We start from the raw sequence: 230,686 nt of genomic DNA, 5'->3' as shown, positions 1-230,686 counted from the left end.
TCCTTGTCGAACCGCGACCACGGCACCGGGGCGGCGACGCCGTAGGTGAGCGGGTCCAGCACCGGCCACGCGTCGGTCTCCGCCGACACCGGTCCGGTCGAGTAGACCGCCCGCCCGTCGACGAACAGCGCCACCGGTGTGGCGGGTGCGGTGAACACCAGGTCGTAGCGGCCACCGGCCGGGATCAGGACGGCGGTGTCCGCGAGCGGCGTCGGCCCCCGCAGGTCCGACCCGTCGATCGCGGCGACCCGGAACGGGGTGCCGGCCAGGGCGTACCGGTGGGTGGTGCTGTCGGTGTTGATCAACCGCAGCCGCACCGGCGTCCCCGCCCCGACCGGCTCCGTCCGGGGCGCCGGCAGCGGAAGGCCGGCCAGCGTGTGGACCGGCACGGTGACGTCGACGCCGGTCGCCGGCGCCGGGCGCACCACCAGGACGCCGTAGAGACCCTTCCGCACGCCCACGTCGGACACCGAGTGGGTGTGGTACCAGTACGTCCCGACCTGGTCGGCGCGGAACCGGTACACGAACTCCTGTCCGGGCAGCACCGCGTCCTGCGTCACGTCGGGCACCCCGTCCTGGCTGTTCGGCACGTCGTACCCGTGCCAGTGCAGCGTGACGCCCCGCCCGATGTCCCGGTTGCGCAGCGTCACCTCCAGGACGTCCCCGACGGTGGCGGTCAGCTCCGGCCCGGGAACCTGCCCGTTGAAGGCCCACGCCTCGACGTCCCGCCCGCTCACCCGCACCGTCGCGGTTCCGGCGGTGAGGGTGAACCGTCGGGTGGGTTCGCCGACCTCCGGCGCGGCCTCGTACCGGTGGTCGTGGGTCACGGCGGGAGCGGCGGCCGGTGCGACGGCCAGGCCGGTCCCGGTCACCAGCGCCCCGACGGCCACCGCGACGGCCGTCCGGGAGACCGTCCCCGATGGGCGTGCCCCGAGGACGCGCCACGAGACGGCGGTCGCCGCGAGGACCCCGGCGACGGTGAGCAGACCCGCGCCCGCCGACGCCGGGTATCCGTGCAGGACCGTCACGAGCAGGGCGCCGCTTCCGGCGTACCCGGCGAAGAGGAGCGGGACCGCGACGGACCGGATGTCGCCGGCGCGCAGCAGCCGCGGGACGGCGACGGCCACCGCCGCGAGCGTGAGCGGGCCGGCGATGAGCACCTTCTCCGCCGCGAACCACCAGCCGGCGCGGGCGAGCGCGGTGACCGTGACCGCGCGCCCGACCGTGGCGAGCAGCGCGAAGCCGGCGAGTGCCAGCGCGAGCAGCCGTCGCCGGGCGGCCGCCGCGGCGCCGCCGCCCAGCCACCCGGCGGCCGCGAGGACCGCGATCACGAGGTCGGCCGCGATCAGCGAGCCCATGCTCACGCCGGTTCCCCTTCCCGGACGGCCACCCGGGTGGCGGCCACCGGCGCCGGCTGGGCCAGCTTCCGCGCGCCCTGGTGGACGGCGACCACGACGTGCACCGCGATGATTCCGTTGAGCGCGTGCAGCCCGGCCACGGTCAGGCCGAACGGCGTGCTGCCGCCCGACGCGTCGGTCAACGAGTTCGCGAGCATGGCGATGAGCGCCTGGAGGACGACGAGACCGAGGGGCAGGAGCGCCAGCCCGACGAGCCGGCCCGGCGCCTTCGCCAGGACGGCGAACAGGACGGTGAGCAGGGTGAGGGCGGGGATGACCGCCATCCCGGTGACGCTGTGCAGCGCGAACGCGCCGTCGCCCGCGGGTTTCGTGAACGCGCCCACGGCGGCGAAGACGAACTGCAGGACGTACGCGAAGAGCGACACGGTCGTGACGACGACGAGGGCCTTGCGCATGGTTGACCTCCTAGAGATGGGCCGGGGACAGGGCCTGGGCGACGTGGTCGGTGGCCGTGATCGCGCCGAAGGCGACCAGCCGCACGAGGTCGGCGTCGGCCGGGTGGGACAGTCGCCAGAGCGCGACGTCGGCCGGGCGGATGGCGGCGGGCGCGAACGCCGACAGCAACGCGATGCGCGCACCCACGCGGTCCTCGCCGGGCACGTCCCGGAGCAGGTCGGCGGCCCACTCGGTGGGCCGCTCCGGCCATCGCCCGTCCTCCCAGCGCACGGTGGCCGTGACGGTCTGGCGCGCCAGGTCACCCAGCAGGTCGCCGCCCCGCGTGGCGACGTCCCGCAACGACGCGTACGCGACGCCGACCGGGCTGTCTCCGGCCCACGCCGGCGCGGTCGTGCCGCCGTCCAGGAGCGGCAGGCTGCGTCCGGGCTCCTTCGGCTCCCGGACGGTCCGGGCGTAGAGCCGGCCCCCGACCGACCGCACCACGGAGGAGCGTTGCAGGCCACCGGGCAGCAGGTCCGGGTCGAGCAGCGCCGAGACGACCCGGTTGATGAAGTGGAAGGCGAGCAGGGTGCCCGTGACCTCGGGGCGGTAGGGGCTGGTCCAGTCGGTGGACCAGGGGGTTCGACTGGCCGCGGCCCAGGCGGCGAGCTCGGCGTGGACCGGCTCCGGTGGCGTCGTACCGCGGGCCATCACCTCGGCCAGCGCGTGCTCGCCCAGCGCGTGCAGCAGCATCACGTGCGCGTCCACACAGAACCGGCAGCGGTTGGCCCGGGACACCGCCGCCGCGACCAGTTCCCGCTCGACCCGGGACGCGTCACCGGCGAGCAGCGACTCGCGCATCAGGGCCCAGGTCGCGGCCATCACCTCCGGCGCGGCCGCGAGCGCCTGGAAGGTGGGCGCCGGCCCGAGGAACTCGTCCCGCAGTTGCTGGTAGACCTTCGCCGTGAGCCCGGTCGCCGCCGACGGCTTCGCCGGGGAGAAGAAGCGATATGTCATGGGCTCGATGCTCGTCGCGGCGGGCCGGGAAAGCGTCGTGCCACCGCAGGCACCTGCCCGGCCGCCGATACCACGTCCGCGGTACGCCGCATCTACCGCGTCCGCGGGATGCTCCCTGGTGACGGCCGTTCTACAGTGCGATCATGCGCCGCGATCTGCCGTACGCCCTCGGCGGCCTCCTCCTCGGTGTCCTCCTGCTGGCGAACGCCGCCCTCACGCCGGACGCCGGGCCGGTGCGGGCGCTCGACGTCGTGCTCGTCCTGGCGATGGCCGCGGCCCTCGCCGTGTGCCGGCGGTACCCCGTGGCGGCGCTGGCGGTGGTGACCGCCGCCATGCTGGCCCTGCACGTCCGGGTGCACGCAGGCGTGACCGCGGCGTTCCCCGTGCTCGCCACCGTCTACATGGCCGCCTGGCTCGGCCGGCGCGCGCCCGCCCTGCTGGCCAGCGTCGTGTTCCTCGGCGGCTTCCTGGCCCGCGACGTCTCGATCGCGCCCGCCGGACGGCCCGGGCAGCAGATCGTCGAGCGCACCGCCCTGCTGCTGGGCTGGTTCGTGGCGGCCAACGTCGCGGGCCTCGTGGCGCGGCAGCGCCGGGCGTACCTGGAACAGGTCGAGAAGCGGGCCGTCGAGGCCGAACGCACCCGTGAGGAGATGGCGTTGCGCCGTGCCGGGGAGGAGCGCCTGCGCATCGCCCGGGACCTGCACGACTCGCTGACCCACAGCATCTCCGTGATCAAGGTGCAGGCCGGGATCGCCGTGCACCTGGCCCGCAAGCACGGCGAGGAACCGTCGGCCGCGCTGCTGGCGATCCAGGAGGCCAGCGCCGCCGCCATGCGGGAGCTGCGGGCCACGCTCGACGTCCTGCGCGCACCCTCCGACGGGGAGCGTGTCGGGCTGGCCTGGGTGGGCGAACTCGTCGAGCGGACCCGGGCGGCCAACGTGCCGGTGCAGGTGACCGTCACCGGCCAGCCCCGCGACCTGCCCGCCGACGTCGACCAGGCCGGGTACCGCGTCGTCCAGGAGGCCCTGACCAACGTGGCCCGCCACGCCGGCCCGGCCACCGCCGAGATCCACATCGAGTACGGCCCGGCGCAGCTGACCGTCTCGGTGACCGACGACGGCCAGGCGTCGCCGGTCCGGCCGGTGACACCGGGTGTGGGCCTGCGCGGCATGCGCGAGCGGGTCACCGGGCTGGGCGGCACGCTCCAGGCCGCCGCCCGCGACGGTGGCGGGTTCGCGGTGCGGGCGACGTTCCCGCTGGACGGTGCCGCGTGACCGAGCGCGCGGGCGTGATCCGCGTCCTGCTCGCCGACGACCAGGCCCTCATGCGGGCCGGGTTCCGGGCGCTGCTCGACGCGGAGGACGGCCTGGAGGTGGTCGGTGAGGCCGCCGACGGCGCGTCGGCCGTCGACCTGTCCCGTCGCCTGCGTCCGGACGTCGTGCTGATGGACGTGCAGATGCCGGGGCTCGACGGCATTGAGGCGACACGGCGCATCGCGGACGCTCCCGACCTGGCGGCGGTCCGCGTGCTCATCCTCACCAACTACGGGCTCGACTCCTACGTCTTCGCGGCGCTCCGGGCGGGCGCGAGCGGCTTCCTCCTCAAGGACGCGGACCCCACCGACCTGTTGCAGGCCGTCGGGGTGGTGGCGCGCGGTGACGCCCTGCTCGCCCCGGCGGTCACCCGGACGCTCATCAGCGAGTTCGTCGCCGGCCCGCCGCCGGCCGACCCGGCGGCCGGGCGCGACGTGCTGACCGCCCGCGAGCAGGAGATCGTCGAGCTCGTGGCGCGGGGACTGAGCAACGACGAGATCGCCGAGCGCATGGTGATCAGCCCGTTGACCGCCAAGACCCACGTCAACCGGGCGATGACCAAGCTGCACTGCCGCGACCGTGCCCAGCTGGTCGTGTGGGCGTACGAGTCGGGGCTCATCACGCCGCGTCGGCGCTGACCCCGCCCGTCGCGGGGCGCGCGGCTGGTCGTCGGGCCGGTGCCCGTGCTCAGTCCGTCGCGGTGGCGGCCAGGACGGAGTCGATGAGCGTGGCGGCGGCGTCGCGGGCGTGACCGGCGGCCTCGCTCGTTCCGGCGATGGCGGCCGTGGTCTGCGCTCCCTCGGCGAGGATGGCGAGCTGGAAGGCGAGTGACGGAGGCCCGCCGGCCTCGGCGACGAGTTGGGCAACGCGCGCCTGGAACTCGGCCTTGTGCTCGCGGACGAGCCCGGCGATCCGCGGCGTGGTGGCGCCCAGCTCGCCGAACGTGTTGATGAACACGCAGCCGCGGAAGTCGTCCTCGTCGAACCAGCGGGCCAGCATGTCGTAGATGGCGAGCAGCCGGTCGCGGGGGGTTCCGCCGGTCGCCACGGCGGCCTCGACGAGCCCGTTCCAGAGTTGGCGCCGGCGGTGCAGGACCTCCTCGACGAGGTGTTCCTTCGAGGGGAAGAGCTGGTAGAGGCGTTTCAGCGAGACGCCCGCCTCGGCCCGTAGGGCGTCCATGCCGACCGCCTGGATTCCCCGGCGGTAGTAGAGCCGGTCGGCGACGGTCAGCACCTTCTCGCGGATCACCTCGTCGGCCTGTGCCGGCACGGTTCCTCCTCCTCTGCGGCTGGGGGTGACGACGCTCACGGCGCGGAGAGCGCGGGGGACTGGCGCTGAGAACGTCCGTTCTCTAGGCTACGTCACGGAAGCGGAGAACGGGCGTTCTCTGCACCTGCCACGGGAGGGCGTCATGCCGTACATCACTGTCGGGACCGAGAACAGCACCAGCATCGACCTCTACTACGAGGACCACGGCCAGGGACAGCCGGTCGTGCTCATCCACGGCTACCCCCTCGACGGGCACTCCTGGGAGAAGCAGAGCGCGGTCCTGCTCGACGCCGGCTACCGCGTCATCACCTACGACCGGCGGGGCTTCGGCCAGTCCAGCCAGCCGACCGTCGGCTACGACTACGACACCTTCGCCGCCGACCTGAACACCCTGCTGGAGACGCTCGACCTGAACGACGTCGTGCTCGTGGGCTTCAGCATGGGTACCGGCGAGGTCGCCCGCTACCTCGGCCGGTACGGCTCGGCCCGCATCGCGAAGGCAGCCTTCCTCGCCTCGCTGGAGCCGTTCCTGCTCAAGACCGAGGACAACCCGACCGGCGTGCCGCAGGAGGTCTTCGACGGCATCCTCGCCGCCGTCACCGCCGACCGGTACGCCTACTTCACAAACTTCTACCGCGACTTCTACAACACGGACGAGAACCTGGGCAGCCGGCTCTCGGAGGAAGCCCTGCGCAACAGCTGGAACGTGGCCGCCGGCGCCTCCTGGTACGCCTCGAGCGCCGCCGTGCCGACGTGGGTCACCGACTTCCGGGCCGACATCGACAAGATCGACGTGCCGGCGCTGATCCTGCACGGCACCGCGGACAACATCCTGCCGATCGACGCCACCGCCCGGGAGTTCCACAAGCGGCTGCCGCAGGCCGAGTACGTGGAGATCCCCGGTGCCCCGCACGGTCTGCTCTGGACGCACGCCGCCGAGGTCAACGAAGCGCTGCTGGCCTTCCTCGCCAAGTGACACCAGCCCGGGGGCCGCACCGGTGGTGCGGTCCCCGGTCGTTCCCGCCCGGTGAGTCCCGCGCCGCTGCGGCTCAGGCGGCCCGCGAGTCGCGGGTGCGCGCCTCACCGGGGTACGGCGGGGCGAGCCGCAGCGGTGCCGAGGGCTGCTCCGACGTCTCGTCGACCCGCAGCCGCCAGCCTGGCCGGTCACCGCGATCGCCCGTCCGCGGGTCGTCCGGCTGCCGGCGCGGCCGGGACAGCGCGACGACCACCAGGTAGCCGCTGAGCAGGAAACCGTGGCTCACCAGGCGGGTGACGTCGACCCGGCCGAGGAGCAGGTCGTTGATCGACAGCAGGACGAGCGTGCCCACGAACGCGCTCAACATCGGCACCAGCCCGGTCGGCCGGGTACGCCGAGCCGCCACGAACAGGAATCCGGCGCCGACGGCGATGTTCCACGCCGCCGACTCGTGCCAGAGGTGCCCCGACATCAGCCCGCCGGAATGGTCGTGCCCGGCGGCCGGGCTCCGGCCGACCTGCGCCAGCCCCAGCACCAGTTGGAGGGCGCCGATCAGCCCCAGCAGCCCCCGCAGCGTCAACACGACGTGCGCCCGCAGGCCACGACGACGGGGGGCGGGCGCCGGCAGCGCGGCGAGGATCTCGGCGGTGAGGTCGGGGCCCTGACCGGTGAGGGTCAGCCGGGAACGGCGCGTCACCGCCGCGGCCCGGTCCAGCCACTCACGGCAGCCGGCGCATCCGTCGAGGTGGCTCTCGACTCCGGCCTGCTCGGCGGCGGTCGCCTCGCCGTCGAGTTGCGCCGACAGGATTTCACGCCACTGCTCGCACCCCATGTACCGGTAGTCGGTCAGCGGGCCCTCCTGGTTCCCGGGGGAGTGGAAATAGGCGCAGGTCAGCGGCGCTTCAGCCCGCGGCGCTGCCCGGTGCCCGCCGGTGCGACACCGATCGGCCGTTCACGGCGGCGACCAGATCCTCACGGGCCCGGGCGACGCGGGAGCGGATGGTGCCGACGGGGCAGTCGCACACCTGTGCCGCCTCGGCGTAGGACAGCCCGAGGATCTGGGTCGCCACGAACGCCTCCCGCCGGTCCGCCGGCAACGCCGCGATGAGCTGCTCCAGCACGACCTCCCGGTCGAACCCCTCCCGCTGGGCGTCCGGGGCGTCGTACTCGTCGGCCATCGGCACGGTGCGGGGCCGGGACGTGGCCGCGCGGACGTGGTCGACGGCGACCCGCCGCGCGATGGCGAGCAGCCACGTCACCGCCGACGACCGCGCCGCGAACGACGGCAGCGACCGCACCGCCCGCAGGTACGTCTCCTGTGTCAGGTCGGTCGCCTCCGACGGGGGGACCAGCGCCGACAGGAACCGGTGGACGCGCTGCTGGGTCGCCCGGACGAACCGGGCGCACGCCTCCCGGTCACCCCTGCCGGCAGCGAGGGCCCACGCCGTGACGTCCGCGTCGTCGTCGGTCACCCTGACACCTCCGTGGCCCGGTTCGAGAACGACGGGCTGTAGTAGTCGAGCGCCAGCGTACGCCAAGGGGGCCGGCGGACGCGTCCCCCCGGGCCGGTCCGACCCTCGCCGGTCGCGGTGTCTCGGGCATCGGATCGTCCGGGTAGCGTGCCTGCCATGAGTGAGGACACGCTCCGTTCGGTGGAGATCGAGCGCACCAGCCTGGGGAACTACGTCGTGCGGAACGTCCGCGGCGGCTCCGTGTCGATGGGCGCGGGCGAGGACGGCAGCTTCACCCCGGTGGAGCTGCTGCTGGCGGCCATCGGGGGCTGCACGGCGATCGACGTGGATCACATCACCAGCCGCCGCGCCGAGCCGACCCGGTTCTCCGTCGAGGTCACCGGTGACAAGATCCGGGACGAGACCGGGGGCAACCGGATGACGAACCTCACGGTCACGTTCACCGTGGCGTTCCCCGAGGGCGCGGACGGCGACCGGGCGCGCGAGGCGCTGCCCCGGTCCCTGCAGCAGTCGCACGATCGGCTCTGCACCGTCTCCCGCACCGTCGAGCTGGGCACTCCCGTGTCGATCGTCGAGGCCACCGGCTCCACCGGCTCCACCGGCGGCTGAGTCCGCGGCGGGTCGCCGGGCGGCGGGGCGCCGCGGGCGGACGTGACGGCAGGCGCGACGGGGTCGGACGGGGGGGCGATGGAGGAATCCGCTGCGGATCGCGCGCGGGACGGCGCGGGCGACCTCACGGAGGCCGCGGAGGTCTTCACGAGCCTGCGGCCACGCCTGTTCGGGATCGCGTACCGCATGCTCAGCAGCGCCGCCGAGGCCGAGGACCTCGTGCAGGAGGTGTGGCTGCGGTGGCAGGCGACCGACCGGACGGCGGTCGTCAACCCGGCCGCGTTCCTGGCGACCACGACCACCCGCCTGGCCATCAACGCGCTGCGGTCGGCGCGGGTGCGGCGTGAGACGTACGTCGGACCGTGGCTGCCGGAACCCGTCGACACGGGCGCGGACCCCTACCTGGGCGCCGAGCGCGACGAGGCCCTGGAGTTCGCGGCGCTGCTGCTCATGGAGCGGCTCACGCCCCACGAGCGCGCCGCGTACGTCCTGCGGGAGGCGTTCGACTACCCGTACGCGCGGATCGCCGACATCCTGCGGTCCACCGAACCGGCGGTGCGCCAGCTGGTCAGCCGGGCGCGCCGCCACATGACGGAACAGCGGCGTACGCCGGTGAGCCCGGCCGCGCAGAGGGAACTGCTCGCCACGTTCGTCGCGGCCGCCCGCTCCGGCGACCTCGCCGAGTTGGAGCGGCTCTTCGCGGCGGACGTGACCAACATCGCCGACGGCAACGGCAGGGTGGGCGTCTCGCGCCGCCGGCTGGTGGGCGTGGCGCGGGTGGCGAAGTACCTGGCGGCGATCCGCTGGTTCTGGGACGGCGTCGAGGTGCGGTGGGCCAGCACGAACGGCCGCACCTCGGCCGTGCTGTGGCGCGGCGGCGAGGTGTACGGGCTCCTGACGGTCAGCGCCTCGACCGAGGGCATCGACCACGTGCTGTGGATGGTGAACCCGGAGAAGAACGCCGCGGTGCCCGCTGCGGCCTGACCCGCCCCGTCACGGGAGGCAGGACGTGCCGGACGCGGCGGGCCCGCACGACGCGTGCCGTGCGGGCCCGGCCGGGTCAGCGCGCGAGCCACTCCCGGTAGGAGGTCCCGGCGATGACGGCGTCCTCCGGGGCGACGAGCGCGTCCCGCGGGGCGGCGGCGAACATCCCGGCGCTGTCGTCGGTGACGACGGTGCGCCGGTCGCCGCGCGCGGCGAGGGTGATCCGGCCCAGCTCGTCGAGCGGGAAGACCTCGGGACCGGCGACGTTGCGGATGCCCCGCAGCGGCGCGCCGACGCTCACGTCGGCCACGGCCCGGGCGACGTCGGCCGAGGCCATCGGCTGGACCCGGGTGGCGGGCAGGCGGACGGTGTTCTCGTCGGCGGTCCAGGACAGCACCGCGTCGACGAACTCGAAGAACTGCGTGGCGCGGACGATCGAGTACGGCACGGGGCCGGCCTTGAGGATGTCCTCCTGGAGCACCTTGGCGCGGTAGTAGGCGAGGTCCGGCACCTGGTCGACGCCGACGATCGACAGGATCACCGCGTGGCCGACGCCGGCTTGCGCCGCGGCCGTGAGCATGGTGTCCATCGTCGTGCGGAAGTACGCGGGCGACGCCTCGTCGAACGTCGGCGAGTTCGTCAGGTTGACGACGACGTCGGCCCCCGTCAGCGCCTCGGGCACGCCCTGGCCGGTGAGCAGGTCGACACCGGTGGACGGGGAGTGCGGCGTCGCCTCGTGCCCGCTCCCGTTGAGGAGCCTGACGACCTGCGACCCGATGAGCCCCGTTCCGCCGATGACAGCGATCTTCATGGTGGTGACCTTTCGCGGTGTCGGATGAGATTCACTCTCACCCGGAGAGACCAGCCAGCCGTGCGGGCTGTGACAGGTCACCCCCGCGTGTGATCCGGCGAACAGGCGCCCCCGTGGGACCGCCGCCGGCCACGGGGGCGTTGCGGTCCCGGCTCTCCTCGGCACCGCGCCGCCCCCGGTGACGCTCAGGCGGCGGGGACGTGGGGGGTGAGCAGGTCCGCCAGGCCGATCCGGCGCAGGAACTCCGTCCGGATCCGGTCGCCGACCGCGTTGACGACCTCGGCGCCGTCGTCGGCGGGGTCGATGTGCACCCGGAAGGGCCGCCTGCCCGCCGGCGTGTCGACCACCCGCACGATGGCCCGGGCCACGTCGGCCACGTCGGCGTCCGCGGGCTCCAGCTCGGCGAGGCTCCTGCCGACCTGGTCCATGAGGCCGGGGTACCGAGTGTCGTACGCGGCCACGACCGCCTGGTCGGCCGGGTGGCCGCTGTTGGCGAAATGGTTGGTGCCGTGGGTGAACGCGCCGGGCACGATGATCGACGTGTCGATGTTGAAGCGTGCCAGTTCGGCGGCGTAGCTCACCGCGAGGGAGTCCATCGCCGCCTTGGCGGCGAAGTACGGCGCGAGGTAGGGCGGGGTGCCGCCGCGGGTGCTGGAGCTGCCCACCCAGACGAGCAGCCCCTCCTGCCGGTCGCGCAGGTACGGCAGGACCGCCCGGTTGATCCGCTGGGTGCCGAGCACGTTGGTGTCGTACAGGTCCGCGAGCTGTTCCGGGGTGAACGCCTCGGCCGGACCGGTGACCATGTGTCCCGCGTTGTGCACCACCACGTCGATTCGGCCGGCGTCGGCGAGGACGACGCCGATCGCCGCCGTGACGGACTCGTCGGAGCGGACGTCGAGTTCGACGGTCCGCAGGTCGACACCGAACTCGGCGGCGTACGCCCGCGCCTCGGCGACGCGGGGGGCGTTCCGGCCGCCGGTGTCACGGATGCCGGCGTAGACGGTGTGCCCGGCGCGGGCCAGGGCGCGGGCGGTGAGGGCGCCGAAGCCGCTGGAGGCGCCGCTGATGACGACCACCTTCGGGTCGTGCGAGGGGTTGGTCATGGTTGTTCCTTCTGTCGGCGGGTGCGCCGGGGCACTCGGAGGGGGACGGGGCCGGCTGTCGTGTCGCCGGTGGAGGTCAGATGGCGCCACCGTTGGCGTAGAGGACCTGGCCGTTGACCCACCGGCCGGGGCCGGCGAGGAAGGCGACGAGCTCGGCGATGTCCTCGGGGGTGCCGATGCGCTCCAGCGGCGGCTCGGCGGCCATGCGGGCGAGGGTCTGCTCGTCCTTGCCCTCCAGGAAGAGGGCGGTGGCCGTGGGGCCGGGGGCGACCGCGTTGACGGTGACGTCCCGGCCGCGCAGCTCGCGGGCGAGGATGAGGGTGATCGCGGAGACGGCCCCCTTGCTGGCGGCGTAGGCGCTGTAGCCGGGGCGGGCGAAGCGGGTCAGCGAGCTGGAGAAGTTGATGATGGCTCCACCGCGGCGTACGCGCCGGGCGGCCTGCTGGTCGACGGCGAAGGTGCCGCGGACGTTGACCCGCAGCATGCGGTCGAGGTCGTCGAGGGCGAGGTCGGCCAGCGGGGCGAGGGTCATCATGCCGGCGGCGTGGACCACGACGTCGACGCCGCCGTACTCCCGCTCGGCGGCGTCGAAGAGCGCCGCCACGGCCGTCTCGTCGGCGACGTCGGCCGCCACCGCGATGGCGCTGCCGCCGGCCGCCCGGGCGGCTTCCACGGCGGCCTGCGCCTCGGTCTCGTTGCCGCGGTAGTTGACGACCACCGCGTACCCGTCGGCGGCGAGGCGTTCGACGACCTGCCGGCCGATGCCCCGCGACCCTCCGGTGACGATCGCGACCCGCGGCGCGTTGTTCGAGTTCATGGATTTCTCCTCTGCCTCAGCTCTTGTGTACGCTGTGTCCATATAACCAGCCCGGAGACACAGTGTCCATATAATTGGAGGCTCCGTGAGCCAGCTCACCCCCGATGCCGGCCCGCCACCCCGCCGAGGGCGCGGGCGACGCCCCGCCGACCAGGTGCGGGCGGAGATCCTCGCTGCCGCGGGGAAGCTCCTGCTCGCCGAGGGCATGGCGGGCTTCACCATCGAGAAGGTCGCGGCCCAGGCCGGTGCCAGCCGCATGACCATCTACAAGTGGTGGCCCTCCAAGGGCGCGCTGGCCCTGGACGGCTACTTCACCGTCGTCGGGCCCACGCTGGCCTTCCACGACACCGGTGACGTCGTGGCCGACCTGACCAGCCAGCTCGTGGCCTTCGTCCATCTGATGAACGACACACCCGCCGGGCGGGTCATCAGCCAGCTCATCGCGCAGGCCCAGACCGACCCCGATCTGGCCGCCGGCTACCGCCAGCGCTACTCGGCGCCACGCCGCGCGCTCGCCGTGGAGGCCATCAACCGGGCCGTGGCCCGGGGGCAGCTCCGCGCCGACATCGACCCCGAGTCCGTCGTCGACCAGCTCTGGGGGGCCTGCTACCACCGGTTGCTCATCCCCGACCAGCCCCTCACCGAGGAGTTCGCCCGGACGCTGGTCGACAACCTCATGCGCGGGCTGCGCTGACGCGGGCGTGCCCGGGGTCGGCGTCGCGGACGCCGCCGGCTTCCGGCCGGACCGGGCGTCGCCGACGGTGGCGGGCGACGCCGACGGCGGCGGAACGGCCCGGGCGGCGCCGGCCCGGGCGGCTCAGAAACGCACCGGGAAGAGTTCGGTACGGGCGACCGCGGCATCACGTTCCGCCGTCAGGGCGACCCGGCGCTCGTCGCGCAGGTAGGCGTCGAGGGCCGCCTGGTGCGGGAAGCGGTACAGCTGGATCTCGTCGGGTCGTCCGTCGGCGCCGTCGGCGAAGGCGCGGTGCACGACCTCGCCGCCGTGCTCGACGATCCAGGGCAGGACGCGATCCTCGTACTCGTGCAGGGCGTCCGCGCGCCCCGGGTGGGCCCACAGCAGGCAGCACAACCGGACATCGTCCGTGGGGGACGTCATGGGCGCGACGCTATCGCGGGCCGGCGTGGGTCCGCCTTCCGCACGCCGTCACGCAACCAATGGTTGCGCATCCTGGGCGACTCCGCTAGCGTGATGCGCAACCAAAGGTTGCGAAAGGTGGCGAGCATGGAGTTCGGAACGATCGAACGCGAGATTCACGTCGACGCCTCACCCGAGGTCGTCTTCGACGTGGTGAGCAGTCCGGAGCACCTGCGCGAGTGGTGGCCCGACGAGGCGGAGTACCCGGCCGTGCCCGGGGGAGCGGGGCGGATCCGCTTCGGGGACCCGGCGCGGGGCGGGGCCTGGGTGCAGTTCACCGTCGTCGACGCCGTGCCGCCGCGGCTCTTCTCCTTCCGGTGGACCCACGAGGAGGGGCAACGGGCGGCGCCGGGCAACTCGTTCCTGGTCGTCTTCGAGCTCCAGCCCACCGGGACCGGGACGCTCCTGCGGATGACCGAGAGCGGCTTCCGCGAACGCGGCTGGGACGAGGCGAAGGTCGCCGCCGAGTACGAGGCACACGTCAGCGGCTGGGACCACTTCCTGCCGCGCCTGCCGGCGTACGCCGCGAAGGTCGAAGCGGCCACCGCATGAGCGTCTCCGTGGACGACGACCTCTGGTCGGCCGTCGGCGACCCGATCCGGCGCCGGATGCTCGACCTGCTGCTGAGTGACGGCAGCGGGACGGCGACCAGCCTGAGCGAGCAGCTGCCGGTGACCCGCCAGGCCGTGGCGAAGCATCTCCTCGTCCTCGACCGGGTCGGCCTGGTGCGCGCCACCGCGGCCGGCCGCGAGAAGCAGTTCCGCGTCGACGAGGCCCGGTTGGCCCGGGCCGTCGCCCAGCTCGCGGACGTCGGCGCGGCCTGGGACGCCCGTCTCCGCCGGATCAAGCGCATCGCGGAGACGATCCAACGCGGCTGGGACACGAACGACGAGCCCACGAAGAGTCAGCGGTAGAGGGGGACGCGGAGATGGCGCCACGCGATGTGAGGATCGACAACTGGAACTGAGCCGGCCCCGGGACGGTGACCCGGTGGCGCCGTCCCGCCCGGTCGGCGCCGGCGGGCCCGCCGACCGGTGTCCCGGGCGCGCCGCACCCCTGTCCTGCGGCGCGCCCGGGCGGCCCCGGTCAGCTCAGGTCGACCCGGATGAGGTTGAGGCCCCGGGTGGTGAAGAGGGTCCGCGCCCCGTCGGTGACCACTTCGGGCGTACCGAACCAGGACTGGTTGAGCCCGTCGGCGAGCACGCTCGGCGTCGGTTCGTGCCGGGTGACCCGGACCGTCCACAGCCGGCCGCCGTCGGTGCCGAAGATCCGGTCGTCGATCACGGCCAGCTTCCCGCCGACCGCGCCGACGTCGACGCGCCAGAGCACCTCGCGGGTACGCGGATCCAGGGCGAACAGCTCGCCGTCGCGGGTCATGCCGACCAGCACCCGGCCGATGAGCTTGAGGTCGACGATCACGCCGCCCTCGGTCGGCTCGACGAGCCAGGCCAGCCGCTCGGTCCGGTAGTCGAAGTACGCGAGTTTCGCCCGGGTCGTCGTCGGTGTGGTGCCGTAGCCGTTGACGATGCTGCCGCCGAGGAAGACGCCGTGCGGGTCGGGGCAGACGGACTGCACGGTCTGGTCCGGCAGGATGCCCCGCCAACTGCGGAACCGCTGGCCGTCCCAGATGTTGAGGGCGCCCTCCCAGCGGCCGTAGTCCGGCTCGGTGGACATGAGGACCAGGCCCCGGCGTGGGTCCACGGTCACCGACGTCGGGCGGGTCTGCTCCTGGGCGGCGTCGACCCGCGCCACCTCCGTCACCGCCCGTCCGTCGGCGGGCATGGTGAGGTAGCGGGCCAGGGTGTAGACGCCCATGTGCACGACTCCGCCGTGCGCCTCCATGTCCTTGGCCTCGCCGCCGAAGGGCACCCGGAAGGTCGGGAACGCGGGGGTGACCTCGGTGGAGACGACCTGCACGCCGAGGGTGCCGCCGACGACGATCCGGTCCCCGGCGTGGCACAGCGACATCGGCCGCTCCGGGGTCGGGGCGAGGTCGGGGGAGCTCATGTCCAGCGCTTCGGTGGTGCGCGTGTCCAGGTCGTAGAGGATGCCGCCGGCGCTCTGGACCGCCCAGAGGCGGCCGTCGTCGAGGAAGCCGAGCCGTACGTTCGACGCCTCCGCGACCGGCACCCCGACCAGGGTGGGCGTGCTGTCGCCGAGGCGGAAGCGGTAGAGCGAGCCGCTCGGGCGGGTGGTGTAGAAGACCTCGTCGTCCCGGCTGGTGATGCCGACGACGAACGAGTCGTCGGGGGTCTTGAGGATCTGGTAGCGGCTGGTGTCGCGGGTGTCGATCACGAGGATCTCGGCGGTGGGCGAGATGCCGACCACGAGGTGGTCGCCGGCGAGGTGGCAGACGGCGCCGAAGGTGCGGTCGCGCAGTTCGGCCGGGAGGATGTCGGTGCGGGTGCCGGTGGCCCGGTCGTAGGCGACCAGCCCGGCGTGCGATCCGATGCCGCAGTAGACGGTGGTGTCGGTGGCCACCAGGTCGCGGACGTAGGTGTCGTCGGGGTCCATCCGGCCGTGGTCGGTGGCACGGCCGGTCGCCGGGTCGTACTCCCAGAGCCGCGCCGAGGGGTAGGTGCCGACGAAGATCCTGCCGTCGGGCGAGGCCTTGGTGTTCCAGCCGACCTCCTGCCGGAGGTCGAGCACCTGGGTCACGTCGAGGGTGCGGGTGTCCACCCGGAACAGCAGCCCGGGGGAGTACGAGGAGACGAAGACGTCGGTGCCGACGGCGTCGATGCCCCAGATGCCGGGGACGCCGGGGATGAGCGCGGTCTTGGTGATCCGCTGCTCGGTCAGGTCGTACGCGGCGACCCGGGTCGGCAGGATCTGGCGGGTGGCGAACCAGATCTCGTTGCCGACCCGCACGCCGTTGCCGAAGTTGAGCACCTGGGAGGCGGGGCCGAGATCGCTGATCGCCACCCCGAGCGGCTCGGCGAGGGGGTCACCGGATGCGGCCTGAGCCGCCCGTGGCAATACGGCTCCGGCCGCTACCGCCCCGACGCCGGCGAGGACCGCCCGCCGCGAGAGACTTCCCGACATCGTGCATCCTCCCGAGTGATCGTTCCCGAGGACTCCTACGGCCGCCAGAGATTACGGACAGGACCGTTAATGGGCGACCTTAGAGCAGAGCCGATCCACCGTCAACGGTCCGGGCTGGACGCCCCGGTGAGCGCGGCCCCTCGGTGACCATCGGGAGGGGGCGGTGCGGGCCGCCGGACGGGACGGTGGGCCGCCCCGCCCGGCGTTGCGGGATCAGCCGCCGCAGTTGTTGTTGCGCGCGGGCTGGGTCAGCTTCTCCTGCGTGCCGAACTTCGCGTAGACCCGCAGGTAGCACGGCAGGTCGACGTCGCCGTAGTAGCTCGTGACCTCGTTGTCGTAGTAGGTGGTGCCGCTGTCCGCGACCTGCCAGGTGCCGCTGTCGCCCGACTGGATCTCCCAGTAGACGTCGCCGGCGCAGCCCTCCAGGCCCTGTGACCAGGCGATGATGTTGGCCCCGTTGTAGATCTCGGACTGCACCAGGGTGCAGGCGGCGGCCTGTGCGGGTGCGGCGCCGACGAACAGCCCGGCCGTCAGCAGGGCTCCCGCTCCGAGCGCCGACATCAGCTTGCGCATGCTCCATACCTCCAAGGTGGACGGTGGATCACTTCCCGGAGGGTAGCCGGGCGGGAAAAGCAGTTTCAAGATTGTTGGTCGACTCGTCAAAATTCTTCATCGATGGTGATGGTGCCTCCGGGCCGCCTCGCCACCCCCTCGACCCGCCGCCGTGCGTGGCCGGATCCGGTCAGATCGTTGACCATCGGGATCGATGTCCGATCTCCTGGGCGGACCGACCACTCGCCCAGGAGCCGTCTTGCCCCGGAAACTCGCCACCCTCGCCGCCGCTGTCGCCCTGTGCCTCGTCGGCACGGTGGGCGCCGCCGGCGCGCCGGCGTCCGCCTCCGCGTCCGCCCGCAGCGACCTGCACGTACGACAGCTGACCACGAACGGCCAGCACGATCCGCTCGGCATCGACGACCCGACGCCGCGGTTCGGCTGGCTGTTGCAGGCCACGCGCCGCGGGCAGGCGCAGGGCGCCTACCGGCTCCTGGTGGCCTCGAACCCGAGCCGGCTCCACGCGGGTCGGCCCGACGTGTGGGACAGCGGCCGGGTCGAGGCCCGCGACTCCACCCAGGTGGCGTACCGCGGCCCTGAGCTGCGCTCGCGCAGCCGCTACTACTGGACCGTCCAGGTGTGGGACGCCGCCGGCCGTGCGGCCGGCCCGGCGCCGGTGGCGTGGTTCGAGACCGGCCTGCTGGAGGAGTCCGACTGGTCGGCGGACTGGATCGCCCGCGACGTCGCCACGTGGCTGCCGACCGAGAGCGCCGAGCAGGACCACCCGGCCTCGCTGCGGTCCGGACACACGCTGGGGCAGACGTTCACCGCCGACCGGCCCTTCGACGCGGCCGCCGGACGCATGCCGACGTGGAACACCGCCGACTCCGACTTCACGGTGACCCTGCGCCGGGACGGCCCGACCGGCTCGGTGCTCGCGACCCGACGCCTGGTCGACCACCCCGACAACGCCTGGGGCGAGGTGCGGCTCGACCGGCCGGCCGAGCCGGGGACCTACTACCTGGAGATGTCCGACCTCGACGGCACGGCCGGGTGGTGGAGCCACACCGGCGACGTGTACGAGCACGGGAGCGCGTACGCCGACGGACAGCCGGTCGCCGGCGACCGTACGGTGCGGTGGAGCCCGACCGTCGAGGTGCAGGACGAGCGCACGTCCCAGCTGCGCAAGGAGTTCCGGGCGGGCCGCGACGTCGTCCGCGCGCGGCTGTACGTCACGGCGCTCGGCGTCTACGACGTGCGGCTCAACGGCAGCATGGTCAGCCGGGACCGCTTCGCGCCCGGGTGGACGGACTACACCAAGCGCGTGCAGTACCAGACGTACGACGTCACCCGGCTGCTCCGCGCCGGCGACAACGCCATCGGCGTACGTCTGTCGACCGGCTGGTACGCGGGCCGGGTCGCGATCTACGGCCCCAACCTCTACGGCGACCTGCCGGGTGTGCTCGGCCAGTTGGAGATCACGTACCGGAACGGGTCGACCCAGACCGTGGTGACGGACACCTCGTGGCGCGGCACGCGGGGGCCGATCCGGTCCTCGGACATGCTCGACGGCGAGGACTACGACGCGCGCGAGGAGACCCCGGGGTGGAGCCGCCCCGGCTACGACGACAGCGGCTGGGAGCGGGCCGTCGAGAAGACCGGCGTGACCGCCGAACTCGTCGCGCAGGCCGACCCGCCGGTGCGGGTGACGCAGGAGCTGCCGACGCGGCGGATGACGCAGCCCCGACCGGGCACGTACGTCTTCGACCTGGGCCAGAACATGGTCGGCACCGCGCGCGTCCGCGTCCGCGGCGCGGAGCCGGGGCAGCGGTTGACGATCCGCTACGGCGAGGAGGTCAACCCGGACGGCACGCTCTACACCGCCAACCTGCGCTCGGCCAAGGCCACCGACCACTACACGGCCTCAGGCGCCGACATCGAGACGGTCGACCCGGTGTTCACCTTCCACGGGTTCCGGTACGTCGAGGTCACCGGCTATCCGGGACAGCCACGTCCCGACGACGTGGTGGGCCAGGTGATCGGCACGGACACGCCGGTGACCGGCTCCCTGCGGACCTCCAGCCCGATGCTCAACCAGTTGCAGAGCAACATCGTCTGGTCGCAGCGCGGCAACTTCCTGAGCGTCCCGACCGACTGCCCCCAGCGCGACGAGCGGATGGGCTGGACCGGCGACATCAACGTGTTCGCACCGACGGCGGCGTTCAACATGGACGTGTCGACGTTCCTCGGTGACAAGTGGCTGCGGGACCTGCGCGACGCGCAGCGCGCCGACGGCGCGTTCACCGACGTGGCGCCGTACGTCCCGGTCGTGGGCGGCGGCAACGCCGGCTGGGGGGACGCCGGCGTGACGGTGCCGTACACCGTCTGGCAGACGTACGGCGACACCGAGGTCATCGAGGAGAACTACGACGCGATGGCCGCGTGGATCGACTACCTCGAGGCGAACAGCGACGGCTACATCCGGCCCGACGCCGGGTACGGCGACTGGCTGAACCTCGACGACAACACCCCCCGCGACCTCATCGGCACCGCGTACTTCGCGCACGTGACCCGGCTGCTGTCGCAGATGGCCGCCGCGATCGGTCGCACGGCCGACGCCCAGGAGTACGCGGCGCTGGCCGACGCGGTCACCGACGCGTTCGTGGCCCGGTACGTCGGCGCCGACGGCCGGCTCCCCGGCGACGCGCAGGCCGGCTACGTGATCGCGCTGTCGTTCGGGCTGATCCCCGACGACCTGGTCGACGAGGCCGCCGACCACCTGGTGGCCAACCTCGAACGGCACGACTGGCACCTGGCCACCGGGTTCCTCGGGACGCCGGACCTGCTGCCGGTGCTCACCGCGACCGGCCACACGGACGTCGCGTACCGGCTCGTCAACCAGCGCAGCTACCCGTCCTGGGGCTACGAGATCGACAAGGGCGCCACCACCATCTGGGAGCGGTGGAACTCGATCATGCCGGACGGCAGCTTCGGCGACGTCGGCATGAACTCGTTCAACCACTACGCCTACGGCGCGGTCGGCAACTGGATGTACCGCACGATCGCCGGCATCCAGCCGGACCCGGCCAGCCCCGGGTACGCGCACTTCCGCGTGGCGCCGCAGCCCGGAGGCGGGCTGACCTCGGCGCGGGCCTCGTACGAGAGCGCCTACGGCACGATCACCTCCGCGTGGTCGCTGCGCCACGGCCATCTCACCCTGGAGGTCACCGTGCCGGTCAACACGACCGCCACGATCGAGATCCCCGCCGACGCGGCCGTCCGGGAGGGCGGGCGGCCGGTGGCCGGCGCGCCGGGCGTGCGCGCCGTCGCGCGCGACGGCGACGTCCTGCGCGTCGAGGTCGGTTCGGGCAGCTACCGGTTCACCGAGGGGAGCGACTCATGACCGCGCGACGGATGCGGCGGCTCGCCGTCGGGCTGGCCACGGCGGCGTTGCTCGTCGCCGCGCCGCAGCCCGCGCTCGCCCAGCGCCCCGGCACCGCGGCGCAGCCGGAGTGGGACGCCCGCACCGGCCGGCTCGACCCGGCCGCGTTCACCGCTCCGCCGAGCACCAGCCGACCCCACGCGTTCTGGTTCTGGAACGGCGAACTCACCGAGGCCGAACTCGCCCGCCAGCTCGACGAGATGCGGGCCGGCGGCGTGGAGGAGTTCTTCATCCACCCCCGCCAGGGCCTCGGCGGCGAGTTCGGGGTGACGGAGAACGACTACTACCTGTCCACGGACTACTTCGACAAGGTGGAGTACGCCGTCGAGCAGGCGGCCCGGCGCGGCATGAAGGCCTGGCTGTACGACGACCTCAACTGGCCGAGCGGCTTCGCCGGCGGCCGCACCGTACGCGGCGGCACGGTGGACGGGCGCACCGTCGAGGCGGACCCGACCTACGTGCCGTGGTACCTCACCCCCATCGCGGACGACGTGGCCGGCGGCACCACGTACGACCAGCCGGTGCCGGTGCAGGACCGGCCCGGCCCGGTCGACGACGAACTGGTCGCGGCGCTCGCCTACCGCAAGGCGGGGCAGGGCTCCTGCGTGACCGGCGGCCAGGCGCGCGGCGTCGCGCTCGACGGGGAGTCCGTGCGGGAGCTGACCCCGCGAGACGGGCGGATCACGTGGACCGCGCCGGAGGGCGACTGGTGCCTCGTCCAGCTCGTGCAGCGCCCACTGCTCAACTACCACCCGGACCTGGAGCCGGACGAGCCGTACGTCGACATGCTGAACCCCGACGTCACCGCGAAGTTCATCGACATCACCCACGAGACGTACGCCGACCGGGTCGGTGACCACTTCGGCACCACGATCCAGGGCATCTTCAACGACGAGCCCGGCTTCTACAACAACTTCCCGGACGGCCGCGGCGGCGCCGACTCACGCGGATCGGTGGCCTGGACCCCCGGCTTCCGCGCCTACCTGACCCGCAACGCCGGCTACGACCTGACCCGTGACCTCGCGGCGCTGTGGTACGACACCGGCGCCCGGACGACGCGGGTGCGGGTCGCGTACCACGACGCCCTGTCCGACCGGTACAACGAGGCGCACACCGCGCCGCTCGCCCGCTGGGCCGAGGAGCACGGCATCGCCCTGATCTCCAACCCGCTGGTCGAGGAGGACCTCGGCAGCCACCGGCTGATCGAGGGCGGCAGCTGGTTCGAGATGCAGCGCCACTACCACCTGCCCGGGATGGACCTGATCAGCGGCCTCGACACGTCCGCCGTCACCCCGAAGCTCAACTCCTCGGTGGCGCACCTGTTCGGCCGCGACCGCAACCTGGCCGAGACCTTCGGCGCCTTCGGCTGGGACCTCACCGTCGAGGAGATGCGCCGGACGGTCGCCTGGGAGGCGGCCGGGGGAGTCGACCTGATCGACAACCACGCCTTCTACTACTCGATCGACGGGCAGCGGGCGTCGGAGTCCCCGCCGAGCGAGTTCTTCCAGAACCTGTTCTGGCCGCGCTTCGGCGCGTACTCGGCGTACGTCGGGCGGCTGACCGAGCCGGCCCGCGGGGCCCGGCCGGTCAACCCGGTCGGCGTGCTCTACCCGAGCTCGTCGATCATGGCGACCGGCACGCCGTGGGACGTGCGGGGGTTCGCCGGCAACGGGCCGGCGCTGGGGCCGGTCGACGCGTCGTGGAAGGCGACGTCGAACACGCTGCTCGACGCGCAGCTCGACTTCGACTACCTCGACGAGCTGGCGCTGGCCGGCGACCCCGACCTGGGTGTGGACCTCGACGTCGACCACGGTGACCTGACGCTCCGCGACCAGCGCTGGCAGGCGCTCGTCCTGCCGCGCACCACGGTGCTGTCGCTGGCGGCGCTCGACACCATCGAGAAGGTGGTGCGCACCGGCGGCACCGTCGTCGCGGTCGACGGCCTCCCGACGCACGAGGCGAAGGGCCGGGACGCGCAGCTCCGCCAGCGGCTGACGGCGTTGTTCGGCACCGACCCGCAGGCGCCGCGGGAGTCGCGGGTGACGCATCGCAACGGCGGCCTCGCGGTGTTCCTGCCGGATCGCAGCCGGCTCGCCGAGGTCGTCCGCGAGCGCGTGACAGCGGGCGTCACCCTGACGCCGCCCACGTCGGCCGTCCGGGTGCGGCACGTGCAGTGCGGCGCCGACCACGCCTTCCTGCTGGTGAACCTGACCGACGACGCGGTGCGGACGACGGCGGACTTCGACGTGGCCGGCGTGCCCGAGCTGTGGGACCCGGACACCGGCGAGCGCCGGGTCGCGCCGGTGTACGGCACCGGCGCGAGATCGAGCACCGTCGACCTGGACCTCGACCCGTACGAGGCGACCTGGGTGGTGTTCCGACCGGGGGCGTACGTCGCGGCCCGCACACCGCACCTGACCGCGACCAACGCCGCGGAGGTGACGGCCGTGACCGCCGCGCGCGGCGGCGTCCGCGCGACACTCGTCGCCGACGAGCCCGGCGCCCTGTACGCCGTGGGCCGGCTCGGCGGTCGGCAGTACGCCGCGCGGACCACCGTCACCGACCCGCTGGAGCCGATCACGCTCGACGGCGACTGGGCGTTCCGGTTCGACGCCGACGGGGCGCGGACGGTCGAACGCCCGCTGCGCAGCTGGACCGACCTCGATCCCCGGTTCTCCGGCTCCGGGGTCTACACCCGCGAGGTCGACGTTCCCGCCGGCTTCCTCGCCGACCGGCGACGCGTCCAACTGGACCTGGGCGACGTCCGTGAGCTGGCCTCGGTGTCGGTCAACGGAGACCGCCCCACCCCGGTCGACGCGCGCCCGTACGTCGTCGACGTCACCGACCGGCTGCGGCCCGGCGCCAACACGATCGAGGTCACGGTCACCAACACGCAGGCCAACGCGATCCAGGGCAACGCCCGCGCGTCCGGCCTCCTCGGCCCGGTGCGCCTGCGGCCCGAGCGCGTCGTGACGCTCGACCTGGAACGGGGCGCCGAGGTCACGTCGTACGACCTGACCGTGGACCCGGTCCGGACCACCGTGCTTCCCGGCGCGACGAGCACCGTCCGGGCCAGGATCGACGGGGTGGCACCCGACCGGTTGGTGGGGACGCTGACGACGGAGGCACCGGCCGGATGGACGGTGGACCCGGCCAGCGTCCCGGTCGCGGTGGAGTCCGACGGCCGCCGGGTCGCGTGGGACGTCCCGGTCCGGGTGACGGCGCCGGCCCGCGCGGCCGAGGGGTCGTACGACCTCGCCGTGCGCTTCGAGGGCCAGGGCGGCGAGACGATCACCCGTGCCGTCACGGTGCAGGTCGCGAACGCGTTCGCCGCGTGGGAGTTCGAGACCGACGGCGACGCCGAGGGGTGGACGGCGGCCAACCAGGTGACCCCCCTGACCGTGTCGGGCGGCGCGTTGCGGTTCTCGTCCACCGGCGGTGACCCGTACCTCGTCGGGCCGGCCGTCGACGTCGATCTCACCGGCGGAGCGGTCGTCGAGATCGTCATGCAGTCGTCGACCGCGGGGGCCGGCCAGGTGTTCTGGGCCACCACCGAGGGCGGCTTCGCCGAGTCGCGCAGCGGTGTGTTCGACACGGTCGCCGGCACGCACACCTACCGGGTGCCGATCCCGGCGCAGGCCGCCCACCTGCTGCGGCTGCGACTCGACCCGCTCCGGGACGCGGGGGACCTCGCGGTACAGGGGATCCGGGTGCTGCCGGCAGGCTGACCGCCACGTCCGGGCGGCCCGCGACGGACCGGTGCCGCCGGGCCCGCGGGGCCCGCCCGGGCCACCCCGCACCGCTCAGCGGTGCAGGGTGGCCCCCTTGAGCGCCTTGTCTACGGCCTTGCGCGGGCCGTGCAGCGCCAGCCCCACCAGGTCGAGCTTGTCGCGGGGAACCGCACGCACGGCCGCCCGGTTGTCGCGGTCGTTGCCGGTGCCGAACAGCTCCTGCGTGAAGATCGACAGGGGTACGCCGAGGGTGAGCGCGCGGTCGTGCGCGGCGGTCAGCACGTCGCGGTCGCCGGCGAAGACCAGGACCGGCTGGCGGAACATCGGCAGGTAGCGGGTGTCGTCCGCGTCCCGGTACTCCTCGCCGAGCAGGTCCGGCGTCGTGCCCGCGATGCCACTGACCAGGAACGCGGTGACGTTCAGCCGCTGCCAGGTCGCCAGGTCGTCGCGGAGCAGGACAGCGATCTTGGTGTCGAAGCGGATGGGTTCGTTCACGACGTCGAGCCTGCTCCCGCGGCCGGGATCGGTCTTGTACGTTCTTAGCGTGCACGGACCGGCGGCGGACACGCGGGTGAGTGCCTGGCGGCCGGCGGTGCGGGGGATCACCGAGGTGTTCCACGCCCACTTCGTGGACCACGCCTACCCGCCCCACACCCACGACGTCTGGACGCTGCTGATCGTGGACGACGGGGCGATCCGCTTCGACCTCGACCGGCACCGGCACGGCGTCCTGCGGCGTTCGGTCACCCTGCTGCCGCCGCACGTGCCGCACGACGGCCGGGCCGCCACCGCGCACGGCTTCCGCAAACGGGTCCTGTACCTGGACACGACGCTCCTCGGTGCGGGGCTCGCCGGCGCGGCCGTCGACCGGCCGAACGTGTCCGACCACCTGCTGCGCCACCGCGTCCACCAGCTGCACCAGGCGCTCGCCCGGCCCGGGGAGTCCTTCGAGGCGGAGAGCCGCCTCGCGTTCGTCCTGGAACGGCTCGACCAGCACCTGCGGGGGCACGCGCCGCCCGCCGTGCCGCCGCCCTCGCACCGCCTCGCCGTACGGTTGCGCGAGCTGCTGGACGCCCGGACCGAGGCGGGCATCACCCTGCACGAGGCCGCCGAGCTGCTGCACGCCCACCCGACCCACCTGGTCCGCGTGTTCACCCGGGCGTACGGGCTGCCACCGCACCTGTACCTGACCGGCCGCCGGGTCCAGCGTGCGCGGCGGCTGCTGCTGGCCGGTCACCCTCCCGCCCTGGCCGCGACGGCCGCCGGGTTCTACGACCAGTCCCACCTGACGCGGCACTTCAAGCGCCACCTCGGCGTCAGTCCCGCCCGGTACGTCGGCGCCGGCTGAGGGGCCGCCGGGCGGAGGACGGCAGCGCCGGGCGTCGCGGGCGGGGGATCTGCCCGGTTGGCCGGCCGACCCGCACGGGGACTGAGACGATCCGCAGGTGGGTGCGGAGCCGCGCGAGTGCGTGCCGGAGCGGCCGGTGCGCGGGCGCCGGGTGGACTGGCGGCAGTGGGCACCGCTGACCCTGCTCACGCTGGCCGTGCTGCTCGGCGGTGGGCTGTGGCTGGCCGGGCTGCGGGGGCCCGCGCAGCTGGTCTGGGCGGCGGTGACCGTGGTGGCGCTGGTGCCGGCCACGTGGGCGACGCTGCGCCAGCTGTGGCGCCGGCAGTTCGGCGTGGACGTGATCGCCGTGCTGGCGCTGGTCGGCACGCTGCTGGTCCGCGAGTACCTGGCCGGCGCGGTGATCGCCGTGATGGTCGGCACCGGGCAGGCACTGGAGGGGTACGCGCAGCGCCGGGCCAGCCGTGACCTGCGCGCGCTGCTGGAACGCGCCCCCCGGCAGGCCCGGCGGCGTACCCCGGCCGGCGGGATCGAGGTGGTGCCGCTGGACCGGGTGTCCGTGGGGGACCGGTTGCTGGTCGGCCCTGGCGACGTGGTGCCGGTGGACGGGACGGTCGAGGAGGCCGCGACCCTGGACGAGTCGGTGGTGACCGGCGAGTCGCAGGTCGTCGACCGGGCCGCCGGCGAACAGGTCGCCAGCGGCGTCGTCAACGCCGGCGCCGGGTTCGGGCTGCGGGCGACGAGGAACGCGGCGGAGAGCACGTACGCCGGGATCGTCCGGCTGGCCGAGGAGGCCACCGCCCGTAAGGCGCCGACGGTCCGGCTCGCCGACCGGTACGCCGCCGCGTTCGTGCCGTTCACGCTGGCGCTGGCGGGGATCGCCTGGCTGCTCAGCGGCCAGTTCCTGCGGGCGGTGGCGGTGCTGGTGGTGGCCACCCCCTGCCCGCTGCTGCTGGCCACCCCGATCGCGATCGTCTCCGGGTTGTCCCGGGTGGCCCGGCGCGGGGTGCTGGTCCGGGAGGGCGGTTCGCTGGAACTGCTCGGCCGGGCCCGCACCCTGCTGCTGGACAAGACCGGCACGCTCACCGTCGGCCGTCCCCGCGCCGCCGAGACGGTGGTGGCGCCGGGTGGGGATCGGGACGACGTGCTGCGCCTGGCCGCGTCCGTCGAGCAGCTCTCCCCGCACGTGCTGGCCGCGGCGCTCGTGCGGCAGGCCCGCGAGCGGGGGCTGCGGCTCGCGGAGCCGGCGGAGGTCACCGAGGAGCCGGGGCGGGGGGTGACCGGCCGGGTGGAGGGTCGGCGGGTGCGGGTGGGCCAGCTCGCCGGTGAGCCACCCGAGTGGGCACGCCGGGTGCGCGAGCGTGCCGAGCTGGCCGGCCTCTCGACCGTCTGGGTCAGCGACGACCGCGGCCCGCTCGGCGCGGTCCTCCTGGAGGACCCCGTACGCCCCGACGCCCGGCGTACCGTGCGCCGGCTCCGGGAGGCGGGCCTGCGCCGCCTCGTGATGGTGACCGGCGACCGGCCGCGTACCGCCCGGCAGGTGGCGCAGCTCGTCGGGGTGGACGACGTCATCGCCCAGTGCTCGCCACGGGAGAAGGTCGACCGCGTCCGGGCGGAGTCCGGTCGGGCGGTCACCGTGATGGTCGGCGACGGCGTCAACGACGCCCCCGCGCTGGCCGAGGCGCACGTCGGTGTGGCGATGGGCGCCACCGGGGCCACGGCCTCCTCCGAGGTGGCCGACGCGGTGCTCACCGTGGACCGGCTGGACCGGCTCGCCGACGCCGTCGAGATCGCCCGCTACGCGCGCCGCATCGCGGTGCAGAGCGCCACCGTCGGGATGGGTCTGGCCGTCGTCGCGATGGTCGCCGCCGCCGCCGGCCGGCTGCCACCGGTGGCCGGCGCGTTCCTCCAGGAGGGCATCGACGTGCTGGTGATCGTCAACGCGCTGCGGGCCCTCGGCGGTGGCCTGCGTCGGCGTGACGTCCCGCCGGAGACCCGGGACCTGCTCGACCGGTACGCCGGTGAGCACGCCGCCGTGCGGGACGTGCTGGCCCAGGTCCGCGACACCGCCGACCTGGTGGCCACCAGGCCCGACGCGCCGGAGTGCGTACCGGCGCTGCGCGAGGTGCACCGCCGGCTGACCGCGCGGGTGCTGCCGCACGCGGCGGGTGAGGAGCGGCAGCTCTACCCGGCACTGGCCGGTCCGTTGGGCAGCGACGAGGCGACCTCGACGATGAGCCGCGGGCACGTGGAGATCACGCGGCTGGTCGACCGGATCGGCGGCCACCTGGCCGCGCACGCCGACGGCCGGCTGCGCCCCGACGAGGTGCCCGACCTGCTGGCCGCCCTGTACGGGCTGGACGCCGTGCTCCGCCTGCACCTGGCCCAGGAGGAGGAGGACTTCTTCTCCCTCGGGCCGGCCCGGGGCGACGACGGGCGGTAGGACCCGCGCCGCTCAGACGAGTGGCTGCCGGTAGCGGCGGGACAGGAGGTCGAGGTCCGGCTCGCCGAACGTCTCCACCAGTTCCGCGAACCGCGTCACCTTGTCCTCGCCGAACCGCCGCACGGCGGCCGCGTACGACGCCGCCGTCACGAACGTGGGCGGGGTCGTCTTGCTGTGGAACTTGTCGGCGTACATGACGAGCCGTTCCTCCACGGTGTCGGCCGTGTAGTCGCCCACCGGCAGCGGCAGGCGCTGTCGCCGCACGTCGGCACGGGTGATACCGACGCCGGTGTGGTGGGAGCAGAACCGGGCGACCACCTCGGGGAGGCCGAGGTCCCGGAGCAGCGCGTGCCCCAGCACCCCGTGGCGGACGTAGTTGTCGTGATCCAGTTCTCCGGCCGTGCCGTAGAGGCGGTAGACGCCGATGTCGTGCAGGAGGCATCCCGCGCGCACCAGGTCGACGTCCACGGGCGCGTGACGCCGGTCGAGCAGGTGTTCCGCGACGGCGCAGACGATCCGGCAGTGGGTGTAGACGAGGTCGAACGCCTCCTCGGTCGGCGCGTACCGCTCGTGCAGCGCCCGGATCTGCTCGTCGGTCGGGATCGTCGTCGCGTGCTCGATCGTCACCTGCGGGCACCTGGGGGGTCGCGTCGTGGGATCACGTCGAGCCACCGTACCCGCGCGGGGACGGGCGCGGTGAGGCCGGCGGGTGGGTGTCGCGACGCCGCGCGCCCGATCGGCGTACGCCCGGAGAACTCCTCTCGTATGCACCCTTTGTCCGGCTAGTCTCGGGCCGTCCTCACGCCTGCTCGACCCCGGGAGTCAGCCCATGTCGCACCACCTCGACACCCCCCACGCGGCCCAGACCGGCCAGCTCTACCTGGACGACCTGTTCGTGTTCGAGGGCGAGCGCGGCACCGTGTTCGTGATGGACGTGAACAGCTCCGTGACGAAGGCCGACATCAAGCCGGGCTTCCACCACGAGGCCCGGTACGAGTTCAAGATCCACATCGACGGCTCGGAGATGGAGGCGCTGACCTACCGGGTCACCTTCGGCGAGTTCGACGGGACGGGGCAGGACGTCCGCGTCCACGCGCTCACCGGCGACGACGCCCGCGACGACGCCGCCACGGGCACCCAGGTCGCGCAGGGGCGCACCGGGCAGGAGGTGGCCGGCGAGGGCCTGCGCCTGTGGGCCGGGCGGATCACCGACCCGTTCTACGTGGACCTGGGCCTGGTGACCGCCGTGAGCGGCGCGGTCGCGAAGGGCGCGAAGCTCGACCGGTCGGCCTGGAAGCCGGAGAAGGCGACGAACAGCTTCGCCGGCACCACCGTCGACTCGATCGTGCTCGAGGTCTCCGACGACGCGATGCTGAGCGACGGCACGCGGATCGGCGTCTGGGCCGCCACCAAACTCGCCACCGACGCCGGAGGCTGGCGGCAGATCAACCGCGCCGGGCATCCGATGATGTGGCCGATCTTCTGGCCCACCGACACCGACTTCACCCACCCGGCGAACACCCGCCACCCCTGCGAGGACCTGCGCTCGGGCGGAGAGGAGATTGCCAAGGCGGTCGCCGGGGTCGTCGCCGCCAACGGCACCGCCGTCGACCCGCAGGCGTACGGGTGGAGCGTCACCCGCCGACTCTTCCCCGACGTGCTGCCCTACGAGGTGGGCACTCCCGCGAACTTCGGCTTCGCGACCGTCAACGGCCGCACCATGGCCGACAACGCGCCCGAGGTGATGTTCTCCCTGGTGCTGAACACCGGCATGACCTCCGGGCTCACGTCGGACACCTCCCGCGCCGCCCGCTCCGACTCCTTCCCCTACGTGGTTCCCGTCGCCGGCTGACCGCCCACGGCGCTACCAGCGGTTGCGGGCCTCCTCGGCCCAACCGACGAGCCCGTCCAGGTCGACGCGCTCGCCGTCGTCGGTCGCCGCCCAGCCGGTGAAGTGCCCGAAGCACTGGTGGGTCTCGTTGGCGAGCACACCGAGGTTGGTCCGGGCGACCTTCTCGTGGAAGGGGTGGAACTCCACCGCGACGCGCGCGCCGCTGATCCGCCACGGCCGTAGCCAGTCGGCGCGGTCGTACTCCCAGCGCAGCTCGTCGCCGATCTTGTGCAGCCGGCCGTCGACGAAGACCCCGTTCTCGGTCGAGCCGGTCCCGTCGGTCCACTGTCCACCGAGCTGGATCGCCCGGCCGGGGCCGCAGCCGGCGGCCCAGTTCCAGGTGACCGCGTACGGCCACCGGCCGCGTCCGTGGTCCAGGACGGCGAAGGATTCCGCCTCGCCGAGCGTGTGCTCCACCCCGTCCACCCGCAGGGTGCCGCGCACCGGGCGGCCGAGGTCCTTCACCGTGTACTGGAACCGGCGGGTGCTCCAGGGCACCACCACGCCGAGCGACTCGTGCCCCGCCGGCAGCGGCACGACGAGATCGACCTCGACCCCGGGCGCGGTGGCACGGATCGTGGTCTCCACCGGCCCCTGGTCGACGGCGATCGACAGCCCGCCGCCGCGGGCCCGCACGGCGCCGGACCCGCTGACCGGCGGGAACACGGCGCCCCGGGCGAGCGGGACGACCACGTTCCGGTCGATCTCGACCCTCGTCGCCCGGTCGAGCACGTAGAGGCTGTGCACCCCCGCGTAGTCCAGCGACGAGGCGACCAGGCCGACGACGTGCGTCGGGGTGACGATCCCCCAGTACTCCCAGCGCTTGTTCCGGCCCCAGCCCCGCAGGTTCGCGTGGTGCAGCGGGCGGCGGCTCCACCCCACGGCGTCGGGCCGGAGCCGCCCGCTCGGGAGGCACAGGTCGACCGGCTCGGTGATCTCCCGCTCGTGCGTCATGCCGGCGAGGCTATCCGGCCGGGCCGGCTACCTCTGCGGCACGGCCCGGCGGCCGCGCCGCCTCGCGACGTACGGCAGCACGAACAGGTAGAGACCGGTGACCAGCAGCAGCGCGAGCGGCAGCAGCGGCACGTAGGACACCCAGACGACGGGCTCCTCCCGCGCCAGGGCGACGACGGTGGCGACGACGGTCACCGTGAAGGCGACGGCCAGCCAGCGGTGGATCTGCCGGACCCAGGCGTTCCCGGACATCGGAACCTCCTTCGAACGAGCGGTGCCCGGCGGGCTGCCGGGCGGGACGTCCACGCCGGTCACGCTAGCCACGACCCGGCGACCGACGCTTCTCGATTCCTGACCGGCCCGCCGTCCGGCCGGTGACGCCGCCCGCCGGTCGCCGGGCCCGGGCGGTGACTAGGGTGAGGGGCGTGCTTCGTCAGGTGTCCGCCACCCGCTACGTGACCCCGCTGCGGGAGGGCGGCTCGCTGCCCGGCGTCGTCGAGGCGGACGACCTCGGCACGTACGTGATGAAGTTCCGCGGCGCCGGGCAGGGCCCCAGGGCGCTCGTCGCCGAGGTGATCTCCGGTGAGTTGGCGCGGCGGCTCGGGCTGCCCGTCCCGGAACTCGTCATCGCCCACCTCGACCCGGTCGTGGCGCGCGCCGAGCCGGACGAGGAGGTCCAGGAACTCATCAAGGCGAGCGCCGGCGACAACCTGGGCATGGACTTCCTGCCGGGGGCACTCGGCTTCGATCCCGTCGCCCATCCGGTGGACGCCGAACTCGCCTCGCGGACGCTGGTGTTCGACGCGTTCGTGGAGAACGTGGACCGGAGCTGGCGGAACCCGAACCTGCTCGTGTGGCACGGCGGGCTCCGGCTCATCGACCACGGCGCCACGCTGTACTTCCACCACAACTGGGCCCGGGCGGCGAGCGTGGTGCACCGCCCGTACCAGTGGGACGACCACGCCCTGAAGCCGTACGCGACGGCGCTGAGGGAGGCTGGTGAGGAGTTGGCCCCACGGCTGACGCGGGCGCTGCTGGACGAGGTCGTCGCCCTGGTGCCCGACCAGTGGCTCGACGATCCCGAGGCGGAGCGGGACGCGTACCGGGAGCATCTGGCGGCGCGGGCCGCGAAGCCGGAGGCGTGGTTGCCGTGAGGAGTCCCTACGAGTACGCGGTCATCCAGGCCGTTCCCCGGATCGAGCGGGGCGAGCTGATCAACGTCGGGGTGCTGCTCTACTGCCAGCAGAGGGACTTCCTGGCCGCGCGGACGCACCTGCACGAGGGACGCCTGCTCGCGCTGGATCCGGACGCCGACCTGGAGGGCATCCGGGCGGCGCTGGCGTCGTGGGAGACCACGTGCGCCGGGGACGGCGCGTCACGGGTGATGTCGCTGGGGGAGCGGTTCCGGTGGATGGTCGCCCCGCGCAGCACGGTCCTGCGGGCCGGGGCGGTCCACATGGGGCTCGCCGAGGACCCGGAAGCCGAACTGGACCGGCTGCTCACGCTGCTGGTCCGCTGAACGCCCCGCCGCCTCAGGCCAGGGCCAGTTCGGCGGACGCCGCGGCCGGCTCCGGGGGAGTGGCGACGGCGTGGCCGGGCAGCGAGCGCCCGGGGTCGACGACGGACGTCTCGATGCCGAGGGCCTCGGCGCGGGCCGTCATGTCCGCGAGGCACCGCCGGCCGGCCGGATCGGTGACCCGTGCCCGGCTCAGGTCGATGGTCAGCCGCCGCGTCGGTGGGCGCAGCGCGCCGTCCAGCACGCTCCGCACGTCACCGGCGGTGCTCGCGTCCACCGTCCCCTCGACGCACACCCACCGGTGACCAGCGATCGCCGGCAACGCCGTGACCGCGAACGACATCACGCCCTCCCCTGCTGCCGTCGCTGACCGCACGCCGCTGACCAGCGAGCATCCGCGGCGCTCCCCTCATGGTTTTAGCACTCTCACGGCAGGAGTGCCAGCGGGGGGCGCGTGCCGCGTCGGCGGCTGCCGTACGCCACGGCAGCCGCCGACGTCCGACTCCCGTGCGGCGGAGGCCGACCGGCGGATCAGTCCAGGGCGTCCTTGACCTTCCGGACGACGTTGGTCAACCCCTGGGCGTGCGCGCCACCGGCGTCGCCGGGCTTGCCGGGCCCTCGCGACCCGTCGTAGGTCGCGTACAGCTTCGGGTCCGGCGGCGGGGGCAGGGCCGTGTCGTCGGTGAGCGCCACGGGTTCCGCCTGGTAGGTCAGGTCCGGCCCGCCGATGAGGCTGGGGCCCTGCGCCCAACGGCCCTCACCCGCCCGGCTGTCCGTGGTGAAGCTCCAGAAGGTGTGGTTCTGGTCCTTGTTCTCGATGTCGCCGTTGGAGTTCTCGATGCCGTGCTCGACGAAGCCGTCTTCGATGAGCTGCTCGATCCCGAGCAACCACTGCTGCTGGTGGTAGGTGTCGCGGGCGAGGTTGAACCGGAGCATCTCCTTGACGCCGGGGTCGTCGGTCATGTTCATGACGCGGCTGGTCTGCAACCGGCTCTGTGCCTCGGCCGCGACGTTGGAGCGGAAGTCGGCGAGCAGGTTGCCGCTCGCGACGATGTAGCCGGCGTTCCAGGGCACGCCCTGGCTGTCGCGCGGCAGTGGCGATCCGCCGCCGACGATGGCGTGCTGCGGGTTCATGCCGCCGATCACGGCGGCGAGCACCGGGTGGCGGCGACGGCCTTCTCGGTGGTCTCGGCGGGGGCGCCCTCGAGCAGGCGGGCGAGCATCGTGTTGAACATCTCGACGTGACCGATCTCCTCGGTCCCGATGTCCATGATCATGTCCTTGTACTTGCCGGGAACCCGGCAGGTCCACCCCTGCCAGAGGTACTGCATCATCACGGTCATCTCGCCGAACTGGCCGCCGAGGACCTCCTGGAGCTTCATGGCGAACAGGGCGTCGGGCTTCTCCGGCTTGGCCTGGAACTGTAGGTGTCGGTCGTGTCGGAACACGCTGGCCTCCCTCTGGGTGTCACGGTCGTGGTGCCGCTGCGGAGGTACCTACCCGACCCGCTGGCCCCCGCGGGTCCGCTCTGGCCCGGGCGGGCCACCGGGCCGGCGCGGTCAGCGCGCGGGCGCCGGCTCCTTGGGATGCCGCCGCCACGAGATCGTGTCGGAGATGACGACGAGGGTCAGGACCACGTTGACGGTGGTGGTGACCAGCATCGGCGGGATGGCCACGGTGGTGGGGACGACGACGGCGAGCAGCAGCAGCCCGACGACCCGGGACCGGGCCACGCGGCTGAACGTCAGCTTGTCCAGCAGCATCCGGCCGACGAGGAAGACGGCCGGACCGCCCGCGATCGCCGCCACCCACACGATGTTGTTGTGCCCGACGGGGTGCGACACGATGACGTCCTCGCTCGCCGCGCTGATCACCAACCCGGCGATCAGGATGAGGTGCAGGTGCGAGAGGGACCGGCTGTAGCGGGCCGGATCGCGGCTGGCCACGATGCCGGCCGGCAGTAGTACGCCGGCGCGGTAGAAGTAGATGCGCCACAGCAGCACGGTCGTCCAGAACGAGACGACGAGCGCGAGGATCCGTTCGATCTCGTAGTGGTACTGGGCCAGCTTGAGCGCCGGCGCGATGATCTTGTCGCCCAGGGCGATGATCGTGAACTGCTGGAACCGCTCGGCCAGGTGGTCGGCCGACGAGGTGAGCCCGTGCCCGCGCAGGTCGTACTCGGGCAGCCGCAACTCCGCGCTGGAGTAGTCGATGACCAGGGCCACCGTCCACAGCAGGAGCCGGGCGTCGTCCACGACCCCGCCGGCCACCCACAGTCCCGCCGACAGGATCCACCAGGCCACCTTCCGCCCGCCCGCCGCGGTGACGCCACCACGGCGCAGCGCCCGGACGACGAAGACGGTGCGCCCGACCTGACTGACGACGTAGAGGCCGGCGAACAACAGCGCCTGGTCGCCGAACGCGGTCGGCACGGCGACCGACATCAGCAGACTGGCCAGCATGACGGTGACGATCAGGGTCTGCACGCTCGGCCGGTCCGGGTCGAGCCGGCCGGACATCCACGTGGTCAGCACCCAGATCCACCAGAACGCCGCGAGGAGCAGCATCACCCGCCACAGCCCGGCCCAGGTGAGATCGGCGAACAGGAAGTTCGACAGCCGCGTCACCGCGAACACGAAGACCACGTCGAAGAAGAGTTCGACGTAGGTGGCCCGCCGGGGACGGTTGGGGCGCCGGAGCAGTTCCAGCGCGCGACCCGCCGTCACGGCGTCGGGACCCTTCGTGTCGGTCGCAGCGGCATCGCCGGAACACTCGCAGCTTCGACGGCTGGGCCCTGCCGGAACGGACAGTTCCCAGGAGGCGGATGAGGAGGTCGTGCCATCGGGCGCGGCGCCACGGGCCGCGCTGCCAGCATGTCGCAGGCGCGTCGGGAAATCCGGAGGATGCCGCAGGTCCACCGGCACCGCGCCGGGCGGCGTACGGCGGATCGGCCGTCGTGGGGGCGGTGAAGATGCTTCAATCGGATCAAACCGAACGTTTGTCAGGAACGCGGACGAAGTCCGCCCCGCCGAGGAGCCCGGGATGCAGCTGACCGCCACCGACAACCACGCCGTCGCCCAGGCCGTGCACGACATCGGGTCCGCCCTCTGGTTCGGTGGCACCGTGATGGGCGTCGCCGGGGTGAACAAGTCGGGCAGCGACCTGCGGGACGGCATCGACCGCATCCGGGTCGCCGAGTCGGCGTGGGGCCGGTTCGGGCCCGTGCAGTGGCTCGGCATCGGAGCCACGCTGCTCGCCGGCGCGCAACTGGCCCGGGTCGGCGGGCGGCGCATGGCGTTGCAGAAGGGGTTCGGGACGGTCGGCGCCGTCAAGGCCGGACTGGCGGTCGCCGGCGCCGCGGCCACCGCCTACGCCGCCTACTGCGGGAGCAGGATCGGCCGGCTCGCCGAGGAGGCCCACCGCCGCGGCGACCGGGTCGAGGTACGCGACGCGACCCTGCCGACCCCGGAGACACCGGCCGAGATCGCCGTCTGGCAGCGGAGGCAGCGGCTGGTGCAGTACCTGGTGCCGGTGCTCGCCGGGGCGAACATCGCCTGCGGCTCGTACCTCGTCCAGTCGTACCGCATGGGAGCGACCGGCAAGGGCGTCCTGCGGCGCCTGCTGCCGGACTGAGCCGGCGGTCACGCGAGCGCAGGCCGGGGAGGGACCGCCCGCACCCCGGTCGGAAGGAGACGACGGTGGCCCGGACAGCCCCGGTACCGGACGTCCGGGCCCGGTTCGCCGCGGGCGCGCCTGGGCGTCGACCCCTGACCCGGGCGGCCGTCGGCGGCCTGGCCGCACACGTGTTCTTCGAGCTGGGGGCCGGCGTCGGTATGCCGCTGGCCTCGGTGGTCGGTCCGTACCCCGCCGCCACCGCCTGGGGGTTGGGCACCGCCGCCGTCTGGCGCGCCGCCGGCCGTCCGTCGCCCTCGGCCGACCGCCTGCTGGCCGCGGCGAACGGCTTCGGCCTGGCCGCCGTGGTGGCGCACCTCGCCGGGTGGCCGACCCGGACGCGGTTCGGTGTGCCGTGGCTGCGGACGTGCGAAGGGCTCGGACCCGACCTGATGCGGTACTACAACCCCATCATCTACGTCTCCGGGGCCGCCTGCCTGCTGGCGATCCTCCGCGAGAACCGGACCGCGCCCGTGGCGCTGCCCGCGCTCATGCTCGGCCTCGCTCCGGCGCTCGTCGCGATGCAGCACGCCGAGCACCGGCGGCTGAAGGCGCGGGCCCGTCGCCGCCGTGCCTGGTGGAACCGCAGGCTGTGACCCCGTCAGGGGCCGTCGGGCGGCTCAGCGCACCGCCCCGTGGCGGAGTACCGCGTGCGCGCCCACGGTCTGGTTGACGATCTGCGTGACCCGTACGTCGACCGCGACGCTGGCCAGCGCCACCGCGTCCGGGCGGCTGACGCCGTACGAGCGCTGGACGAGCGTCAGCATCGAGTCGAGGGCCATGAACACGGCGTCGTCCACGGTCGCGCCGACACCGAGGGTCAACCAGGCGTCGGCGGTGCGGGCCACCGGGCCGGTGACCGGGAAGTCGTCCCGGACATCGAAGGTGAGCGTCACCTCGTCCATCGGGCACTCGATCGCGGTGCCGCCGATCTCCCCGTCGCCCTGCGCGGCGTGACCGTCGCCCACGGAGAACAGCGCGCCGTCGACCGGGATCGGCAGAAGGAGCGTGCTGCCGGCGGTCAGTTCCTTGCAGTCCAGGTTGCCCCCGCAGGGCCGGGGCGGGATCGTCGAGTGCCGGCCCGGCTCGGCCGGCGGCATCCCGAGCACCCCCATGAACGGGCGCAGCGTCACCGTGTGGCCGTGCTGGTTGCGGCCGACCATCCGCACCGGGTCCAGTTCCCAGGCGTGCACCACCCCCTCGCCCTCGTCGACGCCGTACCGCTCGTTGAACGCGCTCGGCCAGCCGCCGGCCACGGTGGTGCCCCAGGTCGCCGGGACGATCGCGTCGACGCGTACCTCGAGGGTCTGCCCGGCGCGGGCGCCGCGGACCGCGACCGGACCGGTCAGCGCGTGCCCGCAGTCGGGCTGGTACTGCGGGGCCCGTGGACGGTCCCGGTGCGGCCCGCCCTGGTACGGGCCGGCCGACCACCAGCAGTCGAGGGTGCGGTAGGTGACGGTGTCGCCGGGGTCGACGGTGAGCACGGGCGCCAGGTCGGGGGAGAAGTGGCCGTGAAGGGTGTCGTCGCCGGGTTCGAGGGTGTGTCGCATTCTGCGCAGGCTAGTTGCCGCGGGGCGGCCGGGGCGATCCCGGCGGACGCCGAGGGGCCGGCCCGTCGGGGCCGGCCCCTCGCCCACCACCCACCGGCACGCGACCGGGCCGCGGTGTCAGGACCAGATGCGGTCGTGGGAGTTGGCCTTGTCCCACTCCAGGGTGGGATTGAAGTAGCCCTCGTCCGGGTCCATCCGGCGCTTGACCTCCTGCTCGTTCAACTCGATGCCCAGGCCGGGGCCCTGCGGCACCGTGTAGAAGCCGTCCTTCACCAGCGGCTTGGCCGGGCCGTTGATGATGTTGTCCCAGCCCTCGACCTCGAACGAGTGGTTCTCCAGGGCGACGAAGTTCTGCGTCGCCGCCGCGATGTGCACCGCCGCCATGGCGCCCACCGGCGAACCGGCGTAATGGAGGAACATGGGGACGCCGTGCTCCTCGGCGTAGTCGCCGATCTTCTTGGTCTCGAGGATTCCGCCGGCGGTCGCCGGGTCGGGGTGGACGATGTCGACGGCCTGCTCGTCGATGAGCTTCTTGAACGGCTCGAGCCCGTAGATGTCCTCGCCGGTCATCACCGGTACGTTCGTGGCCGCCCGGAACTGCTTGAACTGCTCGGTGTACATCCACGCCACGACGTCCTCCATGTACGCCGGGGCGTACTCCTCGAGACGCTGGGCCAGCTTGATCTGGTCGTTGATCCCGAAGTGCCCCATGTGGTCGTGTCCGATCGGCACCCCGTACCCGACCACGTCGCGGACGGTCTCGACGTAGTCGGCCATCGCGTCCAGGCCCTTGCGGGTCAGCTGGATCCGGGTGAACGGGTGCGTGGTGGCGCCGTACCCGCCGGGCGTGAAGTTGTACTGGGCCAGGTCGCCCGGCCACAGGTTCCGGCCGTTGAAGGCGCCCTTCACGTTCTGGATCATCTCGATGCCCAGGTCCATCTTGAGGAACGTGTAGCCCTCCTTGACCCGGGCCTTCAGGCGCTCGGCGTACGTCTTGGGGTTCGTCGACACCGCGGCGTCGGCGTAGGCGCGGACCTTGTCGCGGTACTTGCCCCCGAGCAGCTGGTAGACGGGCACGCCGTACGCCTTGCCGGCGATGTCCCAGAGCGCCATCTCCACGGCCGACACCCCGCCGCCCTGGCGGCCGTGCCCGCCGAACTGCTTGAGCATCTTGAACAGCTTCTCGACGTTGAGCGGGTTCTGACCCAGGAGCCGGCTCTTCAGCAGCAGCGCGTACCGTCGGTCCGCGTCGTCACGCACCTCGCCCAGGCCGTAGATTCCCTGGTTGGTGTCGATGCGGATGATGGTGCTGCGGAAGGGCACACCCCGGAGGGTGACGGTGCGCATGTCGGTGATCCGAAGATCCGACGGGCTGGACGTCTTCGACACCTTCTGGCTGGCGTACGCCACCTGGTCCTCGATGGGGGCCGCGACGAGGCCGGCCAGGCTCAGGCCGCCCGCGCCGGCTGCGGCCATACCGAGGAATCCCCGTCTTCCGAGATTCGAATTCGCCGTCATGATTACCTCTCTGTGCGATTGCCGGGCATCCGGTGGTAGGTTCGGTGGGACCGGAATGGTGAGCTGGAAATGCCCCTCTCGATTCGGCCCGGCATCGTGTCGTCCGGTGCGGACGGCAGCGCGCGTCCGGCTGCGGGCGTCCCGCCGGAATGGCGGATCGACCTGCGCCGGGATGCATCGCGATGATCCGGGGCTCGTGGGCCCAGACGCTAATGGCCGCCGCGCGGGCGTGTTAAGAACGAGTTACGGATGCGCCCATCCGGATCCCGAATTACCGCTGCCGGAGCTGGATGGAGCCGCCACCTCCGACGGTGGTCGTGCGCGGCAGATTACGAATGACGTCAGTGGATATGTCAGGAATTCACCGCCGGCCCCCACAAGAAACGGAGTCCGCTGATGGCCGACCTCACCATCCGACCGATGACCGCAGACGACGCGGACCGGGTGCTGGCGATCTACCAGGCCGGCCTCGACGGCGGGAACGCCAGCTTCGAGACCGTCGCGCCGACGTGGACGGCGTTCGACGCCGGCCGGCTGGCCGACCACCGGTTCGTGGCGGTCGACGGTGACGGGACCGTGCTGGGGTGGGTGGCCGTCTCACCGACCTCGGCCCGCGCGGTCTACGCCGGCGTCGTCGAGCACTCCATCTACGTGGACCCGGCCGCCCAGGGCCGCGGCATCGCCCGGCTCCTCCTGGACGCCCTCATCGCCTCGACCGAGGCGGCGGGCATCTGGACGATCCAGTCGGGGATCTTCCCGGAGAACGCGGCGAGCCTCGCCCTGCACGAGCGGGCCGGCTTCCGGGTGATCGGCACCCGGGAGCGGGTGGGGCGGCACCACGGCCGCTGGCGGGACGTCGTCCTGCTGGAACGCCGGAGCCCCGTCGTCACCTGAGGCCACCGGCCGCGCCGCGCCTCGACCGGTGCGGCCTCCGTTTGCCGGCACGGCCGCGGGGTACCGACGGGGGATGACCACACCTGAGCACAGCCGGCGGCAGCAGGAAGACGACGCACTCGAACGCGGCGAGGTGTATCAGGACGTCGAGGGCAACCGGACGGCCGACCCGCGCGCCGGAGCGGCCAACGCCCACAGCGACGCCGACCGCAACGCCGAACACCTGAGCCGCGGCGAGGTCGGCCCGGGCGTACCCGAGGCGTAGCCCTTCGATACTCGCGGCTTCCTGATCGCGGGCGGATGCGGCTCCGGGCCACGGGCGGCTCGCCGGTGGCCCGGAGCCGGCAGCTCAGAGCCGCGCGACGCCGGCCGCGGCGGCCTCCTGCACCGCCGAGGCGCGGCGGGCCTGCGCCCGCTGCTCTCCGGCGTCCTCCCGGTCGGCGGCGGCCGCGGCCCGGGCCGTCCGGGACGTGGTCGTGGCGCCCGCCTGGTCACCGGTCACGCCACCGCGGATCCGGTTGTTGGCGGCCACCTGGGCGACCGGGTCGTTGGCCGTGAGGGCCAACTGGCCGTCGATGATGTTGTCGTCGACGATGACGCCGCCCGTGGTGCTGCTGATGCTCACGTCCCGGCCCCAGTAGCCGCCGGAGGCGCAGCTGTCGAGGGTGCCGTTCGGTCCCAGTTGCACGCCACCCAGGTTGCCGGCGAAGGTCGCCCGCCCGCGGACCGCGCTGCCGCAGACGACGCTCCCGGTGCTGCTGTTGAGCACCGACAGGGTGCCGTCGACGAACGAGTCGTGCACGTCGGTGTAGTAGGTGCCGGTGCTGTTGACGTTGCGTTCCACCTGGGTGTTGCGGTCGAGCCGGACCTCCCCGGCCCCGACGACGACGTTGCCGGCGATCGTCGACCCCTCCACGAAGAGGAAGCTGTCGATGGTCGCCGAACCCTTCGGTCGCACGGTCACGGCGCCGGTGCGCGCGTCCCTGAGGAACGCGCCGTACCCGCCGGCGGCCAGCACGACCTGACCGCCGATGGTGGTGTCGGTGGCGTCCAGGTAGCCGTCGGCGGCGACGCGCACCTCGCCGCTGACGTTGCCGCCGACGACCACCAGGTTCGCGCCGGCCGCGACGCTCACGTTGCCGGTGATCGTCGTGCCGGTGAGCGTGCAGGACTTGCCGGCGGGCACCAGCAGGTCGTTGGGCACCGTCACGGCGCCGCCGGTGCCGACGCAGTGGGTGACCAGGTCGGCGTGCGCGCTGGGCGCCACCACCAGCAACGAGCCGGCGACGACGGCGCTCACGGTGGCCAGCTTGGTGACGGTACGTCTGGGCATCGCGGTACTCCCTGTGGGTGAGGTTCGATACGTCATGCGCCGATGTCCGATCGGGCCGCGGCCCGGACGATGGCGCCCTGCTGCCGCTTGGTCAGGGTGCCGGCGGTCACGAGGGTGGCCGTGACCGTCTCGACGTGGCGGACGAAGGCCGCGTGGCTCGGGTACGCGGCGCCTTCGTCGATCAGGTCGTTGATCGTGCAGCCGTTGCCGGTGTCGACGTTGGCCACCCCGGTGTCGTCACCGTCGACGACCACCGTGTCCCGCGTGTCCGACCCGGGGCAGGCGTCGGTGCCGTCGGAGACCACGGTGAACGTCACGGACTGCTCGGCGGAGGTGTTCCCGGCGGCGTCGGTCGCCCGGTACCGCAGGGTGTGGGCGCCGGTGGCGCGGACGGAGAGCGGCCCGGCGTACGTCGTCCAGCCACCGGCGTCGAGCGCGTACTCGACGCGCGCGACTCCGGAGTCGTCGTCGGTCGCCGTGACCGTCACCGTCGCGACGCCCACGTACCCGCCGTTCTCGTCCCGCTCCCCGGTGACCGTGGCCGAGACCGTCGGCGGGGTGGTGTCCTCCACCGGCGGGGGAACCACGGTGAAGTGGGCCATCCGCTCCGCCGAGGTGTTGCCGGCGACGTCGGTGGCGCGGTAGTGCAGCATGTGCGTCCCCGGCTCGTCGACCACGACCGGCGCGGTGTACGCGGTGAAGGCGGCCCCGTCGAGCGAGTACTCGATCGACGCGACCCCGGACCGGTCGTCGGTGGCGGTCAGCGTGGCGGTGGCCGTACCGACGTAGTTGCCGTCGCCGTCCGTCTCGCCGGCCAGGTCGGCGGTCACCACCGGCGGGGTGGTGTCCTCCTCGCCGGGCTCGACGACCCGGAACGACACCGACCCGACCTCGCTGGTGTTGCCGGCGTGGTCGGTGGCCCGGAACTGCACCGAGTGGTCGCCGACGGCGGTGACCCGCACCGGCGCGGTGTACGGCTGGAAACTCGTGTCGTCGACCTGGTACTCGACGGTGTCCACCCCCGACCCCGCGTCGGTGGCCGTCACGGTCACCGTGGCGGCGCCGACGTAGTTGCCGTCCTGGTCGCGGTCGCCGCTGACCGTGGCGGCCACCTCGGGCGGTGTGGTGTCGGTGCCGCCGCCGTCGGTCACCACCAGTTCACCGACCATCTGGTCGTGGCCGGGGATGGCGCAGAAGTAGCGGTAGCGGCCGGGGCTCAGGGTCACGGTCACCTCGTGCCGCCCGTCGCTCGGGTCGTACGGGTTGGCGAGGATGTTCACGGTGACGTCGTGGTTGTAGCCCTCCGTGGTGGTGTCGAACGTCAACGTGTGCGGCATACCGGTGGTGTTGCCGGTGGCCGCGCTGTTCTCGAAGACGATCGTCGTCTGGCCGGCCACGACCTGGGTGGGCGCGGACTTGTAGCGGGTGATGTCGTCGTCGGCGGTCCAGGTCAGCACCTGCTCGGCGACGCGCGGGGCGGCCGTGGCGGACCCACCGGCCATCGGGAGCACCGCGAGCAGGAGGGCGGCCAGCACCGCTGTCAGTCGTCTGTTCATGCCGTCTCCTAGAGTTCGCGCACGCGGATGTTGCGGAACTCGATCAGGTCGTTGTCGCCGTGGTTCTGCAGCCCGACGAAGCCGCGGAGGAACTGCCGCAGGTCGGTCGGCGGGTCACCGGCCCGCGAGGACTGCTTGCCCGGGGTGTTGTCGAACTCGTTGATCACCACGCCGTTGCGGACGATCGTGTAGTGCTGCCCGACGACCCGGATCTCGTAGTCGTTCCACTGCTCCTTCGGGGTGGCGCCGGCCTGGGCGAGCGGCACCGGGTCGAAGTTGTAGACCGAGCCCGTCTTCTGCGGCTCGCCGCTCTCACCGTCGTAGATCTGGATCTCGTGGCCGCAGTAGATGGCCACCCACGCCGGTGAGGTGCGGGCCGACCCGACGGTGCCGCAACTGCCGGGCGGGCGCTCCTCCAGCGGGATCCGCGGATCGGGGAACCGGGTGAGGACCCCGCTGTTGGCGCGGCCCGTGCCCGGCGCGATGTCCCGGAACTGGAGCTTCAGCGAGAAGTCGGCCAGCTCCCTGGTGTGCCAGAGCATGCCCAGCCCGCCGCTGGACCGCAGCGACCCGTCCGGCTGGATGCCGAACGACCCGGACGGCGCCTGCTGCCAGCCGCGCAGCGACCCGGCCGTGCCGTCGAAGAGCGGCTCGTACCCCGTGTGCCCCTCCCGGCCGATCGGCGAGCCGGCGGCCAGGCGGGTCAGCGTGCCGACCTCGCGGCCGGTGAGCAGGCCGTCGTCCTGCAACGCGCGGGCCACCGTGGTGACGTGCCGCACGAAGGCGTCGTGGCTCGGCCAGGTGCTCTCGTCGTCGATCAGGTCGTTGGCCGTGCAGCCCTGCCCGACCGTGCGGCTCGGCACCCCGGTGTCGGTGTCGCCGAGCCAGACGGTCTCCCGCCGGTCCGGCACCGCGCAGCCCACCGTGACCGTGGTCCGCACCGTGGCCGTCTCGCCGTCGGCGTAGCGGACCGTCAGGCTCGCCGGGTAGGTGCCGACCCGGGCGTACGTGTGCCGCGGGTTCGCCTCGGTCGACGTCGCGCCGTCGCCGAACTCCCAGCGGTAGCTGACGCCGCCCGAGCGGGAGCCGGTGAAGGCCATGGTCAACGGCTTGTTCTGGACGGCCACCGCGTTCGCGGCCGGCGCCGGAGTCGGCGCCCCACCCGTGTAGACGACACGGACGAGCTTCTGGTTGGGGTGCAGGCTGAAGAACCCGCCGCCGTAGTCGAGCATGTAGAGGGCGCCGTCCGGCCCGAACTTGGCGTCCATCCAGCTCTGCAGGCGGTTGTCGCCGTTGCCGCCGGGGATGATGGCCCGCAGCGACTCGGCGAACACCGGCGGTTCGGCGCGCGGCACGCCGGCCGGGTCGACGGTGACGGCCACCCGGTTGTTGGCGTTCGACTGGTCACCGATGAGCCACTTGTCGTCCCAGTGCTCCGGCCAGGCGACGCCGCTGCCGGTGTCGACCCGGTCGCGGTGGTACGTCGGACCGGACATGACGGCCTGCCCGCCGCCCCGCAGGTACGGCTGGGTGTAGGTGGCGTCGGCGGCCACGTACGTCGGGAGGCCGCTGCCGTCCGCGCGCTTCGGGAAGACCGGCCCGCCGCCGTCGGGGGAGTACCAGATCATGTTGTCCCGCGCGGGCGGGATGTCGACCAGGCCGGTGTTGCGCGGGGACTCGTTGCGCAGGTTGTCGCAGTCGTACCAGCCGGTGAGCACGCTCGCGTCGGTGTTGCTGCGGTCGCGGTACGGCTGCCGGTTGCCCATGCAGTACGGCCAGCCCTGGTTGCCGGCGGAGGTGATGATGGTGGCCGTCTCGTACTTGGCCGGACCCAGTTCCGGGCTCGGCGACGAGGCGTCCGGGCCCACCCAGCCGGCGGTCAGCCACTGGCGCTCCGGGTCGACCTGGAGGCGGGCGATGTTGCGTACGCCCATCACGTAGATCTCCGGCCGGGTCTTCGGGGTGCCCGGCGGGAACAGGTTGCCCTCCGGGATGGTGTACGTGCCGTCCGGCTCCGGGTGGATCCGGATGATCTTGCCGGCGAGGTCGTTGGTGTTCCCCGAGGTGCGGCGGGCGTCCTGGAACGAGATGCCCGCGTACTCCCGGGTCCAGTTGTTGCCGGAGTAGCCCTGCGAGCCCTCGGAGGAGTTGTTGTCCCCGGAGCCCACGTACAGGTTGCCCTCGGCGTCGAAGGCCATCCCGCCGCCGGCGTGGCAGCAGCTGTGGATCTGCACCGGGAACCGCAGCAGGTCCTTGCGCGTGGCCTGGTCGATGGTCTGCGCCTGCCGGTCGTAGGTGAACCGGGAGATGGTGCGCTGCCCGATCCGCTTCTCCCGGTCGATCGACTCGTGCGGCATCCAGTACACGTAGAGCCATCCGTTGTCGGCGAACGCGGGGTCGGGCACGATCCCGAGCAGCCCCTCCTCGTTCTTCACCAGCTCCGAGCCGCTGCCCCGGTTGCCCATCACCTGAAGGGTGGTGAGCAGCTTGACCTGCCGGGTACGCGGATCCCAGGAGTGGATGGTGCCGCAGCCCAGGCCGACGTCCGGGTCGTCCCAGTCGGGGATCGGGCCGGTCGGGCAGGCGGCCTTGCCGACGTAGAACACGGTGCCGTCCGGCGCGATGGTCAGCCCGTGTGGCTCGCCGATCTGGTCGAGCTGGCCGGGCTGGTTGGCGGCGGTCAGCCGCTCGATCCGGTAGTTCGCGGCGATCGTCGCCTGGCAGTCGCCGCGGACGCGGCCGGTCGTCCAGTCGAGGGCCCCGGCCAGGTGCGCGCGGAAGGCGTCCTCGCCGTAGCTGCCCTCGGTGTGGCCCATGCCGGTGTAGAACGACCGGCCGCCCTCGTAGTCCCGGCACCAGGAGACCGGGTGGAAGGGACCGTTGGCGCCGGGGCCCGGGTCGTAGTGGCGTTCCTCCACCTGGGCGACCGTGTGGACGGTGCCGATGGGGTTCGGGTCCCAGTTGTCCCAGCGGTCCGACCGGGTGAGCGTCATCGGCAGCGACGCGGTGGCCGGGTGGTGCCGGTCCACGATGTCGACCACTGCCCGGTTCACGGGAGGCCGCTGCGGCGGGATCGCGTTGTCCGTGAACAGCCGCAGGTCCGCGAGCTGGGTCAGGGGCTCGCCGCTGTTCGCCGTGACGTTGAGCCGGTAGTGCGTGAACTCCCGGGGCGTGGCGATGTCGAACCGGCGGGTCTGGAAGCGCTCGGCGAAGGTCTGCCCCGTCCGCCGGTCGAGGTCGGTCCAGCTCTGGCCGTCCGCCGAGCCCTGCAACGTCCAGTCCCTCGGGTCGCGCCCGGGGGAGTCGTTGGCCGAGGTGAGGGCGTACCCGGTGATCCGCTTGGGCGCGCTCAGCTCGTAGGCGACCCAGGCCGTCGGCGTCCGGGCGAGCCACTTGGTGCCGGAGTCGCCGTCGGTCAGCTTCTCCTTCGTCTCGTTGGGCGGGTTCTCGCCGCTCGCGGTCACCCGGGCCACCGGCTCGGCGACCGGGATGGCGCCGGCCGGGCGGCTGCCGATGAGGCCGGTGAACCACGTGGAGTCGACCTGGGCGCGGGCGGCGTCGGCGATGCCGAGGAAGCCACCGCCGTCCTTCATGTAGGTCTGTAGCGCCGACTCCTGCTCACGGTTGAGCTCGGCGCCGGTCGCGGAGAGGAAGACCACGCTGCGGTAGCTCGCGAGGCCGGCCGGGGTGAACACCTTCGGGTCCGTGCTGACCGTGACCGCCATGTCGTGGTCGGCGGCCAGGTCCCTGATGGCCGCCACGGCGCGGGCCACGGGATCCTGCTGCTGCGCCGCGGGCCCGTGGAAGACGAGGACCCTGGTCGGGTCGTCCGGCGCCGCCTGCGGCGCGGTCCGTGGTGCGGCTGCCGCCGTGGTTGCCGGCAGCAGGGTCGCGGTCGCCGCCAGCGCGGCGAGCGCTCGTCGTACGTTTCTGGTCATCGCCGTGCACCCTTCCGTCATCGACCGTGCTGGTGGGTGTGGCCCCGGAACCGGTGGATCGCCTCCTCCGCGCCGGGCGGCATGCTGCCGTCGGCGTTGCGCACCAGGAAGAGCCCGACCATTCCGCCGTCGGAGTGGTTCTGCACGTGGCAGTGGTACATCCACACCCCGGGCCCGACGCCCTCGCCGGCCAGCACCTGGAAGCCGAACGAGCTGCCCGGGTTGAGGTCCTTGTTGTCGATCACCTGGCTCGGGTCGCTGGGGCCCTCGAGCATTCCGGTGCGGTTGTCGGCCCACCGGTGCGCGTGCAGGTGGAAGGTGTGGAAGAGGTTGCCGTGCCCGATGGCGATCCATTCCACCCGCTGGCCCAGGTTCGCCTCGAACATCGGCGTGTCCGGCGCCATCCGGTTGTTGATCGTCATGTCGTGGAACACGACGGTGAACTGCTTCTCGGGCAGGATGTCGCCGCGACGGCGGACGATCAGCGCGCCGTACAGCCCCTTGGCCACCCCGGCCGTGCCGTGGTCGGTGCCCATGGCGTGGTCGTGGTAGTGCCAGTAGCCGGCGCTGCCCGGCATGAACCGTCGGCCCGACGCCGCGAACATCTCCCGGGACCGCCACACGTACGTGCGGGTCTCGCCCGGATCGTTGTAGGAGGCGTTGAGCGGGCTGCCGTCGGAGTCGGTGCTGTAGTCCACGCCGTGCGGGTGGATGGACAGCCGCTGGTTGGTGGTGTTGACCAGGGTGATCTCCAGGGTGTCACCCTCGTACATCTCGAGCACCGGGCCGGGCACGGTGGCCTGACCTGGTGCCAGGCCGTAGCCGTACAGCCCGCCCGGTAGCTGCTCGGCGTAGAGGGTGACTCGCTTCGTGACCCCGGCGCTGGCTCGTGCCGGACCGGTGAGGGGAGTGCCGACCGCGGGCGCGGCCACGCCCATCGCTCCGGCGGCGAGCACGCCGGTGGTCATCAGGGATCTGCGGGACAGGTGACGGGGTGAGCTGAGGGCAGGGTCGTCCATAGGACTCCGTTCACGACCGGGCCGGCCCGCGACAAGGAAGGGCGCGGCGATCGTCGAGCGGGGTGGATCGCGCGCCCTCGTGCCACCTTCTCTCGGGGAGCCCAGAACTTTCGTCGAACGACGAGAATCTATCTATGGCATCGACGAAAGTAAAGGCGTTGGCGGGGAAAGCCGGTTTCCGCTTTCACGCGGACAGCTCCGGACGGGCGGGCACCGGGCGTGCGGCACCGCCGGGCAGCTCCTGCGCGGGGCCGTCCCGACGGCGCGGGCCCGTCGCCGCGCTACGGGCCGAAGGTGAAGACGTACGCCCGGAATCCGGGTTGGTCGGTGACGAGCGTCAGCACCCGGTCGCCGCGCGACGCGCCGGCGACGAGCCGGAACATGGCGGCCCGGTCGACGTGCGCCACCCCGTCCGGGTCGACGTCGGCGCCGCGCTCGCCGTCGAGGGGTCGCCCGTCGAGCAGCACCCGCACGGCGGCCCGGCCGGACGGCCCCGGATGGGCCACGAGGTTCACCTCGCCGGCGTTGAACGGCAGGGTGATCTCGCCGGTGCCGCCGGCGAGCTCGACGTGGTCACCGCTCGTCCGCCACTCGCCGGACAGGCGTACCGAGCCGGGCACCCGCCGGTCCGCGCCGATGTACGTCTCCTCCGTCACGTCGGCGTACGACGGCTGCTCGGTCGCGGCGAACCGAGCGGCCTCCGGGGTGACCGGGGGCAGGTCGACGCCGGGCGCCCGGTCGACGAGCAGCTCGCGGATCCGCGCCTCCGTCCGGTCGTACTCGCCCTCGCCGATCCACCGGGCGGCGAGCCTGCCGCCTGCGTCGAAGAGGTACCGGGCCGGCCACGCGAAGTTGCCGAGGGCCTCCCACACCCGGAAGTCGTTGTCGAGCGCGACCGGGTAGGTGAGGCCGTGCTCCCGGACGCCCCGCTCGATGGTGGCGGCGTCCCGGCCGAACGCGAACTCGGGAGCGTGCAGGCCCACGACGCTCAGGCCGAGGTCGGCGTAGTCCCGGTGCCAGGCCCTGAGATAGGGGGACGTGCGGATCCAGTTGACGCAGGTGTACTCCCAGATGTCGAGCAGCACCACCCGGCCGCGCAGCGCCTCGGGGGTCAGCGGCGGGGAGTTCACCCACCGCTCGACCTCCAGCGGCGGGATCCGCGGGGTGTCGTCGCTCATCGCGGCGACCGGGCGGCGGCCCGGACGTCGTGCGCGGTCGGCGCCAGCGCTGCCGTCGACATGGGACTCCACATCCTTCCCGTCACCTGGAGACGCCGGGGTCGCGGGGGCGACCGGGAGCGCGCGTGCGGTCGTGAGGGGTGAGGTGGGGCGGACGCGACAGCGGTCTCGCGGGCGGGCCGGCGGTCGGCCGGCGCGCGCGGTGGGGGCCTGCCGGCGCACGCCCAGCGTAGCGGGACACCCGGCTCCGCGAGCCGGAAACGGCCCCACCCAGCTCCCCGACGCCGCCCCGGCCAGCCTCAAGATTTCCTCAATTGCCCGCGTCCGCGTTCCACACATCGATCGCAGTCTGTTGAATCGAGCTCATCCGATCTGGCGCGGCCGCCCCTGTCGGTCCCTTTCCGTCGTCCCACGTGCTGTGAATGGGGTGTCAGGTGAAACGAAGACTGTCTCGGACGGCGGTTCCCGTCGCGTGCGTACTGGCGTTGATCGGTACGCCGGTGCTGACGTCGGGAGCCGTCGCCACCGCCCGGGACCGCGTGCCGAAGCCCGAGTCCGTGATCGGCTGGGTGCCCTGCGCGGACTACAAGCTGGCGACGTACGAGCAGATCGCCGACTACTACCGCAAGCTCGACAAGGCCAGTGACCGGATGAAGCTGGTCGAGATCGGAAAGACCAGCGAGGGCCGGCCGCAGCTCATGGCGATCGTCTCCGCCGAGAAGAACCTGAAGGACAAGGAACTCGAGCGTTACCGGCAGACGTCGGTACGGCTGTCGCAGGGCGACGGACTGTCCGAGTCGGAGGCGAAGGCCCTCGCCAAGAGCGGCAAGGCCATCGCCTGGGTCGACTTCGGCATCCACTCGACCGAGGTGGCCGGTCACCAGACCGCCCCGCAGTTCGCGTACGACCTGGTGACCAGCGAGACGCCGGAGGCGCGGGCGATCCGGGAGAACGTCATCACGCTGCTGGTGCCGAACGTCAACCCGGACGGCGGCACGAAGGTCGCCGAGTGGTATCGGAAGAACCTGGGCGGGCCGTACCAGGACGCCAACTACCCGGAGCTGTACCAGAAGTACGCCGGGCACGACAACAACCGTGACTGGTACATGTTCAACCTGCAGGAGACGCAGAACGTCGGGCGCCAGCTGTTCCACGAGTGGATCCCGCAGGTCATGCACAACGTGCACCAGACCGCCGTCTTCCCGGCCCGGATCAGCATCCCGCCCTACGAGGACCCGCTGAACCCGAACATCCACCCGCAGGTGGTCCGCGGCGTGAACCTCGTGGGCGACGCCATGGGGCAGCGGCTCGAACGCGAGGACAAGGGTGGCGCGCTGGCGCGTCAGTCGTACGACATCTGGTGGAACGGCGGTGCCCGGACGGCCCCGTACTACCACAACCAGATCGGCATCCTCACCGAGACGGCGCACGCCTCGGCGACGCCGCGGGTGTACGACCCGGCGACCTTCCCGAAGACCTTCGCGGACGGCACCTCGACCAGCGAGCCGTCGGTGTTCTACCCGAGCCCGTGGAAGGGCGGCGAGTGGCACCTGTCGCAGAGCTGCGACTACATCAAGACGGCGTCGTGGGCGATGCTGCGGGTCGCCAGCGACGACCGCGAGGCGCTGCTCACCGGCGTGGCGAAGATGGCCCGGGACGGCGCCCGCAACGGCGCCGGCACGACCTACGTGATCCCGGCCGACCAGGCGGACTTCCCGACCGCCACGAAGCTGGTGGACAAGCTGCGGTGGAACAACATCCAGGTCGAGAAGGCGGTCAGCGCGTTCCGGGTGGGCGAGCGCACCTACCCGGCCGGCAGCTACCTCGTGCGTGAGGGCCAGCCGTACCGGGCGGCGGTCCTGGACCTGCTCAACCCGCAGCGGTACCCGGACCGCCGGCTCTACCCCGGCGGGCCGCTGGAGCCGCCGTACGACATCACCGGCTACACGCTGTCGTTCCAGATGGGCGTCACGGTCGACAAGCTCGACGAGCCCGTACGGGCCAGGACCGTGCGGGTCGACTGGCCGGCCGTGCCGAAGGGCGTGGTCGCGGGCGCGCCGCGGTACGCGTACGCCCTCGACCCCCGGGTGAACGACAGTGCCACTGCCGTGAACGCGCTGCTGGCGGCCGGCGACAAGGTCTCCCGCAGCACGGGTGAGGTGACCACCCGGACCGGCAAGCTGCCGGCCGGCACGTTCCTGGTCACGCGCGGGACCGGCACCGACAAGCGGGTGACCGACCTCGCCACGAGGCTCGGCCTCAGCATCGCGGCGGTGGACGCGAAGCCGGCGAAGGTGACCGCGCTCGCGGCACCCCGGATCGGCCTGTACGACGGGTTCAACAACTACGACGAGGGGTGGACCCGGCTGATCCTGGAGCAGTTCGGCTTCGGGTTCGAGAAGCTGACGAACGCCGCGGTCCGCGCCGGCGACCTGCGGGCGAGGTTCGACACGATCGTGCTGCCCGACGCCACGTACAACTCGATGCGCAACGGCCGGGCGGCCGGCTCGCTGCCGCCGGAGTACACCGGCGGCATGACCGACGCCGGCGTCGCCAACCTCCGGAGGTTCGTCGAGGCCGGGGGCACGCTGGTGACGCTGAACCGGGCGGCCCAGCTGCCGATCGCGGCGTTCGACGTGCCGGTCCGGGACGTCACCGACGGGGTGCCGGAGACGGAGTACAACATCCCGGGCTCGGTGCTGAACCTCGACGTCGACGGCGACGACCCGGTCGGCGCCGGCTTCGGGCGGGACACGTCGGCGTTCGTCGCCGACGGCCCGGCGTTCGAGGTCGCCGAGGGCGCCAAGGGCGTCACGGTGGCGGCCACCTGGCCGAAGACCAACCTGCTGAAGAGCGGTTTCCTCCTCGGCCAGGATGTCATCGGCGGCAAGGCCGCGGTGGTGACCGCGGAGGTGGGCGACGGTCAGGTGGTGATGATCGGCTTCAAGCCGCAGCACCGGGCGCAGTCGCACGGCACCTACCGCCTGCTCTTCAACGCGATGTACCTGGGTGGCCAGGGCTGACCTGACGGCGGCGCGGGGGCCGGGCACCGTGTGGGTGCCCGGCCCTCGGCCGTCCGCCCCCGCGGCGCGCCGGCGTCACGTCATTTGACGGGCGAAGCGGTAGCGCAGCGGCACGACTTCGCTACATCCGGTCGTTGACCTCGACGATCAATATTGACGAGGATGTATCGATCATGTGCCTCGGGAGCTGACGGAGGTGGGGGCATGGGATTTGTACGGCGATTGGTCGCCGTGGGAACGGTCGTCGGGGTGGCGGTCATGGGCGCGCCCGTGGCGGCGGGCGCGGCACCACCCGGGATCGTGATCGAGAACGGCGTGACCCAGCCGGTCTTCTCGTACGACGACGCCATCCAGGAGGTCGTCTACGTCGAGGCGCCGATGGACAGCGACGGTGACGGCCGCCGCGACCTGATCGAGGTGGACGTCATCCGGCCGGCCGAGACGGCGGCCGGCATGCGGGTGCCGACCATCATGGAGGCGAGCCCGTACTTCGGCCGCGACGCCGGCGATCCGCCGCCGGACCGGACCCGGGGCTTCCCCGGCTGGTGGGACGAGTACTTCGTCCCGCGGGGCTACGCCATCGTCCAGGTCGAGATGCAGGGCACCGGCCGGTCGTTCGGATGCCCGACCACCGGCGGCGTCGAGGACACGACCAGCATCAAGGCCGTCGTCGACTGGCTCAACGGCCGCGCGCCGGGCTTCCACCACGACGGCAGCGCGGCCGTCGCCGACTGGAGCACCGGCAACGTGGGCATGCAGGGCGTGTCGTACGTCGGCACGCTGCCCAACGCCGTGGCCACGCAGGGCGTGCCCGGCCTGCGGACCGTGGTGCCCATCGCCGCGATCTCCAGCTGGTACCGGTACGTGAACGACCAGGGGGTCGCGTGGTCCACCTGGAGCGAGAACGTCGACTTCCGGTACACGGAGTACCTCGCGGACTACGTCTCCGTCGGACGGACGCTGCCGGGATCGGCGTCGGCGCCGGCCTGCGAGTCGGTCATCACCGGGCTGGGTGACGCGGAGGAGGCCAGCGCCTCCGACTTCACCGCGTTCTGGCAGGAGCGGAGCTACCTGCCGGACGCAAACAAGATCAAGACGGTCGGCACCTCGGTCTTCATGGTGCACGGCCTCACCGACTACAACGTCAAGACCATGCACTTCGCCGACCTGTGGCGTGAGGTCGAGCGGCGCCAGATGCCGCGCAAGATCTGGCTCCACCGGGGCGCCCACGTCAACCCGATGAGCGTCCGGCCCGCGGAGTGGCAGGCCGTCATGCACAGGTGGATGGACTACTGGCTGTACGACATCCCGAACGGCGTCATGGACGAGCCGATGGCCGACATCCAGCGGCCGGACGGCAGCTGGGAGACCCACGCGACCTGGCCGGACGCGGGCGCCAAGGAGGTCGCGCTGGGCCTCGGCCCGGCCACGGCCGACGCGGCCGGCACGCTGTCGCTCGACCCGACGACCGGCGGCCCCACGCAGAGCTTCGTGGACGTGGTCGAGTCCCAGGCCGTCAAGATCGGCAACGCCGAGCAGACCAAGCCGGGCCGGCTCGCCTACGTGAGCCCGCCGTTGGCGCGGGACCTGCGTCTGTCCGGGACGCCCGAGCTGTCGGTCCGGATGTCGACGACGGCCGACACCGCGCTGATGTCGGCCCTCCTCGTCGACTACGGGGCGGGCCCGACCGTCACGGTGGCGGGCAAGGAGCCGCTGGACGTGGTCCAGGAGTCCTGCGAGCCCGAGGACGTCGCCAACCGGACCGGGTGCGCCGAGCCGATGGAGACCAGCGTCGAGATCACGCCCGAGCGGGTCCTCTCCTGGGGTCACATCGACGTGAAGAACTCCCCGGACCTGCGGCGCAGCCAGCCGCTGACGCCCGGCGCGCAGTACAACGTGCGGTGGACGACGCTGCCGTCCGAGCACGTGATCCCGGCCGGGCACCGCATCGGCCTCGTCCTCACCGGCAACTACAACGCCAACCCGTCGTCGAACCGGCCCGCGCGCGACGCGGCCGCCGTGGGCAGTGAGATCACGGTGCACCTGAACGGCAGCAAGCTGGTGCTTCCGGTCGTCGGCGGCACGGACGCCCTGGGCTTCTGACCGGGCGCCCGCTCCGGCCGGCGTAGGCCGCCCGTGCGTCCCTCACCGGGGTCGACTCCCTGGTGAGGGACGCACGTGGCGGCGACCGGCGACGACGCCCGGCGCGACTCCGCCGTTCGGGTGGTTCCTCACGGGGACGTCACCGTGCCCTTGACTGATCATCAAGTGCTTAGCTTAGCCTAACCTCATGTCGAACGCGCTGACGTCGACCGGCCGGGAGCCGAGCCTCCGGGGTGCCGGCCTCGACCTGGGTCATCAGAGAACGGCCGTGGTGCACGGCGCGACTCGATCGAGAGAGGAACGATGACCCAGACCCTGCCCATCGCGCCGTGGCGCGTCTTCGCCGTCGAGGTCCGGGCGGTACGCCGGCTCAGCCCGTCGTTCGTGCGGGTCACGTTCACCGGACCCGACCTCGACCGGTTCGCCGACAACGGCTACGACCAGCGGATCAAGCTGGCGCTGCCGCTGCCCGGCCAGCAGGGTGTGCGCCTGCCGGAGGGCCCCGACTGGTACCGCCGGTGGCGGGCCCTGCCCGACCACCTGCGCCACCCCATCCGCACGTACACCGTCCGGGCCGTGCGGCCGCACCTCGCCGAGGTCGACGTCGACCTGGTCCTGCACGGCGACGGAGGCCCGGCCTCCCGGTGGGCGCACGCGGCCCGCCCGGGGGACGAGATCGCCATCCTCGGTCCGGACTCCCGCTACACGGGCGACCACGGAGGCATCGAGTTCCGGCCGCCGTCGACCGGGCGGCTCCTGCTCGCGGGGGACGAGACCGCCGCACCCGCGATCGGTGCCATCCTGGAACGCCTGCCGCTGGACGCGGCCGGCCGGGCGTTGATCGAGGTGCCCACCGCCGAGGACGCGCTGCCGCTGGTGGCGCCGCCCGGTGTCGAGGTGACCTGGCTGGCCCGGGGCGCCGGCGGGTACGGCAGCCGGCTCGTTCCGGCCGTCGTCGCCGCCGCGGCGGACCTCGTCGACGGTCCCGCGCCGGCCGCCGCCGGGCCGGTGGCCGACGTCGACGTGGACGCCGAGATCCTCTGGGAGGTGCCCGACCCGGTGCCGGCGGCGCCGGTGTACGCGTGGCTGGCGGGCGAGGCCGGCGTCATCCGTACGCTGCGCCGGCACCTGGTGGGGGAGCGGGGCCTCGACCGGCGGACGGTGGCGTTCATGGGTTACTGGCGACTGGGCCGCGCCGACGCCGCGTGACCGCCCGCCCGGTGCCGGCCCGGCCGACGGTCAGGCGCGGACGACCGGCGTGTCGACGAGGTGTTCGGCGACGAACCAGGTCTGCAGCTCGTTGGTGCGGATCACGTTCGACACCAGGAGGTCGTTGCTGCCGTCGTCGCCGCCCTCGGCCACCCGGGCCGCCGCGTCGTGCGCGTCGGTGAGGATCATCTCGTGCGCCTCGAGGAGGCGAGACAGCATGCCCGGCACCTCCTCGGCGCCGTCGGGCGGGCGTGGCACCCGGGTCAGCTCGGCCACGTGCCTCGGGTCCCCGACCGCGATGCCGCCGAGCGTCTGGATCCGCTCGGCCACCATGTCGACCAGTTCGAGCTGCTCGCCGGCGTGCTTGTCGAGCAGGAGGTGCAGCTGGTAGAACGTCGGCCCCCGCATGAGCCAGTGGTACTTCTTGTAGAGCGCGTACAGGATGCGGGTGTCGGCGAGGACGCGGTTCAACCGTTCGCACGAGTACATCCGTGCCTCGTACGCGAGGCCGACCGGCAGCTGCCGGACGCTGCCGAAGGCCTGGATCTCCCGGCCGTGCTGGTGCAGCCGGGGTTGGCTGTCCGCGCTGCTCGGCTGTCCGGTCGTCACGCCGCCTCCTCGATGTCCCTGACCTGCCCGTGCCGCCACGGCGGCAGCCGCGCCCGGCCGCCGGAGACGAGCCTAGGCGCGCGGCGGGTCCCCGATGACCGATTCGCGGGCGGGGTGCATCACCCGGGTGACAGGCCGGCGCGGTGACCCGCGGGGTGGCTCAACCGTCCCGGCGGCCCAGGGTGGCCCAGACGGTCTTCCCGTCGGCGAAGGTGAGGAAGCCCCAGCCGGTGGAGAGCGCCCGGACGATCGCGAGGCCGCGTCCGCGCTCGGCGAGGCCCCCGTCGTCGGCCGGCGCCGGGTGCGGCGGCCGGGTCGTGCGGTCGCGGACGCTCAGCCGGAGCACGCCGTCGACGTCCGCCACGGTGAGGTCGAGATCCGTGCCCGCGTGCTGGACGGCGTTGCTGATCAGCTCGGAGACGACCACCAGCGCCTGGTCGGCGATCGCCTCGAAGCCCCAGGCGTGGCAGCAGTCGGCGACGAGCCGCCGGCCGGCGGCGGGGGATTCCCGGTCGTTGGTGAGGTACAGGTGGACCCGGGCCGGCCGTCGCGGTGGGGCGTCCGCGTCCGTCGCGAACATCGCGTGCTGACCGAGCAGCGCCGGCAGGAGCCGGCCGGCGGGCGTCCCGGGGTCCACCGACAGCCGCAGCTCCGGCCCGGCGGTCCGACCCGCGGCCCAGGTGGCCAGCAGGGAGGCCGCCGACATGAGGATCTTCTCCGGCACGCCGTCGAGGTCGACGACCAGGGTCAGGGGGGCGTCGAGGTTGGCGTCGTCGAGCAGGGCGACCAGCCCTTGGCCGGGCCGGCCGTCGTCGGCGGGAGCCACCGTGGTGGACCCGGACGTGAAGTCCCGGCGTACGGACCACCTGAACGGCGCGTCCGTCATGCCGCCAGCGGCGGCCGCGGCACGCCGGCCACGGCCGGGGACGCCGGGTCGGGGGAGCGGAACACCTCACCTCCCGAACGTGCCTGACCTTCGCCGATGGGGCCGTACGATACCTGCACCCGTACAGGTACTCCGGGAACGGGTGGCGCCGCGCTCAGGTGACCACCCCGGGTGGCGGCTCCGCGCAGCGCTCCCACCGTTGCCACCACAGCCGCTCGGTCGGCTCGCCGGAGGCGACCACCAAGCCGTCGATGAACTCGGCCAGTGCGTCGGCCGACACGGCGACCTCGGCCAGTGCGCCCGCCGACCCACGCGTCCCGGCCAGGCCACCGTCCGCGCCGGTCCGGCGGCCGTCCGTGCCGGTCAGGTCCGTGCCGTGCGGGCCGGCGTCCGGGCGCCGGAGGAGGTCGCGGATGTGCGCGGCCCGCCGCCGCATCACCTCGCCCACGAGATCCTTCCCGCTCTCGGTCAGCGCCAGCCAGGTGACACGGCGGTCCGTGGCGCCCTGGTGCCGCACGACGAGGCCCCGGCGCGTCAGGCGGTCGCAGGTGCGGGTCACGGTCGACGGGTGGACGTGCAGGGCGGCGGCCAGGTCGACGGTCCGCAGCGGCCCTCGGGACGCGAGCACGACGATCGTCCGCAACTGGTTCAGCGTGACGTCCACGTCCAGGTCGGCGAGCGTACGGGCGGTGATGCCGACGAGGGCCCGGCTCAGGGCGGCCAGGCTGTCGACGAGTCGTGCGTCGGCCCCCGTTGACGTGCGCGGAGGGTGCACGTACAGGTCCATCGGGCCATGATGGCACGGATGCCCGAAACGGGCCCGGCGACGAGCATCGCCCCTGGTCAGCCGCCTTCGTCCGGCCGTTCGGCGCTGGTCGCCCGCCACTCACGCGACGTACTCTTGGCCGCCACGGAACGCCTGCACCCATGCACGTTCCGGCCGCCAGGGGAGGGGGTGGGGGGCTGTGGCGCACCGTGCCGTCCGCGGTCTGCGGCGAGGGCTCGTCGCCCTGGCCGTCGTCCTCGTCGCCCTCGCCGGAGCGACCGGTGGGACGCTGCTCGCCGGCCGGGTGACCGACGACGTGGGCCCGTTGCGGGTCGAGTTCCAGGTGACGCCGTCGACCGACGGCGGCAGCGAGATCTCGGTGCCGCCGCTGGGCTCGCTCTTCCTCGACACCCACTCCGGGCCGGCCCGGCTCACCGCCCGCCTCGACTCGCTCGACCAACAGCGTGCCGAGGCGCTCATCGACGAACCGGGCGGCCTCGCCGCGGCGGGCGCCTCCGCCCCGCGGGACATCCGGGACGCGCTGGTCCGGCTGAGCCTGCGTACGGTCGCCGTCTCGGTGCTGGTCACCCTGCTGCTCGCCGCGCTGATCTTCCGCTCGACCCGCCGGGCGGCGTGGGCCGGAACCCTCGCCCTGGCCATCACCGGCGGCGCCCTCGGCGCCGCCGCGCTCACCGTGCGACCCGGCGCCATCGCCGAGCCGCGGTACGAGGGACTGCTGGTCAACGCGCCGACCCTGGTCGGTGACGCGCGGCGCATCGCCGACGACTACGCCCGTTACGCCGACCAGTTGCAGCGGCTCGTCGGCAACGTGGGCAAGCTGTACGCGACCATGTCCAGCCTGCCGGTCTACGAGGACACCCCGGAGACCACGCGGATCCTGCACATCTCGGACCTGCACCTCAATCCGGCCGCCTGGCCGGTCATCCGCACCGTGGTCGAGCAGTTCGACATCGGCCTCGTGATCGACACGGGGGACATCACCGACTGGGGCAGCGAGCCCGAGACGTCGTACGTCTCGACGATCGGCCAGCTGGGCGTGCCCTACGTCTACATCCGCGGCAACCACGACTCGGCGGGCACGGCGGCGGCCGTCGCCGCGCAACCGAACGCCGTGGTCCTCGACGACGCCGTCGCCGAGGTCGCCGGTGTGCGGATCGCCGGCATCGGCGACCCGCGGTTCACCCCCGACAAGCAGGAGGCGGACGCCGGCCCGTGGGCGGAGGGGCCGGCCAGCCTCGCCGGCTCCGGCGCCCGGCTCGCGGAGACCGTCCGCGCCGCCGGCGCCCCGGTCGACATCGCCCTCGTGCACGACCCCGCGTCGGCCGAGCCGCTCGCCGGAACGGTGCCGCTGGTCCTGGCCGGGCACACGCACAGCCGGGAGGTGCGCGTCCTGCCCGCACCGGACGGCGGGCCCGGCACCCGCCTCGCCGTGCAGGGTTCCAGTGGCGGCGCGGGCCTGCGTGGGCTGGAGCACGAGGAGCCGACCCCGTTGGCCATGTCCGTCCTCTACCTCGGCCCGGACCACCGCCTCGAGGCGTACGACGACATCCGGGTGGGTGGCACGGGGCTGGCGCAGGTGAGCCTCGACCGGCGGGTGGTCGACTCCGAGGCCCCGGTGGAGGCGGCGGGCACAGGCGCGGGCGCGCCCGGGCCGCCGTCGCCGTCGTCCCCGCCGTCCCCACTGCCGGTCGGCCGCGAACCCGGCTGAGCCGGGGCGGGCGGACGGTGATCTCCCGTGCCGGACGACGCTGGCCACGACCGGCCATCGTGCCGGCCGTGATGGTGTACGACCGCCCGCGGATCGCGGTCCGCGCGCATGTCAGCGGTGGCGGTGCGTCGGTGGCTGATTGCCGGCCAGACGCAGAGCCCGAAGTCGGTCCTGGGCCCATCGCAGCGTCGGGCACGGACCGGTCCGGCCTTCGCACCGTTCGCAGTAGCCGAGGATCCAGTGCCGCCGGATGATCCTCTTGGCTGCCTCCGGCACCCACTCCGCTCGGGACAACTCTCGCTCGACCACGCCCACCTCCAGAACCGGCAGGTCCGGGCACCGAACCCCGTTCAGGTACCCGGACCGTGCAGGGACCGGGCCGACGTGTTGCCGTCCGGACTGCCCTACAGGGACAGCCTTCCTGTCATACCCGTCAGTGTCAAGTCTGACAGATGTCACATGTGACAGTCTCGCGTTGCATAGCGTCGATGTATGGTCCGCAGGCTGTACGGCAGCGCCGAGCTCCAGGAACGCCTTGGCGTCTCCCGTGCCCGGATCGTGCAGATCACCAGCCGGCCGGATTTCCCGGAGCCGTTCGATCGCTTGGCGGGGGGAGCGGTGTGGCTCGTGGAGGACGTCGAGGCGTGGATCTCCGAGCACCGGCCCTGGCAAGCGCAGGGTGCCAACCCGGACGAGAGCTAGAACGGTCGACTCCCGGGATCCGGGCGACGGTGACCGGCAGACCGTTTCGGGCGGCCCTCGCCGCGCGCCTCGGCACGGCGGGTGGCCGATTGTCGGTGGCCCCGCTCCTCGATGACCGGCGTCGGTTTCCGGGCGGGGCGGGAGGGTAGCGGTCCATACGGGACCGCAGCACCGTCGAGGGGGACACCGCCATGGCCCGGCCCAGGATCGTCATCGTCGGCGCCGGATTCGCCGGCTTCCACGCCGCCCGCCGGCTGGCCCGGCTCGCCCGGGGCGCCGCCGACGTCGTGCTGGTCAACCCCACCGACTACTTCCTCTACCTGCCACTGCTGCCGGAGGTGGCCGGCGGTGTGCTGGACCCACGCCGCGTCGCCGTGCCGCTGGCGCAGACACTGCCCGGCGTCCGCCTGCTGCTCGGCGAGGTCGACGGCATCGACCCCGCCGGGCGGTCGGTGTCCTACGTGGACCCGGAGGGCCGCCCGGGCGAACTCGCGTACGACCGGCTCGTGCTGGCCGCGGGCAGCGTCAACAAGCTGCTGCCGATTCCCGGCGTGGCCGACCAGGCGCACGGCTTCCGGGGCATCCCGGAGGCCGTGCACCTGCGTGAACGCCTGATCCAGCAGATCGAACTGGCCGACGCCGCCGACGACCCGGCCGAACGGCAGGCCCGGTGCACGTTCGTGGTGGTGGGCGCCGGCTACACGGGGACGGAGGTCGCGGGGCAGGGCCAGCTGTTCACCGCGGAGATCGCCCGCCGGCACCCCCGGCTCGGCGACGTGACGCCCCGCTGGCTGCTGCTGGACACGGCCGACCGCGTCCTGCCCGGCCTGGACCCCCGGATGTCGCGGGTGGCCGGGCGGGTGTTGCGCACCCGGGGCGTGGAGGTGCGCCTGGGGACGTCGGTGACCGAGGCCACGGCCCACGGGGTACGGCTCAGCGACGGCGGCTTCGTGCCGTCGCGGACCCTCGTCTGGTGCGTCGGGGTCCGGCCCGACCCGCTGGTGGAGGCCACCGGCCTGCCGCTCACCCGGGGACGCCTCACCGTCGACGAGTACCTCTCCGTGCCCGGGCACCCGGAGATCCTCGCGTGCGGGGACGCCGCGGCCGTGCCGGACCCGTCCCGCCCCGGCGAGATCACGCCGATGACGGCCCAGCACGCCGTACGCCAGGGGCGGCTCGCGGCGGACAACATCGCCGCCTCCTACGGGGTGGGCCGACGTCGCCCCTACCGCCACCGCGACCTGGGATTCGTGGTCGACCTCGGCGGCTGGCAGGCCGCGGCGAACCCGCTGCACGTGCCGCTGTCCGGCCCGCTCGCACGGGCCGTCGCCCGCGGCTACCACCTGCTCTCGCTGCCGGCGAACCGGGCCCGTACGGCCACCGACTGGCTGTTCGCGGGGCTCGGCACCCGGCCCGTGACGCAGCTCGGGCTGGTTCCCGCCACGGCCGTGCCGCTGGACACGGCCGCACCGGAACGCGTCCACCGCTGACGCCCGGCGCCGCCCCTCCCGTGCGGCGGGAGTGAGGGAACGTGCCCCGCGCACGGCCGTACGGCGAGGCGAGGGGACCGCGACCGTCGTGGGCGGACACCCGACCGCGAGGCGGCCGATGTCTCGTCGGTCATGCCGGCAGCCGCGCCCCGCCGGCCGCACGACCACCGCGCGGACCGCGGCGCCGCGGCAGGGCACCCTGCCCGCGAGCGGGCTGGTCAGGCCGCGGGCGTCGGAGCGCCAGCCCCCCGACACGCGTAGGACCAGACATCGAAATGTTTCGCCACCCGTCGGATGAACGGTGGCCGGCTGCGCCGTAGCGTCCGAGGCGCTTCACGTCGTACCGGCCCGATCGCCGAACGTGACCGCATGGGTGGCGCGGACGGGGGAGCGGGTCGCGGTGGCGGTCGTGAGGCGCCGCCCTGCGCGGTCCTGTCCATCCTGTGAAGGGAGCAGCGGTGCCCCTATCTCCCCGTCCTCGCCGTGGACGGCGTCGAACGGCGCTCGCCTTGTCCACGGTCCTGGTGGCGTCGGTGACGACCGCCACCGGTAACCCCGCCTGGGCCGAGCCCGACCCGGCCGGGCCGGGTACGTCGGCGTTCCTCACCGGCCCGAACGAGGGCTCACCGAACGAGATCGCCATGCGGTACCTGCGAGCGCACCCGGAGCGGTACGGCGTGCGGTCCGCGGACCTGACGGACCTGTCGGTCGCGTCGAGCTACACGAGTCGGCACAGCGGGGTGACACACGTCAACCTGGTGCAGCGGTACAAGGAGTTGGAGGTCTTCGGGGCGACCGCGACGGTGAACGTGGCCCGCGACGGCAGCGTCGTCTTCGTGGGTGACACGTTGGTGCCGGGCGTGGCCGGCCGCGCGGCCGGCGCGGCGTCGCTGGACGCGGTGGAGGCCGTCGAGGCGGCCGCCGAGGCGTTGGATCTCCCGGAGCCGGCGAGCCCGCGGGTGATGAGCCGTGCGAGCGGGGCGGCGCAGCGGACCGTGGTGTCCGGCGGTGGGATCTCGGATCAGCCGATCCCGGCCCGGTTGGGGTGGCAGCCGACGGGCGAGGGACTGCGGCTGGCCTGGCAGTTGGTGATCGACGACGCCACCGACGCGCACCTGTGGAACGCCACGGTGGACGCCGAGACCGGCAAGCTGCTCGGCGCCGACGACTGGACGACCCACGAGGACGTCAAGGAGGTCGCGGACAACCTGGACCGGATGGCACCCAACCGGTCGAGGACGCTCAACACCGCGGCCTTCGGCTCGCGCAACCCGGTCCAGGACGGGTCCAGCTACCACGTGTTCGCCGGACCGACCGAGAGCCCGAACGACGGGCCGCGCACCGTCGTGACCAACCCGGCCGACGGGACGGCGTCGCCGTACGGCTGGCACGACACCGACGGCGCCGCCGGCGCCGAGCACACGATCACCCAGGGCAACAACGTCCACGCCTACCAGGACCAGGACAACAACAACGCGCCCGACGCGGGCAGCAGCCCGGACGGCGGGGCGAACCTGAGCTTCGACTTCCCTCTGGACCTGGACGAGCACGCACAGAGCTACCGGGACGCCGCCACCGCCAACCTCTTCTACTGGAACAACATCATCCACGACGTCACCTACCAGTACGGGTTCGACGAGGCGTCGGGGAACTTCCAGGCGAACAACTACGGCCGCGGCGGGGCGGGCGGCGACTACGTGCGCGCCGAGGCGGCCGACGGCGGAGGCACCAACAACGCGAACTTCTCCACCCCGGCCGTCGACGGCGTGGGCGCCCCGCGCATGCAGATGTACCTCTGGCCGGGCAACCAGTTCGGCAGCCAGAACCAGGTCGTCGTGGACGGCGTCGGCGCCTTCGACGCGTCCTGGTCGCGGTTCTCCCCGGCCCCCAGCACCGCGGGACTGCCCGGGCGCCGGCTGGTGTACGGCGGCACCGGCTGCACCACGGGGACGTACCCCGCCACGGTGCCGACGGGCGAGTGGATCAGCGTGGTCGACGGCGGCACCGCCGCCTGCAGCTACCTCCAGCGCGCACAGGTCGCGCAGTCCCTCGGCGCGAAGGCGCTGGTGGTCGCCCACAACGCCAGCGGGAGCGCGCCGGTGCTCACCGGTGCCATGACGACCCCGCCGGTCACCATCCCGGCGGTCGCCGTGACCCAGGCCGACGGCAACAGCATCAAGGCCGCCATCGCCGCCGGTGACGTGACCGGGTCGGTGCGCAAGCACCCGGACCACCCGGGCATCCGGGACGGTGACCTCGACGCCGGTGTGATCATCCACGAGTACACGCACGGCATCTCCAACCGGCTGACCGGTGGCCCGACGGTCAACTGCCTCACGGGGCAGGAGCAGATGGGTGAGGGCTGGAGCGACTTCCTCGCGGTCACCATGCTGCTCGACCCGAGATTCGACTCGGCGGACGGGCAACGCGGCATGGGTCCGTACGTCCTCTACCAGGACGACCGGCACGGTGCCGGCATCCGCCCGCGGCCGTACTCGCGCAACATGGACATCCAGCCGTTCACGTACGACAGCATCAGGACCGGCGGCTGGCTGAACGGCACCTCCCTGGCGACCCCGCACGGGGTGGGTCACGGCTGGGCCTCCGTGCTGTGGGACATGACCTGGAACCTGATCGACCGGCACGGGTTCAACCCCAACGTCTACGACCCGTGGAACACCGGTGGCAACAATCTGGCCATCCAGCTCGTGATCGACGGGTTGAAGATGCAGGGTTGTGGTCCGGGCTTCGTGACCGGGCGGGATGCGATCATCGCGGCTGACGCGGCGCTCACGGGTGGGGAGAACGCCTGCACGTTGTGGGCGTCGTTCGCTCGGCGGGGTCTGGGTTACAGCGCGGTGCAGGGCACCACGGGCCGGGACGACAACAGCGAGGCGTTCGACACGCACCCGTCGTGCCGGGGCGACTTCCTCGACCAGGCCGCCCAGCCGGAGCTGAACACCGTCGCGGCCGGTGACGCCGTGCCGATGAAGTTCAAGCTCGCCACGAACCGGGGTCTGGACATCCTGGCGGCGGGTTCGCCGTACTCGCGGCTGGTGGACTGCGACACGCTGCGGACGGTGAACCCGGACGGGTCGATCACGCCGCGGCCCACGCCGGTGGCGGCGGTGAATCCGGGTGGTTCCCGGATGTCGGTCAACGCCAACGGCCAGTACAACTACCCGTGGAAGACCGACCCCGCCTGGGCCGGCACCTGCCGCGAGTTCGTACTGACCCTCGACACCGGCTTCCAGTACCGGACCTACTTCCGCTTCACCGACTGATCCGACCACGCACCGGAGGGAGCCCCCGTGCGCTCCCTCCGGTGCGGGCGGACCGTCACGGCGCCGGGGCGAGGAAGTCCGCGACGGGTCCGACCAGCTGGGCGGGCGCCCGGTTGATGCCGTCGTGGCCGCAGCGGGGCACGGGCAGTACCCGCATCCGCGGCACGGCGGGTGCCAGGGCCGCCGCGATCGTCGGGTAGTACGGCGGGCCCGCCTGCCCGTAGGCGAAGAGCACGTCGGCGGTGACGCCCGCGTACTGCTCGGGTGGGCCGTGGTGCGCGATGACCTGGGCGGTCTCGTCGAGCGTGATGTCGAGCAGGTCGCCCATCTCCCGTCCGATGGGGGTGCGCAGGAACAGCCGGCAGATGGCGGTCTGCACGACGAGGGGCAGCCGTGACGTGGGCAGTTGCGGGTTGAGCGCGGCGCCGACGATCGCGAGGGCCCGGGCGGTGTGACCGGCGCGCAGGGCGGCCCGGGCCGGGGTGACGACGTCGTACCACCGGGCGCCGTCGACGGAGATGGCCGCGTCGTAGAGCACGAGGCGCGCGATCGGCAGCGTGAGCGCGGCGCGCAGCGCGATCAGCCCGCCCGAGCTGTGCCCGACGACGGCGCGTGCCCCGGTGTGCGCGAGCACGGCGGCGAGGTCGGCGATCTCGTCCTCGATGGTGTACGGCGCGCGGCGGGCGGGTGCGTCCGCCCGGCCGCGCCGGTTGTACATGTGCACGGTGAACCGGTCGGCGAGGGCGTTCGCCAACCTCCGGTACGGCTCGATGGTGATCCCGCCGCCGTGCACGACGACCACTCCGGGGCCGGTGCCGGTGGAGTGGAGCACGATCTTCGCGCCGTCCGGGGCGGTGACTCGTTCCATGGCTGCTCCACCTTCCCGTGCGCCCAAAACTGCGAACGACGTTTGCAGTTTACAGTGAATCGGTGAGCGACGCACCACCCGGCCGCCGGGAATCGGTCTGGCAACGACCCGTACGCGGAAGCCGAGGGCCGGCGCCGGCCCACAGCCGGGACGACATCGTGGCGGCGGCGATCGCCATCGCGGACGCCGACGGGCTGGCCGCGGTGTCGATGCGAGCGGTCGCCGCGCGGCTGGAGACCGGAGCCGCCTCCCTCTACCGCTACCTCTCGTCCCGTGACGACCTGCTCGACCTGATGGCCGACCGGGTCGCGGCCGAACTGCGCCCGTACCCGGAGCCGGACGGCCACTGGCTCGACACGCTGCTGCGGATGGCCCGCGCGCAACGGGCGCTGCACGAGCGCCACCCGTGGCTGTCCGAACTGATCCAGCGGGCGTCCGCCATCGGCCCCGAGACGCTCGCGTTCTTCGACGCCTGCCTCGGGGTCATGGCACCGCTGCCGGCGCCACCGACCGCCAAGTTCGAGGCCATCGCCATGATGAACGGGATCGCCGTCCTGTTCGCCCGCCAGCGGACGGCCGGCGGGGCGTCCCCCTTCGCCGGCCTCGACCTCACGCCCTACCCGCACCTGGTGGCGGCGCTCACCCAGCCGCCCGCCGCACCGCCGGCCACCGACCTCTTCGACCGTGCTCTGGGCGGCCTGCTGCGCGGCCTCCTCGCGCCGGACCCGGCCTGAGCCATCCGGGCCGCCGGTCCGTCGAGCCGGGCCGCGGTCCGTCGAGCCGGGCCGCCGTGGCGCAGTCCGTGCAGCCGGGCCGCCGGTCCCGTCGCGGTGGGAGCCTGGTCACCGACCGTGGGCTGTCGGCGGGCCGGCGACCTATGATCCGACGGTGTTCGATTCGCGCCATATCCGGACGTTTCACGAGGTCGTCCGGACCCGGTCGTACTCGGCGGCGGCGCAGGCCCTGGGCTACACCCAGCCGGCGATCACCCAGCAGATGAAGGCGCTGGAGCGCGAGGTCGGCACGCCGTTGTTCACGCGGGTGGGCCGGCGGCTGCGGCTCACCGAGGCGGGGGAGACCCTCGCCCGCCACACCGAGACCATCCTCGGCAGCATGTCCGTGGCCCGCGAGCAGATGGCCGCCATCGCACGGCTGCGCACCGGCCGGGTGCGGGTGTGCGCGTTCCCCAGCGCGAACGCCACCCTGGTGCCCGAGGCCATGGCCCTGCTCGCCGTCGAGCACCCCGGCATCCGGGTCGAACTGCTCGAGGACGAGCCCCCCGACTCGCTGCGCCGCGTCGTGCAGGGCGAGAGCGACGTGACGCTCGCCTTCACCTACCCCGGCCTGCGCGAGGAGGTGCCGGAGGAGCTGGTGGAGATCCCCCTGCTGGAGGACCAGCTCACCGTCCTGCTGCCCGTCGGGCACCCGATGACCCGCCGCCGCGCCGTCCAGCTCGCCGACCTCGCCGAGGAGCGGTGGATCGCCGGCTGCCTGCGCTGCCGCACCAACTTCCTGCACGAGTGCGCCCAACTCGGGTTCACGCCCGACATCGTGTTCACCACCGACGACAACCTCGCGGTGCAGGCGCTCGTCGCGCAGGGCCTCGGCGTCGCCATGATGCCCGGGCTCACCCTGTCCTTCCTGCGCCGGGACAAGGTCCGGGGCCGCCCGCTGGCGCCCGCCTCACGGCGGCAGGTGTCGGCGTACGTCCTGCGGGAGCACCTGCGCATCCCCGCGACGGCCCGGGTGCTGGAGGCCCTGGCGTCGGTGGCCGGGCGGCGGGCCGACGCCCGCTGAGCGGCCTCGCCGCGTGATCCATAAGCAGCTCTTGGGATCATGTAAGAAACTGTTGTTGGACGTGATGGATCAGAGCGGCGAGGCTGGTCGTCATGAGCACACCGGCCGCCGCTCCCGTCGTCACCACGGTCACCGCCCGCCTCGCCCGCCTCGTCGAGGAGGTACGCGACGTGGTGGACCGTGGTCTGCCGCCGGACCTCACGGCGTACCTGGTGGGGGAGCGGCTCGCCCCGCACCTCGGCGCGCCCGACCTGCTCACCGCGCGGCAGTGCGAGGGTGACCCGGACCACTACCGCCAGCACATCCTGCACGCCGAGCCCGACGGCGGGTTCTCGATCGTGGCCCTCGTCTGGCTCCCCGGCCAGCGCACGGCCATCCACGACCACGTCGCCTGGTGCGTCACGGGGGTGCACCAGGGCGAGGAGCACGAGCGCCGCTACCGGCTGGTGTCGGACGGGGTCGCCGCCCGGCTCGTCGCGACGCAGGACGTCGTGAACCGGCAGGGCGAGGTGTGCGGCTTCGCCCCGCCCGGTGACATCCACCGGGTGTGGAACGGCGGCGACGGCACCGCCGTGTCCCTGCACATCTACGGTGCCGACATCTCGCGCCTCGGGTCGAGCGTCCGCCGGGTGTACGACCACCGGACCGAGGAGCGGTGACCGCGGCGGGGACGCCGGGCATGGCGCTGACCAGGACGAGCGCGCTCGACCCCGCCCCGGCGGCGGCCCACGGGGACGGCGCGGCCCACGGCGGCGGCACCGCGCACGGCGGCCGGAGTGGCCGCGTACGACGGTCCGCGGACGCCGGTCGGCGCCTGCTGCCAGGGCTCGTGGCGGCGGCCGCCGGGACGGCCGTCGCCTTCGCGGTGCACCGGGCGCTGCCCGCCGTGCCGGCGCTGACCGCCGCCATCGTGCTCGGGATCGCGGCCGCCCACCTTCCGGGCCTCCGGGACCGGGTACGCGGCGCGGCCCGGCCCGGGCTCAGCCTCGCCGGCCGGCGACTGATGCGGCTGGGCGTCGTGCTGCTGGGGCTGAAGCTCAGCGTGCAGGACGTACGCGATCTCGGCTGGCCGTCGGCGCTCATGGTGGTCGCGGTGGTCGCCGCGACGTTCGCCGGCACGTGGTGGCTGGGCCGCCGCATCGGCCTGCCCGGCGACCAGCCCCTCCTCATCGCGGCCGGCTACGCCATCTGCGGCGCCTCGGCGATCGGGGCGGTCAGCGCGGCGACCGGCAGCGACGAGGAGGACGCCGCCTCGTCCGTCGCCCTCGTCACGCTCTGCGGCACCCTCGCCATCGCCGTGCTCCCCCTGCTGCACCAGCCGTTGGGGCTCGACGACGCGCAGTTCGGACGCTGGGTCGGGGCGAGCGTGCACGACGTCGGGCAGGTCGTCGCGGCCGCGCAGACCGCCGGCCCGGCCGCTCTCGGCGACGCCGTCCTCGTGAAGCTCATGCGGGTGGCGCTGCTCGCCCCGCTGGTCGCCGTCGTGGCGCTCGGCCTCGGGCGGCGCGCCGGGACGCGGGGCGTCGCCGGGCGGAAGCCGTCCCCGGTGCCGCTGTTCGTCCTCGGGTTCCTCGCCATGATCGGGCTGCGCAGCACCGGCTGGCTGCCCGGGACCGTGCTCGACGGTGCCGCGCACGCGCAGGAGATCCTGCTCGCCGCGGCGCTGTTCGGGCTCGGCAGCGCCGTGCACCTGCCCACGCTGGCCCGCACCGGAGGCCGGGCGGCCCTCCTCGGGCTCAGCGCGTGGGGTGTCGTCGCCGATGTGTCGTACGCCGGCGTGCTGCTGACGACCTGACCCCGGGGCGCGGGCGCGCCGGAGGTGTCGCAGGCTGGCGCGGGGGCCGGGCACGCGGTCGTAACCCGGACCGGTGCGATCACACCACGGTGCCGGCCGGGCGTTCCCCGGCGGGCACCGGCCGGCGGGCACGTGGCTGACCGCCGCTAGGCGCGGTCCGCCTGCTCGCCCTGGAAGACGTCCGGCACGCCGTCGGCGTCGCTGTCGCGCTCCTCGATCTCGCGCAGGCGGCGGTAGTGGCGGTTGCGGGCGCGCAGGACGACGGTGGCGAGCAGGGCCGAGAGCAGCGAGCCGACGAGGACGCCGAGCTTGGTGTGGTCGTCGCGCTCGCTGCCGGCGCCGAAGGCCAGTTCGCCGATCAGCAGCGACACCGTGAAGCCGATGCCCGCCAGCAGCGCGAGGCCGAACACGTCCCACCAGTCGATGCCCTCGGCGAGGCGGGCCCGGCTGAACCGCTGCACCAGCCAGGTGGCGCCGAAGACGCCGACGGCCTTGCCGACGACGAGCCCGACGACCACCCCGAGGGCGACCGAGTCGGTGAGGGCCGCGCCGAGGCCGCCCGCGCCGGCGAGCGAGACCCCGGCGGCGAAGAACGCGAAGACCGGCACCGCGACCCCCGCCGACAGGGGCCGGAACCGGTGCTCGAAGTGCTCGGCGAGCCCGGGACCCGGCCCCGGCTTGCGGCGCAGCACGGGCACGGTGAAGGCGAGCGCCACCCCGGCCACCGTGGCGTGCACGCCGGAGGCGTGCACGAGGGCCCACGTCACGGCGGCCAGCGGCAGCAGGAGCCACCACGAGCGCACCCGCCGCTGCACCAGCAGGCCGAACAGCGCCAACGGCAGCAGCGCCAGCAGCAGCGGCCCGAAGTGCAGCGAGCTGGTGTAGAACACCGCGATGATCACGATCGCCAGGAGGTCGTCGACGACGGCGAGCGTCAGCAGGAACGTCCGCATCGCGGCGGGCAGGTGCGTGTTGATCACCCCGAGCACCGCGAGGGCGAACGCGATGTCGGTGGCGGTCGGGATCGCCCAGCCCGCCAGCGCGTCTCCGCCGGCAGTGGCGTTGAACGCCGTGTAGATCACGGCCGGCAGCGTCATGCCGCCGAGCGCGGCGGCCACCGGCAGCATCGCCCGCCGGGGCTCCCGCAGGTCACCGGCCACGAACTCGCGCTTCAACTCGAGCCCGGCCACGAAGAAGAAGACGGCCAGCAGGCCGTCGGCCGCCCACTGCGCCAGCGAGAGGTCCAGGTGCAGGCCGGCCGGGCCGACCCGGAGGTCACCGAGCCGCTCGTACGCCCCGGACCAGGGCGAATTCGCCCAGACGAGGGCGAGTACGGCGGCGGCCAGCAGGAGCATCCCGCCGACGGTCTCCGTACGGAGGATGTCGCCGATCCGGCGGACCTCGGGCCAGCTGCCGCGGCTCAACAGGTGGGGTGTGCGGTTGGCAGGCGGCATCGCCATGGGGGATTCCTCCGGGCGGGGTCGGTGATCTGACCGCCGACCAGACTTCCCGGCACACCGGAGTCGACTCTACCCGACCGCCGATCATCACCCGGCCGGCGAGCGGGCCGGTCCGGCGAGCGCCCGGTGATCGACGGGGGCGGACGGGTGTCGGATCAGCCGAGCCAGGGCGCCAGCAACGACATCGTGAGCCGGTGCAGGCCGTCCCGGAAGATGGCGTCGCGGACCTGCGGCGCCGGGTCGGCGATCCGCCGTTCGTCCAGGTACGCGCCGCTGGGCACGTCGGCCCGCAGGGCGGCCTCGACCACGTTCGCGCCGCCGTGGGACGGGGAGTCCCCGCCGATGGCGAACATCGCGTGCAGCAGCGGGGTGCTGATGACGCCGGGGTGGACGGCCACGATCGCGGGCCGGTAATGCGCGGCCTGCCGCACGGCGTGGGCGACCAGGGCCAGCTTCGAGCGGGCGTACGCGGTGGTCGGCGCGTACGCGCGGCGCAGCTGCGGGTCGTCGAGGTCGAAGGTGGCGGAGAGATGGGTGGCCGAGGACACGTGCACGACGCGCCCCGACGGCGGCAGGAGGGGCAGGAGCCGCTCGGTGAGCAGCACGGCCGCGAGGTAGTTGGTCTGCAGGGTCGCCTCGTAGCCGTCCTCGCTGGTCCGGCGCCGCGGCGCGCCGGGGCGGCCGGCGTTGTTGACCAGGATGTCGACCCGGTCGGTGACGTCCGCCACGCGGTCGGCCAGGTCCACGACGTCGTCGAGGCGATCGAAGTCCGCCCGGGCGTAGACGATCTCCGCGGGGCCGGCGGCGCGGAGCTGGTCGAGCAGCGGCCGGATCTCCGGTTCGTCCTCGCGCCCGTGGACGAGCAGTCGCCCGGCCGACCCGGCGAGCCGCCGGGCCGCCGCCGCGCCGATCCCGCTCGTCGCTCCGGTGAGCACCACCGTGGCGGGCGGGCGGTGGGGCGTCACCGGGCTGCCCGGGCGGGGTCGAGGACCATGCGGCCGAGGCTATCGGGGATCGTGCCGGCGCGGGTGCGCGACCGCCCGAGGCATCCCCGCCTCCCGGGCGGTGGGAGTCCTCCCGTCCGCGACCGGTTCCGGCCGCGGACGGGAGGATCAGCGACCGGTCAGAGCCGGGCGCACTGGCCCGTGGCCGGGCCCTTCACCGTGTTGTGCCTGCCCTCGTTCACCGGGGCCGGGTCGTTGCCGGAGCAGTTCAGCGGCCCACTGACGGTGTTCGCCGCGACGACCACCGGCTGGCTGCCGGAGTTGCCGGTCACGGTCACCGGTCCGCCGACCACGACCGAGTCGATCCGCACCCCACCGCTGTTGGCGGTGACCGACACCGGACCGTTCACCCTGCCCTCGCTGATCGTCAGCCCGCCGGTCGCGCCGGAGACGGTCACCGGACCGGCCACCGTCGTGCCGTCGAGCGCGAAGAGCACCGGGCGGACCGCCGAGATCGGGCCGTTGACGGCGCCGCCGGTCGCCACCAGCGAGGCGCCCGGAGCGACCGTCACGGGGCCGGCGATCGTGGCGTTCTCCAGGCAGGTCAGGCCCGCCGTGACGACCAGCGGCTTGGTGTGGCGGCCGGTGATCGTCGTGGTGCACTGCGGGCCGGGCCGCCCCACGGCCGACCGCGGCTGCGTGTCGGCGGTGACCGGCGAGTTCGCGGCGAAGTAGCTCACCAGCATGGTGAGGTCGTTGTCGCCGGTCGTCGCCGGGTCCGTGCCGTCGCCGAGGGTGGCGAAGTTGTCACCACCGGCGGCGAGGAACGAGTTCACCGTGACCCGGTAGGTGCCGGCCGGGTCGATGGGCGTCCCGTCCAGCTTCATCGACGTGATCCGCGAGCCCTTCGGCGCCTCCGGGTCGTAGGTGTAGGTGAACCCCTTCGAGACACCCAGCCACAGCACCGGCCGGGACGCGCCGTCGGGCTGCCACTGCTCCTCCAGCACCTGCTTGATCTGGGCGCCGGTGTAGCTCTTGGTGACCACGTCGTTGGCGAACGGCTGGACGGCGAAGGCGTCGGCGTACGTCACCGTGCCGTCCGTGCGGTACAGCAGGTCCGCACGCAGCCCACCCGGGTTCATGAACGCGATCTGCGCGCCGCCGCGGCCCGCGTCCCGGGTGCCGGCGAGCTGCACGTCGGCGATGAAGTTGCCGAGCACCGACTCCTTGCCCCGGTCCTCGTTGCCGTCGGTGTAGGCCCGCCTGATGTCCGCGGTGATCGACCCGAGCTGCTGCTTGCCCAGCTCGGCGGCCTTGACCTTCGCGGCGGCCACGATGTCGGCCACCGCCGGGTCCTGCGGCGCGCCCACCACGTCGACCAGCGCCGCGTCCGCGGCCGTGACCCGGCCGGCGTCCGGGTCGAACGTCAGCGTCACCTTGCCCAGCCGCTTGCCGTAGTCCTCGGCCTGCACCACCGGACGCAGCCGGTCCGTGCCGGGGATCGGCAGCTCGAAGGCGTACGGCTGGTGGGTGTGACCGCTGACGATCGCGTCGATGGTGGCGTCGACCCGGGTGAACGGGCCGAAGACCGGGTCGGCGGCCAGCGCCTCGGCGGAGTCGATGTGCTCCGTCGCGGCGCCCTCGTGCGCGAGCAGCACCACCACGTCGGCCTCGCCGTTGGCCGGGTTGCCGTCCTTGAGCTGGCCGGCGACCAGGTTGGCCTCGGCGACCGGGTCGCGGAAGGTGATGCCGGCGATGCCGTCCGGGCTGACCAGCGACGCGGTCTGCTTGGTCACCACGCCGACGAAGCCGACCGCGACGCCGCCCACCGTGCTGACCGAGTACGCCGGCAGCACGCGGGTGTCGCCCCGGTAGACGTTGGCGCCCAGGTACGGGAAGTCGGCGCGGTCGGACACGCGGCCGGTGAGGTCGGCGATGCCCTTGTCGAACTCGTGGTTGCCGACCGCCGAGGCGGCCACGCCGATCCGGTTCAACGCGTCGATCGTGGGGTTGTCCCCGTCGATCGCCGAGATGAAGGTGGACGCCCCGATGTTGTCACCGGCGGAGACGAACGCGGTGTTCGGGTTCTGCGCGCGCAACTGGTCGACCAGCCCGGCGAGCTGGGCCGCGCCGCCCACGGGCTGGTTGTCGACGGTGGCCGGGGACTCCAGCCGGCCGTGGAAGTCGTTGACGGTCAGCAGCTGGAGGTCGACCGGCTTCGCGTCGGTGCTGATCCCCACCACGATCGGGTTGTGGTCGCTGGCCCGGTACGGCGTCGGCTCGTAGAAGGCGGCGAGCCCGTCGTACTGGAAGGCGTACGACTCGACAGCGTTGATCTGCCACACGTCGACGCCGGTCACCCGGCTCGCCAGGGACGGCGAGGCGAGAGCGTGGTCGAGCGAGCCCGACTCGCCGCCGAAGACGTACGTCGCCTTGCCGGTGTCGTTCAGGTCCTTGTACTGCTTGTCGTAGAGGACCTGCATCGGGTCCTCGTGGGTGTAGGCGTTGAAGTCGCCCAGCAGCAGCACGTCCTCGGTGCCGCTGTCGGCCTTCACCTGGTCCACGAACGCGGCCAGGGCACGGGCCTGCCGGACCCGGTCGCCGTTCCACGAGCCCTGACCGTCGCCGGTGTCGGCGTTGTCGCCGGTGCCGGTGCCGCTCTTGGACTTGAGGTGGTTGGCGACCACGACGAACGACACCCTGCCCGCGGTGAAGGTCTGGGCGATCGGCTCACGGGCGTTGGACCACACGGTCTCGTCGTTCACCGAGCGCGACGGCCCCTTGGGCTGCACCGTGGCGGGCTTGAAGATGATCGCCGTGGTGATGACGTCCTGCTGCGCCGGTGCGGGCAGCTCGGCCGGGGTGCGGACGTAGTCCCAGGTGCCCGCGCCGTCCTTGGCGTTCAGGGCGGCGACCAGCCGCTTCAGCGCCTGCTGCGGGTCGTCCGGGTCGAAGCGGACCGAGTTCTCGATCTCCTCCAGCGCCACGACGTCGGCACCGAGCGCGCTGATGGCCGAGACGATCTTCGCCTCCTGCCGGCCCAGCGCGGCCTCGTCGGCCGCACCGCGGGCGTCGCCGCCGAAGTGGACGAAGTAATTCAGCACGTTGAAGCTGGCCACCCGCACGTCGCCGCCGACGTCCACCGGGGCGGGGGTGCGCGGGTTGGTGGACTTGAAGGTGGTCCGGGCGGGCGGGGCGGTGTCGGCGCTGACCGGCAGGGTCGGCTGGAACCGCCACTCGTCGAAGCCGTACGACAGCACCGACGGCCCGAACGCCTCCACCGAGTCGCCGACCCGCAGCGGGCTGGTCTTCGACAGGTACGGCGGCAGCAGCCCGGCGCTGGACAGGTTCGTCGTCCTGCCGTCGTCGACGAGGATGCGGCCGCGCTCGTTCGCCGCCGCCACCTGCCGGGCCTCGTCGGAGCCGGGGCGGGCGACGTCGGTCGGGTTGGCCGCCGGACGGTCGCCGGCGGCGAGCACGACCTCGCCGTACCGGTTGGTGTTGTAGACCTCGGAGACGGTGTACGCGCCGACCGGGGCCACCAGCATCGACTCGACCGACTCGCGGGCCGCGTCGTCCAGCGGCAGGCTCAGCGCGACCGGCGCGGGCAGCGGGGCGTCGTGCTCACAGACCTGCACGTCGGCCTTGGCGCCGATGGTGACCTGGGTGAGCCCGTTGTACTCGCTGGGCGTGCCGCTCACGCGCACCCGGTCACCGATGGCGACCGAGGGGTGGTTGGCGGTGTTGGTCGTCAGGTAGACGAAGATGCCGTCCGAGGCGGTGCCGGCCGCGACCGGCCGGTCCCCACCGCTGCCGGCGGACTGCACGTAGATGCCGTTGTAGCCGCCGCTGCGGTGGTCGGCGGTCACCACGCCCTCGACGGTGACCCGCGTGCCGGCCAGCGGGGTGCTGTCGCCGGTGCCCTGGACCTGGGCGATCGTGTGGTCGACGGTGACCGTGCAGCCCGGGGCCGGGTCGGGGTCGCCGCCGCCGGAGTCGCTGTTCAGGCTGCCGAAGCTGTGCGGGGCCGCGTCCCGCCAGGTGCCGTCAATCTTCTGGAGCGAGTGGCCGACCGGCGTGGTGGACGTCTCGGCCACGCCGATGTCGACGCTGGTCCGCCCGTTCGCCGGACCACCGGACGCGGTGAACGTCCCCTCGTAGCTCAGGAACTCGGCGACGGCGCCGCCCGGCGCGACGAGCGCCACGGCGTCCGGAGACCCGTTCTGGATGCCGTCGGTCGGGTACGCCTCGACGACGACACCGGCGGCCGGCACGGCCCCGTTGAGGGTCCGGGTGCTGTACGCGGCGCCGTTCGCGCCGTTGTAGAGGACGATCTGCCAGCCGGTCAGGTCGTAACCGGCCGGCGCCTGGATCTCGATCGCCTCGCCGGTGTCGGTGCCGGCGTTGTCGTAGTGGATCTCACTGATGAATGGACTCGTCGCCGCCGGACCGGCGAGCGCGGCCGTGCCGCTGGCCAGCGTCAGTGCGCTGGTGGCGAGCAGCACGCCGAGCACGCCGAGTGGTCGTCTGTTCACGCGCCTGGACATCAAACTGTGGCCTCCGATGGGAGTGGACCGTCGGAGGATATGGGTTGGGGGTGTCCGGACGGCAGCCGCCGGATGGACGAGCGGAACGGGCCACTCATCGGGCACGGGCCGCGAGCGACCATCGCGCGCCGCTGCTCGGTCACTGTCGGGATGGGACTTGTGACCGTACGCGCGTCGCGGAGCGCTCGCCCGGGGGCCGCGTCAGGGCGGGCGGGTCGTCCGTCCGGCCCTCGTCCGGCGCGTCCGTTTCGGCTACGGTGATCGAATCGTGTTCTCGTCCCGCAGCCGTGTCGTCGTCGCCGTCGTGGCCGCCACCGTCGCCCTCGGCGCGTCGGCGTTCGCCGTCGTCCAGCTCACCGCCGACGGGTCGACGGAGCCGACGTCCGCGCCCAGGGTCGTCCAGCCCGGCGCGCCGGGCCAGGCCGGCCGTACGCTCTCGCCGGCCGAGCAGTCCCAGCTGCCGCCACCACCGGCGCACACCCCGGCCGACACCCAGTTCATGCAGCGGATGATCGCCCACCACGTGCAGGCGCTGGACATGACCGCGCTCGTCGCCGACCGCGCCGCCAGCTCGGAGGTGTCGCTGCTCGCCAAGCGGATCGAGACGTCCCAGCGGGACGAGATCGCGCAGATGCAACGGTGGCTCACCGAGCGCGGCGAGCAGATCCCCGGGCCGCACACCCACCACGCCGAGCACGACGCCACCATGCCGGGCATGCTCACCCCGGAGCAGATGGCGCAGCTCCAGCGGGCGCGCGGCGCGCAGTTCGACCGGCTCTTCCTCGACTTCATGATCCGTCACCACGAGGGCGCGCTCACGATGGTGCAGCAGCTCTACGCGGCCGGCGGGGGTCTCGAACCGGCCAGCGACCGCTTCGCGCGCGAGGTCAACGCCGACCAGGGCATCGAGATCCGCAGCATGCGCGAGCTGCAGGCCAGGCTCGCCCGCTGACCGCTGACCGCTGACCGCTGACCGCTGACCGCGGTGTCGTCCGCCCGCAGCGGTGAGGGCCGCGCCCTGCCCGGCAGGACGCGGCCCTTCCCCAAGCGTCGCGGCGTACGTCAGTCCAGGCTGGCGCACTGGCCGCTGGCCGGCCCCGACACCTCGTTGGCGGCGCCGAGGTTGATCGGCGCCGGCGAGTTGCCGGTGCAGGCGAGCGTGCCGCGCACGGTGCTGTCGGCCACGATCGGCTCGACGGCGCCGGTGCGGGTGCCGGTCAGCACCGCCGGCCCGTGGATCTCGCTCTTCACGACGGCGGCGCTGCCCCGCGTACCGGTGATGCTCACCGGGCCGCGGACCGTGCTCTCGTAGAGGTGCACGGCCTCGGCGTTCGCCGCCGACACCGGGCCGGAGATCGACGAGTCGATGGCGAGCAGCGACGCGCCGGGCCGCACGGTGACCGGACCGTTGACGGTGGCCCCGGACAGGCAGGTGACGCCCGAGACCGTCAGCGGCCCGTTGTGCCGGTTCGTGACGGTGGTGGTGCAGGTGCGGGCCAGCTGGTCGAAGCGGGCCCGGGCCACCGCGAAGCTCGGCGCCCAGCTGACCTGGGTCTGGTGCTGGGCGTTGAACTCCGGCATCTGCACCTCGCGGGCCGCGGCGATCTCCGCCGCGGTCAGGTGCTCGCTGGGCTTCAACCCGAGGACGTCGAAGCCACGGGCGATCTCACTGCCGTAGATCTGGCCGTTGTACCAGTACGCCGACCAGAAGCCGCCGAGGACGCTCGTGCTGGCGCTGATCGGCCCGCGGTCGAAGTAGCCGATCTCCCGCGGGTGGGCCGAGTCGGTGAAGTCCATCAGGGAGATGCCGCCCTGGTACCACGCCTGCACCAGGATGTCCCGGCCGGGCACGGGGATCAGCGACCCGTTGTGCGCGACGCAGTTCTCCTGGAGCGTCTGCGGAACCGGCAGCTTGTAGTAGCTGGCGAACTTCAGCTTGCGGTCCACGATGTCGAAGATCGCGTTCGCGCCCCACTGCGGCTGGTCGGTCGTCCGGCAGCGGGGGCCCGTGCCGCCGCCCCACTCGTCGGTGAAGACGACCTTGGAGCCGTCGTTGCTGATCGTCGCGGAGTGCCAGTACGCGAAGTTCGGGTCGGAGACCTCGTCGATGCGGACGGGGTTCGCCGGGTCCGAGATGTCGATCAGGATGCCGTTGCCCTCACAGGCGCCGGCCGCCAGGCCGAGCGCGGGGTACGCGGTGATGTCGTGGCAGGCGTCGGTGACCGGCGACGGGCTCCACGAACCGCCCGACGGGTGCGTCGGCGCCGGCGGGGTGTTCTGGAGGCCGTCGACCGCGCCGGTGGCCGGGTCGGCGAACAGGCGCGGGTTGTTCACGACCGCGGCCTGCTCGGGAGCGGCGACCGGGACCTTGATGACGTCGATGCGCCACCGCGCCGGGTTGTCACCGGAGGCGGGCGTGTTGTTGCAGCCGGCCATCGTGCTCGCCGGACGGACCCCCGCGGTCCCCGAGACGTACACGTAGACGTTCGCGCTGTCGTCGGGGTCGGTCACCAGCGTGTGGGTGTGCGAGCCGCGGCAGGTCTGCACCGCGGCGACCTGCACCGGGTTCGCCACGTCGCTGATGTCGAAGACGCGTACGCCCTGGAAGCGGGTGCCGGCGGCGGGATTCGTGCCGCAGTCGAGCCGGCCCCGGGTCTCCTCCACCGACATGAAGAGCAGGTTGCCGTGTACCGACACGTCGCCCTGCCCACCCGGGCAGACCACGCTGGTGACCAGCGTCGGGTTCGCCGGCTGCGAGATGTCGTAGACGTTGAAGCCGTTGTAGTTGCCGACGAAGGCGTGGGTGCCGCCGAAGGCCAGGTCCGAGGCGACGAAGCCGAAGTCGCCCGGGTTGGCCGGGTTCACGAAGCCCGCCGGCTTGTCGCGGTGCGCCAGCAGTTCGAGGTTGCTGATGGCGCTCTGCGCGTCCAGCCAGCCCGCCCCGAGCCCGATCCGCGGGTCCGGTTCGGCCTCCTGGCCCGATGCCGTGCCCGGCACCAGGGCGACGAGAAGCGCCGCGGTGGCCGCGGCGCCGAGAATGCGGCGTCTCCGCCGTGACGTGCGATCCGATCGATTCATGCGTGTCCTCCGCGCACGGTGCGTCCCGGTGGTGGCAGCGCGCGCGTCGGGGCGCGTGCGCGCCGCGGTAGTAAGGACCGTACCGCCTGCACGCTGGTTAGGATCATGTAAATATTTGCGGTGGACGAAAAAATGGCCGTGGATGCCGGGGTGATCGGCTCAGAGGCCGGTCCACACCGCCTTGGCGCCCGAGTCGCCGGTGCGGACCACGTAGTAGAGGCTCACGCCGGCGGCCACGAGCGACAGACCCCGCAACGCCCAGGCCAGTGCCGGCCGGGGCCGCGCCACGCCGGGGCCCGCCGGGGCGAGGAACCACACCACGGCGAGCGTCACGACGGCCAGCCCGATGGTGGCGTACAGCGTCAGGTCGCCCAGCCGCTGGTGGGCCTCCAGCTTCGGCACGTACTCGGGGCTCACCCGGTTCGCCGACGTGAGCCGCGCCAGGAACGCGTCCCCGGAGAGCTTCGCGAGCAGGGCCGAGACGGGCGCGCCGAGGGCGAGCAGCCCCAGCACCCAGCGGGTGTGCGGCCGGATCGCGGGAACGGCGGCGTACCCGACGCTGAGCAGGGCCAGCAGCGGCACGAGGACGACGGCGGCGTGGAGGACGAGAGGATGGGCGGGGATGCCCATGAACTCCTCGAACAACGGGCTCTCCCGGGGGTGAGGGGGAATCGACCACGTCCCGCCCGCGAACCTACCGTCGGCCGCGCCCCCTGTCACCACGGTCGCCGCCGCGCACCCCGTCGGCGGTGCGCCGGGCCAGGTAGACGACGTCCGGCTCGCCGCGCGGGACCGCGACCTCGTGCACGGCGACCGGACCGATCAGCGCCGCGAGCCGGGCCGCGTACGCCGGGGCCGCCGAGGCGCTCCACGCGGCCAGCACACCCCCGTCGGTGAGACGGTCGCGCAGCAGCATGGTGCCGGCGTCGTCGTACAGCTCGGCGTTGGGCGGGAACACGGTCCACTCCGGACCGTTGTCGACGTCCAGGCAGATGGCGTCGAAGACCTCACGGGTCGCCCGCAGCCAGGTGACGATGTCGGCCGTGACGATCCGCACGCGCGGGTCGTCGAGGGCGTGCCCGCTGTGGCCGGCCAGGCTGCCCCGGTGCCAGTCGACGAGCGTCTTTTCGATCTCCACGACCACGATCTCCGCGGGCACCGGGGAGGCCACGGCCTCGGCCAGCGAGAAGCCCACCCCCAGGCCGCCGACGAGGATGCGGGCCCCGGCGGGCACGAGCTTCAGCGCCTCACGGACGAGCAGCCGCTCCGACCCGCCGGCGCGGGTGTCCATGAGGAACACGCCGTTGCTGATGATCTCGAAGTGCCCGGCGCTGTGGCGGAGCACCAGCTCACCGCGGCTCGTCACCACCCGGTCGACCACCGTCACCGTCTCGGCCACCGGCCCAATCTAGGCGACGGCGCGGGCGGGACCGGGGCATTTTCGCCCGCTTCCCGGCGGCGGTGGGGCGTCCGGGGCTCAGAGGTTGAGCGGCCCCGGGTCGGTGGCCAGCGCGCGGAACCGCTCCCGCGGGTCGGGCACCAGCCGCCGGGCCGCGAGGTCGAGCAGGCCGCCGACGCCGGTCAGGGTCGCGACCGGGGTGCCGTCCGCGCGGGTGTACGCCTGGTCGATGTGGAACGTCTTGCCCTCGCCCCACCGGAACGCGCAGGACACGTCGACCTCGTCGCCGCCGCGCAGCTCCCGCAGGTAGCGCAGGGTGACCTCCAGGGCCACCGGTCCCACGCCGGTGGCGAGGAGGCGGTCCTGCGAGATGCCGGCGGCGCGCAGGCACTCCCAGCGGGCGTGCTCGCCGTACTGGAGGTAGACGGCCTGGTTGAGGTGGCCCTGGGTGTCGAGTTCGTAACCGCGGACGGTGACGCGCACCCGGAACGGATCTCCCACGCGGCCGAGCCTACCGGCGGGGGAGCGGTGGGCGCTCAGAGCCGCCGGCCGCGGGCGTCGTGGGCGGCGATGCCGTCCAGCCGTACGCCGGGAGGCAGCACCGCCGGGTCGAACCAGAAGATCACCACTCGCGGATCCTCGCTCCACCGGACCAGCCGGGCCGCCACCTGGCGGCCGTCGACGGTGCCGACGATCCGCTCGGCCGGTCCCACGAAGTACCCGAAGGCGGGCACGAGGGGCCGGGTGGGGTGCGGCCCCGACTGGTCGTAGCCGATCTCGTGGAACCCGTCCCGGCGGTCGTCACCCACGACGTCGTTGACCAGGAAGTCCGGTGCCAGCCCGCCGTCGGCGGTCCGGCGACCCGCCATCAGCCCGATCGTCACCCCCGGCAGGTGCGGTACGTCGACGGGGACGACGTAGAAGACCCGTTCCTCGGCGCCGTACCGGATCCCGCTGCGCACCACGTCGCCCAGCGGCTCGGGAGGTGCCGCGTCCGTGGCGACGGGGGTGGGTGCGGCCGTGGCGGTGGGGCCGGCCGTCGGGCCGGACGGGTGGCCGGTCGCGCCGGCGGCCGGCTGGGCGGCGGGCGCCGCCGGCCGCTGCGGCGCACCGGCCGAGCGCACCGCGACGGGTACGCCCACCACGACCGCGAGCGCCAGCGCGGCGGCGCCCGCGCCGGTGAGCCGGCGGCGTCGACGCAGGCGGCGACCCTGGCGCAGCACCGCGTCCAGGTCGAGTACGCCGTGTCCGCTCCGCTCGCCGACCCGCATCGCGGCGCGGAGCCGATCCGCCTCGTTCACCGGCGTGTCCCCTCCGGCGCGGCGGCCTCGACGCCGCGCAGCTTCTCCAGGGCGCGGGAACTCGTGCTCTTGACCGTCCCCACCGAGACGCCGAGTTCGCGGGCCACCTGGGCCTCCGGGAGGTCGAAGTAGTAGCGCAGCACGACGATGGCGCGCTCGCGGGGACTGAGCGTGCCGAGGATGGCGAGCAACCAGCGCCGGGTGGCCACCTCGTCGGCCACGTCGTCGCCGTGCCGGTCGGGGACGTCCTCCGTCGGGTACTCGCGGATCGGCCGCCGCCAGCCGTCGACGAGGTGGTTGACGAGCACCGAGCGGGCGTACCCGTAGGCGTCGTTCTCGCGGATCCGCGACCACGACGCGTACGTACGGGCCAGCGCCGTCTGGGCGGCGTCCTCGGCGCGGTGGTGGTCGCCCGTCATGAGGAAGGCCGCGTGCACCAACCGGCCGGAGGCGGCCCGGGCGAACTCGACGAACTCCGCGTCACCCCGCGCCATGCCCGCCCTCTCCGCACTCCACGACGAACAGGACGGGTGGCGGGGCCGGAAGGTTGAGCCCCCGGATGATCAACATTTCGGCGGACCCACGCGTCTCTTCTGCTGCGTGCCACCGACCGGTGGCGCACGGCGGAGGGAGACGCATGACCGGGAAGACTACGCGCCGGCGCGCTCGGGGCGTCGGGCCGGCGCTGGCGGCACTGTCGGCTGTGCTGCTCGCCGGTTGCGGGCAGATGGCGGCCGGGGACGCCGCGGCCGGCCAGGCAGCCGGCGTCGTCGACCCCGTGACCGTGTCCGCGTCCGCACCGGCGCCGGCCCCCTCCCGGCTCGTCGCCGTGAGCTACCCGGCCGACGGGAGCAACCGGTGGCAGGTCGCCGCGGCCGAGTCACCGGCGCGCCGCCGTACGGGTGAGCTGCTGCGCTACCGGGTGGCGGTGGAGCGCGACATCCGGGGCCTGCCGGTGCCCGACTTCGCGGACGAGATCACCCGGATCCTCACCGACCCGCGGGGGTGGACCGCCGGCGGGAGGCTGACGCTGCGCCGGGTCGGCCCCGGCCAGCCGGCCGACTTCACCATCTACCTGGCCACCCCCGGTACGCGCGACGAACTGTGCCAGGACGTGCCGGACGGCTACACCTCCTGCCGCAACGGCGACCGGGTGGTGCTCAACGTGGCGCGCTGGGTGAAGGGGGTGCCGCGCTACGGCGCGAACCTCGCCACGTACCGGGAGTACATGGTGAACCACGAGGTGGGGCACCGGCTCGGCCACGGGCACGAGCGCTGCCCCGGGCGGGGCCGGCCGGCGCCGGTCATGCAGCAGCAGACGCTCGGCCTGCACGGGTGCCGGGCCAACCCGTACCCCTACCTCGACGGCGAGCGCCACACCGGGCCCTCCGGCGCGTACAACGATCCGATCCCGCCCCGTGAGCGGGGCCGGCCCGGCTGACGACCGGCTGCCGGCGGCCCCGCCCGGTACGCGATCTACCGCAGCGGGCCGTCGCCCGGGCCGTTCGGGTCGTCGACCAGGTGCACGGCGGCCTCCTCCGCGCTGGCGCCGCCGGCGTCGATCCCGGCGTCCCAGGCCACCGAGTCCGGCTCCTCGTCCTCGCCGAGACCCTCGTCGTACGCCACGAGGCGGCCGGCGCGCCGCTCCCGCTCGAAGCCCCGCCGGGTCAGCTCGTCCTCGTCGTCGGTCGGCTCGGCGTACGGGTCGACGTCGGGCTCCTCCTGGGCGAGCAGCTGCTCCAGGGACTCCCCGGCCCGCTCCTCGGCGGGCGTCGTGCCGTACCGGTCGGCCCCGGCCCAGTGGTCGGCCGCGGCGATGCCGGTGTCGAGGGGATCGGTGACCAGATCCCCGTCGAGAGTGTCGGACGCGTCGAGGACGCCGTCGTCCTCGGCGACGTTCCACTCCTCGACGCGCGCGGTGTCGTCGGTCTGGCTCACAACGGTCTCCCCTCGTCACACCCTGTGGTGGCGTCGGCCAGCCTAGGACCCGTCGCGCCCCATCGGACACCCGCGTCGGCGAGCGAGCCCGGCGGGGCGGGGTCGGTGGTGGCCGAGGCGGCGGGTGGCCGGCGCCTCGGGCGGCGCGCCGAGCGCGACCAGGCCGCCCGGCCTGTGTGCGATGTCACGATCAGATTGACGTCACAGCCGACGTGCGGGCCACGAACCGCGTGGAGAAATCCGGACGAACGTCGGCGTATCCAGCCGGAAGGCCGCCCGGACCGGACGGGTCGGAGGGGCAAATCCGGGGGCGTCCTGTCGGTGCCGGCGGCTACTCTTCGTGCGAGCGTTCGCCCTCCGCGCGCCGCCCCCGCGACATGGCGCGGCACCACCCCCACCGCTCACGTCCGGCCCAGACCGATCTCAGGAGATTGTGTGTCCCAGCAAGCTGTCGCGGCCCCAGAGAAACTGGACGCCGCGGTCCTCAAGGTGGCGGGGGTCGTCGTCCTCGGGGCGATCATGTCGATCCTCGACGTGACGGTGGTGAGCGTCGCGCTGCCGACGTTCCAGAACGACTTCGACGCCTCCTACGCGCGGGTCGCGTGGACGATGACCGGCTACACGTTGGCGCTGGCCACCGTGATCCCGCTCGCCGGATGGGCCGCCGACCGGTTCGGCACGAAGCGCCTCTACATGGTGGCCCTGGCGCTGTTCACCATCGGGTCCGGGCTGTGCGCCACGGCCGACTCGATCGGCCAGCTGATCCTCTACCGGGTCCTGCAGGGTCTCGGCGGCGGCATGCTGATGCCCATCGGCATGACGATCATGACGCGGGCCGCGGGCCCGAAGCGGATGGGCCGGCTGATGGCCGTGCTCGGCATCCCGATGCTGCTCGGGCCGATCGGTGGCCCGATCCTCGGCGGCTGGCTCATCGACGTGGCGAGCTGGCACTGGATCTTCCTCATCAACCTGCCGATCGGCGTCGTCGCGCTCGTCTACGCGCAGATGGCGCTCCCGAAGGACGCGCCGGAGCCGTCGGAGTCCTTCGACTTCCTCGGCATGCTGATGCTCTCGCCGGGTCTGGCGCTGTTCCTCTACGGCGTCTCCACGCTGCCCGACGCCGGCACCTTCGCCGACGCGGAGGTGTGGGGGCCCATGCTGGTCGGCGCCGCGCTGCTCGTGGGCTTCGTCATCTACTCGTTCCGGCCCCGGCACCCGCTGCTCGACCTGCGGCTGTTCGCCAACCGCAACCTGACCATCGCCACGGTGACGCTGTTCGTCTTCATCATCGCGTTCATGGGCGCCGGGCTGCTCTTCCCGAGCTACTTCCTGCAGGTGCGCGGTGAGTCGACGCTCACGGCCGGTCTGCTGATGGCGCCGCAGGGCATCGGCGCGATGCTCACGATGCCGCTCGCCGGCACGCTGGCCGACCGGGTTCCCGTCGGGCGTACGGTGCCGTTCGCGCTGGCGCTCATCGTCCTCGGGTTCTTCTCCTTCACCCAGGTCGGTCCGGACACGTCGTACGTGCTGCTGTGCGGGTCGCTGTTCGTCATGGGCCTGGGCATGGGCGGCACGATGATGCCGATCATGACGTCGGCGCTGCGCACGTTGAAGGCCCACGACGTGGCCCGCGGCCGACGCTGGTCAACATCCTTCAGCAGATCGGCGGGTCGGTGGGCGCCGCGGTGATGTCGGTGATCCTCACCAACGAGCTGAACGGCTCCCGGGAGATCCCGGGCGCGACGGACCCGGTCACCGGCAAGCCGGTCACCGAGGCCGGGCTGGCGATCGCCAGCCAGCAGAAGCCGGAGCTGCTCCAGCAGTTCCCCGTCCCGTCGCAGCTCATCGAACGCGGCCTCGACTTCGCGGCCCAGTCGTTCGCCAGCACGTTCTGGGTGGCGTTCGCGCTGGTCGTGCTCACGTTCATCCCGGCCGCGTTCCTGTCGCGCCGGCGTGAGCAGCCGCGTCCGCTCGACGGCCCGCAGGGCGAGGAGACGAGGACGCCGGTCGTCATCCACTGACGCACCCCGTCCCGTTGGGGCCGCCGGGTCACCCCGGCGGCCCCGACGCGTCGTGAGGGGTCCGAGGGCTGGCCGGGGTGGCCAGCCGCCGGCCGCCGGCGACGGGTCAGGCCGGATTCCCGACGTTCAGCGGGTCGGCCAGCAGGTGGGCGAACGCCAGTTCGGCGGCGCCGATCAGGGCAGCGTCGCGGCCGAGCGCCGCCGGCCGCAACTGCACGTGCTCGCGGGAGACGGGCAGGGCCAGCTCGTCGAGGCGGCGACGCACCGTGTCGGCCCCGGCCGTGTAGACGTCGCGGAGCGAGCCGCCGAACACCACGGTGTCGGGGTTGACCACGTTGACGAGGTTCGCGACGCCGAAGCCGAGCCAGTCGGCGACCCGTTCGACGGCGGCCCGGGCCACCGGGTCTCCGGCGGCCGCCGCGCACAGCACCTCACGTACGCCGTCGGGGGAGCCGGGGTCGCGGCCCGCGTGCCGCAGCAGCGCCGCCTCCCCGATCTCCGTCTGCCAGCAGCCGCGGGAGCCGCACTCGCAGGGCAGGCCGCCGGGGTTGACGACCATGTGGCCGACCTTGCCGCTGCGGCCGCCGTGCCCCATGACGAGCCGGCCGCCGATGATGATCCCGGCGCTCACGCCGGCGCCTCCGTGCAGGTAGACGAGGTCGTCGACGCCCGCGGCCACGCCCCGGACGTGTTCGGCCAGCCCGGCGATGTCGGCCAGGTCGCCGGCGAGGACGGCGGGACCGGCGGCGCCGGCGGCGAACGCGGCGTCCAGCGCCGCGCGCAGGGCCTCGTCGGGGCCGCCGATGCGTACCCGCCCGTCGCGGTCGCGGCTCGTGTCGGTCACCGCGACGGCCACGCCCGCGCGGACCGCGTCGGGCTCCACGGCCCGCGTCATCTCCTCGGTGAGCGCGGCCAGCGGGGCGACGGCGTCGAGGGCGGACGCCCCGGCGTCGCGGTCGGTCTCCCGCAGGTCGAGGATGCGCCCGCCGAGGCCGATGCGGGCCGCGCGCAGCCGGTCCGGTTCGATGCTCAGCGCCTGCGCGTACACCCGGGTCCGGGGGCTCACGACGAGCGACGGGCGCCCGGCCCGGCGGACGGTGGCGGGCGGTTCCTCGGTGACGAGGCCGGCGGCGGCGAGGTCGGCCGCGAGGGCCCCGATGGTGCTGCGGTTGAGGCCGAGCCGCGCGGTGAGCTCGGCGCGGCTGGTGGGGCCGTGCACGTGGACGTACCGCAGCACGGCGCCCAGGTTCTGCCGGCGGATCTCCTCCTGGCTGGCGCCGGACACCGGGGGCGCCGGGACGGACGGGACGCCTCCGCCCCGGTGGAGACCGGACAGCAGTCGGTGCATCAGCGCCTCCTCTCGTCTCCCGCGGGTCCGATCGCTCGCCAGGACGACGAAGGGTCCCGGAGAGCTCCGGGACCCGACGTCGTGTTGCGGTACCTACTTGGTGAGCGGCGCGAGCTTCGGGTCGTTCGCGTACGCCTCAGCCGCGTTCGCCTTGGTGACGGCGACCGGCGGCAGCAGGTAGGTGTCGACCACCTTGGCGCCGTTGTTGTACGACTTGGTGTCGTTCACCTGCGGGGTGTTGCCGGCCTGGAGGGCCTTGACCATCTCGATGGTCTGCTTGACCAGGTTCCGGGTGTCCTTGTTGATCGTCATGTACTGCTCGCCAGCCATGATCGACTTGACCGACTCGACCTCCGAGTCCTGGCCGCTCACGACCGGGATCGGCTTGCCGGCGCCCTTGACCGAGGTGATGATCGCGCGGGCCAGCGTGTCGTTCGGGGAGAGGACGCCGTCCAGCTCCTTGTTGCCGTAGGTCGAGGTCAGCAGCTGGTCCATGCGGGCCTGCGCACCCTCGGCCTTCCAGCCCTGGATGGCGGTCTGCTTGATGTCGGTCTGACCCGAGGCCACGACCACGTTGCCCTTGTCGATCTCCGGCTTGAGGACGCTCATCGCACCCTCGAAGAAGACCTTCGAGTTGTTGTCGTCCGGCGAGCCGGAGAACAGCTCGATGTTGTACGGGCCGTTCGGCTTCTTGGCCTTCATGCCGTCCAGCAGGGCCTGGCCCTGGAGCTGGCCGACCTTGAAGTTGTCGAACGCGACGTAGTAGTCGACGTCCGGCGTGTTCAGGATCAGGCGGTCGTACGCGATGACCTTCGCGCCGGCCTGGTGCGCGGCGGCGACCTGGGTCGACAGCTGCGCGGCGTCGGTCGCGCCGATGACGATGACCTTGGCGCCCTTGGTGACCATGGCGGTGATCTGGGCCTGCTGGTCGGCGACGGTGGTCGACGCGCCCGCGTACTGCACGTCGGCCTGGAAGCCGGCCTCCTTCAGGCCGTTGGTGAACAGGTCACCGGCGAGGACCCAGTTCTCCGAGGTCTTGGCCGGCAGGGCGACACCGATCAGCGAGTTGGCCGGGAAGCCCTTGGCGTCGCCGCTTCCGGAGCCGCTGGAGCCTTCGTCGCGGCCGGAGCCGCAGGCGGTGAGGGCAAGCATGGCGATGGCACCGACGGCCACCGACTTGCCGAGGAACTTGCGCATTGGGGTGGTTGCCTTTCGTGAGGATGGTGCGGGTTGCGGTCCGGCGGTCGTCAGCCGGCGACCGGGGTCTTGGCGGGCTCGCGCTCGGCCCCCGAGGAGGACGGGGGTGCCGTTGGCGTGTCCCGCCGGAAGGTGCGGGTGATGCTTCCGATGACCGAGAAGCGTCCCTGGCGCTTGTTGTAGACGTCGAGCGCGACGGCCAGCAGCAGGACCAGGCCCTTGATGATCTGGACGCGGTCGGCGCCGACACCCATGAGCTGCAGGCCGTTGTTGAGCACGGCCATGACCAGACCGCCGACGATCGAGCCGCTGATGGTGCCGATGCCGCCGGAGACGGCCGCGCCGCCGATGAAGACCGCGGCGATCGCGTCGAGCTCCCAGCCGTTGCCGTCCTGCGGCCCGGAGGCCGCCGAGCGGGCCACGAAGATCATGCCCGCGAGCGCGGCCAGGATCGACATGTTCATCATGACGTAGAAGTTGACCCGCTTGAGCTTCACACCGGACAGCTCCGCGGCCCGGGAGTTGCCGCCCACCGCGTAGATGTGCCGGCCACCCGCCGTGTTGCGGGTGTAGAAGGAGTACGCGAGCACCAGCGCCACCAGGATGATGCCGGAGACCGGGAAGCTCGTGCCGACGCGGCCGCTGGCGAAGCGCAGCGTCACGAAGACGAGCACGCCGACCATCACGGCCATCCGCAGGATCGAGATCCACATCGGGATCGGCTCGGCGTTCATCTCCCGGCGGACCCGCCGCGCGTGCAGCTCCCGCCACACCACCGCGATGCAGCCGGCGAGGCCGAGCAGCAGCGTCAGGTTGTTGTAGCCGGTGTTCGGCCCGGTCTCCGGCAGGAAGCCGGAGCCGATCACGCGGAAGCCCTCGGGCACCGGGATCGTGTTCGCGTTGCCGATGAACTGGTTGCCGCCGCGGAAGAGCAGCATGCCCGCCAGGGTGACGATGAACGCCGGCACCCCGATGTAGGCGACCCAGAAGCCCTGCCAGGCGCCGATGACCGCGCCGATGGCGAGGCCGAAGAGGATCGCCACGGGCCAGGGTAGGTTCCAGTCCGCCATCGACTTCGCCACCAGGATGCCGGTGAAGGCGGCGACGGAGCCGACCGACAGGTCGATGTGCCCGGCGACGATCACCATCAGCATGCCGATGGCCAGGATCAGGATGTACGAGTTCTGCTGGAACAGCGCGATCAGGTTGTCCGATCGCAGGGTCAGGCCGTCGGTCAGGATCTGGAACAGGACGACGATCGCGACCAGCGTGAAGATCATCCCGAACTGACGGGCGTTGGAGGTGGTACCTCCGAAGAGGTTCTTCTGAAGGTCCTTCAGTCGGCTCATCGTGTCTGCATCTTCTTCGAGGAGGTCATCAGCTTCATGAGGGTCTCCGGGTCCGCGTCCTGCCGGGCGACTTCGCCGGTGATGGTGCCTTCCGACACCGTGTAGATGCGGTCGCAGAGCCCGATCAGCTCAGGCAGTTCCGAGGAGATGACGATGACGCCCTTCCCCTGGTCGGCGAGCCGCTGGATGATGCCGTAGATCTCGTACTTGGCCCCGACGTCGATGCCGCGGGTCGGCTCGTCGAGGATCAGCAGGTCGGGGTCGGTGAACATCCACTTGGCGAGCACGACCTTCTGCTGGTTGCCGCCGGAGAGCGTGTTGACGCCGTCGTCGACCGTCGGCGTCTTGATGCGCAGGCTCTGCCGGTACTCCTCGGCCGCCCGGTACTCCTTGACCTGGTCGAGGACACCGTGCCGGGTGATCTTGGAGAGCTTCGCGGCCACCGTCGACGTCTTGATGTCGTCGAGCAGGTTGAGGCCGATCGCCTTGCGGTCCTCGCTCACGTACGCGAGGCCGTGGTGGATGGCGTCCGCCACCGTCTTGAGGACGATCTCCTTGCCGTCCTTGATGATCGTGCCGGACTCGTAGACGCCGTAGGAGCGGCCGAAGACGCTCATCGCCAGCTCCGTGCGTCCGGCGCCCATGAGGCCGGCGAAGCCGACGATCTCGCCCCGGCGGACGACGAAGTTCGAGTGCTTGGCGACCAGCCGCTCGGCGGAGATCGGGTGCCGGACGGTCCAGTCGCGGACCTCGAAGAAGACCTCGCCGATCTTGGGCGTGTGGTCCGGGAAGCGGCTGTGCAGCTCGCGGCCGACCATGCCCCGCACGATCCGGTCCTCGTTGACGCCGTCGGCCTTGACGTCCAGCGTCTCGATGGTCCGGCCGTCGCGGATGATCGTGATCCGGTCGGCGATCGCCTCGATCTCGTTCAGCTTGTGCGAGATGATGATCGAGGTGATGCCCCGCTCGCGGAAGCCGCGCAGCAGGTCGAGCAGGTGCTGCGAGTCGTCCTCGTTCAGCGCCGCGGTCGGCTCGTCGAGGATGAGCAGCTTCACGTCCTTGGCGAACGCCTTGGCGATCTCCACCAGCTGCTGCTTGCCGACGCCGATGTCCTTGATCAGGGTGTCCGGGTCCTCGCGCAGGCCGACCCGGGCCATCAGCTCCAGCGCCTGCCGGTTCGCGGCCTTCCAGTCGATCGCGCCGCCCTTGCGGGGCTCGTTGCCGAGGAAGATGTTCTCGGTGATCGACATGTGCGGGATGAGGGCGAGCTCCTGGTGGATGATCACGATCCCGGCCCGCTCGCTGGCCCGGATGTCCCCGAAGCGCATCTCCTCGCCGCGGTAGAAGATGGCGCCGTCGTAGCTGCCGTACGGGTAGACCCCGCTCAGAACCTTCATGAGCGTCGACTTGCCGGCGCCGTTCTCCCCGACGATCGCGTGGATCTCGCCGGCGCGCACCACCAGGTTCACGTCGGACAGGGCCTTGACCCCGGGGAACTCCTTGGTGATGGAGCGCATCTCCAGGAGGATGGGCACGTCGCTCATCGTTCGTACCACCTCGCCATCGTCATTGATGCCTCCGGAACGAGTCTGGCCCGGACCGGGGTTTGTTGCCGTCGGCAACCTATTCGGACCAGAGGATCCTTCGCAAGCGGGGAGCCTGCGAATTCCGTAACAACCCGGTAATAGTGACCCCTTCCCGAGCCGCCGACCATGGCGCCGGGTGCGATCCGTGCCACATTCGTGACAGGTGGTAACGGGGCGGTGGTTGCGTGTGGTATGCGGTGACGCCCATCGTCCCGTTCCGCGCGGGGTCGCGCGCCGACCACGCCGGCGCGCGCCCGGCCGGGCGGGGCGACGCCGAGGGAGCGTACGGCGTCAGGCTGCGTCGATGCGGGTGGGGTGGCCCACTCGCGGGCCTCCGGGCCAGTGGGTGTGGCCTCGGCCACGCCAGCGCGGCGGCCGAGGCGGCCGAGGGTCAGGGCGTTGCGACGACCTCCCGGCCCAGCGGCCAGAACGCGGCCGGGACCAGCTTGAAGTTGGCGACGCCGAACGGGATCCCGATGATCGTGAGGCAGAGCGCCACGCCGGCGACGAGGTGGGACAGGGCCAGCCACCAGCCGGCCAGCACCACCCACAGGACGTTGGCCAGCCCGGAGGCGAGGCCGGCGCCCGGCTTCGGCACCAGGGTGTGCCCGAAGGGCCAGAGCGAGTAGAGCGCCAGTCGCAGGGCGGCGACGCCGAAGGGGATCGTGACGACGAGGACGAAGCAGACCAGCGCGGCGATGCCGTAGCCGATCGCGAGGACGATGCCGCCGCCGAAGATCAACCACAGCACGTTCAGCACGAAACGGATCATGCTTCCAGCATGACCGCCGCGCGCCACGCCGCCCCGCGGCCGGATGCGCGGTGCCGGACCGGGCCGGTGCGGCGGACGGCGGCCGGTGGATCCGCGCCCCGGCACCGGGGCGGGCGGCTCACCCCGGCACGGTCAGACGAGCCGGCCGTCGTGGGCCAGCAGCGCGATCTGCGTACGGTTCGTGAGGTCCAGCTTGGTGAGGATGTGCGAGACGTGCGCCTTCACGGTGGTCACGCTCATCAGCAGATCGCGGGCGATCTCGGCGTTGGCCCGTCCCTGCCCGATGGCCACGACCACGTCGCGTTCACGCTCGGTCAGCAGGCCCAACCGGGCCCGCGCCTCCTCGTAGGCCTCGGCTCCGGACGCGACGTGCCGCATGAGCCGGCGGGTGACGCTGGGCGACAGGATCGGCATCCCGGCGGCGACGGCGTGGACGGCCTGGCTGATCCGCTCCGGCGGCGTGTCCTTCAGCAGGAAACCGCTGGCGCCGGCGCGCAGGGCCCGGACCACGTGGTCGTCGGTGTCGAACGTGGTCAGCACGATGATCTCCGGTGGCCGGGGGCGCCGGCGCAGCCGCTCGGTGGCGGTGATGCCGCTGACCCGCGGCATCCGGATGTCCATGAGCACCACGTCCGGGGTGTGCCGGTCCACGGCGGTGACCGCCTCGTCGCCGTCGGCCGCCTCACCGACGACGGCGATGCCGTCCGCGCCGTCGAGCATCATCGTCAGCATCCCCCGGACCAGCGGGTCGTCGTCGACGACGACGACCCGGATCGGGCCCGTCACCTCGACCACGGCAGCCACGCGTCGAGGTGGAAGCGGCCGCTGTCGTCGACGTGGTGGGTCAGCCGGCCGCCCGCGAGCGCCGCCCGCTCGGCCAGACCGATGAGCCCGCTGCCCGGGCCGGCCGGGGGTGGGCCCCCGGCCGCGGGCCCGCCCCCGGTCCCGTTGCGGACGGCGATGCGCAGTCCCGACCCCGGCGCGCCGGCGAGGGCGAGGGTGACCGCGTGGCCGTCGGCGTGCTTGCGGGCGTTGGTCAGCGCCTCCTGCACGATCCGGTACGCGGTGCGACCCGTCCGCGCCGGTGGCTCGACCGACGGCCCGCGCACGTCGTCGATCTCGACGCGCTGACCGGCCGCCCGCGCCTCCTCCACCAGCCGGGGCAGGTCGGCGAGGGTCTGCCCGAGCGGTTCGTCCACCGGCGCGTCCGGATCGTCGCCGCGCAGGAGCGTCACCACCTCGCGCAGTTCCGTGAGGGCCTGGTGAGCGCTGGTCCGGATGACGCCGGCCGCGGCGCTCAGCCGCTCCGGCGGCGCGTCCGGCCGGTACTCCATCGCACCGGCCGCGGCGGCCAGCAGCGACAGCCGGTGGGCCAGCACGTCGTGCATCTCCCGGGCGATGCGGGTCCGTTCGGCGGCGCGCGCCTCGGCGACCCGCCGCTCCTGCTCCCGCTCGGCGCGCCGGGCACGGTCGCGCAGCGCCTCCAGCAGGGCGTGCCGCGCCTGCGCCCAGGTGCCCCAGCCGAGCAGCGCCCCGAAGGCGACCGTCATCAACAGGAGCCACCACCCGTACGACAGGCCGGGCATGGGTCGCCACGCGCCCTGCACGGCCTCCCCGGCGGCTCCCAGCAGGGCCACCGCGAGGGCCTGCCGGAACGGGCGGCGGCGGGCCGTGAAGAGCACCGCGAAGCTCGCCACCGGGGTGACCACCGGCGACACGGCCACCAGCAGTCCGCCGAGCACCCCGCCCGCCAACGGCCGGGCGATGACCAGCGGTACGAGCGCGACGGCGACCACCGCCAGCGTGACGTCGGCCCAGACGAGCGCCGGCGTGCCCGAGCCGACGCTGGCGTACAGCCCGGTCCCGACGAGGAGGCCGAGCGCCACGGTGGAGAGGACCACCCAGACCCGGCGCCGCATCCAGGGTGGGCAGAGGGTCCGGGTGACGGCGTGCATGGGCGCAGGCTAGCGGGGCGCCGTCGCGCCCCACCACCTTCTTTGGTAGGAGGCGTGCGGCCTGGTGGGCGTACCCGTGGCGGCGTCGGGTGCGATGTGCCGCGCCGGCCCGCGGACACAGACTTCCGCCATGACGAGGATTCTGGTGCGTCGGTCCGCGGTGACGGCCGGCGCGGTCGTGCTGGCGGTGGCGGAGTACACGATGGTGCGGTGGGGGGCCGGCATCGACCTGGCGGCGCGCACGGGGGCGTCGACGCGGACGGTGTCGGTGATTCGTGCTGCTGCACCTGACCGTCGGCGTCGTGCTCATCGTCGGGCTGCCCGGCCGCGAGGTGACCCGGTGACGACGGTTCGGGCGGCCGTCACGTGCCGGCGGTGAGCCGGGCCGTCTGTTCCCGCAGGACGCGGACGGTGTTGTCGAGGTAGTCGACGATCGCCGCCATCTCGCGCTCGTCGTACCGGGCCATGAAGGCGGCCGAATGCCGACGGCCGTGCCGGGTACGCAGGCGGCCCGGAACGAGCCAACGGGAGGTCTGATGAGCGACGCCGTCGCAGGTGGGTCGGGCGCGGACGGGCGGGTCGTCGCGCCCGACCGCCTCGTGGAGATCGTGGCCGAGAGCGTGGCCGACGTCGTGCGGGCGGAGGTGCGGGCCGTGCGGGGCCAACTGGTCGGGGCGCTCCGCCCGGCCGGGGTCGGGTTCGTGCTGCTGGGCACGGCGGGAGCGTGCGCCGTGCTGGGCGTCGGCGCGGCGTCCACGACCGTGCTCCGGATGCTGGAGTCCTTCCTGCCCAAGAAGCTGGCGGCGGCCGGGATGACGGCCGGCTACCTGGCGGCCGCCGCCGTCCTGGGCCGCCTCGGACTCAACCAGCTGCACGCGGCGGGAGGGGGGTCCGCCCGCCTCGCCGACCGGGTCGACGAGGCCGTGGCCGAGACCGCCTCCCGGGTGCTGCCGGCCGGCGCGACCGCCGGCCGACGGTCGCCGCGCTGAGTCCCGGCTCGGCCGCCGCACCTCCTGCACCGACTGGGCGCAATTCACCCCGTTTCTGCCGATCCGTGCGCCGCGCCGCCGAAGATGGCGGTAGCCGCGGCACCCCGACGCGCGAGCGCGCCGCGGGCGTACGACGGCGGACGGTGGGTGTCCCACGACCAGGAGGACGACGTGCAGGAGATCGTTGGCGAGAGCCTGGCCCGGCGGCTGGTCGAGTGGGGGGTGGACACCGTCTTCGGCCTGCCCGGCGACGGCATCAACGGCCTCATGGAGGGCTTCCGCCGGCACCGGGACAAGCTGCGGTTCGTGCTGGTGCACCACGAGGAGGCGGCGGCCTTCATGGCCACCGGCTACGCGAAGGCCACCGGCCGGCTCGGCGTGTGCGCGGCCACCTCCGGCCCGGGCGCCATCCACCTGCTCAACGGGCTCTACGACGCGAAGCTCGACCACGTGCCGGTGCTGGCCATCACCGGCATGCAGGAGACGTCGGTGCTCGGCTCCCACTACCAGCAGGAGGTGCACACCACGCACCTCTACCAGGACGTGGCCGCGTACAACCTGATGGTCACCAACCCGCAGCAGATGCCGGCCGTGGTGGACCTGGCCATCCGCAACGCGCTCGGGAAGCGGACCGTGGCGCACCTGACCTTCCCCAACGACCTCCAGGTGGCGCCGATCGGCGAGGACCCCTACCGGCACGTCAGCCCCGGCACGCCGCCCAAGAGCGCGGCGAACATGGCCTACCCGCGGCTGTCGCCCGATCCGGAGGAGATCGCGCGGGCCGCCGAGGTGCTGCGGCAGGGCAGCAGGATCGCCATGCTCGTCGGGGTGGGCGCCCGCGGCGCGCGCGAGGAGGTGCTCGCCGTGGCCGAGGCGCTGGCCAGCCCCATCGTGAAGACCCTGCCCGGCAAGCAGGTGGTGCCCGACGACCACCCGCTCACCACCGGGGGCCTCGGCCTGCTCGGGACGCGCCCGAGCGAGGAGCTGATGGAGGAGTGCGACACGCTGCTGATGGTCGGCACCTCCTATCCGTACGGGAAGTACCTGCCGTCGCCCGGGCAGGCGCGGGTGGTGCAGATCGACGTCGACCCGAGCCTCATCGGCATGCGCCTGCCGGTGACGGCCGGTGTCTGCTCCGACGCCCGCCTCGCGCTGCGGCACCTGCTGTCCCTCGTCGACCGCCGGACCGACCGGTCCTTCCTGGAGAAGTACCAGCGGAAGATGGGGGAGTGGCGCGCCGACATGGCGAGCCTGCGCGACCCGCGGCGGCACCCGATCGCACCGCAGTACCTGATGGGCTGCATCGACGAGGCGGCGGCCGACGACGCCATCCTGACCTGCGACTCCGGCACCATCGCCACCTGGTCGGCCCGGCACTGGACGATCCGCGGCGACCGCGAGTACTACCTCTCGGGCAACCTGGCCACCATGGCGCCGGGCCTGCCGTACGCCATCGCCATCCAGCACGCGTACCCCAACCGGCAGGTCATCGCGTTCGTGGGCGACGGCGGCTTCGCCATGCTGATGGCGGAGTTCCTCACGGCCGTACGCAACGAGCTGCCGATCAAGGTGGTCGTCAACAACAACAACGCGTACGGCCAGATCCTGTGGGAGCAGATCATCCTCGGCTACCCGGAGTACGCCGTGCGGCACCTGCGGCCGGAGGCCGACTTCGGCGCCTGGGCACGGGCGTGCGGCGCCTACGGGGTGAAGGTCACCGACCCGAAGGACCTGCCCGGGGCCATCGGGGAGGCGCTGGCGCACCCCGGTCCCGCGCTCGTCGACTGCGACGTCAACGCGGACGAGCCGCCGATGCCCGGCAAGGTCCGCTACGAGCAGGCGAAGCACTTCACCGAGGCGTTCCTGCGCGGTCAGCCCCGCAAGGTGGCCACGCTCGCCAGCGTCGCGCGAGACAAGATCAACGAGTTGCGGTCGTGACCGGCCTGCTGCCCCCGCCGGTCCTGCGGACGCCCGAGCCGGTGCGGGACGTCGACCTCGGGGCGTTGGCCGCCGACCTGCGCGGCGAGGTCTACGGGGAGGTGCGCTTCGACGCCGGCTCGCGGGCCGCGTACTCCACCGACGCGTCCAACTACCGGCAGGTGCCCCTCGGCGTGGTCGTACCCCGGACCGTCGAGGCCGCCGTGGCCGCCGTCGCCGTGTGCCGCCGCCACGGCGCGCCACTGCTCTCGCGCGGCGGCGGCACCAGCCTCGGCGGCGAGTGCACCAACACCGCCGTCGTGATCGACTGGTCCAAGTACTGCCACCGTCTCCTGGAGGTCGACGTCGGTGCGCGCACCTGCCTGGTGGAGCCTGGCGTCGTGCTCGACACACTCAACGAGCGGCTCGCGCCGACCGGCCTGGAGTACGGCCCCCGCCCGGCGACCCACAACCACTGCACGATCGGCGGGATGATCGGCAACAACTCGTGCGGCTCCACGGCGCAGCGCACGGGGAAGGTCGTCGACAACATCGTCGAGATGGAGGTGCTGCTCTACGACGGCACCCGGATGTGGGTGGGGGAGACGAGCGACGAGGCGTACGCCGAGATCCAGCGCCGCGGCGGGCGGCAGGCGGAGATCTACCGGCAACTGCGGGCGCTGCGCGACGAGTACGCGGCGGAGATCCGGCAGCGTTTCCCGAGGATCCCCCGCCGCGTGTCCGGCTACAACCTCGACAGCCTCCTGCCCGAGAAGACGTTCAACGTGGCGCAGGCGCTCGTCGGCTCGGAGAGCACGCTGGTCACCGTCCTGCGCGCCCGCCTGCGGCTGGTGCCCGTGGTACCGGCGCAGTCCCTGGTCTTCCTCAGCTACCCGGACATCGCGGCGGCGGGGGACGACGTGCCGCGCGTCCTGGAGCACCAGCCGATCGCGCTGGAGGGCATCGACGACAAGCTGATCGACTTCGAGCGGCGCAAGAGCCTGCACCCGGCGGCGCTGCGCGAACTGCCCGAGGGCGGCGCCTGGCTGATGATCCAGTTAGGCGGCGACGACCAGGCGCAGGCCCGGGCGGCGGCCGACCGGCTCATCGCGGCCGTCGCGCGCGAGGGCGGCCCCCGGGTGCACGAGTTCGCCAACGAGGCCGACGAGAAGCGGATGTGGGAGGTCCGCGAGTCGGGCCTCGGCGCCACCGCCCACGTCCCCGGCGGCCAGGACACCTGGCCGGGCTGGGAGGACAGCGCCGTGGCCCCCGACCGTCTCGGGGACTACCTGCGCGACCTCGACCGGCTGTACCGGGAGTACGGGCTCGACCAGGCGTCCCTCTACGGGCACTTCGGCCAGGGCTGCGTGCACAGCCGGATCCCCTTCGAGCTGCGCACCGCCGACGGGATCCGCCGGTTCCGGTCCTTCCTCGAACGCGCCGCCGACCTGGTCGTCTCGTACGGCGGCTCCTTCTCCGGGGAGCACGGTGACGGGCAGGCCCGCGGGGAGCTGCTGCCGAAGATGTACGGTGAGCGCCTCGTGCGGGCGTTCGGCCAGTTCAAGGCCATCTTCGACCCGGACGACCGGATGAACCCGGGCAAGGTGGTGCCGCCGTACCCGCTCGACAGCCACCTGCGGCTCGGCGTCGACTACGACCACGGCGGGGTGCGCACCGTCTTCGCGTACCCGGACGACGGCGGCAGCTTCGGCGAGGCCGTCCTGCGCTGCGTCGGGGTGGGCAAGTGCCGCCGGCCGCACGGCGGCGTCATGTGCCCGTCCTACATGGTCACCCGGGAGGAGGAGCACTCGACCCGCGGCCGGGCCCGGCTGCTGTTCGAGATGCTCGACGGGACCGCCCGGGGCGGCACCATCGCCGACGGCTGGCGGTCGACCGCCAGCCGCGACGCCCTCGACCTCTGCCTCGCCTGCAAGGGCTGCAAGGCGGACTGCCCCGTCAACGTCGACATGGCCACCTACAAGGCCGAGTTCCTGTCCCACCACTACGCGGGCCGGCTCCGCCCGCTGCCGCACTACTCGATGGGGTGGCTGCCGGTGGTCGCGGCCGCCGCGCGGCTCGCCCCCGGCGTGGTCAACGCGCTCGCCCAGGCGCCCGGCGTCGGCCGCCTCGCGAAGCTGGCCGGCGGGATCGACCGGCGGCGCGAGCTTCCCGCCTTCGCCGCGGAGACGTTCCAGCGGTGGTTCGCCCGACGGGCCCCCGGCGGTGACGGCTCCCGCGGCGACGTGCTGCTGTGGCCGGACACCTTCACCAACCACTTCCACCCGGGCGTCGCCCGCGCGGCGGTCGAGGTGCTGGAGGCCGCCGGCTGGCGGGTGCGCGTACCCGAGGGGCCCGTCTGCTGCGGCCTGACCTGGATCTCGACGGGCCAGCTCGGCGTCGCGAAGCGGGCGCTGCGGCGGACCCTCGACGTGCTGCGACCCCACCTGCGAGCCGGCACCCGGGTCGTCGGCCTGGAACCGAGCTGCACGGCCGTGTTCCGCAGCGACGCCCACGAGCTGTTCCCCCACGACGACGACATCAGCCGGCTGCGCCTGCAGACCGTCACGCTCGCCGAGCTGCTGCGCGACCACTCGCCGGGCTGGCGGCCGCCGAACCTGCCCGCGCACGCGCTCATCCAGACGCACTGCCACCACCACGCGGTGCTCGGCGTCGACGCCGACCGGGCCGTGCTGACCGACGCCGGCGTGCGGGCGGATTTCCTGGACTCGGGCTGCTGCGGGTTGGCCGGCAACTTCGGCTTCGAGCGGGGGCACTACGAGGTGTCCGAGGCCTGCGCGGAACGCGTGCTGCTGCCCGCCCTGCGCGACGCCGCCGACACCGACGTCATCCTCGCCGACGGCTTCAGCTGCCGGACGCAGATCGCGCAGGGCGACTCCGGGGGAAGGGGCGCCATCCACCTCGCCGAGCTGCTGCGCGCCGCCCTGCACACCGACCGGGTGCCGCCCCGGCCCGAACGGGAGTGGGCGCAACGCCCCGCGCCACCGTCGAGAGCGGCGCGCCTCCTCGCCGCCGGCGCGGTCGGCCTCGCGACGCTCGGCCCGGTGGCCGGGCTCGCGGCGCGGGCACGCCGGCGCGGGGACGGATGACGCGGCTGGGCGCGCGGGCGTACCGGGTGCCGACCGACGCGCCGGAGGGCGACGGCACGCTCGCCTGGGAGGGCACGACGCTCGTGCTCGCCACGGCCGAGGCCGACGGGCACACCGGCCTCGGCTGGACGTACGGGCCGCGCGCGGTGGCGGGAATCGTGACGGACCTGCTCGCGCCGGTCGTCGCCGACCTCGACCCGGACGACGTGCCGCTGATCTGGTCGGCCATGCGGAGTCGACTGCGCAACGCCGGCCGGCCCGGTGTGGCCGGCCTCGCGCTCTCCGCGGCCGACTGCGCGGTCTGGGACCTGAAGGCCCGCCGGCACGGGCTCCCGCTGGCGCGGCTGCTCGGCGTCGCCCGGCACGCGGTCCCCGTCTACGGCAGCGGCGGGTTCACCACCTACGACGCCGAGCGGCAGCACCGGCAGCTGTCCGGCTGGGTGCACGAGCAGGGCATCCCGCGCGTGAAGATCAAGATCGGCGAGTCGTGGGGCGGCGACGTGCGGCGGGACGTCACCCGGATGGCGGCGGCCCGGCGCAGCATCGGCGACGACGCCGAGCTGTACGTCGACGCCAACGGCGCGTACCAGCGCAAGCAGGCGATCCGGGTCGCGCAGGCCGCCGCCGACCTCGACCTGCGCTGGTTCGAGGAGCCCGTCAGCTCCGACGACCTGGCCGGCCTCGGGCAGGTCCGGGACCGGGTCCGGCCCGACGTGGCGGCGGGCGAGTACGGCTACGACCTCGTCTACTTCCAGCGGATGGCCCCGTACGTCGACTGCCTCCAGATCGACGTGACCCGCTGCGGCGGAATCAGCGAGTTCCTGCGGGCGGCCGCCGTGGCCGCCGCCGCGGGGCTGGAGGTCTCCGCGCACTGCGCCCCGCACCAGCACCTCGCGGTCGCCGCCGCCACACCGAACCTGCGGCACCTCGAGTGGTTCCACGACCACGTCCGCATCGAGTCCCTGCTCTTCGACGGCACGGTGCCGGCGACCGGCGGCACGGCGCCGGTGCCGCTCGACCGTCCCGGCAACGGCCTGCGGCTGCGCACCGAGCGCGCCGACGAGTACCGGGTCGCCTGAGCGCGGGCGGGGGACACGCCCGGCGGCTCAGGGCCGGCAGGGCACGGCCTGGCCGAGGGTGATGGCCGCCTCCAGCATCATGGCGTGCACGAACGCCTGCGGCGCGTTGCCGCGAAGCTGCCGCTGGCGTACGTCGTACTCCTCGCTGTACAGCCCGGGCGGCCCGCAGGCGGCCCGGTTGCGCTCGAACCAGCGCGTGGCCCCGACCGCGTCACCGCACCGCCACGCGGCGAGCGCGGCCGCGAACCCGCACAGCACGAAGGCTCCCTCCGCGTCCCCCAGCGGACGGGCGTCCGGCCGGAACCGGTACAGGTAGCCGTCCTCGGCCAGCTCGGTGAGGACCGTCCGCCGGGTCGCCTCGGTGCGCGGGTCGTCCGCCGGCAACGCGCCCCGGATGCCGGGCAGCAGCAGCGCGGCGTCGACGCGCTCGTCGTCGTACGCCCGCTGCCAGCGCCCGCTCGGGTGCCGCCCGTGCCGGGCCGCGTCGGCGAGGATCGCGTCGCCCAGCGCCGCCCACCGGCCGGCCAGCGCGGGCGGGGCCACCCGGGCGGCGGCCCGCAGCCCCGCCACACAGGCCAGCTTGGAATGCGTCCACTGGCGGGCCGGCAGCTCCCAGATGCCCGAGTCCGGCTCCCGCCACCGCTTCTCGATGGTCCGGGCGGTCTCCGTGAGCGCCCGCCACGAGTCGTCGGCGAGCCGGTCGTGGCGGGCCGCCGCCGCGAACACCTGCAGGACCTCGCCGAAGGCGTCCAACTGGAACTGGCCGCCGACCCAGTTGCCCACCCGCACCGGCGCGCCCGGGTAGCCGGGCAGCGACGCCAGCTCGGTCTGCGGCGGCACCCGCCCGCCGGTCACCGTGTAGGCCGGTGCGAGCCGGTCGCCGCCGGCCAGCACCCGCTCGGTCAGGAAGGCGACGGCGTCGTCCAGCAGGTCGTACCGGCCGGTCAGGGCGGCGGCCTGGCCGGCGAACGACTGGTCGCGGACCCACGCGTACCGGTAGTCGTAGTTCCGCCCGGCGAGGGCGCGTTCCGGCAGCGCGGTGCTCGCCGCCGCCACCATCCCGCCGCGGGGCACCGTGAGGCCGCGCAGCACGGTGTACGCGAGCGTGGCGTCCCGCTGGGCGCCGCCGACTAGCCGGGGCACCGACTCGTGCCAGCGGTGCTCGGTGATCCGCCACGATTCGAGCGGATCCGGGGCGGGTCCGTCCAGCGGCGCCGCGGACACCTCCAGCACCAGGTCGTGGCGGCCGCCGGCCGGAACCCGCAGCTCGCCGTCGAGCTGGCCGGCGTCGCCGGACGGCAGGGCCGCCCCGCCGGTGTGGCGCAGGTGCAGGCCGCCGGTGCGGGCCGTCCACCGGTCGCCGTCCCGGTGGACGTCGCGCAGCGGCTCCCGGCCGAAGTCGGCGCGGGGGTCCAGGCGCACCCGGACGGCCGTCTCACCGTCCAGCGCGCGGATCTGGCGCAGCAGCACCAGCCGCCGGGGTCGCCGGGAAACAGCAGCGCCTCGCGGCACTCGACGATGCCGTCGGTGGTCACCCAGCGGCTCACCCAGATGAGCGAGCCCGGTTCGTAGTGCCCGCCCCAGACGAACCTGCGGTTCGCGGGCGACACCAGGTAGCTGCCGCGCCCGCCGAGCAGGCTGCTGAAGACCGGCGGGTCCGCCCAGCCGGGGGCGCAGAGCCAGGACACGTCCCCTTCCGGGCCGATCAGCGCTCCCCGGTGCCCGTCGGCGAGCAGGCCGTACTCCCGCAGCACGTGGGGGCGGGGGCCGTCGCCGGCACCCGCTGGGAACCGTCGTTCGTCGCCCGGCACGTCTCCCACCCCCGGTGGCCCGGTTACCCCGCCGGCCGCGCGATCCACCACACCGGCCGCGCGATCCCCGGCCGGGCCGCGGTCCCGGCGGGCAGGTGGACGCGGCCGGCAGGTGGACCGGGCCGGGCCGGGACCGCGCCCCGGCGGGGGCCGGGGAGCCCTCGCGCGGCTGACCCGGCGCGCTCTCGACCGCCTCGCGGCTCAGGCCAGCAGGCCCGCACCGCCGCAGAGGCGCAGCTGCTGGCGCAGCGCGGCCGGCGCGCGGACGACGGTGACGCGGGTGGCCCCGGGCGCCGCCGCCCAGATGGTCGAGGCGATCCGCCCGGCGACGCCGGGATCGAGTTCGAACACCCCGGAGCAGTCGATCTCCAGCTCGGGCGGGCGGTGCGCCCGTAGCGCGTCAGCGAGCGCGGCCCGGAAGGAGTCGACGTCGGCGGTGCCCACCGACCCCCGCAGGACCAGGACCACCGTGCCCGTCGAACGGGTCACCGAGGTGATGGACAAGGCGCTCACCCGCGGTGGCGCCGGCGGCCGGGCGGGCGCAGGGTGTTGCAGACGTCGTGGACGCCCGGGATGTCCCACGCGAGGTCGCCGGCCACCTGCCGGACCTCCGGACGGGTCACCGTCCCGGTGAGGATCACCACGCGGTTCTGCACGGCGACCTCGATGTGCTGGTGGCGGGTGGTCCAGTCGATGGCCAACCGCTGGGCCACGAGCGCGGCCAGCCGCGCGTCGTCGCTCGTCGGTTCCGGTTCCGGTTCCGGCCCCTGCAGGTAGCGGTACAGGGAGTCGTCGGGCCAGGGCGGCAGCATGGATCCTCCGGTGGGCATGGGGGCGGCGGGGCGCTCAGGGACGTCGGGGGCGGGATGGGGCGGAGTCGGCCAGGCCGCGCAGGGCGGCCGCGCGGCTCTCCACGACGGGGAAGATCCCGTCGAGACGCATCGTGTGCAGGACGGTCAGGACGAAACGGGACGGCGCGACCAGGCAGAGCCGCGCGCCGCGCTGGCGGGCCTCCTGGTGGGCGCGGACGAGCAGGCCGAGCCCCACGGAGTCGATGACCTCCACCTCGCTGAGGTCGACGAGGACGCGGTCGCCGTCGTCGACCGCCTCCCGCAGGGCCCGCCGCACCCCCTCCGGCGGGTCGGGCTCCGCCGGCGCGGGCGGCTCCTCGCCGACCTCCTCGAGATAGTCGATCCCGAGCGCCCGCTCGCGGTCGCCGGCGCGGCCCCCGGGGCCCCTCCCGTCGTCCTCGGAGAGACGCAGGCTGCACCGCGGGCAGTGGTGCGGCCCGGAGGCGAACGGCGAACCGAGCCACCCGTTGGAGAAGACCAACGTCCAGACGACCTCGGCGTCGGGCAGGACCGGCGCCGCGCCGGTGATCGAGTCGCCACAGCCGTCGCAGATCAGGGTCATCAGGTGATCCGCAGGTACGACTGTCATCGCGGGTCCTTTCGTCCTCGCCGGCCGGTCCCGGGGTGCGGGGACGGCCGTGTCCTGCGGTGGGGGTGGGGCGTCAGCGGCGGCGGCCGGCGCCGGAGGCGTTCGGGACGGTGGAGGCGCCGCGGCGGTGACCGGCGGTCAGTAGTGCCAGCAGCACGGCGCCCGCGGCGCAGCCGGTCTGGACGGCCAGCCGCAGCGTGGGAAGCGCGTCGATGTCGGCGCCGGCCAACCGCGCCACGATCGAGCCAAGCAGCGCGGCGGCCACGCCGAACGCGAGGGTCAGCCACAGGGGCGCGCGGCGCCCGGGCACCGCCCACCGGCCGGCCACGCCGATGGCGAGCCCGACGACGAGTGCGCTGACCAGTGCGGTGCCGCTCACGTGTCCTCCTTCGCCGCACCCGCCGAGCGTGGCGGCCGTCGCCGTCCCGCCGAGCGTGCCGGCCGTCGCCGTCCCGCCGGCCGCCGGGTGGTTCGCGGCCCGCCCGGCACGACCGCCGCCGGCGCGACCGCCGCCGCCCACCGGCCGGGCACGACTACCACCGTCGGTGACGACCGTGGAGGTGGTCGCGCGATCCCATGACAGTTGTGTGACAAATTCCGTCGGCGGCGGCCGCGGTTGGGCGCGGCAACGGTGAGCGGGGATGATGCCCGTATGACGGCCGTGCTGGTGATCGAGGACGACGACCGTATCCGGCTGGCGCTGTTGCTCGCACTCGAGGAGGAGGGTTACCGGGCGTACGGCGTGGCGACCGCGGAGGAGGGGCTGCGGCGGCAGCGGTCCGACCCGGCGGAGTACGTGCTCATCGACCTGATGCTCCCCGGCATGGACGGGTTCGAGTGCATCCGGCAGCTGCGCCGCGACGACGACGTGCCGATCGTCGTGATCAGCGCCCGGGACGACACGCACGACATCGTGGCCGCGCTGGAGGCCGGCGCGGACGACTACGTGGTGAAGCCGGTGGCGATCAAGGAGCTGTCGGCGCGGTTGCGCGCCCTGCGCCGGCGGGGCCGCGCGGGCGCGGTGAGCAGCCAGGTCTTCGGTGACCTGGAGGTCAGCCCGGAGGCGGGCGAGGTGCGCCACGGGGGACAGGTCGTGCCGGTGACCCGCACCGAGTTCCGCCTGCTGTGCGAGCTGGCCGAGCACGCCGGCCGGGTGCTGTCGCGCCGGCAGCTGCTCCAGCGGGTCTGGGGGTACGAGACCGGCGACGAACGCCTCGTCGACGTGCACGTGGGACGGCTGCGGCAGAAGATTGAGGAGGACCCGGCCAACCCGCGCCACCTCGTGACCCTTCGCGGCCTGGGCTACAAGCTGCAACGATGACCCGCCTCGGCCTCCGCGCCCGGGTCACGGCCGGGTTCGCGATCGGCGCGCTGCTGCTGGCCGCGTCGATGGCGCTCTTCTCGTACGACCTGACGCGGCGCTCGCTGCTGGAGGAACGCGAGCGGACGGCGGTGCGCGCGGCGTACTTCGACGCGGCCGTCGTGCGCAGCGGCCTCGACACCGACGCCCCGAACGTGGTGGAGGTGCTGCGCTCCCTCGACACCGGCAGCAGCCGCCGGCCGCTGCTGCACCGCGACGGTCGCTGGTACGGGCGCACCGCCGAGACGGACGCCAGCCCCGTGCCCGACGCGCTGCAACGCCTCGTCCGTGGCGGGGAGGCCGGGGTGCAGCGGATCACCGTCGCCGGGCAGCCGACCCTGCTGGTCGGCGTCCCCCTGTCGGACACGACCAGCTACTACGAACTCACGTCGCTGCGCGAGGTCGCCCAGACGCTCCAGGTGCTGGCGCTGACGCTCACCGCCGTGGCCATCATGACGGCCGGCTCCGGCGCGGCGCTCGGCTGGTACGCCACCCGGCACAGCGTGCGTCCGCTCACCGCGGTGGCCGACGCCGCCGAGCGGATCGCGGCCGGTGACTACACCACGCGCCTGGACACCACCACCGACCCCGACCTGACCCGCCTGTCGACCTCGTTCAACCGGATGGTCGACGAGCTGGTCGAGCGCATCGAGCGGGACCGCCGCTTCGCCGCCGACGTCAGCCACGAGCTGCGCTCGCCGTTGCAGACCCTGGCCGCCGCGGCGAGCGTCCTGACCCGCCGCAGCGAGCGCCACGACGACCGGACGGCCACGGCCGCGCGGCTCGTGGCCGAGGAGGTCTCCCGCTTCCAGCGGCTCGTCGACGACCTCATCGAGCTGGCCCGCACCGAACAGCCGGCCCAGCGGGAACTCGTCGACGTGGCGACGCTCGCCCGGGAGACCTGCCGGGCGCGGGGGCTCCCGGACGGCCTGGTGAGCGTCGTGGCCGGGTCCACCGCCGAGTGGCTGGTGGACCGCCGGCGCGTCGAGCAGATCCTGCTGAACCTCCTGGACAACGCGATTCGCTACGGCGGCGGGCCGGTGGCCGTGCGCCTGTCCACCCGCCCACCCGACACCGGCGTGCTGGAGGTGGACGACGCCGGCCCTGGAGTGTCCGCCGCCGACCGTGAGGTCATCTTCGACCGCTTCGTCCGGGGCCGGGCCGCCCGCTCCCGCGCCGGCACCGACGGCACCGGTCTGGGGCTCGCGCTCGTCGCCCAGCACGCCGCCGCCCACGGTGGACGCGCCGGTGTGGACGACCGCCCCGGGGGCGGCGCCCGCTTCCGGGTCGAACTGCCGGAGGCGCTGCCGTGAGCCGCCGGTCGGCCGGGCTGCTGCTCGCCGTCCTCGCCCTCGGCGGGTGCGGCGTGCCGGTCGACGACGCGCCCCGTCCGGTCGCGCAGCCCCCGGGCCCGTTCCCCACCCCGGCGACCGCGAGTCCCACCACCGCCTCTGGACGGGTGGAGGAGACGCTCTGCTTCGTCCGCGACGACAAGCTCGGCCGGACCGTGCGCCGCGTCGACGTCCGGCCGAGCGTCGAGGTCCAGCTCCAACACCTGCTGGCCGGGCCGACGGAGAAGGAACGGCAGGCGGGGCTCACGAGCGCGCTGCCCGGAACGGTCGTCGTGGCCGGTGCCCGGGTGAACGGCGCCCTGGCCGAGGTGGACGTCCGCGCGGCCGGTGAGGAGACCGGGCGCAGCGACGAGGTGTTCGCGTTCGGCCAGATCGTGTGCACGCTCACCGCCCGCGACGACGTGGACCGGGTCTCGTTCCGCCGGGACGGCCGGCCGCTGGACGTGCCCCGGGCCGACGGTTCGTTCTCCCGCGACCCGCTGACCGTCGCCGACTACGCGCCGCTCATGCCGGGGCGCTGACGCCCGCTCGCGCCGGGGCGCTGACGCCCCGCTCATGCCGGGCGCCGACGCCCCGCCCCCCGGTGCCGGGCGCCGACGCGGCCCCCGGCCACGAGTCGGTCCGCCCCCGGTAGCCTGCCATCATGAGCCCCGGTGCCGGCACCGCCCGGCGATCGTTGTGGCGGGACCGCACCTTCGGCACGTACTGGGTCGCGCAGTCGCTCTCGGCGGCGGGCGACTCGTTCGCCTACCTCGCGGTCCCCTTGCTGATCCTGCACGCCACCGGGTCGGTGGCGCAGATGGGCCTGCTCACCGCCGTGGCCGGGGCCGCGTCGGTGGGCGCGGGCGTCTTCGGCGGCGTCCTGGTCGACCGGTACGACCGGCGCACCCTGATGATCGCCGCGGACCTGGTCCGGCTCGTGCTCTACGGCCTCGTCCCGCTGGCCTGGCTCGCCGGCCCGCAGGTGTGGCTGCTCTTCGTCGTCCTGCCGATCAGCGAGGCGGCCGGGATGGTCTTCCAGATCGCCGCGGTGGCCGCCGTCCGCAACCTGGTGGACCGGGACCGGATCACCGAGGCGAACGGCCGCCTGCAGGCCACGTACGCCATGACGGCCGTGGCGGGGCCGCTGCTGGCCGGCGTGGTGTCCGCCCGGTTCGGGCCCTCGGCCGCCGTGGCGATCAACGCGGCCAGCTTCGCGGTGTCCGCCGCGGGGCTCCTCCTCATCCGGTTCCGTCGCGGCGGCGACGGCGACGCCGTGACGGTCCGGCGGGAGGGTCCGGTGGCCGAGTTCTTCGCCGGGGCGCGGTTCCTCTGGCGCCAGCCCGTGCTGCGGGCGCTCACCGTCCTGCTGTCGCTGTTCATCTTCCTGACCTACGGCTTCACCGACGTGCTGGTCTACCACGTGAAGCACGACCTCGGCGGCTCCGACGGCACGGTCGGCGTCGTGCTCGGCCTGGCGGCGCTCGGCACCGTCGCCGGCGCGCTGCTGGTGGCGCCGCTGCGACGCCGGCGCGGCTTCGGCGTCTCGTGGATCGGGGCCCACCTGACCTGCGGCCTCGCCCTCGTGGGCGTCGGGCTCGCGGGGAACGTGCCCGCCGTCACCGTCCTCACGGCGGTGTACCTCTGCGGACTCAGCGTGGGCGGGATCTGCTCCATGTCGCTGCGGCAGGAGATCACGCCGGACCACCTGCTCGGGCGGGTCACCTCGGCCTTCTGGAGCACCCACTACTCGCTGGGGCCCGCCGGCGCCGCCGTGCTGACGTGGGCGGCCGGCCGGTTCGGTGCCGGCGCGGTGACCCTCGTGGCCGGGGCGGGCTGCGTGCTGATCGCGCTCGCCGGACTGTGCACACCGGTCCGTCGCGCCGGGACGCCGCAGCCCGTACCGGAGCCGCCGGCAGTCCCGGCGCGGGCCTGAGCCGCGGCGGGAGCCGGAGCGTCCACGGTGGCGCCACCCGTCCCCCGCCGGTGGCGTCCGGGACCGTAGAGTCCCCGCCGTGAACGACATCGCCGCGCAGGTCGACCTGTTTCACCCCGCCGACAGGGTGTGGCGCGCACTGACCGACCCGGAGCTGTTGAGCCGGTGGTTCACCGAGGTGTCGGCGGTGCCCGACGCGCCGGGCCGGCTGCGCTTCGCCACGTCGGAGCTGCCCGGCTTCGACGCCGCGGTCGAGGCCGAGGTGGTCGAGCGGCGGGAGCCGGAACTCATGACGTTGCGCTGCCGGGAGGGCGGCCGGCGCAGCCTCCTGACCGGCGAGCTCACGCCCACCGCCGAGGGCTGCCGGCTGTCCATGCGGGAGGTGATCGAGGAGGGCGAGTGGAGCGCGGCGCAGCGCGACGCCCGTGAGCAGAGCTACCAGCAGGCGCTCACCAACCGGCTGCCGGCCATCCTCGACTGGTACGCCTTCCAGCAGGTCGACCTGCGACGCGGTGACGCCGGGATGACGGCCGAGCTTCCCGTGGTGGCGTGGGCCGGCGGCGAGCCGAGGCGGCGCCGCCGCGCCGTCGTCCTCGTGGGGGCGGGCGTCGGCGTGCTGCTGGCCGGTGGCGCGACCGCGTGGGCGCTGCGGCCGGAGCCCCCGCGGCAGCCCGTCGCGCAGGCCACCTCGACACCGACCCCGACCGCCTCCGTCTCCGCGGCCGCGTCGCCCCGCCCGGCCTCGGCGGCAACGGCCACGCGGCAGGCCCGGCCCACGAGCGGGAGCCCCAGCCCCAGCCGGAGCGCCTCGCCCCGGCCCTCCCGTACGCCCGCCTCGTCGGCGCCGCCGCCCGCCGCGCCGACCCTGAGCGCCCGCTACGAGACCGTCTCCTCGCGGCTGCTCGGCTACAGCGCCGAGGTGGTGGTGACCAACCCGGGCACCGTCGCGAGCGACGGGTGGACGCTCGTCGTGACGTTCGCCGACGACAGCGAGGTCGCCAAGGTCAACGGCGCCGAGTGGCGGCAGGAGGGGCGGACGGTGACCTTCACGGGAGCGCCGCTGCCGGCCGGGGGAGCGCAGACGGTCAGGTTCGACGTACGGGACAGCGCCGCGTTCGCCAAGGGCCCCGAGAGCTGCACGATCGGCGACCGCCCCTGCGAAGGCCTCTAACCCCCGTCCCCGCTCAGTCCCCGTTGATCATGAGGTTGGCGGGTCGGTTCGCCCGGATCGTCACCCGCCAACCTCATGATCGACGCGGGTCGGGGTGCGGACGGCACGTCGGTAGGCGCCCGGGGTCGTACCCACCTGGGCGCGGAACCGGCGGCGCAGGTTGACGGCGGAGCCGAGGCCGACGCGGGTCGCGATCGCCTCGACCGGCAGGTCCGTCTCCTCCAGCAGTGTGCGCGCGGCGGCCACCCGGCGGGAGAGCAACCACGTGCCCGGGCTCGTCCCGAGGCGCTCGGCGAAGCGGCGGGCCAGGGTGCGGGGCGAGACACCGAGGTGGGCGGCCAGGTCGTCCACCGTCAACGGCGTACCGAGGCGCGCGCCGGCCCACTCCAGCAGGTCGTCGAGGGCGTCCCCGCCGGGTGCGGACGGCACGTGGCGCGCCCGGGCGTCGTGTGGTGGCATGGCCATGTGCCGCGCGAGGGCGGCGGCGTACGCGGCCCCGTGGTCCTTGCGGACCAGGTGCAGGCACAGGTCGATGCCGGCGCCCGCGCCGGCGCTGGTGGCCACGTCGCCGTGATCCACGTAGACCCGGTCCGGCTCCACGCGCACCCGCGGGAACTCCCGTCGCAACTGCGCGGCCCGTGCCGGATGTGTGGTGGCCGAACGGCCGTCCAGCAGACCGGTGCGGGCGAGGGCGAACACCCCGGAGCAGATCGTGACGAGCCGCGCGCCCCGCGCGTGCGCCTCCCGCAGCGCCCGGCGTACGCGGTCGGACAGCGGCGCCTCGACCGGCAGCCAGCCCGGGATGATGACGGTGTCCGCGGAGCGGAGCGCCGACAGGTCCCGCGAGACGGACATCTCGTATCCGGCCGTCGTCGGCACCGGCCCCGGTGTCTCGGTGCACACCTCGAACTCGTAGTGCTGGGGGATGCCGGCCCGTGGCGTGCCGAAGACCTCGACGGCGCAGCCGAGTTCGAACGTCGACTGCACCGGCCGCACCAGGGCCACGACGCGATGCATGGCAGGAAAGTACCCCATGCTGTCGTCGCAGGCTCTGTCGCGGCGTGTCCCGAGCCGGCACGGTGGGGGCATGCACCCTGAGATCCTCGACCAGGAGGGATACACCTCCGCATCCGTCGACGAAGCCCCGGTCCGTGAGCTGTTCCCGGGGGTACGGCTGCGGCCACTGTGGCGGGGAGCGTCCGGCGCGCACGCCAACGTGCTGGAGATGGACGCCGGCGCCTCCTGGCCGCGCCGCGACGTCCACGAGCCCGGCCCCGAGGAGGTCTACGTGCTCGCGGGCACCTTCAACGACGGCGCACGCGACTACCCGGCCGGCACGTTCCTGCACGCCCCGGCGGGATCCTGGCACGTGCCCGCGACCGCCACGGGCTGCACGCTGTTCCTCTTCTATCCGGAGGGCTGACCCCGCCCCGCGCGGTCGGGCCGGGTCACCGGCCGAGGACGAGGTCGGCGGCGCGCCAGGCCAGGGCCATCACGGGGGCGTTGAGGTAGCCCGAGACGAGCACCGGCAGCACCGAGGCGTCCGCGACGCGCAGACCCGCGACCCCGCGTACGCGCAGCTGCGGGTCCACCACGTGCGTGTCGTCCGGGCCCATGGCGCAGGTGCCCACCGCGTGGTAGCCGCAGTATCCGTGCTCCAGCGCCGCCTCGATGATCTCGTCGTCGTCCTGGACGCCGGGACCGGGCAGCGTCTCCGCCGAGATCCGCTTGGCGATCGGGCCGGTGGCGAAGAGTTCCCGCAGGCGGCGGAACGCGCCGACGGCCACCCGGCGGTCGTAGGGCGCCTGGAAGTAGTTGGCCACGATCCGCGGCGGGTCGGCCGGGTCGGCCGAGGTGATGGCGAGGCTGCCCTCGCTCTCCGGGCGGGTCACCGTGACCAGTCCCATGAGCCCCGGCTCGGTCTCCAGTTCCAACGCCCGGCCGGGCCGTCGCGGGGCCGCCGAGAAGGGCGCCGTCAGCACCTGCGCGTCGGGGCGGTCCGCCTCGGGGCCGGAACGGATGTACGCGCCCAGGTCGTACACGGGCAGGGCGAGCGGCCCGCCGCGGGTGAGCAGGTAGCGCAGCAGGGCCCGGCCCTGGCCGAGCGGGCTGCCGAGCAGCGGGTTGTAACCGCCCCGCGCGGCCAGGCGGAACTGGAGGGGCACCGACCGGTGCTCGCGCATCCCGACGCCGACGCGGGGCCGGTCGAGCAGGACGTCGACGCCGGCGCGGCGCAGCGTGTCGGCCGGGCCGATGCCGGAGAGCTGGAGCAGGTGCGGTGTGGCGAGCGCCCCGGCCGCGAGGATCACCTCGGCGGAGGCGAAGTGGTCGACGACGTGCCCGTCGCGGCGGACCCGTACGCCGGTGGCGCGGCCGTCGTCGACCAGGACGCGCAGGGCGACGGTCCGCGTGGCGACGGTCAGGTTGGGCCGGTCGCGGACCGGGTGCAGGAAGGCGTCGGCGGCGCTGCTGCGCCGGCCGTCGCGGATGGTCGCCATGAGGTAGCCGATGCGCTCGCCGTCGCTCGCGTTGAGGTCGTCGACGCGGCGCCAGCCCAGCTTCTCGCCGCTGGCGATGATCTCCTCGCAGAGCTCGTCGGTGCCGGTGGCCGTCGACAGGCGCAGCGGGCCGCCGGCGCCGCGCGTCTCCGTGGCACCGAGCGGGTTGTCCTCCAGCCTCTTGAAGATCGGCAGCATCGTGTCCCAGCCCCAGCCGGGATTGCCGAGCGCCTCCAGGGCGTCGTAGTCGAGCCGGTCGCCCCGGCCGTACACCATTCCGTTGATGGAGCTGGAACCGCCGACGAGGCGGCCACGCTGCCAGGTCTCCCGGCGGCCCGGCGCGACCTCGGCGGGGTAGTGCCAGGCGGTGCGCCGGTCGTCCATGAGCCGGCTGAACCCCTTGGGGATCCGGACGAAGGGGCTGCGGTCCCACCCGCCGGCCTCGATCAGCAGCACGCGGGTGCCCGGGTCCTCGGTCAGCCGGTTGGCCAGGACGCAGCCGGCCGAGCCCGCACCGACCACGATGTAGTCGTACTCCTCCACGAGGCACCCCCGTCCCACCCGGCACCGTCCGGTACCTACCGTAGGGCCTTGATCACCGAACGGGAAGGGCTCTCATGATCCGTCGCGCGTCCGTGGTGGCCGGATCCGGCCACAGGCGACGTCTTCACAGGACGGAGACGAGCACGTAGCCTGCCTGAAACGATTCACAGGGCGGAGGAGGCACCGTGACCCCTCGCACCATCGACTTCCGGCCCCTGCCCGGACGACGCCGGGCTGCCATGGTCGTGGCGGGCGCGACCGTCGTCGGGGCCGTGCTGGCCGGTGCGCCCCCGGCGCTGGCCGCCCCCGGGCACGCCCCGGACGCGCCGACCGCCCTCACCGTCGACGACCGCCCCCGTCCGCTCAACGTGGAGGGCGCGCCCCGGTTCGGCTGGCTCCCGCGCGACGCCGACCCCGGCGAGGCGCAGACCGCGTACCGGATCACCGTCACCGACGCCGGCGGCGCCACCGTCTGGGACTCCGGCAAGGTCGCCTCCGACCAGCAGTCCTACGTGCCCTACACCGGTCCCGCGCTGCGGGCCGGGGCGGCGTACCGGTGGAGCGTGCGCACCTGGGACCGCACCGGCCGGCCGTCCCCGACCGCCACCGGCGCCTTCGAGACCGGCATCTCCGACAGCCAGTGGGAGGGCGCGAGCTGGATCCGGCGCGCCACCACCGAGGCCGACGACTACACGCTGGCCCGCACGGAGGTACGCCCCAACGCCAGCCCGGTCGTGCGGGCGCGCGCCTACACGGCGGCCGACCACACGTACGAGCTGTACCTCAACGGGGTCCGCGCCGACCGCGGCACCTCCTTCGGCTACCCCGGCGAGGACTACTACCAGGCCGCCGACGTCACGCGCCTCGTGCGCGCCGGCGCGCCGCTCGCCATCGGGCTGCGCTACCACTGGTACGGCAGCGGCCAGGGCCGCCCCGCCGGCGCGCGGGGCGTGCTCATGAAGCTGGTCGTCGAGCACGCCGACGGCTCCCGCGAGGTGTTCGTCACCGACGGCTCCTGGCGCGTCGCCCGGGACACCCGGTTCGTCGCGAACGCCGAGCGCCGCAACGGCGAGGGCGACCGGGTCGAGCGGCAGGACGCCCGCGCGGAGGTCACCGGCTGGATGCTGCCGGGGTACGACGACAGCGGCGCCCCGTTCACCGCCGCCGAGGTCGTCGGCGCGCACCCGACGGCGTCCGCCCCGCACCTCATCGGCCAGGAGACCCGGCTCACGGAGACGACCGTCGCCCCCGTCGCGCTGCGCACCGCCGACGACGGCACCGTCGTCGCCGACTTCGGCGTGGTCGTCCCGGCCCGGCCGGTCGTACGGTTCGACGCCGGCCTGGCCGGGCGCACGGTGCCGATCCGGGCCGGCTACACGCTCACCGACACCGGCCGGGTCGCCACGTCCACGCTGCTGTCCCAGGGCACGGACATGAGCTTCCCGTACATCCAGACCGACGGCCCGCAGGAGTTCCGGGCGTTCACCCACCTCGGCTTCCGCTACCTGGAGATCCCCGGCGCCGGCGAGGACATCGCCCGCGACGACGTCTCCGCCGTCGTGGTGCACACCGACGTCCCGGCCGGGCAGGAGGCCACCTTCGCCAGCTCGGACGCCACCCTCGACGCGGTGTGGGCCATGATGACCCGCTCGGCGCTGTACTCCGTCCAGGAGGCCTTCGTCGACACGCCCACCCGCGAGAAGGGGCAGTTCCTCGGGGACGCCGCGAACATCTCGTACGCCACCATGGGCGCCTTCGGCGAGCGCGACGCCACCCAGCAGGCCATCCGCGAGTTCCTCCGCTCGGCCGCCCGCTACTGGAACACCGGCGGCGACCGTGGCCGCTACAATGCCGTCTACCCCAACGGCGACGGCAAGCGGGACATCCCCGACTACTCGCTGATGTTCGTCGACTGGGTGTGGCGGTACTGGACCGAGACCGGCGACCGGGGGCTGCTCGCCGAGGCGTACCCGGCCATCCGGGACACCGCCGACTACGTGCTGCGCCACATCCCGGCCACCGGCCCCACCGCCGGCCTCGTGACGGAACTGGCCGGCGGCAGCGGCGCGTACCGCTACGGCATCGTCGACTGGCCCGAGCCGGGCCGGTTCGGGTACGACATGAGCGCCGCCGCCCGCACCACCATCAACGCCCAGGGCGTCGACGTGCTGCGCACCACCGCCCGGATGGCGGAGGCGCTCGGCCGGCCCGCCGCCGAGGCCGCCACGTACGACGGGCACGCCGCCGCCCTCACCGAGGCGATCAACGCGAAGCTGCGCCGCGCCGACGGCGTCTACGTCGACGGGCTCTCCGCCACCGGCGAGCAGAGCGCCCACGCCGGTCAGCACGCCACGTCGTACGCCATCGCCCACGGCGTGGCCCCGCGGGCCGACCTGCCGGCGCTGGCCGCGCACCTCGCGTCGATGGGCATGAAGCAGGGGCCCATGACGGCGCACTGGCTGCTCGCGGCGCTGGCCGAGGCCGGCCGTCCGGACGCGGTCCGGCGCCTGCTCACCAACCCCGACGACCTCGGCTGGGCCGACATCCTCGCCCGGGGCGGCACCTTCACCTGGGAGGCGTGGACGCTCGACCCCGGCACCAACTACAGCCAGTCGCACGGCTGGGGCGCGCAGGCGGTGGTGGACGTGCAGGAGACGCTGCTCGGTGTCCGTACCGCCAGCCCCGGCGCGGCCCGCGTCGACGTCGTGCCGCCGGCCATGGGGCTCGACCACGCGTCGGGGGTCGTACCCACCCAGCGCGGACCGGTGCGCCTCGACTGGCGCCGCACCGGTTCCGGCCTGCACGTCGACCTCGACGTGCCGGTCAACGTCACCGCCCGGGTCGCCCTGCCGCTGGAGGACGGGAAGTCCTACCGGGCGTCCGGCCCGAGCAGGGCCCGGTTCGTCGGCGTCGAGGACGGCCGTGCCGTCTTCGAGGTCGGTTCCGGCCGCTCCCACTTCCGCCCCGTCGCCGACCGGGCCGCCCAACCCCGCTGACCCGCCGCCGCGGCCGGGCCGCCCGTCGACCCGCGCGGGTGGCGGGCGGCCCGGCCGCGCGGACCGCCGAAGAGTGAGGACCAGACATGAAGCGCACCACCCGGCGCCGCCTCGCGTTCTCCGCGGCGCTGCTCCTGCTCGCCACGCTGACGCCGACCGCGGTGGTGGCGGGACCGGCGGCCGCCGGCACGCAGACGGCCGCGGCCGCCCCGCCGCCCGCGCTCACCGTGGCCGGCCTCACCACCGAGCGGGCGACCGACCCCATCGGCCTGGACGTGGCCCGGCCGCGCCTCGGCTGGCGCATCGAGTCCGCCGCCCGCGGCGTGGTCCAGGAGTCCTACCAGGTCCGCGTCGCGACGAGCACCGGCCGCCTCGGCGACCCCGACGTGTGGGACAGCGGCCGGGTCCGGTCGCGGCAGAGCGTCCTCGTGCCGTACGGCGGCCCCGAACTGCGGCCCCGCACCCGGTACGTGTGGCAGGTGCGGGTCTGGGACACCGCGGGCCGCACCTCCGGCTGGAGCGCCCCCGCCTCCTGGGAGACCGGCGTACGCGGCGCGCAGGGCTGGCAGGCCGACTGGATCGGGATGCCGTCGCCCACCGAGTCCTGGTCCGACTACACGGTGCGGACGACGGTGCGGCTGGAGAAGGACGCCGCCGGCGTCTACCTGCGCGCCAACGGGCCGGCCAACGCGTACATGTGGCAGCTCTCCATCGTGGGCGGCGCCGCGAAGCTGCGCCCGCACGTGCGCGTCGACGGCGCCTGGCGCGTGCTCAAGGAGGTGCCGCTCGGCGCCGTGGTGCCCGCCGACAAGCTGACCGCCCCGCACACGCTGCGCATCACGGCGGCCGGCGACACCATCACCACCTGGGTCGACGGCACCCAGGTCGACGTGACCCGCGACGGCACCCACCGCGGCGGCTCGGTCGGTTTGCGCACCGACGGCGCGGAGACCGCCGTCTTCTCCGACTTCTCCGTGACCAGCGGCGACGACACCCTCTTCGCCGCCCCGCTCACCGACGGCGAGAACCCGTTCGGCGGCGGCACCCCCACGCCCGACGGGCTGCGGGTGGGCGGCACCACCGAGGCGATGCTCACCGCCCTGGACGCCAACCCGCTGCTGCGCCGGGGATTCCGGGTGGACGGCGAGGTCGCCCGCGCCCGGATCTACGCCACGGCGCTCGGGGTCTACGAACTGTCGCTCAACGGCCAGCGCGTCGGCGACCACGAGCTGGCGCCCGGCTGGACCGACTACGACAAGCGGGTCCAGTACCAGACGTACGACGTGACCCGGCAGCTCCGCCAGGGCGAGAACGCGCTCGGCGCCCTGGTCGGCGACGGCTGGTACTCGGGCACCATCGCCTCGTTCGGCACCGACCACTACGGCAACCGCCCGCACCTGAGCGCGCAACTGGTCGTCGACTACGCCGACGGGCGCACCGAGACGGTCCGCACCGACGGCTCCTGGCGGGCCACGCCCGGCCCGTTCCTCCAGAGCGACCTGATCCACGGCGAGACGTACGACGCGCGGAAGCTCCCGGCCGGCTGGGACCGGCCCGGCTTCGACGACTCCGGCTGGTCGGCCGCCACGGTCGACGACACCGGCGCGACCGACCGGCTGGTCGCCCAGGTGGACCCGCCCGTGCGGGTCGTGCAGGAGCTGCCGGCGCGCACCCTCACCCAGCCCACCCCCGGAACGTGGATCTTCGACCTCGGGCAGAACATGGTCGGCAAGGTGCGGCTGAAGCTCTCCGGGCCCACCGGCACCACCGTCCGCATCCGGCACGCCGAGGTGCTCAACCCCGACGGCACCGCGTACACCGCCAACCTCCGCTCGGCCCGCGCCACCGACCACTACACACTGCGGGGCGGCGGCGAGGAGGTGTACGAGCCGACGTTCACGTTCCACGGCTTCCGGTACGTGGAGCTGACCAACCTCCCCGGCACCCCCGACCTGTCCACCGTCACCGGCCTGGTCATGCACACCGACGGGGACCTCACCAGCGAGTTCGAGACCTCCGATCCGATGGTGACCAAGCTGCACAGCAACATCACCTGGGGGCAGCGCGGCAACTTCCTGTCCATCCCGACCGACACCCCGGCCCGCGACGAGCGGCTCGGCTGGACCGGCGACATCAACGTCTTCGCCGAGACGGCGACGTTCAACATGGACAGCCTCACGTTCCTCACCAAGTGGCTCCAGGACCTGCGCGACGCGCAGTCGGCCAACGGGGCGTACCCCGACGTGGCGCCGCGCGCCTGCTGCGGCGACGGCGCGACCGGGTGGGCCGACGCCGGGATCACGGTGCCCTGGACGCTCTGGCAGCGGTACGGGGACACCCGGGTGATCGAGGAGCACTACGAGTCGATGACCCGGTACGCGTCCTGGCTGCAGACCACCAGCTCCGGGAACCGGCGCACCAACGCCGGGCCGTACCTCGACTGGCTCAACCTCGACGAACCGACGCCCGCCGGCGTCATCGCCACCGCCTACTACGCGTACACGATGCGGCTGCTGGGGGAGATGGCCGCCGCCATCGGCCGCGACGCCGACGCGGCCCGCTACGCCGCGCTGTCCCGGGACGTCGCGCAGGCGTTCGTCGAGGCGTACGTCTCGGCCGACGGCACCGTGCAGGGCGACAGCCAGACCGGCTACGTGCTGGCCATCGGCATGGGGCTGCTGCCCGAGCCGCTGCGCGCCAAGGCCGCCGACCGGCTGGTGGACAACGTCCGCCGGCACGACTGGCACCTGTCCACCGGCTTCCTCGGCACCCCCGACCTGCTGCCGGCGCTCAGCGACACCGGGCACCTGGACGTCGCCTACCGGCTGCTGCTCAACGACACCTACCCCTCGTGGGGCTACGAGATCGCCCGGGGCGCGACCACCATCTGGGAGCGCTGGAACTCGATCATGCCCGACGGCAGCTTCGGCGACGTGTCGATGAACTCGTTCAACCACTACGCCTACGGCGCCGTGGGCGACTGGATGTACCGGACCGTCGCCGGCATCCAACCCGACCCCGCCAACCCCGGGTACGCGCACCTCACGTTCGCGCCCCAGCCGGGTGGCGGCCTCACCTCCGCCCGGGCCACGTACCGGGCCGCGCAGGGCGACATCGGCAGCGACTGGAGCCTCGACGACCGGGGCGACATGCGGCTGCGCCTGCGGGTGCCGGCGAACGTCACGGCGACCGTACGCGTCCCCGCGCCGACGCGGCACGCCGTCACCGAGGGCGGCCGGCCGGCGGAGCGGGCCGACGGTGTGCGGTTCGTCCGGATGGACGGCGGCGTCGCGGTGTACGAGATCGGCTCGGGCACCTACTCGTTCGCGGTCGACCGGGCGCTCGGCGACCTGGGGGAGGCCGGCGAGGCGGTCACGGCGCTGACGGCGCTCACCGACGAGCTGGCCGGTGAGCTGGGCCAGCCCGTGACCGCGTACCTGCGCGCCCGGACCGGCCAGCTCGCCACCGCCACGACGGCGGCCCGCACGGCGTACCTGGCCGGCGACTCCCGCGCCGCCGCCACCCACGCGCACCGGGGCCTGGCCACCGCCGACGACGTCGACCGGTGGCTGCGTACCCAGGTCCGGGTCGGCCGGCTGGCCGAGGCCCACGCGGAGCGGTTCGGCGCCCTCCTCACGCGCGTCGACCAGCGGCTCTCCGCGGCGTCCTCGGCCCTCGTCGGTGCGGTCGTCACCCTCGACCTGCCGGTCGGCGAGCGCCTGCCCGGCGAGGTGGTCCGCGCGACCGTCACCGTCACCAACGGCGGCGCCACGCCGCTGACCGGGGTGACCTCCACGCTGCGGACACCGGACGGCTGGACGGTGACGCCCGCCGGCGCGCGGCCCACCACCGTCGCGCCGAAGACCACCGTGCACCACCGCTACGACGTGCGGATCCCCGCCGGGCAGGCGCCGGCCGCCGTCACCCTCGACGGCACCGCCGGCTACCGGTACCAGGGCGGCACCGCCACCCTGCCCGTGTCCGGGACGGTCACCACCGTGCCGGCCGTGCAGATCGTGTCGGCCACCGTGGACCCCGTCGACCCGGGCGCCACGACCACGGTCACCACCGTCCTGCGCAACCGGGCCGGCGTGCCCGTGACCGGGAAGCTCACGACCACCGCACCGGACGGCTGGGCGGTCGCGCCCGCCGCCGCGTACGACCTGGCGCCCGGCGCGCAGACCACCGTGACCACGGCCCTCACCGCTCCCGTGGCGGTGACGGAAGGGCCCGCGGCGGTCACGGTCGCCACCGGTGCCACCGAGGCGGAGCGCCATCCGCTGGCCGTCCCGGTCCGGATCACCAACCCGCCGGCCGGCGCCTACGACCACGTGGACCTCGGCGACGCGGCCTCGGAGCGGGCACACGGGCTCACCGCCTCGGAGCACTCCGGCGCGAACACCGAGGCCGGCCTGACCCGCCGCTACACCAACGTCACCTACCCCGGCGGCTGGTTCGAGTTCGACCTGGCCGTCACGCCCGGCGCGCCGTTCGTGCTGCGCGCCGTGGAGACGTACGACCAGGCGCAGCTCAAGGACTACGACATCGTCGTCGACGGCGTCGTGGCGCACTCCCGCTCCTGGCAGCGCACCGCGGGCGGGGCCGGCGCCGTCACCTACCAGGTCGTCGTCGACCTGCCCGACGCCACCCGCGACGGCGTGGTGCGGGTGCGGTTCCGGGACACCGGCGACGGCTACGACCCGTCGATCGCCGACGTCTGGTCCGCGCCCCTGCCGGCCGGCGCGCGGTCCTGACCCCACCACAGCGAAGAAGGAGATCCGATGGCGCAGAGGAAACGAACGTCCCCGGGATCGGAGGTCAGCCGCCGCTCCCTGATCGGGTGGGGCGCCGCCGGCGCCGGAGCCGTGGCGCTCGGGGGCACGGCGGGAGCGCTCGGGGGCGCGGGCGCGGAGCCCGCGGCGGCGGCACCGCCGCCGAACGCCGGTGCCGGGCCGCTCACGGTCGACCGCCTGCGCACCGAGTACGCCGACCGTCCACTGGGCACCGACGTCACCGCGCCCCGCTTCTCCTGGACGGCGACGGCCACCGGCCACAACGCGCGGCAGAGCGCGTACCAGGTGCTCGTGGCCACGCGGCCGGACCGGCTGACCCCGGGGGCGGCCGACGTCTGGGACTCCGGCCGGGTCACGTCGGCGCGGTCGGTCGGCGTGGCGTACGGCGGCCGGCCGCTGGCGCCGCGGACCCGCTACCACTGGCGGGTGCGGCTCTGGGACGGTGCCGGCCGGGCCACCCGGTGGAGCGACCCGACCTGGTTCGAGACGGGCCTGCGTGACGAGGGCTTCGGCGCCGCCCGCTGGATCGGCGCGCAGCCGGACTACGCCTCGGCGCCGCTGGACCTCGGCGGGGCCTCCTGGATCTGGTCGCCCGGCGCCACCGCCGGCAACGCCCCGGCCGGCCCCCGCTGGTTCCGGGCGCGGCTCGCGCTGCCCGCCGGCGCCCAGATCGCGGTCGCCCACCTCGTCGTGACCGCCGACGACGACTTCACGGCGTACCTCGACGGGCGGCAGGTGCTGCACGCACCGCAGCAGGCCGACGGCTGGAAGAACGCCCGCGTCGCCGACGTCACCGACCTCGCCCGCGCGGCCGACGGCGCGCTCACCGTCGCCGTGGTGGCCACCAACCGTCCCGGCCCGTCGGTGAACCCGGCCGGCCTGCTCGCCAAGCTCGTGGTCACCACCACGACCGGCGAGCGGTCGGTGCTGGTCACCGACGGCTCGTGGCGCAGCGCCGACAGCGAGCGCACCGGCTGGCCGGAGCCCGGGTACGACGACACCGGCTGGACGCCGGCGGCCGTGCTCGCCCCGTACGGCCAGGGGCCGTGGGGTTCCCAGGTCACCGTCCCGCAGCCGGGTGCGCTCGACCTCGCGGGCGCGTCGTGGGTGTGGGGGCCCGGTGCGACGACGGGCAACGCGCCCGTCGGCCCGCGCTGGTTCCGCGGCCGGTTGGCGCTGCCGGGCGGGACCGAGGTGGCCTCCGCCCGGCTGATCATGAGCGCCGACGACGACTTCACGGCGTACCTGGGCGGGCGGCAGGTGCTGCACGCCCCGCCGCAGACCGACGGCTGGCGCACCGCCCGGATCGCCGACGTGACGCAGGCGGCCCGGCAGGCCGTCGGCGGTGACCTGGTGCTGGCCGCGATCGCCACGAACCGGGGCGGCGCCTCGGTCAACCCCGGCGGTCTCATCGCGAAGCTCGTCGTCCGCACCGCGGGCGGCGCCGAGCTGGTGCTCGTCACCGGCGCGGGCTGGCGGACCACCGGCACCGTGGAGTCCGGCTGGGAGCAGCCGGGGCACGACGACTCCGCCTGGTCGCCCGTGACGGTCCTGGCGCCGTACGGCCAGGGGCCGTGGGGCAGCGGCATCGAGCCGCCCGTGGAGGAGCGGCCCGCGCCGTTGCTGCGGCGCGCGTTCCGGCTCGACAAGCCGGTGGCCCGGGCCCGGTGGTACGCCGCGGGGCTCGCCTACCAGGTGCTGCACGTCAACGGCCGGCGGGTCGGGACGGCCGTGCTGGACCCCGGGTTCACCGACTACGACGACACCGTCCTGTACGTGACGCACGACGTCACCGACCTGCTCCGCGCGGGGCACAACGTGCTCGGCGCGGAGCTGGGCCGCGGCTTCTACGGCATGACCACCCGGAACGTGTGGCGCTGGCACCAGCCGCCGTGGCACGGCGAGCCGCGGCTGCTGGGACGCCTCGTGGTCGAGCACCCCGACGGCTCGCGCACGGAGGTGCTCACCGACGACTCCTGGCGGGTCACCGACGGCCCCACCGTGTCCAACTCGCTGTTCGCGGGGGAGACCTACGACGCGCGCCGGGAGCTGCCGGGCTGGTCGGCGTCCGGCTACGACGACGCCGAGTGGGCGCGGGCGAGCGTCCTCGACCCGCCGGCCGGCACCGTGCGGGCGCAGGAGCACGAACCCATCCGGGTGGTCGAGTCCGTGGCGCCGGTCCGGCTCACCTCGCCGGGCGCGGGCGTCTGGGTCGCCGACTTCGGCCGGACCACCGCCGGCTGGGTACGGCTGCGGGTGACCGCGCCGGCGGGCACCACGATCCGCATCCTGTACGGCGAGAAGCTGCGCGCCGACGGGACCGTGGAGGCGTCCAACGGCAACGTGCAGAGCGCCCGGTTCCAGCTCGACGAGTACGTGACCCGGGGCGGCGGCGAGGAGGTGTGGGAACCGCGCTTCTCGTACAAGGGATTCCGGTACGTGCAGCTCGACGGGCTGCCCGGCGCGGCCACCGCCGGCACCGTCACCATGCGGGTGGTGCACTCCGACGTCCGCGACGTGGGCGAGTTCCGGTGCAGCGAGCCGCTGTTCGAGCAGTTCGAGCGGATGATGCGCCGCACGGTCCGCAACAACCTCCACGGCATCCCCACCGACACCCCGATGTACGAGAAGAACGGCTGGACCGGGGACGCCCAGGTGGCCGCCCCCACCATGGCCGGGCAGCTGGACCTGTCGCGGTTCTTCACCAAGTGGCTCGGCGACCTGCGCGACGCCCAGGTCGCGTCCGGCCAGGTGCCGGTGATCGTGCCCAGCGGCGGCTGGGGCTACCAGGAGCTGGCACCGGCTCCCGAGTGGACCACCGTCTACCCGTTCCTGCTGCGGGAGATGCACCGCTGGTACGGCGACGACCGGCTGCCGCACCAGCACTGGACGGCCGTGGCCGACTACCTGGAGTGGGAGCTGGGCCGGCTCCGGGACGGGCTCGCGGTCACCGCGCTCGGTGACTACCTGTCGCCGGGCACCGGCGGCAACCCGCCGGAGGACACCCGGCTCACCGCCACGGCGTACCTGCACCGGGCGCTCGTGTCGGCCGCCGAGGTGGGGGAGATGATCGGGAAGGACGCGCAGTCCGCCCGGTTCCGCGCGGCGGCCGACGGGCTGCGGGACCGGCTGAACGAGACGTTCCTCGACCGTACGCGCGGGCTGTACCGCACCGACCGCGACCCCGGCTACCGGCAGACGTCCAACGCCGTCCCGCTGGCGTTCGGGCTGGTGCCCGAGGACATGGTGGGCGCGGTGGTGGACAACCTGGTGGCCGACATCCGGGACCGGGGCTGGCACCTCAACACCGGCTGCCTCGGCACCAGCGTCCTGCTGCCGGTGCTGACCGCGCACGGCCACGCCGACGTGGCGGCCCGGGTGGCGTTGCAGCGGACGTACCCGAGCTGGGGCTTCTGGGTGGAGAACGGCGCCGACACGATGTGGGAGATGTGGCCGACCTCGACCCGCTCCCGGCAGCACTACTTCCATGGCACGGTCGTGCAGTGGCTCTACGAGCACGTGGCGGGCCTGCGGCCGGTCGCCGACGGCTGGGCCCGGTTCGTCGTCCGCCCGGACGCCCGAGCCGAGGTGTCCTCGGCGTCCGCGGCCGTGGACACGGTGCGCGGGCGGGCGTCGTCGGCCTGGCGGGTCCGCGACGGCGAGTTCGTGCTCACCGTGCAGGTGCCGGTGGGCGCCACCGCCGAGGTGCACGTGCCGGCGGCGCGGGCCGGTGACGTCGAGGCGTCGCCCGGCGGGCTCGTGCAGTCCCGGCGGATGGTCGACGGCTACCTGGTGCACACCGTCGGCGCCGGCACCTGGCGCTTCGTGAGCACCTCCGCGCCGGCGGTCTGACCCGCACCGGCGGCCGGCCCTGGTCGGCCGCCGGACACGGCCGTCTCCGGCGGCTGGCCGTTTCCTGAAGTGGTCGGGAGGTCCGTGTCATCCGCAGCCCGGATGCGCGCGCGGACCTCTCGACCTGTCCGCGCGCAGGGGCGCCGGCGGGGCAGGGGTCAGCGCCGCGGGCGGCGGGGCTGGTCGCTGGAGCGGCGCACCACGAGCTCCGGCTGGAACACGACGTGGCGGTGCTGGTGCGTGGCGCCGGCCTCGGCCTCCTCGAGCAGGAGCTGCGCCGCGGTGCGGCCGAGCTGTTCGCGCGGCTGGCGTACGGACGACAACGGGACGGCCGCGGCGGCCGCGAACTCGATGTCGTCGTAGCCGACGATGGCCACGTCGGCCGGGACGCGCAGGCCGCGCACGGTGAGTTCCTGGAGCACGCCGAGCGCGATGAGGTCGTTGGCGCAGAAGACGGCGGTGGGGCGCTGCCGGGCGGGCAGGGCCAGCAGGTCCTCGGCGGCCCGCCGGCCCGAGGCGACGGTCAGGCTCGTGGTGGCGGCCACCCGCAGTTCGGCGCCGGCGCCGCGCTCCTCCAGCGCCGCGGCGGCCCCGGCGTGGCGTTCGGCGACCTGGGCGAGGGAGAACGGCCCGCCCACGTACGCAATGCGGCGGTGACCCTGGTCGAGCAGGTGGTCCATGGCCAGCCGGCCGCCGAGCACGTCGTCGACGGCCACCGAGCAGCGGCTGGCGCGGCCCGCGCCGCGGTCGACGAGCACCACCGGGATGCCCCGGTCGATGAGCTTCTCGAGGTGCGGCTGGGGGCCGTCGCCGACCGGGGTGATGAGCACGCCGCGGACGCGCTGCTCCTCCAGCAGTTCGAGGTGCCGGCGTTCCCGGGCGCTGTCCTCGCCGCTGTTGCACACGATGAGCATGGCGCCGGTCTCCTCGACCACCTGCTCCGCGCCGCGGACCATGTCGGTGAAGAACGGGTTGGCGACGTCCAGCACCACGATGGCGATCGTCCGGCTCTGCCCGGCGCGGAGCTGTCGGGCGGAGTCGTTGCGCACGTACCCGAGTTCGGCGATGGCGTCGAGCACCCGCTGGCGGGTGGCGGGGGCGACCATGTCGGGCCGGTTGAGCACGTTGCTCACCGTGCCGAGGGACACGCCGGCGCGCCGTGCCACCTCCTTGATGCTTGCCGCTGCCATGGCTCCCTCGACGATTCCGTGCGTACGGCCCCCGGACGGTGGCGGCCTGCGGTGATCCCCGGAGACGGCGACGCGCGCGCCGCGGGACGGGCCCGGCCGGGTGACGTCGGGAGTGTATAGCGCCTAAAACGTTTCATCCAGTCGCCCCTCGTCGTCCGGCGTGCCCGCGTCCGTCCCGGCGCTCACGAGCGCACGCGCGTCCCGTCCGCGCGGAGGCCACTACATCCTGGATGTTGCCGGCACGGGCCGCGGGTGAGGCCACTACATCCTGGATGTTGTCGACTCCGGCCGCGGCTGAGGCCACTACATCGTGGATGTTGCCGACTCCGGCCACACGACCGGGGCGGCGTCGCCGCTGGCGCGACGGAGTCCACGGAGTCCAGACGGTAACAGGGAGGAAATCGCCGGGAAACTCTTGACGGTCCCGAAGGGCTGCCCCTACCGTCCATGCACAACTCATGAAACGATTCAGGAGGGGATCGGATGAGCCCCGGCGCACCGGGCGCGGACAGCGCTCCGCTGCTGGTACTCGACGGCGTCACGAAGTCCTTCGGCGCCGTCGCCGCGCTCCGCGGCGTGCACCTGGAGCTGCACCCCGGCGAGGCGCACGCCCTGGTCGGCGAGAACGGTGCCGGCAAGTCCACCCTGGTGAAGATCCTCGCCGGGGCGCACGCGCCGGACACCGGCCGGATGACCCTCGACGGCCAGCCCCTGGAGCTGCGCGGCCCCGCCGACGCCCGGGCCGCCGGCATCGCGGTCATCTACCAGGAGCCCACCCTGTTCCCCGACCTGTCCGTCGCGGAGAACATCTTCATGGGCCGGCAGCCGTTGCGCGGCCTGCGCCGCATCGACACCGCGGCCATGAACCGCGACGCCGAGCGGCTCTTCGCCCGCCTCGGCGTCCGGATCGACCCGGCCCGCCCCGCGCGCGGACTGTCCATCGCCGACCAGCAGCTCGTCGAGATCGCCAAGGCGCTCTCCTTCGACGCCCGGATCCTCGTGATGGACGAACCGACCGCCGCGCTCTCCGGCGTCGAGGTGGAACGTCTGTTCGGCGTCGCCCGGTCGCTGTGCGAGCGCGGGGCCGCCGTGCTGTTCATCTCGCACCGCTTCGACGAGGTCTTCGACCTGTGCCAGCGGATCACGGTCCTGCGCGACGGCGCCTGGGTCTCCAGCGACCGCGCCGCCGACCTCACGGTGGACGAGGTGGTGCGGCGCATGGTCGGGCGGGAGGTCTCCTCGCTCTACCCCAAGCAGGACGCCCCGCTGCGCGACACGCTCCTGGAGGTCCGTGGGCTCACGCGCGCCGGTGTCTTCTCCGACGTGTCGTTCAGCGTCCGGGGCGGGGAGATCGTGGCGCTGGCCGGGCTGGTGGGCGCCGGCCGCAGCGAGGTGGCCCGGGCGGTCTTCGGCGTGGACCGCTACGACGCCGGCGAGGTCCGCGTGGCCGGCACCGTCCTGCCGCCCGGCAGCCCCCGCAAGGCGATCGCCGCGGGCATGGCCCTGGTGCCGGAGGACCGCCGCCAGCAGGGCCTCGTGATGGAGCTGTCGGTGGAACGCAACGCGACACTGGCCCGGCGCCGGGCGCTGAGCCGGCTGGGCCTGCTGCTCGGCGGGGCCGAGCGGGCCGAGGCCCGGCGCTGGACGCGGCGGCTCCAGGTGAAGACGTCCCGCCTCACCGCGCCGGTGGCCACCCTGTCCGGCGGCAACCAGCAGAAGGTGGTGCTCGCCAAGTGGCTCGCCACCGAACCGCGGATCCTCATCATCGACGAGCCCACCCGCGGCATCGACGTCGGCACCAAGGCCGAGGTCCACCGGCTCCTCTCCGAACTGGCCAACGAGGGGCTGGCCATCCTGATGATCAGCAGCGAGCTGCCCGAGGTGCTCGGCATGGCCGACCGGGTCCTCGTCATGCACGAGGGCCGCCTGGTCCGCGAGCTGCCCCGCGCCGAGGCGGACGAGACCTCGGTGATGTTCGCCGCCACCGGCCAAGGAGCACAGGCATGAGCGAGCGTCAGCGAGTGAATCATCGGCACGGTGCGGTGGTGTCTCGTGCCGGCGCCGAGCGGAGCGAGGTGGCGGCATGAGCGTCACTGCTGGGGCGCCGGAGCGCGTCGACGGCCACCCGCCCACCGGCCCGGACCCGCGGCGCCGCGGCCTCGCCGAGCGGCTGCTCGCCGTACGCGAGCTGAGCCTGCTGCTCGCGCTCGCCGCGCTGGTCCTCGTCACCACGCTGCGCAACGAGCGCTTCCTGAGTGGGCAGAGCGTCAAGGACCTGCTGCTGGGCTGCGCGATCCTGGTGATCCTCGCGGTCGGGCAGACGCTGGTCATCGTCACCCGCAACGTCGACCTGTCCGTCGGCTCGATCCTCGGCCTGGTGGCCTTCGCGACCGGCTCCCTCTTCCTCGCCGCGCCCGGCACGCCCTGGCCGGTGGCGCTCCTGCTCGGCGTCGCGCTCGGCGCGCTGTGCGGGGTCGTCAACGGTGGGCTCATCGCGGTGGCGAAGGTGCCGGCGCTCGTCATCACCCTCGGCACCCTCTACGCCTTCCGCGGCGTCGACTACTACTGGGCCTCCGGGCGGCAGATCAACGCCGCCGACATGCCCCGGTCCTTCCTGCGCCTGGGCAACCAGACGGTGCTCGGCGTACCCGTGCTCTTCCTGGTGGCGCTCGTGGTGGTCGCCGTCGTCGGCTACTACCTGCGCGCCTACCGCAGCGGCCGCGAGCTGTACGCCATCGGCTCCGAGCCGGCGGCGGCGCGGCTCTCCGGCATCCCGGTCGGCCGGCGGGTCTTCGCGGTGTTCGTCGCCAACGGCGCGCTCGCCGGGCTCGCCGGCGTGCTCTACGCGGCCCGGTTCGGCACGCTCGACGCGGCCGCCGGCACGGGCCTGGAACTCCAGGTCGTGGCGGCCGCCGTGGTCGGCGGCGTGGCGATCTTCGGCGGCAGCGGCAGCGCCTACGGTGCGGCGCTCGGCGCCGTCCTGCTCACCACGATCGGCAGTTCGCTGGCCGTCCTGCGCATCGACCCGTTCTGGCAGCAGGCCGTGGTCGGCGCGCTCATCCTCGCCGCCATCGGCCTGGACCGCCTCCTGGCCGTGCGGATGGCGGCCCGGCTCAGAGGGAGAAGCGCTCATGGCGCATGACAGCCTGTACGCCGCGCCGCCCGTCGGCGCCGAGGCCGAGCCGCCCGGCGCCGGCGGCGAGCGGGGGGCGGGCCGCCTGGCCGGGCTGCGCGGCGCGCTCGGGTCCTGGGACGCGGCGGTCGTGGCCGCGCTGGTGGTCGCCACCCTGCTGGCCAGCGCGACGGTGCAGAACTTCGCCACCGGCCGCAACGTCCAGTTCCTGCTGCTCGACCTGGTGCCGCTGGCCCTGCTCGCGCTGCCCATGACGCTCATCGTCATCACCGGCGAGATCGACCTGTCGGTGGCCAGCACCGTCGGCCTGTGCAGCACGCTCATGGGTCAGATGTGGCTGTCCAGCGGGCTGTCGCTGGAGCTGATCTGCGTGCTCGTGGTGCTGCTCGGCGCCGTGCTCGGCGCGTTCAACGGCGTGTTCGTCACCGGTTTCGGGCTGCCGTCGCTGGCCGTGACCATCGGCACGCTCGCCCTGTACCGGGGACTGTCCTTCGTGGTCCTCGGCGACCAGGCGGTGGCCGACTTCCCGGGCGACTGGACGGCCGCCGCCGTCCGGAGCATCCCCGGCACGTCGATCCCGGTCGCGGTCGTCCCGGTGCTGCTGCTGGCGCTCGTGTTCGGCGTCGTGCTGCACGCCACGCCGGCCGGCCGGGCGCTCTACGCCATGGGCAACAACGACCAGGCGGCCACCTTCGCCGGCGTGTCCGTGGCGCGGACGAAGTTCTGGCTGTTCGTGGCCTCGGGCGCGGTCTGCGGTCTGGTCGGCGTCTTCTGGACGCTGCGCTACGCGAGCGCCCGCGGCGACAACGCCACGGGGCTCGAACTCACCGTGGTGACCGCCGTCCTGCTCGGCGGCGTGTCGATCTTCGGCGGGCGCGGCGGCCTGATCGGCGTGGTCGCCGGCGTCCTGCTCCTCGGTGTGCTGCGCAACGCGCTGCAACTCGCCGACGTCGACGCCAACGCGTTGACGATCGTCACGGGGGCGCTGCTCATCGCCTCCGTCGTGCTGCCCAACGCGGTCGCGGACGTCCGCGGCCGGCTGCACCGCCGACGACAACGCGCCACCCCCGTCGCGCGGTGATTCCCCCACCACCAGATCCCCCGGAAGGATAGCGATGTCCGCGTACCGCAGAAGACTCCGTGTCGGGGCCACCGGCCTCACCGTCGCCGCACTGCTGCTCACCGCCACCGCCTGCGGCGGCACCACCCGGGAGAACTCCGGCAACGAATCCGGCGGCGGCAGCCAGGCCAGCGGCGCCGCCAACCCGGACGCCCCGATCAAGGAGGGCCTCAAGATCGCCTTCCTGCCGAAGCAGGTGAACAACCCCTACTTCACGGTCTCGGACAACGGCGGCAAGACGGCGGTCACCGAGATCAAGGGCGAGTTCAAGGAGGTCGGCCCGTCCGAGGCCAGCGCCTCGTCGCAGGTCAGCTACATCAACACCCTGTCCCAGCAGGGCATGGACGTGATCGTCACCTCGGCGAACGACCCGAACGCGATCTGCGGCGCGCTCAACCAGGCCAAGGCGGCCGGCGCCAAGATCGTGACGTTCGACTCCGACACCAAGCCGGAGTGCCGGCAGATCTTCGTCAACCAGGTGACGGCCGAGGGCATCGCCGAGAACCAGGTCAAGCTCATCTCCGAGCAGATCGGCGGCGAGGGCGAGATCGCCATCCTCTCCGCGACCGCCAACGCCACCAACCAGAACGCCTGGATCGAGCTGATGAAGGAGGAGTTGAAGAAGCCCGAGTACAGCAAGATCAAGCTGGTCACCGTCGCGTACGGCAACGACGAGGACCAGAAGTCGTTCCAGGAGACCCAGGGCCTGCTCCAGTCGTACCCGAACCTGAAGGGCATCATCTCGCCGACCACCGTCGGCGTGGCCGCCGCCGCCCGCTACCTCAGCGGGTCGCAGTACAAGGGCAAGGTCAAGCTCACCGGCCTGGGCACCCCGAACCAGATGCGCGAGTACGTGAAGGACGGCACGGTCGACGCGTTCGCCCTGTGGAACCCGGCGGACCTCGGCTACCTTGCCGCGTACGCGGGCGCCGCGCTGGCCTCCGGCCAGATCACCGGCGCCGAGGGCGAGAAGTTCACGGCCGGCAAGCTCGGCGAGTACACCGTCGGCAAGGACGGCGTGGTCGTCCTCGGGCCGCCCACCGTCTTCGACAAGAACAACATCGACCAGTTCGACTTCTGACCGCCGCCGGTGGTGCCGGCGCGCCGGCGCCGGCACCACCGGCGGAGGCACCGACGGGAGAACCATGCCCCGCGTCTGCTTCACCCTCCAGGTCGATCCCGCCCGGCTGGACGAGTACCGCGCCCGGCACGAGCGGGTCTGGCCGGAGATGCTGACCGCGCTGGCGGAGTGCGGTTGGCACGACTACTCGCTCTTCCTCCGGGAGGACGGCCTGCTCGTGGGGTTCCTGGTGACCGACGACTTCGCGGCGGCCCAGGCCGCCATGCAGGCCCGCGACGTCAACGCCCGCTGGCAGGCGGAGATGGCGTCGTTCTTCCTCGACCTCGACCAGGACACGCCCGACCGCGCCATGCGGCCGCTGGACGAGGTCTTCAACCTTGCGGCTCAGCTCGCCGCGCAGACGGGAGAAACTCCATGACCCACCCCGACGCGCCGACCCGGCAGCGGGTCACGCAGGCCCTGCGCAACCAGCGCATCGAGACCCCTTCCTGGGCGTACGCCAACTCCGGCACACGCTTCAAGGTGTTCCCGCAGGAGGGTGTGCCGCGTGACCCGTACGAGAAGATCGCCGACGCGGCCATGGTGCACCGGCTCACCGGGGTGGCCCCGACCGTGGCGCTGCACATCCCGTGGGACCGCGTCGACGACTACGCGGACCTGGCCCGGTACGCGACCGACCAGGGCGTCACGCTCGGCGCCATCAACGCCAACGTGTTCCAGGACAACGACTACAAGCTGGGCAGCGTCACCAACCCGGACCCGGGCGTCCGGCGCAAGGCGATCGACCACCTGCTCGAATGCGTGGACATCATGGACCGCACCGGGTCGCGGGACCTGAAGCTGTGGTTCTCCGACGGCACCAACTACCCCGGTCAGGACGACATCCGGGCGCGCCAGGACCGGCTGGCCGCCGCGCTGCGCGAGGCGTACGACCGGCTCGGCGACGACCAGCGGCTGCTGCTGGAGTACAAGCTGTTCGAGCCGGCCTTCTACACCACCGACGTCCCCGACTGGGGCACCGCGTACGCGCACTGCCTGGAACTCGGCCCGAAGGCGCAGGTCGTCATCGACACCGGCCACCACGCCCCGGGCACCAACATCGAGTTCATCGTGGCGTTCCTGCTGCGCGCCGGGAAGCTCGGCGGCTTCGACTTCAACTCCCGCTTCTACGCCGACGACGACCTCATGGTCGGCGCCGCGGACCCGTTCCAGCTGTTCCGGATCATGCACGAGATCGTCCGCGGCGACGCGCTGCGGCCGGACGCCGGGATCGCGTTCATGCTCGACCAGTGCCACAACATCGAGCCGAAGATCCCGGCGATCATCCGGTCGGTGATGAACGTGCAGGAGGCCACCGCGAAGGCGCTGCTCGTCGACGCGGACGCGCTGGCCGCCGCGCAGCGCGCCGGTGACGTGCTGACCGCCAACGCGGTGCTCATGGACGCGTACCACACCGACGTCCGCCCGATGCTCGCCGAGCTGCGGGCCGACATGGGGCTGGACCCCGACCCCATCGCCGCGTACGCCCGCTCCGGCTACTTCGCGCGCATCCGCGCCGAGCGCGCCGGCGGGCAGCAGGCCGGCTGGGGCGCCTGACCACCACCGACGACACGCGACACAGGGACGTGAGGACGATGCATTCCGAGGTTCAGGCGCTGATCGCGCGGAGCAACCGGCTCGGCGCCGACCCGACCACGACGAACTACGCCGGCGGCAACACCTCGGCGAAGGGCCGCGACACCGACCCGGTCACCGGCGGGCCCGTGGACCTGCTGTGGGTCAAGGGGTCCGGCGGTGACCTCGGGACGCTCACCGAGGCCGGTCTCGCCGTGCTCCGGCTGGACCGGCTGCGCGCCCTCGTGGACGTCTACCCCGGGGTCGACCGGGAGGACGAGATGGTGGCGGCCTTCGACTACTGCCTGCACGGGCGGGGCGGTGCGGCGCCGTCCATCGACACGGCGATGCACGGCCTGGTCGACGCCGCGCACGTCGACCACCTGCACCCCGACGCCGGCATCGCCATCGCCACGGCCGCCGACGGTCCCGAGCTGACCAAGGAGATCTTCGGCGACCGGGTGGTGTGGGTGCCGTGGCGGCGGCCGGGCTTCCAGCTCGGCCTGGACATCGCGGCCGTGGCGCGGGCCAACCCGCAGGCGATCGGCGTCATCCTGGGCGGGCACGGGATCACCGCCTGGGGTGCGACGAGCGAGGAGTGCGAGCAGCGTTCGCTGGAGATCATCCGGACGGCGCAGGCGTTCCTCGACGAGCGCGGCCGGCCGGAGCCGTTCGGCCCGGTGGTCGAGGGCTACGAGCCGCTGCCGGTCGACGAGCGGCGTGCGCGGGCCGCCGCCCTGGCGCCGGTCGTCCGCGGCCTCGCCTCGACCGACCGGCCGCAGGTCGGCCACTTCACCGACAGCGACGTCGTGCTCGACTTCGTCGCCCGCGCCCGGCACCCCGAGCTGGCGGCGCTCGGCACGTCCTGCCCGGACCACTTCCTGCGCACCAAGGTGCGGCCCATGGTGCTCGACCTGCCGCCCACCGCGCCGCTCGACGAGACGATCGCGCGGCTGCGGGAGCTGCACGCCGCGTACCGCGAGGACTACCGCGCCTACTACGAGCGGCACGCGAGCGCGGACAGCCCGCCGATGCGCGGCGCCGACCCGGCCATCGTCCTCGTGCCGGGCGTCGGCATGTTCAGCTTCGGCGCCAACAAGCAGACCGCGCGGGTGGCCGGCGAGTTCTACGTCAACGCCATCAACGTCATGCGCGGCGCCGAGTCGGTGTCCCGGTACGCGCCCATCGACGAGGCCGAGAAGTTCCGCATCGAGTACTGGGCGCTGGAGGAGGCGAAGCTGAAGCGGATGCCGAAGCCCAAGCCCCTCGCCACGCGGATCGCGTTCGTCACCGGCGGCGGCTCCGGCATCGGCCGGGCCATCGCCCACCGGCTCGCGGCCGAGGGCGCCTGCGTCGTCGTCGCCGACCGCGACGCCGACGCGGCCGCCACCGTGGCCGCCGAGATCGGGAACGCCGACGTGGCGGTCGCCGTCACCGCCGACGTCAGCGACGGCACGGCCGTGGCCCGTGCCCTGCGCGAGGCCGTGCTCGCGTTCGGCGGGGTGGACCTGGTCGTCAACAACGCCGGGCTGTCCATCTCCAAGCCGCTGCTGGAGACGACCGAGGCGGACTGGGACGTGCAGCACGACGTGATGGCCAAGGGGTCCTTCCTGGTCTCCCGGGAGGCCGCGCGGATCCTCGTCGACCAGGGCATGGGCGGCGACATCGTCTACATCTCCAGCAAGAACTCGCTGTTCGCCGGCCCGAACAACGTCGCCTACGGCGCGGCCAAGGCCGACCAGGCGCACCAGGTGCGCCTGCTCGCGGCCGAACTCGGCGGCCACGGCATCCGGGTCAACGGCGTCAACCCCGACGGCGTGGTCCGCGGCTCGGGCATCTTCGCCGGCGGCTGGGGCGCCCAGCGCGCCGCCGTGTACGGGGTGCCGGAGGAGAAGCTGGGCGAGTTCTACGCCCAGCGCACCCTGCTCAAGCGGGAGGTGCTGCCCGACCATGTGGCCAACGCCGTCTTCGTGCTCACCAGCGGCGAGCTGTCGCACACGACGGGGCTGCACGTGCCCGTCGACGCCGGCGTCGCCGCGGCCTTCCTCCGCTGAGCCGGTGGGTGGCCGATGACGACGACGCGGGTGGGACGTCCGGTGCTCGACGAGGAGGATCTGCGGCTGCTGCGCCTGCTGGCGGCCGGCCTGCCGGTGGAGACGGTGGCCCGGCGGTTGGGGCTCTCCGAGCGCACCGTCCGCCGGCGGGTGCGGGCGGTCTGCGACCGCCTCGGCGTGACGGCGCCCATCCAGGCGGTGGTGTGGGCGGCGCGGCGGGGGCTGCTGTGAGCGGCGTCCGCCTCGCCGCCGTGGACCTCGGCGCCGGCAGCGGCCGGGTCATGGTCGGGCGTGTCGGCCCCGGCACGCTCGACCTCGCCGAGGTGCACCGGTTCGCCAACGAGCCGGTGCGGGTCGCCGGGACGCTGCACTGGGACATCCTCGCCCTGCACCGGGGCGTCCTCGACGGGCTGCGCGCCGCCGGTCCGGTGACCAGCGTCGGCATCGACTCGTGGGCGGTCGACTACGGGCTGCTCGACGCGTCCGGCGTGCTGCTCGGCAACCCCGTGCACTACCGCGACACGCGCACCGACGGGGTCGCCGAGCGGACGGCCAAGCACCTGGGGGAGGGGCGCCTCTACGCCACGACCGGGTTGCAGCACCTGCCGTTCAACACCCTCTACCAGCTCGCCGCCGCGGCCGGCACGCCGCAGCTGCAGGCCGCCCGCCGGCTGCTGCTCATTCCGGACCTCATCGGGTACTGGCTCACCGGAGAGGTCGGCGCCGAGATCACCAACGCCTCCACCACCCAGCTGTACGACCTGCGCCGCCGGGCGTGGGCCACCGACCTCATGGTGGACGCGGGCATCCGGCCGGAGCTGTTCCCGCCGCTGCGCGAACCCGGCACCCGCATCGGGCCGGTGCTGCCCGAGCTGGGGCTGCCCGGCGAGCCCGACGTGGTGGCCGTCGGCTCGCACGACACCGCGTCGGCGGTGGTCGGCGTCCCGGCCTCCGGCGCGAACTTCGCGTACGTCTCCTGCGGCACCTGGTCGCTCGTCGGCGTCGAGCTCGACACCCCGGTGCTCACCGAGGAGAGCCGGCGCGCGAACTTCACCAACGAGACGGGCGTCGACGGCACGATCCGCTACCTGCGCAACGTGATGGGGCTGTGGCTGCTCCAGGAGTCGGTGCGGGTCTGGGGCGGGAGCGACCTGCCCGACCTGCTGCGACGCGCGGCCCGGGAGCCCGCGTTCCGGTCCGTCGTGGACCCCGACGACCCGGTGTTCCTGCCGCCGGGGGACATGCCGGCCCGGATCGCGGACGCGTGCCGGCGCGCCGGGGAACCCGTGCCGGCCACGCCGGCCGCCACCGTCCGGTGCATCCTCGACAGCCTCGCGCTCGCGCACCGCCGCGCCGTGCGCCAGGCGCAGGAACTCTCCGGCCGGCACGTCGACGCCGTGCACGTCGTCGGCGGCGGCGCCCGCAACGCGCTGCTCTGCCAGCTCACGGCGGACGCCTGCGGGCTGCCGGTGCTCGCCGGTCCCGTCGAGGCCACCGCGTTGGGTAACGTGCTGGTGCAGGCGAGGGCCGCCGGCGTCGTCGACGGCGACCTGGCGGCGCTGCGGGCCCTGCTGCGCGAGACCCAGCGGATCGTGCGGTACGAGCCGCGCGGCGACGAGGCGGCGTGGGCCGCCGCGCAGGACCGGATGGGCGGGTGAGCATGCGGATCGCGCTCTTCGTGACGTGCCTGGCCGACACGCTCTTCCCGCAGGCGGCCGTGGCGACCGTACGGCTGCTCGAACGGCTCGGCCACGAGGTGGTCTTCCCGGAGGGGCAGACCTGCTGCGGGCAGATGCACGTGAACACCGGCTACCAGGCCGAGGCCCTGCCGCTGGTGCGCCGCCACGTGCGCACCTTCGAGCCGTACGACGTGGTGGTCGCCCCGTCCGGCTCGTGCGTGGGGTCGGTGCGGCACCAGCACGCCATGGTGGCGCGCCGCGCCGGCGACGAGCGGCTGGCCGGCCGCGCGGAGGCGGTGGGCCGCCGCACGTACGAGCTGTCGGAGTTCCTCGTGGACGTGCTCGGCGTGACCGACGTGGGCGCCTACTACCCGCACCGCGTCACGTACCACCCGACGTGCCACTCGCTGCGGATGCTGCGGGTGGGTGACCGGCCGCTGCGGCTGCTGCGGCAGGTCCGGGGGCTCGACCTCGTGGAGCTGCCGCAGGGCGAGCAGTGCTGCGGCTTCGGCGGCACGTTCGCCGTGAAGAACGCCGACACCTCCACGGCGATGCTCGCCGACAAGCTGCGCCACGTCCTGTCCACCGGCGCGGACGTCTGCACGGCGGGGGACGCCTCCTGCCTCATGCACATCGGCGGCGGGCTGTCCCGGCTGCGCACCGGCGTCCGCACCGTGCACCTCGCGGAGATCCTCGCCGCCACGGAGTCGAGCGGCCCGGCCGGGCCAGCGGAGCGGACGGCGGTGACCGCATGAGCCGGACCTTCCTCGGCATGCCGGCCACCGCGCCGCGCGGTGTCGGCCACCTGCGCGGCGACGAGCCGTTCCCCGCCGCCGCCCGGCGCGGCCTCGCCGACCCGCAGCTGCGGCGCAACCTCGGGCACGCCACCACCACGATCCGCGCGAAGTCCGGCGCGGTCATCCGCGAGCTGCCCGACTGGGAGCAGCTGCGCGCTGCCGGCTCCGCCATCAAGGCCGACGTCCTGGCCCGGCTGCCGGAACTGCTCGAACAGCTGGAGGCGGCGGTCACCGCCGCCGGCGGCACGGTGCACTGGGCGGCCGACGCGGTGGCCGCCAACCGGATCGTCACGGACCTGGTCGCCGCCACCGGCAGCGACCGCGTCATCAAGGTCAAGTCGATGGCGACCCAGGAGATCGGGCTCAACGAGGCGCTGGAGGCCGCCGGCATCACGGCCGTGGAGACGGACCTGGCCGAGCTGATCGTGCAGCTCGGCGAGGACCGCCCCAGCCACATCCTGGTGCCGGCCATCCACCGCAACCGCGCCGAGATCCGCGAGATCTTCCTGCGCGCCATGCCCGGCGTCGACCCGGGCCTCACCGACGACCCCGCCGCGCTGGCGGCCGCCGCCCGCCGGTACCTGCGCCAGACGTTCCTCACCACGCCGGTGGCCGTGTCCGGCGCCAACTTCGCCGTGGCCGAGACCGGCACCCTCGCCGTCGTGGAGTCCGAGGGCAACGGGCGGATGTGCGTCACGCTGCCCGAGACGCTGATCACCGTGATGGGCGTCGAGAAGGTGGTGCCGACGTGGCGCGACCTGGAGGTGTTCCTGCAACTGCTGCCCCGCGCGTCCACGGGGGAGCGGATGAACCCCTACACGTCGATGTGGACGGGCGTCACCCCCGGCGACGGCCCGCAGGCGTTCCACCTCGTGCTGCTCGACAACGGCCGCAGCGCCGTCCTCGCCGACGAGGTGGGTCGGCAGGCGCTGCACTGCATCCGCTGCTCGGCCTGCCTCAACGTCTGCCCCGTCTACGAACGGGCCGGCGGGCACGCCTACGGCTCGGTGTATCCCGGGCCCATCGGCGCCGTGCTGTCGCCGCAGCTCACCGGCGTGGCGGACAACGCCTCGCTGCCGTACGCCTCGACGCTCTGCGGCGCCTGCTACGACGCCTGCCCCGTGAAGATCAACATTCCGGAGCTGCTGGTGCACCTGCGCGACCGGGCGCCCCACCCGAGGGCCGAGGCGGCGGCGATGGCCGCGGCCGCGTACGTCATGGACCGGCCGGCGCTGTACGCGGCCGCGCAGCGCGGCGCGCGGCTCAGCCGCCTCGCGGGCCGCCGCGGCCGGGGCCTGCCCCCGCCGCTGTCCGGCTGGACCATCGGCCGTGACCTGCCGCAGCCGCCGCCGCGGACCTTCCGGGAATGGTGGGCACGCCGGTGAACGGGCGGGACGAGGTCCTCGCCCGGCTGCGGGCCGCCCGCGGGGCCGCGCCGGCCGCGCCCGCCGAGGTGCCGCGGGCGTACCGCCCGGCCGGCGCCGCCGCCGACGTCGACCTGCTGGTGCGGCGACTCACCGACTACCGGGCCACCGTGCACCGCTGCGACGCGGACGCGGCCGCCCAGCCGGCGGACGCCGTGGCGCGGGTGGTCGACGCCGTCCTCGGCGGGCGCCGGGTCGTGGTCCCGCCGGGCCTGCCGGCGGGCTGGCTGCCCGGCACCGTCGACGCGGTGACCGACGACGGCCTGACCGCCGGGCAGATCGCCGCCGTCGACGGGGTGGTCACCGCGGCGGCCGTGGCCGTCGCCGAGACCGGCACGGTCGTCCTCGACGGGGCGCCCGACCAGGGCCGCCGGATCATCACGCTCCTGCCCGACGTGCACGTCTGCGTGCTGCGCACCGACCAGGTGGTGGCCGGCGTGCCGGACGCCGTGGCGCGGCTCGACCCGCGCCGCCCGCTGACCTGGATCAGCGGGCCGTCCGCCACCAGCGACATCGAGCTGGACCGGGTGGAGGGCGTGCACGGCCCCCGGAACCTGCACGTGGTCCTCCTGCCGCCCGCCCCGCGGGGCTGAGCCCGGGGGCCGGTCACCGCGACGCCGGCTCGCCCACCACGACGTCGAGCGCGGCGACCCGCTCCGGGTCGACCACCGACTCGATGGCGAGGATCCGGTCGCCGACGACGAAGGTGAGCGCGACCCTGATCTGCCCGTCGACGACCACGACGGCGCCGGGGGCGGCGTCCACGTACGCGGGCACGGCGGCCTGCGCCCGGCCGTTGAAGAAGGCCGCCACGGCGGCCGAGCCGCGGGCCTCCGGGGTCGCCGCCTGGTGGGTGGCCGCCACGTCCGCCCGCAGGACGACGTGGGGGTCCAGCAGGGCGACCAGGTCGTCGAAGCGACCCTCGCGGGAGGCGGCGAGAAACGCCTCGACGACCCGCCGCTGACGGGCCGGGTCGACCTCGACGTGCCCCGAGAGCTGGACGCGGCGGCGCGCACGGCTGGCGATCTGCCGTACGGCGGCGGCGCTGCGGTCGACGACCGGGGCGATCTCGTCGAAGGAGACCGCGAACATGTCGTGCAGCACGAACACGAACCGCTCGGTGGGCGCGAGGGTGTCCAGGACGACCTGGAGGGCCCGGCCGACCGACTCGGTGAGCACGGCCTCCCGCTCCGGGTCGGCGGGCTCGACGTCGACCGGGCCCGGCGGCTCCCCGCCGTCGTCCCACGGCTGCTCCGGCCGGACGCCGCGCGCCCGCAACCGGTCCAGGCACACCCGGCCCACCGCGGTCGTCAGCCAGCCGGGAAGGTTGTCGATCTCATCGGTGCCGGCCCGGCTGAGGCGCAGCCAGGTGTCCTGGACCGCGTCCTCGGCCTCGGCGGCGGAGCCCAGCATCCGGTGGGCCACCGCCCGCAGGCGGGGCCGCTGCTCCTCGAAGTGCCGCGCCAGCAGGTCGTCGTCGTTCATGGATCCCTCACCTCGATCGCCGTCCGGAGGCGCCGATGTGACCGCGGCCACATCTGTCACACCGCCGGCCCGGCACCCGACATCCCTGTGAACCCCGCCGGGACGTCGGCACCACGACGACTCCGGCCAGCCTAGAGGACAGGACGGACACCATGACCATCGAGCCCCGCATCGTGAATCCCGCCGGGTTGCTCCCGGAGTCGATCAAGGCCATCAACCTGCTGCACAAGGCGGCGCACTCGGCCGGCGTGCCGGGCAGCACCCTCGAACTGGTGCACCTGCGGGCCAGCCAGATCAACGGGTGTGGCCCCTGCGTCGACGCCGGAGCCCGGGGGATGCGCAAGGCCGGGGAGACCGACGAGCGGCTGTTCGCGGTCGCCGCCTGGCGGGAGACGCCGTACTTCACCGACGCGGAGCGGGCCGCGCTGGCGCTCGCGGAGGCCGCGACCCGACTCGCCGACCGGGCCGACGCCGTACCGGACGACATCTGGGCCGAGGCCGCGCGGCACTTCAACGAGAAGGAGCTGGCGGCGATCGTGCTCTGGGTGGCCACCACCAACTTCTTCAACCGGATCAACGTGACCACCCGGCAGCCGGCCCCGCAGGACTGGTAGGACCGGCACCGCGGAGCGGGACGGGGGCGGCTCCGCGCCGCCCCCGCCCCGGTCCGCCGGAGCCCTATCCTGGCCCGATGGACGATCGACGCGTATGGCCGTTGTGGACCGTCTTCGCAGTGGTCGCGCTGGCCTCGGCGGCGCTCGTCCTCCGGCGTGACGACCGCCTCTCCGACCTGCACATCTACTACGGCGCCGTGTCCGACCTGCGCGCCGGGCGCCCTCTGTACGGGTACGTCGCGGAGAACGGGGGCCCCTTCACCTACCCGCCGTTCGCCGCGCTCGTGCTCTGGCCGATCACGCTCGTGGCCGAGCCGGTCGTGCAGGTGTTGTGGATGCTGGCGGCGTGCGCCGCGGTGGTCGCCGTCGCCGTGCCGGTGGGCGCGGCGCTGGCGTCCGGACCGTCGCGTCGCCGGACGGTCGTGGCGGCCGTGGCGTTGGCACTGATGCTCTCCGCGCCGGTGCAGAGCAACCTGCGCTTCGGCCAGGTCAGCATCTTCGTCGTGTTGCTGGCGCTGCTCGACGGCATGGGCGTCGTCCCGCCGCGCCTGCGCGGTGTGCTGGTCGGGGTGGCGTCGGCGATCAAGCTGACCCCGCTGCTGTTCGTCGTCTACTTCCTCGCCGTGGGTCGCTACCGCGACGCGGCGCGGGCGGCCGGGACGTTCGTGGCCTGCGCGGGGATCGCCGCGGCCGTTCTGCCCGCGGAGAGCTGGACCTACTGGGCCGGGACGGTGGCCGAGACCAGCCGCATCGGCAACCTCGCCTCGCTCGGCAACCAGTCCCTGCACGGCATGCTGCTGCGGCTGGGCGTCGACGGGGCGTCGCTGCCGGTGCTGTGGGCCGCGCTGGTGGCGGCGATCTGCGTGGTGGCACTGCTGCGTGCCCGGCGACTCGCCGCGCAGGCCCGTCCGGGGCACGCCGCCGTGCTCGTCGGCTGCGCCACCGTGGCCGCCTCGCCGGTCTCGTGGACCCATCACCAGGTGTGGCCGGTGCTCGCCGCCATGCTGCTGATCGGCACGTCCGGGGTGGCTCGCAGGGCGGCCGGCGCCGCGCTGCTGGTGACGATGGTGGTGTCGTTGGGAGCCGTCCTCGGTGCCGTGTCGATGCGACCGGGAGTGCAGTTCCTGTTCGAGAACGCCCGCGCGCTCGGCGTCGTGGCGCTCTGCCTGACCGGGTTCGGCGGGGTCGCGGTGGCCGCCGCCCGGACCCGCCGCTCCGGCACCCGTCGCGCCGCGCTGCGCGCGGGCGTCGCCGCCGCGACCGCCCTCGCGTTCTTCGCCGTGCAGCCGCTGCCCGCCGGCGCCGATCCGACCTTCAAGGCGTACGCGCTGGAGGACGTCGCCAACCCCCGTTACTTCTTCGTCTGTCGTGGGGCGGTCGAGTGCGCCACGTACGGCAGCGGCGCCCCGGTCACCTTCGGCACGCGGACCGAGAGGACGAAGGTGCGGGTGAACGGGGTGGTCTCGCCGAGCGTGGCGCGCCTCGAGTACTACTCGGCTCCGGGTGGGGCGCCGCGGGTCATCCCGCTGCTGGCCGCGTATCCCGGCTCCCGACTCTTCTCCTTCCGGTCGGCGACCATGGCCCACGGCCGTCTCGTGGCGTACGACGTGGACGGCCGCCCGATCGCCACGTTCGACGACGAACTCGCGGCCGCCTTCGACGCCGCGGCCGGCTGACGCCCCACCCGTCGACCGCGCTCGCCAACGCGTCCGCGCCGCCGCGGCGGCGCGCCCAGCGCCAACGCGCCGCCGGGACACGGGCAGCTCGACGCGCGGGCCGGCCGTCGCGCGCCCGCCGCCGTCAGGGCCGGCTGCCGGCGCCCTGCGTCCGGCCGGTTCAGGCGGCCGGCAGCCCCTCGTGGTTGAGGTAGAGGACGACCCGGAAGGCGGTGCCGTCGTCGTGCAGCAGGAAGGACGACGAGAGCCGCACCGGCGGGCCGCCGGCGGTGCGGGAGGCGTCCCAGTCCCCGCGTGCCAGCACGTACGCGTCGTCCAGGCGCTGGCAGTTGACGCCGGTCAGGACGGGGGCGTCGAGGCCGGCGTCGGCGAACGCGCGCTCCCGCGCCGGCAGGGCGGCGAGGAACGCGGCGCGCGGTACGGGCCGGGCGCCCGTGGCGTCGGCCAGCAGGAACGGGTCGGCGAAGTGCGCGGCGGCGCCCGCGGGGTCGGTGGCCCGGGAGAAGGTGGCGAGGAAGGCACGGACGCGGCCGTCGAGGGTGGCGGTGGGAGTGTCGGTCACGGCGCCACGCTACCAGCGTGAAAAGGGCATAATACCATAAAACTTCGACCAGATCAAGTGCCGACCGGTGCGTCCGCCCTCGTCCCTTCGGCCGGTGCGCGCCCCGGGAACGCCCACGTGTACGGGCCGGCGCGGCGGGTAGACGCGGCCGTCGGGCGTGCCCGCGTCGCCGGTTGCCGCCGGGAGGCGGGCCGTGGAGATGGGGCCGGGGGCATGGTGCTGGCGTGGGAAGTCGCTGCGCGAGGTGATCGCGGTCGTACGGCCGGCGGCCGGGAGCGCCGGTGACGCCGGCGGTGCGGGGCGTGCGGGTCCGCCCCGACCTGCTCTACCTGGCCAGCGGCTGGAGCACCCTGGTCACCGACGTGCGCGGGCGGATCACCGGCGGCGATCCCCAGGGCTTCTTCGCCCGCAACACCCGGGTCCTCAGCCTGGAACGGCTCACGGTGGACGACCGCGAGCCCGTCCCGTTCAGCACGGCGACGGTACGCGGGCACGCGCAGGTCTCGTACGCCGAACTCGGTGACGGGGAGCGCCTGCCGTCGCGGGCGGCGTACCTGGTGGTGGAGCGTTTCGTCGGCGCGGGACTGCGCACCCGGCTCACCGTGCTCAGCTTCGCCGACCGGGCGCTCACGACGCGCGTGCGGGTCGCGCTCGCGGCGGACTTCGCCGACACCACGGAGGCGGAGACGGGTGACCGGCGGCAGCACGGCGACGTCGGCGTGGCGTGGGACGCGGCGGCGCAGGAGCTGCGCCTGACCTACCTTCGCGACGACCTGGACCGCGCGGTGGTCGTCCGCGCCGAGGGCGACGCGCCGGTCCGGTACGCGGACGGCGTCCTCGGCTGCGACCTCGACGTCCCGGCCGGCGGGCGTGCCCGGGTGGACCTGCTCGTGGAGCCCGTCTTCGACGGTGAGCGCCTTCCCGCCCCGCCGCCGGCGTTCACCGACGCCGCCACGGCCGCGGGCACCACCGGTGGCGACGGTCGCGCGGCCGCCGCCCGGGCCCGGCTGGCCCGCGAACTGGCCCGGCTCACCACCAGCAACGGGGACGTCATGGCGGCCTGGCGGTGCGCGGTGGACGACCTCAGCGTGCTGCCGCTCGGCGAACCGGCCGGGCCCACGGCGCCGATGGCCGGGCTGCCGATCTACCAGGAGATCTTCGGGCGCGACACGATGACCGCGTCCTGGCAGGCGCTGCTCGCCGGTCCGACGATGCTCGCCGACAGCCTCCGGCTCGCCGCGCGGCACATCGGCCGCCGGATCGACGACTGGCGCGACGAGGAGCCGGGCAAGCCGCTGCACGAGGCCCGGCAGGGACCGCTGTCGCAGCTCGGGATCGACCCCTTCCGCGCCTACTACGGCGACTGGTCCACCGGTCCGGACTTCCTCGTCTTCCTCGGCCAGTACTACGCCTGGACGGACGACCGGGACCTGCTGCGGGAGCTGCTGCCGACCGCCCGCCAGGTGCTCGGCTGGCTCGACCGGTTCGCCGACCTGGACCGCGACGGCTTCCTGGAGTACCACCGCCGGTCCCGCGCCGGGTTGAAGAACCAGGGGTGGAAGGACTCGGACACGGCCGTCGTGGACGAGCACGGGCGGGTCGTGCCGAACCCGATCGCCACCAGCGAACTGCAGGCGTACTGGTACGCCGCGCTGCGGCATGCCGCCGTGGTCTTCACCGCCACGGGGCACGCCGCGCTCGCCGGCCGCCTCGTGGCCCGGGCCGCGGCCCTGCGCCGCCGCTTCCACCGGGCCTACTGGCTGCCGGACCAGGGCTGCTACGCGATGGCCCTCGACCCCGACAAGCGTCCCGTGCGCTCGGTCAACTCCAACGACGGGCACCTGCTCGCCACCGGGATCGTGCCGCCGCGGTACGCCTGGGCGGTCGCCGACCGTCTGCTCGCGCCCGACATGTTCAGCGGCTGGGGGGTGCGGACGCTGTCCGCCGCGCACCCGGCGTACAACCCGTTCAGCTACCACCGCGGCAGCGTCTGGCCGGTCGAGGCGGGCACCATCGGCCTCGGGCTGGCCCGCTACGGCTGCTGGGAGCATCTGCACCGGCTGGCCGAGGGCACCTTCTCGGCGGCGGCGCTCTTCGCCGACCACCGTCTCCCGGAGGCCCTCGGCGGCCTGCCCCGCGACGCGGACCATCCACACCCCGGCGTGTACCCGAACTCGTGCTCGCCGCAGGCCTGGTCGGCGAGCGCGGTGATCGCGCTCGTGCAGGCGATGCTGGCGTTGCGGCCCGCCGCGTCGCTGCGCACGATCTTCGTGGATCCGCACCTGCCCGAGTGGCTGCCCGACCTGGTGCTCACGGGCGTGCGGGTCGGCGACCGCACAGTGGACCTCACGGTCCGCCGCCGTCGCGGCGGGCGCACCACCGTCCGGGCCACGGGGGACCGGATCACCGTGGTGCGGCGCCCGGCCCGCCGGGCCGCGGCCGCCCGCCGGCACCGCCGCTGACCCGCGCCCGGCGCGGCCTCCCGGCTCTCGTCGGCGGGCCGGGCCGGGAGTTTTCCCGTTCGTCCCGTGGCGCGCGGAAGGCGCGGCATCATGTTCCGTTATGAGAAGAAAGCCCGTTCTGGCGGTACTGCTGGCCGCCGTGCTGGCGGCGGGCTGCGAGGCGCCCGCGCCCGAGCCCACCCGCCGGACGGCTGCCCCGACCACGGGCGCCGCCGTCCCGGCGCCGCCGGCCACCCTCACGGTCGTGGCGGCCGGTGACCTGCTCGTGCACCCTCCGTTGAGCGAGCAGGCAGCCGCCGACGCCCGCCGCGCGGGCCGGGACGGGCACGACTTCACCCAGGTGCTGGCCGCCGTCCGTCCCCGGGCGAGCGCCGCCGACCTGGCCATCTGTCACATGGAGACGCCGCTGGCCGAGCCGGACGGGCCGTTCACCGGCTGGCCGAACTTCAGCGTGCCGCCGCAACTGGCCGACGCCGCGGCGTGGGCGGGTTTCGACACGTGCTCCACCGCGTCCAACCACTCCCTGGACACCGGGGTCGAGGGCATCGCCCGGACGCTCGACAACCTGGACCGGGTGGGCCTGCGGCACACGGGCACGGCCCGGACCGCGGCGGAGGCCCGGCGCCCCAACGTCCTCGACGTCAAGGGCGTGCGGGTCGGTCACCTGTCGTACACGTTGAGCTTCAACGACATCCCGCTGCCCGACGGGCGACCGTGGGCGGCGAACCTCATCGACGCCGACGCGATCCGGGCGGAGGCCCGGCGGGCCCGGGAGGCCGGCGCGGAGATCGTCATCCTCTCGATGCACTGGGGGACCGAGTACCAGCACGAACCGAACGCCGACCAGGTGGACCTCGCCCGCGAGCTGCTGGCGTCGCCGGACATCGACCTGATCGTCGGGCACCACGTGCACGTGGTGCAGCCGTTCGAGAAGATCGGCCGCAAGTGGGTCGCCTACGGCATGGGCAACCTGACCGCCCGGTTCGCCGACGGCTCACCGGAGGAGACGCAGGACGCGGTCGTCCCCGAGTTCACCTTCACGCGTACGGCGGGGGGCCGCTGGGAGGTGACGGAGGTGACCGTCCTACCGACCTGGATGGAGTACCGGCCGCTGGCCCGGGTCGTGGACCTGACGGCCGCCGCCGCCAACCCGACGTCGCCGGCCTGGCAGCGTGCGCGGTACGCGGCCGTCGTCCGCCGGATCGCCGGCCACGTGGACCTGCGGGGCGCCGTGGCGGCCGGCCTGCGCATGCCGCACTGAGCGGCGGGCCCGTCCCGGGCGCCCGGCCGGTCCCCGGCCCGCGCGCCGGGGCGGCCTGCGTGGTCTAGCCGCGGACCGGCTCGGCGGACTGCTCCCACAGCGACCGCATCTCGTCGAACGCCTGCTCCAGGAGCTGCGCCATGGCGCGCCGGGCGCGCTCGCCGTCGTGTCGCTGGATCGCCTGGGCCACCTCGGCGTGCAGGTGCAGGGCCTGCTCGTGCGGGTGGTGCGGCATGAGGTGGTGCTTGTGGCGGCCGGTGAGCACCTCCGCCACCAGGTCCTGGAGCCGCAGGAACATCTCGTTGCCGGACGCGAGCAGCACCCTCCGGTGGAACTCGATGTCGAGGCGGAGGAACCGGTCCTCGTCGCCGGCCTTGCCGGCGGCCCACATCTTCGCGGCCAGGCCCACGAGGTCGCTCGCCTCCTCGTGGGTGGCCCGGGTGGCGGCCAACAGGGCGGCGTGCGGCTCGACGGCGGTGCGCAGCTCGGTGATCGAGCGGAGCTGGGCCATCCGGCCGTTCGACGCGAGACGCCAGCGGATCACCTGCGGGTCGAAGACGTTCCACGCGGTCGCGGGGCGGATCAGCACGCCCACCCGTCGGCGGGTCTCGATGAAGCCGATCGAGGCCAGCACGCGCAGCACCTCACGGACGACCGAGCGCGACACCGCGTAGCGCTCCACCAGGTCGTCGATGTTGAGCACCGACCCGGGCGCCAGCTCGCCGCCGCAGATGGCGGTGCCGAGATGTTCGAGGACGCGCGCGTGCAGCCCCTCGACAGGGGAGGTCTCGACGGCTGCAACCCCTGAGGAGGTCCCTTCCACGCCAAGGATCATATCAGTTGGATCAACCCCTTGAATAAGTCAGCTTTTTGCGCCTAGCATCCCGTCGTTAAGCGGATGTAAACAGCGAGGTAGCGCCTCCGCCGAGGCCGCGACCACGACAGAAGGAGAGACAAGCGTGCGACGTCGATCGATATTCGGCACATCTCTTGCCGTGGTCGTCGCCATGGGCCTGTCCGCCTGCGGCGGCGGGGACGGCGGCGACAGCGGGTCCACCACCCTGCGCGTGACGCTGGTGAACCACGTGTGGACGGAGAACATCAAGGCGGCCCTGCCGGAGTTCGAGAAGCAGTCCGGTCTCAAGGTCGAGGTGACCCAGCTCGGTGAGGACCAGCTGTCCGACCAGTACAACGTCAAGCTGAACGCCGGGTCCAGCGACATCGACGTGATGATGTACCGGCCCCTGCAGGAGGGCAAGCTCTTCGCCAAGAACAAGTACCTCGCCGACCTGACCGACCGGGCCAAGTCGGACAGCGCCTTCGAGTTCGGCGACTTCCAGGCCGCGCCGGTCCAGGCCACGACGTACGAGGACAAGGTGGTCGGCATCCCGATCATCACCGAGCAGGAGGTCCTCTACTACCGCAAGGACCTGCTGGAGAAGTCCGGCTTCAGCGCGCCGCCGAAGACCCTCGACGAGCTCAAGGCCCAGGCCGCCAAGGTCGAGGCCGACAACCCGGGCGTCGCCGGTTTCGTGGCCCGCACCGGCAAGGCCGCCGCCGTCACCCAGTTCTCCAGCTTCCTGTACAGCTTCGGCGGCGACTTCGTCGATGCCAACGGGAAGGCCTCGGTCAACACCGAGCAGGCCAAGCAGGCGTACGCCTACTACGGCGGCCTGCTGCGCGACCACGGGCCGGAGAACATCAGCACCGACATGAGCTGGTCGGAGGCGATGGCCATCTTCACCCAGGGCAAGGCCGCCTTCTACACCGAGGCCAACTCGCTCTACAAGAACGCCACCGACCCGGCCAAGTCCAAGGTGGCCGACACCGTCGGCTTCGCGGCCTTCCCGGCCGGTCCGGCCGGCTCGAAGCCGTACAACATCCCCTCCTGGGCGCTCGGCGTCAACGACGCCTCGGAGAACAAGGACAACGCCTGGAAGTTCATCCAGTGGGCCGCGGGCAAGGAGCAGTCCCTGGCGCAGCAGAAGGCCGGCGTGCCGGGCGCCCGCGCCTCGGTGTGGGCCAACCCGGAGGCGACCTCGACCTACCCGAAGGACCTCGCCGAGGCCACCACGGTCAGCACCGCCAACGGCGTCGGCCACGACCGGCCGCTGGTCGTGAAGGTCGCCGAGGCGCGGGAGATCGTCGGCCAGCCGATCGTCGACGCGATCACCGGCAAGGACTCGGCCGCATCGGCCGACGCGGCCAACGAGGCGTTCCAGAAGTTCCTCGACGACGAGTCGAAGTAGCCCCACCGCGACGGTGGCGGAGTCGACGGCTCCGCCACCGTGCCGGTCCCTGGCCCTGCGAACCCGGAGACCCCCATGTCCACCCTCACCACCCCCGTCACGACATCACCCGAGGCCCGTCCGGTGCCGCCGGAGGGGTCGGCCTGGTCGCGCTGGGCCAACGCGCACCGCAAGTGGCTCTTCGCGGCACCCGCCATGACGTTCGTCGCCGTGCTGATCGTCATCCCGGTGGTGTGGACCGGGTACCTCAGCCTCACCGACGCCGAGGGCTCGGTCCGCGCCGAGAGCGAGTTCATCGGGTTCCAGAACTACCTCGACGTGCTCCGCGACACCGACCGGTTCTGGCCGGCGGTCTGGCGTACGGTCGCCTTCACCGGCGTCGTGCTCCTCGTCGAGGTCGTCCTCGGCATGGCCATCGCCCTGCTGCTGTGGCGCCCGTTCCGCGGCGAGCGGTGGGTGCGCGTGGCGATCCTGCTGCCGCTCGTGGCCACCCCCGTGGCCGTCGGCATGATGTGGCGCCTGATCTTCGACCCGAACATCGGGATGGCCAACCAGATGCTCGGCTGGTTCGGCATCGGCCCGCAGCCGTGGCTCGCCGGCCAGCACTCGGCGCTGCCCACCACGATGTTCATCGACATCTGGCAGTGGACGCCGATGGTCGTGCTGATCCTGCTCGCCGGCCTGACCTCGCTCTCCGACGAGCCCCAGGAGGCCGCCCTCATCGACGGCGCCAGCACCTGGCAACGGTTCCGGCACGTCACCCTGCCGCTGCTGATGCCGACCGTCATCGTCGCGATCCTGCTGCGCGGCATCGACGCGCTGAAGACCTTCGACATCCTCTACGCCACGAAGGGCCGCGGCGGCGGCTCCTTCCACGAGGTGGAGACGCTCAACGTGTACGCCTACGGGCTGAGCTTCGACTACAACGACTACGGCGTCTCCTCGACCGTCCTCATCATCTTCTTCCTGATCATCATCGGGGTGATGTGGGCCCTGACCTACCGCAAAAAGGGGTTGGAGCGATGAGACCGAGCCGTCCGTACCGGGTCTTCCGTGGGGTGGCGCTCGCCGTCGTGGTCGTCGGCCTGATCGCGCCGCTGCTGTGGATGATCGCGGCGTCGTTCAAGACCAACGTGGACATCTACGACACGGCGAAGACGTTCTCGTTCTCGCCGACCGTGGACAACTACGCCAACGTCCTCCAGCGGGCGAACTACGTGCAGTACATCGGCAACAGCCTCTGGGTGGCGTTCGCCGCCACGGTGCTCTCGCTCGTCCTCGGGGTGCCGGCGGCGTACTCGATGAGCCGCTTCAACATGCGCCGGTCGGCGCTGGTGGTGCTCATGGCCCGGGTGATCCCCGGCGTGTCGCTCCTGGTGCCCTGGTACTACGTGTTCTCGAACCTGCGGATGGTCGGCGGGTTCACCGTGCTGATCCTGAGCCACATGTTCGTGTCGCTGCCGTTGATCGTCTACATCATGATGGGCTACTTCGACGGCCTGCCGACCGAGCTGGAGGAGGCGGCGCTCGTCGACGGGCTCACCCACATCGGCGCGTTCCGCCGCATCACGATGCCGCTGTCCGTGCCCGGCATCGCCACCGCCGGCATCCTGTCGTTCATCTTCTCCTGGAACAACTTCATGTTCGCGCTCGTGCTCTCCGGCGCCGACACCAAGACGCTCCCGGTGGCGATCTTCGACTTCGTCGGCTACGCGAGCATCGACTGGGGCGGGCTCATGGCGGCGGCCACCGTGGTCACCCTGCCGATCATGGTGATCGCGCTGTTCGTGCAGAAGTACGTCGTCTCCGGCCTCACCGCCGGCGCCACGAAGGGATGACGGAATGACGACGATCGCACGGGTGGAGACGTTCCTCGTGGCACCCCGGTGGCTGTTCGTCCGGGTCGAGACCGCCTCGGGCATCGTGGGCTGGGGCGAGGCGACCTGCGAGGGCCGGTCGGAGACCGTCCGCACCGCCGTCGAGCAGCTCAGCGAGGTGCTCGTCGGCCGGGACGCGCTGCGGATCGAGGACCACTGGCAGGTTATGACCAAGGGCTCCTTCTACCGGGGCGGCCCGATCCTGGCCAGCGCCGTCGCCGGGCTCGACCAGGCGCTGTGGGACATCGCCGGCAAGCACTTCGGCGCGCCGGTGCACCAGCTGCTCGGCGGCCCCGTCCGGGACCGGATCCGGGTGTACGGCTGGGTCGGCGGTGACGAGCCCGCCGAGGTGCGCGACCACATCGCCGCCGCCGTGGAGTCGGGCCTGACCGCGGTGAAGATGAACGCGTCCGGGCGGATGAGCTCGGTGGCGTCCGTGGCGGAACTCGACGCCGTGGTGCGGCGCGTGGCCGCCGCCCGGGAGGTGCTCGGCGAGGACCGGGACGTGGCCGTCGACTTCCACGGGCGGTTCAGCCTCGCCAACGCCCGCCGGGTCGCGCCGCTGCTCGAGCCGTACCGGCCGTTCTTCCTGGAGGAGCCGGTGGTGCCGGAGAACTCGCACCTCATCGGCGAGTTCGTCCGCTCCACCAGCACACCCGTCTCGACGGGGGAGCGGCTCTACAACCGGCAGGAGTTCCTGCCCGTGCTCCAGGCCGGCATCGCGGTCGCGCAGCCGGACCTGTCGCACGCCGGCGGGATCACCGAGGTACGCAAGATCGCCGCGCTGGCCGAGGTGTACGACGCGCAGCTCGCCCCGCACTGCCCCCTCGGGCCGATCGCCCTGGCGGCCTGCCTCCAGGTCGGTTTCGCCACCACCAACTACCTCATCCAGGAACAGAGCATCGGCATCCACTACAACCTCGGTGCCGAGGTGCTCGACTACTGCCTCGACAAGACGCCGCTCACGTTCGTAAACGGCTACGTCGAGCGGCTCACGGGGCCGGGGCTCGGCATCGAGATCGACGAACACGCGGTGCGCACCGCGGACAAGCGCGGCCACGCCTGGCGCAGCCCGACGTGGCGGCACCTAGACGGCTCCTACGCGGAATGGTGAACGAGATGACCCTGAACCTCACTGCCGAACTCGGCGCGGCCCGCATCCTCGCGATCATCCGGGGGACCTCCACCTCCGCGGCGATCGCCGCCGGGACCGCCCTGCTGGAGGAGGGCGTCCGCGTCGTCGAGGTCGCCCTCACGACCCCCGACGCGCCCCGGGCGGTCGCGGCGCTGCGCGCGGCGGCGCCCGCCGGGTCGCTGGTCGGCGCGGGCACCGTGCTCACCGCCGGTGACGTCGCCGACGTGGCGGCGGCCGGGGCGCAGTTCGTGGTGACCCCCGCCGTCGTCGAGTCGATCACCGAGGCGGCCCGCCGCGGCATCCCCGTCGCCGCGGGGGCGTTCACGCCCACCGAGGCGTACACCGCCGTGCGGATGGGCGCGTCGGTCGTCAAGCTGTTCCCGGCCTCGGTGGGCGGTCCCGCGTACCTCAAGGCGGTGCGCGACCCGTTCCCCGACATCCCGTTCGTCGCGGTGGGCGGCGTGGGCCTGGACGACGTGCCGGCCTACCTGGCCGCGGGCGCCGTCGCGGTCGGCGTGGGCGGCCCGCTGGTCGGCGACGCCGCCTCCGGCGGCGACCTGGACGCCCTGCGGGCGCGGGCGCGCACCTACCTCTCGGCCGTCTCGGGAGCGCGCGCGTGAGCGCCGTCGACCTGCTCACCTTCGGCGAGGCCATGGTGTCGCTGCGCGCGGCCGGCCCGCTTGCGACGGGCGCGGCGCTGAGCATGCACCTGGCCGGCGCCGAGTCCAACGTGGCCGTCGGCGTGGCCCGGCTCGGCCACCGGGCCGCCTGGGTGGGGCGTGTGAGCACCGACGAGTTCGGCGAGTACGTCCTGCGCCACCTGCGCGCCGAGGGCGTCGGCGTGGACGGGGTGACCCGCGACGCCGAGCGGCAGACCGGCCTCATGTTCCTCGAACAGCGCTCGGCCGACCTGACGCGGGTGCAGTACTACCGGGCCGGGTCGGCGGGCTCGGCGCTGCGCGTCGACGACCTGCGGGCCCCGCTCGCCGCCGGGGCGCGGATGCTGCACCTGACCGGCATCACCCCGGCGCTGTCGGACAGCGCGCGCGAGGCCACCGAGTGGGCGGCGAAGACCGCCGCCGCGGCCGGGATCCCCGTCTGCCTCGACGTGAACTACCGTGCCCGCCTCTGGTCCCGCGAGGCCGCCCGGGCGGTGCTCACCCCGCTCGCGGCGTACGCCTCGACCGTCGTCGCCTCCGCCGACGAACTCGACCTCGTCGGCGAGCCGGGGGCCGACGAGTCCACGACGGTGGCGGAGTTGTTCGGGCGCGGGGTCACGACGGTCCTCGTCAAGCTCGGCGCGGACGGCGCGCGGGCGCACACCCGGACCGGCGTCGCGCACGCCGGCGTGCTCCCCGTGACCGCCGTCGACACCGTGGGGGCCGGGGACGCCTTCACCGCCGGCTACCTGTCCGGCTGGTTCGACGGGCTGGACCTGCCGGACCGCCTGCGCCGGGCGGCCACCGTCGCGGCCTTCGCCGTCTCCACCCGCGGCGACTGCGAGGGGCTGCCCCGCCGCGCCGAACTCTCCCTCCTCGACGGCCACGAGGCGGGCAGCGTCCTGCGCTGACCGCCGCCGCACCACAGCAGAAGAAAGGCACCACCCCTCGTGAAGATCGCCGCCGCTGACGTCATCGTCACCAGCCCGGACCGCAACTTCGTCACCCTGAAGATCACGACCGACGACGGGCTCACCGGCCTGGGTGACGGCACCCTCAACGGGCGGGAGCTGTCGGTCGCGTCGTACCTGCGCGACCACGTCGTCCCGCTGCTGATCGGGCGCGACCCGCACCGCATCGAGGACACCTGGCAGTTCCTGTACCGCTCGGCGTACTGGCGACGCGGCCCGGTGACCATGGCGGCCATCGCCGCCGTGGACGTGGCCCTGTGGGACATCAAGGCCAAGGCCGCCGGCATGCCGCTCTACCAGCTGCTCGGCGGGGCGTCGCGCACCGGCATCATGGCGTACGGCCACGCCTCGGGCCGGGACCTGCCGGAGCTGTTCGACTCGATCCGCCGGCACCTGGAGGAGGGCTACCGCTCGATCCGGGTGCAGACCTCGGTGCCCGGCATCAACGCCGTGTACGGGGTGGCCACCCAGCCCAGCGTCGACGGCAAGCGCTACGACTACGAGCCGGCGCAGCGCACCCCGCTGCCCGCCGAGGAGGACTGGGACACCCGCGCCTACCTGCGCCACCTCCCCGGCGTCTTCGAGGCCGTCCGCAACGAGTTCGGCCCCGAGCTGCCGCTGCTGCACGACGGGCACCACCGGATGACCCCGATCCAGGCAGCCAAGCTCGGCAAGGCGCTCGAACCGTACGACCTGTTCTGGCTGGAGGACTGCACCCCGGCGGAGAACCAGGAGGCGCTGCGCCTCGTCCGCCAGCACACCACCACGCCGCTGGCCATCGGCGAGGTCTTCAACACCGTCTGGGACTACCAGACGCTCATCCGGGAGCAGCTCATCGACTACGTGCGCTCCGCGGTCACCCACACCGGCGGGATCACCGCGATGCGCAAGCTGCTCGACTTCGCCGCCCAGTACCAGATCAAGTCGGGCATCCACGGCCCCACCGACATCTCCCCGGTGGGCATGGCCGCCGCCCTGCACCTGGACCTGGCCATCCACAACTTCGGCATCCAGGAGTACATGAAGCACGGCGCCCTCACCAACGAGGTCTTCCGGCAGTCGTTCACGTTCACCGACGGCTACCTGCACCCGGGTGAGCAGCCCGGCCTCGGCGTCGAACTCGACGAGGCGGCCGCCGCGAAGTTCCCGTACGTGCCGGCGTACCTGCCGTTCAACCGGCTCAAGGACGGGACCGTCCATGACTGGTGAGCGCCACCCGACCCGCCACGTCGTCGTGATGGGCGTGTCCGGGGCCGGCAAGACCACGGTGGCGCGGGGGATCAGCGAGGCGACCGGTCTGCTCTTCGCCGAGGCGGACGAGTTCCACACGCCGGCGAACGTCGCGCGGATGCGGGCCGGCGTGCCGCTGGACGACGCGGCCCGGTTGCCGTGGCTGCGGGACCTCGCGGCGTGGATGGCGGCGCGCGGCGCGGAGGGCCGGTCGACGGTCCTGGCCTGCTCGGCGTTGCGGCGGTCGTACCGGGACGTCCTGCGCGCGGGTCCACCCTCGGTGGACTTCGTGCACCTGGACGGGTCGGCGGAGGTCATCCGGGAGCGGATGTCCCGCCGCACCGGGCACTTCATGCCGGCGAGCCTGCTCGAGTCGCAGATCGCGACGCTCGAACGGCCGCAGCCGGACGAGTCGGTGCTGGTGCTGGACGTGGCGCTGAGCCCGGAGGAACTCGTCGCGGCGGCGGTGGAGGGGCTCGGCCTGCCCGCCGTGAACCCGGTGGGGGAGCGGTAGCGCGGGAAACGTCGGTGGCGGTCGCTACGGTCGTCGTGTGGTGACCGTCGCCGACGTCCGGGCCCTGGCCCGGACGCTGCCCCGCAGCAGCGAACACCTGATCCGCGACCGGGTGAAGTTCCGGGTCGGGTCGATCGTCTACGTGGCGTTCAGCCGCGACGAGGCGACGATGGGCTTCGGCTACCCGAAGGAGGAGCGCGACGCCCTGATCGCCGCCGAGCCCGACCTGTTCTTCCTGCCCCGCCCGTCCGACCTGCGCTTCAACTGGGTGTGCTGCCACACCTCGCGGCTCGACCACGCGCACATGACCGAGCTCGTGACCGAGGCGTGGCGGATGTGCGTGCCGAAGTTCCTGGCCCGGCAACGGCTCGGCGCCTGACCGGCGCCGCCCGCACTACCCTCAGGCGGGCCGGACGGCGATCGCGCCGGCGACGGTGCGCAGGATGAGACGCAGCACCTCGTGCCGCGACGCCCCCATCTCGCCCTGGTACGCCCAGCCCGCGTAGAGCTGGGACCAGATGAGGCTCTGCACCCAGTCCGCGGGCAGCTCCGGGTCGATGGTGCCGTCCCGGTACCCCCGCTCGACCATGGCGGCGAACTCCGGGTCGCACCCGGCCGGCTCGGCGTGCTCCGGGTCGCCGGCGCCCAGCGCCGCGTTGAACACGACCGAGAGCACGTTGCCGAGGTCGAAGTACTCCTGGCAGAGGCGCTGGACGGCGGAGGCGCCCGTGCCCTCGGCGAGCCGGGCCGCGGCGGTCGCCCGCGCGAGCCGGGCGTCGGCCTCGGCGCCCACGGCCTTCAGGAGGTCGGCCCGGTCGGCGAAGTACCGGTGCAGCGTGGTGCGGCCGACGTCGGCGGCCGTGGCGATGTCGCCCAGCGAGGCCGCCGGGTTGCGGCCGAGGACGTCGATCGCCGCGTCGATGATGGCCTGCCGGGTCCGCGCCCGGCTGCCGGACACCTGCGCCTCGGTCACCGGACGAGGATAGCAATGCGCTGATCCGGTAAACCGCTTGCCCGAAACGGAACACCGATGTTCCAATCAGGGTCATGCCGTCCTCCGCACCCGCCGCCGTCCTGCCGCGCCTGCGACTGCTCCTGTCCTTCCTCGCCCCGCATCGGGCCACGATGCTGCTCGGGCTCGTGCTGGGTCTCGCCGCCAACGCGGCCGGGCTCGCCACGCCGATGGTCACCAAGTAGGTCCTCGACACCCTCGGCGCCGGGGAGTCGATGACCCGGCCGATCGGGGCGCTGCTGGCGCTCGTCGTGGTCGGCGCGGCCATCACCCTGTGGCAGTGGCGCCTGCTCGGCACGCTCGCCGAGCGGATCGTGCTCGACGCGCGGACGGCGATGATCACCCGTTACTTCCGGGCTCGCCTGGCCGAGCTGCAACGCCGCCCCGGCGGCGAGCTGGTCACCCGGGTCACCTCGGACGCGGCCCTGCTGCACCAGGCGTCCGGCAGCATCGTCGGGCTGGTGAACAGCGCCATCGCCCTGCTCGGCACGCTCGTGCTGATGGGCGTGCTGGACCTGTTCCTGCTCGGCTGCACCCTCGCGGCGGTGGCCGTCGTCGCCGCGATCATGGGTGCGCTCCTGCCGTCCATCGGGAAGGCGACCACGGCCGCCCAGGAGTCGGTGGGGCGCCTCGGCGGGACGCTGGAGGGCGCGCTGCGGGCCATCCGGACCGTCAAGGCCAGCCGGGCCGAGACTCGGCTGGGCACCCTGGTCGTCGCCGAGGCCCGGGACGCGGCGGCGCACAGCGTCCGGGCGGCCCGGACCGCCGCCTCGGTCTGGACGATCGCGTGGACCGGCATCCAGCTGGCCGTCATCGTGATCCTCGGCATCGGCGCCTGGCGCGCCCAACGCGACCTGCTGGAGATCTCCAGCCTCATCGCCTTCCTGCTGTACACCTTCCAGCTCATGGGGCCGATCAGCGAGTTGACCCAGAACGTCACGGCGTTGCAGGCCGGCATCGCCGCCGCCGGGCGGATCCGCGAGGTCGACGCCATCGGGGTCGAGGCCACCGCACCGGTCACCGCACCGGTGCCGACGCACCGTACGGCGGCCGACGCCGGCGGACCGATCCTCGCCCTGCGCGACGTCACGGCCCGGTACGGGCCGGACGCCCCACCCGCCGTCCGCGGCGTCACCCTGGAGATCCCCCGGCGGGGGCACACCGCCATCGTCGGACCCTCCGGCGCCGGCAAGACCACCCTCTTCTCGCTCGTCCTCCGCTTCCTCGAACCCGAACACGGTCAGCTGCTGCTCGACGGCCGGCCGTACGACAGCTACACCCACGACCAGGTGCGCGCCCGGCTCGCGTACGTCGAGCAGGAGACCCCCGTCGTGCCCGGCACCATCCGCGACAACCTGCGCTTCGCCCACCCCGACGCCACCGACGCGGAGATCCGGGAGGTGCTGCGCGCCGTCCGCCTCGACGACAAGGTCGACTCGCTGCCCGACGGCCTCGACACGCCGCTGGCGTCCACCGAGGTCTCCGGCGGGCAGCGACAGCGCATCGCGCTGGCCCGGGCGATGCTGCGCACCCCGGACGTCCTGCTGCTGGACGAGGCGACCGCCCAGCTCGACGGTCTCACCGAGGCGGCCCTGCACGAGTGCATCCGCCAGCGCGCCGCGGCCGGTGCCGTGGTCACCATCGCCCACCGGCTGTCCACGGTGCTCGACGCGGACCGGATCGTCGTCCTCGAGGAGGGCCGCATCCGGGCGCAGGGCACGCACGCCGAACTGCTCGCCGGCGACGACCTCTACCGCAGGCTGGTCCAGGCGTTGCGCATCGCCGCCGAGCAGGACGTGGCGACCGCCGCGGCGCCCTAGCCCCGCCCGGCCGGGGCCGCGTCGTCGTGCGGTCGCACCCGGCGCGCCCCGGTCCGTCGTACTCGCCGTCGCCGGCGTGCCCCGCGCCGGCGGTGCGGGCGGGGGCCACATCGGAGCGCCGGCCGTCGCCGGAACGTAGGGAAACACCCGATTCCCCGGCGGCGGCGTCGCCGTAGCGTCGGCCCATGACCCGAGGAGCCGCCCTGCGCAAGCTTGGATCGGTCGTCGTCACCGTGGTGCTGCTGCTCGCGACGGGGGCGTGCGACGCGGGCCCGCCCGCCGGCCCCGGCGACGAGGATCCGTGGAGCGAGACGGCCCTGCGGTACGGGCTGGCGCCGGCCCCGCACCCCGACGTCACGCTGCAGCCCGACGTGGTGATCGTGGGCGGCGGCGGCCGGTCGATCCGGTCGGTCACCGCGGACGGGCTCACCTGGCGCATCGACGGCAGGGCCGACCGCGCCGACGAGGTGACCGTCGGCAAGGTCATGTTCGTGACCGGCCGCGGCGTCGGCCGGGTGCTGCACGTGCAGCGGGACGGCGGCGACCTGCTCGTGACGCTCGGGCCGGTGACGCTCACCGAGGTGATCCGGGACGGCACGTTCGTCAAGGAGGGGCTGCGGCTCGAGAACCCCGTCCTCTACCAGGCCGGGAAGCCGTTCTGGGCCGACACCGACAAGGCCCCGACGGCGACGCCGTCACCGGGCCGGTTCGGCAGGAGCGTCCCGCTGCGCGCGGCCCCCGCGGTCCCGGCGCCCGCGCGGCCCGCGCAGCCCCCGCCGACCCGCGACCGGGAGGCCCGCGCCGTCGCCGCCAACTTCTCCCACGGCGTGAGCTTCAGCGACGGGGCCGACGTCAGCTTCCACTACGACCGCGGCGGGCTGAAGTTGAGCGGGCGGGCGACGCTCACCTTCAAGGCGCCGGACGCGGACTTCCACCTGAGCATCCGCGGCGGCAAGGTGACCCGGGCGGAACTGGAGGTCACCGGTGGGTTCGGCATCCGGGTGTCGTTCGAGGCGGGGATCCAGGGCGGGCAGAACATCAAGGCCGACCTTCCGATCCCGGTCGAGGCCGGCTTCCCGATCGGCACGGTCCTCGGTGTGCCGCTCACGCTCACGATCGGCCAGACGCTGAAGGTCAAGACGGCGTTCGGCGCCAAGGCCGGCACCATCAAGGGCTCGGGGGAGTTCTCCCTCGCGGGATCGCTCGGGTACGGCTACGCCAACGGCAGATGGGGTCCCCGCGTCACCGAGAACGTGAAGCGCAAGAGCAGCCTCATCGACTCGCTCACCGGCGTCCCCGTCGGCGTCATGGGCCTGCTCATCGAGCACCGCGTGAAGTTCACCGTCGGGTTCAACGCCTTCGTGTTCAAGGCCGGCGTCTTCTTCGAGCTCAGCACCGCGTACGGCACCACCCTGGGGTCGGCCCTGGGGGCGGTCGGCACCCTCGGGTCGCACTTCGTGGAGTGCCGCGGCGTCGGGCTCGGGGTCTGGGGGCGGTACGGCGTGGGCTACAGCATCCTGCAACCGGTGGTCGACCTCATCAACGAGTTCCTGAGCCTGATCAAGGTCAAACCCATCGCCCGCGAGAACAAGATCGGCCCGCCCCCGTTCGAGATCTGGAGCAAGGAGGAGATCACCCCACCGGGCACCAAGCTGTGCGGCACCCCGAAACCGTCGGACTGAGCGGCGTCGGGACCGGCCCGGTCAGGGCTCGACGAGGCGGGGGGTGACCGGCCGGAAGGTCACCGGAGCGCCGGGCCCACCGCCGGCCCGCGACCGGTACGCCGGCACGCCCACGCAGGTGAACAGCAGCGCCGCGAGATCGTCCGGCTCCGCCAGCAGCGCCGGCACCTCCGCGTCGACGAACGTCATCCCGGAGGCGCTGGCCCCCAGCGCGTACGCCGCGAGGTGGAGCCGGCCCTCCACGAGCCCGGCGGCGAGTTGGGCGTCCCGGTAGCCGCGGTCGTCCATTCCGGACAGCGGCGTGGCCGCCACGACGACGTACGCCGCGTCGGCGGCCAGCCCCTGGTGGAGACAGACGCGCAGCAGATCGTCCCGCAGGTCCCCGCCCCGGCGGGGCCGGGACAGGTCGGGCCACCGGTAGATGCCCGGCGCCACGCCGTCGACGCCGTGGACGGCGACCCAGTGCGGCACGCGCACCCCGCGCAGGGCGGCGGCCAGCGGCCACTCCAGCACGGTCCGCGACACCGTCCGGGACCGGTCCATGAGGCGCTGCGAGCCGCGGCGGCGGACGACCTCGTCCAGGGACGCCGACGGCGGCACGTCGGTCAGGGCGGGCGCCTCCGGCCAGGGTCCGCCGAGGACGTCGCGCTCACCGGCGCGTTGCGCGGCGGTGCAGAGCGGCAGCTCGACCGGGGGCAGCTCGCCGGGCACCGCCGGGCCGGCCGGCCCGATCGCCGGCTCGCCGTCACCGAACGAGAGCAGGGCCAGCGGGTACTCGTGCACCCCGTCCGCACCCACGAGCCGGCGCACCGTGGCGTCCGGGAAGAGCGAGCGCAGCCGCGGCGCGAGGCCGGCGCTCGCCGCGGCCGCGGAGAGCTGGGAGAGCAACGTCCCCGCGTCCCAGTAGAGGTGCCGCCATCCCCGCTCCGCGTAGCGCCACCCGGTCCGCCACGGCACACCGGTCACGACGATCGTGGTGACCGTTCCGGTGGCGGCGGGGGCGACCCGGACCAGGGCGTGCCGCACCGGGTCGTACCAGTGCACCCCGTCCGGGACGCCGGCCACCCCGCGCGTGCTCGCGTACACCTCCAGCGGGAAGCGGCCGCCCGCCGATCCGGAGGCGCGGAAGAGGAACGTGCGACCGTCCCGGACGGCGGTGCGCACGACGCCGGCGCCGAGGAAGAGCACCCGGCCGAGCTGGGCCGCGTCGAGGGGCTGCGCGGGGGACGCCGTGCCGGCGAGGACGGCCGTGGCGGACACCCCCGGATCCGGCAGGTCGCGGGGGAGGTCGACCACGGGCAGCCCGTCCGGGTAGCTCTTCACCGGTGGGGGCAGCGTGGCGGGGTCGTTCGGGACCAGGTCGTGACGCACCCGCGGGTCGTCGGCGGGCACGTCCCACTCGCGACCGGGGACGTACGAGGTGAGGCGGTGCAGCAGCCCCGCTCCGGATTCCAGGTCCATGCGGCCATCCTGCCAGCGCGCGTGCGCCGGGGCTGGCCCGGGGACGGCGGCGCCCTCCCCGGACCAGCGTCCACTCACGCAGCGGCCAGGCTGAACCGCTGCTTCACGGAGTCGATCTCGACGATCCGGGCCCGGACCCGCGTGCCGACCGGCCAGGACCGCTGCGGCGCCAGACCGGTGCAGCCTTCGGCCTCGACGAACGAGCCGAACGGCAGCCGCTGGGTCACGACGCCGTCCACGACGTCACCGACCCGGTGCCGGGCGGCGAACTCCTGCCAACCCATCTCTCTCACCTCCTTCCGTCACGAGCGGCGGGACAGCACGTCTCGTGACGGGGCGGGCCTCGGGCCCGCGAGGTGCTCAACCGGCGGCCGGGTGTCCGTTCTGTGTACGGCGCGAGGCCGACCCGGCAGTCATGGGCGGATCATACCACCGCGTCGGAGCGTGAGCTGGATTACCTTCGCCCCGCACGGGAATGAGCCGCGCCGCGAGCGGTTGCTGCCAGGTGTGATCACCGCATCGACACCCGCCGCCGTACGCCCCGAGCCGGGGGAGCGGCCGTGACCGCCGCCGTGGAAGCCGCGCCCCCGACGCCCGGTGACCTCATGAGCCCCGGGCAACGCCTGCGCCTCGTCCTCGGCTCGCTGATCGCGATCGGGCCGCTCACCATCGACATGTACCTGCCCGCGCTCCCGGACATCGCCCGGGACCTGCACACCACGTCGGCGGCCGTCCAACTGACACTGACCGGCACCCTCGCGGGCCTCGCCGTCGGCCAACTGCTGATCGGCCCGCTGTCCGACGCCGTGGGACGGCGGGCTCCGCTGCTGGCCGGCGTCGCGCTGCACATCGTGGCGTCCGTGCTGTGCGTCGTCGCGCCGACGATCACCACGGTCGGCGTGCTGCGGCTGCTGCAGGGACTCGGTGTGGCGGCCGCCTCGGTGGTGGCGACGGCCGTCGTGCGGGACCTGTTCGACGGCGCGGCCTTCGCCCGGCTGTTCTCCCGTCTCATGCTGGTCATGGGCGTGGCGCCCATCCTCGCCCCGACCCTCGGCAGCGGGCTGCTGCGCTGGTCGGACTGGCGGGGGGTGTTCGTGGCCCTCGCGGTGTTCGGCGTCGTGCTGGTCGCCGTGGCGGCGTTCGGGCTGCCGGAGACCCTGCCGCCCGCGAGCCGGCGACGCGGTGGCGTCGGGGCGACCGCCCGCGTGTACGCCACCCTGCTGCGCGACCGCACCTTCGTGGGGCTCGTCCTGGTCACGGGCCTGGCCATGGCGGCGCTGTTCGCGTACGTCGCCGGGTCGTCGTTCGTGTTCCAGGAGCGGTACGGCCTCGACGAGCAGCAGTTCGGGCTGGCCTTCGGCGCCGGCGCGGTCGGCCTCATCGCGGCGACCCAGCTGAACGTCCGGCTGCTGCGCCGGTACACCCCGCAGCGGATCCTCGTCGCCGCGCTGGTCGTGGGCACGGCGGCGGGTCTCGTGCTGGTCGCCGTCGCCGCCACCGGTTTCGGCGGTCTGGCGTCCGTCCTGGCGTCGTTGTGGGTCGTCCTCGGCGCGGCGGGACTCGCCCTGCCGAACGCGCCCGCCCTCGCCCTGACCCGGCACGGCGAGGCGGCCGGCACCGCCTCGGCGTTGCTCGGCGCCGTGCAGTTCGGCGTGGGGGCGCTGGCCGCGCCCCTGGTCGGCGCGCTGGGCAACGGGGGCGTCGCGATGGCGGCGGTGGTGGCCGGCGGCATGCTCGCGGCACTCGGCGTCCTGGTCGCCGTCGTGCGGCCGGCGCGGCTCGGCGAGATCGCGCCGTCGGCGGTCGCCGTGGTGGCGCACTGACGACAGGACCGCCCGCCCGTCGTGGGAGCGCTGGTTCGCGGCGGATCCTCTAGGCTGCGCACGACGACACCGGCCGATCGAGGGGAGACGATCGTGTCGCACACCGGCACCGAGACCGTGGGCGAGGAGATCCCGCCGTCGGGAGTGGACGCGTCCATCCCGCACTCCGCCCGGGTGTACGACTGGTGGCTCGGCGGGAAGGACAACTTCGCGGCCGACCGGGCCATGGGCGCGGCCCTCATCCAGGCGATCCCGACGCTGCGCACGATGGCGAAGGAGAACCGCTCGTTCGTCCACCGGGTGGCCCGCTACCTGGTGGGGGAGGCGGGCGTGCGCCAGTTCCTCGACATCGGCACCGGGATCCCCACCCGCCCCAACCTGCACGAGGTCGCGCAGGCGGTGGCGCCGGAGACCCGCGTGGTCTACGTCGACAACGACCCGATCGTCCTGGCGCACGCCCGGGCGCTGATGATCAGCACCGAGCAGGGCCGCAGCGAGTACATCCACGCCGACCTGCGCGAGCCGGAGAAGATCCTCGCCGATCCACGCCTCACCGGGACGCTCGACCTCGACCGGCCCGTGGCGCTCACCCTCATCGCGGTGCTCATGCTGCTGCGCGACAGCGACGACCCGGCGGGCAGGCTGCGTACGCTCATGGAGGCCCTGCCCTCCGGCAGCTACCTGGCGATCACCCACCCGACGGGGGACTTCAACCCCGCCGAGATGGACGCGGCGGTGGCCGCGGCCACCCAGGGACACATGACGCTGGTGCCGCGGACCCGCGCCGAGGTGGAGCGGTTCTTCGACGGGTGGGAACTGGTCGACCCGGGTGTCGTGCCGGTCATGGCGTGGCGGCCGGAGAGCGAGCCGGAGGACCCGCACGCCGCCTACTACTGGGCGGGTCTCGCCCGCAAGCCGTGAGGTGTGCCGGCGCCGCCGGCGGGTACCCGCCCGCTCCAGGGACGACCCCGGGGAGGCGCGGATGGCGACGGAGGCGCCGGACTACTTCCGGCCCGAGCACGGCATGGTGCTCACGCACCTGCTGATCGTGCGGGACGTGGACCGTTCGCGAGAGTTCTACGAGCGGGTCCTGGGCGCGACGGTGGTGCGGGAGCGGCGACCGGCCATCCTGCGCTTCCACAACAGCTACATCGTCATCAACGACGAGGGCGGCCCGACCGACGACAAGCCGAGCGTACGGGCGCAGGCCCCGCCGGACCCGGACGTGCTGAGCGGCGCCATGAACGTCCGGGTCACCGACGTCCGCGCGGTCTACGAGCTGTGGCGCTCCCGGGGCGGGGAGTTCCTCACCGAACCGAAGGACCACGGTGTGGAGATCCGCTGCTACCTCCGGGACCCCGACGGCTACCTGATCGAACTCGGTCAGGGCACCGGGATCCTCGCCGAGGTCGACGCCGGCTGAGGCGCCCGCCGGGCGCCCCGGACGGCCGGAGCGGCGCGTGATTGGCGGCTCTCCGGCCGTCCTGATGCGGTCTGGGATATTTTCGCACTGTTGGACCGGGTGCCGCCGGCGGCAGAGCGGAGAGAGACCATGCCAGGGGGGACACCGTCGCGGCGCCGCCCGCCCCGGCCGCTCGGCGTGCCCGTGCTGGCGCCGGTGCCGGCCGGCTGGTGGCTCGACGGTGTGCTGCTCGCCGCGCTGGCCGGGCTCACGGCGGCCCTGGTCTGGTGGCGTCCGCTGCTGGACCTGGACATCGCCGTACGCGACTGGTGCGACGCGCGCCGGCCCCCGCCGGTGTCGGGGATCATGTGGTTCTTCGACCACCTCGGCCAGGGCGGCATCCTCACCACGGTGACCGTCGCGGTGTCGTTCTGGCTGGCCTGGCGGCACCGGTCCGTGCGCCCGATCATCCCGGCCGGGCTGGCCCCGATCATCAGCACGGTGCTGATCGTCGGCCTCAAGCGGTGGACCTCGCGCGGCGCCCCGCACCACGGGTCGGTGGAGATGTTCAGCGACGGCTGGGAGGAGTACTACCCCTCCGGTCACGTGAGCAACGGCATCGTCTACTACGGGGTGCTGGCCATGCTGCTCGCGCCGTACCTCCCCGTCCTCGTCCGCCGGGTCCTGCAGTGGCTGCCCGGCGTGCTGACCTTCATCGGCACCACCTACCTGGGCTACCACTGGCTCACCGACAGCATCGGCGGCTACCTGCTGGGCCTGCTGATCGTGCGGCTGCTGCTACGGGTGCCGTGGCGGACGATGCCGCTGCCCCGGTGGCTGGACCGGTCGGCGGCCCGCGAGCGCCGGGGGTCGACCGGGTGAGCCGCGGGGGAAGGGACGGCGATCGCCGTTCCCGCCCGCGCGCCGTGTGCCAGACTCGATCTGGCGCGAGGGCGTCGGGCGGTCGGGCACCCGGGCAGGGTGCCCCGTCCGGGCCGTACCGGCCCCGTCCCGCCGTCCCCTCCGGTGCGGGTCGCCCACCCAGGCTCAGGAAGGGACATCGTCGTGAAGTACCACGAGTTCGTCGCCGCGGTACGCCAGCGGGGTGAGTACGGCAGCGCGGCCGAGGCCGAGGACGTCATCCGTGCCGTGCTCGGCGTGCTCGCCTCGCGCCTCACCCCGGACGAGGCCCACGACCTCGCCTCCCAGCTGCCGCACGGGATCGCCGAGATCCTGGAGGAGGCGGGGGAGCCGACGCGGCAACTGTCGGTCCAGGAGTTCCTCCAGCGCATCGCCGCCGGAACCGGCGCCACCACGCGGACCGCCGAGTGGGACGCCGGCGCCGTGCTGTCGACCGTCGCCGACGCGATCACCGACGGCGAGCTCAACGACCTCATGACCCAGCTGCCGTCGGGCTACGCCGCCCTCTTCGGCAACCCGGCCTGACGACGGCGGCCGCCCCGTCGCCGGGGCGGACCCGCCGGTCAGGCCCGCTCCGGTACGACCTCCCCGGCCCGCGCCTCGGCGTGCTCACCGACGAGCGGGTCGGCCTCGGCGTACCCGGTCTCGTCGGCCGGCGCCCCGTGCCGGGGCATCGGCTGGTGCGCCTCCGCCTCCACCGCGGGCGGCTGCGCCTCGGCGACCGGCGGCGCCACCTCGGCGACCGGCTGCCCCGCCTCCGCGGCCGGCTCTCCCGCCTCCGCGACCGGCTGCTCCGGCCGCGGGCGCCCGGGCACCTCCGCCGCCCGCGGACGCTCCGGGTCCCGCGCCACCACCGGGTACTCGGCGGTCGCCGCGCCACCGGCCGCCGCGGCCATCACGGCGGCCGCCGCCAGGTCGGCCACCCGCTTGGCCTCGCGCTGCACCCGGGCACGGACCTCCTTGGCGTGCCGGTCGGCCGAGTCGGCGGCCCGGCGCGCCTCGTCGAGGCGCTCCGCCTCGGCCGTGAGCTCCTGCCGGACCTCGACCAGGCGCTGCCGCGCCTCCGCGAGTTCCCGCTCGGCCGCCTCCTGCTCCCCGCGCGACTCGGCGAGCTGCTGCCGTGCGGCGTCCAGCTCGGACTGCAACCGGGACAGCGCCTGCTGGTGGGCCGAGATCTCCTGCTGCACCCGGGTGAGCTGCTCCTGGTGCGCGGCGGCCTGCTCGTCCGCCCGTTGCCGCACCTCGGTCGCGTACTGCTGGGCCTCGGCGATGAGCGAACCGATGGTCTGCTCGGCCGCGCTGCGCTGGCCCGCCACCTCCCGCTCGGCGGCGGCCCGCTGCTCGGCGATCTCCTGCTCGGCGGCGGCCCGGCGCTCGTTGATGTCCCGCTCGATGTTGGCCTGCCACTGGGCCAGCTCCTGTTGGCTCTTGGACCGGGCGGCCTGCAACTCCTGCTGGATCTGCGTACGCGCGGCCCGGGTCAGCGCCTCGGACGCGGCCCGCGCCTGCTCGATCTGCTGGGCGCTCTGCTCGCTGATCCGCTTCGCCTCCTGGCGGGCGCGCTCGTGGGCGGCCTCCCCCTCGGCCCTCAGCTTCTCCGCCGCCTCGCGGATCTCGGCGAGCTCGGCCTCGGCCGCGGCGCGCCGCTCCTCGTACGCCTTCTCCTGCTCGGCACGGCGCGCGGACAGCTCCTCGTCGAGGTCCTGGAGCGCCCGGGTGGCCCGCTCCCGCGCCTCGGTGAGCGTCCGCTCCGCCTCGGCCCGCAGCTCCGCCGCGTGCTGTGCCGCCGTGTCGGTGATGACCCCGGCCTGTTTCTCGGCCAGGGCGAGGATCTGGTCGACCATCGGGCCGAGGTCTCGGAACGACGCCCGGTCCGGCTGCGACGGGCGCTGCCGCAGCTCGGTCACCTCCGCGTGCAGCTGCTGCACCTGCGCGGTCAGCTCCCGGACCTGCCCGGCCGCCCGTTCCCGCTCGGCCCGCGCCGTCGCGAGCTGGGCGTCGAGGTGCTCGACGTACCGGTCGACCTGCCGCTTGTCGTAGCCGCGCAGCGTCAGCTCAAAGGTGGGTCGCGAGGTGCCGTCCTCGCGTACCGCGAACGGCTCTGCGCCGATGGACATCCGCCAACCTCCGTACGGTCCTGCGGCCCCCACGGGCCATGGGATCGCGCAACGCTACCGCCGCGCGGGGGCGGTGTGTCGTCCCGGCCCGGCCATCGCCGTACGCGCGACCGGCCGCTCGCGCTGCGTCACCGCACCGGCCCGGTGCGGACGGTTCGTGTGGTGCGCGGCGAGCGCCGTCGCCCGGCCGCCGGGTGGGGGCATGATGGGGTCCGGTGCCGTTCATCCGGAGCGTCCGCAGCGGGGACGCGGGCGGCGCCCGACCATCGACAGGAGAGAGATGTCTTCGATCGCGGACCGGACGATAGCGGCACTGCGCAGCGGGCACGACGCCCTCGCCGCCTTCGTCGGCAAGCTCGGCCCGGACGACCTGACCCGGCCGTCCGGCGCCAGCGACTGGCAGGTGTCCCAGGTGCTCAGTCACCTGGGCAGCGGCGCGGAGATCAACCTGGCGGCGCTGCGTGCCGCGCAGGCCGGCGAGCCCGCGCCCGGCGGCGAGTTCAACCAGTCGGTGTGGGCGCGGTGGGACGCGATGCCGCCCGCCGAGCACGCCAGCGGTTTCCTGGAGGCCAACGAGCGGCTCGTGCGGGCGTACGAGGAGCTGGACCCGGCCGCCCGGGCCGACCTGCGCATCGACCTGGGCTTCCTGCCCGAGCCGGTGGACGTGGCCGGCGCGGCGGGGCTGCGGCTCAGCGAGTTCGCGCTGCACCGGTGGGACGTCGAGGTCGGCTTCGACCCGTCCGCGACGGTGGCGGCCGACGCCGTGCCGCTGCTGCTCGACCAGGTCGGGGGGATGCTCGCCTGGACCGGCCGGCCGGACGTCCTGGGTGGGCGGCGCGCGGTGCTGGCCGTACGGCTGCACGACCCGGAGCGGACCTACGGGCTGCGCCTGGGCGAGCGGCTGGAGCTGACCGACGCCCCGGCGCGGCCCGACGGTGAGCTGGTGGCCCCGGCCGAGGCCTGGCTGCGGCTCACGGTGGGGCGGCTGGGCCCGCGGTACACCCCGGAGGGCGTACGCGTGAGCGGGCCGGTGAGCCTCGACGAGCTGCGGGGCGTCTTCCCCGGCTTCTGACCGGGGGAACCGATGACGCGTGGTCCTGGTCGTCGTGGCGCCGTGGGGGCCGCGACGACCAGGATGCGGCGCGATCCCGGCCGGCGCGGGGGCGGTGTCAGGCGGGCGCCGGGCCGGTGGAGTCGCGGACCACGAGCGTGTGGCCGGTGGATCGGCGGCGGGGCCGGACCGAGCGGGGCTTGAGCGCGAGGGCGAGGGCCATGCGTCCCATGTCGGTCATCGGCAGCCGGACGGTGGTGAGGCTGGGCGCCAGGTCGGCGGCGACGGAGACGTCGTCGAAGCCGACCACGGACATCCGCTCCGGCACGGGGATGCGGTGTGCGCGCAGCACGGCGAGCACGCCCATCGCCATCGCGTCGTTGAGCGCGATGACGGCCGTCGTCTCCGGGTGGTCGCGGAGGATCTGCTCGCCGGCCCGGCGTCCGCCCTCGCGGGTGAAGTCCGTGTGCACCACCGGCAGGTCGGCGAGGTCGAGCCCGTGCTGCCGCAGCGCCTTGCCGACGCCCGCGAGGCGGTCGACGACGGTGGTGAGGTCGGCGCTGCCGGCCGCCACGGCGATCCGCCGGTGGCCCAGCGCCAGCAGGTGCTCGGTGAGCGCCCGGCCGCCGGCCTCGTTGTCGGGCAGCACGGCGTCGACGCCGAGGGAGTGCCGGCCGATCACCGCGACCCGCCCGCCGAGGTTCTGGTACGCGGACAGCTCCGCCCGGGTCTCCGCCTCGATCCGCTGGTCGGTGTAGCCGGAGCCGGCGACCAGGATGATGCCGACCCGCTGGGCGATGAGGTGCCGGATCTGGCGCAGCTCGAAGTGCGGGTCGCGCCCGGAGTGGCAGATCTGGACGAGCAGCCCCTGCTCGGCGGCGACCTCGATGACCCCTCCGGCGATCTCCGAGAAGTACGGGTCGTCCACCTGGTGCACGACGAGGCCCACGGTGGAGCTTGCCCCGCCGGCCAGCGTGCGCGCGTACGGGTTGGCCACGTAGCCGAGCTCCTGGGAGATCCGCCGCACCCGGTCGGCCACCTCCTCGCTCACGCCGTCCCGGCCGGACAGGGCGCGTGAGGCGGTCGCCAGCGACACGCCGGCCCGCTCGGCGACGTCGACGAGGCGCAACCTCGAGCCAGGTTTCGGCATCAGTGACACTCCCGAGACATCGATGCAGGCACCTCCGGCTATTGCCAGTGACGCAGGACACAGCCTAGAGTACGAAAGCGCTTTCGTAAGCGCTTTCGGCCCGGAGCAAAGGAGCGTCCGAGCATGACCACCCGGATGACGACAATGAGATGGGCGACGGCGTTCGGCGCGACGATGGTGCTCGCGCTCGCCGGTTGCAGTGGGGGTGACGACGGTGGTTCGTCCTCCGACGATCCGATCGTGGTCGGGATCTCGCTGCCACTCACGGGAGACTTCTCCGAGCCCGGCAAGGGCGTGCAGCGCGGCTACCAGGCCTGGGCGAAGATCGTCAACGACAAGGGCGGCCTGCTGGGCCGCCAGGTCGAGCTGAAGATCCTCGACGACCAGTCCAACGCCGACCGGGTCGTCTCCGACTACGAGCAGCTCATCGGCCAGGATCAGGTGGACATCGTGGTCGGTCCCTTCTCGACCCGGCTCGTCGTGCCGGCCGCCCGGGTCGCCGAGGAGTACGGGATGCTGTTCGTCGAGCCCGCCGGCGCGGCGAAGGAGGTCTTCGAGCAGGGCTTCAAGAACCTGTTCTACGCCGCCCCGGCCGTGGCCGACGACCACTACAACCACCTCGCCGAGTACATCCTCGGGCTGCCGGCGGGTCAGCGGCCCGCCACGGCCGCGTACGCCGCCATGGACGACCCGTTCGCCCAGGGCACCGCGTACGGGCTGAAGAAGAAGCTGGAGGAGGGCGGCGTCCGCACGGTCGTCGACGAGGTGTACCCGCCCAACACCACGGACTTCAGCGGCATCGCCGCGAAGATCGCGTCCTCGAAGGCGGACATCGTGGTCGGCGGCTCCCAGTACCAGGATGGCGTCAACCTCATCGTCGCCCTCCAGCAACTGGACTACCAGCCGAAGCTCGCCGCGTTCTCGACGGCGCCGACGAGCCCCGAGTTCGCCGCCGCGATCGGCAACAAGACCGAGGGGATCCTCGCGCCCACCGGCTACACGCAGAAGGCGCCGTACCCGAGCAACGTCGAGTTCGTCGAGAAGTACACCGCCCAGTTCGGCTCGCCGCCGGAGGAGGACGAGGCGAACGCCTACACGACCGGCCAGGTCGTCGCGGCGGCCGTCACGGCGGTGGGCTGCGCCGAGCAGGGCGAGTGCCAGCAGAAGCTCGTCGACTGGGTGCGGAACAACACCGTGGAGACGGTCGTCGGCCCGCTGAGCTGGGACGCCACCGGCAAGCCGCAGGGCGCCCACATGATCCAGCAGTGGGTCGGCGGCGAGATCCAGATCGTGCTCCCGGCCGACGCCAAGGAGACCGACATCGTCTACCCGAAGCCGGCCTGGTAGGCGCCGATGTCCTCTGGCGCGCTGATCTTCCAGAGCGTCGTCCTGGGCGTGCTCCTGGGCGGGCTCTACGCCCTGCTGGCCTCGGGCCTGACGCTCTACTTCGGCATCATGCGGGTCGTGATGATCGCCCACTCGGCGTTCCTCATCCTCGCCGCCTACCTGGCCTGGTGGTCACACACCCGGCTGGGCGTCGACCCGCTGCTCTCCCTGGTCGTGACGGTGCCGCTCTTCTTCGGGGCGGGCGTGCTGCTCCAACGGCTGCTGCTGTCCCGGCTGCGACCGGCGACGCTCACCATGATGTCGGTGCTGCTGACCTTCGCCATCGCGGTCGTCATCGAGGGGCTGCTCGGGTACGCGTTCACCGGCACCCAGCGGCGCATCCAGCTCGGCTACGGCGCGGCGAACCTGGAACTGTTCGGCGCCCGGATCGCCGTGGTCAAGCTCATCGCGTTCGGGCTCGCCGCGGTCGCGCTGCTGACGCTCTACCTCCTGCTGAAGAAGACCACCTTCGGCTGGTCGCTGCGCGCCACGATCCAGCACCGCGACGCGGCCCGCCTCGTGGGGATCGACACCGACCGCGTCGCGGGCTACGGCTTCGGCATCGGCCTGGCCACCGCGGCCGTCGGCGGCACCGCGCTGGCCCTCGACACCACCATCTACCCGTCCCTGCACTGGCACTGGATCGGGCCGCTCATGGCCATCATCGTGGTCGGCGGGCTGGGCAGCGTGCCCGGCGCCGCGGCCGCCGCCATGCTGCTCGGCCTCACGCAGAGCCTGCTGCAGATCCCGCTCAACACCACCTGGGCGCAGACCATCTTCTACCTCGCGCTCTTCGCCACGCTGGCGTTCCGCCCGCAGGGATTCTTCGGAGGCCGGCTTGCCCAGCGCTTCTGACCTCACCCGCACCGCCGTCCGGCCGGGGTTCACCCCGGGCCGGGTGGCCCGGGGCGTCCTGCTGGTGGCGCTCGTCGCCGCCGTCGCGTCGTTCCCGTCGCTCGCGCCGAACCCGTACATCCTCTCGGCCGGCATCGTCGTGCTGAACTACGCCCTGCTGTCGACCTCGTGGAACTTCGTCGGCGGCTTCACCGGCTACATCTCGCTCGGGCACGGCGCCCTGGCCGGGCTCGGCGCGTACGGCACGGGCCTGCTCGTCACCCGGGCCGGCGTGCCGAGTTTCCTGGCCCTCGTGATCGCGGCCCTCGCCGTGGCGGCGCTCGCCGTGCCGATCGGCTACGCGGCGCTGCGCGTGCGCGGCGCCTCGTTCGTCATCGTCTCCATCGCCCTGGTTCTGGTCCTGCTGCTGGTGTTCCAGAGCTGGGCGTCGTTCACCGGCGGGTCCCGCGGCCTGACCGTGCCGCGCCCCTTCCCGGACCTGCTGCGACCCGAGCACCACCGGGTGTTCTGGTTCCTCTTCGCCGGGCTGCTCGCCGTCGCGCTGCTGGCCTGGTGGCTGATCGACCGCTCGCGGTTCGGTCTCGGGCTCAAGGCGATCCGCGAGGACGAGGACAAGGCCGAGTCGCTGGGCATCCCCACGTTCGCGTACAAGCTGGTGGTCTTCGTGGTGTCGGCCGGTTTCACGGCCGCCGCCGGCGGCCTCTACGCGCTCTGGTTCGGGGACCTCGACCCGGTCTTCCAGTTCTCGATCCTGACCGGCTCCTACATGGTGCTCATGGCGCTGCTCGGCGGCGTACGCACGCTGTTCGGCCCGCTGCTCGGCGCGCTGGTGGTCGGCACGGCGCTGGAGTACTTCAAGGTCGAGTACGGCAACACGCCGCTGCACCTGGTCGCCACCGGCCTGCTGCTCGCGCTCGTCGTGCTGTTCATGCCCGACGGCGTGCTACCGGCGCTGGCCGCCGGGCTCGACCGGTTCCGTCCGGCGCAGCAGTCGATCCGCGAGGTGACGGCGGCCGAGCTTCGCGAGCAGCGGGAGCGCGACGCCGCCTCGCCCGAACTGGCCGGGGCCAGCCCCGGCGCACCGTCGACGAAGGAGCGGCCATGAGCGAGCGTGGCGAGCGAATCATCGGGCACTGTGCGGTGGAGTCTCGTGGCGGCGCCGACCGGAGGGAGGCGGCGGCATGAGCGAGCGTGGCGAGCGAATCATCGGGCACTGTGCTGTGGAGTCTCGTGGCGGCGCCGACCGGAGGGAGGCGGCGGCATGAGCGAGCGTGGCGAGCGAGTCATCGGGCACTGTGCGGTGGGGTCTCGTGGCGGCGCCGACCGGAGGGAGGCGGCGGCATGAGCGAGCGTGGCGAGCGAATCATCGGGCACTGTGCGGTGGAGTCTCGTGGCGGCGCCGACCGGAGGGAGGCGGCGGCATGAGCGACGAGAGGGGGGCGCTGCGCACCGAGGGGTTGACCAAGGCGTTCGGGGGCGTGGTGGCCCTCGACGGCGCGAGCGTGGCCTTCCAGCACGGCCGGGTCAACGCGCTCATCGGCCCGAACGGCTCCGGCAAGACGACGTTCTTCAACTGCGTCACCGGCATGATCCGGGCCGACTCGGGCCGGACCACCTACCGGGGCCGGGACATCACGCGCGCCGCGCCGCATGCCGTCGCGCACGCCGGCATCGGCCGCACGTTCCAGCTCTGCCGGGTGTTCCCCCGGATGTCGGCCCTGGACAACGTACTCGCCGCCGTGCGACCGTCCGGTCTGCTCGGGCAGCTGCGCGGCGCCCGCGGCCGGGCCGAGGTCGACCGGGCGCGCGGCTGGCTGACCCGGCTGGGCATCGAGCACCTCGCCGACGTGGAGGCGCGGAACATGTCCTGGGGCCAGCAGAAGCTGCTGGAGCTGGCCGGTGTGCTCATGAGCGAGCCGGAGACCGTGCTGCTCGACGAGCCGGCCGGCGGGGTCAACCCGGCCCTGCTCGACCGCATCGGCACCCTCGTGCGGGACCTCAACGCCGAGGGGCGGACGTTCGTGATCGTCGAGCACAACATGGACCTGGTGATGAGCATCAGCGACCACATCGTGGTCTTCGACCGGGGCCGCCCCATCGCCGAGGGGCCGCCGTCGGTCATCCGCTCGGACGAACGCGTGCTGGGAGCCTACCTTGGCGTCTGAGATCGAACTCGTCGACATCCAGGCCGGCTACGGGCGCGCGGCCCCGGTGCTGCGCGGCCTGTCCGTCGCCGTGCCGGCCGGCACCATCGTCTGCCTGGTCGGCCCGAACGGGGCCGGCAAGTCCACCGTGCTGAAGGTCGCGAGCGGACTGCTCAAGCCCCGCTCGGGACGGATCCTCGTCGGCGGCCGGGAGATCACCGGCCAGGGTCCGCAGGCGATGCTCGCCGCCGGGGTCGCGCACGTCCTGCAGGGCCACAGCGTGTTCCGCGAGATGACGGTGGCCGAGAACGTGCTCCTCGGCGGGTACACGCTGCGGGACAAGGCGTTCCTGGCCCGCCGGGTCGAGTTCGTCAAGGAGCTGTTCCCGGTGGTGGCGCAGCGGTGGGACAGCCTCGCCGGACTGCTGTCGGGCGGGCAGCAGAAGCAGGTCGAGTTCGCCCGCTCGCTCATGGTGGACCCGAAGGTCGTGCTGCTCGACGAGCCGTCGATGGGCCTGGACCCGAAGGCGACCGCCACCGTCTTCGAGCAGGTCGTGCGGATGCGCGACGCCGGCACGGCCGTCCTGCTCGTCGAGCAGAACGCCCGTCGGGCGTTGGAGACCGCCGACCTCGGGTGCGTCCTCGACCTCGGCCGGGTGCACATCTCCGGCCCCGCGTCCGAGCTGCTGGCCGATCCGCAGCTCGGCGAGCTGTACCTCGGCGGACGGCCCGCCGAGCCGCCCGTCACCCCGAAGCGCTGACCCACGGCACCACCGCACCACCGACATAGCGAGGTCCGGCCCGTCCGGTAAGCGCTTACCGGCACCGGACCGACGAGGTTCGTGGCACGAGAGAGGTGTACGCGATGTCGAGAGCACGACGCGCCGCCGCCGCCACCGCCGCCGTCGTGGCGGCCGGGGTGCTGGCGGGTGCCGCGGCGCCACCCGCGTCGGCCGGCGGATCCGGCCCGCGCGACGTCCACCCGTCCCTACGAGACAACCTGGTCGCCTTCTACGACTTCGACCATCCCGTGCCCGGCGACGAGGCGCTGGAGCGGGACCGGGGCCGGTCCGGCACGGAGATCGAACTGGTCAACGGAGGGGCCGACATGCGGGTACGCGACCGGGCGTACCCGGGCAGCGGCCGGGCCCTGCAGACCCGGCAGGTCTCGCCGACGGTCGCCGGGAACGACGACTGGAAGGCCGGCATCTACTCGGCCAGCGGCGTGCGTACCCTGCGCGCCTTCAACGCGGTGGACGGCACGACGGTCATGGGCTGGTTCAAGGTCGAGATGACCGAGCCCCGACCCAACTCCAACACCGCCAACCCCGACGACCGGTACAACGCGATCGGGCTCGCCGGCGTCCTGACCGGCGACTCGGACGGCCACGGCGTCCGCGCGCTGCTGGAGCTCATCGACGTGAACGGTGAGCTGCGGCTGGTCGCCCTCGGCCGGCGGCTCGACGGCGGCAACTCCCAGACGTTCGCGGCGGCGCAGGACTGGCGCACGCTGCTGCCCGCGGGGCAGTGGGTGCACCTCGCCGCGACGTTCGACTTCGGCGCCGGCACGATGGCGCTCTACCGCGACGGCCAGCCACTGGCCGGTTTCTACACCCGCACCGACGACCCGTGGCTGGTCGCCGGCCCCGGTCCGCACGTCACCACCGCCTCCGACCCCCGGGGCATCAAGATCGGCGGCAGCTACCCGCAGGACACCCGCGAGCAGAACCCGTGCGACTGCCGGATGGACTCGCTGATGTTCCTCGACCGCGTGCTCTCCGCGCGCGAGGTCGAGCGGCAGTACCGGCACATGGCCCGCGGGCGCTGACCCGCGACCGCCAACCCACCACCCACCCGTCCCCCCCGAGAATGGAGTGACCTGTGCGCATCTCCACTCGCCGCCCGCGCAGATCGGTGACGACGGCCGCGCTCGCGACCGCCGCGCTCGCCCTCTCGCTGGTCGCCGCGGCGCCCGCCCGGGCCGCCGACCCCGTCTACGACCCGATCCCCGAGGTGCCGACACAGAGCCGCCTCGGGCTCGTCCTCACCGAGTACGCCTCGTTCCCGAAGTCCGAGCCGACCCCGGCGCCCACCGACACCCGGCTCATGCGGCACGCCCGCATCAACACCATCATGGAGATCCCCGACGGCTCGGGCCGCCGGGCGGTGCCCGACCTCAACGGCAAGCTCTACGTCGTCCAGGGTGGCGTCCCACACGTCTACCTCGACGTGGCGGCGACCTTCGCCCCCAAGTTCTTCTCCGGTCGCGGCCTCGGCCAGGGCTTCGGCTACGTGGCCTTCCACCCCGACTTCGCGTGCAACGGCAAGTTCTACACCGTCCACACCGAGCAGGCGTCGCTCGCCACCGAGGTGCCCGACTGGTCGCAGAGCGGCACCATCTACCACGGCATCATCACCGAGTGGACGGCCGACGACCCCGCCGCCGACACGTTCTCCGGCACCCGCCGGGAGGTGCTGCGTCTCGGCTTCGGCGGCCAGGTCCACGGCATCCAGGAGATCAACTTCAACCCGACGGCGAAGAAGCGCGACCCGGACTACGGGATGCTCTACATCGCCGCCGGTGACGGTGGCCTCGGCGTCCGCAACAGCGACCCGCAGAACCTCGCGCTGCCGCACGGCAAGCTGCTGCGGATCGACCCGCTGGGCACCAACGCCGCGAGCGGGCGGTACGGCATCCCGCCGTCCAACCCGTTCGTCGGCCGGCCGGACGTGCTCGGCGAGATCTACGCGGTGGGCTTCCGCGACCCGCACCGGTTCAGCTGGGACCGGCAGACCGGGAAGATGTACCTCGGCCACATCGGCGAGCACGCCATCGAGGCCATCTACGAGGTACGCGCCGGCGACAACTTCGGGTGGAGCGAGCGCGAGGGCCAGTTCGTGTTCGACAAGACCTCGACGCGCCCCTGCGACAAGCTGTTCCCGCTGCCCGAGGACGACGAGCGGTACGGGTACACCTACCCGGTCGCCGCGTACGACCACGACCCGGCGCCGGGCTGGAACTGCACCTCCGACGTCGGCGTCGCGGTGGCCGGCGGCTTCGTCTACCGGGGGCGGGACGTGCCGGCGCTGCGCGGCAAGTACGTCTTCGGCGACCTGGTCGACGGTCGCGTGCTCTACACCGAGGCGAAGCAGATGCGGCGCGGTGCGGGGCTGGCGCCCATCCACCGGCTGGCGCTGTTCGACGCCGACGGCACCCCGGTGCGGATGCAGGACCTCTCCGGCCCCGGCGCGCCGGGCGACCCGAACCGCGTCGACCTGCGGTTCGGCACCGACGCGCGCGGTGAGCTCTACATCCTGGCCAAGGCGAACGGAAAGGTCTGGAAGGTGACCGGTACGCGGCAGTTCGCCGCCGGGAAGCCCGGGACGACCACGGTCCGGGACACCATGCGGCCCAGCAACTGGGCGCCGGTGACGCCGTCGAAGTGGCGGTTCACCGGCAAGGAGGTCGTCCTTGCCGAGGCCGGCGAGCAGCGGCCCGGCCCGCGCCGCCCGTTCGAGTACGCCGTGCTGACCGCCGGCCCGGAGTTCGGCGCCGTCGACATCACGGCCGAGGTGCGGTTGGACACTCCGGTCGAGGTCACCAACCGGGACGTGATCATCGTGTTCGGCTACCGCTCGGACACCGAGTTCTACTACGCGCACCTGTCCACGGACAACACGATCCTGCCGCACAACGGCATCTTCAAGGTTGACAACGCCGACCGGGAACGCATCGACCACCAGTGGAACGGGCGCTCCCGTGGTGCGGCACCGGCCGTCGTGGACGCGGACTGGCACACCGTGCGGGTGCGTCACCTGCCGGCGACCGGCGAGATCGCCGTCTACGTCGACGGGGCGAAGAACCCGCTCATGACCGCCCGGGACACCACGTTCACCTCGGGTCGGGTGGGCTTCGGCTCCTTCGACAACATCGGGCGGCTGCGTGACCTCACCGTACGCGGCACCCCGGCGGCCTGACGCCGTCGTGACCGGACACGGGCAGGGGAGCGGCGGCACGTCCGCCGCTCCCCGCCATCCCGGCGGCGGGCGCGGTGGTGGGTCAGGCCGGCAGGCGCGGCGTGCTGGCGCGGACGACCACCTCGCCGGCCACCCGGCGCAGGCGGGGGCGGTCGGCGCCCTCGTCGAGGGCCAGCCGGACGGCCAGTGCGCCGATCTCCTCCAGCGGGATCCGCACGGTGGTCAGCGCGGGGCTGACGTCCCGGAGGGTCGCGATGTCGTCGAACCCGGCGACCGCCATCCCGGCGGGCAGGTCGACACCCCGGTCGCGGAGGGCCGCCATCGCGCCCACGGCCATGACGTCGTTGACGGCGAACACGCAGCTGACGTCGGGTTCCTCGTCGAGCAGGCGCTGCATGGCCGCGTAGCCGCCGTCGCGGGTGAACGGCCCGGGCACGACGTGCTCCGGGGCGAGGCGGCCGCCGCGGTGGGCCACCGCCTCGCGGAAGCCGTCCACCCGTTCCGCGGCGGTGAGCAGGTCGGCGGGGCCGGCGAGCACGGCGAACCGCCGGTGCCCGAGGTCGTGGAGCGTGTGGCCGAGGTCGCGCGCGCCGGCCCGGTTGTCGATCGAGATGGTGTCCACCGGCAGGCGGGGCTGGCTGACGGCCACGGCCCGCCCGCCCTCGGCCTCGAACGCGGCGAGTTCCTCGGCGAGCCGGTCGGTGGCGGCCCGGTCGTCGGTGCGGCTGCCGACCACGATGACCACGGTGGCCCAGTGCCGCCGGAACGCGCCCACGTAGTCGGTCTCGGCCCCCGGCCGGTGGCCGGTGCTCGCCATGGTGACCAGCAGGCCGTGCGTCTCGGCCTCGCGCATGACCCCGGCCGCCACGGCCGAGAAGTACGGGTCGGCGATGTCGTGCAGGGAGAGGCCGATGATCCGGGTGCGGCGGCGGGCCATCGCCTGGGCGTGGGCGTTGGGGGAGTAGCGCAGCTCGGCCGCCGCGCGCAGCACCCGTTCGCGCAGCGCCTCACCCACCACGCGGTTGGCGCTGCCGTTGAGGGCGCGGGAGGCGGTGGCCAGGGAGACGCCGGCGCGGCGTGCCACGTCGTGCAGCGTGACGGAACCGGTCACGACAGGTCCTTCCGCAGACGCCGGTGTGGATTCGTCCGCCGCCAGCCTAGGAACTCGCCGATCAGCGCGTCAAACGTCGGTGACCTGCGCTTCCGCGTCCCGCGTCGCCGGGTTTCCGGCCCGGGTCGCGGCGGCCGGGCTCGGGTCTTGCACCCCCGGCGCGCTCTGCCATACCGTTCCGGTAAGCGCTTTCCCAAGGAGGTCCGTCGATGGGCGGTCGCAAGCTCGGCGTGGTGATGAACGGGGTGACCGGTCGGATGGGATACCGGCAGCACCTCGTCCGATCCGTCCTCGCCATCCGGGAGCAGGGCGGTGTGACGCTCGCCGACGGCACCCGCGTCCAACTCGAACCCCTGCTGGTCGGCCGCAACGCCACCAAGCTGCGCGAGATCGCGCGGCGGCACGACCTCCCACGATGGACGACCGACCTGGACGCCGCGCTGGCCGACGCCGACTACCCGGTCTACTTCGACTCCCAGGTCACCCAGGTACGCGAGAAGTCGCTCATCCGGGCGATGGACGCCGGCCGCCACGTCTACACCGAGAAGCCGACCGCCGAGTCGCTGACCGGGGCGCTCGACCTCGCCCGCCACGCGCGCCGGGCCGGGGTGAAGAACGGGGTGGTGCACGACAAGCTCTACCTGCCCGGCCTCGTGAAGCTCAAGCGGCTCGTCGACGGCGGGTTCTTCGGCCGGATTCTGTCGGTGCGCGGCGAGTTCGGCTACTGGGTCTTCGAGGGCGACTGGCAGCCCGCGCAGCGTCCGAGCTGGAACTACCGCGCCCAGGACGGCGGCGGCATCGCGCTGGACATGTTCCCGCACTGGAACTACGTGCTGGAGAACCTCTTCGGCCGGGTGCGGGCCGTCACGGCGCGGGTCGTCACGCACATCCCGCACCGGTGGGACGAGCAGGGCCACCGCTACGACGCCACGGCCGACGACGCGGCGTACGCCATCTTCGAGCTCGACGGCGGGATCGTCGCGCAGGTCAACTCCTCGTGGGCCGTCCGGGTCAACCGGGACGAGCTGGTCGAGTTCCAGGTGGACGGCACCGAGGGCAGCGCGGTGGCCGGGCTGCACCGGTGCCGGGTGCAGCACCGGGCCGTCACCCCGAAACCGGTGTGGAACCCGGACCTCGTGGAGACCCAGCGCTTCCGCGACCAGTGGCAGGAGGTGCCGGACAACGCCGTGCTGGAGAACGGTTTCAAGGCCCAGTGGGAACAGTTCGTGCGGCACGTCGTCGAGGACGCGCCGAACCCGTACGACCTGCTCTCGGGCGCCCGCGGCGTGCAGCTCGCCGAGGCCGGGCTGCGCTCGTCGCGGGAGGGCCGCCGCGTCGAGCTGCCGGAGCTGACGGCGTGAGCGCGGTCGTACGCCTGCCGCGTCCCGACGGGACGGTGGAGGAGCGGCGGCTCTCCGGGCCCGCCGACTGGCCGCGCCCGGCCCGGCCCCTCGCCTCCCGGGTCGCCTTCGCCGCCGCGCACGTGGTGGCCGACCCGCTCGGCGACAACACCCCCGGCGCGCCGGCCGCCGTGGACTGGGAGGCGACCCTCGCGTTCCGGCGGCACCTGTGGTCGTACGGGCTGGGCGTGGCCGAGGCCATGGACACCGCGCAGCGCGGCATGGGGCTGGACTGGGCCACCACCCGGGAACTCGTCGCGCGCAGCGCGGCCGAGGCCCGCGCGGTCGGCGGGCGCATCGCGGCCGGCGCGGGCACCGACCACGCCCCGGCCGACCTCGCCTCCCTCGACGACGTGACGGCCGCGTACGCCGAGCAGATCGAGGTCGTGGAGGCCAGCGGCGCGCAGGTCATCCTCATGGCCAGCCGCCAGCTCGCGCGGATCGCCCGCGGCCCGGAGGACTACGCGAAGGTGTACGGGCGGCTGCTCGACCAGGTGTCCCGACCGGTGATCCTGCACTGGTTGGGGCCGATGTTCGACCCGGCGCTGCACGGCTACTGGGGCTCACCCGAGGTGCCGGCGGCCACGGCGGCGCTCCTCGACCTGATCGGCCGGTACCGAGGCCGGGTCGACGGGGTGAAGGTGTCGCTGCTCGACGCGGAGCACGAGCGGGGGCTGCGGGCGGCGCTGCCGTCCGGCGTACGCCTCTACACCGGCGACGACTTCCACTACCCGGAGCTGATCCGCGGCGACGGTGTGCACCACAGCGACGCCCTGCTCGGGGTGTTCGCGGCCATCGCGCCGGCCGCCTCGGCCGCGCTCCAGGCCCTCGACGCGGGCGACCCGGCGCGGTACGACGCCGTCCTCGCGCCGACCGTGCCGCTGGCCCGGCACATCTTCACCGCGCCGACCTGGTACTACAAGACCGGCATCGCGTTCCTCGCGTGGCTCTGCGGCCACCAGCCCGGCTTCACCATGGTGGGCGGCCTGCAGAGCGGCCGGTCGGTGGTGCACCTCGCCGAGCTGGCCCGGCTCGCCGACGACGCGCGGCTGCTGCCCGATCCCGACCTCGCCGCGGCGCGGCTGCGCGCGTTCCTCGACGTCGCGGGGGTGTCCCGGTGACCGGCGGCGCGGCGGTGACCGGCGACGTCGCCGTGGACGTGCCGTCGGGCCGGCCGGCCGCCGTGCCCACCCCGCGTCCGGGCGACCCGCGGCTGGCCCGGCTGTCGCTGAACCAGAAGACCACGGACCGGTGGTCGGTCGCCGAGGCGGTCGCCGGCTGTGTCCGGGCCGGGCTGCCGTCGATCGGGCTCTGGCGCGAACCCGTCCAGGCGATCGGGGTGCCCGCCGCCGCCCGCCTCGTGGCCGACGCCGGTCTGCGGGTGTCCTCGCTGTGCCGGGGCGGGTTCCTCACGGCCGCCGACCCGGCGCGGCGACGGCGGGCGCTCGACGACAACCGCCGCGCCGTCGACGAGGCCGCCGAGCTGGGCGCGGCCTGCCTCGTCATGGTGGTCGGCGGCCTGCCCGAGGGATCGCGCGACCTCGCCGGCGCGCGGGAGCGGATGGCCGAGGGCATCGCCGAGCTGGCGCCGTACGCGGCCGGCCGGGGCGTACGGCTGGCCCTGGAACCGATGCACCCGATCTTCTGCGCCGACCGGGGTGTGCTGTCCACCCTCGGGCAGGCTCTCGACCTCGCCGAGCGGTTCCCCGCCGAGCAGGTCGGTGTCGTGGTCGACACGTTCCACGTCTGGTGGGACCCGGACGTGCTGGGCCAGATCCGGCGCGCCCGGGGCCGCGTCGCGAGCTTCCAGGTCTGCGACTGGATCACGCCGCTGCCGCCGGACGCCCTGCTCTCGCGCGGCATGATGGGCGACGGGCACATCGACTTCCCGCTGCTGCGCCGGGCCGTCGAACAGGCCGGCTACGCCGGCGACGTCGAGGTGGAGATCTTCAACGCCGAGGTGTGGGCGGCCGACCCGGACGCGGTGGTGGCCACGCTGGCGCGCCGGTACGTCACCCACGTCCTGCCCGACTGAGCGGCCCCTCAGAGGACCTGGGACAGGAAGCGGCGCAGCCGGGGGTGCTCCGGCGTCTCGAAGATCGCGGCCGGCTCGCCGGCCTCCAGCACCACGCCGCGGTCCATGAAGGCCACCGTGTCGGCGACCTGCCGCGCGAAGCCCATCTCGTGGGTGACCACCACCATGGTCATGCCGCCGGAGGCCAGGTCGGCCATCACGCCGAGCACGCCCTTGACCAGCTCCGGGTCGAGGGCGCTGGTCGCCTCGTCGAAGAGCATCACCTGCGGTTGCAGCGCCAGCGCCCGGGCGATCGCCACCCGCTGCTGCTGCCCGCCGGACAGGTGCCCCGGGCGGGCGTCCGCCTTGCCAACCAGGCCCACCAGCTCCAGCTGGGCCCGCGCGATCGCCACCGCCTCGTCCTCGGGCAACTTCTTGATCCGCCGCAACGCCAGGGTGACGTTGCGCAGGACGCTCATGTGCGGGAACAGGTTGAACTGCTGGAAGACCATGCCGACCCGCTGCCGCAGGGCGTCCGGGTCGTCGGCCAGCACGCTGCGGCCATCGAGGAGCACGTCGCCGCGGTCGGGCTCGATGAGGCGGTTGATCGTACGCAGCAGCGTCGACTTGCCGGAGCCGGACGGCCCGATGACGCACGCCGTCGCGCCGCGCGCCACGGTGAGGTCCACGCCCCGCAGCACCCGGTTGGCGCCGAAGGCCAGGTGGACGTCGCGCACGCCCAAACTGACCGACGTGGTGGTGTCGATGCTCATCGCTGGTTCCCTCCCGCCGCGCCGGGCAGCGCCAGGTCGGTGTCGTCGATGTCGTCGGCCGGCCCGGCGGCGGGCCGCCCGTGCCGCAGCCGCCGGTCGATCGCGTTGACCACGTGGGTCAACGGCACGGTGAGCGCCAGGTAGAAGAGCCCGGCCAGCAGCAGCGCCGACTCGTTGCCCGTCGTGGCGGCGTAGTCCTGCCCGATGCGGAACAGCTCCCGCTGGCTGGCCACCAGGCCGAGGAAGTAGACGAGGCTGGAGTCCTTGATCAACGCGATGAGCTGGTTGACCCAGGCCGGCAGGACCCGGCGTACGCCCTGCGGGATGATGACCACCCGCATGGCCTCGCCCCAGGAGAACCCCAGGGCCCGGGCGCCCTCCAACTGGGCCGCCTCCACCGACTGGATGCCGGAGCGGAAGATCTCTCCGATGTAGGCGGCGGCGATCAGGGAGAGCGCCAGGATGCCCAGCGGGTACGGGTTCGGCCCCCACACCTGCATGCCGAGGGGCGCGAGGCCGACGCCGATCAGCAGGATGGTCGCGGCGGCCGGCAGCCCCCGGAACACGTCGGTGTAGACGCGGGCCGGCCAGCGCAGCCACCGGGTGCGGGAGATGCCCGCGATGGCCAGCAGCATGCCCAGCACCGAGCCGAGCAGGGCGGCGGAGACCGCGAGGATCAGCGTGTTGGGCAACCCGACGGTGAGCATCTCGGGCAGCGCCTCGCGCATCGACTCCCAGTCGAAGAAGGTCTCCCACAGGGTGCGCAACGGATCCATCGGCCGTGTCTCCTACCGCTCCGCTCGTTCGCTTCTTCCGTCAGGACGCCGCCGACGCCGACGCGCTCGGCGCCGCGGGGACCGCCACCGTGCCGCTGCCCGGCTTGAAGTCCTCGGGGATCGGCCGGCCCGGGTAGTACTGGGCCTGCAACCGGCTCCACGTGCCGTCGGCGATGACCTCGTCGAGGCCCTTGTTGAGCGCCTCGCGCAGGGCGTCGTTCCCCTTCGCCACCGCGTACGCGGTCGGCGCGGGGCTCAGCAGCTTCGCGGCCACGACGATCTTCCCGCCGCTGTCCGCGGCCGACTTGTCGCCGATCTCGGCCGGGGCGATCCAGGCGTCCGCGGTGCCGGCCTTGAGCTGGTTGATCGCGCCGTTGTAGTCGGGCACCCGCACGGGGTCGAGGCCCTTGCTGGTGGCGTAGTCGTCCTGGACGGTGCCCTGCACGACGACGACACGCTTGCCCGGCAGCTCGTCGAAGCTGCGGATCGGGGAACCGGCGGGCACGTCGAGTCCGAAGTAGCCGAAGTCGTAGCCGTTGCCGAAGTCGACGGTCTTCTTCCGCGCCTCGGTGATGGTGATCGAGGAGCTGCCCACGTCGAACTTGCGGTTGTTGACCTGCGAGAGCAGGGCGGAGAAGTCGGTGCCCACGAACTCGACCTTCAGGCCGATCTTGCCAGCGACCGCGCGCAGGAGGTCGTTGTCGAAGCCGGTGAACTCGCCGTCCTTCAGGTACACGTTCGGCGGGGCGTCGGTGAGCGTGCCGGCGCGCAGCACGCCGGGCTGGAGCAGGTGGTACGGGTTGTCGGCGGCGCCGGACGAGGAGCCGTCGCCGCAGGCGGTGAGGGTGGCGGCGCCGAGGATCGCGGCCGCGCCGAGGGCGGCCAGCCGGGTCAGGGCAGGAAGGATTCGCACAGGTGTCTCCGGAGTCGGTCAACGGCGGGGCACGGGCGTGCGCCGCCGACGGCGCACCCGACGGGTGGGCCGCTGGACGGATCGGTGTGGCGGGAGGCGGCGCCGTCAGCGCTGGGCGCCGCGCGGACAGGCGGCGCTGCACACCCACATCATGTCGACGTGTCGGCGCCGGGTCAGACGCGGCGACAGCGGCCAGCGATCGGACGCGTCGGACGCGCCGAGGCCGACGGACGGGATGGTGTGCTCACACGACATTGGCTCTCCTGGGTCGTTGCTGACCTGGGAACCAGGCCACGCTTGCACCGGATGTCGCTCCGGTGCCCGGTCCTCACCCGGGGCACCCCACCGCGGAGGAGGGTTGCCGGCCAGCAAGCCGGGGCTACGCGCTGGCGCTCATGACCTGCGCAGAGGCTAGCAGGCCACCGCCGGGCGTCGTCCAGCCGATATGACCACCCTCACGCGCCGGCCGGTCGGGCCGCGACGGCGCCGGGTCGGGTCCCGCGGGACCGGGCGGCGGGCGGCCTTGTCGGGGCGCGACGGCGCAGGGTCGGGCGCCGGACCGGGCGGCGCGGCGCCCGGTCCGGCCCCGGTCCGCCGGTGTGGTCCGGCCGGGACCGGGTACCCGGCGGACACGAGCACCGCCGGGGGAGGAGCGCGCCGTGACCGACAAGCACGAGCAGGCCGAACGGATGCGTCCGGACGTGCCCTCGACCGTCGCCCGCTCCGACGACAAGGCGGTGCGGACGTACAAGAAGACGCTCGAGTCGGCCGAGGAGACCTACGGCGACGGGGAGCGGGCCCACCGCACGGCCTTCGCCTCGCTGAAGCACACCCACGAGAAGGTGGGCGACCACTGGGAGCCCAAGGAGCACCCCGGCCCGTCCGACCCGCAGGCCGAGCTGGGCACCCCCGCGTCCAGTTCGCGGCCCCGGGACACCGCGCAGGGCGTGGACGCCAACGCCAGCAAGGGCCACCTCGACGAGGTGGCCCGGAAGGTCGGCATCGCGCGTCCGCAGGACATGGCGAAGGACGATCTCGTCCGGGCCATCGAGAAGGCCAACGCCCGGGCCACGTCCCGCGCCCGCCGGCGGAGCTGACACCGCCCGCCGGTCGGATTCCGGGCGGGCGCGGCGGTGGGATGATGCCGGCGGGCCCGCCGGGCGGCGGCGGGCAGGGAGGTGGTCGCCATGACGGCCAACCGGGACATCGTCGCCCGCGCCTTCGCGGACTGGTCCGCGGGCACCGGCGGCATCACGGACATCTTCGCCCCCGACATGCGCTGGGAGATCGTCGGCAACTCGGCGGCGGCGCGGACGTACCACACGGCCGAGGAGTTCGTGAGCGAGGTGCTGCGGCCGTTCAACGCGCGGTTCGGCACGGACACGCCGTTCCGCCCGGTGACCGTCCGGGCGATCTACGAGGACGCCGACGCCGGCACGGTCGTGGTGCTCTGGGACGGCGCCGGGGTGACCGTCACCGGCGCCACGTACGCCAACACGTACGCCTGGTTCCTGACCTTCCGCGACGGCAAGGTCGTCGACGCCACCGCCTTCTTCGACAGCATCGCCTTCAACGACCTCTGGCGGATCGACGTCGACGCCGTGGAGGGCGCTGTCGAGCCGTAGGCCGCGGTGGCGCCGCCGATCACGGGCGGGTGCTGCCTCGGCGGACGACGGACCAGGGCGCGGTCCGGGATACCGGCGTCCGCCCACCCAGTGCGGCCTGCGCACAGGCCGCTCCCTGCTCGCGCAGGGATTGCGCGACGGTCGTCAGTCCGAGCTGTGCGGCCAACGCCGAGTCGTCCCACCCGGTCACCGCCACCTCGTGGGGGACGGCGCGACCGGCGGCCCGGGCCGCGCGGAGGACGCCGGCCGCCTGTTGGTCGCTCATCGCGACGATCGCGTCGGGCGGCTCGGCCGACGCCAGCAGGGTCGCGGCGGTCCGCTCGGCGTCGGCCGCGTCGTTGCGCGAGCACACCGCGACGACGACGTCCCGCCACGCGATGCCGGCCTCCTCGGCCGCCTGCCGGTAGCCCTCCAGACGCTCACGCGTCACCGGAAAGAGGACATCGGCGATGCCCGAGCCGTGGGTGATCGTGCTGATCCGCTCGCGGGAGAGCGGGAAACTCAGCACCGCCGGACGGGTGGCACCCGCGAAGGCGACGGCGCCGACCGCGCACGCCGCCGCCCGGTTGTCGATGCTCACCAGGCCCAACCCGGGGACCGCCGGCCCACCGTGGACAACGGCAGGACGCTTCGTCGCCCGGACGGCTGCCAGGACCGGATCGTCGTCCGACGTGGTCCACACGATGAAGCCGTCGACGGCGGCGCCCGTGACGCGCAGGACGTCATCGGCGGCGCCGGTGATCGGCAGGATCGTCATGCCGTAGCCGCGGTCGGCGCAGACACCGGCGATCCCCGCGAGGAAGGACACCGCCTCCGGATCCTCGAACGCGTAGCTCAGGTGCTCGCCCATCACGACACCCAGCGTGCGGGTGCTGCCCCGGCGCAGCGACCGGGCACTCGGGTCGGGGCCGGCGTACCCGAGCTGGGCCGCTGCGGCGAGCACCTTGGACCGGGACCGCTCCGACACCCGGCTCGGCTGGTTGTACGTGTAGGAGGCGGTCATGACCGACACGCCGGCCAGTTCGGCCACCTGCGCGAGGGTCACCCGCTTCGAGCCGACGGGTGATTCCACGATGCCAGCCTAGCCGAGCATGTGTATCGTTACACAGATGACACGGACACCCAGCGGCCCGCCGCGCCACCTGATCGTCGCGGCGCTCGTGGCCTTCGCCGCCTTCGGTTCCTTCTGGGGGGTCTGGGGTGCCTCCGTGCCCAGGGTCCAGCACCAGGCGGGCATCGGTGACGGTCAGCTCGGCCTCGCGCTGTTGTTCGTGGGCGCCGGCGCCCTTCCCGCGATGCTGGCCGCGGGCAGGGCCCTCGACCGATGGGGGCTGCGGGTGGCGGCCGTGCTCGTCGGGGCCCTCGGCGTCGTCGGCGCCGGGCTGGCGCTCACCGCGGTGAACCTGGCGAGCCTGTGCGTGGGGCTGGCCGTCGTCGGCGCGGTCAGCGGAGCCGCCGACGTAGCCATGAACGCGGTCGCCGGACGCGCCGAGCAGACCGCCCGTCGTCCTGTCATCACCCGCGCCCACGGTGTCTTCTCCAGCCTCGTGGTCCTCGCGAGTCTCGCCACCGGCGTGGCATCGGCCGCGTCGCTGCCGCTCGCGGTCCCGTTCACCGCCGTGGCCGTTCTCTCACTGCTCGCCGGCGCCGCCCTGCTCAGGACGTTGCCGTCCGGCGTCGACCGGGCCGCGGAGCCGGCGTCCGGTCCGCAGCACCGCACCGGGGCGGATCCGGCGCCGTCCGACCGGTGGAGGGTCGTCCCGTTCCTGCTCGTCGGCGTGCTGGGCGCGCTCGCGTTCGCCACCGAGAACGCCCACCAGAGTTGGAGCGCCGTCTTCGCCCACGACGAGCTCGGTTCCGGCCCGGGACTCAGCGCCGTCGCACCCGCGGTCTTCGCGGGCACGGTGGCGGTCACGCGGTTCGCCACCGGTGGCCTCGAGGCCGCCCACGCTCGCGCCGTCCTCCTCGCCGGCGCGTCGGCCGCCGCGGCCGGGACGGCCCTCATCGCCGTCGCACCCACGCTGCTCGTCGCCGGGGTGGGTCTCGCGGTGGCCGCTGCCGGAACCGCCGTGCTGTTCCCCACCCTCGTCGGCATCGTGTCGCGGAACGTCGACGAGTCCCACCGGGGCCGCGCGACGTCGGTCGTCACGACCGTGTCCTACCTCGGGTTCCTGGCCGGTCCGGTCTACGTCGGACTGTGGGCCGACGCCGTGGGACTGCGCGGGGCCCTGGTCGCGGTCGCGGCCCTCGCGGTCGGCCTGTTCGTCCTCACTCCCGCGCTGCTGCGCCTCAGCGGCCTGGGCCGCCGTACCGGCGTGACGGTCGACGAGGTGGCGCCCCCGGTCCGCGATCGGATGGGCCAGTACGCGCCATAGCCGGTCCGGGCCGCTCACAGTGGCCGGGACCTCGGTCGGCGCGGCCGAGGCGGGCCCGCGTCGGGCACCGCCGGTGTGGTGTCACGGTCTGCCGGGTGTGCCCGGTCAGGCGGCGAGGTGGACCTCTCCCCGGGTGCCCTCCGCGAGCACGTTCCAGCGGCGACCGGCCGCGGGCACGCCGAGCAGCCGCACGGTGCCGAACGACTCCGGCAGGTGCGGATCGACGACGAGCCGGCCGTCGACCGCGTCCAGCCCGAGCAGCGTCCGCAGGAACAGCAGCGGCGCCCCGCTGGCCCACGCCTGGGGGTTGCACGCGGTGGGGTAGGGGACCGGCCGCCGGCCGAACGCGCGGTCGTAGCCGGAGAGCGCCTCGGGCAGCCGGTGCTCGGAGTAGGACGACGCCTCCAGCATCGCCGAGACGATCCGCTGCGCGTCGGCGTGGCGGCCGTAGCGGGCGAGACCGGCGGCGAGGATGGCGTTGTCGTGCGGCCAGACCGTGCCGAGGTGGTACCCGATCGGGTTGTAGCCACGGTCGGCGGTCGAGAGGGTGCGGACGCCCCAGCCGGAGAACATCTCGTCGGACATCAGCTGGGCGGCCACCAGCTCCGCCCGCTCCGGCGGCACGATGCCGCTCCACAGCAGGTGCCCCATGTTCGACGTCATCGAGTCGATGGGGCGCCCGTCGCCGTCCAGCCCGACGGCGTAGTAGCCGCCCCGCTCGGGCAGCCAGAAGTCGCGGTTGAACCGGTCCCGCAGCGCCGTGGCCTCGGCGCGCAGCCGTCCCGCCAGCGCCGGGTCCCGCCACGGCCCGTCGGCCAGTTCCGCCATGCGCAGCTTGGCGTCGTACGTGTAGCCCTGCGTCTCGCAGGTGGCGATCGGGAGCACCGGGATGGTGCCGTCGGCGAACTGCACACCGTCGGGCGAGTCGTGCCAGCACTGGTTGCCCAACCCCTCCCGGGAGCGGGTCGCGTAGCCGACGTATCCGCTGCCGTGCAGGTCCCCGAACTCGTCGATCCACCGCAGCGCGGCCTCGGCGTTCGGCCGCAGCCGCCGCACCAGTTCGTCGTCGCCGGTCCACCGCCAGTACTCGGAGAGCACCACGAGCCAGAGCGGGGTGGTGTCGGCGCCGCCGTAGTAGGGCTGGTACGGCTTGAGCCCCAGTTGGGTCAGCTCGCCCGAGCGGTACTCGTGGAAGATCTTCCCCGGCTCGCGGTCGGTGAAGTCGTCGTGGTCGCGCGCCTGGTGGTCGGCGAGCACCAGCAGCGCGCCGCGGGCCATCGCCGCGCCGAAGGCGATCGTCTGGTAGCCCGTGATCAGCGTGTCCCGGCCGAACACGGTCATGAACCAGGGCAGTCCAGCGGCGTGCAGCACGACGGATTCGCCGCGGATGCGCTTCTCGAGGCGCATCGACGTCAGGTCGGCCGCGGACTTGAGGTAGACGGCGGCCAGCCGGTCCGACGCGGTGACCAACCGGGGCACCGCCGCGAGCCAGCGGGCGGCGGGTTCCTCCGGGGCGCGCTCGAAGACGTCACCGAAGCTGCGGGCCACCGGCATCATCCGCTCGTCCCCGCAGCGCAGGGGGACCCTCAGCTCGCACCGCCACGCCTGCCCCCGCGCCAGCCGCAGGTGCCAGACCAGCGAGTCGCCGTCGACCTCGTGCGCGGCCGGGTCGGCCTCCACCCGGACCATGGTGGAGTAGGCGCCGTTGCGGTAGCCGAAGGAGAGGCCGGAACCGTCGCTCTCGTGGCGGCGGAGGATCTCGGCCGACCGGTCCCGCCCGGACTCCTTGATCTCGAACAGGTCCGCGAAGTCGGTGCCGACGGCGAGGCGCAGCCGGAACTCGACCGGCTCGAGCCCGAAGTAGCGCAGCTCGATCCGCTCGTACAGGCCGTCGCCCACGAACCGTTGGCGCCGGACGCCCACCCGGTTCGGCGGCAGGCCGGGCAGGTCGGCGTTGGCGAGGAAGAACGCGGCGGAGAACGGGTCGACGGTTCCCGAGCCGAGCACGAGCAGCGGAGCGTCGCCGATGGTGAGTTCCCACTGGTCGAGGAACCGCGTGTCGTCGTGCACGAGACCGCCGATGGAACCCTTCGGCACGTCGCCCGCCGCGTTCGAGAACATGAACGTCCGGCCCTCGAGGACGCCGACGGCGTCCGGCCCCAGCTCGGGCGGCAGCTCCCGGCAGGCGCCGCTGCTCACCCGGCCGTCCGGCTCCCGCTCCGGCCACGGCCGGGCCGGCGTGCGTCGTCGCTCCCCAGCCGTCACGTGCCCCCCGAGCGCGCGAACCGGACCCGTCACCGCCGACCCTACGCACGCGCCGGTCGGCCGCGCGTCGGCATCGACGAACACGAGCGGCGAGGCCGGGCGTGGCGTGGACGGTCCGGCGGTGACGGCGGACTCCCCGGCACCGGTGATCCGCCCGGCGCTGCGCCCGTTCCGCCTCCGGCCGCCGCCGCGAGCGGCGACAGTGGTGGCGGGAGGTCGACCGCGGCGACGGCGGGGGGTGCGAGGTGGAAGGTCTGCTGCTGCTCGTGCTGCTGGCCGTCACGGTGCTGGTCGGCACCACCCTCGGCGGCCGCTACCGGGTGGCGCCGCCGGTCCTGCTCATCGGCATGGGCGCCCTGCTGGGGCTGCTCCCGCCGCTGTCGCACGTGCAACTGGAACCCGAGGTGGTGCTGCTGCTGTTCCTGCCGGCCATCCTCTACCGGGAGGCGCTCACCACGAGCCTGCGGGAGATCCGCGCCAACCTGCTGATCATCGGCCTGCTCGCGGTGGTGCTGGTGGTGCTCACGATGGTCACCGTGTCGCTGACCGCCCAGGCGTTCGGCGTCGACCCGGCGCCGGCCTGGGTGCTCGGCGCCGTGCTCGCCCCGACCGACGCGGCGGCCGTCTCCGGCCTGGCCAAGCGGATGCCCCGGCGGCTCCTCACCACCCTGCACGCCGAGAGCCTGATCAACGACGGTACGGCGCTCGTGCTCTTCTCCGTCACGCTCGGCCTGCTCGCCAGCGGTTCCGTGCCGGGGCCGCTCGAACTCACCGGGGAGGTCGCCCTCTCGTTCCTCGGCGGCATCGCCGCCGGACTCGTGGTGAGCGGTCTCGTGGTGCTGGTGCGCCGCCGCATCGACGACCCGCTGCCCGAGGGCGCGCTCAGCGTGCTGACCCCGTTCGCGGCGTTCCTCCTCGCCGACAGCGTGCACGCCAGCGGCGTACTGGCGGTGGTGGTGGCCGGGCTCGTCCTCTCCTACGCCGGTCCGCGCGTGATCCGGGCCCGCTCCCGGGTGCTGGCGTTCGACTTCTGGGAGCTGTCCACGTTCCTGATCAACGGTGGTCTCTTCGTGCTGCTCGGCACGCAGATCCCCCGCGCGGTCCGCAGCGTCACCAGCGTCTCGATCGGCCGCGCCGTGGTCATCGCCGCGGTGGTGACGCTGGTGGTGGTGCTGACCCGGACGGCCTGGATCATGCTCTTCGCCTACGTCTACCGGGCGGTCGACCGCCGCAGCGCCCAACGTGCGGCCCGGGCGACGTGGCGGGTCCGCCTGGTCGCGAGCTGGACCGGCTTCCGCGGCGCGGTCTCGCTCGCCGCGGCGCTGGCGGTGCCCCTGCACGCGGACGGCCACCCCGTCGAGGAGCGCGACCTCATCATCTTCTGCACCGCAGTGGCGATCTTGTCGATCATGCTCGTGCAGGGCACCACCCTGCCGCTGATCGTGCGGTGGGCCGGCCTGATGGGCGACCAGCAGCGCGTCGACGAGGCGCGGCGGGCCCGCGTGCGCGCCGGGCAGGCGGGCCTGGCGGCCCTGCCCGACATCGCGGCCGAGGTCGGCGCCGACGAGGACGTGGTGAGCCGCGTCCGGACCGACTACGAGGCGCTCCTGGCCGACATCCGGGCCGCCGAGAGCGAGGAGGGCGCGCCGCGCGCCCGGGAGATCGAGCGCCAGCTGCGGCTGGGCGTGCTCGAGCACAAACGCCGGGAGATCACCCGGATGCGGGACGCCAACGAGATCGACGACGTCGTGCTGCGTGAACTCCAGGCGGCCCTGGACATCGAGGAGATCCGGTTGCTGGGCCCGAGCGTGCCGGAGTAGCGCGCGGGCCGCCACGCAGCGTGCGGTGGGCGGTCGCCGTGACCGGTGGGGGCAGCCCACGGACGGCGTGACGCCGGGGCGCCGCCGGCGCCCGGAGGTGCCGGCGGCGCCCGACCTCACCACCGGGACGGCGGTGGGGGCGGTACGACCGGCGGGCGGTCGTCGCAGGTGATCGTGTTGGGCAGCTGCCAGTCGGCGAGCCAGCCCCCGTCGTTGCCCCCGAGGTCGGTGAGGCGGAACTCGGAGCCTTCCGGGGTGAAGTGGAACGACCCGCAGTTGTTCACGCCGACCGCGCCGACGTTGCGCGCGTCGACGTTGCGGAAGGACGCGGCGCCCGCCGTGCGGGCGCTCACGACCGAGGTGCCGGTGCCGTCCACGCGGATGTCGCGGAAGTGGACGTTGCTGATCGAGTACAGGTCCTTCACCGCCCACTCGCTGACCAGCATGATCGCGTTGTAGGTGCTGTCGAGGTACGCGTCGCCGACCACGTCGACGCGGGCGTCGATGCTGCGGTCGAGGGCGTAGAACCAGATGGCGCCGAGGCCGATGTTCCAGTTCAGCTCGTACGTGCCGGCGCGGGCGATGGTGTTGTCGCTGATGCGCAGGTGCCCGGTGAACGGTTCGGCACCGAAGCGCGACCCGACCTGGATGCCGCTGCCCTCCCGCACGGGGTCGGCGATCAGGTTGCCGGAGACGGTGTTGTCGGCGCCCCCGTAGACGGCGATGCCGTTGGCGAGCACCGGCGACTGCACGGTGTTGCGGGCGAACGTGTTGCGCGCGTTGGCGGTCGTCTCCGACCACATCGCGAGGCCGTCGTCGCCGGTGTTGCGGACGAAGTTGTGGGCCACGAGCGAGTCGGTCACGCCGGTGTGGAAGTTGAGCGCGTCGGCGATCTGGTCGACGATGATGTTGTTGGTGATGCGGACGTTGCGCATCGGCCCGTCGAACCACATGCCCACCTTGGTGTGGCGCAGGTGGAGCCCGTCGATCGTCGAGTCGCTCATGGCACCGCCGATGCCGTTGACCTGGTCGGTGTCGACGCGCTCGCGGACGTCGCCCTCGATGGCGAAGCCGGACAGGTGGACGTTGCGGCTGCCGCCGTCGGCCGCGTCCCGGCCGTAGAAGCCGACGCCCGTGTGCACCGACCCGTCCGGCGCCGGCTCGGGCAACGCCACCTCGCGGCCCCTGACGATCGTGTACCAGTTGCCGGCCCCCTCGATCGTCACGTCGTCCACGATGATGTGCCGGTTCACCTGGTAGGTGCCCGGCGGCAGATAGACGGGCAGCCCGGTGCGCCGGGCGGCGACGATGGCCCGCTCGATCGCGGGGGCGGAGTCCCGCCGCCCGGTCGGGTCGGCGCCGAAGGCCAGCACGTTCGCGGCGCGGGACCGGATCCGCGGCGGGCCGACGAGTTCGGAGTCGAGCAGGTCGATGACGGTCCAGGCGGCGTTGGTGCGGCTCGGCGCGGTGAGCCGGATCCGGTCACCGGCCCGGTACGTGCGGCCGAGCAGCAGGCGCTGCTCGTCGTAGAAGTGGCTGGGCCGGAACGGCTTCTGGATGCTGGGGTACGGGGTGGTCTGGGCGGGGACGCAGGAGCACTCGGTGATCCACCAGTCGGGGTGCAGCAGGTCGGCGTCCGGGTCGTTGGTGAACGGGTACTGGTTGTAGAGCCACGCGTACTGCGACGTGAGCGTCATGGTCCGGATCCGCTTGCCGTTCGCCGACACGTCCAGCGGGGCCGTGATGCCGCCGCCCCCGGGCGCGTCGGGAATGCTGTACCGGACGGTGATCGCGTTGGCCGCGGCGGGGAGCGTGAACTCGACGTACCGGCCGGGGGTCAGCCGGATGGCCCGCCGGCCGGAGGCCTCCGAGGGGAGCGTGTACGCGGTCCGGTCCGGGCCGATGACCTCGCCGTTCGTGGCCGCGTTCTCCGCCTCCTGCTCTTCGAAGGCGACCCGCGCACCCCGGCCGGCGACCAGCGCCGGATCGAGGGCGGCCCGGGTCACCACGGGGCGGGCGCCGCCGTGGCCGTCGGGGTCGGCGCCGCGCGTGGCGGCCCCGGCGGGTGCGCCGGCGAGGACGCCGAGCGCGGTGGCCAGCGCCGTCACGGCGGCGACGGCCCGGCGTCGCGCGCGGGTGCGCGGCCGTACCGCGCGGTGGGTCCGGTTCATGGGCGGCTCATCTCTGGTCGGTGGTGTGTGGTGCGCCCGGCGGCCGGCGTGCCGGCGGCCGGGGGTCAGGAGGCGTAGACCTCGAGCTGGGAGAGCTGGCCGGCGGGCCATCCGGTGTTGCCGGTGACGTGGATCCGCACGTACCGGGTCGAGGTGGCCGCGAACGTCAGCGTCACCTCGTTGCCGGCGGCCGGGTCGAAGCGCCGGCCCGCGGAGGGGACGATCGTGCTCCAGCCGGCGCCGTCCGTGCTGCCCTGCACCGAGAGGGTCTGCGTCCGGGCCGACCAGGCGGGCGACGGGGGCAGGCGGAGCACGACGCGGCCGATCGCGACGGTCGCGCCGAGGTCGACCTGCACCCACTGGGGGAAGGCGCCGTTGGCGCTCTCCCAGTAGCTGTGCGGGTCGCCGTCGACGACGTGCGCGCTCGCGTACGTCTGGGTCTGGCTGCTCTGCGCGGTCGGCCGGCCCCGCGCCAGGTCGGTCCGCGGCGGGGCGTCGGTGGTCACGGTGACCGCGTTGGACGGCGCGGACGGGGTGGCGGCGGCGTCGACCGCCACGACCGTGAAGGTGTACGTGGTGGCTGGGCTCAAACCGGTGACGGTCGCGGCGGTTCCGCTGACCGAGGCGACCGTCTGCCCGCCCTGGCGGACCTGGTAGCCGGCCACACCGCCGGTGGAAGCGTTCCAGGACAGCGACACGCTGGTGGCGGTGCGCCCGGTCACCGTGAGGCCGGTCGGCGGCGTCGGCGGGGTGGTGGAGCCGGTGGCCGCGTACACCTCGACGTGCGCGAGCTGCGCCGCCGGCCACGCCGTGTTCCCGGTGATCGTCACCCGGACGTGGCGGACCGAGGTGGCCGGCAGCGTGAGGGTGGCGGTGTTGCCCGTCGCCGGGTCGAACCGGACGCCGGCCGGTGCGGCGACCGTCGTGAAGGTGGCGCCGTCGGCGCTGCCCTGCACGGAGATCGTCTGGGTGCGTGCCTCCCACCCGGCGGGCAGGGCCAGCACGAGGCGGTTCACCGGATGGGCCGCGCCGAGGTCGACCTGCCACCACTGGGGGAACGCGTTGGCCGCGGCCTCCCAGTAGCTGCCCCGGTCGCCGTCGACGGCGTTGCCGGCGACGTACGGCCCGTTCTGGCTGCTCGCCGTCGCCGGCCGGCCGGCGGCCAGGTTGCCGCCCGGGGGCTGGCCGCCGCCGGGGACCGGCGGCGTGGGCCGGACGGGGGTGAGCGGGAGCTGCCCCTTGAGCATCCGACCGCCGTCCGCCGTGATGCGCAGGTAGTAGTCGGCCGAGCAGGCGGTGCCGTCCTCGTCGAGGGCGCGGATGCCCGCGCCCGCCGGTGTGGTCGCCTGCGTCTCGGAGGTCTTCGCGATCTGGTTGCCCTCGTTGAACTCGTCGAACATCGACACGTAGAGGCCCTGCGCGCCGAGGCGGACCATGTTGTAGAGGTGCCGCCAGTAGAAGTCGCCGTGCCGGCGGTGCCCGGCCGACAGGTCGCCGGGCATGACGCACGGCTGGTAGTCGATGCCGTGCGCCGCGCAGTCGGCGAGGTCGGGCACGTTGACGTTGGTGTAGAACCAGTCCAGGCCGTCGAGCGTGCCGGTGCGCCCCACCATCCACGGCGAGATCATGTGGAAGGCGCGGTAGACGGCGCCGAAGCCGGGCCGGGAGTCGTTGATGCCCTCCCGCCAGTAGGTGGGCACGCCGCCGATGACGTAGCAGCCCTGGGCCTTGAACCACTGGACCACGTCGAGGCAGGGTTCGGGCGCGAACGGGCGCCCGTCGTCGTTGAAGCCGAAGCCCCAGACGCACACCACGGGGCGGCCGTTCTGTCGGGCGTACGCCGGTGAGGCGGTGTGCGCCGACATCTTCGTCGTCCAGTCCTGCTTGATCTGCGACTGCATCGACGTCCAGCCCGTGACGTCGTACATGATGTAGAACTTGCGGCCGAACCGCTCCGCCGCGCCGCGCACCTTCACGGCCATGGCGTCGCGGGTCGGCCCCTCGTCGCCGAACGGGTTGAACCGCTGCAACGCCGCGGTGTCGCAGCCGTGCTCCTGCATCCACCCGAAGTGCGTGTCGACGGTCTGCTGGTCGTAGGAGGAGAAGAGCTGGGCCGGCTGGCCGTTGCCGAGGTTCGGGTACGCCGTGGTGTAGCCGTGCGCGTACTCCCGCATGTCGGGCCAGGAGACGATCGTGGTGTTCGCCAGCGACGGGGGCTGGAAGCGGTCGCGGCTCCAGTGCCACCAGCCGCCGATCGGGGCGCCGTCGCCCGGGCAGCTGAACCAGCCCTGGTAGCCGACGGTGATCTTGCCGACGACGTCGCCGGGCGGGCTGGCCGCCACGGCGGGGGTGGGTGCGGCCAGCTCCGGGAGAGCGGCGAGTGCGGATCCCGCCGCCACGGAGCCGATCAGGGTGCGCCGGGTGAGCGCCATGACAACCGCTCCTTCGGGGGTAGGAGGGAATTGACGGCAATCATGCCAGTGGCTGACACGTCGTCGCAATACTCCGACCGATGCGTGAAAGATCCTGGCCATGTGCCTGTAAGAAATCGATGCTAGGGGTGGTGGGGGGCCGCGACCCGTAGCCTCGGGGGAGACGGCGGTGCGGCGGGGCCGGGTGACACGCGATGGCGATGGCGGCGGAGGGTGGCGCCGAGGCGGCCCACGCGGCCCGCCGGGACCGGGGCCGCCCCGCCTTCATGGAACTGTTCTTCGACCTGGTCTACGTCTTCGCGCTGGTCTCCCTCACCAAGACGCTCGCCGCCGACCTGACCTGGACCGGTACGGCCCGGACGCTGGTGCTGCTCTTCGCCTTCACCCTGGTCTGGGCGTTGACCACGTGGGCGGCCGACACGATCGACCTGAACCGCCCGGTGGTGCAGGTGCAGGTCGTCGGCGTGGCCGCCGCCAGCCTGCTGCTCGCCGCCGCCGTGCCCGAGGCGTACGGCCAGCGGGGCCTTCTCTTCGCGGTCACCTACCTCGCCATCCATCTCGGATCCAGCGCGTACTACCTGTCGTTCGCGCGGGACACGGCCGAGCCGCGCCGCAGCAGCCGGGTCGCCTTCTGGGAGGCGCTCGCCGGTGTCGGCTGGATCGCCGGGGCGCTGGTCCACGGCACGGCGCGGCTGGTGCTCTGGGCGCTCGCCGTCACCGTCGAGTACACAGCGGCCACGCTCGGCTGGCCGGTGCCGCGGCTCGGACGCTCCCAGGCCGCCGAGTGGCGGCTCGTCGGCGAGCGGGTGGCCGAGCGGTACCGGCAGTTCGTCATCGTCGCGCTCGGCGTGGCGGTCCTCGTCAGCGGGACGACGTACACGCAGGGCGCCTACACCCTGGACCGCGGGTGGGCCCTCGCGGTGGTGTTCACCACGGTGGTGCTGATGTGGCGGATCTACATCTACCGGGCCGGCGAGCTGCTGACCGAGGCGATCGGCCGCTCGAGAAACCCGTCGCTGCTCACCCAGTCCGCCGCGGTCACCCACCTGATCATGGTGGCGGGCATCGGGGGCGCGGCCGTCACCAGCCAGCTCGTCGTGGTGCGCCCGTTCGGCGACACTCCGCCGTCCTGGGCCGCGGTCATCCTCGGTGGGCCGGCGCTGTTCCTGGTCGGCCGCGGGCTGCTCGACTACACCGTGTTCGGCCGGGTCTCGCGCTCCCGGGTCGCCGGCCTCGTGCTGCTGGGCGCGGCGGCGCCGGCGTCGGCCGTGCTGCCGCCGGTCATGGTGGCGCTGCTCGCCACGGGCATCCTCGCGATGATCGCCGCGGCGAACCTGGTGAGCACCCGGCTGCACGCCCGCGTACCGGCGCCGCCGGGGCACGCCTGACCGGCCGCCTCAACCGGTCGGGACGCGGACCATGCGCGAGCGCGGGGCGGCCGTCTCGCCGACGAGGATCACCAGCAGCACCACGTTCGCCAGCAGGAGGACGGCCAGCGGCGGCAGCGGGGCCGCCGCCGGCGCGAGGGCGGCGAGCAGCACCACGCCCAGGGCCCGTGACCACAGCGGTCGGCCGGTCACCACGGCGTCGAAGAGGCAGCTCCCGAACAGGAACAACGCCGGCCCACCGAGGAGGACCAGCAGCCAGGCGACGGGGGTGGCGCCGAGGGGTCGCTCGATCACGAGCGAGACGCCGGTCGAGACGAGCAGCACCCCGCCCACCATCGTGAGGTGGCTGTACGAGGCGGCGGTGCCGGGCCGCACCCGTTCCACGCTCGTGACGGTGCGCGGCGCCAGGAGCTGCCGCACCCGGTGGAAGTAGAGCTGGAAGAGGAGGACGCCCGCGGCGAACGCGACCGCGCTGGCCGCGACCCGGGCCGCCTCGAAGTCGCTGGCGGCGAGCCCGGTGCCGACGGAGAGGATCAGCTCGCCGACCGCGACGATGTAGATCTCCCGGTGCCGCTCGGACAGGTGCGACCCGGTGAAGATCTGGCTGGCCAGGTCGGTGCGGCCCAGCCGGGGCGTCGGCCAGCCGATCCGCGCCGAGCCGAGGTCGACAGCGACCGCGAGCCCCCAGAGGACGAGCCGGGCCGTCCCGTCCACGAACGCTCCGGCCACCCACGGCGCGGCGGTGACGCCGAACCAGAAGAACACGCGGATGCTGCGGGCCTGGATGGCGGGGTTCACTCGCGTGCCGGGGATGAGCACGACGTCACGGGCGACGTGGATGGCGAAGTACGCCGCGACGAAGAGCCACGCGTAGTCGTCGGAGGCGTGCGGCACGGCGATCGCCATCAGCAGGGCGCCGAACATGACCACCAGGACGGTCGCCTGGATGATCGGCAGGCGCGGATTGAACAGGTCGGTGAGCCAGGCGGTCAGCACCCACACCCACCAGGCCGCCGCCAGCAGGATCGCGGCCGTGGTGACGCCCGGGACGGTGAGGTCGTCGGCCAGTCCGGCCGAGATCCGGGAGAGCATGAAGATGTAGACCAGGTCGAAGAAGAGCTCCAGGAAGGTCGGATGCTCGGGCTCGCCGCGCCGGCGCAGGATGCGGGGGAGCGGACTCGACGTCACCGCGTCTGCCTCCTCTGGTGCGCGGGCGCCGCGACCGGTCTCGGGCCACCTGCCACGCTACCGAGGGCCCGGGCGGCGGCGCGCCGGAAACGGCCGGGCCCACCCGGGCGGGGGTCGACGCGCCGTCCGGGCGACCCGGAGGGAGCGCCTGGCCGACACGCCGGCCGGCCCGGGCGGATCGCCTGGCCGACACGCCGGCCGGTCCCGGCGGGGCGCCGGCCACGAACCGGGCGACAATGCCCGGATGGACGCGGAGGCGGTGACGGCGGAGGCCGTCCGGCCCGTCCGCCGGCCGGTTCTCGTGCAGCGGTGGCAGGACCTCGCGTTCCTGCACTGGGCCGTGGACCCGGAGGTGGTGGCGCCGCTGCTGCCGCCCGGAACCCGGCCGGACGTGCTCGACGGCCGCACGTACGTCGGTCTTGTCGCGTTCCGCATGGTGCGGCTCGGCCCGCTCGCCGGCCCCGGCCTGCCCTACCTGGGCACGTTCTGCGAGACCAACGTGAGGGTGTACAGCGTCGACACCGCCGGCCGGCGGGCCGTCGTGTTCCGCTCCCTCGACGCGGCCCGGCTCCTGCCCGTCCTCGCGGCGCGCGCCAGCCTGCGGCTGCCGTACCTCTGGTCGCGGATGCGCCTGCGCCGTGACGGTGACCTGTGCACCTACACCTGCCGCCGGCGGTGGCCCGGCCCTCGCGGAACGCGCAGCGCGCTCACCGTACGCGTCGGCCAGGCGATCACCGAGCCGAGCCCGCTCGACCACTTCCTCACCGCCCGCTGGGGCCTGCACACCCGCGCGTTCGGGCGCACGCTGCACCTGCCCAACGTCCACCCGCGCTGGCCGCTGCACCGGGCGGAGCTGGTGCACCTCGACGACCACCTGGTGGGCGCGGCCGGTCTGGACGTGTCGGCGTCGGCGCCGGTGAGCGTCCTGTGGTCCCCGGGCGTGCCGGTGCGGTTCGGCGCCCCCACCACCGTGCGCTGACCGCCACCCCGGACCCGTGGAGGCGCCCGGTCCGTCGGGCCGGGGACCGGTGATTTCACCGATGCGGGGCGCCCGCGATCCGCCGAAGACTGATGCACGTCGATACATCCCCCACCGCTAGGGAGTTCCCGACGTGTCCACACCAACCACCACCCGTACCCGTCCACGTCTCACCCGCGTCGCACGGGCGGTGACGGCCGCCGTCCTGGTCGCCGGCGGCGCGCTCGCCGCGTCGCCGGGCGCCGCGCAGGCCGCCGACAACCCGTACGAGCGGGGCCCGGCCCCGACGGTCGCCCTGCTGGAGGCCAGCCGCGGCCCCTTCGCCACGGCGTCGCAGACCGTCTCCTCGCTGAGCGTCACCGGCTTCGGCGGCGGGGTGATCTACTACCCGACCGACACGAGCCAGGGCACGTTCGGGGCCATCGCCATCTCGCCGGGGTTCACGGCCTCGTGGTCCAGCATCGACTGGCTCGGCCCGCGCGTCGCCTCGCACGGCTTCGTGGTGATCGGCATCGAGACCAACACCCGGCTCGACCAGCCGGACAGCCGCGGCCGGCAACTGCTGGCCGCGCTCGACTACCTGGTGGAGCGGAGTTCGGTGCGCGGCCGGATCGACGGCAGCCGGCTCGCCGTGGCCGGCCACTCGATGGGCGGCGGCGGCAGCCTGGAGGCGGCCGCGCTGCGCCCCTCGTTGCAGGCCGCCGTGCCGCTCGCGCCGTGGAACACGGACAAGACCTGGAACACGCTCCAGGTGCCGACGCTCATCATCGGCGGCGAGTCGGACACCGTGGCCCCGGTCGCCAGCCACTCGATCCCGTTCTACACGAGCATCCCGGCCTCGGCGGAGAAGGCGTACCTGGAGCTCAACAACGCCAGCCACTTCTTCCCGCAGACGGTCAACACGCCCACCGCCCGGCAGATGGTCGCCTGGTTGAAGCGCTTCGTCGACAACGACACCCGCTACGAGCAGTTCCTCTGCCCCGGCCCCAGCGGGCTGGCGATCGAGGAGTACCGCAACACCTGCCCGAGCGCCTGACCGCCGACGGGTGGGGCGGCCGCAGTCGCGGCCGCCCCACCCTGCGCCGTCGTGCCCGAGCCGAGACATCGAAGGTATTGACGCGGAATCCGAGAAACGTACACTGCGAGTGTAAATAACTCCGCCACGACCCGAGGGACCGGTGATGGAGCAAGGGCTCGCACTGCACCACATCGGGGTGCGTTTCGGAGGCCTCACCGCCCTCGACGACGTCTCGCTGCGGGTGCCTCCCGGCCGGGTCGTGGGTGTGATCGGCCCGAACGGCGCCGGCAAGACCACCCTGTTCAACGTGATCTGCGGCTTCATCACGCCGGACTCGGGTTCGCTCACCCTGGACGGCCGGCCGCTGCGGCCCCGGCCGCACCGCTTGACGCGGCTGGGCATCGCCCGGACGCTGCAGGGCACCGGGCTCTTCGCGGGGCTCACCGTGCTGGAGAACGTGATGGCCGGCGCCACGCACACCGCACGGGCCGGTTTCCTTCCGGCGCTGCTCGGGCTGCCCCGCAGCGACCGGGACGAGGAGCGGTTGCGGCGCGAGGCCCTCGACGTCCTGGACGGGCTGGGCATCGCCGGGCACGCCGACGCCGCGCCGGGCACGCTCCCGTTCGCCGTACGCCAGCGGGTCGCCCTGGCCCGCGCGCTCGCCGCCCGGCCCCGGTTGCTTCTGCTCGACGAACCCGCCGGCGGCCTCGGCGCCGAGGACATCGCCGAGCTGGCCGAGCTGATTCGGCGGTTGCCGCGCCGCGAGACCGACCCGTGCGCGGTCCTGCTGGTCGAGCACCACATGGACCTGGTGATGGCGGTCTGCGACGAGATCGTGGTGCTGGACTTCGGCAGGGTGATCGCCGCCGGCACGCCCGACGACGTCCGCGACGACCCGGCCGTCACCGACGCGTACCTCGGCGCCGAGGTCGACGAGGCGGCGGCATGAGCGAGCGGTGCGAGCGAATCATCGGGTGGAGTGCGGTTGAGTCTCGTGCCGTCGCCGACCGGAGGGAGGCGGCGGCATGAGCGAGCGGTGCGAGCGAATCATCGGGTGGAGTGCGGTTGAGTCTCGTGCCGTCGCCGACCGGAGGGAGGCGGCGGCATGAGCGAATTGGGTGGGCTGCTCGTGGTCCGCGGCCTCTCGGCGGGCTACGGTGCCGCGCCGGTGCTGCACGACGTCGACCTCACCGTCGCGCCCGGCTCGATCTCGGCGGTGGTCGGGGCCAACGGCGCCGGCAAGACGACCCTGCTGCGCGCCGTCTCGGGCATGCTGCGCCCCCTCGCCGGCCGGATCGAGCTGGCCGGGGAGGACCTGCGCGGTACGCCGGTGGAGCAGCTCGTGCGGCGGGGCATGGCGCACGTGCCGGAGGGACGCGGGGTGATCGGCGAACTCAGCGTGGACGAGAACCTGCGCCTCGGCGGGCTGTGGCGGCGTGACCGGGCCGACGCCGCCCGGGCGCTCGACGAGGTCTACCAGCTCTTCGAGCCGCTGGCCCGCCGCCGGCGGCACCTCGGCCATCAGCTCTCCGGCGGCGAGCGGCAGATGCTCGCGCTCGGCCGGGCGCTGGTCGGTCGGCCCCGGCTGCTGCTGCTCGACGAGCCGTCGCTGGGCCTCGCGCCCCGGGTGGTCGCCCAGATCATGGCTCTGCTGCGGCAGTTGCGCGACCGGACGGGCCTCGCGGTGCTGCTGGTCGAGCAGAACGTGCGCAGCGCGCTCTCGGTCGCCGACCAGGGCGTGGTGATGTCCCTGGGGCGGGTGGCCGCCACCGCCCCGGCGGCCGAGCTGCGCGACGACGCCGACCTGCGGCACGCCTACCTCGGTTTCTGACCATCCCCGGAGGGAGCACCGTGGACCGCCTCATCTTCCTCACCCTGGACGGCCTGTCCCGGGGAGCGGTCTATGCCGCGTTCGCGCTCGCGCTGGTGCTGATCTGGCGTGCCGCGCGCGTCGTCAACTTCGCCCAGGGGGCGATGGCCGTCGCCGCCGCGTACGTCGCCTACAGCGTCACCGCGGCGACCGGCTCCTACTGGCTGGGCTTCCTGGCGGCCCTCGCCGCCGGGCTGCTGCTCGGCGCCGTGGTCGACCGGGTGGTGATGCGCCACGTGAACCACGCGTCGCCGCTCAACCCGGTGATCGTCGCGCTCGAGCTGGTGCTGCTGATCCAGGCCGTGCTCGGCATGATCTACGGCAGCCAGTTCCGGCCCGCCGAGGTGCCCTTCTCCCGCAGCGCGTTCACGGTGGGCGGGCTCACGGTGCTCTCCCCGTACGACCTGTTCGTCTTCGCCGCGGTCGGGGTGGTCGTCAGCGCGCTCGCCTGGATCTTCGCCCGGACCGCGGTCGGCCTGCGGATGCGCGCGGCGGCGTTCGCCCCCGAGGTGTCGCGCCTGCTCGGGGTGAACGTCGGCGGGATGCTCACCCTCGGGTGGGCGCTCGCCTCCGGCGTCGGCGCGCTGGCCGCCATGCTGGTCATCCCGACCGAGCTGGGCCTGCACCCGCACGCCATGGATCTCGTGTTCGTCTCGGCGTTCACCGCGGCGGTGGTCGGCGGGTTGGACAGTCCACCAGGGGCGGTGGTGGGCGGTCTGGCGGTCGGCCTGCTGCTCTCGTACGTCAGCGGCTACGCCGGCAGCGACCTCACCCCGCTCGCGGTGCTGGTCCTGCTGCTGGCGGTGCTGCTGGTGCGCCCCGGCGGGCTCTTCTCGACGGTCGCGGCGAGGCGGGTGTGAGCGCCACCCGGGCGGTCGCGCCGCCCCAGGAGTCCCCCGTCGGCGCCGCCGGACGGCCGGGCGCGCCGCGCCGTCGCGGCGGCACGCTGCTGCGTCACCTCGCCGTGGCGGTGGTCGCCGGGCTGCTCCTGGTCGGGGTGAGCTATGCCGTCGAGCCCTTCCGCAACTTCCAGCTCGCCACGGTGGCCGCCTACCTCTGCGCCGTCGCGGGGCTGACCGTGCTCACCGGGCTCAACGGCCAGCTCTCGCTGGGGCACGGCGCGCTGATGGCCACCGGCGCCTACACGGTCGCCCTCTGCCAGAACGCGTTCTACGACCGGGGGCTCACCGGCGGCTGGCTGCTGCCCGTCTCGCTGGCCGCGGCGGTCGTCGCCACGGTCGCGGTCGGCGCCGTCGTCGGCGTGGCCGCCGCCCGGTTGCGCGGCCCGTACCTGGCCGGGGTCACGCTGGCCGTCGCCATCGTGGTGCCGGCGCTGGCGGTCACCTTCGACGGCGTCTTCAACGGCGAGCAGGGGCTGTCGGTGCCGGTCGAGCCACCCCCGCTGGCGCTCGGCCCGTACTTCCCCTACGAGCGGTGGCAGCTCTGGGTCGCCGGCGCGGCCACCCTGCTCGCCCTGGTGCTCCTCGCGAACCTGGTAGGCAGCCGCTACGGCCGCACGTTCCGGGCGGTGCGCGACGACGAGGTGGCCGCCCGGCTCGCCGGCATCCACGTCGCCCGCACCCAGGTCCTCGCCTTCGTGGTCAGCGCCGCGACCGCCGGCCTGGGCGGCGCGCTGCTCGCGGTGCTGGCGCAGAGCGTGTCACCCGGCGCGTTCTCGATGACCCTGTCGCTCTTCCTGCTCATGGCCGTGGTGATCGGCGGGCTCGGGCGGCTGGCCGGGGCGGTGTGGGGCGCCGTCCTGCTGGTCGCCCTGCCCGACCTCAGCCACTCGGTGACCGAGCTGTTCACCCTCTCGCCGGCCGCGGCGCAGCGGCTGGAGGGGAACCTCCCGCTGGCGATCTTCGGGACCACCCTGATCGTCGTCATGATCGTCGCGCCCGGCGGCGTGCAGGGCCTGCTGTCCCGGCTCGGCCGCGCGGTGCTCGCCCGCTGGCGGGCCCGCCGGTCCTAGCTCCTGGTCCGGCCTTCCCCCGGGCCGGGCGCCCCACCCCCACCACCAAACCCCCAGCGAGAAAGGTCGGTGTTCCCATGCACCGGATGGCACGACGCGGTCTCGCGATCGCCAGCACCATCGCTCTGCTCGCCGCCACCGCCGCGTGCGGCGACGACGGCGGCTCCGGCTCCGGGCGCGCGAACGTGCCCGGCGTCACCGACACCGAGATCGTGGTCGGCACCCACATGCCGCTCACCGGCCCGGCCGCCGCCGGCTACTCGGAGATCGCGCCGGCGACCAAGGCGTACTTCGACTACGTCAACGCCAACGGCGGTGTGCACGGCCGCAAGATCACCTACAAGATCATGGACGACGGCTACAACCCGGCGAACACCCAGCAGGTGGTGCGCCAGCTGGTCCTCCAGGACAAGGTCTTCGCGATCCTCAACGGGCTCGGCACGCCGACGCACACGGGCGTGCTCGACTTCCTGAAGACCAACCGGGTGCCCGACCTCTTCGTCGCCTCCGGCAGCCGCAGCTGGGACCAGCCGGACAAGTATCCGGGGACGTTCGGCTTCAACCCCGACTACACCGTCGAGGGCAAGATCCTGGCGCACCACATCAAGACCAACCTGGCCGGGCGGAAGGTCTGCTTCCTCGGCCAGGACGACGACTTCGGCCGGGACAGCCTCCTCGGCGTGGAGAAGATCCTCGGCGCCGGCGCGGTGGCCGTCAAGCAGACCTACGTCACCAGCAACACCAACGTGGGACCGCAGATCGGCGCGTTCAAGGCGGCCGGGTGCCAGGTCGTCGTCCTCGCCACGGTGCCCGGCTTCACGGCGCTGTCCATCGGCACCGCCGCCAAGCTCGGCTTCCGGCCCCAGTGGCTGGTCTCCAACGTGGGCGCCGACCACGCGACCCTGACGAAGCAGCTCGGTGACGCCGCCCCGCTGCTGGAGGGCATGATCGGGGTCAACTACCTGCCGATGCAGAACGACACCGCCAACCCGTGGATCCAGCTCTTCACCCGGATCAACAAGGAGTACAACGGGAACGCGGGGTTCAACGGCAACACCGTCTACGGGATGGCGGTCGGCTACCTGTTCGTGCAGGCGCTGCTCGCCGCGGGCAAGGACCTCACCCGGGAGTCCATCGTCGAGGCGGTGGAGAAGGGCGGCTTCCAGGGCCCCGGGCTCGCCCCGCTGCGCTTCTCCGCCACCGACCACTCCGGCTACGGAGGGGAGCGGCTGACCCGGGTGAGCGGGGGAGTGCAGAGCTACTTCGGGCCGGCGTACGAGACCGACGAGGGTGACGGGCCGGTGAACGAGTACACCGCCCCGGCCGTCGCGCCGCCCGCGAACGGGGTGCCGACGGGCTCCTGACCCGACGACCGGGCCCGGTCACGGCGCGACCCGCCGTGACCGGGCCCCGCCCTGCCCGTCTCCCGGCCCGGCGGGCCGCGGTGCGTGCGGCCGGCATCCACGGTGGTCGTTGACCGTACGGGACGCGGCTCCTACTATCTGCACTGTGGATGCAGATTCCCGTCGGCTGGCCGGCCGGGTCGCGCTCGCCACCGGTGCCAGTCGCGGCATCGGCCCCGCCATCGCGCGGCGACCGGTGGCCGAGGGCGCCCGCGTCGGCCTGACCGCCCGGCGTCCCGAGGCGCTCGCCGAGGCGGTCGACGCGCTGGGCGGCCCCGCGTACGCGGAGATGGTGGCGGCCGGGCCGACGAGGGCGCTCGCACCGGCGGTCCGCGTGAACGCGGTCGCCCCGGGGGTGGTGAAGACGGGGCCGCACGGCGCGCGCGCCCGCGCGGAGCCGCATCGTGAGCGGGGCGGCGATGGGTGAGTGCGCCGCCGTGAACCCGCTGATCATGGCGCGTCTAGACTCGCCGGTGTCGCCGGGTGGGTCGCGGCGGTGGTGAGGGGACGGGAGCCGATGGGCGGGACGGCCGCGCCGGGCCGGGTCGACGGGCGGACGCTGCGCTCGGAACGGACCCGTGCGGCGATCGTCGACGCGCACCTCGCGCTCATCGCCGAGGGCGACCTGCGGCCGACCGGGGAGCGGATCGCCGAGCGGGCCGGGATCTCGCTGCGGACGCTCTGGACCAACTTCAAGGACATGGAGACCCTCTTCGAGGCCAGCGGGGCGGAGGTGCTCCGCCGGCAGGACGAGGCCTACCGGCCGATCTCGCCGGCGTTGCCGCTGACGAGGCGGATCGAGGCGTACTGCCGGCAGCGGGCCCGGCTGCTCCAGCTCATCGCGCCGTCGGCGCGGGCGGCGCAGATGCGGGAGCCCGTGTCGGAGCAGTTGCACCGCAACCGCCTCATGCACATCGCCCGGGTGCGCGACGAGGTCGAGACCCTCTTCGCCGCCGAGCTGGCCCGGGCCGGCCGGGGGCGCAAGCAGCTGGTCGACGCGATCGTGGCGGCGAGCATGTGGCCGGCCTGGTCCATGCTCCGCGACGGCCTGGGGCTCAGCGCCGCCTCGGCCCGCGCCGTGATGGCCCGCACCGTGGGCGCCCTGCTGGCCCAGGTCGCCGAGCACTGAGCCATCCCGGCCTCTTTCCAACCCGTTACGCATAGGTGACACTCGATGCATGGTTAGTGCATCAACAGTGCAAATAACCGCGCTGCCGGGCCGGGATGAGGAGTGCGGGGCGATCCGCCGGCTCCTCGGCGATTTGGCCGACGGCGGCGGCGCGCTGGTGTTCCACGGCGAGCCGGGATCGGGCCGTACCGCGCTGCTCGACCACGCCCACCGGCACGCCGACGGATGCGCCGCCATCGCCGCGGCCGGTCTCGCGGAGGAGGCGGCCCTGCCGTACGCCGGGCTGCAACGCCTCCTCGACCCCGTGCTGGACCGGGCCGGCGACCTCCCGGGCCGGCAGGCGCACCTGCTGCGCCGGGCACTGGCCGGCGCGGGCTGCCCGCCCGAGCACCGGCTCGCGCTCTGCCTGGCCGTCCTGGGGCTGCTCGCCGCCGCGGCGCGGGAGCGTCCGCTGCTGTGCACCGTGGACGACGTCGACCGGGGTGATCGCGCGACCGCCGAGACGCTCGCGTTCGTGGCCCGGCGGCTGCGTCGGCAGCGGGTCGCCGTCATCCTCACGACGACCGCCACGCCCCCCGCCGGCCTGCCGACCTACCGGCTGGGCCCCCTGACCGAGCGGGAGAGCGCCGCCCTCCTCGCCGACCGGCTGCCCGAGCCGCCGATCCCTCCGGTGGCCGCGGCGCTCGCCGCGGCCGCCCGCGGGAACCCGCAGGCCCTCGTCGACCTCGCCGGCCGGCTCAGCCCCGCCCAGTGCCGGGGTGACGAACCGCCGCCGGACGCCCCGCCGCCCGACGGCGCGCTCGGACGGGCCTACCGGTCCCGCCTCGACGAACTGCCCGGCGACACCCGGCGGGTGCTCCTGCTCGCCGCGCTCGACGAGGACGGCGCGCCGGACACCCTCGTCCGCGCCGCGCTCGCCAGCGGCACCTCGATCGCCGCGCTCGCCCCCGCCGAGCTGGCCGGGCTGGTCCGGGTCGCGGCGCACCGCGTCACGTTCCCGCACCCCGCCGCCCGGGCCGTGGTGGCGGACGCCGCCCCGCTGGCCGCGCGCCGGGCCGCGCACCGGCGCCTCGCCGGGGTGCTGGACGACCCCGCCCACCGGCTCGGCCGGGCACTGCACCTCGCGGCGGCCGCCGCCGGCCCCGAACCGGGGCTCGCCACCGAACTGGAGCGGGCCGCCGGCCACGACGGCGGACTCCGCGCGTCCGCCGCCCTGGAGCGCGCCGCCGAGCTGAGCGACGACCCCGTGTGCGCCGCGCGGCGACGGGTCGGCGCCGCCGCGTACGCCTGGGGTGCGGGCGACGCCCGGCGGGCCCGGCTGCTGCTGGCCGGCCTCGGGCCGGTGCCGCCGGCCGTCGCCGGGCGGGCCGACCTGCTCCGCGGCGAGATGGAACTGCGCGGTGGCCGGACCCCGGCGGCCATGCGGGCGCTGCTCGCCGCGGCGGACGCGCTGGCCGGCACCGACCGCGCGCTGGCGCTCACCGCGCTGGCGCGGGCCGGCGAGGTGCTCTGCTTCTCCGGCGAGCAGTACCGCTACGCCGACCTCGCCCGGCGGGCCCGCGCCCTCGCCCGCCCCGGAGATCCGCCCGCGACCGAGCTGACCAGCACCTACCTCGCCGGGGTGGGCGCCACGCTGCGGGGCGACCTGGAACAGGCCGGTCCCGCCCTGCGCCGCGTCGTCGTGCGCGGCGGCCAGCTCACCGGGCAGGCGCTCACGCCGGCCGCGCTGACCTGGGCGGCGTCGGCCGGCCTGCTGGTGGCCGTGGACGGCGCGGCCCACCGTCTCGCCGAGCGCGCCGTCGAGCTGGCCCGCGACACGCACGACCTCGCCGCACTGCCCCGCGCGCTGGAGCTGCGGGCCACGGCCGAGTACTGGCTGGGCCGGCACCGGGCGGCGGCGGAGAGCTGCCGGGAGGGGCTGCGCGTCGCGCGCGCCACCGGACAGGTCAACGCGGCCGACGTGCACCTGGGGCTGCTCGCGGTGCTCGCGGCGGTACGCGCCGACCGGGAGACCTGCCTGCGGCGGCTACGCGAGATCCGCGACGAGCCGGCGCCGCACCGCCGGCCCCGGGCGCTGGCACAGTGGGCGCTCGCGGTGCTCGACCTGACCGCCGGCCGGCACGCCGCCGCAGCGACCCGGCTCGCCGAGCTGGCCCGCCCCGCCACCGGCCGGGGGCAGGTCCTCGTGCAGGTGATGGCCACCCCGTACCTCGTGGAGGCCGCCGCCCACCTGCCGCACCGGCCGGCGGCGGCCGCCGCGCTCGCGGTCTTCGACCGCTGGGCCAGCAGCACGGCCAGCCCGTCCCGGCGCGCGCTGTCGGCCCGCTGCCACGCGCTGCTCGCCCCCCGCGGCAGCGCCGAGGCCGAGGAACGGTTCCGCGACGCGTTGCGGCTGCACCCGGCCGACGCGGACGCCTTCGAACGCGCCCGCACCGCCCTGCTCTTCGGCCGTGAGCTGCGGCGGGCGCGCCGACGCCGGGACGCCCGGGACCACCTGCACGACGCGTGGGAGACGTTCACGCTGCTCGGCGCGACCGCCTGGGCCGACCAGGCCACCGCCGAACTGCGCGCGGCCGGGGAGTCGGTCGCCGCGCCCGACCCGGCCGCCGCGCGGCTGCTCACCGGTCAGCAGCTGCGGATCGCCCGCCTGGTCGCCGAGGGGGCCACCAACCGCGAGGTCGCCGCCCGGATGTTCCTCTCCACCCGGACCGTCGACCACCACCTGCGCAACATCTTCCACCGGCTCGGCATCCGGTCGCGCACCCAGCTCGCCCGGGCGCTGGACCAGGACGTGCCGGTCGGGGCCCGAAGCGCCGCCGGGACGCGCGTCAGCGCCGGTCCTGGATCAGGGACATGAGCCGGCCGTGCGTCTCGGCGTCGCCGGCCGCCACGAGGCCGCGGACCCCCGGCCCGGCCGGGGTGCCGTCGAGGCCGGTGACCACGCACCCGGCGGCCCGGCACAGCGCGATGCCGGCGGCGAAGTGCACGCTGTCGGACAGGTCGTCGCCGTCGGTGACGTACGCGGCGCGCCGGCCCGCCGCGACCCAGGCCAACGCGAGCGTCGTCGACACGACCCGGGGTCGGAACCACCGCGCAAACCCCGGGTGGGCCAGCAGGTCGACGGCACGGAAGGCGGGCGCGCCCGGGAACGGCGGATCGAGGTTGACGTCCACCAGCCGGGTGGCGGCCGACGGCGCGAGCGGTGTGTCGACGCCGTCGCGGCGCAGCCAGGCGGCCGTGCCGTCGGTGACGAAGACCTCGTCGGCGAACGGGTCGGCGACCGCCGCGGCCCGGCCGGGCAGGGTCACGTTGACGGCCACCAGCATGGTGCCGACGGCGTAGTTCAGCGTGCCGCACAGGGGATCCACCAACCACCGGCGCGCCGCGTCGGCCGCGCCCTGCCGGCCGCCCTCCTCGCCGAGCACCGCGTCCCCGGGCCGGGCGGCGCGGATGACCTCGACGATCCTCTGCTCCGCGGCCACGTCGGCGGCCGTGGCGAAGTCGCCGCCGCCCTTGTCGACGCGGCTCAGCCGCTGGCCGTACATGCTGCGGACGACGTCCGCGCCGGCGCGCGCCGCGGCGACCGCGACCCCGGCGTCGTCGAGGTCCGTCCAAGAGTTGATCATCTGCGGAGCGTATCGGGATGGGACGGGGCGCGAGCGCCGGCCCGACCACACGTCGGCCGGGACCGGCCCGGTCGCCGGGGCCCCGGCCCGTCCGCGTGCCGGTCGCCCGTCCGGGCCCGCCGTCCCGCGTGGTCGTCTACGGCCGGCTCAGGGCACCACGACCGTGCGCGCGCCCTCGCCGCGCGCCATCCGGTCCAGGGCCGCCGTGGCGCCGTCCAGACCGGTGCGGTCGGTGATCAGCGGGGCGAGGTCGAGCGAGCCGTCGAGCACCGACCGGGCCAGTTCGGGCACGTCGCGGTCCGGGTCGGACGAGCCGTAGACCGAGGCGAGCAGCGTACGGGCCGAGTGGAAGATCTCCAGCGCGCCGAGCGGGACGACGTCGTCCTTGGCGCCCATGCCCACCACGGTGACCGTCCCGCCCCGCCGGGCGGCCCGCCACGCGGCGCGGATGGTCCCGCCCCGGCCCACGCACTCGACCGCGTGGTCGGCGCCCCGGCCCCCGGTCCGTTCGCGGACCGCCCTGCTCAGCGAGTCGCCGGAGAGCAGGAACTCGGTGGCGCCGGCCGCGAGCGCCAGCTCCGCCTTGGCGGGGGAGACGTCGACGGCCAGCACGGGGTCAGCGCCGGCCGCCCGGGCCGCGCCCACCACCGCCAGGCCGACGCCGCCCAGGCCGATCACCACGACCGACTCGCCAGCGGCCACCCGCGCCGTACGGCGGACCGCGCCGACCCCGGTGAGCACCGCACAGCCGAGCAGCGCCGCGGCCTCGAACGGCAGCTCGGCCGGGACCGGGATCACCGCCGCCTGGGGCACCACCACCTCCTGCGCCAGGGCGCCGAGGCCCAGCGTCACGTGCAGGGGTTCCCCGGCCGCCGTCGCGCCCCGGGCCGCGGCGGGCGCCCCGCCCCGCTCGCAGAGCCAGGGCTCGCCGTGCCCGCAGAACCAGCACCGCCGGCAGGGCGGCGCCCAGTTCAGCACCACGTGGTCGCCCGGCCGCACCCGGGTGACGTCCGCGCCCACCTCGACGGCCACGCCGGCCGCCTCGTGCCCGAGCACCAGCGGGTACGGCGCGGCGAGCGTCCCGTTCACCATGGACAGGTCGGAGTGGCACACCCCGGCGGCGCGGACCGCCACGCGGACCTCGTCCGGCCCCGGGGCGGGCAGAACGACCTCCTCGACCCGCGGCCGCTCACCCACCCCGCGGACGACGAGCGCCCTCACCGCTGGATCGACTTGGTCTGGAGGAACTCGGCGAGCCCGTGGCGGCCCAGCTCCCGGCCGATCCCGGACTGCTTGTAGCCGCCGAACGGCGCGAGCGGGTTGAACGGCGCGCCGTTGACGTCCACGGCGCCGGTGCGCATCCGCCGGGCCACCCGCACCGCGCGTTCCTCGTCCGCCGACCAGACCGCGCCGGCCAGGCCGTACCGGGAGTTGTTCGCCACCGCCACCGCGTGGTCGTCGTCGTCCACCGGGATCACGGCGAGCACCGGGCCGAAGACCTCCTCCTGCGCCAGGGCGCTGTCCGGGTCGACGTCGGCGATCACGGTGGGCGCCACGTACCAGCCCCGGTCCGGCACCGGGGCGTCCGGACCGCCGGCGACCAACCGGCCGCCGTCGGCGAGGCCGCGGGTGACGTGGCCACGCACCCGCTCCCGCTGCGCGGCGGACACGAGCGGGCCGAGCCGGGTCGCCGGGTCGAACGGGTCCCCGAGCCGGTAGCCCGCGGCGACCTTGGCGGCCAGCTCCAGCGCCTCGTCGTACCGGGAGCGGTGGACGAGCATGCGGGTCCAGGCGGTGCAGGTCTGACCGGAGTTGAGGAACGCGTTGCCGACTCCGACCTTCACGGCGGTGAGCAGGTCGGCGTCGTCGAGGACCACGTTCGCCGACTTGCCGCCGAGTTCGAGCGCCACCCGGGCGATCCGGTCCGCCGCGAGGTGCGAGATCCGCCGGCCGGTCGCCGTCGAGCCGGTGAAGGAGACCATGTCGACGTCCGGATGCGCGGCGATGGCCTCGCCGACCACCGGGCCGGTGCCGGTGACCAGGTTGACCACGCCCGGCGGGAGGCCGGCCTCGTGGATCGCGTCGAAGAGCAGGTACGACACCAGCGGGGTGAGTTCGCTCGGCTTGAGCACCACCGTGCAGCCGGCCGCGAGGGCGGGGGCGAGCTTCGCGACCACCTGGTGCAGCGGGTAGTTCCACGGCGTGATGGCACCGACGACGCCGACCGGCTCGCGGACGACGGTGGAGTTGCCGACCGTCTCCTCGGTGGCCGGGTGCGCGGCCAGCTCGACGTAGCTGTGCAGCACGGTGAGCGGGAGGGCCGCCTGGACGCGGGTGGCGAGCTTCAGCGGCGCGCCCAGCTCCAGGGCCACGGTGCGGGCGATCTCGTCGGCCCGCGCCGAGAGGGCGGCGTGCAGCCGGTCCAGGTGCGCGGCACGCTCGGCCGGTGGGGTGGCGGCCCAGCCGTCGAAGGCGGCCCGGGCGGCGGCCACGGCCCGGTCGACGTCGGCGGCCGTGCCGGCCGGCACGGCCGCGATGACCTCCTCCGTCGCGGGGTTGTGCACCGGGATCGTCTCGCCGCCGGAGGCGGTGACCCAGCGGCCGTCGAGATAGAAGTCGGTCCGTGCGAGATCCATGGCGCCCCTCACGTACGTCGCCAAACTAGCGCTGCAAGTTTGGACCCTAGTACGCCTCCGCGGGCGGCGGGAGGGGTGGCAGCGGCCCGACCTGGCGCTCGTACGTGCGCGACAGTCCGTCGATGAGCGCGTCGAGGCCGAGCGCGAACGCGCCCTCGTCCACCTGCTGCTGGTGCTCGGCGAGGCGGTGCGCCTGCGTGAGGTGCGGGTACTGCTCGGCGTACAGGCCGGGGTCCTCCACGAACCCGCGGGCGAACGACCCCAGCGCGGACCCGGCCACGAAGTAGCGCATGAGCGCCCCGATGTGGGTGGCCCGCGCCGGCGGCCAGCCGGCGTCGACCAGGCCGCCGTAGACGGCGTCCGCCATGGCGAGCGCCGCCGGCCGGCGCCCCGGGCCGCGGGCCAGGTACGGCACGATGTGCGGGTGCGCGGCGAGCGCGGCCCGGTACGAGTGCCCCCACCGGCGTAGCGCCTCCCGCCAGTCGACCCGGCCGAAGAACGACACGTCCACCTGCGCCGTGATGCTGTCGGCCACCGCGTCGAGGATCTCGTCCTTGGTGGCGAAGTGGTTGTAGAGGGAGGGGCCACGTACCCCGAGTTCGGCGGCGAGCCGCCGGGTCGAGAAGGCCTCCAGCCCCTCGGCGTCGATCAGCGCGGCGGCGGCCTCGACGATCCGCTGCCGGCTGAGCAGCGCCTGCCGCGGCCGGGGCATCCGGTCCTCCTTCCCTCGGTGACGGTGACCGGCGCGGTGTCGCCGTCGGCGGCCACCTGGGCGGTGCCCCGCCGGCCGGTCGCCGGGTCGGTGCCCCGCCGGGGCCCGTCCCGCCGGTCCGCGAGGTCGGCGGGCTGCCCGGTGGTCCGCCGGAAACTCTGCCACAGCGGGTCTGGACTTCATTTAACTTGCACCGCTAGTTTATCTCCATGGACCTGGGTCTCTCCGCGGAACAGGCGGCGGTCCGCCGGCTCGCCGCCGAGTTCGTCGACCGGGAGGTGCGGCCGCACGCGGCGGAGTGGGACCGGCGCGAGTCGGTCGACCCGGCGATCGTCGGGCTCCTCGGCGACCTCGGTTTCCTCGGCCTGACCATCCCCGAGTCCGACGGCGGCTCCGGCGGCGACCACCTGACGTACTGCCTGGTGCTCGAGGAACTGGGTCGGGGCGACTCGGCCGTCCGGGGCATCGTCTCCGTCTCGCTCGGCCTGGTCGCCGCGTCGATCGCCCGGCACGGCTCGGCCGAGCAACGGGCCCACTGGCTGCCGCGGCTCTGCTCGGGAGCGGCCCTGGGCTGCTTCGCGCTCACCGAGCCCGACAGCGGATCGGACGCCGCCGCGCTGGCGACCCGTGCCGTCCGCGACGGCGGCGACTGGCTGCTCACCGGCACGAAGACGTTCATCACCAACGGCACCACGGCCGACCTGGCGCTGGTCTTCGCCCGCACCGGCGAGCCCGGTCACCGGGGCATCACGGCGTTCCTCGTGCCCACCGACAGCCCCGGGCTGGCCCGGCGGGAGATCCACGGCAAGCTCGGCCTGCGCGGCCAGGCCACCGGTGAGCTGCGCTTCGACGGCGTACGGGTGCCCGACTCCGCGCGCCTCGGCGAGGAGGGCGGGGGCTTCCGGCTGGCGATGGCCACCCTCGCCAAGGGGCGGATGTCGGTCGCCGCCGGCTGCGTCGGCATCGCCCAGGGCTGCCTGGACGCCGCCGTCGCGTACGCCGCGCAGCGCACCCAGTTCGGCAAGCCCATCGCCGGCCACCAGCTCGTGCAGCAGATGATCGCCGCCATCGCGGTCGACACGGCCGCGGCGCGGCTGCTCGTCTGGCAGGTGGCCGACCTCCTCGACCGCGGCGAGCCCTACGCCACGGAGGCGTCCATGGCCAAGCTCTTCGCCAGCGAGGCCGCCGTGCGCGCCGCCAACAACGCCGTGCAGGTCTTCGGCGGGTACGGCTACATCGACGAGTACCCGGTCGGCAGGTACCTCCGCGACGCCCGCGTCACCACCCTCTACGAGGGCACCAGCCAGATCCAACAGCTCCTCATCGGCCGCGCGCTCACCGGCGTGAGCGCCTTCTGACGAGGGGGAAGCCCCCACCCACCACCCGGAGGAACCATGGACTTCGCGCTATCCGACGAGCAGCGGGCCATCCGCGACACGGCCCGCGACTTCATCGCCCGGGAGGTCATGCCGCTGGAGCAGGAGCTGCTGCGGCGGGAGCGCGCGCACCGGCCCGGCCTCGACCGCGGGGAGCTGCGCGAGCTGCAGCTCAAGGCGCGCAAGTTCGGCTTCTGGGGCCTCGCGACGCCGGAGGAGTACGGCGGCATGGACCTGCCGGCCGTCACCCAGTCGCTGATCTGGACCGAGATCGGCCGCTCGTTCGTGCCGTTCCGCTTCGGCGGCGAGGCCGACAACATCCTCTTCTACTGCAACGAGGAGCAGAAGCGGGAATACCTGCTGCCGACCATCGAGGGCGAGCGGTCGAGCTGCTTCGCCATCACCGAGCCGGGCGCCGGTTCGGACGCCGCGAACATCCGGCTCAGCGCGCGCCGCGACGGCGGTGACTGGGTGCTCAACGGCGAGAAGACCTTCATCACGGGCGGCAACGAGGCGGACTTCGCCATCGTCATCGCCGTCACCGACCCGGAGAAGGGCGCCCGCCGCGGCGGCGCGACCGCGTTCCTCGTGGACCGGGACATGGGGTGGCGCTCGGAGTTCATCCCGACGATGGGCGAGGGCGGCCCGGCGTCGCTGGTCTTCGACGACGTGCGGGTGCCCGAGCGGAACATCCTCGGCGAGCTGGGGCAGGGCTTCGCGCTCGGGATGGAGTGGATCGGCAAGGGTCGCTACACCATCCCGTCGCACGCCGTCGGCATCGCCGAGCGCGCGCTCGGGATGGCCATCGCGTACGCCAACACCCGCGAGACGTTCGGCCGGCCGATCGGGGAGAACCAGGCGATCCAGTGGATGATCGCCGACTCGGAGACCGAGCTGGAGGCGGCCCGGTGGCTCATCCTGCGTGCCGCCTGGACGGTCGACCAGGGCATGGACCCGCGGCACGCGTCGTCGATGGCGAAGCTCTACGGCGCCGGCATGGTCAACCGCGTCGTCGACCGGGTCCTGCAGATCCACGGCGGCATGGGCTACACCCGCGAGCTGCCGATCGAGCGGTGGTACCGGCAGGTCCGGCTCTACCGGATCTTCGAGGGCACCGACGAGATGCAGCGGCTCATCATCTCCCGCGACCTGCTGCGCGGCTACACCAAGCTGGGAGGGCACCTGGCATGAGGACGTTCGCCTCCGTCGACGAGCTGGCCGGCGCGGTCGGCGAGACCCTGGGCCCCGGCCCGTGGCTGCCGATCGACCAGAAGCGGGTCGACCTGTTCGCCGACGCCACCGACGACCACCAGTGGATCCACGTCGACCCGGAGCGCGCCGCCGCCGGCCCGTTCGGCGGCACCGTCGCGCACGGCTACCTCACCCTGTCGCTCCTGCCGGCCCTGGTCGGCGGGCTCTGGCGGGTCGGGGGCGTCGGCATGGGGGTCAACTACGGCCTCAACCGGGTGCGCTTCCCCGCGCCGGTGCGGGTCGGCAGCAGGGTACGGGCCAGCGCCACGCTCGCCGACGTCTCCCCGGTCGACGGCGGCGTCCAGGTGGTCGCGGCGGTCACCGTGGAGAGCGACGCGGGCGGCAAACCGGTCTGCGTCGCCGAGACCGTCAGCCGCCTGTACCGGGAGGTGTCCCGATGACCGCGCTGTCGCTGGCCATGATCCTGGCCGAGTCGGCCCGCCGGCACGCCGACACCGTCGCCGTCGTCGACGGCGACATCCGGGTGACGTACGCCGAACTGTGGCTGGAGGCGCGCAGCTACGCCGCCGGGCTGCGCGAGCTCGGCGTCGCCCCGGGCGACGCGGTGGCCCTGCTCGCCCCGAACGTGGCCGACTTCCCCCGCGTCTACTACGGCACGCTCGCCGCCGGCGCGGTGCTGGTGCCCGTGCACCTGCTGCTCACCCCGGACGAGGCCGCGCACGTGCTGCGCGACAGCGGGTCGAGCGTGCTGGTCTGCCACACCTCGCAGCTCGCCCTCGGCGCCGCGGCGGCGCAGGCGGCCGGCGTACGACTCGTGACGGTCGGTCCGGCCGTGCCGGGCGCTCCGGCGCCCCGCCTCGAGGACGCCGGCGAGACCGTGCCGCCACTGCCGTCGTACGTCACGCGGCAGGCCGAGGATCCCGCGGTGATCCTCTACACGAGCGGCACCACCGGGGTGCCCAAGGGCGCCGTCCTCACCCACGTCAACCTCGTCATGAACGCGACCGTCAACGTCTTCGACGCCAACGACTCGCGCAGCAGCGACGTGGTGCTCGGCTGCCTGCCGCTGTTCCACAGCTTCGGCCAGACCGTGGCGATGAACGGCACGTTCCGCATCGGCGCGACGCTGGTGCTGCTGGCCCGGTTCACCGGTCCGGAGGCCATCGACGTGATGCTGCGCGAGGGCGTGACCGTCTTCCACGGCGTACCCACCATGTACGTGGCGCTGCTGGAGGCGGCCCGCGGCCGCGGCGAGCTGCCCCGGCTGCGGCTGTGCATCTCCGGCGGCGCGTCGCTGCCGGTGGCCGTGCTGGAACGCTTCCACGCCGCGTTCGACACGACGGTCTACGAGGGGTACGGGCTGTCGGAGACCTCCCCGGTGGCGACCACGAACCAGCCGCACTTCGGCACGCGCGCCGGCACCATCGGGCACCCGATCTGGGGTGTCGAGGTGGAGATCGCCCGCGCCGACGTGGACGACCGGATCGAGCTGCTCCCGGCCGGCGAACTCGGCGAGATCGTCATCCGGGGTCACAACGTCTTCGCCGGCTACCTGGGCCGGCCCGAGGCCACGGCCGAGGCCATGGTGGACGGGTGGTTCCGCAGCGGCGACCTCGGCCGCAAGGACGCCGACGGGTTCGTCACGATCGTCGACCGGAAGAAGGATCTGATCATCCGGGGCGGCTTCAACGTGTACCCGCGCGAGGTGGAGGAGGCCCTCGCCCGGCACCCGGCCGTCGGCCAGGTGGCGGTGATCGGCCTGCCCGACCCGCGCCACGGCGAGGAGGTCTGCGCCGTCGTGGTGCCCGACCCGGCGGCGGACGTGCCGAGCGAGCAGGAGCTGATCGACTGGGCGCGGGAGCACCTCGGCCGGCACAAGTACCCGCGCCAGGTCCGGTACGTCGACGCGCTGCCGATCGGTCCCAGCCACAAGGTGCTCAAGCGGGAACTCCGCCGCGCCCTGGCCCCCGCCCCGCCCGCATAGAACTCACTCCTCCCGGTGGTCCTCGTCGTCCGGGATGATCGCCTCGCGCTGCTCCACGGCGTCCGCCGGGTTCGCGTCCTCGGGCAGCCAGGTCAACGAGTCCTGCTCGCCCGGTGGCGGCGAGCCCTGCTCGGCGACGTCCGCCTCGCTGGCCTCCACCGGCGGGGTGGTCGGGGTGACGTCCTGCTGCGCGTCGTCCACCACCGGCTGGCGCTGCTCCAGGGCGTCGGCCTCCGGCGGTTCGCGCAGCGGGTCGTCCGGGTCGACGGTCATGTCGCATCCCTCCGGGCACATCGGTGGTGGGTCGCCTCCTTAGTTCCCCGATGACGCGCCGGAAACCCGGGCACCGGGGGTGAAGAGGACACGGGCGCCGGGTACCCGGGCCCATGCCCGAGGGCCACCTCATCCACCGGTACGCGCGGGAGCAGCACGCCGACCTCGCCGGCCGGGTGCCGCGGCTGTCCAGCCCGCAGGGCCGCTTCGACCCCGGCCCGTACGCCGGCCGGACGCTGCGGGCCGTCGAGGCGTACGGCAAGCACCTGCTGTACCACGTCGACGACCGCCCCGTCCTGCACGTGCACCTGGGCATGCGCGGCCTCTGGCTGCGGTACGACGACCCGGCCGTGCCGCCCCGCGCGGGGGTGCGGCTGCGGCTCGCCACGGACGCCGTGGCGTACGACCTGATCGCGCCGATCCGGTGCGAACCGCTCCCGGCCGACGGCGAGCGGGCGCTGCGGGCCTCGCTGGGCCCGGACCCGCTGCGGGCCGACGCGGACGCCGACGAGGCGGTACGCCGGCTGGTCGCCGCGGGCGGGGCCGTCGGGGCGGCGGTGCTCGACCAGTCCGTCTGGGCGGGCATCGGCAACGCGTGGCGGGCCGAACTGCTCTTCCTGGCCGGCGTCGACCCGGACGCGCGCGGCGTCGGGCCGCAGACCGCGCGGCGGCTCTGGGAGCTGGCGGTGCGTCACCTGGCGCTGGGCCGGGACGCCGGGCAGGTCGTGAGCGACCCGGCCGCGCCCGACGAGCGGTGGGTCTACAAGCGGGAGGCGTGCCGGCGCTGCGGCGCCCCGGTGCGTCGCTGGACCCTGGGCGGCCGCACGGCGTACGCCTGCCCCGTGGACCAACCCACCTCGTCGATCTTGCACTAACCGCCCCGACAAAGCCGGGCCAAAGGGGCATCACGGGGGCCGAAAGTGCAAGATCGCGGGGGGCGCGGGGGAGTGGCCGGCGCGGGCTAGGTTGTTGCGCTAGCTAGGTAGTGGCGCTAGGGTCTGGCCGTGATCTTTCGAGCGGTGGGCCGGCCGGGATGAACCAGGAACGGCGGGCGCAGTGGCTGCGCGGGGTGCTCGACCTGTGCGTGCTCGCGCTGCTCAGCCGGGGCGAGTCCTACGGCTACGAGCTGTCCCAGGCGCTGCGGGCCCACGGGCTGGGCACCGTGCAGGGCGGCACCCTCTACCCGGTGCTGCTGCGGTTGCAGCGCTCCGGCCTGCTCACCGCGCACTGGCGGGAGGGCGAGACCGGGCCCGCCCGGAAGTACTACCGGATCAGCCCGGCCGGCAGCGCGGCGCTGCGCGCGGCCGCGATCGACTGGAGCGCCTTCGCGGCGAGCGTGGGCGCGATACTGAGCGAGGAGCCGAAGCGGTGAACCACAACGCCTGGCTCGCCGCCCTCACCGGCGAGCTGCGCCGGCACGGGGTGGGGCCCGACCTGACCGGTCACGTCGTCGCCGAGGCGGCCACACATCTGGCGAAGAGCGGCGAGTCGCCGCTGCGGGTATTCGGCCCGCCGGACGCGTACGCCCGGGCGGTCGCCGACAGCCTCGGCGGCCCCGACGTACGCCCGCCGCGACGCCACCCGGGCCCGGTGCGGCTCGCGGCGCGGGGCATCACGAAGCGCTACCGGGGGCGGACGGTCCTGGACCGGGTCGACCTGACCGTCCGGGCGGGGGAGATCGCGGCGGTGGTCGGCGCCAACGGCGCCGGCAAGAGCACCTTCCTGCGGATCTGCGCCGGCCTGCTGAGCCCCGACGCGGGCACCGTCGCGGTGCACGGCACGCTCGGCTACTGCCCCCAGGACGGCGGCACCGCCGAGTTCCTCAACCCCGACGAGCACTTCGTGCTGATCGGCGCGGGCCGGGGCCTGGGCCGGGCGGCGGCCCGGCGGGCCGGTCGCGCGGGCGCCGCCGCGCTGGAGTGGACGCCGCCGCCGCGCACCCAGGCGCGGCACCTCTCCGGCGGCACCCGGCAGAAGCTGAACCTCGTCCTGGCCCGGCTCGGCGAGCCCGACGTGCTGCTGCTCGACGAGCCCTACCAGGGCTTCGACCGGGGCACCTACCTCGACTTCTGGCACGAGGTGTGGCGCTGGCGCGACGCCGGCAAGGCCGTCGTGGTCGTCACCCACCTGCTCAACCAGCTCGACCGTGTCGACACCGTCCTCGACCTGACCGCCTCCCGGGAGCGCGACGCATGACCAGGATCCTCGTGGTCGCCGAGACCGCCCTGCGTGAACTGGTGCGCCGCCGCACCGTGCTGATCATCCTCCTGCTGTTCCCGCTGGCCTTCTACCTGAGCCGCCGCGGCGACCACCTCGGCCAGTCGATCCGGTTCGTCTGCCTCGGCCTGGGCTGGGCGCTGAGCACCGCCGCCCTCTTCGCCGGCAGCGCGGCGCGCGGCATCGAACCCCGGCTGCGGCTCTCCGGGTACGGGAGCCTGCACCTGGTGCTCGGGCGGCTGCTCGCCCTCTGGACGGTCGGCGTGCTGCTGTCCGCGCCGTACTTCCTGCTCATCCTCGTCGACCAGCACGACGTCCGGTACGGCGCGATCGCCCTCGTCATGGCGCTGACCGTGCTCGTGGCCGTCCCCTTCGGCCTGCTGCTGAGCGCCGTCCTGCCGCGCGAGCTGGAGGGCACGCTCGTGCTGCTCACCGTGGTGGGCCTCCAGATGGTGATGGACCCGGCCAGCACCGCCACCCGGGCGCTGCCGTTCTGGTTCAGCCGCGAGATCGGCACGTACGCCATCGACCACACCGACGGCGGCTACCTGACCCGCGGCCTGGTCCAGGGGCTGTCGTTCGCGGTCGCCCTCACGCTGCTCGTCGCGGTGGCCGCCGCCGTCCGGCTGCGGCAGCGCCGGCACCTGCGGTTCGCTTAGGGCAGTCCGCGGTCGATTTGCGGGGTCGACGACATCGGGTGCTCTCGCGGCGATGAGTTCGCCGGCGCCGGCAGGTCTACCTCCCGACCGACACCACCCACGGAGCGGGAGTACGACATGGGCCTCATCCACATCGAGCTGTTCACGACCCTCGACCTCGTCGGGCAGGCGCCCGGCGGCCCCGACGAGGACCCGGCGGGGTTCCCGTTCGGCGGCTGGCAGGCGCCCCTGCTGGACGAGGTCTCCGGGGCGCAGGTCGGCGCCGCGTACGAGGGCACGGACGCCCTCCTGCTCGGCAGGCGGACGTACGACATCTTCGCCGCCTACTGGCCGCACCACGAGGGCGGCGAGGACAGCGAGATCGCCGCGCTCTTCAACCGGATCCCGAAGTACGTGGCCTCCCGCGGCCGACCCGACCTGTCGTGGGCCGGGTCCACACAGCTCGGCCCGGACCTGGCCGCCGCGGTGCGCGACGTCCGGGACCGGCACGAGCACGTGAAGGTGGTCGGGAGCCTGAACCTCGTGCAGACCCTCCTGCGCGAGAAGCTCTTCGACCGGCTCGACCTCTGGGTGCACCCCATCGTGCTCGGCGTCGGGAAGAAGGTGTTCGACGGCGGCGCGGTGCCCACGAACCTCACGCTCCTCGAACCGCCGGCATCGAGCCCGAAGGGCACCGTGTACCTGCGCTACGGGCTCGCCGACGGCACGCCCGGGACGGGGGACATGAGCGCACCCGACCGCGGCGTCGGGAGCGGCGACTGAGGCCGACGCCGTGCCGGGTCAGCCCCGGGTCCGCGCCAGCAGCGCGACGACCTCCTCCGTGGTGCCGGTCTCGCCGAGCCGCGGGAAGATCCGCTCCAGGCTGGCGCGGTGCCCGTCGGCGTCGAGGTCGGTCATCGCGTCGGTGGCCAGGGTGACGTGGTAGCCGTGCTCGTACGCCGCCCGGGCGGTCGACTCCACACCGATGCTCGTGGCGATGCCGCCGAGCACGATCTGCGTCACGCCGCGGCGGCGTAGCTGCAGGTCGAGGTCGGTGCCGTAGAAGGCGCCCCAGTTGCGCTTGGTGACGACGACGTCGCCCGGGTGCCCGGTCAGCTCGTCGACGAGCGTGTCCCAGCCCTCCGGGCGGGTGCCGGCCGACCGGCGTTCGGTGCGACCGGGCGCGGCGTCCGACCCGTCCGGGGCGGTGGTGACGCGGACCAGCACGACCGGGAGGCCGTGGGCCCGGAAGGCGTCGGCGAGCCGGACGCCGCGGGCCACCACCTCGGCCGCCGGGTACGGCGCGGTGGGGGCGGCCACGATGCCGCGCTGGAGGTCGACGAGGACGAGCGCGGTGCGCGGGTCGAGCGTGGTGAGGGCCATCGGGTGTCCTTCCGGTTCGGGTGGTGGGCGGCGGGTGTCAGCCTGGAGCCGGCGCCCCGTCGGGCGCGCCGATCCGGCGCAGGGAACGGTCCGGCAGGACGACGAGCAGCAGCAGCGCGGCGCTGGCGACCATGACGAGCGCGAGTTCGTGCAGGCCGTCGGTGGCGGGCCGTCTCCCGCGCCGCCCGTGGTGGGGTGGCGCGGGTGGTCACGACCCGGTCAGCCGGTCCAGCAGGGCCAGCGCGCGCACGATCGTGCGGCGCTCGGCGTCGGTGTACCGCTCCCGCAGCATCCGGGCCAGCCACTCCTCGCGGGCCTGCCGGTCGCCCCGCACGCGCGCCCAGCCCGTGGCGGTGAGCGAGACGAGCTGGCGCCGACCGTCCGCCGGGTCGGGCGTGCGCGCGACGAGTCCCTGTTCGACGAGTGGCGCGAGGATCGCGGCCATCGACTGCGGACGGATCCGCTCGGCGGCGGCCAGGTCGCTGGCCGACGCCGCGCCCGTCGTGGCGAGCCGGCTCAGCACCGAGGTCTGCGAGGCGGTGAGGCCGCCCCGGTCGGGCACCTCGCGCAGCCGGCGGCGGAGTCGGCTGAACACCACCCGCAGCTCGTGCGCGGCGCGCACGGCGTCGGAGGAGAGGTCGGGACGGGCCACACCCGCACGCTAGAACCGTCAGCCTGAACTGAACAGTTCAGACTGACGGTTGTGAGGCGTGGAACACGCCGGGTCAGCGGGCCGGGTGGGCGGCCGCCGCGTGGCCCGCCGGCCCGAACGCGGTGAGGAAGCGGTCCCGGAAGGCGTCCATCGGCCAGACCGGCGCGTCCGGCCCGGGACGCAGCCCCTCCTGCCAGCCCCAGCCGGCGATCCGGTCGAGGACGGCCGGATCCCGGGCCACGACGGTGACCGGCACGTCCCGGCCGGCGTGCGGGCCGGTCACCACCGGAGCCGGCTGGTGGTCGCCGAGGAACACCAGCACCAGGTCGTCGTCGCCGTACGTCTCGACGTACGAGACCAGCGTCCGCAGCGAGTACGCGATCGCCCGCCGGTAGCCCGCCCGCGCCTCGGCCCGCCCCACCGTGTCCCCCGGGAGCGTGTCCCGGGCGGCGGCACCGGCGAAGACCGAGCCGTCGCCCACCTCGTCCCAGCCGATCAGGCGGGGCACCTCGGTCCAGGGCGAGTGGCTGGAGATCAGCGGGATCTCCGCCATCACGGGCCGGTCGGCCGGGGCCCGTTCGGTGCGTTCGAAGGTGGCGAGCGTGTACTGGTCGGGCATCGGCGCGTACGCGAACGTCGGACCCCGGTAGCCGAGCCGCGCGGTGTCGTAGTAGCCGTCGTACCCGAAGAACGCGCCCTCCGGCCAGGGTTGCGTGGCCGCCGGCATCACCCCGACGGTGCGCCAGCCGGCCCGCCGGAACGCGCCGTTGAGGGTGAGCCGGTCGCTGGCGAGCAGCGACCGGTGCCGCTGTTCGTTGTCGACCCAGAGGCCGGACAGGAGCGTGTCGTGCGCCAACCAGCTGCCGCCACCGGCCGTGGGGGAGGTGAGGAAGCCGCTGCGGGCCGCGTACCCGTCCGCCCGCAACCGCCGGTAGCCGGCGTCGAGCACCGGACCGACCTCGGCGGCGAGCCCCGGATCCTCGATCGCGCTGCGCCCGTAGCTCTCCACGAACGCGAGGACCACGTCCTTGCCGCGCAGGCCCGTGAGCAACTGGTCGCCCGGGGTGTCGGCGAACGGGTCGGCGGCGATGCGCGTGGCGAACGCGCCCCGGTCGCGCAGCCGCTCCCGGACCTCGGCGGCGTGCGACCCGACGAGGGAGCTGGTCCCGCTGTCGGCCACCGGGACGCCGAACGCCGCGCACGCCACCCAGACCACGGTGAGCGCGGCGACCGTCCGGGCCGCGGCCCGGTCGTGCCGCGCCACCAGCCGGGCCACCCGCCGCAGGGCGAGCGTCAGGAGCACCAGCAGCGTCCCGGTGAGCAGCACCGCGCCGGCCGCCGCCGCGAGCGCGCCGGCCCGCCCGGCCGCGTCGCCGAGGAAGCCGACGGCGTCGTCGAGCAGCGCCCAGTCCAGCACCAGGTCGAACGGCCGGTCCAGCGCGGCGTGGAAGCCCAGGTCGGCGACCTTCAGGACGGCCAGCACGCCGAGCGCCGGCCCGGCGGTCAGCACGGCCACGCGCCGCCCCCGCGCCGGCAGGGCGACCAGGAGGGCGAGGCCGAGGAGCGCTTCGAGGGGGATCCGCAGGAACGTGCCGGCCGAGAGCCGGTCGGTGCGGTCGGGCGCGAGCAGGACGGCGAGGACCAGCAGCCCGGCGAGGGCGGTGAGCACCCCGGAGGCGACGCGCCGCCACCTCCGGCCGGCACCGGCGTCCGGGACCGGAGACGGCGCCACCTCCGCGGGCGGTGCCACCGGCGCCGCATCCGCCGAGACCGAGGCTGGCGCAGCCTCCGCCGGAACGGCCGGCGCCGTCTCCGCCGGAATCGCCGTCTCCGTGGGCGCTGTCGTGGGTGGCCGGCGCCCGCCGGCGCGCCCCGGAACGCCGGTGCCGTCCCGCCGCGGCATCAGCGCCCCCAGCCGTCGCCGCCGTGCGCGGCCAGCGCCGGCGGTCGGGCCGGCGGGCCGCCCAGCGGCACCGGGGTCGGGCGCGCGGGCCGCGTGCGGTGCCGCCACAGCCACCGCACGTCCCGACCGAACGACTCGACGAGCAGGGCCAGGGCGGCGACGAGCAGCACCGTGGCCGCGGGCGCCGGCAGCAGGGCGGCCGCCGTCAGCACGACCCCCTGGGTCGCGGCGACCACCTTGCGCCACCGCCGGGGCGGCAGTGCGGCCCGCATCCACGGCAGCACCCACCCGGCGGCCACGAACGCGTACCGCATCCCGCCGACGGCCAGCACCCACGCGCCGGCGTCCGGTGCGACGTGCACGCTGAGCGCGAGCAGGAGGAACGCGTCGACCTCCATGTCGAAGCGGGCGCCGAGGGCGCTCACGGTGCCGGTCCGCCGCGCCACCCGGCCGTCGACCGCGTCCAGCAGCAGCGCGACGGCCGCGAGGGCCACCAGGAGCCCCACCGGTACGGGCCGGTCGAACCCGTCCACGACCAGCGCGGTCACGGCGCCGACCAGGACCGACCGGGTGAGCGTGACCCAATCCGCCGGCCCGAGCCCCCGGGCGCCCGCCCGGCGCAGCCCCCGGGCGAGCGCGCCGCAGCTTCCCACGCCGTACGCGGCGCCGGCGCACCACGCCGCGACGCCCAGCCCGACCGTCGTGTCCAGCACGGCGAGGAGGGCGAGCTGGGCGATCAGCCCGACAATCGGACCAGTTCGAACCGTTCGCACCGTGCCTCCGTGTTTATGATCGACGACCCTGTCAGGGAACACGGAAATCGCGAGCGTTCGGTTCGGTCGGGCGCGCAGTGAGGAGCAGCCGGTGACCCGTGAGGCGTACGCCTTCTGGCTCCGCTCGCCCGGCGAGGGCGAGATCCGCCCGGTGCGGCTGGCCGACCCGGGCGAGGACGAGGTGCTGGTCCGCACCCGCTTCACGGGGGTGAGCCGGGGCACCGAGACGCTGGTCTTCGCCGGCCGGGTGCCCGCCGACCAGTACGCCGTGATGCGGGCGCCCTTCCAGGAGGGCGACTTCCCGGCGCCGGTGAAGTACGGCTACCTGAACGTCGGCGTGGTCGAGGAGGGCCCGGCCGAGCTGTGCGGGCGCACCGTGTTCTGCCTCCACCCCCACCAGACGGCGTACGTGGTGCCGGCCTCGGCGGTCGTCCCGGTGCCGGACGCCGTGCCACCGGCCCGGGCCGTGCTGGCCGGCACGGTGGAGACCGCCGTGAACGCCCTCTGGGACGCGGCGCCGCTGGTCGGCGACCGGGTCACCGTGGTGGGCGCCGGCATGGTCGGCTGCTGCGTGGCGGCCGTGCTCGCCCGCTTCCCCGGGGTGCGCGTGCAACTGGTCGACACCGATCCGGCCCGGGCCGACGTCGCCGCCGCCCTCGGCGTCGACTTCGCGCTCCCGGAGGAGGCGGCCGGCGGACGGGACCTCGTGGTGCACGCGAGCGCCACCGCGGCGGGCCTGCAACGCTCGCTGGACCTGCTCGTGCCCGAGGGCACCGTCGTCGAGCTGAGCTGGTACGGCGACCGCCCCGTGGAGCTGGCGCTCGGCGGCGTCTTCCACAGCGGCCGGCTCACCATCCGGGGCAGCCAGGTGGGCACCGTCTCGCCGGCCCGGCGGGACCGCCGCAGCTACGCCGACCGCCTGGCGATCGCCCTGGACCTGCTCGCCGATCCCGCGTTCGACGCGCTGATCACCGGCGAGTCCCGCTTCGTGGAGCTGCCCGACGTGCTCACCCGCCTGACGTCGGGCGAGCTGCCCGCCCTGTGCCACCTCATCGCCTACGACGGGGAGTGATCCGTGTTCAGTGTGACCGTCCGTGACCACATGATGATCGCCCACAGCTTCCGGGGGGAGGTCTTCGGACCCGCGCAGCGCCTGCACGGCGCGACGTTCGTGGTCGACGCCACGTTCCGCCGTGCCGAACTGGACGCCGACGGCATCGTGGTGGACATCGGCCTGGCCACCGAGCAGCTCAAGGAGATCCTCGGCGAGCTCACCTACCGCAACCTGGACGAGGAGCCGGCGTTCGCCGGCATGAACACCACGACCGAGGTGCTCGCCCGCACGGTCGCCGACCGGCTCGCCGAGCGGGTGCACGCCGGCCGGCTCGGCGAGGGCGCCCGCGGCCTCGCGGGCCTCACCGTGACGCTGCACGAGTCGCACGTGGCGTGGGCCAGCTACGAGCGGACTCTGTGAGGGGCGCGAACGCCGCGACGGCCGTCGGCCGGGACGCGCCCGCCGTGGGCGTGGTGCACGTCGTCCTGCCCAACGACATCGACGATCCGGCCTCGCCGAGCGGCGGCAACCACTACGACCGGCGGCTCTGCCGCGGCCTGGCCGAGCGGGGCTGGGCCGTACGCGAGCACGCGGTGGCCGGTGACTGGCCGCGCCCCGACGCGGCCGCCCGGGCGGCGCTCGCCGGGGTGCTCGCCGCGCTGCCGGACGGGGCCGTCGTGCTCGTCGACGGGCTGGTGGCCTCGGCCACGCCGGACGTGCTGGCGCCGCAGGCGGACCGGCTGCGCCTCGTCGTCCTCGTGCACATGCCGCTCGGCGACGACGCGGAGGCCCGGGCGCTGGGCGCGGCGCGGGCGGTGGTGACCACCAGCGGCTGGACCCGTGACCGGCTGCTCGACCGGTACGACCTGCCGGCCGGGCGGGTGCACGTCGCGACGCCGGGAGTGGATCCGGCGCCGCCGGCGAGCGGCACGGGCACCGGCGGCGGGCTGCTCTGCGTCGCGGCGGTGACCCCCACCAAGGGGCACGACGTGCTGGTCCGGGCCCTGGCGCTCGCCGCCGACCTGCCCTGGACGTGCACGTGCGCGGGGTCGCTCACCCGGGACGAGGACTTCGTGGCCGACCTGCGCGGCCGCCTGGCCGACACGGGCCTCACCGAGCGTGTCCGCCTCGTCGGCCCGTGGACGGGCGACGCGCTCGACGCCG

194 protein-coding genes, 4 pseudogenes and 1 riboswitch (2 of these 199 only partly in view) are annotated in these 230,686 nt (G+C 73.9%); of the genes and pseudogenes, 117 read left to right on the top strand and 81 right to left on the bottom strand.

The window, feature by feature from the left end:
- The 3 genes in view from D7I43_RS01460 to D7I43_RS01450 are tightly spaced (at most 10 nt apart) and all read right to left on the bottom strand, a layout consistent with a single transcriptional unit that may run on beyond the window.
- Positions 1–1,358 carry the 5' portion of a multicopper oxidase family protein gene (locus D7I43_RS01460; protein ID WP_240032758.1) on the bottom strand. Its footprint begins 373 nt before the window's first position, so the window shows 1,358 of its 1,731 coding nt (coding positions 1–1,358); the start codon lies at positions 1,356–1,358; its stop codon lies off the left edge, out of view.
- A 2-nt stretch (positions 1,359–1,360) separates the two neighbouring features.
- Positions 1,361–1,813 (bottom strand): DUF6220 domain-containing protein, encoded by a 453-nt coding sequence (locus tag D7I43_RS01455; protein WP_120326502.1) that lies wholly within the window; start codon positions 1,811–1,813, stop codon positions 1,361–1,363.
- 10 nt (positions 1,814–1,823) lie between these two features.
- A complete protein-coding gene (locus tag D7I43_RS01450; protein ID WP_120326501.1) occupies positions 1,824–2,810 on the bottom strand; it encodes a carboxymuconolactone decarboxylase family protein in 987 nt (328 codons plus the stop codon).
- 143 nt (positions 2,811–2,953) lie between these two features.
- Here D7I43_RS01450 and D7I43_RS01445 point away from each other — a divergent pair, with 143 nt between their 5' ends.
- Both D7I43_RS01445 and D7I43_RS01440 read left to right on the top strand, forming a co-directional pair.
- Positions 2,954–4,084, top strand: a complete 1,131-nt coding sequence (locus tag D7I43_RS01445; RefSeq protein ID WP_120326500.1) for a sensor histidine kinase — start codon at positions 2,954–2,956, stop codon at positions 4,082–4,084.
- 14 nt (positions 4,085–4,098) lie between these two features.
- Complete coding sequence (locus tag D7I43_RS01440; protein WP_120326697.1) at positions 4,099–4,761, top strand: response regulator; 663 nt, start codon at positions 4,099–4,101, stop codon at positions 4,759–4,761.
- A 49-nt stretch (positions 4,762–4,810) separates the two neighbouring features.
- Here the strand turns inward: D7I43_RS01440 and D7I43_RS01435 are convergent, their stop codons facing one another.
- Positions 4,811–5,392: a TetR/AcrR family transcriptional regulator gene (locus D7I43_RS01435; protein WP_120326499.1), complete on the bottom strand. Its 582-nt coding sequence runs from the start codon at positions 5,390–5,392 to the stop codon at positions 4,811–4,813.
- A 142-nt stretch (positions 5,393–5,534) separates the two neighbouring features.
- Here D7I43_RS01435 and D7I43_RS01430 point away from each other — a divergent pair, with 142 nt between their 5' ends.
- Complete coding sequence (locus D7I43_RS01430) at positions 5,535–6,368, top strand: alpha/beta fold hydrolase (RefSeq protein ID WP_120326498.1); 834 nt, start codon at positions 5,535–5,537, stop codon at positions 6,366–6,368.
- A 73-nt stretch (positions 6,369–6,441) separates the two neighbouring features.
- Here the strand turns inward: D7I43_RS01430 and D7I43_RS01425 are convergent, their stop codons facing one another.
- Positions 6,442–7,200, bottom strand: a complete 759-nt coding sequence (locus D7I43_RS01425; protein WP_120326497.1) for a zf-HC2 domain-containing protein — start codon at positions 7,198–7,200, stop codon at positions 6,442–6,444.
- Between the two features lie 70 nt (positions 7,201–7,270).
- The gene (locus D7I43_RS01420; protein WP_120326496.1) at positions 7,271–7,840 is read right to left on the bottom strand and encodes a sigma-70 family RNA polymerase sigma factor; all 570 of its coding nucleotides are present in this window, start codon (positions 7,838–7,840) and stop codon (positions 7,271–7,273) included.
- A gap of 156 nt (positions 7,841–7,996) precedes the next feature.
- Here D7I43_RS01420 and D7I43_RS01415 point away from each other — a divergent pair, with 156 nt between their 5' ends.
- Positions 7,997–8,449, top strand: coding sequence for an OsmC family protein (locus D7I43_RS01415; RefSeq protein ID WP_120326495.1), 453 nt, complete (start codon positions 7,997–7,999; stop codon positions 8,447–8,449).
- Positions 8,450–8,527: 78 nt separating this feature from the next.
- A complete protein-coding gene (locus D7I43_RS01410) occupies positions 8,528–9,433 on the top strand; it encodes a sigma-70 family RNA polymerase sigma factor (RefSeq protein ID WP_120326494.1) in 906 nt (301 codons plus the stop codon).
- A gap of 76 nt (positions 9,434–9,509) precedes the next feature.
- On the opposite strand, the gene D7I43_RS01405 is transcribed toward D7I43_RS01410, so the two are convergent.
- The 3 genes from D7I43_RS01405 to D7I43_RS01395 form a co-directional block, all read right to left on the bottom strand.
- Positions 9,510–10,244 (bottom strand): SDR family oxidoreductase, encoded by a 735-nt coding sequence (locus D7I43_RS01405; protein ID WP_120326493.1) that lies wholly within the window; start codon positions 10,242–10,244, stop codon positions 9,510–9,512.
- A 185-nt stretch (positions 10,245–10,429) separates the two neighbouring features.
- Positions 10,430–11,347, bottom strand: coding sequence for an SDR family oxidoreductase (locus D7I43_RS01400; protein ID WP_120326492.1), 918 nt, complete (start codon positions 11,345–11,347; stop codon positions 10,430–10,432).
- Positions 11,348–11,423: 76 nt separating this feature from the next.
- Positions 11,424–12,164, bottom strand: coding sequence for an SDR family oxidoreductase (locus tag D7I43_RS01395; RefSeq protein ID WP_120326491.1), 741 nt, complete (start codon positions 12,162–12,164; stop codon positions 11,424–11,426).
- A gap of 85 nt (positions 12,165–12,249) precedes the next feature.
- Here D7I43_RS01395 and D7I43_RS01390 point away from each other — a divergent pair, with 85 nt between their 5' ends.
- Positions 12,250–12,858, top strand: coding sequence for a TetR/AcrR family transcriptional regulator (locus D7I43_RS01390; RefSeq protein ID WP_240032741.1), 609 nt, complete (start codon positions 12,250–12,252; stop codon positions 12,856–12,858).
- Positions 12,859–12,981: 123 nt separating this feature from the next.
- Here D7I43_RS01390 and D7I43_RS01385 read toward each other — a convergent pair whose 3' ends face one another.
- Complete coding sequence (locus D7I43_RS01385; protein ID WP_120326489.1) at positions 12,982–13,281, bottom strand: hypothetical protein; 300 nt, start codon at positions 13,279–13,281, stop codon at positions 12,982–12,984.
- A gap of 126 nt (positions 13,282–13,407) precedes the next feature.
- Between D7I43_RS01385 and D7I43_RS01380 the strand changes: the two genes are divergently transcribed.
- Positions 13,408–13,872: an SRPBCC domain-containing protein gene (locus tag D7I43_RS01380; protein WP_120326488.1), complete on the top strand. Its 465-nt coding sequence runs from the start codon at positions 13,408–13,410 to the stop codon at positions 13,870–13,872.
- Positions 13,869–14,234: an ArsR/SmtB family transcription factor gene (locus tag D7I43_RS01375; RefSeq protein WP_120326487.1), complete on the top strand. Its 366-nt coding sequence runs from the start codon at positions 13,869–13,871 to the stop codon at positions 14,232–14,234. The genes D7I43_RS01380 and D7I43_RS01375 overlap by 4 nt, the downstream gene beginning before the upstream one ends.
- 172 nt (positions 14,235–14,406) lie before the next feature.
- Here D7I43_RS01375 and D7I43_RS01370 read toward each other — a convergent pair whose 3' ends face one another.
- Both D7I43_RS01370 and D7I43_RS01365 read right to left on the bottom strand, forming a co-directional pair.
- Positions 14,407–16,362 carry an NHL repeat-containing protein gene (locus D7I43_RS01370; RefSeq protein ID WP_147427218.1) on the bottom strand — a complete coding sequence of 652 codons (1,956 nt, stop codon included), beginning with the start codon at positions 16,360–16,362 and terminating at the stop codon, positions 14,407–14,409.
- A 213-nt stretch (positions 16,363–16,575) separates the two neighbouring features.
- Entirely contained in the window at positions 16,576–16,935 is a 360-nt protein-coding gene (locus D7I43_RS01365; RefSeq protein ID WP_120326485.1) for a hypothetical protein, read from the bottom strand.
- A gap of 238 nt (positions 16,936–17,173) precedes the next feature.
- Here D7I43_RS01365 and D7I43_RS01360 point away from each other — a divergent pair, with 238 nt between their 5' ends.
- Together D7I43_RS01360 and D7I43_RS01355 are read left to right on the top strand one after the other, a co-directional pair.
- Entirely contained in the window at positions 17,174–20,317 is a 3,144-nt protein-coding gene (locus D7I43_RS01360; RefSeq protein WP_204985119.1) for a glycoside hydrolase family 78 protein, read from the top strand.
- Entirely contained in the window at positions 20,314–24,084 is a 3,771-nt protein-coding gene (locus D7I43_RS01355; RefSeq protein ID WP_120326483.1) for a glycosyl hydrolase, read from the top strand. The genes D7I43_RS01360 and D7I43_RS01355 overlap by 4 nt, the downstream gene beginning before the upstream one ends.
- Positions 24,085–24,159: 75 nt before the next feature.
- On the opposite strand, the gene D7I43_RS01350 is transcribed toward D7I43_RS01355, so the two are convergent.
- Positions 24,160–24,582: a DUF2000 domain-containing protein gene (locus tag D7I43_RS01350; RefSeq protein ID WP_240032740.1), complete on the bottom strand. Its 423-nt coding sequence runs from the start codon at positions 24,580–24,582 to the stop codon at positions 24,160–24,162.
- 49 nt (positions 24,583–24,631) lie between these two features.
- On the opposite strand from D7I43_RS01350, the gene D7I43_RS01345 reads away from it, so the two are divergent.
- The gene (locus D7I43_RS01345; protein WP_240032739.1) at positions 24,632–25,435 is read left to right on the top strand and encodes a helix-turn-helix transcriptional regulator; all 804 of its coding nucleotides are present in this window, start codon (positions 24,632–24,634) and stop codon (positions 25,433–25,435) included.
- Between the two features lie 97 nt (positions 25,436–25,532).
- Positions 25,533–27,875 carry a heavy metal translocating P-type ATPase gene (locus tag D7I43_RS01340; RefSeq protein WP_120326480.1) on the top strand — a complete coding sequence of 781 codons (2,343 nt, stop codon included), beginning with the start codon at positions 25,533–25,535 and terminating at the stop codon, positions 27,873–27,875.
- Positions 27,876–27,887: 12 nt separating this feature from the next.
- Here the strand turns inward: D7I43_RS01340 and D7I43_RS01335 are convergent, their stop codons facing one another.
- Positions 27,888–28,502, bottom strand: a complete 615-nt coding sequence (locus D7I43_RS01335; RefSeq protein WP_120326479.1) for an HD domain-containing protein — start codon at positions 28,500–28,502, stop codon at positions 27,888–27,890.
- 202 nt (positions 28,503–28,704) lie between these two features.
- On the opposite strand from D7I43_RS01335, the gene D7I43_RS01330 reads away from it, so the two are divergent.
- On the top strand, positions 28,705–29,727 hold the full coding sequence (locus D7I43_RS01330) for a DUF4331 family protein (protein WP_120326478.1): 1,023 nt from the start codon (positions 28,705–28,707) through the stop codon (positions 29,725–29,727).
- A 12-nt stretch (positions 29,728–29,739) separates the two neighbouring features.
- On the opposite strand, the gene D7I43_RS01325 is transcribed toward D7I43_RS01330, so the two are convergent.
- On the bottom strand, positions 29,740–30,720 hold the full coding sequence (locus tag D7I43_RS01325; protein WP_120326477.1) for a DUF2804 domain-containing protein: 981 nt from the start codon (positions 30,718–30,720) through the stop codon (positions 29,740–29,742).
- A gap of 27 nt (positions 30,721–30,747) precedes the next feature.
- A complete protein-coding gene (locus D7I43_RS01320; protein ID WP_120326476.1) occupies positions 30,748–30,972 on the bottom strand; it encodes a hypothetical protein in 225 nt (74 codons plus the stop codon).
- A gap of 173 nt (positions 30,973–31,145) precedes the next feature.
- Here D7I43_RS01320 and D7I43_RS01315 point away from each other — a divergent pair, with 173 nt between their 5' ends.
- The gene (locus tag D7I43_RS01315; protein WP_120326475.1) at positions 31,146–31,874 is read left to right on the top strand and encodes a HipA family kinase; all 729 of its coding nucleotides are present in this window, start codon (positions 31,146–31,148) and stop codon (positions 31,872–31,874) included.
- The gene (locus tag D7I43_RS01310) at positions 31,871–32,239 is read left to right on the top strand and encodes a DUF3037 domain-containing protein (protein ID WP_120326474.1); all 369 of its coding nucleotides are present in this window, start codon (positions 31,871–31,873) and stop codon (positions 32,237–32,239) included. The genes D7I43_RS01315 and D7I43_RS01310 overlap by 4 nt, the downstream gene beginning before the upstream one ends.
- Positions 32,240–32,252: 13 nt before the next feature.
- On the opposite strand, the gene D7I43_RS01305 is transcribed toward D7I43_RS01310, so the two are convergent.
- From D7I43_RS01305 to D7I43_RS01295, 3 genes and pseudogenes are all read right to left on the bottom strand, one after another.
- The gene (locus D7I43_RS01305) at positions 32,253–32,579 is read right to left on the bottom strand and encodes an STAS domain-containing protein (RefSeq protein WP_120326473.1); all 327 of its coding nucleotides are present in this window, start codon (positions 32,577–32,579) and stop codon (positions 32,253–32,255) included.
- A gap of 188 nt (positions 32,580–32,767) precedes the next feature.
- Positions 32,768–33,684, bottom strand: a pseudogene (locus tag D7I43_RS01300) (manganese catalase).
- A 111-nt stretch (positions 33,685–33,795) separates the two neighbouring features.
- Positions 33,796–34,962, bottom strand: coding sequence for a low temperature requirement protein A (locus D7I43_RS01295; protein ID WP_158610057.1), 1,167 nt, complete (start codon positions 34,960–34,962; stop codon positions 33,796–33,798).
- A gap of 316 nt (positions 34,963–35,278) precedes the next feature.
- On the opposite strand from D7I43_RS01295, the gene D7I43_RS01290 reads away from it, so the two are divergent.
- Both D7I43_RS01290 and D7I43_RS01285 read left to right on the top strand, forming a co-directional pair.
- Complete coding sequence (locus tag D7I43_RS01290) at positions 35,279–35,869, top strand: hypothetical protein (protein ID WP_120326471.1); 591 nt, start codon at positions 35,279–35,281, stop codon at positions 35,867–35,869.
- A gap of 65 nt (positions 35,870–35,934) precedes the next feature.
- The gene (locus D7I43_RS01285) at positions 35,935–36,504 is read left to right on the top strand and encodes a hypothetical protein (RefSeq protein WP_120326470.1); all 570 of its coding nucleotides are present in this window, start codon (positions 35,935–35,937) and stop codon (positions 36,502–36,504) included.
- Positions 36,505–36,528: 24 nt separating this feature from the next.
- On the opposite strand, the gene D7I43_RS01280 is transcribed toward D7I43_RS01285, so the two are convergent.
- Positions 36,529–37,458, bottom strand: a complete 930-nt coding sequence (locus D7I43_RS01280) for an acetamidase/formamidase family protein (RefSeq protein WP_120326469.1) — start codon at positions 37,456–37,458, stop codon at positions 36,529–36,531.
- Positions 37,459–37,575: 117 nt separating this feature from the next.
- A complete protein-coding gene (locus D7I43_RS01275; RefSeq protein WP_204985118.1) occupies positions 37,576–38,934 on the bottom strand; it encodes a mandelate racemase/muconate lactonizing enzyme family protein in 1,359 nt (452 codons plus the stop codon).
- A 438-nt stretch (positions 38,935–39,372) separates the two neighbouring features.
- On the opposite strand from D7I43_RS01275, the gene D7I43_RS01270 reads away from it, so the two are divergent.
- Positions 39,373–39,870 carry a GNAT family N-acetyltransferase gene (locus tag D7I43_RS01270; RefSeq protein WP_120326467.1) on the top strand — a complete coding sequence of 166 codons (498 nt, stop codon included), beginning with the start codon at positions 39,373–39,375 and terminating at the stop codon, positions 39,868–39,870.
- Positions 39,871–39,943: 73 nt separating this feature from the next.
- Entirely contained in the window at positions 39,944–40,135 is a 192-nt protein-coding gene (locus D7I43_RS01265; RefSeq protein WP_120326466.1) for a ribonuclease, read from the top strand.
- 84 nt (positions 40,136–40,219) lie between these two features.
- Here the strand turns inward: D7I43_RS01265 and D7I43_RS01260 are convergent, their stop codons facing one another.
- The 5 genes from D7I43_RS01260 to D7I43_RS01240 form a co-directional block, all read right to left on the bottom strand.
- Positions 40,220–41,203, bottom strand: coding sequence for a hypothetical protein (locus tag D7I43_RS01260; protein WP_120326465.1), 984 nt, complete (start codon positions 41,201–41,203; stop codon positions 40,220–40,222).
- A 32-nt stretch (positions 41,204–41,235) separates the two neighbouring features.
- Positions 41,236–42,705: an OmpL47-type beta-barrel domain-containing protein gene (locus D7I43_RS01255; protein ID WP_420870178.1), complete on the bottom strand. Its 1,470-nt coding sequence runs from the start codon at positions 42,703–42,705 to the stop codon at positions 41,236–41,238.
- Between the two features lie 62 nt (positions 42,706–42,767).
- The gene (locus D7I43_RS01250) at positions 42,768–46,697 is read right to left on the bottom strand and encodes a ThuA domain-containing protein (RefSeq protein WP_120326463.1); all 3,930 of its coding nucleotides are present in this window, start codon (positions 46,695–46,697) and stop codon (positions 42,768–42,770) included.
- Between the two features lie 17 nt (positions 46,698–46,714).
- Positions 46,715–47,716, bottom strand: coding sequence for a multicopper oxidase domain-containing protein (locus D7I43_RS01245; RefSeq protein ID WP_120326462.1), 1,002 nt, complete (start codon positions 47,714–47,716; stop codon positions 46,715–46,717).
- A 281-nt stretch (positions 47,717–47,997) separates the two neighbouring features.
- Positions 47,998–48,894, bottom strand: a complete 897-nt coding sequence (locus D7I43_RS01240) for a thioredoxin family protein (RefSeq protein WP_120326461.1) — start codon at positions 48,892–48,894, stop codon at positions 47,998–48,000.
- 500 nt (positions 48,895–49,394) lie between these two features.
- Between D7I43_RS01240 and D7I43_RS01235 the strand changes: the two genes are divergently transcribed.
- From D7I43_RS01235 to D7I43_RS01225, 3 genes are all read left to right on the top strand, one after another.
- Positions 49,395–51,917, top strand: a complete 2,523-nt coding sequence (locus tag D7I43_RS01235) for a M14 family metallopeptidase (RefSeq protein ID WP_158610056.1) — start codon at positions 49,395–49,397, stop codon at positions 51,915–51,917.
- 204 nt (positions 51,918–52,121) lie between these two features.
- Positions 52,122–54,020 carry a CocE/NonD family hydrolase gene (locus D7I43_RS01230; protein ID WP_147427217.1) on the top strand — a complete coding sequence of 633 codons (1,899 nt, stop codon included), beginning with the start codon at positions 52,122–52,124 and terminating at the stop codon, positions 54,018–54,020.
- Between the two features lie 303 nt (positions 54,021–54,323).
- The gene (locus D7I43_RS01225) at positions 54,324–55,229 is read left to right on the top strand and encodes a siderophore-interacting protein (protein ID WP_120326458.1); all 906 of its coding nucleotides are present in this window, start codon (positions 54,324–54,326) and stop codon (positions 55,227–55,229) included.
- 30 nt (positions 55,230–55,259) lie between these two features.
- Here the strand turns inward: D7I43_RS01225 and D7I43_RS01220 are convergent, their stop codons facing one another.
- From D7I43_RS01220 to D7I43_RS01210, 3 genes are all read right to left on the bottom strand, one after another.
- Entirely contained in the window at positions 55,260–55,838 is a 579-nt protein-coding gene (locus D7I43_RS01220; RefSeq protein WP_120326457.1) for a Dps family protein, read from the bottom strand.
- A 160-nt stretch (positions 55,839–55,998) separates the two neighbouring features.
- On the bottom strand, positions 55,999–56,724 hold the full coding sequence (locus tag D7I43_RS01215; RefSeq protein WP_120326456.1) for an ATP-binding protein: 726 nt from the start codon (positions 56,722–56,724) through the stop codon (positions 55,999–56,001).
- Positions 56,725–56,878: 154 nt separating this feature from the next.
- Positions 56,879–57,511 carry a MarR family winged helix-turn-helix transcriptional regulator gene (locus D7I43_RS01210; protein WP_120326455.1) on the bottom strand — a complete coding sequence of 211 codons (633 nt, stop codon included), beginning with the start codon at positions 57,509–57,511 and terminating at the stop codon, positions 56,879–56,881.
- A 178-nt stretch (positions 57,512–57,689) separates the two neighbouring features.
- Between D7I43_RS01210 and D7I43_RS01205 the strand changes: the two genes are divergently transcribed.
- From D7I43_RS01205 to D7I43_RS01190, 4 genes are all read left to right on the top strand, one after another.
- Entirely contained in the window at positions 57,690–59,219 is a 1,530-nt protein-coding gene (locus tag D7I43_RS01205; RefSeq protein ID WP_120326454.1) for a metallophosphoesterase family protein, read from the top strand.
- A 492-nt stretch (positions 59,220–59,711) separates the two neighbouring features.
- On the top strand, positions 59,712–59,921 hold the full coding sequence (locus D7I43_RS01200; RefSeq protein WP_120326453.1) for a helix-turn-helix transcriptional regulator: 210 nt from the start codon (positions 59,712–59,714) through the stop codon (positions 59,919–59,921).
- 191 nt (positions 59,922–60,112) lie between these two features.
- Positions 60,113–61,411 carry an NAD(P)/FAD-dependent oxidoreductase gene (locus tag D7I43_RS01195; protein WP_120326452.1) on the top strand — a complete coding sequence of 433 codons (1,299 nt, stop codon included), beginning with the start codon at positions 60,113–60,115 and terminating at the stop codon, positions 61,409–61,411.
- Positions 61,412–61,944: 533 nt separating this feature from the next.
- On the top strand, positions 61,945–64,695 hold the full coding sequence (locus tag D7I43_RS01190; protein WP_240032738.1) for a M36 family metallopeptidase: 2,751 nt from the start codon (positions 61,945–61,947) through the stop codon (positions 64,693–64,695).
- A 55-nt stretch (positions 64,696–64,750) separates the two neighbouring features.
- Here the strand turns inward: D7I43_RS01190 and D7I43_RS01185 are convergent, their stop codons facing one another.
- Complete coding sequence (locus D7I43_RS01185; protein ID WP_120326450.1) at positions 64,751–65,563, bottom strand: alpha/beta fold hydrolase; 813 nt, start codon at positions 65,561–65,563, stop codon at positions 64,751–64,753.
- A gap of 62 nt (positions 65,564–65,625) precedes the next feature.
- Here D7I43_RS01185 and D7I43_RS01180 point away from each other — a divergent pair, with 62 nt between their 5' ends.
- The 4 genes from D7I43_RS01180 (at position 65,626) to D7I43_RS01165 (ending at position 69,155) form a co-directional block, all read left to right on the top strand.
- Positions 65,626–66,297, top strand: coding sequence for a TetR/AcrR family transcriptional regulator (locus tag D7I43_RS01180; protein ID WP_120326449.1), 672 nt, complete (start codon positions 65,626–65,628; stop codon positions 66,295–66,297).
- A gap of 154 nt (positions 66,298–66,451) precedes the next feature.
- Positions 66,452–67,360 (top strand): LysR family transcriptional regulator, encoded by a 909-nt coding sequence (locus D7I43_RS01175; protein WP_120326448.1) that lies wholly within the window; start codon positions 66,452–66,454, stop codon positions 67,358–67,360.
- A 92-nt stretch (positions 67,361–67,452) separates the two neighbouring features.
- Complete coding sequence (locus tag D7I43_RS01170) at positions 67,453–68,019, top strand: cysteine dioxygenase family protein (protein ID WP_120326447.1); 567 nt, start codon at positions 67,453–67,455, stop codon at positions 68,017–68,019.
- A gap of 20 nt (positions 68,020–68,039) precedes the next feature.
- Positions 68,040–69,155, top strand: a complete 1,116-nt coding sequence (locus tag D7I43_RS01165) for a YeiH family protein (protein WP_120326696.1) — start codon at positions 68,040–68,042, stop codon at positions 69,153–69,155.
- A gap of 146 nt (positions 69,156–69,301) precedes the next feature.
- Here the strand turns inward: D7I43_RS01165 and nhaA are convergent, their stop codons facing one another.
- The 3 genes from nhaA to D7I43_RS01150 all read right to left on the bottom strand — a co-directional run bounded on the left by nhaA (position 69,302) and on the right by D7I43_RS01150 (position 76,094).
- On the bottom strand, positions 69,302–70,609 hold the full coding sequence (gene nhaA / locus D7I43_RS01160; protein ID WP_204985134.1) for a Na+/H+ antiporter NhaA: 1,308 nt from the start codon (positions 70,607–70,609) through the stop codon (positions 69,302–69,304).
- Between the two features lie 161 nt (positions 70,610–70,770).
- Complete coding sequence (locus D7I43_RS01155) at positions 70,771–71,580, bottom strand: SDR family NAD(P)-dependent oxidoreductase (protein WP_120326445.1); 810 nt, start codon at positions 71,578–71,580, stop codon at positions 70,771–70,773.
- A gap of 158 nt (positions 71,581–71,738) precedes the next feature.
- Positions 71,739–76,094, bottom strand: a complete 4,356-nt coding sequence (locus D7I43_RS01150; protein WP_240032737.1) for an ExeM/NucH family extracellular endonuclease — start codon at positions 76,092–76,094, stop codon at positions 71,739–71,741.
- A 280-nt stretch (positions 76,095–76,374) separates the two neighbouring features.
- Here D7I43_RS01150 and D7I43_RS01145 point away from each other — a divergent pair, with 280 nt between their 5' ends.
- Complete coding sequence (locus D7I43_RS01145; protein ID WP_120326444.1) at positions 76,375–77,058, top strand: DUF305 domain-containing protein; 684 nt, start codon at positions 76,375–76,377, stop codon at positions 77,056–77,058.
- 602 nt (positions 77,059–77,660) lie between these two features.
- Here D7I43_RS01145 and D7I43_RS01140 read toward each other — a convergent pair.
- The 6 genes and pseudogenes from D7I43_RS01140 to D7I43_RS01115 form a co-directional block, all read right to left on the bottom strand.
- Positions 77,661–79,184, bottom strand: a pseudogene (locus tag D7I43_RS01140) (LVIVD repeat-containing protein); the annotation flags it as partial.
- Positions 79,185–79,343: 159 nt separating this feature from the next.
- The gene (locus D7I43_RS01135) at positions 79,344–79,829 is read right to left on the bottom strand and encodes a DUF2231 domain-containing protein (protein ID WP_120326442.1); all 486 of its coding nucleotides are present in this window, start codon (positions 79,827–79,829) and stop codon (positions 79,344–79,346) included.
- Positions 79,830–79,878: 49 nt separating this feature from the next.
- Positions 79,879–80,592, bottom strand: a complete 714-nt coding sequence (locus D7I43_RS01130; RefSeq protein WP_407942597.1) for a spermine/spermidine synthase domain-containing protein — start codon at positions 80,590–80,592, stop codon at positions 79,879–79,881.
- 69 nt (positions 80,593–80,661) lie between these two features.
- Complete coding sequence (locus tag D7I43_RS01125) at positions 80,662–81,084, bottom strand: acyl-CoA thioesterase (protein WP_120326441.1); 423 nt, start codon at positions 81,082–81,084, stop codon at positions 80,662–80,664.
- Between the two features lie 35 nt (positions 81,085–81,119).
- Positions 81,120–81,884, bottom strand: coding sequence for a hypothetical protein (locus D7I43_RS01120; RefSeq protein WP_120326440.1), 765 nt, complete (start codon positions 81,882–81,884; stop codon positions 81,120–81,122).
- Positions 81,881–82,378 carry a SigE family RNA polymerase sigma factor gene (locus D7I43_RS01115; protein ID WP_120326439.1) on the bottom strand — a complete coding sequence of 166 codons (498 nt, stop codon included), beginning with the start codon at positions 82,376–82,378 and terminating at the stop codon, positions 81,881–81,883. The genes D7I43_RS01120 and D7I43_RS01115 overlap by 4 nt, the downstream gene beginning before the upstream one ends.
- 143 nt (positions 82,379–82,521) lie before the next feature.
- On the opposite strand from D7I43_RS01115, the gene D7I43_RS01110 reads away from it, so the two are divergent.
- Positions 82,522–83,325: a DUF3152 domain-containing protein gene (locus tag D7I43_RS01110; RefSeq protein ID WP_120326438.1), complete on the top strand. Its 804-nt coding sequence runs from the start codon at positions 82,522–82,524 to the stop codon at positions 83,323–83,325.
- A gap of 35 nt (positions 83,326–83,360) precedes the next feature.
- On the opposite strand, the gene D7I43_RS01105 is transcribed toward D7I43_RS01110, so the two are convergent.
- Complete coding sequence (locus tag D7I43_RS01105) at positions 83,361–83,822, bottom strand: DUF5709 domain-containing protein (protein WP_120326437.1); 462 nt, start codon at positions 83,820–83,822, stop codon at positions 83,361–83,363.
- 435 nt (positions 83,823–84,257) lie between these two features.
- On the opposite strand from D7I43_RS01105, the pseudogene D7I43_RS01100 reads away from it, so the two are divergent.
- Positions 84,258–85,843, top strand: a pseudogene (locus tag D7I43_RS01100) (DHA2 family efflux MFS transporter permease subunit).
- A gap of 106 nt (positions 85,844–85,949) precedes the next feature.
- Here the strand turns inward: D7I43_RS01100 and D7I43_RS01095 are convergent.
- The 7 genes from D7I43_RS01095 to D7I43_RS33355 all read right to left on the bottom strand — a co-directional run bounded on the left by D7I43_RS01095 (position 85,950) and on the right by D7I43_RS33355 (position 94,050).
- Entirely contained in the window at positions 85,950–87,191 is a 1,242-nt protein-coding gene (locus D7I43_RS01095) for an ROK family protein (RefSeq protein ID WP_120326436.1), read from the bottom strand.
- A 93-nt stretch (positions 87,192–87,284) separates the two neighbouring features.
- Positions 87,285–88,388 carry a substrate-binding domain-containing protein gene (locus D7I43_RS01090; RefSeq protein WP_120326435.1) on the bottom strand — a complete coding sequence of 368 codons (1,104 nt, stop codon included), beginning with the start codon at positions 88,386–88,388 and terminating at the stop codon, positions 87,285–87,287.
- A gap of 50 nt (positions 88,389–88,438) precedes the next feature.
- Positions 88,439–89,737 carry a multiple monosaccharide ABC transporter permease gene (mmsB, locus tag D7I43_RS01085; RefSeq protein WP_120326434.1) on the bottom strand — a complete coding sequence of 433 codons (1,299 nt, stop codon included), beginning with the start codon at positions 89,735–89,737 and terminating at the stop codon, positions 88,439–88,441.
- Positions 89,734–91,281 (bottom strand): multiple monosaccharide ABC transporter ATP-binding protein, encoded by a 1,548-nt coding sequence (mmsA, locus tag D7I43_RS01080; protein ID WP_120326433.1) that lies wholly within the window; start codon positions 91,279–91,281, stop codon positions 89,734–89,736. The genes mmsB and mmsA overlap by 4 nt, the downstream gene beginning before the upstream one ends.
- Before the next feature lie 433 nt (positions 91,282–91,714).
- The gene (locus D7I43_RS01075) at positions 91,715–92,095 is read right to left on the bottom strand and encodes a YccF domain-containing protein (RefSeq protein WP_120326432.1); all 381 of its coding nucleotides are present in this window, start codon (positions 92,093–92,095) and stop codon (positions 91,715–91,717) included.
- A gap of 132 nt (positions 92,096–92,227) precedes the next feature.
- Complete coding sequence (locus tag D7I43_RS33360) at positions 92,228–92,890, bottom strand: response regulator (protein ID WP_240032757.1); 663 nt, start codon at positions 92,888–92,890, stop codon at positions 92,228–92,230.
- Positions 92,878–94,050 (bottom strand): sensor histidine kinase, encoded by a 1,173-nt coding sequence (locus D7I43_RS33355; protein WP_240032735.1) that lies wholly within the window; start codon positions 94,048–94,050, stop codon positions 92,878–92,880. The genes D7I43_RS33360 and D7I43_RS33355 overlap by 13 nt, the downstream gene beginning before the upstream one ends.
- Before the next feature lie 536 nt (positions 94,051–94,586).
- Here D7I43_RS33355 and D7I43_RS01065 point away from each other — a divergent pair.
- From D7I43_RS01065 to D7I43_RS01050, 4 genes are all read left to right on the top strand, one after another.
- Complete coding sequence (locus tag D7I43_RS01065) at positions 94,587–95,039, top strand: phage holin family protein (protein ID WP_158610055.1); 453 nt, start codon at positions 94,587–94,589, stop codon at positions 95,037–95,039.
- A 147-nt stretch (positions 95,040–95,186) separates the two neighbouring features.
- Positions 95,187–96,977, top strand: a complete 1,791-nt coding sequence (locus D7I43_RS01060; protein ID WP_240032734.1) for a thiamine pyrophosphate-dependent enzyme — start codon at positions 95,187–95,189, stop codon at positions 96,975–96,977.
- 5 nt (positions 96,978–96,982) lie between these two features.
- Positions 96,983–100,063, top strand: a complete 3,081-nt coding sequence (locus D7I43_RS01055; RefSeq protein ID WP_120326692.1) for an FAD-binding and (Fe-S)-binding domain-containing protein — start codon at positions 96,983–96,985, stop codon at positions 100,061–100,063.
- Positions 100,060–101,142 (top strand): enolase C-terminal domain-like protein, encoded by a 1,083-nt coding sequence (locus D7I43_RS01050; protein WP_120326430.1) that lies wholly within the window; start codon positions 100,060–100,062, stop codon positions 101,140–101,142. Before D7I43_RS01055 ends, D7I43_RS01050 begins: the two co-directional genes overlap by 4 nt.
- 27 nt (positions 101,143–101,169) lie before the next feature.
- On the opposite strand, the pseudogene D7I43_RS01045 reads toward D7I43_RS01050, so the two are convergent.
- From D7I43_RS01045 to D7I43_RS01025, 5 genes and pseudogenes are all read right to left on the bottom strand, one after another.
- Positions 101,170–102,953 (bottom strand): annotated as a pseudogene (locus tag D7I43_RS01045) (glycoside hydrolase family 15 protein).
- A 201-nt stretch (positions 102,954–103,154) separates the two neighbouring features.
- Positions 103,155–103,442 carry an STAS domain-containing protein gene (locus tag D7I43_RS01040; protein ID WP_204985117.1) on the bottom strand — a complete coding sequence of 96 codons (288 nt, stop codon included), beginning with the start codon at positions 103,440–103,442 and terminating at the stop codon, positions 103,155–103,157.
- 20 nt (positions 103,443–103,462) lie between these two features.
- Complete coding sequence (locus tag D7I43_RS01035) at positions 103,463–103,765, bottom strand: BON domain-containing protein (RefSeq protein ID WP_120326428.1); 303 nt, start codon at positions 103,763–103,765, stop codon at positions 103,463–103,465.
- A gap of 34 nt (positions 103,766–103,799) precedes the next feature.
- Positions 103,800–104,393 (bottom strand): STAS domain-containing protein, encoded by a 594-nt coding sequence (locus tag D7I43_RS01030; protein WP_120326427.1) that lies wholly within the window; start codon positions 104,391–104,393, stop codon positions 103,800–103,802.
- A 73-nt stretch (positions 104,394–104,466) separates the two neighbouring features.
- On the bottom strand, positions 104,467–104,772 hold the full coding sequence (locus tag D7I43_RS01025; protein ID WP_120326691.1) for a hypothetical protein: 306 nt from the start codon (positions 104,770–104,772) through the stop codon (positions 104,467–104,469).
- 273 nt (positions 104,773–105,045) lie between these two features.
- Between D7I43_RS01025 and D7I43_RS01020 the strand changes: the two genes are divergently transcribed.
- The 5 genes from D7I43_RS01020 (at position 105,046) to D7I43_RS01000 (ending at position 110,191) form a co-directional block, all read left to right on the top strand.
- A complete protein-coding gene (locus tag D7I43_RS01020; protein WP_120326426.1) occupies positions 105,046–105,714 on the top strand; it encodes a response regulator transcription factor in 669 nt (222 codons plus the stop codon).
- Positions 105,711–107,066 (top strand): sensor histidine kinase, encoded by a 1,356-nt coding sequence (locus D7I43_RS01015; protein WP_120326425.1) that lies wholly within the window; start codon positions 105,711–105,713, stop codon positions 107,064–107,066. The genes D7I43_RS01020 and D7I43_RS01015 overlap by 4 nt, the downstream gene beginning before the upstream one ends.
- Positions 107,063–107,626, top strand: coding sequence for a GerMN domain-containing protein (locus tag D7I43_RS01010; RefSeq protein ID WP_120326424.1), 564 nt, complete (start codon positions 107,063–107,065; stop codon positions 107,624–107,626). Before D7I43_RS01015 ends, D7I43_RS01010 begins: the two co-directional genes overlap by 4 nt.
- A gap of 122 nt (positions 107,627–107,748) precedes the next feature.
- On the top strand, positions 107,749–109,020 hold the full coding sequence (locus tag D7I43_RS01005) for an MFS transporter (protein WP_120326423.1): 1,272 nt from the start codon (positions 107,749–107,751) through the stop codon (positions 109,018–109,020).
- A gap of 79 nt (positions 109,021–109,099) precedes the next feature.
- Positions 109,100–110,191 carry an SRPBCC family protein gene (locus D7I43_RS01000; protein ID WP_120326422.1) on the top strand — a complete coding sequence of 364 codons (1,092 nt, stop codon included), beginning with the start codon at positions 109,100–109,102 and terminating at the stop codon, positions 110,189–110,191.
- A gap of 60 nt (positions 110,192–110,251) precedes the next feature.
- Here the strand turns inward: D7I43_RS01000 and D7I43_RS00995 are convergent, their stop codons facing one another.
- Positions 110,252–111,208: a GlxA family transcriptional regulator gene (locus tag D7I43_RS00995; protein ID WP_120326421.1), complete on the bottom strand. Its 957-nt coding sequence runs from the start codon at positions 111,206–111,208 to the stop codon at positions 110,252–110,254.
- Between the two features lie 70 nt (positions 111,209–111,278).
- On the opposite strand from D7I43_RS00995, the gene D7I43_RS00990 reads away from it, so the two are divergent.
- Positions 111,279–111,614 (top strand): cupin domain-containing protein, encoded by a 336-nt coding sequence (locus tag D7I43_RS00990; protein ID WP_120326420.1) that lies wholly within the window; start codon positions 111,279–111,281, stop codon positions 111,612–111,614.
- Between the two features lie 25 nt (positions 111,615–111,639).
- Here D7I43_RS00990 and D7I43_RS00985 read toward each other — a convergent pair whose 3' ends face one another.
- A complete protein-coding gene (locus D7I43_RS00985; protein ID WP_120326419.1) occupies positions 111,640–113,232 on the bottom strand; it encodes a GMC family oxidoreductase in 1,593 nt (530 codons plus the stop codon).
- A 185-nt stretch (positions 113,233–113,417) separates the two neighbouring features.
- On the opposite strand from D7I43_RS00985, the gene D7I43_RS00980 reads away from it, so the two are divergent.
- The 3 genes from D7I43_RS00980 to D7I43_RS00970 all read left to right on the top strand — a co-directional run bounded on the left by D7I43_RS00980 (position 113,418) and on the right by D7I43_RS00970 (position 124,873).
- The gene (locus D7I43_RS00980; RefSeq protein WP_204985115.1) at positions 113,418–116,228 is read left to right on the top strand and encodes a family 78 glycoside hydrolase catalytic domain; all 2,811 of its coding nucleotides are present in this window, start codon (positions 113,418–113,420) and stop codon (positions 116,226–116,228) included.
- 86 nt (positions 116,229–116,314) lie between these two features.
- The gene (locus D7I43_RS00975; protein WP_120326417.1) at positions 116,315–120,982 is read left to right on the top strand and encodes a family 78 glycoside hydrolase catalytic domain; all 4,668 of its coding nucleotides are present in this window, start codon (positions 116,315–116,317) and stop codon (positions 120,980–120,982) included.
- 27 nt (positions 120,983–121,009) lie between these two features.
- Complete coding sequence (locus D7I43_RS00970; protein WP_120326416.1) at positions 121,010–124,873, top strand: family 78 glycoside hydrolase catalytic domain; 3,864 nt, start codon at positions 121,010–121,012, stop codon at positions 124,871–124,873.
- A 158-nt stretch (positions 124,874–125,031) separates the two neighbouring features.
- Here the strand turns inward: D7I43_RS00970 and D7I43_RS00965 are convergent, their stop codons facing one another.
- Positions 125,032–126,063 carry a LacI family DNA-binding transcriptional regulator gene (locus tag D7I43_RS00965; RefSeq protein ID WP_120326415.1) on the bottom strand — a complete coding sequence of 344 codons (1,032 nt, stop codon included), beginning with the start codon at positions 126,061–126,063 and terminating at the stop codon, positions 125,032–125,034.
- Between the two features lie 483 nt (positions 126,064–126,546).
- Here D7I43_RS00965 and D7I43_RS00960 point away from each other — a divergent pair, with 483 nt between their 5' ends.
- From D7I43_RS00960 to D7I43_RS00905, 12 genes are all read left to right on the top strand, one after another.
- Entirely contained in the window at positions 126,547–128,070 is a 1,524-nt protein-coding gene (locus tag D7I43_RS00960) for a sugar ABC transporter ATP-binding protein (RefSeq protein WP_120326414.1), read from the top strand.
- A 76-nt stretch (positions 128,071–128,146) separates the two neighbouring features.
- Entirely contained in the window at positions 128,147–129,205 is a 1,059-nt protein-coding gene (locus D7I43_RS00955; RefSeq protein ID WP_120326413.1) for an ABC transporter permease, read from the top strand.
- The gene (locus D7I43_RS00950; RefSeq protein WP_120326412.1) at positions 129,195–130,277 is read left to right on the top strand and encodes an ABC transporter permease; all 1,083 of its coding nucleotides are present in this window, start codon (positions 129,195–129,197) and stop codon (positions 130,275–130,277) included. Before D7I43_RS00955 ends, D7I43_RS00950 begins: the two co-directional genes overlap by 11 nt.
- Positions 130,278–130,311: 34 nt before the next feature.
- Positions 130,312–131,397 carry a rhamnose ABC transporter substrate-binding protein gene (gene rhaS, locus D7I43_RS00945; RefSeq protein ID WP_120326411.1) on the top strand — a complete coding sequence of 362 codons (1,086 nt, stop codon included), beginning with the start codon at positions 130,312–130,314 and terminating at the stop codon, positions 131,395–131,397.
- Positions 131,398–131,461: 64 nt separating this feature from the next.
- Entirely contained in the window at positions 131,462–131,815 is a 354-nt protein-coding gene (locus D7I43_RS00940) for an L-rhamnose mutarotase (RefSeq protein WP_120326410.1), read from the top strand.
- Complete coding sequence (gene rhaI, locus D7I43_RS00935) at positions 131,812–132,993, top strand: L-rhamnose isomerase (RefSeq protein ID WP_120326409.1); 1,182 nt, start codon at positions 131,812–131,814, stop codon at positions 132,991–132,993. Before D7I43_RS00940 ends, rhaI begins: the two co-directional genes overlap by 4 nt.
- A gap of 38 nt (positions 132,994–133,031) precedes the next feature.
- The gene (locus tag D7I43_RS00930) at positions 133,032–135,065 is read left to right on the top strand and encodes a bifunctional aldolase/short-chain dehydrogenase (RefSeq protein WP_120326408.1); all 2,034 of its coding nucleotides are present in this window, start codon (positions 133,032–133,034) and stop codon (positions 135,063–135,065) included.
- A gap of 15 nt (positions 135,066–135,080) precedes the next feature.
- On the top strand, positions 135,081–135,296 hold the full coding sequence (locus D7I43_RS00925; protein ID WP_120326407.1) for a helix-turn-helix domain-containing protein: 216 nt from the start codon (positions 135,081–135,083) through the stop codon (positions 135,294–135,296).
- Positions 135,293–136,723, top strand: coding sequence for a rhamnulokinase (locus tag D7I43_RS00920; RefSeq protein WP_240032732.1), 1,431 nt, complete (start codon positions 135,293–135,295; stop codon positions 136,721–136,723). Before D7I43_RS00925 ends, D7I43_RS00920 begins: the two co-directional genes overlap by 4 nt.
- Positions 136,724–136,725: 2 nt before the next feature.
- Entirely contained in the window at positions 136,726–137,499 is a 774-nt protein-coding gene (locus D7I43_RS00915) for a (Fe-S)-binding protein (RefSeq protein WP_120326406.1), read from the top strand.
- On the top strand, positions 137,496–138,926 hold the full coding sequence (locus tag D7I43_RS00910) for a lactate utilization protein B (protein ID WP_120326405.1): 1,431 nt from the start codon (positions 137,496–137,498) through the stop codon (positions 138,924–138,926). Before D7I43_RS00915 ends, D7I43_RS00910 begins: the two co-directional genes overlap by 4 nt.
- Positions 138,908–139,558, top strand: a complete 651-nt coding sequence (locus D7I43_RS00905; protein WP_120326404.1) for a LutC/YkgG family protein — start codon at positions 138,908–138,910, stop codon at positions 139,556–139,558. The genes D7I43_RS00910 and D7I43_RS00905 overlap by 19 nt, the downstream gene beginning before the upstream one ends.
- Positions 139,559–139,571: 13 nt before the next feature.
- On the opposite strand, the gene D7I43_RS00900 is transcribed toward D7I43_RS00905, so the two are convergent.
- Positions 139,572–140,450 carry a sigma-70 family RNA polymerase sigma factor gene (locus D7I43_RS00900; protein WP_120326403.1) on the bottom strand — a complete coding sequence of 293 codons (879 nt, stop codon included), beginning with the start codon at positions 140,448–140,450 and terminating at the stop codon, positions 139,572–139,574.
- A gap of 152 nt (positions 140,451–140,602) precedes the next feature.
- On the opposite strand from D7I43_RS00900, the gene D7I43_RS00895 reads away from it, so the two are divergent.
- Positions 140,603–141,064 carry a carboxymuconolactone decarboxylase family protein gene (locus tag D7I43_RS00895; protein ID WP_204985114.1) on the top strand — a complete coding sequence of 154 codons (462 nt, stop codon included), beginning with the start codon at positions 140,603–140,605 and terminating at the stop codon, positions 141,062–141,064.
- Between the two features lie 77 nt (positions 141,065–141,141).
- Positions 141,142–142,740 (top strand): glycosyltransferase 87 family protein, encoded by a 1,599-nt coding sequence (locus D7I43_RS00890; protein ID WP_120326402.1) that lies wholly within the window; start codon positions 141,142–141,144, stop codon positions 142,738–142,740.
- Between the two features lie 160 nt (positions 142,741–142,900).
- Here D7I43_RS00890 and D7I43_RS00885 read toward each other — a convergent pair whose 3' ends face one another.
- Positions 142,901–143,302: a hypothetical protein gene (locus D7I43_RS00885; RefSeq protein WP_120326401.1), complete on the bottom strand. Its 402-nt coding sequence runs from the start codon at positions 143,300–143,302 to the stop codon at positions 142,901–142,903.
- A gap of 281 nt (positions 143,303–143,583) precedes the next feature.
- Here D7I43_RS00885 and D7I43_RS00880 point away from each other — a divergent pair, with 281 nt between their 5' ends.
- Both D7I43_RS00880 and D7I43_RS00875 read left to right on the top strand, forming a co-directional pair.
- On the top strand, positions 143,584–145,764 hold the full coding sequence (locus tag D7I43_RS00880; RefSeq protein WP_120326400.1) for an amylo-alpha-1,6-glucosidase: 2,181 nt from the start codon (positions 143,584–143,586) through the stop codon (positions 145,762–145,764).
- A 100-nt stretch (positions 145,765–145,864) separates the two neighbouring features.
- Positions 145,865–147,025 carry a CapA family protein gene (locus D7I43_RS00875; RefSeq protein ID WP_120326399.1) on the top strand — a complete coding sequence of 387 codons (1,161 nt, stop codon included), beginning with the start codon at positions 145,865–145,867 and terminating at the stop codon, positions 147,023–147,025.
- Positions 147,026–147,089: 64 nt separating this feature from the next.
- Here D7I43_RS00875 and D7I43_RS00870 read toward each other — a convergent pair whose 3' ends face one another.
- Positions 147,090–147,848 (bottom strand): FadR/GntR family transcriptional regulator, encoded by a 759-nt coding sequence (locus D7I43_RS00870; protein ID WP_240032731.1) that lies wholly within the window; start codon positions 147,846–147,848, stop codon positions 147,090–147,092.
- 136 nt (positions 147,849–147,984) lie between these two features.
- On the opposite strand from D7I43_RS00870, the gene D7I43_RS00865 reads away from it, so the two are divergent.
- The 9 genes from D7I43_RS00865 (at position 147,985) to D7I43_RS00825 (ending at position 156,039) form a co-directional block, all read left to right on the top strand.
- Positions 147,985–149,274 (top strand): ABC transporter substrate-binding protein, encoded by a 1,290-nt coding sequence (locus D7I43_RS00865; RefSeq protein WP_120326397.1) that lies wholly within the window; start codon positions 147,985–147,987, stop codon positions 149,272–149,274.
- 75 nt (positions 149,275–149,349) lie between these two features.
- Positions 149,350–150,300: a carbohydrate ABC transporter permease gene (locus D7I43_RS00860; protein WP_204985113.1), complete on the top strand. Its 951-nt coding sequence runs from the start codon at positions 149,350–149,352 to the stop codon at positions 150,298–150,300.
- Positions 150,297–151,112 (top strand): carbohydrate ABC transporter permease, encoded by an 816-nt coding sequence (locus tag D7I43_RS00855; RefSeq protein ID WP_120326396.1) that lies wholly within the window; start codon positions 150,297–150,299, stop codon positions 151,110–151,112. The genes D7I43_RS00860 and D7I43_RS00855 overlap by 4 nt, the downstream gene beginning before the upstream one ends.
- 4 nt (positions 151,113–151,116) lie before the next feature.
- Positions 151,117–152,265, top strand: coding sequence for a galactonate dehydratase (gene dgoD / locus D7I43_RS00850; RefSeq protein ID WP_120326395.1), 1,149 nt, complete (start codon positions 151,117–151,119; stop codon positions 152,263–152,265).
- A gap of 5 nt (positions 152,266–152,270) precedes the next feature.
- Positions 152,271–152,906 (top strand): bifunctional 4-hydroxy-2-oxoglutarate aldolase/2-dehydro-3-deoxy-phosphogluconate aldolase, encoded by a 636-nt coding sequence (locus D7I43_RS00845; protein ID WP_240032730.1) that lies wholly within the window; start codon positions 152,271–152,273, stop codon positions 152,904–152,906.
- Positions 152,903–153,856, top strand: coding sequence for a sugar kinase (locus D7I43_RS00840; protein ID WP_240032729.1), 954 nt, complete (start codon positions 152,903–152,905; stop codon positions 153,854–153,856). The genes D7I43_RS00845 and D7I43_RS00840 overlap by 4 nt, the downstream gene beginning before the upstream one ends.
- A 39-nt stretch (positions 153,857–153,895) precedes the next feature.
- A complete protein-coding gene (gene manD / locus D7I43_RS00835) occupies positions 153,896–155,125 on the top strand; it encodes a D-mannonate dehydratase ManD (RefSeq protein WP_120326393.1) in 1,230 nt (409 codons plus the stop codon).
- Positions 155,115–155,660, top strand: a complete 546-nt coding sequence (locus D7I43_RS00830; protein ID WP_120326392.1) for a gluconokinase — start codon at positions 155,115–155,117, stop codon at positions 155,658–155,660. Before manD ends, D7I43_RS00830 begins: the two co-directional genes overlap by 11 nt.
- 37 nt (positions 155,661–155,697) lie before the next feature.
- Complete coding sequence (locus D7I43_RS00825) at positions 155,698–156,039, top strand: MmcQ/YjbR family DNA-binding protein (protein WP_120326391.1); 342 nt, start codon at positions 155,698–155,700, stop codon at positions 156,037–156,039.
- Between the two features lie 21 nt (positions 156,040–156,060).
- Here the strand turns inward: D7I43_RS00825 and D7I43_RS00820 are convergent, their stop codons facing one another.
- Positions 156,061–156,633, bottom strand: a complete 573-nt coding sequence (locus D7I43_RS00820; protein ID WP_120326390.1) for a TetR/AcrR family transcriptional regulator — start codon at positions 156,631–156,633, stop codon at positions 156,061–156,063.
- Between the two features lie 74 nt (positions 156,634–156,707).
- Between D7I43_RS00820 and D7I43_RS33350 the strand changes: the two genes are divergently transcribed.
- The 3 genes from D7I43_RS33350 to D7I43_RS00810 all read left to right on the top strand — a co-directional run bounded on the left by D7I43_RS33350 (position 156,708) and on the right by D7I43_RS00810 (position 160,174).
- On the top strand, positions 156,708–156,857 hold the full coding sequence (locus D7I43_RS33350; RefSeq protein WP_240032728.1) for a hypothetical protein: 150 nt from the start codon (positions 156,708–156,710) through the stop codon (positions 156,855–156,857).
- Between the two features lie 30 nt (positions 156,858–156,887).
- Positions 156,888–158,492 carry an ABC transporter ATP-binding protein gene (locus tag D7I43_RS00815; RefSeq protein ID WP_240032727.1) on the top strand — a complete coding sequence of 535 codons (1,605 nt, stop codon included), beginning with the start codon at positions 156,888–156,890 and terminating at the stop codon, positions 158,490–158,492.
- A 185-nt stretch (positions 158,493–158,677) separates the two neighbouring features.
- Positions 158,678–160,174, top strand: a complete 1,497-nt coding sequence (locus tag D7I43_RS00810; RefSeq protein ID WP_120326389.1) for a hypothetical protein — start codon at positions 158,678–158,680, stop codon at positions 160,172–160,174.
- Between the two features lie 21 nt (positions 160,175–160,195).
- Here D7I43_RS00810 and D7I43_RS00805 read toward each other — a convergent pair whose 3' ends face one another.
- Together D7I43_RS00805 and D7I43_RS00800 are read right to left on the bottom strand one after the other, a co-directional pair.
- Positions 160,196–161,635: a nitroreductase family protein gene (locus D7I43_RS00805; RefSeq protein WP_120326388.1), complete on the bottom strand. Its 1,440-nt coding sequence runs from the start codon at positions 161,633–161,635 to the stop codon at positions 160,196–160,198.
- A gap of 74 nt (positions 161,636–161,709) precedes the next feature.
- Complete coding sequence (locus D7I43_RS00800; protein ID WP_120326387.1) at positions 161,710–161,919, bottom strand: hypothetical protein; 210 nt, start codon at positions 161,917–161,919, stop codon at positions 161,710–161,712.
- A 321-nt stretch (positions 161,920–162,240) separates the two neighbouring features.
- Between D7I43_RS00800 and D7I43_RS00795 the strand changes: the two genes are divergently transcribed.
- The 5 genes from D7I43_RS00795 (at position 162,241) to D7I43_RS00775 (ending at position 166,306) form a co-directional block, all read left to right on the top strand.
- Entirely contained in the window at positions 162,241–163,458 is a 1,218-nt protein-coding gene (locus D7I43_RS00795; RefSeq protein WP_120326686.1) for a multidrug effflux MFS transporter, read from the top strand.
- A gap of 117 nt (positions 163,459–163,575) precedes the next feature.
- Positions 163,576–164,379, top strand: coding sequence for an SAM-dependent methyltransferase (locus D7I43_RS00790; RefSeq protein ID WP_275670802.1), 804 nt, complete (start codon positions 163,576–163,578; stop codon positions 164,377–164,379).
- Positions 164,380–164,440: 61 nt separating this feature from the next.
- Positions 164,441–164,881: a VOC family protein gene (locus D7I43_RS00785; RefSeq protein WP_120326386.1), complete on the top strand. Its 441-nt coding sequence runs from the start codon at positions 164,441–164,443 to the stop codon at positions 164,879–164,881.
- 129 nt (positions 164,882–165,010) lie between these two features.
- A complete protein-coding gene (locus D7I43_RS00780) occupies positions 165,011–165,742 on the top strand; it encodes a phosphatase PAP2 family protein (RefSeq protein WP_120326385.1) in 732 nt (243 codons plus the stop codon).
- 183 nt (positions 165,743–165,925) lie between these two features.
- Positions 165,926–166,306, top strand: coding sequence for a DUF2267 domain-containing protein (locus D7I43_RS00775; RefSeq protein WP_120326384.1), 381 nt, complete (start codon positions 165,926–165,928; stop codon positions 166,304–166,306).
- 38 nt (positions 166,307–166,344) lie between these two features.
- On the opposite strand, the gene D7I43_RS00770 is transcribed toward D7I43_RS00775, so the two are convergent.
- The gene (locus D7I43_RS00770; protein ID WP_192902037.1) at positions 166,345–167,898 is read right to left on the bottom strand and encodes a coiled-coil domain-containing protein; all 1,554 of its coding nucleotides are present in this window, start codon (positions 167,896–167,898) and stop codon (positions 166,345–166,347) included.
- Between the two features lie 280 nt (positions 167,899–168,178).
- Between D7I43_RS00770 and D7I43_RS00765 the strand changes: the two genes are divergently transcribed.
- Entirely contained in the window at positions 168,179–168,970 is a 792-nt protein-coding gene (locus D7I43_RS00765; protein WP_120326383.1) for a maleylpyruvate isomerase family mycothiol-dependent enzyme, read from the top strand.
- Between the two features lie 97 nt (positions 168,971–169,067).
- Here the strand turns inward: D7I43_RS00765 and D7I43_RS00760 are convergent, their stop codons facing one another.
- Positions 169,068–170,099: a LacI family DNA-binding transcriptional regulator gene (locus D7I43_RS00760; RefSeq protein ID WP_120326382.1), complete on the bottom strand. Its 1,032-nt coding sequence runs from the start codon at positions 170,097–170,099 to the stop codon at positions 169,068–169,070.
- 123 nt (positions 170,100–170,222) lie between these two features.
- Here D7I43_RS00760 and D7I43_RS00755 point away from each other — a divergent pair, with 123 nt between their 5' ends.
- The 7 genes from D7I43_RS00755 to D7I43_RS00725 all read left to right on the top strand — a co-directional run bounded on the left by D7I43_RS00755 (position 170,223) and on the right by D7I43_RS00725 (position 178,461).
- Positions 170,223–171,446 (top strand): amino acid ABC transporter substrate-binding protein, encoded by a 1,224-nt coding sequence (locus D7I43_RS00755; protein ID WP_240032726.1) that lies wholly within the window; start codon positions 170,223–170,225, stop codon positions 171,444–171,446.
- Positions 171,447–171,452: 6 nt separating this feature from the next.
- The gene (locus D7I43_RS00750; protein WP_120326381.1) at positions 171,453–172,340 is read left to right on the top strand and encodes a branched-chain amino acid ABC transporter permease; all 888 of its coding nucleotides are present in this window, start codon (positions 171,453–171,455) and stop codon (positions 172,338–172,340) included.
- Positions 172,324–173,445 (top strand): branched-chain amino acid ABC transporter permease, encoded by a 1,122-nt coding sequence (locus tag D7I43_RS00745; protein WP_240032725.1) that lies wholly within the window; start codon positions 172,324–172,326, stop codon positions 173,443–173,445. The genes D7I43_RS00750 and D7I43_RS00745 overlap by 17 nt, the downstream gene beginning before the upstream one ends.
- Positions 173,446–173,761: 316 nt before the next feature.
- Positions 173,762–174,505: an ABC transporter ATP-binding protein gene (locus D7I43_RS00740; RefSeq protein ID WP_120326380.1), complete on the top strand. Its 744-nt coding sequence runs from the start codon at positions 173,762–173,764 to the stop codon at positions 174,503–174,505.
- Complete coding sequence (locus D7I43_RS00735) at positions 174,495–175,244, top strand: ABC transporter ATP-binding protein (RefSeq protein ID WP_120326379.1); 750 nt, start codon at positions 174,495–174,497, stop codon at positions 175,242–175,244. Before D7I43_RS00740 ends, D7I43_RS00735 begins: the two co-directional genes overlap by 11 nt.
- Positions 175,245–175,348: 104 nt before the next feature.
- Positions 175,349–176,311 (top strand): LamG-like jellyroll fold domain-containing protein, encoded by a 963-nt coding sequence (locus D7I43_RS00730; protein WP_120326682.1) that lies wholly within the window; start codon positions 175,349–175,351, stop codon positions 176,309–176,311.
- 53 nt (positions 176,312–176,364) lie between these two features.
- Positions 176,365–178,461 (top strand): PQQ-dependent sugar dehydrogenase, encoded by a 2,097-nt coding sequence (locus tag D7I43_RS00725; protein WP_120326378.1) that lies wholly within the window; start codon positions 176,365–176,367, stop codon positions 178,459–178,461.
- Positions 178,462–178,543: 82 nt separating this feature from the next.
- Here the strand turns inward: D7I43_RS00725 and D7I43_RS00720 are convergent, their stop codons facing one another.
- A complete protein-coding gene (locus D7I43_RS00720) occupies positions 178,544–179,572 on the bottom strand; it encodes a LacI family DNA-binding transcriptional regulator (protein ID WP_120326377.1) in 1,029 nt (342 codons plus the stop codon).
- Positions 179,573–179,781: 209 nt separating this feature from the next.
- Here D7I43_RS00720 and D7I43_RS00715 point away from each other — a divergent pair, with 209 nt between their 5' ends.
- The 3 genes from D7I43_RS00715 to D7I43_RS00705 all read left to right on the top strand — a co-directional run bounded on the left by D7I43_RS00715 (position 179,782) and on the right by D7I43_RS00705 (position 183,007).
- Positions 179,782–180,933, top strand: coding sequence for a Gfo/Idh/MocA family protein (locus D7I43_RS00715; protein WP_120326376.1), 1,152 nt, complete (start codon positions 179,782–179,784; stop codon positions 180,931–180,933).
- Entirely contained in the window at positions 180,930–182,093 is a 1,164-nt protein-coding gene (locus D7I43_RS00710; RefSeq protein ID WP_120326375.1) for a dihydrodipicolinate synthase family protein, read from the top strand. Before D7I43_RS00715 ends, D7I43_RS00710 begins: the two co-directional genes overlap by 4 nt.
- A 92-nt stretch (positions 182,094–182,185) precedes the next feature.
- On the top strand, positions 182,186–183,007 hold the full coding sequence (locus D7I43_RS00705; protein WP_204985129.1) for a sugar phosphate isomerase/epimerase family protein: 822 nt from the start codon (positions 182,186–182,188) through the stop codon (positions 183,005–183,007).
- An 8-nt stretch (positions 183,008–183,015) separates the two neighbouring features.
- Here D7I43_RS00705 and D7I43_RS00700 read toward each other — a convergent pair whose 3' ends face one another.
- From D7I43_RS00700 to D7I43_RS00690, 3 genes are read right to left on the bottom strand one after another with little or no spacing between them, the layout of a single operon-like run.
- On the bottom strand, positions 183,016–183,753 hold the full coding sequence (locus D7I43_RS00700) for an amino acid ABC transporter ATP-binding protein (protein ID WP_120326680.1): 738 nt from the start codon (positions 183,751–183,753) through the stop codon (positions 183,016–183,018).
- Positions 183,754–183,755: 2 nt separating this feature from the next.
- Entirely contained in the window at positions 183,756–184,535 is a 780-nt protein-coding gene (locus D7I43_RS00695) for an amino acid ABC transporter permease (RefSeq protein WP_120326374.1), read from the bottom strand.
- A 40-nt stretch (positions 184,536–184,575) separates the two neighbouring features.
- Positions 184,576–185,448, bottom strand: coding sequence for an ABC transporter substrate-binding protein (locus D7I43_RS00690; RefSeq protein WP_120326373.1), 873 nt, complete (start codon positions 185,446–185,448; stop codon positions 184,576–184,578).
- Positions 185,449–185,736: 288 nt separating this feature from the next.
- Positions 185,737–185,849, bottom strand: a riboswitch (SAM riboswitch).
- Positions 185,850–186,137: 288 nt separating this feature from the next.
- Between D7I43_RS00690 and D7I43_RS00685 the strand changes: the two genes are divergently transcribed.
- Both D7I43_RS00685 and D7I43_RS00680 read left to right on the top strand, forming a co-directional pair.
- Positions 186,138–186,545 (top strand): ChaB family protein, encoded by a 408-nt coding sequence (locus D7I43_RS00685; protein WP_120326679.1) that lies wholly within the window; start codon positions 186,138–186,140, stop codon positions 186,543–186,545.
- A gap of 90 nt (positions 186,546–186,635) precedes the next feature.
- On the top strand, positions 186,636–187,073 hold the full coding sequence (locus D7I43_RS00680; protein ID WP_120326372.1) for a nuclear transport factor 2 family protein: 438 nt from the start codon (positions 186,636–186,638) through the stop codon (positions 187,071–187,073).
- A gap of 19 nt (positions 187,074–187,092) precedes the next feature.
- Here D7I43_RS00680 and D7I43_RS00675 read toward each other — a convergent pair whose 3' ends face one another.
- Complete coding sequence (locus D7I43_RS00675; RefSeq protein ID WP_204985112.1) at positions 187,093–188,145, bottom strand: LacI family DNA-binding transcriptional regulator; 1,053 nt, start codon at positions 188,143–188,145, stop codon at positions 187,093–187,095.
- A gap of 37 nt (positions 188,146–188,182) precedes the next feature.
- Between D7I43_RS00675 and D7I43_RS00670 the strand changes: the two genes are divergently transcribed.
- Positions 188,183–189,448, top strand: coding sequence for an MFS transporter (locus D7I43_RS00670; protein WP_120326371.1), 1,266 nt, complete (start codon positions 188,183–188,185; stop codon positions 189,446–189,448).
- 105 nt (positions 189,449–189,553) lie between these two features.
- Here the strand turns inward: D7I43_RS00670 and D7I43_RS00665 are convergent, their stop codons facing one another.
- A complete protein-coding gene (locus D7I43_RS00665) occupies positions 189,554–191,713 on the bottom strand; it encodes an amylo-alpha-1,6-glucosidase (RefSeq protein ID WP_240032724.1) in 2,160 nt (719 codons plus the stop codon).
- 245 nt (positions 191,714–191,958) lie between these two features.
- Here D7I43_RS00665 and D7I43_RS00660 point away from each other — a divergent pair, with 245 nt between their 5' ends.
- Positions 191,959–193,533 carry a Na+/H+ antiporter gene (locus D7I43_RS00660; protein ID WP_192902035.1) on the top strand — a complete coding sequence of 525 codons (1,575 nt, stop codon included), beginning with the start codon at positions 191,959–191,961 and terminating at the stop codon, positions 193,531–193,533.
- Between the two features lie 116 nt (positions 193,534–193,649).
- Here D7I43_RS00660 and D7I43_RS00655 read toward each other — a convergent pair whose 3' ends face one another.
- Positions 193,650–195,704 carry a glycosyl hydrolase family 28-related protein gene (locus tag D7I43_RS00655; RefSeq protein WP_120326370.1) on the bottom strand — a complete coding sequence of 685 codons (2,055 nt, stop codon included), beginning with the start codon at positions 195,702–195,704 and terminating at the stop codon, positions 193,650–193,652.
- Positions 195,705–195,769: 65 nt separating this feature from the next.
- On the bottom strand, positions 195,770–198,136 hold the full coding sequence (locus D7I43_RS00650) for a galactose-binding domain-containing protein (RefSeq protein WP_120326369.1): 2,367 nt from the start codon (positions 198,134–198,136) through the stop codon (positions 195,770–195,772).
- 194 nt (positions 198,137–198,330) lie between these two features.
- Between D7I43_RS00650 and D7I43_RS00645 the strand changes: the two genes are divergently transcribed.
- Positions 198,331–199,524, top strand: a complete 1,194-nt coding sequence (locus tag D7I43_RS00645; RefSeq protein ID WP_120326368.1) for a low temperature requirement protein A — start codon at positions 198,331–198,333, stop codon at positions 199,522–199,524.
- A 9-nt stretch (positions 199,525–199,533) separates the two neighbouring features.
- Here D7I43_RS00645 and D7I43_RS00640 read toward each other — a convergent pair whose 3' ends face one another.
- Entirely contained in the window at positions 199,534–200,712 is a 1,179-nt protein-coding gene (locus D7I43_RS00640) for a low temperature requirement protein A (protein WP_120326367.1), read from the bottom strand.
- Between the two features lie 244 nt (positions 200,713–200,956).
- On the opposite strand from D7I43_RS00640, the gene D7I43_RS00635 reads away from it, so the two are divergent.
- From D7I43_RS00635 to D7I43_RS00590, 10 genes are all read left to right on the top strand, one after another.
- Positions 200,957–201,691 (top strand): YqjF family protein, encoded by a 735-nt coding sequence (locus D7I43_RS00635; RefSeq protein WP_120326366.1) that lies wholly within the window; start codon positions 200,957–200,959, stop codon positions 201,689–201,691.
- 133 nt (positions 201,692–201,824) lie between these two features.
- Entirely contained in the window at positions 201,825–202,727 is a 903-nt protein-coding gene (locus tag D7I43_RS00630) for an alpha/beta hydrolase family protein (protein ID WP_120326365.1), read from the top strand.
- Positions 202,728–202,872: 145 nt separating this feature from the next.
- A complete protein-coding gene (locus D7I43_RS00625) occupies positions 202,873–203,658 on the top strand; it encodes an ABC transporter ATP-binding protein (protein ID WP_120326364.1) in 786 nt (261 codons plus the stop codon).
- A 156-nt stretch (positions 203,659–203,814) separates the two neighbouring features.
- Positions 203,815–204,540, top strand: a complete 726-nt coding sequence (locus D7I43_RS00620) for an ABC transporter ATP-binding protein (protein ID WP_192902034.1) — start codon at positions 203,815–203,817, stop codon at positions 204,538–204,540.
- 20 nt (positions 204,541–204,560) lie between these two features.
- Positions 204,561–205,439, top strand: coding sequence for a branched-chain amino acid ABC transporter permease (locus D7I43_RS00615; RefSeq protein WP_120326362.1), 879 nt, complete (start codon positions 204,561–204,563; stop codon positions 205,437–205,439).
- On the top strand, positions 205,436–206,551 hold the full coding sequence (locus tag D7I43_RS00610; RefSeq protein WP_120326361.1) for a branched-chain amino acid ABC transporter permease: 1,116 nt from the start codon (positions 205,436–205,438) through the stop codon (positions 206,549–206,551). The genes D7I43_RS00615 and D7I43_RS00610 overlap by 4 nt, the downstream gene beginning before the upstream one ends.
- Positions 206,552–206,628: 77 nt before the next feature.
- Positions 206,629–207,915 (top strand): ABC transporter substrate-binding protein, encoded by a 1,287-nt coding sequence (locus tag D7I43_RS00605; RefSeq protein WP_120326360.1) that lies wholly within the window; start codon positions 206,629–206,631, stop codon positions 207,913–207,915.
- A gap of 145 nt (positions 207,916–208,060) precedes the next feature.
- On the top strand, positions 208,061–208,381 hold the full coding sequence (locus D7I43_RS00600; RefSeq protein ID WP_120326359.1) for an SDR family NAD(P)-dependent oxidoreductase: 321 nt from the start codon (positions 208,061–208,063) through the stop codon (positions 208,379–208,381).
- Between the two features lie 90 nt (positions 208,382–208,471).
- A complete protein-coding gene (locus D7I43_RS00595; RefSeq protein WP_120326358.1) occupies positions 208,472–209,083 on the top strand; it encodes a TetR/AcrR family transcriptional regulator in 612 nt (203 codons plus the stop codon).
- Between the two features lie 49 nt (positions 209,084–209,132).
- Positions 209,133–211,940, top strand: coding sequence for a helix-turn-helix transcriptional regulator (locus tag D7I43_RS00590; protein ID WP_120326357.1), 2,808 nt, complete (start codon positions 209,133–209,135; stop codon positions 211,938–211,940).
- Here the strand turns inward: D7I43_RS00590 and D7I43_RS00585 are convergent.
- From D7I43_RS00585 to D7I43_RS00570, 4 genes are all read right to left on the bottom strand, one after another.
- On the bottom strand, positions 211,912–212,709 hold the full coding sequence (locus D7I43_RS00585; RefSeq protein WP_120326356.1) for an inositol monophosphatase family protein: 798 nt from the start codon (positions 212,707–212,709) through the stop codon (positions 211,912–211,914). The two genes, D7I43_RS00590 and D7I43_RS00585, sit on opposite strands and share 29 nt — an antisense overlap.
- A gap of 147 nt (positions 212,710–212,856) precedes the next feature.
- Positions 212,857–213,930, bottom strand: a complete 1,074-nt coding sequence (locus tag D7I43_RS00580; RefSeq protein ID WP_120326355.1) for an alcohol dehydrogenase catalytic domain-containing protein — start codon at positions 213,928–213,930, stop codon at positions 212,857–212,859.
- Positions 213,927–215,345 (bottom strand): aldehyde dehydrogenase family protein, encoded by a 1,419-nt coding sequence (locus D7I43_RS00575; protein WP_120326354.1) that lies wholly within the window; start codon positions 215,343–215,345, stop codon positions 213,927–213,929. The genes D7I43_RS00580 and D7I43_RS00575 overlap by 4 nt, the downstream gene beginning before the upstream one ends.
- Positions 215,346–215,391: 46 nt before the next feature.
- Positions 215,392–216,057, bottom strand: coding sequence for a TetR/AcrR family transcriptional regulator (locus tag D7I43_RS00570; protein ID WP_120326353.1), 666 nt, complete (start codon positions 216,055–216,057; stop codon positions 215,392–215,394).
- A gap of 209 nt (positions 216,058–216,266) precedes the next feature.
- On the opposite strand from D7I43_RS00570, the gene D7I43_RS00565 reads away from it, so the two are divergent.
- The 4 genes from D7I43_RS00565 to D7I43_RS00550 are packed head-to-tail and all read left to right on the top strand — an operon-like array spanning position 216,267 to position 220,629.
- Positions 216,267–217,415 (top strand): acyl-CoA dehydrogenase family protein, encoded by a 1,149-nt coding sequence (locus D7I43_RS00565; protein WP_120326352.1) that lies wholly within the window; start codon positions 216,267–216,269, stop codon positions 217,413–217,415.
- Between the two features lie 36 nt (positions 217,416–217,451).
- A complete protein-coding gene (locus tag D7I43_RS00560; RefSeq protein WP_120326351.1) occupies positions 217,452–218,624 on the top strand; it encodes an acyl-CoA dehydrogenase family protein in 1,173 nt (390 codons plus the stop codon).
- Positions 218,621–219,085 carry a MaoC family dehydratase gene (locus tag D7I43_RS00555; protein WP_120326350.1) on the top strand — a complete coding sequence of 155 codons (465 nt, stop codon included), beginning with the start codon at positions 218,621–218,623 and terminating at the stop codon, positions 219,083–219,085. Before D7I43_RS00560 ends, D7I43_RS00555 begins: the two co-directional genes overlap by 4 nt.
- On the top strand, positions 219,082–220,629 hold the full coding sequence (locus D7I43_RS00550) for a long-chain-fatty-acid--CoA ligase (protein WP_120326349.1): 1,548 nt from the start codon (positions 219,082–219,084) through the stop codon (positions 220,627–220,629). The genes D7I43_RS00555 and D7I43_RS00550 overlap by 4 nt, the downstream gene beginning before the upstream one ends.
- 3 nt (positions 220,630–220,632) lie before the next feature.
- Here D7I43_RS00550 and D7I43_RS00545 read toward each other — a convergent pair whose 3' ends face one another.
- Complete coding sequence (locus D7I43_RS00545; protein WP_120326348.1) at positions 220,633–220,902, bottom strand: hypothetical protein; 270 nt, start codon at positions 220,900–220,902, stop codon at positions 220,633–220,635.
- Positions 220,903–221,015: 113 nt separating this feature from the next.
- Between D7I43_RS00545 and D7I43_RS00540 the strand changes: the two genes are divergently transcribed.
- From D7I43_RS00540 to D7I43_RS00520, 5 genes are all read left to right on the top strand, one after another.
- Positions 221,016–221,777, top strand: coding sequence for a DNA-formamidopyrimidine glycosylase family protein (locus D7I43_RS00540; protein WP_120326347.1), 762 nt, complete (start codon positions 221,016–221,018; stop codon positions 221,775–221,777).
- A 158-nt stretch (positions 221,778–221,935) separates the two neighbouring features.
- Complete coding sequence (locus D7I43_RS00535) at positions 221,936–222,274, top strand: PadR family transcriptional regulator (RefSeq protein ID WP_120326346.1); 339 nt, start codon at positions 221,936–221,938, stop codon at positions 222,272–222,274.
- Positions 222,271–223,098: an ABC transporter ATP-binding protein gene (locus D7I43_RS00530; RefSeq protein ID WP_120326345.1), complete on the top strand. Its 828-nt coding sequence runs from the start codon at positions 222,271–222,273 to the stop codon at positions 223,096–223,098. The genes D7I43_RS00535 and D7I43_RS00530 overlap by 4 nt, the downstream gene beginning before the upstream one ends.
- Positions 223,095–223,778, top strand: coding sequence for an ABC transporter permease (locus D7I43_RS00525; protein WP_120326344.1), 684 nt, complete (start codon positions 223,095–223,097; stop codon positions 223,776–223,778). Before D7I43_RS00530 ends, D7I43_RS00525 begins: the two co-directional genes overlap by 4 nt.
- Before the next feature lie 117 nt (positions 223,779–223,895).
- A complete protein-coding gene (locus D7I43_RS00520) occupies positions 223,896–224,540 on the top strand; it encodes a dihydrofolate reductase family protein (protein ID WP_120326343.1) in 645 nt (214 codons plus the stop codon).
- Positions 224,541–224,558: 18 nt separating this feature from the next.
- Here D7I43_RS00520 and D7I43_RS00515 read toward each other — a convergent pair whose 3' ends face one another.
- The 4 genes from D7I43_RS00515 to D7I43_RS00500 all read right to left on the bottom strand — a co-directional run bounded on the left by D7I43_RS00515 (position 224,559) and on the right by D7I43_RS00500 (position 228,468).
- Positions 224,559–225,140 (bottom strand): hydrolase, encoded by a 582-nt coding sequence (locus tag D7I43_RS00515; RefSeq protein ID WP_120326342.1) that lies wholly within the window; start codon positions 225,138–225,140, stop codon positions 224,559–224,561.
- A gap of 208 nt (positions 225,141–225,348) precedes the next feature.
- Complete coding sequence (locus D7I43_RS00510; protein ID WP_120326341.1) at positions 225,349–225,792, bottom strand: MarR family winged helix-turn-helix transcriptional regulator; 444 nt, start codon at positions 225,790–225,792, stop codon at positions 225,349–225,351.
- 73 nt (positions 225,793–225,865) lie between these two features.
- Positions 225,866–227,542: a sulfatase-like hydrolase/transferase gene (locus tag D7I43_RS00505; RefSeq protein WP_192902033.1), complete on the bottom strand. Its 1,677-nt coding sequence runs from the start codon at positions 227,540–227,542 to the stop codon at positions 225,866–225,868.
- Positions 227,543–227,694: 152 nt separating this feature from the next.
- Positions 227,695–228,468, bottom strand: coding sequence for a CDP-alcohol phosphatidyltransferase family protein (locus D7I43_RS00500; RefSeq protein WP_120326340.1), 774 nt, complete (start codon positions 228,466–228,468; stop codon positions 227,695–227,697).
- 91 nt (positions 228,469–228,559) lie between these two features.
- On the opposite strand from D7I43_RS00500, the gene D7I43_RS00495 reads away from it, so the two are divergent.
- The 3 genes in view from D7I43_RS00495 to D7I43_RS00485 are tightly spaced (at most 44 nt apart) and all read left to right on the top strand, a layout consistent with a single transcriptional unit that may run on beyond the window.
- A complete protein-coding gene (locus tag D7I43_RS00495) occupies positions 228,560–229,540 on the top strand; it encodes a zinc-dependent alcohol dehydrogenase (protein ID WP_120326339.1) in 981 nt (326 codons plus the stop codon).
- 3 nt (positions 229,541–229,543) lie between these two features.
- Positions 229,544–229,942: a 6-pyruvoyl trahydropterin synthase family protein gene (locus D7I43_RS00490; protein ID WP_120326338.1), complete on the top strand. Its 399-nt coding sequence runs from the start codon at positions 229,544–229,546 to the stop codon at positions 229,940–229,942.
- 44 nt (positions 229,943–229,986) lie between these two features.
- A protein-coding gene (locus D7I43_RS00485; protein WP_120326675.1) for a glycosyltransferase family 4 protein crosses the window boundary here: on the top strand, positions 229,987–230,686 show its 5' portion. 335 nt of this gene lie beyond the right edge of the window; the window shows 700 of its 1,035 coding nt (coding positions 1–700); the start codon lies at positions 229,987–229,989; the stop codon falls past the right edge of the window.

The sequence above is a fragment of the Micromonospora globbae genome (genome assembly GCF_003610785.1).
Classification (GTDB): Bacteria; Actinomycetota; Actinomycetes; order Mycobacteriales; family Micromonosporaceae; genus Micromonospora; species Micromonospora globbae.
Note: the sequence above shows the minus strand (reverse complement) of the source record. Positions and strands in the feature narration are given on the sequence as shown.

What these genes read in the sequence shown, in the direction of transcription:
- D7I43_RS01290 (WP_120326471.1), top strand. Translation starts at nt 35,279, where the DNA reads ATGCAGCTGACCGCCACCGACAACCACGCCGTCGCCCAGGCCGTGCAC.
- D7I43_RS01450 (WP_120326501.1), bottom strand. Translation starts at nt 2,810, where the DNA reads ATGACATATCGCTTCTTCTCCCCGGCGAAGCCGTCGGCGGCGACCGGG.
- D7I43_RS01075 (WP_120326432.1), bottom strand. Translation starts at nt 92,095, where the DNA reads ATGATCCGTTTCGTGCTGAACGTGCTGTGGTTGATCTTCGGCGGCGGC.
- D7I43_RS01110 (WP_120326438.1), top strand. Translation starts at nt 82,522, where the DNA reads ATGACCGGGAAGACTACGCGCCGGCGCGCTCGGGGCGTCGGGCCGGCG.
- D7I43_RS01015 (WP_120326425.1), top strand. Translation starts at nt 105,711, where the DNA reads ATGACCCGCCTCGGCCTCCGCGCCCGGGTCACGGCCGGGTTCGCGATC.
- D7I43_RS00905 (WP_120326404.1), top strand. Translation starts at nt 138,908, where the DNA reads ATGGTGGGCACGCCGGTGAACGGGCGGGACGAGGTCCTCGCCCGGCTG.
- D7I43_RS00890 (WP_120326402.1), top strand. Translation starts at nt 141,142, where the DNA reads ATGGACGATCGACGCGTATGGCCGTTGTGGACCGTCTTCGCAGTGGTC.
- D7I43_RS00860 (WP_204985113.1), top strand. Translation starts at nt 149,350, where the DNA reads ATGTCCACCCTCACCACCCCCGTCACGACATCACCCGAGGCCCGTCCG.
- D7I43_RS00570 (WP_120326353.1), bottom strand. Translation starts at nt 216,057, where the DNA reads ATGCCCCGGCCGCGGCAGGCGCTGCTCAGCCGGCAGCGGATCGTCGAG.
- nhaA (WP_204985134.1), bottom strand. Translation starts at nt 70,609, where the DNA reads ATGCCGCCTGCCAACCGCACACCCCACCTGTTGAGCCGCGGCAGCTGG.
- D7I43_RS01270 (WP_120326467.1), top strand. Translation starts at nt 39,373, where the DNA reads ATGGCCGACCTCACCATCCGACCGATGACCGCAGACGACGCGGACCGG.
- D7I43_RS01385 (WP_120326489.1), bottom strand. Translation starts at nt 13,281, where the DNA reads ATGACGTCCCCCACGGACGATGTCCGGTTGTGCTGCCTGCTGTGGGCC.
- D7I43_RS01320 (WP_120326476.1), bottom strand. Translation starts at nt 30,972, where the DNA reads ATGTCCGGGAACGCCTGGGTCCGGCAGATCCACCGCTGGCTGGCCGTC.
- D7I43_RS01035 (WP_120326428.1), bottom strand. Translation starts at nt 103,765, where the DNA reads ATGCTGCCGCCCTGGCCCGACGACTCCCTGTACCGCTACCTGCAGGGG.
- mmsB (WP_120326434.1), bottom strand. Translation starts at nt 89,737, where the DNA reads ATGAGCCGACTGAAGGACCTTCAGAAGAACCTCTTCGGAGGTACCACC.
- D7I43_RS00815 (WP_240032727.1), top strand. Translation starts at nt 156,888, where the DNA reads ATGACCCGGCCGATCGGGGCGCTGCTGGCGCTCGTCGTGGTCGGCGCG.
- D7I43_RS00715 (WP_120326376.1), top strand. Translation starts at nt 179,782, where the DNA reads ATGGGCGGTCGCAAGCTCGGCGTGGTGATGAACGGGGTGACCGGTCGG.
- dgoD (WP_120326395.1), top strand. Translation starts at nt 151,117, where the DNA reads ATGACGACGATCGCACGGGTGGAGACGTTCCTCGTGGCACCCCGGTGG.
- D7I43_RS01225 (WP_120326458.1), top strand. Translation starts at nt 54,324, where the DNA reads ATGACCCAGACCCTGCCCATCGCGCCGTGGCGCGTCTTCGCCGTCGAG.
- D7I43_RS01395 (WP_120326491.1), bottom strand. Translation starts at nt 12,164, where the DNA reads ATGAACTCGAACAACGCGCCGCGGGTCGCGATCGTCACCGGAGGGTCG.
- D7I43_RS00800 (WP_120326387.1), bottom strand. Translation starts at nt 161,919, where the DNA reads ATGGGTTGGCAGGAGTTCGCCGCCCGGCACCGGGTCGGTGACGTCGTG.
- D7I43_RS01170 (WP_120326447.1), top strand. Translation starts at nt 67,453, where the DNA reads ATGAGCACACCGGCCGCCGCTCCCGTCGTCACCACGGTCACCGCCCGC.
- D7I43_RS00770 (WP_192902037.1), bottom strand. Translation starts at nt 167,898, where the DNA reads ATGTCCATCGGCGCAGAGCCGTTCGCGGTACGCGAGGACGGCACCTCG.
- D7I43_RS01405 (WP_120326493.1), bottom strand. Translation starts at nt 10,244, where the DNA reads ATGAAGATCGCTGTCATCGGCGGAACGGGGCTCATCGGGTCGCAGGTC.
- D7I43_RS01005 (WP_120326423.1), top strand. Translation starts at nt 107,749, where the DNA reads ATGAGCCCCGGTGCCGGCACCGCCCGGCGATCGTTGTGGCGGGACCGC.
- D7I43_RS00730 (WP_120326682.1), top strand. Translation starts at nt 175,349, where the DNA reads ATGTCGAGAGCACGACGCGCCGCCGCCGCCACCGCCGCCGTCGTGGCG.
- D7I43_RS01425 (WP_120326497.1), bottom strand. Translation starts at nt 7,200, where the DNA reads ATGGGGTGCGAGCAGTGGCGTGAAATCCTGTCGGCGCAACTCGACGGC.
- D7I43_RS00975 (WP_120326417.1), top strand. Translation starts at nt 116,315, where the DNA reads ATGAAGCGCACCACCCGGCGCCGCCTCGCGTTCTCCGCGGCGCTGCTC.
- D7I43_RS00565 (WP_120326352.1), top strand. Translation starts at nt 216,267, where the DNA reads ATGGACCTGGGTCTCTCCGCGGAACAGGCGGCGGTCCGCCGGCTCGCC.
- D7I43_RS01430 (WP_120326498.1), top strand. Translation starts at nt 5,535, where the DNA reads ATGCCGTACATCACTGTCGGGACCGAGAACAGCACCAGCATCGACCTC.
- mmsA (WP_120326433.1), bottom strand. Translation starts at nt 91,281, where the DNA reads ATGAGCGACGTGCCCATCCTCCTGGAGATGCGCTCCATCACCAAGGAG.
- D7I43_RS01365 (WP_120326485.1), bottom strand. Translation starts at nt 16,935, where the DNA reads ATGCGCAAGCTGATGTCGGCGCTCGGAGCGGGAGCCCTGCTGACGGCC.
- D7I43_RS00685 (WP_120326679.1), top strand. Translation starts at nt 186,138, where the DNA reads ATGCGTCCGGACGTGCCCTCGACCGTCGCCCGCTCCGACGACAAGGCG.
- D7I43_RS01200 (WP_120326453.1), top strand. Translation starts at nt 59,712, where the DNA reads ATGGTCCGCAGGCTGTACGGCAGCGCCGAGCTCCAGGAACGCCTTGGC.
- D7I43_RS00845 (WP_240032730.1), top strand. Translation starts at nt 152,271, where the DNA reads ATGACCCTGAACCTCACTGCCGAACTCGGCGCGGCCCGCATCCTCGCG.
- D7I43_RS00740 (WP_120326380.1), top strand. Translation starts at nt 173,762, where the DNA reads ATGAGCGACGAGAGGGGGGCGCTGCGCACCGAGGGGTTGACCAAGGCG.
- D7I43_RS01250 (WP_120326463.1), bottom strand. Translation starts at nt 46,697, where the DNA reads ATGACCAGAAACGTACGACGAGCGCTCGCCGCGCTGGCGGCGACCGCG.
- D7I43_RS00605 (WP_120326360.1), top strand. Translation starts at nt 206,629, where the DNA reads ATGCACCGGATGGCACGACGCGGTCTCGCGATCGCCAGCACCATCGCT.
- D7I43_RS01380 (WP_120326488.1), top strand. Translation starts at nt 13,408, where the DNA reads ATGGAGTTCGGAACGATCGAACGCGAGATTCACGTCGACGCCTCACCC.
- D7I43_RS01325 (WP_120326477.1), bottom strand. Translation starts at nt 30,720, where the DNA reads ATGACGCACGAGCGGGAGATCACCGAGCCGGTCGACCTGTGCCTCCCG.
- D7I43_RS00915 (WP_120326406.1), top strand. Translation starts at nt 136,726, where the DNA reads ATGCGGATCGCGCTCTTCGTGACGTGCCTGGCCGACACGCTCTTCCCG.
- D7I43_RS00995 (WP_120326421.1), bottom strand. Translation starts at nt 111,208, where the DNA reads ATGCATCGCGTCGTGGCCCTGGTGCGGCCGGTGCAGTCGACGTTCGAA.
- D7I43_RS00900 (WP_120326403.1), bottom strand. Translation starts at nt 140,450, where the DNA reads ATGAACGACGACGACCTGCTGGCGCGGCACTTCGAGGAGCAGCGGCCC.
- D7I43_RS00550 (WP_120326349.1), top strand. Translation starts at nt 219,082, where the DNA reads ATGACCGCGCTGTCGCTGGCCATGATCCTGGCCGAGTCGGCCCGCCGG.
- D7I43_RS01050 (WP_120326430.1), top strand. Translation starts at nt 100,060, where the DNA reads ATGACGCGGCTGGGCGCGCGGGCGTACCGGGTGCCGACCGACGCGCCG.
- D7I43_RS00750 (WP_120326381.1), top strand. Translation starts at nt 171,453, where the DNA reads ATGTCCTCTGGCGCGCTGATCTTCCAGAGCGTCGTCCTGGGCGTGCTC.
- D7I43_RS00680 (WP_120326372.1), top strand. Translation starts at nt 186,636, where the DNA reads ATGACGGCCAACCGGGACATCGTCGCCCGCGCCTTCGCGGACTGGTCC.
- D7I43_RS01305 (WP_120326473.1), bottom strand. Translation starts at nt 32,579, where the DNA reads ATGTCGTTCGCGGTCACGGCGTTGCCGGCGATCGCTGGTCACCGGTGG.
- D7I43_RS00655 (WP_120326370.1), bottom strand. Translation starts at nt 195,704, where the DNA reads ATGAACCGGACCCACCGCGCGGTACGGCCGCGCACCCGCGCGCGACGC.
- D7I43_RS01065 (WP_158610055.1), top strand. Translation starts at nt 94,587, where the DNA reads ATGAGCGACGCCGTCGCAGGTGGGTCGGGCGCGGACGGGCGGGTCGTC.
- D7I43_RS00620 (WP_192902034.1), top strand. Translation starts at nt 203,815, where the DNA reads ATGAGCGAATTGGGTGGGCTGCTCGTGGTCCGCGGCCTCTCGGCGGGC.
- D7I43_RS00960 (WP_120326414.1), top strand. Translation starts at nt 126,547, where the DNA reads ATGAGCCCCGGCGCACCGGGCGCGGACAGCGCTCCGCTGCTGGTACTC.
- D7I43_RS00585 (WP_120326356.1), bottom strand. Translation starts at nt 212,709, where the DNA reads ATGATCAACTCTTGGACGGACCTCGACGACGCCGGGGTCGCGGTCGCC.
- D7I43_RS00895 (WP_204985114.1), top strand. Translation starts at nt 140,603, where the DNA reads ATGACCATCGAGCCCCGCATCGTGAATCCCGCCGGGTTGCTCCCGGAG.
- D7I43_RS01165 (WP_120326696.1), top strand. Translation starts at nt 68,040, where the DNA reads ATGGCGCTGACCAGGACGAGCGCGCTCGACCCCGCCCCGGCGGCGGCC.
- D7I43_RS00625 (WP_120326364.1), top strand. Translation starts at nt 202,873, where the DNA reads ATGGAGCAAGGGCTCGCACTGCACCACATCGGGGTGCGTTTCGGAGGC.
- D7I43_RS01255 (WP_420870178.1), bottom strand. Translation starts at nt 42,705, where the DNA reads ATGGCCGGTGGGTCCGCCACGGCCGCCCCGCGCGTCGCCGAGCAGGTG.
- D7I43_RS00780 (WP_120326385.1), top strand. Translation starts at nt 165,011, where the DNA reads ATGCCAGGGGGGACACCGTCGCGGCGCCGCCCGCCCCGGCCGCTCGGC.
- D7I43_RS00650 (WP_120326369.1), bottom strand. Translation starts at nt 198,136, where the DNA reads ATGGCGCTCACCCGGCGCACCCTGATCGGCTCCGTGGCGGCGGGATCC.
- D7I43_RS01355 (WP_120326483.1), top strand. Translation starts at nt 20,314, where the DNA reads ATGACCGCGCGACGGATGCGGCGGCTCGCCGTCGGGCTGGCCACGGCG.
- D7I43_RS00515 (WP_120326342.1), bottom strand. Translation starts at nt 225,140, where the DNA reads ATGGCCCTCACCACGCTCGACCCGCGCACCGCGCTCGTCCTCGTCGAC.
- D7I43_RS01095 (WP_120326436.1), bottom strand. Translation starts at nt 87,191, where the DNA reads ATGCACCGACTGCTGTCCGGTCTCCACCGGGGCGGAGGCGTCCCGTCC.
- D7I43_RS00525 (WP_120326344.1), top strand. Translation starts at nt 223,095, where the DNA reads ATGACCAGGATCCTCGTGGTCGCCGAGACCGCCCTGCGTGAACTGGTG.
- D7I43_RS00555 (WP_120326350.1), top strand. Translation starts at nt 218,621, where the DNA reads ATGAGGACGTTCGCCTCCGTCGACGAGCTGGCCGGCGCGGTCGGCGAG.
- D7I43_RS00540 (WP_120326347.1), top strand. Translation starts at nt 221,016, where the DNA reads ATGCCCGAGGGCCACCTCATCCACCGGTACGCGCGGGAGCAGCACGCC.
- D7I43_RS00855 (WP_120326396.1), top strand. Translation starts at nt 150,297, where the DNA reads ATGAGACCGAGCCGTCCGTACCGGGTCTTCCGTGGGGTGGCGCTCGCC.
- D7I43_RS01280 (WP_120326469.1), bottom strand. Translation starts at nt 37,458, where the DNA reads ATGCGACACACCCTCGAACCCGGCGACGACACCCTTCACGGCCACTTC.
- D7I43_RS00990 (WP_120326420.1), top strand. Translation starts at nt 111,279, where the DNA reads ATGCACCCTGAGATCCTCGACCAGGAGGGATACACCTCCGCATCCGTC.
- D7I43_RS00810 (WP_120326389.1), top strand. Translation starts at nt 158,678, where the DNA reads ATGACCCGAGGAGCCGCCCTGCGCAAGCTTGGATCGGTCGTCGTCACC.
- D7I43_RS00755 (WP_240032726.1), top strand. Translation starts at nt 170,223, where the DNA reads ATGACCACCCGGATGACGACAATGAGATGGGCGACGGCGTTCGGCGCG.
- D7I43_RS00670 (WP_120326371.1), top strand. Translation starts at nt 188,183, where the DNA reads ATGACACGGACACCCAGCGGCCCGCCGCGCCACCTGATCGTCGCGGCG.
- D7I43_RS01185 (WP_120326450.1), bottom strand. Translation starts at nt 65,563, where the DNA reads ATGGAACGAGTCACCGCCCCGGACGGCGCGAAGATCGTGCTCCACTCC.
- D7I43_RS01455 (WP_120326502.1), bottom strand. Translation starts at nt 1,813, where the DNA reads ATGCGCAAGGCCCTCGTCGTCGTCACGACCGTGTCGCTCTTCGCGTAC.
- D7I43_RS00645 (WP_120326368.1), top strand. Translation starts at nt 198,331, where the DNA reads ATGGCGATGGCGGCGGAGGGTGGCGCCGAGGCGGCCCACGCGGCCCGC.
- D7I43_RS01400 (WP_120326492.1), bottom strand. Translation starts at nt 11,347, where the DNA reads ATGACCAACCCCTCGCACGACCCGAAGGTGGTCGTCATCAGCGGCGCC.
- rhaS (WP_120326411.1), top strand. Translation starts at nt 130,312, where the DNA reads ATGTCCGCGTACCGCAGAAGACTCCGTGTCGGGGCCACCGGCCTCACC.
- D7I43_RS01410 (WP_120326494.1), top strand. Translation starts at nt 8,528, where the DNA reads ATGGAGGAATCCGCTGCGGATCGCGCGCGGGACGGCGCGGGCGACCTC.
- D7I43_RS01370 (WP_147427218.1), bottom strand. Translation starts at nt 16,362, where the DNA reads ATGTCGGGAAGTCTCTCGCGGCGGGCGGTCCTCGCCGGCGTCGGGGCG.
- D7I43_RS01330 (WP_120326478.1), top strand. Translation starts at nt 28,705, where the DNA reads ATGTCGCACCACCTCGACACCCCCCACGCGGCCCAGACCGGCCAGCTC.
- D7I43_RS01240 (WP_120326461.1), bottom strand. Translation starts at nt 48,894, where the DNA reads ATGAGCGACGACACCCCGCGGATCCCGCCGCTGGAGGTCGAGCGGTGG.
- D7I43_RS00955 (WP_120326413.1), top strand. Translation starts at nt 128,147, where the DNA reads ATGAGCGTCACTGCTGGGGCGCCGGAGCGCGTCGACGGCCACCCGCCC.
- D7I43_RS00910 (WP_120326405.1), top strand. Translation starts at nt 137,496, where the DNA reads ATGAGCCGGACCTTCCTCGGCATGCCGGCCACCGCGCCGCGCGGTGTC.
- D7I43_RS01030 (WP_120326427.1), bottom strand. Translation starts at nt 104,393, where the DNA reads ATGACAGTCGTACCTGCGGATCACCTGATGACCCTGATCTGCGACGGC.
- D7I43_RS00925 (WP_120326407.1), top strand. Translation starts at nt 135,081, where the DNA reads ATGACGACGACGCGGGTGGGACGTCCGGTGCTCGACGAGGAGGATCTG.
- D7I43_RS00520 (WP_120326343.1), top strand. Translation starts at nt 223,896, where the DNA reads ATGGGCCTCATCCACATCGAGCTGTTCACGACCCTCGACCTCGTCGGG.
- D7I43_RS01090 (WP_120326435.1), bottom strand. Translation starts at nt 88,388, where the DNA reads ATGCGCAAGTTCCTCGGCAAGTCGGTGGCCGTCGGTGCCATCGCCATG.
- D7I43_RS01245 (WP_120326462.1), bottom strand. Translation starts at nt 47,716, where the DNA reads ATGGACGACCCTGCCCTCAGCTCACCCCGTCACCTGTCCCGCAGATCC.
- D7I43_RS00575 (WP_120326354.1), bottom strand. Translation starts at nt 215,345, where the DNA reads ATGGATCTCGCACGGACCGACTTCTATCTCGACGGCCGCTGGGTCACC.
- D7I43_RS01195 (WP_120326452.1), top strand. Translation starts at nt 60,113, where the DNA reads ATGGCCCGGCCCAGGATCGTCATCGTCGGCGCCGGATTCGCCGGCTTC.
- D7I43_RS00930 (WP_120326408.1), top strand. Translation starts at nt 133,032, where the DNA reads ATGCATTCCGAGGTTCAGGCGCTGATCGCGCGGAGCAACCGGCTCGGC.
- D7I43_RS01375 (WP_120326487.1), top strand. Translation starts at nt 13,869, where the DNA reads ATGAGCGTCTCCGTGGACGACGACCTCTGGTCGGCCGTCGGCGACCCG.
- D7I43_RS00560 (WP_120326351.1), top strand. Translation starts at nt 217,452, where the DNA reads ATGGACTTCGCGCTATCCGACGAGCAGCGGGCCATCCGCGACACGGCC.
- D7I43_RS00940 (WP_120326410.1), top strand. Translation starts at nt 131,462, where the DNA reads ATGCCCCGCGTCTGCTTCACCCTCCAGGTCGATCCCGCCCGGCTGGAC.
- D7I43_RS01230 (WP_147427217.1), top strand. Translation starts at nt 52,122, where the DNA reads ATGGGATTTGTACGGCGATTGGTCGCCGTGGGAACGGTCGTCGGGGTG.
- D7I43_RS01215 (WP_120326456.1), bottom strand. Translation starts at nt 56,724, where the DNA reads ATGACGGACGCGCCGTTCAGGTGGTCCGTACGCCGGGACTTCACGTCC.
- D7I43_RS33355 (WP_240032735.1), bottom strand. Translation starts at nt 94,050, where the DNA reads ATGCACGCCGTCACCCGGACCCTCTGCCCACCCTGGATGCGGCGCCGG.
- D7I43_RS00545 (WP_120326348.1), bottom strand. Translation starts at nt 220,902, where the DNA reads ATGACCGTCGACCCGGACGACCCGCTGCGCGAACCGCCGGAGGCCGAC.
- D7I43_RS00795 (WP_120326686.1), top strand. Translation starts at nt 162,241, where the DNA reads ATGAGCCCCGGGCAACGCCTGCGCCTCGTCCTCGGCTCGCTGATCGCG.
- D7I43_RS01210 (WP_120326455.1), bottom strand. Translation starts at nt 57,511, where the DNA reads ATGGACCTGTACGTGCACCCTCCGCGCACGTCAACGGGGGCCGACGCA.
- D7I43_RS00830 (WP_120326392.1), top strand. Translation starts at nt 155,115, where the DNA reads ATGACTGGTGAGCGCCACCCGACCCGCCACGTCGTCGTGATGGGCGTG.
- D7I43_RS00950 (WP_120326412.1), top strand. Translation starts at nt 129,195, where the DNA reads ATGGCGCATGACAGCCTGTACGCCGCGCCGCCCGTCGGCGCCGAGGCC.
- D7I43_RS01020 (WP_120326426.1), top strand. Translation starts at nt 105,046, where the DNA reads ATGACGGCCGTGCTGGTGATCGAGGACGACGACCGTATCCGGCTGGCG.
- rhaI (WP_120326409.1), top strand. Translation starts at nt 131,812, where the DNA reads ATGACCCACCCCGACGCGCCGACCCGGCAGCGGGTCACGCAGGCCCTG.
- D7I43_RS00695 (WP_120326374.1), bottom strand. Translation starts at nt 184,535, where the DNA reads ATGGATCCGTTGCGCACCCTGTGGGAGACCTTCTTCGACTGGGAGTCG.
- D7I43_RS00635 (WP_120326366.1), top strand. Translation starts at nt 200,957, where the DNA reads ATGGACGCGGAGGCGGTGACGGCGGAGGCCGTCCGGCCCGTCCGCCGG.
- D7I43_RS00970 (WP_120326416.1), top strand. Translation starts at nt 121,010, where the DNA reads ATGGCGCAGAGGAAACGAACGTCCCCGGGATCGGAGGTCAGCCGCCGC.
- D7I43_RS00595 (WP_120326358.1), top strand. Translation starts at nt 208,472, where the DNA reads ATGGGCGGGACGGCCGCGCCGGGCCGGGTCGACGGGCGGACGCTGCGC.
- D7I43_RS33350 (WP_240032728.1), top strand. Translation starts at nt 156,708, where the DNA reads ATGCCGTCCTCCGCACCCGCCGCCGTCCTGCCGCGCCTGCGACTGCTC.
- D7I43_RS01265 (WP_120326466.1), top strand. Translation starts at nt 39,944, where the DNA reads ATGACCACACCTGAGCACAGCCGGCGGCAGCAGGAAGACGACGCACTC.
- D7I43_RS01275 (WP_204985118.1), bottom strand. Translation starts at nt 38,934, where the DNA reads ATGGCCGCAGCCGGCGCGGGCGGCCTGAGCCTGGCCGGCCTCGTCGCG.
- D7I43_RS00805 (WP_120326388.1), bottom strand. Translation starts at nt 161,635, where the DNA reads ATGGACCTGGAATCCGGAGCGGGGCTGCTGCACCGCCTCACCTCGTAC.
- D7I43_RS01115 (WP_120326439.1), bottom strand. Translation starts at nt 82,378, where the DNA reads ATGGCGCGGGGTGACGCGGAGTTCGTCGAGTTCGCCCGGGCCGCCTCC.
- D7I43_RS00760 (WP_120326382.1), bottom strand. Translation starts at nt 170,099, where the DNA reads ATGCCGAAACCTGGCTCGAGGTTGCGCCTCGTCGACGTCGCCGAGCGG.
- D7I43_RS00590 (WP_120326357.1), top strand. Translation starts at nt 209,133, where the DNA reads ATGGTTAGTGCATCAACAGTGCAAATAACCGCGCTGCCGGGCCGGGAT.
- D7I43_RS00785 (WP_120326386.1), top strand. Translation starts at nt 164,441, where the DNA reads ATGGCGACGGAGGCGCCGGACTACTTCCGGCCCGAGCACGGCATGGTG.
- D7I43_RS00965 (WP_120326415.1), bottom strand. Translation starts at nt 126,063, where the DNA reads ATGGCAGCGGCAAGCATCAAGGAGGTGGCACGGCGCGCCGGCGTGTCC.
- D7I43_RS00765 (WP_120326383.1), top strand. Translation starts at nt 168,179, where the DNA reads ATGTCTTCGATCGCGGACCGGACGATAGCGGCACTGCGCAGCGGGCAC.
- D7I43_RS00535 (WP_120326346.1), top strand. Translation starts at nt 221,936, where the DNA reads ATGAACCAGGAACGGCGGGCGCAGTGGCTGCGCGGGGTGCTCGACCTG.
- D7I43_RS01260 (WP_120326465.1), bottom strand. Translation starts at nt 41,203, where the DNA reads ATGCCCAGACGTACCGTCACCAAGCTGGCCACCGTGAGCGCCGTCGTC.
- D7I43_RS00875 (WP_120326399.1), top strand. Translation starts at nt 145,865, where the DNA reads ATGAGAAGAAAGCCCGTTCTGGCGGTACTGCTGGCCGCCGTGCTGGCG.
- D7I43_RS01415 (WP_120326495.1), top strand. Translation starts at nt 7,997, where the DNA reads ATGAGTGAGGACACGCTCCGTTCGGTGGAGATCGAGCGCACCAGCCTG.
- D7I43_RS01445 (WP_120326500.1), top strand. Translation starts at nt 2,954, where the DNA reads ATGCGCCGCGATCTGCCGTACGCCCTCGGCGGCCTCCTCCTCGGTGTC.